The following is a 187,462-nucleotide window of genomic DNA, read 5'->3' on the forward strand; positions in this document are numbered from 1 at the left end:
TTCACCAAACCCGGGGTTCGACAAAGCTACATGGACGAGCAGGCGGGAGGAACTGCACTCGCGAGTGCGGTCTTTCCCGCCTGCTTAGTCGTTGTGTCGATCGCGGCGCCCTCGCCGGTGAGCACCTTAAGGCCGATACCGCGGTCGTCAGCAGTGAAGGCGCAAACGACCGCGAGATTTCGACAAGCTCGATCCGGCGGCCGCGCAGGTCATAGGGCGGCGGCGACCTGGGCGGCGACAGTGTCGGTGGTTCCGGTGCCGCCGCAGTCGGGGGTGAGCCGCTCGGGCGTGGCCGTGACGGTGCCGAGCGCGCGCAGCAGGTCGGCTGCGGCCGCCTTCTCCCCCAGGTGCTGCAGCATCTGCGAGACGCTCCAAATGGTGGCGATCGGGTTGGCGATGCCTTGGCCAGCGATGTCGGGCGCCGATCCGTGCACAGGTTCGAACATCGACGGAAAACCGCCGTCAGGGTTGATGTTTGCTGACGCGGCGAACCCGAGTCCGCCCTGAATGGCCGCTCCGATATCGGAGAGAATGTCGCCAAACAGGTTGGACGCCACAACAACGTCCAGGGTCTCCGGGTGGGTCACGAATCGAGCCGCGATGGCATCGATGTGGTACCGCGTGACGGTCACGTCTGGGTACTCGGCGGCGAGTTCGTCGGTCACGTCGTCCCAGAACACCATCGTGTGCTTCTGCGCGTTCGATTTGGTGACCGAAGCGAGTCGACCCGAGCGCGAGCGCGCCTGCTCGAACCCATAGCGAAGAATGCGCTCGACTGCGGCCCTCGTGAAAATCGCCGTCTCAACCGCGACCTCGATCTTGGTGCCCTGATGCACGCGTCCGCCCGCACCGGAGTATTCACCCTCGGTATTCTCTCGAATCACCAGAATATCGAACTCAGATTTGCGCAACGGCCCCGTAATGCCGGGAAGCAACAGGTGCGGGCGCATATTCACGAAGAGATCGAATCCTTGACGGATGGGCAGCAGCAGCCCATGCAGCGATACCGAGTCCGGCACCTGTGCGGGCCACCCCACCGCCCCGAGAAGAACCGCATCGTGCCCACTCAGCTGCTCGAGCCCGTCGTCGGGCATCATCGATCCGGTCTCGAGGTAGCGCGCGCACGACCAGTCGAAGGTCGATTGCCGCACCGCGAAACCATGCTTGTCAGCTACCGCCTGCAACGGCACAAGGGCGGCGGCCACGACGTCGACGCCGATGCCGTCACCGGGAATGAGCGCAAGCGAATACGTAGCCTCCGATACGGTCCCGTTGTCGGCCAGGGACACAGTGCTGTCCTGTCGTGATGCATCGAACATGGGTTCTCCTTTGATGAGTGGTTGGGGATACCGATAAACTCGCGGAATGGCAGGCAAAGTAGCGTCGAACAGTCCGTTGCTCGTGCTGGCGAAAATCAGTACCATCCTCGACGCGTTCACGTTTTCGACACCGGAGCGGTCGCTGGCCGATCTGCGCACCGCGACCGGGCTGCCGGCGTCGACGGTGCAACGCCTGGTCGCCAATCTCGTGCAGAGCGGGTTTCTCGACCGCCACGGCGACCAATTTCGCATCGGTCTGCGCATGGCGACCTGGGCGGCATCCGCTTTCCACGGTCTCGATGTGGGTGAGTTGGCACAGCCCGTGCTCGCGGCCCTGCGAGATGAGACCGGTGAAACCGCGTGCCTGTTCATCTCCACGCGCGAGCTGCGCGTGTGCGTCGCGATGGCCGAGAGTCGGCACAGTGTACGACGGGTGATCGCCCTCGGCGAGGTGACGCCGGTGAACGTCGGGTCTTCCGGCCGGGTGCTGCTGGCGTGGAACGACGAGCTCGCGACCCGGGTGTTCGAGCATCCGCTGCCCGCCTTGACGCAAGAGACGATTGTCGATGTCGACGAGTTGCGCCGATCCCTCGTCACCGTGCGCGAGCGCGGCTTTGCGTACACCGTCGGCGAACGCACGTCGTCGGTGAGCAGTGTCGCCGTACCGGTGTTCCAACACGGCGGCTCGCTGTTCGGGGCACTGAGCCTGCTCGGTCCGAGTTCGCGCATGACACCGGATGTCGTCACCCACCTCACTCCGTCGGTGGTCGCGGCCGGCGCCCGTCTGAGCCAAGCACTCGGTTCGGCGATCACAGCACCAAACTGAGCAGCATCGTGAGGCCGAGTGCGATCACGGAGGCGACGGATACCGCGAGCGTGCAGGTTTTGAACGTGCCGCGGGTGGACTGGTTGAGCGAGCTCTGAAGCAGCCAGAACGTATTCGAGGTGACGTGCACGGCGAAGAGGGACCCGGCGGCGGCGGCGAGGGCCACGAGCACCGGAGCAACGTCGATCTCGCTCATAACGGAGGCGAGCAACCCCGCGGCAGTGATGGCCGAAATCGACACCGATCCGATAGCCATGTGAAGCACTGCGGCGACGACCCAAACAATCAGCAGCGGGGCGACGGTCGTGGTGGTGAACAGTGAGCCCAGAATCTCGCCGATGCCCGTCGATGCAACGGCCGCCGCAAGGGAACCTCCCGCGCCAGTGAGAATGAGGATCTGACCCGACTCCCGGAAGCCGCGGGAAACAGCCTTCTCGACTCGTTCGCCGCCGATGGTGAGCCGGGCAACGAGGCTCGTGCCGAGCAACCCGACCAGCAGTGCAAAGACCGGCTCGAAGAGGATGCTGATCGGGCCGAGGTCAGCATCCGTTGCCTGCACAATCGCACCGGTGGCAACGAACAGCAGCGACACGATCATGGGCCCAAAGAGCAGCGCAAGAGCGGGCTCGCGGGTCGACTGCTGCACACGGGTCCGCGCGCGGGGCGGGGCGCCGACCGTTGCGATGACTGAGGTGTAGCCTGTCGCCGGCCGGGTGGCATACTCATCGTCGGCGTCTTCGTCAGCCTCCGTGTCGATGATGGTCACGGATTCATCGCGCTCGGGATTCCAGAAACCACGGTCATAGGCGAAATACATCACGAAGAGTGTCAGGAGGATCGTCGGCACGGTGACCACTACGCCGACAAGCAGCATCATGCCAAGCGGCACGCCGAGAAGCCCGGCAAGGGCGAGGGCGCCCACGCCCGGCACGATCATCACGATGCCGCATTCGAGTCCGACGGCGATGGCGGTGGCAACCCGCGCGGTGCCGGTGCGACCGAGGCGTGCCGCCATCCGTCGCCCTAAAGGTGCGCTCATGACGAGCAAAACGTCGATATAGATCGAGGGCAGCGCCACAGCGAGAGTCGTCGCGAACGCGTAGGGCGCTCGGCGGGCCCCGAAGATTCGCAAAAGCCCTTCCACCAGGCGCTGGATGGCCCCGGCTTCGCTCAAAATGGCACCGATGAGCACGCCCCACGCGATGAGCAGTCCGATCTCGGCCATGATCTCGCCGAATCCGCCGGTGACGATACTGGCCGATTCCGCCACATTCCCGCTGACGACGAGGGCGATCACACCGGCACCGATAACCAATGCCACGGCCGGGTTCAGGTGCACTTTGACGATCAACACAACCATTGCGACGATCACCCCAGCGGTCACTGCGATTACTACCCAGTCGTCCATAGCGTTTCTCCTCATCGTTGAGAACTCAGTATGTGAGTTGCAAACTCATATTATGGCTTTATGCCCATGCCGTCAAAGTCGCCTGTCGTCGAATGTCCCACCCAGGTGAAACCGACCGCCACGCAGTCGCCATCGACGATGAAGAGGTCAGCTCACGAAACGGACTACGTAACACGCTCAGGGTTTCCGGCTCTGCTACATGGCCCTATCTCACGAAACGGAGTAACTACCACGGTGGGAGTCCGATATTCCTGATCACATCAAAGAGATCCATTGCCTCGTCGCAGGGTTGACACCCAGAAAGCGTGTGCGCGATGATCGCGGCAGTTACGTGGATAGCCCACTTTCTGAAGTTCGGTTTGCACGCGGATTGGATGGAACCAATGCCTCCATGCCGGACATTGTTGAGTATGGACACCTTTGATTCCCACGCCACAGACTCCGCGCTGTGGTTGCACGTCCGCGGCGGGAATGGACGCGCGTTTGGTGTCCTGTTTGACCGCCACCGAAATCGGGTTTTTGCTCACAGCCTTCGACTGGTCCGCACACAGGCGGAGGCTGAGGATGTTACTGCGATGGTGTTCCTCGAAGCTTGGCGTTGCAGAACACGAGTTCGGTTCGTTGATGAGTCCATCCTCGGGTGGCTCCTTGTAACCACTCACAACGTGGCCCGGAATCAACTTCGGTCCGGTCTCCGACATCAGCGACTTCTCCGACGGCTTCCACCGCCGGATTCTGTGCCTGACCACAGTGAAGCGGTGCTCGACGCGATCGACCTCGGCTCCACAGGGAACACGGTTCAGCGCGCCTTTGCGCACCTAAACTCCCAAGACCAACAGATACTGCTGCTGTGTGTCCTGGAAGACCTGTCGATGACGGACGTCAGCCAGCTTCTTCGAATACCTTCGGGCACCGTCAAATCCCGGCTATTCCGCGCAAAACAACACCTCGCTCTCGTCCTCACCGAGTACAACCCGATCCAACCATCCCCATCAGCTGTGGGAGAAAGCACATGATGAACAACACGCCGACGGAACCGCACTTCACTGCGAACCGCAGTGCGGCGATCCGAGCCCTCCTTGTGAACATTGCCGAACCAGGAACGCCAGAGAATCTGAGACTTCGTCGTGCTCGACGCGTTCGGATGGTCGTCCCCGCAGTCATTGGAACCCTCGTATTGACTGCCGGTGCCGTCGTAGCCGTCCAAGCGCAGGTGACGAGAACCGATCACATCAATTGCTTCGCTCGAGCGGAGCTCAACATGTGGGGGGAATTCCCGGGTGCTCGCGTGACCAGCCTCGAGGGCACCATCGGCGACAGCGAAGGGGGTCCGGTGTCAATCAATGACGCCCTGGCCGCGTGCTCAGACCTCTGGACCCAGCATGCCCTGGACGCAAGTATCGAGAGCGGCGTTCGTTCAGATCCCGTTGACCGATCATTTTCCTACCCTGTCCCCGAACCGCTCACGGTCTGTGTCATGTCCAATGGAATGGCCGCCGTGATCCCCGGCGCGTCCGACGTCTGCGGTCGCCTCGGCCTGGCGGAACGAGCCAAGTAGAAACAAACAAATGCCATGACCGAAACTACCCACGACGACGTGTTTCCTGGCGGCGTGTTAACGCCAACCGAAAATAGGGCCAATAGTGTTTCGGTCGGTGTAAACGCACCTGGAATTACGGCCTCCCCTGTGCGGGGATCCACCCAAACAGCGAAGGGATGGAGACGCCCAGGTCACGCGCAACGTCGCGTGGTGTCGTACCGGCATCGAGCAGCTGTATTGCTGCAGGGATCTTACTGTCAGTCATGATGCGTTTCCGGCCGGGAAGGTACCCTGTGGCCCGCACAGCCGCAAAGCCGGCTTGGGTGCGTTCGAGTTCCTGGCTGGTCAGTGATGGCATCGAGTGCGGTCGCGGCGAACGTTTAATCTGGCATCAATGTGTGACTACGGACCTCCGTTGTGAAAGTGAGACGTTGAACATCTCCACTCAGCACTGGAAGTCCTCCTTTTTCAAGGTCTCACGTCACTGACGTCATGGCCGGGTGCAGCGTGGTGGGTAAACGCCACGCGTTACCTCAGGTGCTGCGTGTTTCTAGGATTGCTGACCCTGCCCCGGAATGTTTGGCGAACGATCGTTACCGAACGCCACCCCCCCCCATAACCTCTTAGCGTCAGATATTTGACGATTTTATAAATCGCCCCAACCTCAGCGTCGGATACTCGACGAATTCACAAGCCACCCACATCCATCGCTGACAGCAACTGCCATTCCACCCTTGATCAGTCAGTCCGGGTAGCCCCCAAAAAACGCCGGTCCCGCCTCACCGAGGCCGACGGTAAAAGCGGCTACCAGTTCGTTAATCTACGGTTAGGACCACGCGGAATCGGGCGTCACCAGACATCATGCGGTCAAAGCCTTCAGCCGCCTTTTCAAGCGGATAGGTCTCGATCATCGGGCGAACGCCGGTCAGGGCGGCAAAACGGAGAGTGTCCTCTGAATCCTTCGCTGTTCCCGAGGCATGCCCGGCTACGGAACGACTACCGAGTACCAAGTCCACGGCACTCACAGCAAGGGGCTCCTGCGGGACGCCGACTACGATTAGCTGTCCCCTCGGTTCGAGTCCGGGGACAGTTACAGACATGGCGTGGGCATCGGTAACGGTGGCCAAGACGACGCGCGCGCCGCCAAGCTTTTTCAATTCCGCCGCGACATCGTTGATGGTGCTGTCGATGTAGTGGTGGGCGCCAAGGTCGCGGGCGAATGCTTCCTTCTCGGCGCCGCGTGCGATCGCAACCGTCTCGAAACCCATCTTGGCCGCGAACTGGACCCCGAGGTGACCCAGACCGCCCAGTCCCAGGACAGCGACGACATCCCCGGCCCGAGCACCACTGTTACGCAAAGCATTGAACGTGGTCACTCCGGCGCACATCAGCGGAGCCGCATCCGTGAATGCGAGAGCGTCAGGTACGGCTGCAAGGGCATCGGCGGGGGCGAGCAGATATTCAGCGTAGCCGCCGTCCGCGGTCAGTCCGGTGACCTTTCCCACGATGCATGAAACAAAGTCCCCGCGCCTGCATGGGGTGCATGTAAAGCAGGCTCCGCCAAACCATCCCACCCCCACACGCTGGCCCGCTGACCACTGCGAGACGCCCTCCCCAAGGGTCTCGACGGTCCCGGCAACCTCATGCCCGGGAACACGGGGATAGGACGAAGCCATGCCTGCGGCGGGCATGACATCGCTGTGGCACACACCACTGGCCGCGACCTTCACGAGCACATGTCCGGGCAGAACGTCGGGAAGATCGTACTCGGCGAACTCCAAGGCAGTATTGGGGGCAGAAAATCGTACAACCTTCATGATGACGAATCCTTTCATGATTACCGTTGGTGCCTCTGTTTACACGCACTCTGACGGCTCTTCCTGACAAACGGATGCTATCGCCGGTATTCCGGGAGACCTTCCAAAGGACGGAGGGCTGTAGTCCAGAATGGAACATTGGAGTAGGTGGCATTCTCAAAAACACCTTACGCTTAAGCTCGACAAGGGCAACTGCACTGCCTGCGAACCGACATCATTTTCTTATGCGCAAGCAGGGTTCCGCTTGTGTAGACATCCTCGCTGAGGATTCCCCGGTTGCCGTCGCTCAGGCCATCGTGGATTACCGGGCAGATGAGCCGGCACACGGCTACTCCTGCAGAACCTGCCGGTCGGGATCGGTCCCACACGACGCAACCGCTCAGCGGTGGCCTGCGCCACAACACAGTCAGCCGTGTGTCCTCCTGCTGCCCCGCCTGGGTAGCCGAACGGATGTCGGAGTAGCTCACGGCCTAAGTCTGCCAGTCATGAGTGGCCTAGACGACGCAGAACCGATCACGGCCAAACATCCTGCCGCCTCAGGCCGGCTGCGCCTGCGGCCCGCAGGGGGACCGCTAACGGGCAGGCTCATCGGCAAGTCTTTTCGAGGCACGGGCAGTCTGTGCGGGTTTGGAAATGATGGCGACGGAGATTGAACTGAGGACGATGACGATCCCGGCTATCTGCATTGGGGTGAGGTTTTCGCCGGCGATTACCCAGCCGAGGAGGATGGCCACGACGGGGCTGAGTAAGCCAAGGAAAGCCGCGGTGCTCGCCGCAAGCTGTGCGATTCCACGAAACCACATGACGTAGGCGAACGCGGTGCCGATGACCGACAAATAGGTGTAGCCGACAACGTTCAGGGGTGTCATGGGAGCAACGGGAAGGCCCTCGATCAGGAGCATGAAGAGCAGGAGGGAGAGGCCTCCTGCGATGAGTTGCCATGCAGTGGTCGTGAGTGGGGGCGCGGGCTGCCCCCACTTTTTGGTGAGCACGATCCCGGATGCCATGGAAAGGGTTCCGCCAAGAGCAGCCAGGAGGCCGATGGTGTCGAGGCGCGCTTGGGCCTGGAGCACGATGAGGCTTACGCCGAATAGGCCGGTAGCGCCGGCGATGACCACCCGGCCTGTCAATCGTTCGTGGAGCACGCGGCTGGCAAGAAGGGCGATGACAAGTGGCTGAAGCCCGCCGATGATTGCGGCCACACCGCCCGGGAGTCGGTAGGCCGCGATGAAGAGCAACGCAAAGAACGCTCCGATATTGAGCATGCCAAGGACCCAGGATTTCCACCACCATGCGCCATGTGGCAACGTTCGGCAGAGCATGAGTAGGAGGATTCCCGCCGGCAGTGCGCGCAACGTAGCCGCGAGCAGCGGCCGATCCTCCGGCAGCAGCATCGTGGTTGTCAGGTAGGTTGTGCCCCAAAGCGTCGGGGCCAAAGCTGTTGTCATCAACATAAAAGTTCGATTGCTAAGCACTTAGTTATTATACCTAAGTGCTTACCAATTGGTACTATGACTTAATGCCGGATCAAGTCGATCGAATCATTGAACAGTGGAATACAGAAAAGCCCGACCTTGATGTATCACCGATGGCCGTCGTCGGTCGATTAAGTCGCACCGCCCTCGTCGTGGAATCGCGACTCGCTAAAACGTTCGCCCAGCACGGTTTGGACGCTGCTTCCTTTGACGTGCTCGCAACCCTCCTGCGAAGCGGTGCCCCCTATCGGATCGCCCCGCTGGAGCTGGCACGTGAGGCCATGATTTCAACAAGCGCAGTGGCCCAGCGACTGAACAAATTGGAGAGTCGGGGGTTTGTCGTGCGCCAGGCAAACCCCGACGACGGCCGTGGCACACTCGTCGCGCTCACCGATGTTGGAAAAGATCTTATCGAGACGGCATTGCCAGATCACCTCGAGACCGAGCGCGCCATCACAGCCGTCCTCAGCCTCGCGGAGCAGACACTGCTCGCGGACCTCCTTCAACGGCTCAGCACCGCAGCCATTGACGGATGATTTCCCTGTCCGGATAAGCATTCTTCGACCACCATGTCTTCGAGTCCCCCTCACAGACGATGCAACCACGGTCAGTCCCGCTGGACGAACGTCTTCTGGGGCAGGCGTCGTACACGCGGTGGAGGCAGCGTATTAGTTTCCTCAGGGCTCCGAATCCCGCACGTTTGGCTCGCGGGAAGGTGGAAATTTGTTGCGCACGAAACCGCGAGCCCAAGCTGATCGATGGCTGGTCGCTGTTCCGACCTTTCGTATTCTCAGCGATCGATGCGTCGATGAGGTCGAGCAAGCTGCCTATTGGTCGGAAGGCACGTCATCGGTGTCGCGATGCCAACGACCGGTCTCGTCAACTCGGAGTCCGTACCCGTCGAGCACCTGCTTGATCGTGTAGAGATTGTTGCCTTCACGATATGACGAGAGAAGCTCTTCGCTTCGGCCGGTTATGTAGATCGCCAGTAGGCGTACGACCATTTGGTTGACCTCGCTTACGACGTAGGACTCGTCGTGGTCAGGGAATTCGCCCCGGTCAAAGTGTTTGACATCGTTGTAGTTGTTGGCAATAGCTCGCGACAGCCCGACGCGGTCGCGAATGCGCTCGGGCCACAGCACTGCCAGCGCGTCTAGGCATCTATAGACGTACGTCGCAGTCGTGGGTCTTGAGATGCGCCCTCGGCTCCACGTCACTCGTTCGCCGGCACATTCACCAAGGATGCCGCCGGCCGCTTCCATGCTCATCGAAGTTGAAATGACGACATCCTCGATGAACCTCCCAGGTCGACCCAACACGCTCACGCTAGGGAGAATGAAACGCTCCCAAGTCTCGTATTTTTCCGACCATGTCGCGAGTCCCTCGGCCCCGATCTGGGCCATGTGCGCGATCGGATGTCCTAGATCCTTCTTGGACGGAACTTCGGTGCGCCGCTCCTGGCAGGTGTGCCGACTGATGATCTCGGTTAGCGGATGCGCGTGGATACGCCCGTCCATCATCCGCGAGGCAAAAAGGTCATCGCGCAGCTTATGCTCGCGGAACGACAGTGGTCGCCCGAAGAGGAAGACCATCAGGTTCGCGACCTTGCGCTGTTCCACAAAGTGTTCCCAGAAGGGCGTCGGTCTCGAGCCGAAGGTGCTCTCGATATGCACGTTGTCGTCTACGATCGTCTTCCGGCCATACCCATCCTGCTCGGGCGAGTAATACCACCCCGCCCGAACGGTCATCGTTGCGTCGCCCTGCTGCCAGGTAATGCCGTCGTCTCGATGAAGCAGCAGCGTCACAGACTGGATGAGGTCCTCCTCATCAGTCTCCCTGTCGCTGCTGACGGCTGACAAACGCGACCATTCATTCAACCCATCCAACCGACTTTGCATCTCGCTCATGACCAGCGGGTCAGCCAACGCGCCGTCGCGGTCACCGAGGACGGTAAGGGCGGGGCGATCCTACGGGGTCACCCTGAATGCCGTTGTGGGAATCACTACGGCCTACTGCGTCAATCCCGACGGCGCGCTTTCCTGCCCAGCCTGGGTGGACCGGGCTATTGGCACGGAAAAGCCGGCTTCGGCGTCTCGAACCTCTGAAACTCCAACAGTGACGACAACTTGGTCGTACGCACCCAAGGGTATCGACTCACAACATGACCGTTGACGTTGAGCTGTTCCTGCGCACCATCCGGCAGCAGTTGCAGCAGACACCACGAATAGCTCCGGAGAAAGATTGAGTGGCTGGCGGACAGGCCGCTGACGGTCGTGCCGTCGTTCTCTACACGGTGAAAGACGGAGGTGCGCTGCTAGGAAGATTCTGGAACCTGGACAGCTACGCCGTGCTTTTCGGTACTGAGGACGCAGCGAAACTGGCCCGCGCCGCTTACACGAGCGAGATATCAGAGCCGAAAGGACCCGCCGTGTTACGACAGGAGGGCTGGGCAGACGGACTAGTCGAGAATGCCAACTCGGTGCGGTGGCTCGGGCTGGTGCCAGACACTACCCCTGATTCCATCGTTTAGCTTTCGGCAGACAGCCTTACCTGATGGAGGTTTTTCGAATCCTCGCTAGCGATAAGGCTACGCCGCGGCTAAGCGAGTCGGTGAAGCACCAGGAACGAACTGATAGCCGTCGGGCGGCGCCGCATCCAAGCCCAGGGGCCTGTACCGGCAGGCTGAACGTGGTTCGCCCTGGTCAGCCAAATCAGCCTTCCAAGGCCAGTGTCTAGTTGCCGCGGCCGGCACAGATAACTTATTTGCAAATGTCTTAAAGAAGATTCGTCCTAAAAGAACGACGGCATGGGTCCACAGCTGGGTGGATAAATAGCGGTAAGAAGTGACCGTAAGCCGAACCTCTACCGGTCGTGCGCATTCCTCAGCGGGACATGACCCCGGAAGGCTCAGGCCTTACGAGCCGCCACAGAGAACATCAGAGGCACCCTCGCGCGACCCGAGGCCAAAGCAAATCCGGCCGGCGTCTCTACGAGTGGGGGCATCGGCTTCCAGGGCATAGCGGCCCATCCACCCTCGCAGGCCGTCGAGGTGCGAGTGTGGTCGACCACGTGCTGCCCGCGGAGGTTCCTTGGCCGTCCCCAGCCTGATCAATCCGTGCAACGTTCGGCTCGCGGCCTCAAGCGTCGTTCGGTCAAGGCCTCGACGGCGTGGAGGCGCAGCGCGTGACCGCGCCGTGCCTCCACGCCGTCAGCTCGCCGGGACGCGACCTCCGGGGTCAGGCGGCCATCGCCCCGTAACGCTTGTGGCCCTTGACGTCGTAGCGGTCGAGCATCATGACCTTCGACCAGACGCGGATGAATTCGCGGACGAACCGCTCTTGCCCGTCGCTGCCCGCGTAGGCGTCGGCGATCGACCGCAGTTGCGCGTTCGAACCGAATACCAGGTCATTCCGGGAGGCCCTCCAGCGAGCCTCGCCGGTCGCCTGAACCCGACCAGTGAAGGTCATCGCGGTCTCGTCGTCCTTCGTCCAGATGAGGTCGGTGTCGGTCAGATTCACGAGGAAGTCGGTCGTCAGGGCTCCGACGTGATCCGTGAGCACACCCACGTCGGACCCGTCCCAGTTGCTGCCGAGCACGCGGAGCCCGGCGTGCAGGACGGTCCACTCCGGTGCGGTGAGAGTGAACAGGTTCGCCTTGTCGAGGAATGCCGCCTCGGGCGCGACGCCCGGAGCAAACTCTTCGAAGCGCTCGGACACGAAGTTGCGGAACCCGTCCGCAATGGGTCGCAGCCACTCGAACATCTCGATGTCGGTCAACTCCTGCGTCGTGTCGACACGGCCTGGCGTAAACGGCACGCTGGCGTCAGATCCTGCCGCCCGTGCCGACTGCTCCACGGCGGCGCTGCCGGCGAGGACGATGAGGTCGGCGAGAGACACCCCCCGTCCGCCCGACGTCGCCGTGAAAGCCGCCTGCACGTTCCGCAGCGCGTCGATGACTGGGACGGTGCGTCGGTTGACCGGCCAGTCTTTCTGCGGCGACAAGGCCAGGCGGGCACCGTTCGCCCCTCCGCGCTTGTCGCTGTCGCGGTAGGTCGAGGCGGCGGAGAACGCCGTGTAGACGAGGTCGGACACGGACAGCCCGGTCGCGAGGACGGCTACCTTGAGCGCTGCCACGTCGGCCTCGTCGAGTGAGGATCCTGCTGCGTCCGGGAGCGGGTCCTGCCAGAGCAGGTCGTCGGCGATGGTGACCTCCGGGCCGAGGTACCGGTGCTTCGGCCCCATGTCGCGGTGCGTGAGCTTGTACCAGGCCTTCGAGAACGCGAGGGTGAACAGATCGAAGTCGGCCAGGAAACGCTCGCATATGGCCCGATACTCCGGGTCGACCTTGAGTGCGATGTCCGAGGTCATCATCATGAGCGGGTACATCTGACCGGGTACGTGGGCGTCCGGAGTCTTCGGCGCCTCCGAGTCAGTCGGTGTCCACTGCAGCGCGCCGGCCGGGCTTCTCGTCTGCTCGTAGTCGTACGCGAACAGGTTCTCGAGGTAGGTATTGTCCCACTGTGTCGGGTTCGGAGACCAGCTGCCCTCGATGCCGTTGGTCGAAGTGTGCTCGGCACTGCCGGTACCCACCGGGTTGTGCCAACCGAGCCCCATCGACTCGATCGGGGCTTTCTCGGGTGATGGTCCGATGTCGGATGCGGGTACCTGGCCGTGGCTCTTACCGAACGCGTGGCCACCGGCGATCAATGCCACCGTTTCCTCGTCGTTCATCGCCATCCGCGTGAACGTGATGCGAATGTCGCGTGCTGAGCCCAGCGGGTCGCCGTTCGAATAGGGCCCCTCAGGGTTGACGTAGACGAGCGCCTGGTGCGACGCGGCCAGGGGGCTCTGCAAGTCGTAGCCCGCGTCGCCGTTCTGACCATGCCAGCGTTCGTCGCGGCTCACCATCTCGTCAGGGCTCGCGACCGCGTGCGGGTTCCAGACCTCCGGGCCCCACCAGGTGCCGTCGTCCGGTTCCCACGCATCGAGTCGTCCACCACCGAAGCCGTACGTCGGCAGGCCCATCAACTCGAGGGAGCAGTTGCCGGTCAAGACCATCAGGTCGGCCCACGACAGAGCGTTACCGTACTGGTGCTTGATCGGCTGTAGGAGTCGTCGTGATTTGTCGGTGTTGGCGTTGTCCCACCAGCTTCCGATTGGTGCGAACCGCTGCATCGCGGTGCCCGCTCCGCCACGGCCGTCGGCAATTCGGTACGTGCCGGCGGCATGCCACGCCATTCGGATCATCTGTGGACCGTAGTTGCCGTAGTCCGCCGGCCACCAGTCGACCGATGTGGTGAGCAGTCGCTTGATGTCCGACTTGAGCGTCGTGAGGTCGATCGTGGCGAAAGCCGCCGCGTAGTCGAAGTCCACGCCGAGCGGGTCGGCGTCTACGCCGTTCCGGTGGAGAAGCTCAACCCGGAGACGCTGCGGGTACCAACTGTCCAGGGTCGGCGACTGACCGAAGGTGCCACCGAGGTGGTCGCCACCTGCTGGCAGCGCACCGCTCATGTGGAAACTGCATGTGTTGGTCTGGTCGTCAGTGCTCATTGATGCTCCCTGTGTGCTTTAGCTGGATGAGAAACGGTGTCGTCGGGGTCACAATTTAACGATTAGCCGCCGCATCGCAGCGGCGTCAATCTGTGGTGCAGCGATGCTTCGACGCTGCTGTGAGGCGGTGCGTCGCGGGCTGCCGACGTGACGGGAAGCCCGATAGAGAGAGATCGTATTCCCGCAAGGTGCGCGTGGCCTGCCAAGAAAGTGACTGACTTCTACACGGCGGTGGTGCGGTGGCCGAGCGCACGACGGCCAAACCAAATAAAGCCCTGCGCCGATTGCTGCGGTGCGGGCGGTGCGAAGCCCGGTGAAACCGACGACGGAGGATGGGGGCTGTCGAGAGCTTGATTTCCGCGAATCGTGTTCCGCTCGCGGTGACCTGGGAGCACCCCCGCCAGAGGCTCCTAGTGGGGAACGGTTATCGGGGCAGCTCATCAGTCAGGTCGAAGTTCATTTGAATACGCCGGCCGTACCCAAGTCCCCGCTGTTGCTCTGCCGCTGACAGATCACGAAGAAAATCAGAATCGGGATCACGCTCGATGAAACCACAGATCAAGTGGAAGGGCGCATTCCATGGAACGTCCGTGAACGTTCGCAAGGTTACCCGTTTGCATCCGCGCAGTCGTGATTCGCTCTTGACTGCCTCGACGAGCGCGCGCCCATGCCCGCGGTGTGCCGCCGACGGCATAACCCACAGCTGCTCGAGATGACTGATGCTAGGGACTTCGAGGACATGGGCAAACTCGATCGGGGCCGATCCCGGATTTTCGCTGGCTACGAGGATGAAGCCACTCTGCAGTGAGGGCGTCGCATAGGAAGGAGCAGGCCGCCAGTCGACTATCGAGAACACGGTCGCGATCAGCGCATCTGCTTCATTCTCGATCGCTTCAAGAAACTCCAGGTCGTCGGCCGTCGCCTGTCGCACAAAAGTCCTCCACATGACTCCGAATGTAGCTTGACGAAGGGTGCCGTAAGCCGGACCCTCACGGGTTGCTTTTGGCGGATCGCGCGCTAGCTTTCAGGCGAGTCATCCTGAGACTTGTCGAGCGCAAACTTTTTGCAGATAGCGGCGACGACCGTAATGGATGAACGCCGCTAGCCCGCAGATGAACTGAATGGCACCGAGTACCAACACGAATATGTCACCCGGCTCGCCCTCCCCCTCAGCGATCCGAAGCAAAACTTGCGCCAGGCCGGCGACAGCGAGGACCGCGGCCGCCAGGATGATGACGGTGCTTCGCGTCTTGCTGATCGGGGGTATCGAACCCATGCAGCCGAGCATACGCTCGGAGAAATTTGCGTGTCGCTCATGCGACTGCCCGTAAGCCGGACGGCGACCGGAACACCCAAACACGCAGGGAATACCAACAGTTCCTCGGAGAGTTTCGCGACACTCCATGCCCGTATACCCCGCCTGAGAAAATGCCCGGTGAGGGGGGCGGATTCAACCGGTCGTCGCAACGATGGGCTTTTCTGGCTCTGATAATAGTCGTTGCATGGCTTGAGCGGGTGTGATGCCGTCGAGTGTTTTGCGGGGGCGATTGTTGAGTTCGGTAGCGACTTCGAGTAGCCGCTCGGGCGAATGGACGGATAAGTCGGTGCCTTTGGGGAAATATTGGCGCAGCAGCCCGTTGATGTTTTCGTTGGTGCCCCGCTGCCACGGTGAATGCGGATCACAGAAGTAGATCGCTATCGTGGTGGCCAGCGTGATCTGCCGGTGCTGGGCCAGCTCGGTGCCCTGATCCCACGTCAGAGTCTTAACCAAGTGTTCGGGGAGACTTTTAATGGCTGCCAACAGCCCCTCGCGAACCGTGATCGCGCCGTGATCGCCGGGGAGGTGGACCAGCATTGTGAACCGGGTCTGACGCTCCACCAACGTAGCGATCGCCGACCGGCAGTGTGATCCCAAGATCAGATCTCCTTCCTTACGTTGTTGTGGTCGGTGATTTCGGGACTGTCGTAGTGTGTCGATCACCCTCGGGTGGCGGGTATGGCTGAGATCGCCTTGCCGCATAAACGGCTCACTGGGAATGGCCGCCCGCTGCCCGCAGATGACTGGACCGCTGATTGAGAATTGCGACATTAATCGCTGGGTAAGGACGTGCCGGCGTGGTTATCGACAGGGAAACTGCTATCAACGAGACGGAAGGAACCTTCAGATGCCAGCAGTATGGGCGGGAATCGATTCAGGAAAGCGGGCGCATCACTGCGTCGTGATCGACCAGACCGGGGAGATACTTCTCTCCCAACGGATAGATAACGACGAGACCGTGATGCTCGAGATCATCGCCACGGTCACCGAGATTGCCGATGGACACGAGGTCGTATGGGCGACGGATCTGAACTCAGGCGGCGCAGCTCTCCTGATTTCCCTGCTGGTCGATCACGGCCAGCAACTGCTCTACATCCCGGGCAGAATCATTCACCACGCGGCTGCGACCTACCGCGGTGACGGCAAGACAGACGCGAAAGATGCCCGAATCATCGCCGACCAGGCACGGATGCGCACCGACCTCCAACCCGTTCGCGATGGTGATCAGATCAGCGTTGACCTGAAACTCCTGACCGCTCGACGCCTGGACATCATCCACGATAGGGTGCGCGCAATCAATCGGCTCCGCGCGACCATGCTGGAGTACTTCCCTGCGCTGGAGCGCGCGTTCGACTACTCCAAAAGCAAAGCCGCTCTCACGCTCTTATCGACCTACCAGAGGCCCGGAGCGCTTCGCCGGATGGGAGTGACGCGTCTGGCGGCATGGTTGAAAGCCCGCGGCTGCCGCAACAGCGCCACCGTCGCCCAGAAAGCAATCGACGCCGCGCGTGAGCAAGAAACGACGTTGCGCACCGAGATTGTCGCCGCCACCCTCGTGTCGCGCCTGGCCGCCGTGATCACCGCGATCGACGCGGAGCTGGTGGAACTCGACGCGACCATCACCGCCCGATACAACGAGCACGAGAACGCCGAGATCCTGCAGAGCATGCCCGGCTTCGGCCCCATACTCGCCGCAACCTTCCTCGCAAACATCGGTGGAGACCTCCGTAATTTTGAGAACGCCGATTCTGGACTAGGAGCAACCCCGGCCGCCCACCGGTACTGCCTTCGTTGAATTGTGTCCATTCCGCGACCCTATCGACCGCACAGGGTCCCGACTGTCGAACCCCCTGCGGGGCTCCGAACGGGCACGAGATTTGCGCGGCACCCCAAAAAAGTTCGAGTGGCGGGGACCGATATGATTTCGTTGTGTCGATCGAGCCAACTGGAACCCGAATTGCTGCGGTGGCACTCTTCGCCGCTTGGCTTGTGCACGACGTGGAAGAAGTGTTCACTTTCCCGGCCACGTCCAGGCTGCTCGCCGCACGTTTGGGCACCGACCGGGTGGTAGTTTCTCCGGCGCAATCTGGACTCGCCATCGCGCTCATGGGAGGGCTTGTTGGCGCGGCCTGCGTTCGCGGCGCACGCACCCAAGGAAGATCACGTCTCTACCGAGCGGTGTTAGCGGGATTGGAAGCTCATGTGGTCACGCACGTCGCGACTTCGATCTCCTTCAAGAGCTACACCGCTGGGCTCATAACGGCACCCCTGGTGATGTTGCCCGGGGCGCGAGTAGCCCGGGCTCAACTCCGTCGAGGCGGCTCGCCGCTCCTGCCGTCTGACACCGTACGTGGCGGTGCGCTTTTGTTCGCCGCGGTCATAGTTTCACATGTCGTTTCACGCCTCGTCCTCGGAGCGGGTTGCCCGCGGGTACGAATCCCACGTACGTAACAAATCCGGCTTCGGCGTCAGCCAAACCTCACTCGGGCATCGTCCGCTTACCCAATTTTCGAGGCACTTGTTCGAAGTCTGCAGGAGCGAACGGGACAGATGCGAGCGCGCGCGTGAAGCTCCCAGACGAGAACGCCCACCGAGCAGACGGGAACGCCGCAACTGATCGCTATTTCGTCTTACGGCCGGCAGGAGAATTGCAAGCCCGCAAGCCCGCAAGCCGAACGCTCAACGCTCAACGGGCATTGTGAGTGCGGCGGGTCCCGGGCCTACGGCCCATTGCGCTCCACGAGCGCGGCGCCGAGGCGCATGAGTTCCGAGCGCACGGATGCCGGCTCGAGAACGTCAATGTATTCACCCCATCCAGCGAGGCCACGTGCGAGCATGATTTCGGCCGGCGCACTGATTCGGACCCTGGCTCGATGGTCGTCGATCGCGGTGTCCTCCACTGCCAGCTCGCCGAACTGTTCACGCAGGAAGGGCAATATCGAGGTTTTTGTGACCACGATCGTGGATGCGCTCTCGCGCTGCTCGTTCACGTCGCGTACGACGGTATCCCATGCCTCTGCGAGGTCGAAGTCGTCCGGGCGGTCGGCGGGATCTTCTGTGACAACTGCCCAGATGATCCGCTCGATGCGAAATGTGCGCTGGGCGCCATCCACGCCGCCGAGTAGGTACCACACCTCGCTCTTCTCGACCAGGCCCCACGGGTCGCAGAGTCTTTCGACCGGGTCGCGGTCCCAACCCCGGTAGCTCAGGCGTACCTTCCGGCGCTGTATGACAGCGGCCTGGAGCTCGGTCACGAGTGGTGGCTGTGCGCGGTGGGGCCGGCCCCACCGCGCGGGGTCAAGCACGACGGCCTCTGCCGCCGCTTCGGCATCCGTTCTAAAGCTGTCGGGAAGGGCGTGCACAAGCTTGCGGAGCGCCGACTTGGCCTCTGGGACTACGGACGCGGCTGGCCCGACCAGGAGGAAAAGCGCACGCGCCTCAGCCGATGTGAGCCCGCTCAGGTCGGTGCGAGCACCGCCGAGTAGTTGCCACCCACCGCCACGGCCGACCTGTGGGTACACGGGAATTCCCGCAGCTGACAGCGCTTCGAGATCACGCCTCGCCGTAGCGACGGATGTCTCAAACTCAGCAGCTACTTCCTTCGCTGTCACGCGTCCCCGCGCCTGCATCAGCAGGAGTGTGGCGACGAGGCGATCTGCGCGCATGAATCAATTGTCGCAAACAAAGTAGTCAGAAGGTGAGCACTTTACTGGTGGAGACTGACATCACGTGAATCGGAAGGAAAATCACATGTTGCGAGGCTTCGCTACCGTCAGCTATTTCGCCGCCGATCTGGAGGCGGCACGCAAGTGGTACAGCGAGCTGCTGGGTATCGACCCGTACTTTCAGATGCCCGGGTATGTGGAGTTCAGGGTTGGCGACTATCAGCACGAGCTTGGAATCATTGACGCGTCGTACGCGCCGCCAGTACCAGACGGGTCGGCCGGGGAGATCATTCACTGGCACGTGGACGACCTGCCGGGGTCATTCGAGAAGCTACTGTCGATGGGGGCGACCGAATACCAACCGCCGACTGACCGCAGTGAAGGCTTTGTGACGGGATCCGTCGTCGATCCTTTCGGCAATATCCTGGGGATTATGTGTAACCCGCACTATCTCGAGGTGCTCAAGAAGGTTTCCGGGAAATGAGCGAAGATGTCATGTCGCGGTCTGTCGCTGAGAAGATGGGAATCAAAGAGGGCGCGCTGGCCCACTTTGTGAACGCCCCTGCGTCGACCCTGAAGGCCATCGGACTTCCGGAGTTGGAGGTCAGTGAGGATCTCGAGGGTGACTTCAACTGCATCCATTTGTTCAGCGTGACTCAATCCGAGATGCACGACATCTTTCCAACACTGAAGCTCCATCTGAAGCCGTCGGGCATGTTGTGGCTCTCCTGGCCGAAGGCGCGGAAGCTGGGCTCAGGTCTCAGTCTGCCGAAGGTCATTGAGATCGGATATAACCACGGCCTCGTCGAGAGCACATGCCTGCGCATTGACGACACGTGGGCAGGGCTGAAGTTCACGCACCCGAAGAACGGCAAGATCTACAACAACAGCTACGGATCCCTGCCCAATCTCTGAGCCGGGTGCGCTGTTCTGCCCTCGGGTGGCCATGATTAACGCGGCGCCCGTGCGCGTCATAACTCCATGATTGCGCCGCGCGACACTTGTAAATTGGTTCGAATGCAATGGCCGTATGCCGTATGCCGTATGCCGAACGGTGACCGGGACGACGATCCGCCCCCAACGAATCATGATCCGTCCCCGTCGATGAACCTTTTCAATTCGCGCGCGGCGACCTCGGGACGGAGGACGCGTTCGGATCGAGATTCGGGTCCCACGGCTGGGGCATGCCGATCGGGTTCGGAAATGGAAAGACCGTTTGGCACGCTCTTGCGATGGGCGCAAGCGTTCGGGCGACATCCGCGATCTCGTCCTCGGTCACTCCGCTCCACGGACGGACGGCCAATCGGTTGGTCACCTGCTCGGCGCGATCGAGTGCCGCTGTGCCCTTCTCGGTGATCTGGCCCTGGCCGGCCAGTAGCCCGCGGGCCGAGAGCTCGTCGACTTCGATTGCCCACTGTTCCTCCGTCCAGCCACGCGCCTTTCGCACGCTCGTCGCGTCGATGTCCACCGCGCTGCGCAACACGATGGTGCTGATGCCCGCGATCCCTCCCTCGACCAGTGCGATCACATGACCGTCTCCGCGATGCTCACGAAGAGTGGCCGCGGCTTGCCAGAGACGGCGATACGGATCCGACTCCACCGGCAGAGCGCTGTTCGCCGCCGCGAGTGGTCGGCCTATGGTGTCGATACGAGCCGCAGCCTGGGCAAGTACGTCAGCGGCTTCGGTGACAGATCGCTCGTCGGGCACGAAGTTTCGCAACGTCTCCGCTGCACCCCGAGATCGCGCGTCAAGGACCCGGTTCGCCGTCACCGTCGACCACACAGCCGGCAGCACCCGTTCGACCAAGAAGGGAGCGAACCCACTGAAGATCGCCACCACCGGCCCGGCGGTCACGGCCCCGAGCGGGGCGGCGCGACCGGCGAAGTATCCGTCCCAGTAACGGGTGAGTCCGATATCTGCGAACGCCTCCCTCGCCTCCGGCGAGAAATACGTCACCGCGTGGATCGGCTCGAACAACGTCCACAGCGCCCGAACCCTATGCTCCAGCTCGTTCATTCGTCTCCTTCGTCGCAGCGTCTTTCCGATTCTATTGTGCGGGGCAAAACCGACCTCAAGGCCTCGGCCCACCGATGGCATGTTGCGGACCTAGGCGTCGAGAACGGGATTTCGTGCTGACGTCGATGTATCAGAGCGGGACCGGCCAGCGCGGCACAGTTGGGCCGAGTCCAACCAACAACCGAGCACGCCGATTCTGTGTCAGTCGGGAACCCCATACGACACGTCCCGCAGAGTATCTGAGAATTTTCATCCGGGTCTCTTCTGCGAATCCATTATCTCAACACCTCGGGTCATCTCGGTGGGTCGCGAGGCAATAAACGTTGAATATACGTATGCGCGTCAAGTCTTCCTTTGCCTTGCCTTGCCTTGCCTTGCACGTGTACCACCCAAGGGGTAAGCGTCATCTGAGGAGGGCGGCGTCACTTCTGACGACCGGCGCGTCAGCGCACGAGCAGGATCTTGCCGCCGGGCGCTTGCTCCGAGCCCATCAGCTCGTGCGCGCGCTCGACCTCTGCGAATGGCAGTGTCGCACCGATCACCGGCCGCACGGAGCCGGCGGCGATGAGGGGCCAGACGTGATCGCGCACCTGCGAGATCACCGCTTCCTTGGAGCCGCGGCCACCCACGCGCGGTCGCGCCCGTAGCGTCATCGCGCGCAGCGTGACTCGGCGCTGCATAAGCCTGCGCAGGTCGACATCCGCCCTCGTGCCGCCCTGCACGGCGATCACCGTGAGCGTCCCGTCGAGCGCGAGCGCATCAACATTCCGACTCAGGTAATCGGCACCGATGACGTCGAGGATGTACTCCGCGCCGACCCCGTCGGTGGCCGCGAGAACCGCATCAACGAAATCCTCGTCGCGGTAGTCAATCGTAAACTCAGCCCCGAGTGAGCGGCAGAGCTCGTGGCTGCGGGCGCTGGCGGTAACAGCGACTCGGTAGCCACGAGCACGAAGCAGCTGTATGGCCATGGTGCCTATGCCGCCGCTACCCCCGTGCACGAGGGCAAGCCCGCCCGCCCCTGGTTCGGGCGCGTCGCGCAGGGCGCTCCAAACCGTGCAGACAGCCTCGGGCAGAGCCGCCGCCGCCTCGAGTGAGACCGCATCAGGAACCGGCAGGAGCTGCGTCACCGGCACCGCGACACGCTCGGCGTATCCGCCGCCCGCGAGCAGCGCGCACACCCGCCCTCCCACGGCCCAGCCCTCGACGTCGTCTCCAAGTTTGACGATCGTTCCTGAGCACTCTAGCCCTAAGACGTTCGACTCCCCCGCGGGCGACGGATACCTGCCCGCCCGCTGCATGAGGTCTGCACGGTTCACAGCCGTCGCGGCGATCTCCACGATCACCTCACCCGCCGCCGCCGCCGGCTCCGCCGCATCTTCCCACGTCAACGGTCCGCCCACTTCGAACTGCATCGCCTTCACGCCCTGCTCCCTTGCCCACTCAAACCCATCCTGGTCGCCCACGCCCGGCTGGCGGCGATGCCGCCTGCCGCGATCACGAGCGTTGTCGACAACCCGACAACGCCGGCCCATCCGTATCGGTCGTACAACACGCCACCAAACCATCCCCACACGGCAGCGCCTGTGAGCCAGCTCAGCTGGTAGAGCGCCGTCGACTGCACACGCCCGCGGCCAGCTTCCAACCCCGAGAGCGTGCTGGACATCGGGTGCGCCATGAACGTGCCGATCGTGAGCAGCGTGATTCCGACTAGCAGTATCTCTACGCTCGCAGAAAGCATCGGAAGTGCCGAGACCGCGACGGAAGCACCACCGCACAGGACGACGAACCACGGCGGGACGCGCGAGGCCAACTCACCGGCCACGCGCGCGCTCAATGCGCCCACAAAGTACACGAGGAAGAACAGGCTTGCCAGCGCGGCCGGTACCGAGAACGGCTCGCGGGTGAGGTGGAAGCCGAGGTAGTTGTAGACAGCGGTGAACGAGCCCATGATCAGGAATCCCTGCACATAGATCGAGGCGGTCGTCCAGCGCGAGAGGTGATGACCGACGTGCCCCAGCGCCGAGCGGAACGATGCGGGACGGCTGATGCGCTCCTCTAATCCGCGTGGCAGGAGGGCCAAGAAGAGCACGCAGGCGACGACTCCGAGCGCCGCGACCATGAGCAGACCGATCCGCCAGTGCAGCAATTCGCTCACCGGGCCGGCGATCAGGCGGCCGGTGACTCCACCGACGGTATTGCCAGTGATGTATACGGCAGCAGCAGTCGGCACGCGGTGCCGCGGCAGCACCTCGACCAGCAGCGCCATGGCGACAGCCTGAATGCCGCCGAGCGCGATCCCTGTGATGCCTCGCATTGCGATCAGCAGCTCGAAAGTTGGCGCCAAGGGCGCGGCAAGCGCCGAAACGGTGGTGGCGATCAGGCTGATACGCATGACCACCGTGAGACCGATGCGATCCGACAGCCAGGCCCACGCCAGCACTGACAAGGCGATACCGGTGGTCGTCGCCGAGACCGCGAGGGCCGCGGTGGCGCTGGTTATCTCGAGGTCGCGAGCGAGGCTCGGCAGGATCGCCTGCGCGTCAAACAGCTGCGAGAAGGTCGCGAACCCAGAGACGAAGAGCGCTGCGACGAGCCGGCGCTCCCGACGGTCCGGTCTCACTGCTTCGACGTGCTGTCCGCGTGCTCACCCTCGCCCGTCGCGGTGTAGGCGGCCGCGTCGGCCGATGCGTCCGTGGTCGTCCTCGTCTTCGCGTCGCGCCTGCTGCGGACGAGCTCGATCAGACCGGTGACTGGGGGGATGTTACGGGCCTGCTCAAGGACCGACGGGCGACCCTTCGTAAATCTGCGGATCGTAGCGAAGGCGATGCCGACGGCGATCAGCGTGTATATCGTGATGGCGATAGGGTCACTGATGAAGACGGTGAAGTCTCCACCGGAGATGAGAAGCGACTGCCGCACCGAGGCCTCAAGTATCGGGCCGAGGACGAACGCTAGCACCAGGGGGCCGGGGTCGAATCCGGTGCGCTTCATGAGCCAACCGAGGATGCCGAAGCCCAGCACGAGCCAGATGTCGAAGGGATCGTTGGCGATCGAGTATGTGCCGATCAGTACGATCGCGATGGCGAAGGTGACGAGGATACCCATCGGCACCCGCAGCAGCTGCACGAACACGCCCACCATCGGCATGTTGAGGATGAGCAGCATCGTGTTGCCGATCACCATCGACGCCACGACGCCCCAGAAGATCTCAGGGTGGTTCGGGATGAGGCTGGGGCCGGGCGTGATGCCCTGAATGAGCAGCGCGCCGAAGATGAGCGCGAGCACCACGTTCGACGGTATTCCGAGCACCAGCAGCGGCACGAAGGCCGAGGTGGAGGATGCGTTATTGGCGGTCTCCGGACCAGCGACCCCCTCGATGGCGCCCTTGCCGAATCTCTCGGGATGCTTCGCGACGCGCTTCTCGAGCGAATAAGAGGCGAGCGAGGAGAGCACGCCACCACCACCGGGCAGGATTCCGATGAAGAACCCCAGAAGTGAGCCACGCACGATCGGCATCGCCGACCGCTTCGCGTCGTCGCGCGTCGGCATGATCTTCGTGACCTTCTTGGCAATCTTGTTAAGGTGACCGCCCTGCTCGAGGTTGTGCAGGATCTCACCGACCCCGAACAGACCCATCGCGATGGCGACGAAGTCGAAGCCGTCAAGCAGCGATGCCGAGCCGAAGTTGAAACGCGGCATGCCGCTGATCTGATCCTGGCCGACCGTCGCGAGCAGGAGCCCGACTGCCGCCATCACGAGCGCCTTCCATGACGAGCCCATGCCCAACGAGGTCACTAGCAACAGGCCGAGCACCATCAGCGCCACCATCGCCACGGGGCCGAAAGCGAGCGCGGCATCAGCAAGCATCGGGGCGAAGATTGCCAGCCCGATCACTGAGACGATGCCGCCGATGAACGATCCGATCGCCGCGATGCCCAACGCGGGGCCAGCTCGACCTTGCTTGGCCATCTGGTAGCCGTCGAACGTCGTGACGACCGACGCAGCCTCGCCCGGCATGCGCAGCAGCACGGAGGTGATGGTGCCGCCGTACATTGACCCGTAATAGATGCCGGCGAGCATGATGATGGCGGTGGCAGGGTCGAGCGCGTAGGTCAGCGGGAGTAGCAGGGCGATCGTGGCGGTTGGGCCGAGGCCGGGCAGAACGCCAATCGCGGTGCCGATCACAACCCCGACGAAGACGTAGAGAAGGTTAATCGGGTCGAGCGCGACTCCGAAGCCGATAAACAGGCCATCTAGCATGGCGGATCACATCCAAGACGTAAGTGGGGTCATGAGCAGGTCCCGGGGCATCGGGACGCCGAGCACGACGTCGAATAGCATGAAAAGGGCGATGCCACCGCCGACGGCGAGCAGGCCTCCCTGCAACCAGCGCATCTGGCCGAACATACGCAGCCAAAGGAGCATCAGCAGGATTGCGGACACTGTGAAGCCCAGGAGGGTGAACAGCACGGCGAAGACGACGAGCGAGGCAATGGCGATGAGCGTACGCACCGATTCGGTGCCCCACGGCTCGTAGTCCTCGAGGGTGTCGGTGATCGCCACCACCGCGGTTGCGCCGAGCATGAGCACTGCGCCGACGAACGGCCACAGCCCCGGCCCCGGCCGGGTGCCCGTGCCGAGCCCGTAGCCGATGCTCAGGACAATCGCGCCGACGCCGACCGCCGCGAGCACGGCGACCGCCGCCCAGCGGGCGATCCCTCGCCCGCGGATGCCCTCGAGGGGCTGGACGGGGTCGGATGTATTGTGCTCAGTTATGGTTCCAGTGTCGTGCTCGGTGCGGACAACGTCGGTCATTGCGTTCAGCTGCCCAGGATTCGGGTGTAGACCTTCTCGGCCTCGGACAGGAAGCCGTCGAACTCCTCACCGGTCTGGTACTCAGGAAGTATGTAGTTCTCGCCGATCGCGCTGACGGTCTCCGGGTTGGTGAGACACTCCTCGAGAGCGTCGGAGAGCGTTGCGACGACATCATCGGGCATGCCTGCCGGGGCAGCCAGCGCGTAGATCGTGACGGCCAGCGTAAGGTCGTCGTAGCCGAGCTCGACCAGCGTCGGCGTGTCGGGCAGGTGCGCCTGGCGCTCCGGCGACGAGACGGCCAGCGCTGTGAAATCGCCGGAGTCGATGCGCTGCACGACATCCTCTTGGTCGTTCACAAAGACCGAGTCGACGTGTCCGCCGAGCAGGGCGGTGATGGCACCGGCGCTGCCGTCGAAGGGCACCACGATCACCTCGACGTTATACTCATCGGCGAGGCGCTGGAGCTCGATAGCTTGTGGCGTTGAAGCGCCCGAAACGCCCACTGTCAGCGTCGCGGGGGCCTCCTCAGCAGCAGCGAAGAACTCTTCGCCGCTGCTGTATGGCGAATCCTCGCCGACGACGAGGACCATCGGCGAGTAGGAGATAACGCCAACCGAGGAGACATCTTCGCGCGAGTAGTCGAGGCCATTGGCAATCGGCGAAAGCGCCACCATGCCGGGTGAGACGATGGCGAGGGTCTGGCCATCGGCGGGCTTCGAGATCATGTCCTGCAACCCGACCGAGCCAGAGCCTCCGGTGATGTTCTCTGCGATCACGTTCGTGTCGAGCGCGTCTCCGAGGCAGGGCGCGAGCGCCCGAGCTGTAACGTCGGTAGGGCCACCGGCCGAATAGGGGATGACGAATCGGATGTCGCCGTTTGGAAAGGCCGCGGCCTCGCCATCCGGAGCGGCGGAGTTGCCGGCGCCGGCAGCGCCGCTACAGCCCGCGAGCAACATGACTCCCATTATGGCGCCGGCTGTAATAAGCGACCGACGGTACCTCTTGCTCATGCTGTGCATGGCGGGCTCCTAACTTCGTTGTTAGTGGAGCGCACTTTCGATAGTGCACTCTCAATTTGTCCTGACGCCAACCTAGTCGAGCTCGATGCGGCACGTCAACCTGCGATAACGATTGACGATCGGACTCCCCGATCGGCGACCGTCCCAGAGCTGCTGGTCACCCTAGTGAGACAAGCACCAGGGGCCGTAGCTGGGCATCGAGGCGCGGCCCCAGCCGTTCCCAGATCCGATCCGGGTCGAAGCCGCGGACGGGCGTGCGATCGATCTCGTGCATGTAAATTGCGTGACAGTTCTGCGCTACGAACAGCGCCCCACCCCGCGAATCGAGCAGCTTCCGACCCTGCCCATCCTCCACGATGCTGCGAACCAGCGTGATCGTGCGGTCACCCTGCGCCACGTTGCGTGCGCTGAGATCACTGAGGGTGAAGCCCTCGCGCAGGTAGCGCGACGAATTCGCCGGGTTGCGTCGATAAAAGGCGCTGCGCTCCAGGTAGATGGCGCGGATGCGCTCCACAAAGTTGGTCCCGGTCGGATCATCGCCTTGTGCGGCGACAATCGCGGCATCCTGCTCCTCGATGCGTTCGAGGACGGCATCGAGCTCATCGCCGTAGACCATGTGCAGCAGCTGGTGCTTGCTTGAAACGTAGCGGAAGAGCGTCGCCTCTCCGACTCCTGCGAGCTGTGCCACCTCACGCATTGTGATCTCGTCGAACTGCTTTGAGCGCAGCAGCGCGGCAGCAGCCGTCTGGATCGCGTCGCGTTTGCGCTCCTTGCCGCGCTGACGCACAGACATCTCCGATGCAGTGGTCACGATGCCATCCCCTCAGCGATCCTGCCGCGACTACGATGCCACGGCTGAAGTACAATCTTGCCATCCAATCCGCCTCGTTCCCCTGCACGGTGCGCCTGGGCGGCATCCGCTAGGGGGAGCGTCAGCGCCACGTGCGGCCGCAGATGACCCATTTCGATCCATTCGGCGATGCGTTCCAGCCCCGCTCCCGAGGGCTCCACAACCACTCGGCGCAGCACGATACCTCGCGTGCTCGCGGCATCCTGCACCGCCGGGTCCGTGCGCGGGATCAGGGAGACGAGTATGCCGCCGGGCGCGCACCAGTCGAGGAGTGCCTCGGTGCGCTCACCGCCGAATGGGTCGATGACGACGTCGTGCCGCGATGGGCTGGTAGGCGTGCCGTCGTCTGCTGCCTCGACGACAGAGGCCCCTGCTCTTGCGGCATCTCCGAGTCGCTCGGCGCGTGCGCAGGCTGTGACCACCGCGCCGAGCGCGACGGCGATCTGCACCGCGAGTCGACCGACCCCGCCGCCCGCCGCGCAGACGAGGACGGATTGCCCTGGCATGAGCTTGCCGGCCTCCTCAAGCGCTTGCAGCGCCGTCAGGCCGGCGAGCGGCAACGATGCCGCCTCAGAGAACGTCAGCCCAGCGGGCATGCGCGCGAGCTGCCGCGCAGGAGCCGCGGCGTATTGCGCGTAGCCCTCAGCAGGCAGCGGGAAGCGGGGCATGCCGAAGACCCGATCGCCGCGCGAGAGCAGGTTCGAGCCATCCGCCACCTCCTCGACGACACCGGCGATGTCGAAGCCGAGAATGGCCGGGTCGCGCCAGAACCCACGGCCGCCTGTCGCGCGGGACTTCCAATCGGTCGGGTTTACGCCGGCGGCCTCCACCCGCACGAGGACGTCGCCCAGCGACAGCGACGGGACGGGCACCTCGACGAGTTGCAGGACCTGCGGTCCTCCCCAGCCGGTTGCGGCGATCGCCTGCATCATCGGCTGCACAGCGACGCCCACGGCTCGATCCCCTCCATCGCCGCAACCAGTCGCCCCACGCCGTCGGGCTCGTCTATAGCATCGACGAACCCCGGCAGGTGCACCGCGAGCGCAACCGAGATGCCGACTGCGGGTAGGAGCTCTGCCGCCATCTGCGCGGAACGCTCACCGTCCACCTCGACGCTCTCGGCACGTCCCTCGAGACGGCGCCCGTCGGCCAGCTCGATCACGATCTCGGCGCCGTGCCCCGCGCCGCCCGGCATGCCGCCCACCACCGAGACTCGCTCGCGCACCCGCTGCGCCTCGGCACTGGCCGGGTATAAGGCATCAATATCTACCCGTCCCTCGGCCAGGGCAACCGCAACCGCCTGCCGCACATCCATCATCGCCTGGGACCACGACGTGGGCGGCCACGCGACATCGATGCCCGGGTACACAGCGTCGGCCTCGGCGAGGCGCACGGTGACACTCACGATCTGCTGGGCTTCAATGGCCGCGAGTTCGCGGAGGTCAATGGCGACTTCGACCGCTGCCTGGTTGATGGCGCACACCGGGTGCGCCTTCAGCAGCATGTGCTCGATCACTGGCGGGCCTGCGAGTGCCTCGGCCAGCTCGGCGGCTTCCATACCGTCCGCCCCGAGTGCGTGTAGAAGACCAGAAGCTCCCTCGAGCGCGGCATCAGCGCCGCGGGCGCCGCCCGCTGCCCAGAGCGCTGATTCGAGGCCGTCGCGCGCTGCGGCAGCAGTCTGCAGGCGCCATTCGTCGGTGCCGGAGTGCCACACTTGGGTGTAGCCGGCGGCGCGATTGACCGCGAGCGAGATCGCCTGCGCGATCGCAGTTTCATCGAGCTCCTGCACAGCGGCCGCTGCGGCGGCCGCTGCGATCGGTCCGACGACGCCGGTTGCACGCATGCCACGGGCACGGATGTACGGAAGGAGAGCGTTCCCGAGCACCCCGCCGACCTGGTAGCCGACAGCGATCGCCGACAGCAGGCGCGCGCCGTCGATGCCTGCTGGCGCAATGGCGAGGCACGCGGGGATCACAGTGCTACCCAGGTGGGTGACCGAGCTCGGGTGCTCGTCGTGTTGTGCACGAGCACCCATTTGCAGGGACGTCGCGAAAGCCAGGTCGGGTGCGGTCATCGGCCGCTGCGCCCAAGGTAGGCCACGTCCACACGACAAGCCAGGCAGCGGCCTACCGTGGGCCGCAAGGCCAACCGCAAGGTTGTGCAACAGCACCGCCTTCGCGGCCTGCCTGGTCGACTTCCGCAGCGGCTGGGAGCCCGAGCGCGCCACATACGCGGCGATTGTCGCGGCGAGCGTGGGCGAGGCACTCAAAGTGGCACGGCTCCAATCGTCATTCCACCGCAGACATTGAGGTTCTGACCTGTAATGAAACCCCGATCGTCGAGCAAAAACCCGACTGCCGCAGCGATGTCGTCGGGCTCGCCGACCCGCTTGACCGGTATCGCATCGATGATCTGCTGCGTGCGTGGCTCCCCCGCGGGGTTGGCCGCTTCGAACATCGCGGTGCGAATCGGCCCGGGGCTGACCGCGTTGACCGTGATGCCGTGCTGCCCCAGCTCGAGCGCCCAGGTGCGGGTGACGCCGATAATTCCGGCCTTCGAGCCCGAGTACGCCGAGCGGCCCGCCTTGCCAAGCGCCGCACGGGAGGCGATGTTCACGATCCTTCCGAAACCCGCCTCGCGCATGCCAGGCAGCAACGCCTTGGCACAGCGCATAGCAGCGAGTACGTTGATCTCGTAGGTGCGCAACGCGTCGGCGATGTCGAGCTCCTCGAGGTTCGCGACTCGGATGTAGCCGACGTTGTTAACCAGTCGGTGGATCGGTCCACCGACCAGTGCCTCAGCGAGGGCCATTTCGACCTCTTGGGCCTCGCCGAAATCGGCCACAATGCCGCCGGGCTGCTTGTCAATCACGATGACCTCGCGCCCGATCGCTCGCTGCTGCGCGACGATCGCCGCGCCGATTCCACTCGCTCCGCCGGTGACCAGCACCCTTTCCCTCGTTGATTCGGCCATGGGTCGCACCTCGCATTTTTGTCTTGCCACGATCGCGGCGCACGACGCGCGCCGGCATCTTCGCCGCATGCCGATCGTACGAAACAAAACGAGAGTAGGCAATCAGATATACCTATTGGCATCCTTTAGGTAAGCATGTAGTCTCGACGCAGAGCATATTTTGATAGTCTGCTCTCATTATTCGAATCACAACGAAGTGAGGTGACCATGGTCACGAATTTGACAGAACCACGGCAGAGCGCGTGGCACGCCGACGGCACGTTGCACGAGCCGCTGCTGATCGAGCCGACGGGGTACGTCGAGCATGCGGGTAGGGTGATCCCGATCTACGACAGCGGCAACGAGACGAGCACGGCGACCATCGTGCTCGTGCACGGCAGCTCCGGCTCCGCACGCGGAAGCTTCTGGGCCGTCTATCCCATCCTCACTTTCACCCGCCGGGTGGTCGCTTTCGACCTGCAGCTGCCTGCTGATGACGCAGATCTGACGCTCGCGGACGCCGTTGCACAGCTCCGTGCTGTCGTGGACCACGCGTCCGGTGAAGGTCCCGTGGCGCTCGTCGGCTACTCCTTCGGCGCCGTAGTGGCAGCGGCCTACGCCTCCGAGCGGCCTCCGGCCGTCGCTTCGCTCTCGCTGGTTGCCGGCTGGTCGAAGACCGATCGGCACCAGCTTCTCCGTAACAACCTATGGCTGCGACTGCACGACGCTGACCCCGAGGCGCTCTGCCAACTCACGCTGCTGATGGCCTATTCGGCCGGCTTCCTCGTTGGCCGCAACGAACGCGACTGGCGCGAGCTGCAACAGGCAGCGGCGGCACGGCCCTACCCAGTGCAGATCATGCGACTCAACCGCGACATCGACATCGAGTTGGGTCTCAGCCGCATCGACGTGCCCACCCTCGTCATCGGCTGCAGGTACGACGATATGGTGCCCCTACATCACAGCCGCATGCTTTTCGGCGCGATTGCGGATGCGCGTTATCTGGAGATCGAGAGCGGCCATGCCGTCTCTGTCGAGCGGCCTGCCGAGCTCGCCGTCGTCGTCGACGACTTCTCCCTCGACCCGCACGAGCACCCGGCAGGCACCATCATCCGCAATGACCACGCCTGACGACCAGAGACGCCGAGGATCTATCATGTACCAGACATCTACCATCGAGCCCCAGTCGACGACGACGCACGCGAAGATCGCAATCATCGGCTCCGGCTTCGCGGGCCTTGGGCTCGCCATCCAGCTGCGGCGGCGCGGAGAGTCTGATTTCATCGTGTTGGAGCGGGCCGACGACGTGGGCGGTACTTGGCGCGACAATACGTATCCTGGTGCCGCGTGCGACATCCAGTCGCACCTCTACTCCTTCTCGTTCCGCCCGAACCCAGACTGGTCGCGCGTATATGCCACCCAACCGGAGATCCACGCCTATCTGCGAGAGGCGTCGATCGACGAGGGCGTGCAGCCCCACATTAGCTTCGGCGCCGAACTGCTCTCCTGCACCTGGCAGGCGCGTGCGGCACACTGGGCGCTGGAGACTTCGGCAGGCTCGTTCACGGCCGACTTCGTCGTGACGGCTGCCGGCCACCTGTCCGATCCAAAGCTTCCGAACATCACCGGGCTGGAGAAGTTCGAGCGCCCGATGTTTCACTCGGCGCGGTGGGATCACTCGTTCAAGCGGGAGGGCAAAAGCATCGGCGTTATTGGGTCCGGCGCATCCGGCATCCAGATCGTGCCGGAGCTCGCGAAGACCGCTGGGCAGCTGACGGTCTTCCAGCGCTCTGCACCGTACATTATCCCCCGCGTGGACCACGTGTACACGACAGCGCAGAAGTCAATGTTCCGGCGCATGCCCGAGACCGCGCAGGCACTGCGCGACGAGCTGTTCTGGGGAAACGAGGCAAGGTTCCCACAACGCCGTGGCATCGCTGACTTCATCGCCAAAATCGAGACCACTGCGCTCGACCACCTGGCGGCGCAGGTGCCAGAGGGCGAGCTGCGCCATAAGCTCACGCCCGACTACATGATCGGCTGCAAGCGCATCCTCATCTCGAATGACTACTATCCGGCCTTTCTTCGGGACAACGTAGCGCTTGAGACCAGCGGCATCGTCGAGGTGAGGGAGCGCAGCATCATCACCAATGACGGCGAGATCGAGCTCGACGCCCTCGTGCTCGGCACCGGCTTCGAGGCTGCCGACCTGCCCATCACGCATCGCATCTTCGACGAGAACGGCCGCTCAATGGCCGAGTCATGGACCTCGGGTGGAGCGGCGTACGCCTGCTCGACGGTCGCCGGATACCCGAACCTGTTCATCATGAACGGACCGAACTCAGGCCTTGGTGCCGGCTCGATCATCTACGTCGTCGAGTCTCAGATCCAGTACATCTTGGGCGCGCTCGAGTTCATGGACTCGACTGGGGCGTCCACGATCGAGATCCCTCAGCAGGCACAGGACAATTTCGTCGCCGCCATCGATGAGCGTGCCGCAGACACCGTGTGGCTTAACGGCGGCTGCTACTCCTGGTACGTCGATCACCGCTACGGCCGCCTAACGACGGTCTGGCCGGACTTCATGACCAGGTTCCGCCGTGAGAGCGGCCGATTCAAGCCCGACGAGTACCTCGTGGACGGCAAGTTAGTGGACGGTCCGCGCAGACTCGAATCGGTGTCGGTATGAGCTGCGACGTGAGCCTTTGGCGCCTGCAGTGCTTCATCGCGCTCGCCGCTGAGCTGCACTTCGGCCGAGCCGCTGCCAGCCTGTTCATCACGCAGCCAGCTCTGTCGCTGCAGATCAAACAGCTCGAGATCTCGCTCGGCTTCGAGCTCGCGCACCGCGCACGACGCGTGACGCTGACAGAGGAGGGCTGCAGGCTGCTGCCCCACGCCGAGCAGGTGTTGGCCGCAGCCGGCATGTTCGCGATTGCCGCTGCCAAGCGCGGTCGACCGCAGGCCGCCTAAAGGGATAGAGCACTACAGGCGCCGTCGCACCTGAGCGCCTGAGCGCCTGCGCGAGACCATGCGTGACGTCCTCATGGCGCAGGGCCGGGTAGGTGAAGTCGCAGTGACAGACGCCGAGTGCCTCTCAGACGCCGACCTGCACGGGAGCCCCCTCCCACGGTGTCTCCCGCCTCGGCATCTACCTCGAGCGTCTGCGCAACGACGCCGTAGTCGGAGACGACGCGGTGCAGGTCGAGCAGGAGTCGACGACCGGGGTGATCCTCGATGCCGGTCACAGCTTCGGCGCCTGGTCGGCATCGCGCGCGGGCGAACGGCATGGCTACGCTGGTGACGCGAAGCGCTGATCATTTTGGCCGCGGGGAGCGTTCAGTGATCGGATGGCCGAAGCCGGCACGGTCGCGATCATGGCAGCGAACACCGCGCCGCTCATGCCTGCCATCGATGGCGCCCAGGCGGTGATAGGCAACAACCCGATCTCGATCGCGGCGCCCGGCCACAGCGCCTTGCCGGTCGCAGATACGGTGCTCAGGGCGAGCCGACCACGAAACCCACGGCGGCGCGAGCTGGCCTCGTGCTGCCAGCGGCCGGGGCCGAGGGCTTCAGACCCACCCTCGGCTTTGGCGCGGGCAGCGTCGATAGCGTCGGTGACCTGCTGCGCCAAATTGTCCCCTACTGGCCGGGCAACGTGGCCAATTCGTCGTGCGACTCCCCAGTAGTCGTGAACTACTCGGTGACACCTTCGAGTAGGATCGCGAGCTCGTCGAGTTCGACGTCCCAGCCCTCTCGGTTCTGCTCAAGACGTTCGCGACGGTAGCGGGTTCCGCCGGGGAGTGTATCGAAGCCCGATTCGATGACCGTGACATCCGTCCCGGAACCAGCATCGGCGATGGTGAAGCGCACGTGCGTCGAGTACTCATCGAGCTGATCGGCGGGGATTCCCGACCAACGGAAGCCGAACGAGACGTCGGGAACGACCTCGGTGATTTCAATCGGAAAGCTGCCGTAGTCATCCCAGTCGATGCTGCCCGTTGCACCGGGCTCGAGCGCGGCGAACCCCACACCGTCGCCAAACCATTTGACCATCACCTCGGGGTCGGTCAGCGCCTTCCAGACCTGCGCGCGAGAGGCTTCGATGTGCACGGTGCGGGTCACGGTGTGCCCCTTGATTCTTGCGTGATCAGACACGGTATTTCCTTCACGTTCAAGCCGAGCCCGACGGGACAGTGCGCGCCGAGCGGCACGTCAACAAGATCTGCAAACGCACCTCATCGAGCGTACCCATGATTGCGTATCTGTTCACGGCCGGGCGAGCGCCGTGAACGCGGAAGCAACGCATCAGAGGTCGGTCATTGGGAGCCCAGAGCGCATGGACGCTTCACGAGCTTGAGCAGTCGCCTGGCGTGGTTTCCGCCTCATCCAGCACCGGTATTCGGAAGATCCCGGTTTGCTCGTTCCTTCGTCGCCATCGACGACGAGAGCGCCCGTCGCTGAACCGATTGGTCGACCACGTCGCGAGATTCGAGCGAGGTCGCGATGTGCAGGCCCGCGATGCGGGCGGCGGTCCGAGCATCCGCTTTGGTCAACCTGCTCGTGGGCACACGCTCGATGACGTCTTGCAGCGCAAGCTGCACCACCAACGACTCGGCCGGCACCCGCGGCATCCCCCGATGTGCCCGCGCCCGGTTCTCCATCTCTGCCTTGGCTTCCAACCGCCCACTGTCTTGGTGAAAATGCACCACGATGGCCTTCATGAGCTCATCCATCTACTGCTGCCGCTCTTCCCGCCGCACCTCAGCCTTCGCACTCCGCACAGCGGCCGCGACGTCAGCAGTTCGACCCGGTGCATCCGCTCTGCGACTATCTCGATAGCTCGTGCGTACAAGATGGCCTCCATGGCGAGGCAGAGCGACGCGAGCGGACGACACTGTTGGCTGTGTGGGCTTGCATGAGGGCGTCTTTAACGATGCCGGCGAATTGTGCGGCGTTGGGGAGGACAGGAAGGCCCGGCGAGGTGAAGCTGTCAAGGGCTGCGGGTCCGAAATCAGCTGTCGACTGCCATGACCGCACGCATAGTTTGTGCGTCTACCCCGGTGCCAGCGTGATCCGAGAACGAAAATATCAGCATTTCTGGCCCGATATTTATACCTATTGCGAAAGCACCCGAGATGGCTGGGTTTACACCCCCCTTCCCGAGGGAAGTCAGGAAGAGGGCGTATGCCTATGACGTTGGCTACTTGCTACTGCCGGAGCAAGTGACGACGGCTAGGCACCACTGGAAGTTTGGGCAGCGATGACTTCTCCGTTGACGGTGATCTTGCATGAAATCGTTGTTGCCTCTGCTGACGCCTGTGCGACAAGCGAGAAGATGCTAGACGAGAACAAACCACCGTCTTCGAGAGTCACTTCATTTGTGAAGGGTAGAGGCGCCTCGGTGGCCTGCTCTTGGCCCGAGCTACCGTCGTTGAACGTCAGATATGAGATGTTGCCAGCAGTGGCAGCGTCGCTGGTCACTTCGTAAGTCACGGTGTTGTTTGTCGCTGTCGCCGCCTCGGATGTGGCTACGTCGGCGGCTGGCGCTGCGCCGTCATCGACACCAGGCGCAGCTGAACTGCATCCTGTGAGCACAAAGCTCGAGAGCAAGATACCGGTTACGAGCGCGAACGTAATTTTCTTCATGAGTCTCCTTTGATCTGGATGCAATCCTTGCTACTTGCCGAATTCGGCTGGCTTCATTTCTTGGGTGCCCAAGCCAGGCTGGAGGCTCCGACCGATGCGATGCTCGCATTCGAGAAGTCCTCAACTCACAAGCTTTTCTATGTTTAACTTATTGCTGACACCTAGATCGCTCGTCGTTAGCCCCCAATCCGAGGGTCGGCGTCTGTCCGAGTCACGACCTCGACCGTGCTGGGTGCAACACGCCGACCGGCTTCGCACCTGAAGCGGGCCCTTCTTGGCAATGAACACCGGGAAAGTGCCAGCGAACGTCAGTAGTCGCGTTGCTCGGTGCTCCAAGTGCGGTTGTCTTGATCGAGCCGAACGTGCTGACCGGCAGTCGAGGTCGCCCAGCCATCATCGCTTTCCTTCGCGGTCGTTGACGACGGGAACGAGCTGACCCACTTGAGCATGGACGCCGAACTATTCGGCAAACTCGCCCGTCGTGCGTTCGCATCACTGCCGAATCTGAGGAAGCGTTTGATCCCCTCAACCGAGAACGATCGAGGTCTCTCTGCGCCACTCAAAATGGGTCGAGCCCTGTTTGCGTAAACGCCCACAATAGGCAGTTTTTTAAGAATTAACGTTGAATAAACGTGAATCGCATCACATCTCGTCGCGCCTCTACCGACGGAAGATTCCTGATCAGATGGAATTCCGCAATCGATGCGGGGACTCGAATCCGGGACCAAAGCAAAATTCACTAATGTTGACTCGGTCGCAAGCGAACAGAAGGCTAGATCAGGTACTGTTTTGTCGAGATGCTCGGGATTTGAACCCGGGACCGATGTTCCTATAGTCGAATCTCGACGATTTCCACCAAATTAAAACCCTGATCAGATCAAATTTACAGTAGGGCGGCCGGGACTTGAACCCGGGACCGACGGATTATGAGTCCGCTGCTCTAACCAGCTGAGCTACCGCCCCAAAGAGAACGACCACACGGTCGTACCCACAAATACGTGACTATCCCGGCGTCTGCGACGAAACCCCGTTGGTAACCAGATCGCTCACCGGCTCCCCACGATACAGGCATTCGAACGTGTTCAAAGTGCGCTTGATGTCATGCGCGGCAATGAGCTTGAGTGACTCCCGCTTGAGTGCCTCCAGGCGTTCTGGGGTAGCCGTCAGCACCAGGGTCAGTTTGTCCGCCAGATCCCGCGCATCGCGCGGCTTGAACAGGTACCCGTTGGCCCGGTCATGAACGAGATGTGGAAGCGCCATTGCATCGGCGGCCACAATTGGCAATCCCGACGCCATGGCCTCCATCGTGGCGATACTCTGCAGCTCGGCAATGGACGGCATGGCGAAAACCGTAGCCCGTGAGTACGCCGCGCGCAGTTCGTCATCCGTCACATAGCCGGTGAACGTGACACGGGAGCGGATGCCGAGCGTGTCGGCCAGGTGCTCCAGGTTGCGTTTCTGGTCGCCCCCGCCGACAATCTCGACCCGGGCGTCGAGGTCGGGTGACAGCAGCGCTGCCGCCTGCAGGAGCACGTCGATCTGCTTCTCTCCGGTGACGCGACCGACGAATAGGATTCGGTTCTTTGTTCGCGGCTCGAAGTTCGGTGAGTAGTTGTCAGCGTCGATTCCGCAGGAGATCGCATGGACACCGGTGAGACCGGTGTATTTCTCCAAAAATTGTGCGGCCCGTATGGTCGGGGTAGTGACGGCTGCGGCGCGGCCGAACGTGCGCCGGGCGGCACGCCAGGCGGCCTTGATAACGCGATCTTGCAAGCCGACCGGCACGAGGGAGAACTTCACCATGTTCTCGGGCATGAAGTGGTTCGTGCCCACCAGGCGGATGTTGCGCTTGGCCGCTTCGATCGAAACACCGCGGCCGACGTTGATGTGGGACTGAAAGTGCACGACGTCAGGATGGAACGAGTCGAGAATGCGCCGGCTTTCACCACGAATCAGCCAGGGCAGGGCATAGCGTAACCAGTCGTGCGGGTACCAGCGCCAGCTGTGCAGGCGATGCACCACCATCGGCTGTCCCTCGTGCATTTCGGTCCAACTGCCGTGCTTGCGCGACGCCGCGGGAGCCATGATCTGAACTTCGTGGCCGCGTGCCACCAGGCCGGCGGCCAGTCGCTCGGCAAATCGAGCAGCACCGTTCACATCGGGTGCAAAAGTGTCGGCGGCGATGAGAACACGAATCCGCGGCTTTTCAGACGGCACACTCGCGGCGCGCTCGGGCGCATTGCCCGGGGTTGGGCTGCTCAGCAAGTCGGTCGAATCTGACAAGTGGAGTGGTCCCTACGTTGTTGGGCCGGAGATCATCATCCGGCAGGAAATCTCAAGAGCACTCGCTAGAAATGACGCGGTGCACTCGAACCCTATTCTAAACCGTGCCTACCGAGCGGTGTCCCGCACCGCGGCGGCCCAAAATTCTTCGCGAGTCAGCGGTCGAGTTGGGGGTGGTAGCGCGCGAGCAGAAAAACGCCCCAAATGGCAATTGCCCCGGCCACGACGAAGGCGACGGCAGCTGCGGGCGGTGCCTGGCTGGCTTCGCCCAGCACGATAATTCCAATGCCGACAGCGACGAGCGGGTCGACAACAGTGAGCCCTGCAATCACGAGATCCGGTGGTCCCGACGCGTAGGCGTTCTGCACGAAGTACGCTCCCAGCACAGCGGCGAGCAGTAGGCCGAGCACGCACGTCAACGTAAGCCAATCAAAGTTTCCGTTCTGGGTGCGATTGATGACGACCTTGGCCAACGTCGCTACGAATCCGTAGAGCACGCCGGCACCGAGAATGTAGAAAATTGCCTGCGACCGGCGGCGGAGAAACCCGAAGGCAAGCGCAAAGGCCAACAGAACGACAGCGAGAACGATGAGGATTGTCACCAGGTTTTGGTCGGTGACCGGCTTGTCGACGGCGGTGAACGCTGCCACGGTCACGAACAGGCCTACCCCGCCCACGCACATAGAGATGGCGATAATGCTCGCCCGATTGAGCTTGACCTTGCTGACTCGGGCGTTCAGAACGGCGGTGATGACGAGGGCGACCGCCCCGAGCGGCTGCACGACGATGATGGGCGCGAAGGCAAGGCTCGTCAGTTGGAACACAACAGCCAGGCCGAGCATAAGAGATCCAAACACCCAGGACGGCCGGGCTAGCAGCAGGGTGAGCTGACGCGCGCTGAGCCCGCCGGTGACTGCTTTGGTGCGCGCCTCGACCTTATTCACGCCGCGATGCTGAAATTGAGCGCCGAGGGAGAGAAAGACGGCGCCGACCAAGGCCAGCGGAATGCCGATGGCCTGCCGCGGATCAATGGCGATTTCTGTCGCCAGATCGGTTAGGTCAGGAGTCACTTGACGACCCTATCGACAAGCTTGACGATATTCTGGAGGAATGGCCGTACTCGCGATAGTAATTTCAGGTGACCCCGTTCTCCACTCCCCCGCTGCTCCCGTCGTCGATTTCGACGACGATTTGCGCGCGTTGGTGAAGGACATGTTCGAGACGATGGATGCTGCGCCGGGGGTCGGTCTCGCTGCCACGCAGGTGGGAGTCGGGCTGCGCATCTTCACCTACAGCTACCAGGACGACGATGACCTGTCCTGGCGGGGCGTCGCGATCAACCCTGAACTCTGGATCACACCGGTGTCGGCCGAGCCCGTTGACGACGAAGATGTCGACGAAGACGAAGGATGCCTGTCATTTCCGGGCGAACGTTTTCCACTGAAACGGGCAGAGTCGGCCATTCTGCGCGCTGTCGACGCCGAGCAAAAGCCCTTTGAGATTCGAGCGGACGGCTGGCTCGCCCGTATTTTTCAGCACGAGTACGACCACCTCGACGGCACCCTATATGTTGACCGCCTCGAGCACGTCTACGCGAAGGCGGCGGCCAAGATCGAACGTAAGAAGAGTTGGGGCGGGCCCGGCCTGAGCTGGACCCCGGGGGTCGACAACCTCGAGGGGTAACGCCCCAGCACGAGTATCAGGCACCGTGAGCGGTACCGAGGTCACCGGCTGAGATCTACACCGTGCACGCCGTTGTGAAAGCGCAGGGATGGGAACACGGCCGACACCGAGAAACCCAGCCCGGGTACCGTTCCGGCGTTGAAGACACCACCGAAGAGCTGCGCGCGCTCCCGCATCTGCGTGATGCCGGGACCGGCGATGCTCTCGCTGAGGGCCTTGAGGTCGTCCTCGATCGTGTACGGGGTGCGTGCAGCCTGTTCGCCAGCTTCCTTGCCGTCCCGACGGGCTGCGGCGCGGATACCGTCATCGTCGACGAGCAATTGCAGGCCGTCCCTGGTCCAGGTGAACGACACGCGCGCTTCAGTTCCAACGCCGCCGTGCTTGAGCGCGTTTGAGAGGGCGCTCTGCAGAATTCGGAAGATGGCCAGCTCCGCACCAGCCTTGAGCGCGAATCGTTCGCCCGATTCGATGAAACCGACCACCAGACCGGCGTCACGCATCACGCGAAACAGGTCGCGGGTTGACTGCGGGCCCGGCTGTAAGGCTCCGACCGTTTCGCCCTCGCGCACGATTGTCAGCACGCGACGCATGTCAGCGAGGGCCACCCGGCCATCATCAACGAGCGCCGTGGCGGCGCGCACGGCCGTTGACGGATCGCTCTCCGCCATGTAGCGGGCGCCCTCGGCCCGCGTGACGAGGCGGGCAATCGTGAGCACTGCGCCATCCTGCAACTCCCGAATGATGGCCAGGCGCCCCTGTTGCTCGGCGAGGGAGAGCTCGAGTTCAATGCGCACACGTTCAGCGGCATTGCGATCGAAGATGACTCGACGTGAGCGCAGCAACGAGATGGTCCACAACACGAGCAGCGCCCCGGATAGTACGCCGAGTGCCGGTACCAGAAGTTGCGAGAAATCCACTGCTGACCGCCGTTTCTTGTGCCGAAACCATGGCGCATGTTAAGAGGTGAAAAAACCTTCTGTCGAAACAAAAACGTAGCGACAAAAAAGGCCACCCGGGGTGGAGCCCTGAGTGGCCTTTCGCTCCCCGACTTGGACTCGAACCAAGAACCTGCGCATTAACAGTGCGCTGCTCTGCCAATTGAGCTATCGAGGAATACTGGAACAGCGTTGTTACTTTACCAAGATTTCTTGATGTGCCAAAACCACGACGACTGCCGATTGGCTCTAAGTTCTCATTTTGACCACCGAAAAGCCTTTGCAGGCCACGAAATATGGGCCACGGGCAACAGTTGAGCAGTCTGGTGCTCCAAAAGCCGGTCGGGCGTGTCGGACCGGTCGCGACCAATCGTGCTTCACAGCGGATGCGATCGATCGCGACCCAGATCAGTTCCCGGCTACGCCACCGGTTTCACCGCTGATGTCGCCAACCTCGACGCTGCGCACATCATCGACGACGACGGCAGTGTCTGCGGGAGGCTGCAAGGCTGCGGCGAGTCCACGGACATACGGGTGCCAGGGGTCTCGAAAGACGTCGTCGATGGTGCCGAGACCGACCAGCACGCCCTGGTGCATGACACCGATGCGATTGACGACCCGCTGCAGCACGGCCAGGTCGGAGCTGATCACGAGCGCGGAAAAGGATCGTTCCTGCTGCAGCTCGCTGATCAGGTCAATCACGGCGTCCCGTACCAGTACATCAACGCCCGCTGTGGGCTCGTCAGCGATCAACAGGGCCGGACCGAATACGAGCGCCCGGGCCAGCGCTACCCGCTGTCGTTGACCGCTGGAGAGCTCATAGGGATACTGACTGAGAAGAGCCAGCGGCAGGCGCACCGCATCGATCATGGTAGCCACCTGGGCGCCGAGCTCACGACGGTTATAGCGTCGATCCCGCTCGAGTACCGGTTCGGCGACAATCTCGGCCACTGTCATGGTCGACGGCAGGGTATCGGCGGCATCCTGGGCCAGCAGCCCCACTCCGAAGGTGAGCCGGCTCAGCTTGCGTTTGCTGATATGGCGCAGCTCGAACCCGAGCACGGTCGCCTCTCCCCCGGTGATTTGCGGACGGATGCCGGCGGCATCGTTCACGAAGGCGTCACCGGAGAGCACCCGGGCGAGGGTGCTCTTGCCTGAGCCGCTCTCACCGAGCAGACCCACGACTTCCCCGGGTGCGATGCGCAGGGTGAACCCGTGCACCGCAACGAACGCCGGGCTCGCCCCGTGCGGCGGGTATTCGATGGTCAGATCGCTCGTTTGAATCGGGGGAACGGATGCTGCGCCATGCCTCATCAGATCTATCCTGCCGCACGCAGGATGCGGAGTTCATCCCTCCGCAGAGCCTGCGCCGCCGGATCAGGAACCGGCAGCGACGCCAGCAGCCGCTGGGTGTAGGCATCCTTCGGGGCACCGAGTACTTCGGCGCCGGTTCCTTCCTCGACCAGTTTTCCCTGGTAGAGCACGGCAATGCGGTCGGCGAGAATATCGACGACGGCAAGGTCGTGGCTGATGAACAGCGCAGCGAAGCCGAACTCTTTCTGCAGCTCGGCGAAGAGCTCGAGCACCTTCGACTGCACCGACACGTCGAGCGCGCTGGTCGGTTCGTCCGCGATGAGCAGGCTCGGCTCCAGCGCGAGTCCGCGGGCCAGGCTCGCACGCTGACGCTGTCCACCGCTGAGCTCGTGCGGGTAGCGGTCACCGAATGCGCGCGGCAGCTGGACCGCCTCGAGCAGCTCGTTGACGCGCCTACGGGCGGCACGGGGGTTGGCTGCTCGCCCGTGTACGACGAGCGGTTCGGCCACGCACTCAGCGATCGTGAGTAGCGGGTTGAAGCTCGATGCCGGGTCCTGAAAGATGAAACCGATGTCACTGCGCACCTTCTTGAAGGCGCGTTCCTTGAACCCATTCATCTCATGGCCGAGCACGGTGAGGGATCCACCAGTCACCCGGGTCAGTCCGGCCATGGCGCGACCGATCGTGGTCTTGCCCGATCCGCTCTCACCGACCAGGCCGAGTACCTCGCCGGGACGAATGGTGAAGCTCACTCCATCGACGGCGGTGAAACCAGGTTTGCCGAGCCGACCTGGGTACTGAATTTTCAGGTTGTCGGCGACAACGACCGGCTTAGCTGCTGCCCAGTCAGCCTCGCGAGCCTCAAGCCTTGCGGTAGCCCGCGCTGTGCCCTGACCGACGTGCGGCACCGAGCCGAGCAGTCGTTTGGTGTACTCGTGCTGCGGATTAGAGAACAGAGCCTGAGCGGGGGCCTCTTCGACAATTTTGCCCTCGTACATGACGACGACGCGGTCGGCGAGGTCGGCGACCACGCCCATGTTGTGGGTGATCAGCACAATCGCACTGCCGAACTCGTCGCGGCAGCGTCGCAGCAGGTCGAGAATCTCGGCCTGCACCGTCACGTCGAGGGCCGTGGTCGGTTCATCGGCGACGATCAGCCCGGGGTCGAGCACGAGGGCCATGGCGATGACCACGCGCTGTTTCTGCCCGCCCGAGAACTGGTGTGGATAGTAGTCGACGCGGCTCTCCGGGTCGGGGATTCCGACCCGGCCGAGAATCTCAATCGCCTTGGCGCGGGCTTCTTTGCGGCTGAACTCACCATGGGCCCGAATGCCCTCCGCGATCTGCCAGCCGACGGTGTACACGGGGTTCAGCGCTGTAGACGGCTCCTGAAAAACCATGGAGACATCCGTTCCCCGCAGCTGGCGCAGCTTCTGCTTGCTCACGGAGAGCACGTCATTGAACGTGGAGCCGTCCTTGCTGCTGAGAATCACGGCGCCATGGGCGATCGCCGTTTCCGGGAGCAGGCCCAGAATGGTCTTGGCGGTAACGGTCTTGCCGCTGCCGCTCTCCCCCACGATGGCGAGAACCTCACCGGGGGCGACGCGCAGGCTGACCCCGTCGACGGCCGTGACCGCTCCGCCATCGGTGGCAAAGGTCACATTGAGGTTGTCGATGCGGACGACGTCGGGCAGGGAGCTCATTATTTGGCCTCGAATGGGTCGTCGTTCTGGTGTTGGTCGAAAGCCGGCGAGCGGGCCTCAAGCCCGTCGATACCGCCAGGTCCGGCATTGAGGGTTCCGCCGGGGACGACGCTGGTGGCGGCGCCGCCGTTAACGGTGTTGCCTGGAGCACGTCGACTGCGCAGTCGTGGGTCGGCGAGGTCGTTCAGGCTTTCGCCGACCAGGGTGATGCCGAGAACGACAAGCACGATCGCAAGCCCCGGGAACAGGCTGGTCCACCAGATACCGCTTGAGACGTCGGACAGCGATTTGTTCAGGTCGTACCCCCACTCGGCGGCCGAGGATGGCTCGATGCCGAAGCCGATGAAGCCGAGGCCCGCCAATGTCAACAGCGCCTCGGAAGCGTTCAGCGTAAAGATGAGGGGCAATGTTCGCGTGGCGTTGCGCAAAACGTGGCGAAACATGATGCGTCCGTTGCTCGCACCGAGCACCCGGGCCGACTCCACGTAGGCCTCAGCCTTGATGCGCACGGTTTCGGCGCGGATCACTCGAAAGTACTGCGGAATGAAGACAACGGTGATCGAGATCGCGGCGGCGAAGATTCCACCCCACAGGCCGGAGCGGCCGCCGGAGATGACGATGCCCATGACGATCGCCAGCAGCAGCGCCGGAAAGGCGTAAACGGCGTCGCAGATGACGACCAGCACCCGGTCGAGCCATCCGCCGAAGTAACCGGAGACGAGGCCGAGGGCTACGCCGGCGAAGATCGAGAGCACGATGGCGATGACCATCACGGTGATCGCGGTCTGCGAGCCCCAGATAACACGGGAAAACACGTCGTAGCCGCCGACGGTAGTACCGAGCAGGTGTGCGCCGCCGGGCGCCTGCTGGGCGCCGAAAGGGCCGCTGTCATCGCGCAGCTGGCTGTAGCCGTACGGCGCGAGCAGTGGCGCGAAGATTGCGGTCAGAATGAAGACGCCGGTGATGACGAGGCCGGCCACGAGCATGCCGCGTTGCAGTCCGACGCTCTGGCGGAGTTGATGCACGACGGGCAGGCGGGTCCAGAGCGGAGCTTTGGGGCGCGTGGTTTCAACAGTCATGGTCAGTACCGCACTCTCGGGTCGATGAGCGCGGCGATGATGTCCACGATGAAGTTGGACAGGGCAACGATGACGGCGAGCAGTGCGACGATGCCCTGCACGGCCACGAAGTCGCGAGCCTTGATGAATTCGATGAGGATGAATCCCAGTCCCTTCCACTCGAAGGTGGTTTCGGTCAGTACTGCGCCACCGAGCAGTAGTGCGATCTGCAGGCCGATGACGGTGATGATGGGGATGAGGGCTGGCCGGTAGGCGTGCTTGCTCACCAGACGAAATTCATTGACACCGCGCGAGCGGGCGGCATCCACATAGTCGGTGCCCAGAGTGCCGATGACGTTGGTGCGCACGAGCCGGAGGAACACTCCGGCCGTCAGCAGCCCCAGGGCCAGCGCGGGGAGCACAGCGTGGGCCAGAACATCCCCGAAGACCGCGGGGTCGCCGGTCTGCAGAGCGTCGATCGTGTAGACACCGGTCTTATCGGGCAGGAACCCCATTTGCAGTTCGGAGCCGGTCGTTGCTCTCCCTGCTACGGGTAACACCTTCAGCCACACGGCGAAGACCAGCTTGAGCAGGAGTCCGGCGAAGAATACCGGTGTGGCGTAGCAGAGGATGGCGAACACGCGCAGGACGGCATCCGGTGCCTTGTCGCGCCAGTAAGCCGCGACCATGCCGAGCGGGATTCCGACGATGAGTGCCACCAGGAGGGAATAAAAGACCAGCTCAGCAGTCGCCGCCCCGTAGGTGAGGAGAACCTCGGAGACTGGCCGGTTGGTGCTGATCGTGGTGCCGAAATTGCCGGTGAAGATGTGACCGAGGTATTCGAAATACTGCACCAGGATAGGGCGGTCGTAGCCAGCCTCGTGGATGCGTTCGGCGAGCTGATCAGGCGCAAGACGGCCACCAAGAGCAGCAGTGATGGGGTCGCCCGTTGCGCGCATGAGCCAGAACACCATGGTGACCAGGATGAATATCGTGGGAATGATCAGAAGAAACCGAATCAGCAGATATCGACCGATTCCGCCGCCCTGACTGGTTTTCTTCTTCGAAGCGCGTCCGCCGGTCGGCGCGGATGGCTTCAGAGCCACAGTGGACATAACTACCTCACGATTGCAAAAGAATCGGGGGCATCCAGCGAATTCGCGCTGAACACCCCCGGTGGTCTAACTATTAAACTTTATCCGACGTGCCGATTATCCCCTGGAGAGCGCTCCGTAGCGGAACTTGAACGAATCGTCGAGTGTGTCCTTGGTGCCGGTGATGTCCGTACCGGTCACCGCGACCTGTGAACCTTGCAGCAGCGGGAGAGTCGACAGCTGGGCTGCGACTTTGTCCTGGATCTCACTGATGAGCGCGGTGCGCTCTGCCGGGTCAACCGTGACGGCCTGCTTCAGGATCAAGTCGTTGACTTCCGGGTCGCTGTAGTGGTTCTTGATGAAGTTGTTGGTCAGGAAGAACGGTGTCAGGTAGTTGTCGGCGTCGGTGTAGTCCGGGAACCAACCGAGCTGGTACGCGGGGTACACGTCAGTGGTACGGTCCTTGACGTACTGCACGTATTCGGTCGACTGCAGGGAGACGTTGAACAGGCCGGACGAATCAAGCTGATCCTTGATCAGCGCGTACTCATCGCTCGATCCGGGACCGTAGTGGTCGGTGTTGTACTGCAGGCTGAAGTCGACTGGAACACTGACTCCGGCGGCCTCCAGGGTCGCTTTAGCCTTGTCGAGGTCAGGCGCACCCGATCCGTCGCCGTAGAGGCCCTTGAGGGACTCGTTCGCACCGGTCAAGCCATTGGGAACATAGGAATACAGCGGGGTGTATGTGCCCTTGTAGACCTGGTCGGCGAGCTCGCCGCGGTCGACGATATCTGCCACTGCCTGACGCACCGCCAGTGCTTTAGCCGGGTCGGCCTCGGCGGTCGTCGCTCCGTACGGCTGCGTATTGAAGTTGAAGGTGATGTACCGGATCTCACCACCGGGGCCGTCCAGAACAGACACATTGTCGTTGCCGCGGAGGTCGTCAATATCGGTAGCTGACAGGCTGCGCAGGGCGACGTCCACGCTGCCCTCCTGAACCTCGAGCTTGAGGTTAGACGAGTCGGTGAAGTACTTCACGTTGACGCCGTCGTTCTTCGCGGCGCCCCAAAGCCCCTGGTACCCCTCGAATTTCTTATACGAGATGATGTTATTGAAGTCGTAGCTCGCGATTTCATACTGTCCGGCGAAGGCCTTGGCGGCGACGATGTCGTCGTCGGCGGTCAGTTCCGTGGCCGAGAAGGAGTCTTCGTCGACAATGGGACCGGCCGGGCTCGACAGGATCTGGGGGAAGATCTGATCGTTGGCAGCCTTGAGGGTGAAAACAACCGTGGTATCGTCCACGGCCGCGGTGCTCGCAAGGTTGTAGAGAAGCGATGACGGGCCGTTATCGGCAGCGATCGCGAGCTGGCGATCAAAGCTGAATTTCACGTCCGATGAGGTGAGGGCATTGCCGTTGGCCCAGGTGAGGTCAGGCTTGAGGGTGACGGTATATTCCGTCGGCGAGGTGAACTCCGCCTTGGTGGCAATGTCGGGTTCGACCTCGGAGCTGCCGTACGGCGTGTTCATGAGAAAGGGGAACACCTGCAGCTGAACATTGAACGATCCAGCGTCATAGGAACCAGCGGGGTCGAGGGTGGTGACCTTGTCGGTCGTACCGAGGATGATGGTGCCCCCGGCGTTGGGGGTAGAACCGCCCGAAGCGCAGCCGGCCAGAACGAGCGCCGCAGCGGTCAGTCCGGCTGTGGCAGCGAGAGCGCGCTTGCCGTTAGTGAATGCGGATGTCATATCCGTCGTCCTCTTCCTCTAGAAGTTCTTAGATCAGGAACGCTCGAAAAGAGCGCAGCTGTTCCTTGCGGTTAGCCAAGAGGTAGCACAGAATTAGCAGATAGCAACGATCTGTCGCAGCTTCTTTACAGATCTGCAACAAACTCGGCCTCACGTGTTGCAGGGTGAAGGTCCTTGTTGCGATTTGCTGGCGAGGATGCGAAAAATGCCGGTTGCACAGTCATTCTTCGCGAAGGGCGCGGCGCTCGGCCTCGACCCGCACGAGTTCGCGCTGAAGAGCGCGGTACATCTCGGTGTCGGCGGCATCCGCTCGCTGGAGGCGCCCGAGTAATTCTGCCTTGAGCCTGAGCAGGTCTTTGTCAATGAGCACGATCGTGATGTCGCGAACGTAACGGGCGACATCTTTCTCGGTGCGCTCGGGGAGATTCGCCATGGCGAGCTCCTGCACGAGGTTCTTGAAGGTGTCAGGCACCTCGGAGACCACCCGCTCGAGCCAGTCTGGCGCGTCGAAATGAGCGAGACTCGCGGCGATGGCATCGCGCACGACCGCGAGCGACGTGTTCGCAAAGGATGTCTGCACCGCGCTGTCAAGGATGTCTCTGCCGATCAGTGTCGGTCGCTGAAGCATCGCCATGAGGCCGTCGCGCTCGAGCCGGGTGACCGGGTCGCCGGGCAATTCGACCAGCGAGAACGGGCGCTCAGGCAGGACTTCGATCGTGCCGGCGTGGCGCGGCGCGTTCGGTACGCCGCTCGCCGCGGCGCGTGCCCCGGATTGGGCGTTCGTCACCGCCTTGGCCACTTCGCCCATGTCGACTCCCAGCATGCGGGAGAGTTCACGGGTGTAACCGGGGCGCAGCACTGGATCGCGAATATCGCCGACCACGGGGGCCGCGGCACGCAGGGCCGCCGTTCGGCCCTCTACGGTGTCGAGATTGTACTGCGAGAGAATCTGCCGAATCATGAACTCGAACATGGGCTTCTTCGAGTCGACCAGCCGCCGTACGGCGTCGTCACCGCGTTGCAGCCGCAGGTCGCAGGGGTCGAGTCCTTCCGGGCCGACGGCCACATAGGTCTGGGCGGAGAACCGCTGCTCTTCGCTGAAGGCGCGCATCGCGGCCTTCTGGCCGGCGGCATCCGGGTCGAATGTGAAAACGACCTCGCCAACTCCCGAATCGTCACCGAGCACACGGCGCAGCACCTTGATGTGGTCGACACCGAATGAGGTGCCACAGGTAGCGACGGCCGTGGTGATTCCGGCCAGGTGGCAGGCCATGACGTCGGTGTAGCCCTCGACAACCACGACCTGGTGGCTGCGCGATATATCACGTTTGGCCAGGTCGAGGCCATAGAGCACCTGGGCCTTGTGGTACACGGGAGACTCGGGCGTATTGAGGTACTTGGGGCCCTTGTCGTCCTCGAGCAGCTTGCGGGCGCCGAAGCCGATGGTCTGTCCGGTGATGTCTCGAATCGGCCACACCAGGCGACCACGGAAGCGGTCGTAAATGCCGCGGTCGCCACTGGAGACCAAGCCAGAGAGCGTGAGTTCTTCGGTGGTAAACCCGCGACCACGCAGGTGGTTGGTTAATTCGTCCCAACTTTTCGGAGCGAACCCAACCCCGAATCGAGTTGCGGCGTTGGCGTCGAATCCGCGTTGGCCCAAGAAAGCGCGGCCGACCTCGGCACCCGCACTGCCGAGCTGCTCACTGAAGAAATCGGATGCTGCCTGATTGGCAGCGAGCAGTCGGGCACGATTACCGTGGTCGGGAGCTGCGCCGGAACCGTCTTCGTAGTGCAGGTCGAGGCCGACCCGACCGGCCAGGCGTTCGACGGCCTCACTGAAGCTGACGTGGTCCATTTTCTGCAGGAAGGAGTAAACATCACCGCTCTCACCACAACCGAAACAATGGTAGAAACCCACCTGGGGACGTACGTGAAAGCTCGGGCTGCGTTCGTCGTGAAAGGGGCAGAGACCCTTCATCGAGCCGACACCCGCGGACTTCAGGGTGACGTAATCACCGACGATGTCGGCAATATTGGTGCGGGCCTTGACCTCTTCGATATCACTTTGTCGAATCAGTCCAGCCATGCCTAAATTCTATCGTCCCGGGGCGACGGGCTCCGTCGCCCGGTCCCCGGGCCCATGTTCGGACCGCGGGCCCAGTTTATAGACTGGGCCCGCGATCCGGGCCCGGGCCCCGTCCACAGGGGGGTGTCGGGAGGGGGGTGTTTTAGCCCTGCACCAGTCGCTCGTACCAAGCCAGTGCTGACTGGTCGGTGAGGCTGGCGACCTGGTCGACGATAACGCGCTTTCGGGCGGCATCATCGGTGGCAGCATGCCAGTCTTCGCGAAAGCCCGGGTCAAGGTGCTCGTCGCCAGACTGGTGCAGGGTTTCAGCCAGCATGGTGAGCACCTGGCGCTGCTGCACGTAGATGGGCTTGCGGGTGTTGCGGGTCATCACAAATGCCGCCACGATGCCTTTGAGCACCGCGATTTCGGCCTGGATCTCGCGCGGCACGACCACGTTAGCCCCGAAGCGCAGCATATTCGCGCCGGGGTGCGCCTCCTTGGTGGCGTGCACAGCTGCACCGCTGAAACGACCGATGAGCTGGCTCGTGAGGTTCTTGAGGCGACCCTGGTCGCGGCGTCCGGCGGTCCACGACTCCATCCAGCCATCGAGAGAGTCGAGGCGGTTGAATGCGGTGGCGAGGTCGTCGGCGCTGGTGGCGTCGCCGATCCACTCGGACATGGTGGCGAGGAGTTCGTCATGATCGGTGCGACTGCTCAGGGCGGCCACGTCGACGTAGCCGTTGACGATTGCGTCTTCAAAGTCGTGCACGCTGTATGCGATGTCGTCGGAGAGATCCATCACCTGTGCTTCGATGCAGAGCCGGCGGTCGGGCGCTCCGGCGCGCAGCCACTCGAACGCGGCGATGTCGTCCTGGTAGAACCCGAACTTGGCGCGCCCACTCGGGTCGTAGACCGAGGAGCTCTCGGGCCAGGGGTATTTGCAGCTCGCGTCGAGGCTGGCTCGGGTGAGGTTGAGGCCGTAGCTGTGACCATCGGGCCCGAACACCTTGGGTTCCAGCCGGGTCAACAGACGCAGGGTCTGGGCATTGCCCTCGAAACCGCCGATGTCTTCGGACCACAGGCTGAGTGCCTTCTCGCCGTTGTGCCCAAAGGGCGGATGCCCGATGTCGTGTGCGAGACAGGCTGTATCGACGATGTCGGGGTCGACGTTGAGGCGCGACGCAATTTCTCGCCCGACCTGAGCGACCTCGAGCGAGTGGGTGAGCCGATTTCGGGCGAAGTCCAGCCCCGCCGTTGGACTGAGCACCTGCGTCTTGGCCGCGAGGCGGCGCAGCGCGCTCGAGTGCAGCAGGCGTGCCCGGTCGCGCGCGAAGTCGCTGCGCCGCGAATAATGCTCCTCGGGAAGCCAACGCGCCTCGTCGGTCTCGCTATATCCGGTTTTGTTAGCCACCGCTGGTATCCCCTTCGCCCTCGGTCAGATTCAGTCGTTGCGCACCGACAAGATCCTGCGACTCGAGCCAATGCTCGGGCAGCGACGGTTTCTTCGGTGTTCCCGCGCGACCACGCGGCCCCTCGACATCGGCGCCCGGGTAGGGCAACGAGGCGTCGAGGGTACCGAGCAGGTCGTCGAGCTGCGCCAGGGATTGCACCATGGCGAGACTCGCGCGCAGGTCGCCGCCCACCGGGTAGCCCTTGAAATACCAGGCAACATGCTTGCGGATGTCGCGGCAGGCGCGGTCTTCACTATCGAAGTATTCGGTGAGCAGTTCAGCGTGGCGGCGGAAGGCGTTGATGACCTGGCCGAGGCCGGGTTCGGCTTTGAGTTGCTGGCCGCGGAACGCCGCAGCGAGGTCGCCGAACAGCCACGGACGGCCCAGGCATCCGCGCCCGACAACGACACCGTCGCATCCGGTCTCACGAACCATGCGCAGGGCGTCGTCGGCTGACCAAATGTCGCCGTTGCCGAGTACCGGCACGTCGCTGATGGCATTCTTGAGCTTCTCGATGGCCGACCAGTCGGCGTGGCCGGAGTAGAACTCGGCTGCCGTGCGCCCGTGCAGGGCGATGGATGACACGCCGGCCCCGGCAGCGGCCTTGCCGGCCTCGATATAGGTCAGATGGTCAGCGTCGATGCCCTTACGCATCTTCACGGTCAGAGGAATCGGGCCGGCCGCGGTGACGGCAGCTTCGACGATCTGGCGAAACAGACCGATCTTCCAGGGCAGGGCCGCTCCCCCGCCCTTGCGGGTGACCTTGGGTACCGGGCAGCCGAAATTGAGGTCGATGTGATCGGCGCGGTCCTCCGCGACGAGCATGGTCACGGCCTCGGACACGGTTTTCGGGTCGACGCCGTACAGCTGGATGGACCGGGTCGTTTCGCTCTCGTGGTGGGTGATCAGCCGCATCGTCTCGGCGTTACGCTCCACGAGTGCGCGAGAGGTGATCATCTCACTGACGAACAGTCCGGCACCGTATTCGCGGCACAACCGGCGGAACGCCGTGTTGGTGATACCGGCCATCGGCGCGAGCACCACGGGCACGTCGAGCGTGAGTGGGCCTATTCTCAGCGGTTCGACCGCTGACGGCGCCGGCTCACCGATTGCTGGGGTGCGTAAAGTCATGTTGGTTCAATTCTCCCAGAAAGCGGAGGATCCGCGAATCGGCGGCGGCGGTGGCCACACGGCATACAAAAGCGCAGCTGCCGCAGGGAATGGACCGTGCGACAGCTGCGCCTGTGCGCGCTGGGTCTAGATCAGCTGCAGCAGCCGCCACCACAGCACGAGCCGGCGGCCTCGTCGGTGTTCGCTTCGGTTTGTCCGAGGAGTTGGATGGTGGGTCGACCGGCTGGTTCGGTGTCTACCGGCGGGACGATGGCGGTGTTGGTGTCGCTCATGCGATTTTCTCCTCTGATCTTTCGGTGAGTATCTGGTTGAGAGCCTGGGTAAAAGTAGCAGGATCCTGCGCGCCGGAGATGCCGTACTTGCCATCGATGACGAAAAACGGAACTCCCTGGATGCCGTATTCAGTAGCCAGCGCGACATCCGCTTTCACGTCGGCCAGGAAGTCGTGCGCGGTCAGCGCCCGCACGACGTCCGCGCGATCAAGGCCGATTTCCGCGGCCAGATCGGCTAGATCCTCGATTCGGCCAATATGACGCCCATCGACGAAGTATGCCTTCAGCAGACGCTCTTTCATGTCGATTTGGCGACCGTGTGCCTTGGCGTAATGCAACAACTCGTGGGAGATGACCGTATTGGTCTGGTGCACCGAGTCGTAGTCGTAATGCAGGCCCACGCTCTTCGCAATGCCGGTGACACGCTCGAGCATCTCGGCGACCTGGCCGGCAGACATGCCTTTTGCCTCGCTCAGATAATCAGACGGTGTGCCGGCGTAGTCAACCGGGGTGTCGGGCGAAAGCTCGAAGCTGTGATATTCCACCTCAACGGTACCGTCGAATTGGGCTGCGCCCGCCTCGAACTTGCGTTTACCGATGTAGCACCAGGGGCACTGCACATCCGACCAGATGTCGACCTTGATGGGGTCGACGCCGGTTAGTGGGCTTGTTGTGGATGCGGTCGCAGCGCTCATATTCGTGTCAGTCACTTTCAGCACAACGGGGGCTGGTGACTTCGTATTCCCGTTCAAACTATTGCAGGCGGCGTTCAGGCCGTAGGAGTGTCGACTGCGCCGCCGTAGCGCCGGTTGCGCGAAGCGTAGAGCTCAATAGCGTGCCAGAGGTCGACCCGAGTGAAATCCGGCCACAGCGTATCGAGAAAGACCATCTCCGCGTAGGCGCTCTGCCAGAGCAGAAAGTTGCTCGTGCGCTGCTCCCCCGAGCTGCGCACGAACAGGTCGACGTCGGGCAGTTCCGGCACGTACAACTGCCGGGCGATGGCCTTCTCGGTGATACCGGACGGCTTCAGCCTGCCGGCGGCGACGTCCTCGGCCAGAGCGCGCACGGCATCCGCTAGTTCGGTGCGACCGCCGTAGTTCACGCACATGGTGAGGGTGAGCACATCGTTGCCGGCGGTGAGCCGCTCGGCGAACTGCAGTTCGTTGATAACGGATGCCCACAGCTTCGGTTTGCGCCCGGCCCACCTGATACGCACGCCCCACTCATTGAGTTGATCGCGGCGGCGGTGCAGCACGTCGCGGTTGAAGCCCATGAGAAAACGTACTTCCTCGGGCGAACGCTTCCAGTTCTCGGTGGAGAAGGCATACACGCTGAGATGTTTGACGCCGATCTGGATGGCCCCGGCGACGACGTCAAGCAGGGCGGCCTCGCCGGCCTTGTGCCCCTCAATGCGGGTGAGGCCCTGCCCGTTGGCCCAGCGGCCGTTGCCGTCCATGACGACGGCGACATGCTCCGGCACAACCTTGCGGGGCAGCTCAGGCGGGTACAGGCCGGTCCAGTCGAGCGGTTTGAACGCGACAGCATCTCGGTGGGTGAACGGGGCGTGCGCTGAACCTTTGAGACCGAACAGACTCGCCATCATCGAGCGACGTGTTCCAGCGAGCGCAGCCCGCGGCCCAGGTGCCACTGGGTGTAGGCGGCGACGACGCCGGCCGCCTGGCTCTGGGCGCGTTCGGGCGACTCGGCGGCGTGCTCCCAATCGCCGGTCAGCAATGCACTCAGCAGGTCGATGGTCTCCGCATCGAGCCGGGGCGATCCGGGTGCGGCGCACTCATCGCAGACGATGCCACCCATCTGCACGACCATGGCGCTGTGTTGACCTCCCACGCTGAGCTCGCCGAGCGCGCCGCACCGGGCGCAGTCCTGAAAGCTCGGTGCCCAGCCAGCCATCGACACGGCACGCAGCAGGTAGGAGTTGAGGGTGAGGTGGGAACCGTGTTCCTGTCGGGACAGCGATCGCAGCGCGCCGACGAGCAGCAGATATTGCTGGAGCGATCCCTCGGATTCGGTGAGTTTGTCGGCGGTCTCGACCATCACGCTCGCGGCGGTGTAGCTGCCGTAATCGGCAGTGATCAGGGCGCCATACGAGCCGAGTGACTCCGCCTGGGTGATGATATCGAGGCTGCGGCCCTCATAGAGCTGCACGTCGGCGACCATGAACGGCTCGAGCCTGGCCCCGAATTTGGAGCCGGTGCGCCGCACCCCCTTGGCGACTGCGCGCACCTTGCCGTGTTGCCGAGTGAGCATGGTGACGATGCGGTCGGCTTCACCCAGCTTGTGGGTGCGCAGCACGACGGCTTCATCTCGGTAGACAGGCACACCCAATTATCCCACTGTTGTGACTCCTTCCCGGCGCAGCGCGAGCTCGGTGTCGTGCGCCGAGCATCGCAGCTCGACCGGCAGCACGCCTTCACCGGCCCAGCGTTGCCGAAAGTACTGCCACGGGCCCCGCGCGATGCAGGTGATCTCGTACCAGCCGACTCCCGCGAGGGTCTGCACACCGGAGTCGGGTGTCCGTTGGGGAGCTTTCGCGTGCAGAACGGAAAAAGCCGATCGGCATCGGGCCACCGCCAGAACGGCCGTTCGTGAGTTCAGTGCTACCTTCGTCAACCACGCGCCGAGGCCGATTCCGTAGCCACGCGCCTGGATGCGCAGCGCGGCAAGGTCGTCGCGGTGGCGGTGCCAGACAATCGCTGCCGGTTCCACCACCAGGCTGCGCCCGGAAAACAACACCCGGGTGAATAGGTCGAGGTCTTCGCCGCCGCCGGTGCGGGTTCCCACGCCAAAGGCCGTGTCGAATCCGCCGAGGGCCAGGCCGCGGACGCGGCGCAGCGCAAAATTCGCCCCGGTGCCGAACTCTCCGACCGAAAACGGAAAGGTCGGGAGGTCGATCGGTGGGCTCGCGAGGTTGAACTTTCGCGGGCGTAGGTTGCGCGACCAGGTGACCTTGCCGTCGAAGTACAACTGCACCTCGGTGCGCAGCTCACCACTTGGAACCAGCCCACAGACACAATCGACGTCATCGCCGCGTGCGAAGCCGGCCGCCAGTCCGCGCAGCCAGTTCCGATCCACCACTACATCGTCGTCGGTATAGGCCACAAATTCTCCGGTGGCGTGTCGGAGTCCGGCATTGCGCGCTCGCGACAGGCCCGGCACCGGCTCGACCACAACCGTGACGAGACCCGACTGAAATTCTTGGGCGACCAGATCCTGGGTTGCGCTGGTGGCCGAGGCGTTGTCGACCACGATGACGGAGAAATGCGGATAGTCCAATTTCACGATGGAGCGGAGCGCCTCGCCCAGCATCGCGGGGCGATCCCGGGTGCACACCACCACCGTGAAGGTCGGAAGCGCGCGGGGAATCCAGACGTCGGGCGCCGGCGCGAGATCGGCGATACGGTCGCGCATGACGTCAAAGCCCACCTTCCCCTGTTCTATCGGCACGTCGATAAATCCACGAATTCGGGCACCGTCACGCACGAGCAAACGCGCCCGGGAGTATCCCGCAGAACAGGCCAGCAGAACGGATGCCGCCGCGTCGGCCGCCGCAATCGTCGCCGCGTCGATCTCTCCGACCCAGACGGCCCCCGGCCAGTCCGGCCCCTGCTTGCTTGCCATGGCCGGCTGGAGTACCTGCCGGTTCATCGTGCAGCCTCGCGCGACCGAATAACTGATGCTTCAGGACTGCTGGGGGTGACGGCTGAAGGTGTTCCAACGACCAGGGCGCTCGGGGCTGGACGAGCAGGTGTCGGTGCGAGCACCGTGCCGCTGTGGTGGCCCAGGGTGCCACGGAGATACCCGGTACCAGCCGCCATGAGCGAGAGGACGATGGCCGCTGCGCGGGAAGCGCCACCCCGGCCGACACTGCCGAGTTCCCGAACGATTCCACGCGGGAGAACCCGTATTGTGTACGACGTCTCCGACGCGAGGGCATCACTCGAACCGAGGTGCCTGCTCAGTACGGCCTTGGAGATGCCTTCGAAGAAGCTCCGCCGAATCAAATACGACCAGCCGGTGCGGTCCGTACTCACCCGATGACGCACCACGGCGCGCGGTTCATAAACGACACGCGCGCTCGCATCCGCTTGATGAACCTTGATACACAGTTCAGTTTCCTCACAGCCAAGCGGAACCCGGCCGACCCGGCCGGTGTCGACGTTGAAACCGCCGAGGTTGATCAGGGTTTCGCGCCGAAAGGCCATTGAACAGCCAATAACGTTGCGGACATCCGATCGCGTGGTGGGCAGGCCCAGATAACTGCAGCCGACGATCCAGAACAGTTCCGGTGGGAGGATTCGTGGCGCATGTGCGTGTGGCCAGACGGGATCGGCTCGGCCACCGACTGCGGCAACGTCGGGATCAGCGAACGGCTGCACCAACCAGCTCAACCAGTCGTCGGCGGCAGCGGCATCGTCGTCGAGGAACGCCACGATCCGGCCCCGAGCCGCGGCAACCCCGGTATTACGCGCTCCCGACAACCCCTGACGCTCGGTATTGGGAATCACACGGAGTTCTGGCCAGCGCAGCTGGGCTCGTTTAAGGAGTGTCTCTTCGTGGTCGATCACCAGAATGACTTCGGCCGCTTCTGGTTGATCGGTCGCTGACGTGACCGAGGCAACAATGTCATCCCAACGTAGTTGGGTGTACGCGCAAATGATGATGCTGACGTCACGTGGTGTGGCGCTCACGCAGCTTCCTCGGCAGGGTTCGACACCAGGGCCAGGTGAACGGCAGGTACGGAGCGCCTCGTGGTGACGCGGATGCGTTCAGTAGAGCTGGCCGGGCCGGCGCGGCGCGCTCGTCGATGTTCGTCCAGAATCGTCTTGAGCACGCGCAGTCCATCACTGACAGCGTTGAGGTTGCTCACGCCGTGAATGCGCAGTTTTTCGAAGCTGGCAACCTCGGTGACGATCAGGCCGGCAGCGGCCATTCGGCAGGTGAGAATGGTCTCGATTTCGAACCCATCACCCCAAATCATGCGCCCGTCTGAGCGCGGCTTGAGGGTGATGTCGGGAAGGTCGAGGTGGGGAAGAATGTCCCGCCAAAAAGCGTTGTAGCCGTAACACAGGTCGGTATAGCGAGTGCGCAGCAGAATGTTCGTCAGGAGATTGAGACAGTGATTGCCCAGGCCACGGAATCGGGTGATGTCGTGGCTTCCTCCTCCTGGACGAAACCGACTCCCTTTAGCCACGTCGGCGCCAGCGGTCAGCGCCGCAATAAATGCCGGAATCTCGGCGCTGTCCGCCGAACCATCCGCATCGAACATGACGATAATGTCCCCGGTCGCTGCAGCAAAACCGCAGGCGAGGGCGTTGCCCTTGCCCCGCCGCGTCTGATGAATGATCTCGATTCCGGGAAGCACCCGACGAGCGACATCGGCTGTGCCGTCGACGGATGCGCCGTCGACCAGAATCACCTGGTGTACAAGAGGAAGCATGGGCAAGATCACTTCGAGATTTCGCGCTTCGTTTCGCGCGGGAATGACGATCGAGATACGCGGGTTATGGTGCGTGGGTACTGCGGAGTTATCCTTCACAAGTGTGTCCTGTCAGCTTTCGGGTTGCGGTATTCAGGAAAAAGCCCAGCGGCATCGGCAACGATGCGCCCGGACTGCTCGGTGAGTATTACTCACCGAGCAGTTTCAGGATATCGCTGTAGTAATACGTGACAAGCCACCCAACTGGGGGTTCATTTATATCCGCAACTGTGCAATGATCACGCCTGCGCAGGTGTTGGTTCGTAAAGTGGCTCGTTGGAAAACCCGGAAAGAGAGCCTCACATGACTGAAGCAGCCGAAAGCAGGACCAGCGCCAGTGGTAACCCAATGGACACGCTGTGCACTTGCGGTCACGAACGAAACGCCCACGAACACTACCGGCGCGGCACGGACTGTAGCCGCTGCGAACCAGGCGAATGCGCCCGGTTCACAGCGGCCACGACAAAGCGAGCTCGCCGACGGGGCTAGCTGATCGGCGCCTCCGATGTGCGCAGTTGGTAGAGCGTTGTCGTCTCTCCGGTAAAGATTGGTACCCAGAGTCTGGATGCTGCCATTGCCGCCGACAAATCCTGATAGTGCGCATAACTTTGAAACCCATAGCGTTCGTCGTACGCGCCGATCGACTCTGATATCAGGGCGTAATGCCGCGTTGCCGGCCAGTTCGTCACGAGACTTTTCGTGAGCAGCACGACGTCGGCATCCGCGTCATAGTCGGCGGATCCCGACGGGTATCCACCGAGTGCTTCGCGGGATAGATAGCCGAGGCTCAGATAGCGTGAGCTGCCGCCCTGTGGGGTGGCATTGCCCGTTCCGGTCAGCATCATCATTGCGCCGTCAGGCGCCGTCGCTTCGTAGACATCGAGCGCTTCGACGGTATCGCGGGCCATCACTCGATTCCAGTCCAGGGCTGTCTGTCCATAAACATTCATGCCCAGCAACGCAACGAGCGTCACCGACAGTCCTGCCGTAGTCCACGTTCGAGCGGGCCAGAATGGCCACCAGCGGTTTCCACGGTGTCGATTGGCTACCCCTCGACCCCGCCATGCCAGGCCAGCCACGAGTATGGCAAGCCAGGGTGCGGCGAACAACGAGACCCGAAAGACACCCTCCTGACCATAGTTTGTGACGGCAAACAAGCTGACCGAACTGGCCGCTGCGGCCAGGAGCGCGAAGGCATACCGAGTACGCACCCGCACGACGCAGATTATTGCGAGCACTCCGATAATAACGAGGAACAGGGCGGGGCCGTAGAAAGTGAGTTTCGTTACGAGGGGTATCGGAAGTTGCGTGAAAGTATGCTCCGGCGGTTGAAGGTTCTCCCAAAACCGACCGATGGCGCCCAGGAAGATGAATCGGCCCAGCACTCCCCAGTTGAGGGCGGCCCAGCCCAGCGCCGGGGCAAGCACCAGCAGTGAAGTCCACCAGGGTCGTACGTAGCCAAAGAGGGCAAGCACCACGAGCCCCGCCACCGTGAGATAGGGCGAAATCTGGTGCGACACCGCCATAGCGCAGGAGAGAAGGAAGATGAGGCCCAGCCGCCCATATCCGAGTGGTCGCATCTGCCCGAATGACCCGCGTTTTCCAATTTGGCGCGGTACGACTGCGAGAGCGAATATCGTGAGCGAAAACAGCAGGCCGACCGACTGCGGTGAGAAATAGATGATGTTGAGGGTGCTGGTGAGCGTGAACACCACGGCTGCAAACCAGATGCGAAAGGGACCAGACAGCCAGCGACTCGCGAGTGCTGCAACGCCGAGCGTGAGCGCTGGGCTGAGCAATACGGGCCACCAGGTCGCCACGCCGATCGGATCTGCGATGCCCGCGGCGTCACACAGCCAAGCGATACCGGCGAACAGTCCCGACCACGCCTGATAGATATCCAACTCCGGTTGCGCGCCCTGATTGGCACGAATGTAGGAGACGATGCCGATGTGCCTGGCTGCCGACATTACGGCAGGTGTGCCATACGCAATAGCCTGGGACAGCACAACGACCGCGGACAACGTGACGATGGGAACGACCGGACTCGTCCGCAGTCGATAGGCGCCGACCACGCAGAGAACGATGACGCCCAGTCCCAGATACCAGGCAGGGCCGAGTGCTCTGAACAGGCCTCCGGGCGATGGGTTTCCGGGAGCGCTGGCCGCTGCGACGATGACCAGGATCAACCCTACGGTTGTCCCGGCTGCGATCAACCGAGCCGGAGTCAGGAACGAGACCGGGAACACCTGTCCAATGGGAGTGCGTGCGGCTCGATCAGTTTCCCGACCCGCACCACGCGCCAGGACGAGATCCCGCCGGAACGACAGCGCGAGCAACAGAATTGTCGCGGAAATCACGATCCCGAGGGCTTCAACTGGGTACCACAGGTGGGTCACCGACATCATGAAACCGATACTGGTAGTCGTGGCCAGACTCGTCACAACCGACAACAATGCGAACCAGAGAACGGACATCCGACCGATTAGGAGAAGCGGTGCAATGCCCAGTTCAACCAGCAGGAACAGGCTCACCGTCACGGTACGTAGTGGACCAAGGTCAAAAACGGTCCCGACTGCAGCGATCAGTAGGGTCATCAGTACCGTGGCGGCGATCCAGAGCCGCGCACGGGCGGTCAGGAGTACCTGACCACCGGCCCGTAGGCCGAGGCCGGTCGGCGCACGCAGCGAACCCGCGTGACGCGGAGTGCGAGGCGACGAAATTTCGCCAGCGACACCGTCAACCGGCGGCGCGGTGAGTTGGGGTGATTTCATGGACAGACTCCTTGATAACGTCCGGCGTATCGACCAGCAGGTGAAGCTCGACGGTCGGCAGGGAAACGGTGAGAAAGGGAAAGGAAAAGGGAACGGGAACGGAGTACCGAGAATCCGTAAAAATTTCTTACCCACAAGGCTCGAGACCGTGTTAGATTATTCCTCACGAAAGAAAACGCGTCTCTTTTGCGGAGAAAATTCGAGCAAAGCGCGTTGGAGACAGGGAACCATCCGAGGTTCCGACGGCGGGTCGATTGTTGGCCATGGGCTAGGTCTCTAGCAGTCATGACCACACGAGGAGCACCACCATATCCAGATATCAGGGCACTATTCGGCATGCCCGCACGCTGACCGCCGCATTGACCGCGGGCATTCTGCTCGCATTGAGCCTGACCGCGGCGCCCCCGGCCTTCGCGGCCACGAGCTACACGGCCACGAGCGTGACGGCAACCGTAACCGGAACCTCCGTGCGTGCGACCGCACGAATAGCAAGTAGCCAATCCGTCACCGCCACACGAATTGGAATCTGTGCTCGCAGTGCGTCGAAGGTAAACGTCGACTTTCCGCTGAAGTCCAATGCGCTCATTACCAGCACGGGTACTTCCTTCGCCAAAACTGCCACATTCGCTGCGGGTACCTACAGCTACTGGCCCTGCGTGAACGTGGGCGGCAGCTGGACCGACATCGGCCCGGTCAGATACTTCACCGTGGCAGCGGCGAGCACGACTCCAGCTCCGGTGCCCACGATCACAAACCCGAGCGGCGTCGCCATGCCGGTCGGGGATCTCACCGGCTGGAAGCAGACCTTCACCGAGGATTTCACGGCACCGCTGGCACGAGGTTCGTTCCCTGGATCGTATGGATCGAAATGGCTCAGTTACACCGGATTCACCGATACCTCGAAAATGGGCGACTACGACCAGCGAATCATTTCGGCTCAGGACGGTAACTTGGATTTGCTCCTGCACACGGAAAACGGTCGTCCCCTCGGCGCGGCCCCGGTCCCCCTCGTGAACGGTCAGTGGGGCGGCCAAGTTTATGGGCGCTTCAGTGTGCGGATGAAGGCCGACCCGGCCGCTGGTTATGGCACGGGCTTTCTGCTCTGGCCTGACAGCAACAACTGGAACGATGGTGAGATCGACTTTCCGGAGAGCGGACTCACGGACGTCGTGAAGGGTTACAATCACTGTCTCGGCAGCCCGTCTAATAACTGCCTGGTCGTCAACACTTCGGCAAAATACTCCGACTGGCACACGTACACCATCGATTGGACACCGCAGCGGCTCAGTTTCATCATCGATGGCACCGTAGTCGGTTCGACGACAACAAACATTCCCACCAAGCCGTTGCACTGGGTGATGCAGGTCGCCACGACCGGCGTGACGCCGGCGGCATCGACGAGTGGCCACCTACTGATCGACTGGGCCACGATCTACAACTACGTTCCATAGGTCAACCCGCCAATTTCGACGTGCGACGACGGCCAGTGAGACGGCCGGGTTTCCTGACCCGTCCGTATCGCTGAAGCAGTTGCTCGAGGCTGTTCACGTGTTCGGCATGGGGAAAGTTCTCTTCGACCCATGCATGGCACGCCGCACCGAGCAGCGGCTCGGTGCGGCGCCAATCGAGGAGCGCATCAATCTGAGCTGCGAACTCCATAACCGCGCCTGGCGTGGCCAGGAAGCGTTCCATCGTTCCGAACAAGATCTCTGCGATGCCGCCGCTGCGAGATGCGATGACCGGTCGACCGGTTGCCATCCCCTCGATAACGATGCGGCCAAAGGGCTCGGCATCCAGCGAAGGGACCACGATGATATCGGCGGCATGCAGGAACGGCAGAACCTGTGATTGCACGGGGAACAGGCGATAGCTGCCAGGAGTCAGCCCGGCGAGGGCATGCTCCACGGCTGGAGCCTCCGTTGCATCCAACGGACCGGCCAGCACGAGGAGCGCCCGTCCTGGCGCATAGTTGAGGCGTTGCCAGGCTTCGATCAACGTCAGAATCCCCTTGCCCGCGGTGATTCGCCCACAGAACAGCACCACACGCACATCTCGGTCGATACCCAGCACTTGACGGGCGTCGTGCTGTTCCTCGCGACCGCCCACGGGATAGTCCGTCGCCAGAATCGCATTGTGTAACACGGTAATTCGTTCCTGCTGAATGCCCCGGTCGATCCATCGCTCGCGTTCAAATCGGGAGACGGCGATGAAATGGGCAACCCCAACGTTCAAGAGACGGGTCCATCGGAAATTCGGAGCGTGGTGCAGATGACAGACAATCGGAATTCCCGCGAATCTAGCCACAACCTGAGCCCAAATAATATGTTCGGGACGGTTGAGCCACAACACGTTGGCGCGCGATCTCCGAACCAGTTTGGCGGCAGGCCAGAATCGACCCAGGTCACGCAGGACATGTCTGGGATCGAAGCCGAACCGGAACGGGCCGTCGACGCGTGCGCCCGCGTCTTCGAGTGCGGCATGTTGTTTTCCATCGAGTTCATACAGCACCTGCACGCGGTGCCCACGTTGTAGTAACGCCGTCGAATCCTGATAAACGCACATTTCGACGCCTCCGACAGCTGCCAGCGCGGTGGTCGCCGTCAGGATATTCAGATTTCCGTCCATGTCACACCCGGCTCTCGACAGGGATGGCCCCAGCAGATGTTTTCGACCACGCGTGATCTGCTCGTTGGCTGCGCCGGTAGGCAGCTGGACCGCGCCAGTAATTGCCTAGTTCGGTGAGGACGAGCGATCTCGGATACCCGCCAGTGCCCACTTCGACGCGGGCAGGCCCGCGCGATCTTGAGCGGGCGACCCGACCGCCGCGTATACGAGTCGATCCCTGCTGGAGAATGCGCGCCGCAGCCTGTGGGAGTTGCCAGGCTATCGAGAGCAGGTGACGACGATCATGCTGAATCAACGACACCAACATGGCTGTAAAGCCGACACCGCTCCCCCGGAACTGGCTGACGAGTCCCGGATAATCCCGCCGATGCCTGTGGTGAACCACAGCTGCTGGTTCATAGGCCAGTTTTCCTCCGGACCAGAGCACATCGATCAGTGTCGCCAGGTCTTCTCCTCCGCGTGCCGGAGTGCCAGTGCCCAGCGCGGTGTCAAAGCCCCCCAACCGTTCCAACACCCGGCGACGAAACGCCATGTTCGCTCCGGCCCCGAAGGCTCCGACCCCGTAGAGCGAAACGCGGCGCTCCAGCGCGCCATCCATGGTGCGCACAGTGACGCGTGATCCGCGCAAGGCTCGCACCGGCCCGGGTTCGGCTGCAAGGGTGAGGGCAGTAAAAGTTCGTTCCCCGCTGAATCCGCCATAATAGCGCTCGAACCAAATCTGCGCGGGCGTTTCCAGCTCGGCTGGCAGGATCAACCCTGTCACCGCGTCAACGTCCGGCTGGAGTACAAAACGGCGACCCAAGGCGCGCAACCACTGGGAATCCACACGCACATCGTCGTCGGCATAGGCGACGATGTCGCCGGTAGCGGCCGCCATTCCCGCATTGCGGCCGGCGGAAACGCCAGGGCGGGTTTCGCGAATCACTCGTAGGTTAGTGCGGCCCCTGACCAGTTCAGGAAGCGGGTCACCTTCGCCGATCACTGGACGGTTGTCAACGACAATAAATTCCACCGACGGGTAGTCGACACGCTTGAACGAATCCAGGAGCAGTCGCAGCTCTGGCACACGACGCACGGTTGTCGTCACCACGACAGTAATACTCGGAAGTTCCGTATCGGCGATCGGTCGCGAACTCCGGGAACCGACCGGTTGGGTCTTTTGGATCAGGTGCTGCATCTGGTCAAGCACGGGTGCACTCGTGCCGCCAAGCTCAACGTAAGCCGTCCCAACGGGGTGGCCTGCGCGCCAACAAACGACGAGCGCACGCTCGTACCGGCTTTCCACGTCCAGCTCGGGGAATGGCTGGTCCACGTCTACCGCGATGATCCGGCACGGTCCGGGAGCATGGGGGGGCAAGTCCACAAGATCCGCTGGCAGGGCTGGGTTTGGGGCGAATTGCACTGTGTGGGGCAAGAGTGGCTCCTCAGGATTGGAAAAGTCGGCGCGGACAGAGAGACGTGGCGAGACAATGGCAGCTCGTTCGGAGGGGACGGCCCGTACCCGTCGCAATGCTCCGAGGAACCAGGGCAGGCACAGCACGGCGATGACGAACCGGCCCGCGTTCCAGCCAGAGGTTTGCGGAAGCAGAACTGACCCGCCTGCGATAAGAACAGTGGCAGCCACCGCACAGATCAGCCGAGTGGGCGGACGGGCAAAGGCCGGGCGATCTGGCAGAGCTAACCGCTGGAGAGCGGCGAGCATAGCGAACGCGAGAAGGGTAGCCAGGGCAGACCCCAAAATGCCGTAAAACGGCACCAGGACAATATTGAGGCCGATGTTTGCGGCCGCCGCGACGATGGCGATGAGGCCAATCGTCTTTCCCCGCCGCAGTGTGATGAGGAGTCGTCCGGTTGCGCCACTCGCCGCAACGGGGAACGCGGAAATCGAAACCACGAAGACAATGAGGGTGAGGGGTTCCGGACGAAAACTGGAAGGAGCCACAATTCGCAGCAAGGCCGGCGCTGCCAGGGTCACACCTGCAACCATTGGCATGAGCAGCCGATAGAGCTCATTACGGGACTGAACCGCGAGGAGCCAGCGCTGGCTTTCATCGCGCAGGGCCGCGAAACGCGGCGTCCAGGCCGAACTGGTAAAGGTGAGCAGGAGAATAACGACCGAACCCACCACGTACGCGATTTGGTACCGCCCGACTTCCTCCGGCCCGAGAATACGCTGAATTACAATTCGATCGCCCGCGTTGAGCACAAAAATTGCCAAGCCGCCGAGCGCGAGCGGAACACCGAGCTTGATCGCACGCCAGGCCACCGGCCAGTCCAGCAATCCCCGTAGCGCCGGTCTAGCCACGATGAGCCCGATAATCATCGCCAGGGTCTGGCTCACGACGCCGCCGATCGCGTACGTAGCCGCGTCATTGCGCACGGTCAGGAGCAGGACAACGCCAACCACCAACCCGCCAACGGCCGCCAGCACACTGACAATTGCGAACGGGCCCAGACGGTCTTCCGCGATCAGAAGCGCGAGAACGATTTGCACCGTCGCCGCAGGGAAAGTCCACAGGATCACGGCGAAGACCAGCGCGGGATAATCACCAAAGCCGAGGGCGTCCCGCCACAGTGGTGCCGTACTTCCTGCGATCGCTGCCACGACGAGCGCAATCACGATACCCAACGCCATGATGCCACGTGCTCGGTCGGCCCGGCCGTCTTCGGCACGCTGCAACACGAGTGCCTGGTCGAGCCCGATGAGCGCCAGAACGCTCAACACCTGGTGGAGTGCGATCGCGGAAGCGAGGGCGCCGAATTCAGCCGGTCCCATCACGTGGGCCAGAATGGGCGACACGATCGTGCCGGCAACGAGCTGCAGAGACCACACCACGACGTACAGCAGGCCCCGGCCGAAGAGGTGCGAGGAAGCAGCCGGTTCTGGCTCAGCGTGAGGTGCCACCGGCACAGCCCTGCCCGCCGCACCGGGATCAATCGTGGTCACGACGCCCCGCTCGCCACTGCGGCCGGGGCCGAGAATGACCGGCTGGCATCTATTGCATCCAGGATTTGATCACTCAGACCAGTCGTAAATTTTCGCGCAAATAAGCTCGGGAGCTCTTGTTGGTCGAAGTTCCGACGGGACAGCACGGCATCGGTCTGTTCGGTGCCGAGCCACGGTGGGCTCTTGCGGCGAGTCCCATCCCACCCGATCCACCAGGGCGTGGCACGAATATGTTCGTCGGACCAGTTCGGAAAATACTGAGCCGTGCCGAGCAGCGAGGGTATGAAGGTCTCGTCGGCCACCCAGCTGCGGCGCCAGAATCGAACCAGGTCGGGTCGACGATCCGCGATGTCGACCACGGTCTGCGCGTGGGCACGAGACAAAATCTTGAGTTGCGAACCTCCGGACAAGACGACGTCGGGCGGAAGCCGGCGGGGAATTGGGATTCGGATCATGTGCTTTCGCACGGCCCAGTGGCGGAATTTCAACCGATCAAGCCCCCCACTGGCTCCCCAACCGTCGTAAGGCAGCGGGTTGATATAGGTGATCGATTGACCGGCACAGGCAGTAAGCGTGTCAGTGAACTCCTCGACCGAGGCCAACGGATAGTCGGCTCCGGTGAGCAAAGCGACGTGCGTCGCGAATGTTGATTCCAATGCCGCGCGGAACCCCGCGAGCTCGGCGGCAACATTTTCCCACCGCGCCCAGCCCGTCTTCATTCGCGGTAGTACCGTGCAGCGCTTGGGAAGGTCAGTAGTCATGGCAGCAAAGACGCGTGGGTTCGCCCGAGAATCGCAGTGCAGAAAAACAGGAAACGGATCAAGCGCGTCGATCAGCCGCCGCACGTGCACGGGATCGGTGTGCGCCAGGATCACACAGGCGAGCAACGCTGAAGCCTCCGGAAGATCGCCTGACACCGAGCTTGGGGTGACGAGTGCTGGAATGTCAGCTGAAACGGGGGGAACGCGGTGCATGGGATCCTGTCGGGGTGTGCGGGTATCACGGGGCTGTACTGCGTTACCGGCAACGCTGACGGTTCGGTACGTGGGGGCCTGCTGGGCGGCTATCGATGCAGCGGACTCGGTTTGCGACGCAGGCGCCCTATCCGGGTGTCCACGCTTCGATCTCGGCCAAGCCGATTCTCACGGGTGCGCCCGGGACCGCCCCTATCGACGGCCCGCACAAAAACAGCGGTCGTCATCATGCGCTGGCCAGACGACTGGGGGGTGGCGCGGAGCATGGAATCCTGTCAGGTCTTCGGGTCCTGGGGCAAAGAATGCAACGTTTCGGGTGAGCGCCGCACGAGGGTCAAGGTGGGTTTACGCACGATCTTGACGCGTCAGCGACCGAACCGGCAGCCCCCATCCGGGGAGTGGGCAGGCATGACATAATAAATGCTCATAATTTACTAGCGGAGTCGGTTCGGGTCTGGTGTTTCAGACCGGACGGGGGGAGACTTGAGGGCACATAGTCCCCGTGGTATGGAGGTTTTCATGAAACCAGTCCAGGGCAGCCTGCCCGACATTATGCCCGTGCTTTCACGTGGCAAACATCGCACTCCCAAAAGCGGAGCGTGCTTCATGGAATTCGCCTCCTACCTCGCTGGCGAGTCCTGGAGCGACCACCCAGCATGTACCCATCCGGAGCTCGCCTCGCTGGCGCGCATGGTCAACGACTGCAGTTCAGACGACGCCAGGTCGCGGCTGGCACTGCTGATTCCGTCGGTTATCGGCCTGACCGGTTCCGACAAGCGGGTTGAAGTCGTGATCGCGCTGCGGGCTGGCTGCGAAGCGCTTCCAGTGGCCAGCCTGGAACGCCAGCGCGCGCTCGCGGTGGGTGTGCTCACCTGCGAGCGCACCGCATCCGTTCTTGATCCGGCGCTGGCCGAGCAGATGCGCCCCCTTATTCGGGCCGCCCTCGATGAAGCGACCGATGCCGAGCACTGGGCGCGCGGCTTCATCGGTAGTGTGCATTCGTGGACGCGCACCAAATTCACGGCGCGTACCGCCGACACGATCATTCGCGTTGCCGTGCAGGGCATCGGAGAGGCCTGCATCGGCGACCCGGACGCGCGGTTGTATACCCTGCTCGAACACGCGATCAACGATTGCACCGTGCTGTTGGGAACAAAGCGCGCGGACCGAACGGTGCATCTGCCCGCGCTGGCTTGATCACCGGCCCACCGACCGCACCCGGATGGTGCAACGAAAGCCCAGCCCCGTACTAGCGGGACTGGGCTTTCGTGTGTGCGAAAAAACGGATGCTACGGCGTCAGACTGCGGCCAGTTCCAGGTCATCGACCTCAGCACGGATGCCGCGGTTGACGGCGGACACGACCGACTTGAGCGACGCGGTAGAGATGTCCGCGTCGATGCCGACGCCCCAGTAGCGCTTGCCGTTCACGTCGAGCTCGACGTAGGCGGCCGCTTGCGCGTCGCCGCCGGCTGAGAGGGCGTGCTCCACGTAGTCGTACAGTGTGATGGCGACACCACGCTCGGCCATCACCCCAAGAAACGCGTTGATCGGGCCGTTGCCGGAACCGGTGGCTGGCGCCACGGTGTCACCGTCGCGCAGTTCGACCGCCAGGTCGACCGTGCCCGACAGGTCGCTCGACGTGCGGGTGGAGTGCAGTTCGAACCGGCCCCACTTGGCTTCAGGGTTCTTGATCGTGGCCGGCAGGTACTCGTCGTTGAAGATGTCCCAGATCTGCTCGCTCGTCACCTCGCCGCCCTCGGCGTCGGTTTTGGCCTGCACGACGCCAGAGAACTCGATCTGCAATTTGCGGGGCAGGTCGAGGGCGTGGTCGGTCTTGAGCAGATAAGCGACGCCGCCCTTGCCGGACTGCGAGTTGACCCGGATCACTGCTTCGTAGCTACGGCCGAGGTCCTTCGGGTCGATCGGCAGGTAGGGAACGGCCCAGACCAGGTCGTTGACGGTGCAGCCCTGTTTGGCCGCGTCGGCGTCCATGGCTTCAAAGCCTTTTTTGATGGCGTCCTGGTGCGATCCACTGAAGGCGGTGAAGACCAGATCGCCAGCCCAGGGGTTGCGCTCCGGAACCGGCAGCTGGTTGCAGTACTCCGCGGTGCGCTTGATCTCGTCGATGTTGCTGAAGTCGATCTGCGGGTCGATGCCCTGGGTGAACAGATTGACGCCAAGGGCGACGAGGTCGACGTTTCCGGTTCGCTCTCCGTTACCGAACAAGCAGCCTTCGATGCGGTCGGCGCCGGCCAGGTAGCCGAGTTCGGCGGCGGCGATGGCGGTACCGCGGTCATTGTGCGGGTGAAGCGAGATGAGGATGTTCTCGCGCTGGGTCAGGTGACGGCTCATCCACTCAATGGAGTCGGCGTACACGTTCGGGGTGGCCATCTCGACGGTGGCCGGCAGGTTGACGATGACTTTGCGTTCCGGGGTGGGCGCGAGGATCTCGACGACCTGATTGGTGATGTCCACGGCAAAGTCAAGCTCGGTGCCGGTGAAGCTTTCCGGGGAGTACTCGTAGTAGATGGTCGTGCCGGGAATGGTCGCTTCCATCTGCTTGCACAGACGCGCCCCGAACAGGGCCAGGTCGATGATGCCCTGCTTGTCTTCGCGAAAAACAACCTCGCGCTGCAGGATGCTTGTGGAATTGTAAAAGTGCACGATGGCTTGCTTGGCGCCCGTGATGGACTCATACGTGCGCTTGATCAAGTGCTCTCGCGCCTGGGTGAGCACCTGAATCGTGACGTCGTCGGGAATGGCGTTCTCGTCGATGAGGCTGCGTACGAAGTCGAAGTCGGTCTGGCTCGCCGACGGAAAACCGACTTCGATCTCCTTGTAGCCCATGCGCACGAGCAGGTCGAACATGATGCGCTTGCGCTCGGGGCTCATCGGATCGATGAGTGATTGATTGCCGTCCCGCAGGTCGACCGCGCACCAGCGCGGGGCACTCGTGATGTGCTTGCTCGGCCAGGTACGGTCGGTCAATTCAATGGCGAACTGCTCGTGGTACGGGCGGTAGCGGTGGATCGGCAGGGTGGATGCGGTCTGATTGTTCTTCATGATCCTGTTCCTCGTGGTGTCGTACAGCCAACGACAAACGCCGCGACGAGGGAGGCCTTTAGATTAGGACTCGTCGCGGCAGCTAAGGAGGAGCGTACCGTTCAACACAATTTCAGGCTAGCACCGTTTGGCACGGTTGCGACCACGTGGACGAAGGCCCCGGCAAGCGGATGCTATTGGCCGAGTCCGCGCACCAGAGTGACCACTTCTCGCATCGACAGACTGGGCAGATAGGCTTTGGCGAGGGCGAGCCCAATCTCCGGCAGCGCGACCGAGTCGGGGAACGCCATGAAGACCGGCGCATACTCGGGCTGGAACTTGCTTTTGAAGGCCAGTAATGATCGAAATCCGTATACCGGCTCGAGCGTGCGACCAAGGTACTCGAGCAGACCAGTGGCAATACCGCCCTGCCGAGGGCCGGATGAGGGAGCGAGCGGCGCGACCGACAGGCTGAGAAACTCAATCTCCGGGCGTTCCCGCATGCGCTCAGCCGTTTGGGCGATCAGAAATTCCATGACGCCGTTGATACTGTCGGGACGGCGCCGCATGAAGTCGAGGGTCCAGCCCACGATTTCACCGTCCCGGCAGGTCGGCAGCCAACTCGTCACGGCGTGCACGCGGTCTTCAGCGTCGACGGCGATCATGAGGCGCACCACCGGGTCCCGCAATTCGTCAAGGCCACCGAGGGTGAACCCGAGTTCGGGGAGTTCCTTCTCTTGAACCCATTGCTCAGAGATTTCGGCGATTTGGGCAGCTGCCGCGAACGAGAGCGACCGGTAGCTGGTCCACTCAGCTCGTATCCCGGCGCGGTCGGCGCGATTGATCGACGAGCGGATGTCCTGCCATTTCTTTCCCGTCGTGCTCCACCTGTTCGGCCGCAACAACGTCTCCTCCCCCACCTGCACGCTCGGCCAACCCATCAAGACGAAAACATCCTGCCAGTTCTCGTGCACGCTGTAGAAAACCGGAACCCAGCCGTTGTCGTCACACATGCGGGCGAAGAAAGCGACGGCGGCAACGGCCTCGGAGCGTGGTCCGACCGGCTCGGAGGTCGTGATGGCGATGCCGTTGACCACCCGGTAGGCGATGGCCGTACGTCCGCTCGAGGTGAACCACAGCGAATTGCCGGCCCAGGTGGTCATACAGCCGAGCGATCCGCCGCCATGCTCAGAGAGGAGCGAGCGCAGTCGACTTGGTGCATCGGCGGTCTGGCCGACGGAGGCGCTCCGCAGGCAGACGATCGCCCCCACGAAGACGACGATCCAGAATGCAGCGCCGACACCGTCATACAAGGCGGTGGAGAGAGGGTCGGTCGGAAGAAAAGACACTCGCTCCAGGCGCAGGAAACCGACCGGAATGAACCGCTCAGGCACGTCCGCGAGCAGGTCGAGCAGAGTTACCGCGGGCCGAAAGTGATCGCGGAGCAGCCATCCGATCCCGAGATAGAACGCGGCGAGTGCGGCGAGACTTCCAGCCGTGACGAGCAGAAATCGGCGACGCATGCCCGTGCGAGAGGCCACCGGAAAGTGGCGCAGATTGCCGAGGATAACAACGGCCACGGCGAGCGGCACGAGCACCGACACGGCGAGGATGAGCGTGACTTCGAAGTACCGGCCGGATTGCCACTGCCATACGTAGGCCTGCCCGGAGATCGGCAGCAGCCCGTAGTACCAGGCGGCGAGTATCGCCAATCCAACGTTGATCGTGATAGCCAGCCACGCGGCGAATCGCCGTCCGCGAGCCAGCCCGAAAGCTGCCACCACGAGGGTGAGCAGCGGCAGCAGGCTGACCAGCACAGGGCCGGCCCCGCCGATACGTTCGAGGCTGAGTTCCTGCACACACTGCCGGGTAATATCGCCCAGCCGGCAGCGGTCGATGACCTCCCCAGCACTCGGTACGTCCTGGGTGAGCAGCAGCCCAAGCGGTGCGAGCAGCCCAAAACGGGCGCCGGAAAAGATGGTGACGACCGGACCGACGGCAACCATACCGACGATGGCGGCCAGCAGAGTGCGGGTTTCGTGGTCGGAACTGCGCCGCCACGACGCCACCCGGAGTGACGGGCGCCAGAGCCACCCCACACCAAGCCCAACAACCGCGGCCAGCAGGCGGTAGAGGTCAGAGGGCTGGCCGGAATAGAGCACGAGCACGAGCACCGTCGACAGCCCGAGCACGCGGATGCGGCGCCGCCAGAGCGGGCCGACGAAGTAGCTGGCTGCCATGGCGCTGCCAAACATGGGAGTGAAGGGGTCGATGGCCCACAACTCGACCACGCCGCGCGACCACATTTCGCCCCCGGCGACACCGAGGTACTGGGCGCCGAGGCCGATTGCGGCACCGAGAATCGACGTCACCAGAAAGGCGATGACGGTGCGGCGGGTTCCCATCAGCCGTTCGGCGAAACCCAGCAGAACCACTGCGCCGGCCAGCGCCAACAACAGTTCGCCGCCATTGTCGACAAAGAACACCGAGGTGAGCGGAGACCACCAATGCCCGCGTTCAATGACCGACTCGTAGCCGGTGCCGAACAGCAGACGGATACCGCGCGCCGGTCCGGCGACTACTCCCGTTGCGAGGCCCACCGCGAGCAGTGCGACGGCATAGGAGACAGCGAAGGGTCGCTGGCTGGACCATCGGTAAAGCGATCGCAGGGCGGAGCCCCTCGCGGGTTCGCGCCCGGGCGGGTCGAGGGCGGTTGCGTCGCTCATGATGTCGTTGGTGGTCACCTCGTCGTCGCAATCACGGTCGGCGCGAGCAATGCGGTACGTGCGGCGATGATCGGCAGGGCCGTGGTCCAGGCATAGTCAACCGTTCGCCAATCGTGGGCCGTACCGGGTGACTCGAACAGGTGGGTAACGACGCCGGCGCGCTGGGCGGCATCCGCTACCGCGTGCACCCCCGGCAGAAAGCGTATATCGTCGTCGCCGACCACAAAGATGGCACCGAGCTCGGCGTAGGGTTGCTGGGCGGCGAGAATAGCGGAGGGCGCAGCCGCGGCGTAGAGGGAAGCGCTGCCATCAAAACCCGATTGCACGGTATGCGCCTCGCTTCCATTTTTGGGAACGAGCTCTCCCGCGATGTCCAAGATCGTACTGTATAGCTCCGGGTGCGCAGCGCCGAGTTGAATGGAGCACGTGCCGCCCTGAGAGAAACCGGCGATGGTCCACCCGGAGGGTTGGGCCGTGACGTGCAGGTGCGACCTGATCCAAACCGGAACGTCGACGGTGAGATAGCTGGCCGAACTGCCAAGCGCTGAGTCGACACACATCGGATTGCGGCCCGGCGCGCCGAGTTGATCGGGAACGACAACGATGGGGGCGAGACCAAAATGCGCCCGCGCGTACGTGTCGAGAATGCCCGCCAGCCGGCCGGACGTGAACACGTCGCTCGGGCTGCCCGGCTGCCCGGAGAGCATCTCGACCACCGGCAGGGCCGGCGGGTTCGCGCGACGCGCCGCCGGCGGCAGGTAGACCAGCGCGTCGCGGGAGACGAAACCCGAGCTGGTAGGCGGAATGGTGACCGTGCCGACGACTCCGGACTCGTTGGATGCCGTGTTGTTGGCCACATTCGCTGGGTCGGGATGCACGGCTGGAGTCTGGGCAGCGCGGGCCTGCGCGGTTGCGAGGGCCGGGTCAAGGGGCGGGTAGCTTGCGAGCCCGAGGGCGACACGCAGAGTGGGAAATTCACCGACATCTGCGTTGATTCCCACCGCGGCGCTGAGCAGACAGAGTCCGATCGCGCCAACGGCGACGCCGCGGCGCCACCGCACCTGGCCGCTGAGATTTAGCACGACCACGGCAAGACTCGCCCCCAGGGCAGCGGTCCACAGACCGGTTCCGGTCGAGAACGAGACACCCCACGGGTCCCAGACATCGGTGATAAACCAAGCTAGGGCCCAACCACCGAACGCACCGACGACGGCGCCAATGACGGTGATCACGGCGCGACGCACGCCGGTGGGTCCGAGCAGCACGAGCAGCAGCGTGAGTCCGGTGACTGCGTAGAGCGTTCCAAGTACGGGCGCTTCGATAAGACTGATATCAAGCGGGCTGAAAGCCGAAAACAACGAGTTCATTGAGAGCCTCCGGAAGCACTTTGACACCACCCGCACGTTTCGTGGGCGGGCATCGTTGAGTTACCAGCCGGCACCCGGCCAAGTCATAGCCGAGTGACATCCCACGCACAGGGGTTGACCGGATGCCGGGTTTCGCCGCCGCTGACACCCTCGCTGAACTCGGCGCGGACGTGCTCATGCTGGCGTCAACCGGGCCCGACGAACGATTCGACCTGCTCACGGTGCTCGGAGTGCCGTATGTGCAGGCTGACCTGCGTGAGGTGCCTGCACAACTGGGAGCACAGATGCCGGGCGTGATCATCGTGTCGCCCGGCTTCCATCCCGATGGTGTCGGGAATTTCGCTCGACTGAGATCGCGGAGTTATGGGGCAAAGAGAGTCATGGGGCAAAGAGCAGTACGGCGAACATGCCGAACAACACCAGGTGGACAGCGCCGTGGAGGGCAGTGGTACGCGGCGAGAAATAGGTGATGATGCTTGCTGCCAGTGTCACTGCGATGAGCACCATGTTTGCGCTCGATTCTCCAAGAATGACTTCTTGGCCTGTCGCTAAGCCGATGATCAGTACGGTCGGGATGGTGAGCCCGACCGTGGACACGAACGCCCCGAGTCCGAGGTTGAGGGTACGTTGGCCCTCGTCAGCCAGCGCCGCCCGAACTGCCGTCATCGCCTCTGGCGTGAAGACGATGATCGCGATGATCACCCCGCCCAACGCGACTGGAGCGCCCGTGGCCGCGATACCGGCCTCGACCAGGATCCCCAGGTCGTGGGAGAGCAGCACGATCGGCAGGACGGTACCGACCAGCAGGAGGACCCGCCGAACCAGCTCGCCCCTGCCCACGCCGACGACAGCGGCCAAACGAGAGTCGGGGCGGGGTTTTGGAATATCGGCGGTAGTGACGCTTCCAAAGATCGCCTGGGCGTGGCTGGGCTGCGTGAACAACGCCCGACTCTTCCCCGTCTGCAAGTAGATGAAGAACCCGTAGAGTGCCGCCGCCAGCACCGAGACGGCGATGGCCTGCGCGGGCACCAGACTCCCATTGGACGTTGACACCGTAAAGTTTGGCAGCACGAGCGTGCACAGCGACAACACGGCGATCATCGCAACGTAGACCGACGCGCCTTCCATGTTGTAGCGCTGCGGGCCGTGCTTCATGCCGCCGAGGAGCAGGGACAGACCCATCACTCCGTTGATGATGATCATCATGACGGCGAACACCGAGTCGCGTGCGATCGTCGACGATCCCGACGGCCCAAGCATGACCGAGGAAATGAGGACGACTTCAATGATGACGACGGTCAAGGTCAGAACCAACGTACCGAATGGTTCTCCCAGCTTGCGGGCCAGCGCCTCAGCCTGGTGGACGACTCCGAACGCGGCGACCATGATCGCCGCGAGGATGATCAGGAACACGCCCAACGCGACTGCCACACTCGGCGGGTGGGCGACAAGATCATGGCCGACTGTCAGCACGCCGATCGAGACCAGCCATGCGATCGCGAGGGTCATCGTCGTTGATCGGCTCAGCAACACCCGCCATCCATCGTTCGAGCGGACCTCGGTCGGGGTGTGAGAATGCGCATGGCGCTTGATGGGCATGAGCCTGCCTTAATCGGAGGCCGTCCCCCTACAAACCGCGGCATCCGAGGTCGTCCCGTGACGCATGAACACAGCGTGCATTCACCCAAGAGACGATACCAGAAGCGTGGTTTTCACCGGAGATCACCGGGTTCAGATGTGCTCCCGAAGCGTCTCGCAACGCGCGGGTCTCATACCCCCTGTGTCACAAGACGCTTTGGTTACGAGACACATCGGGAATCGACCGGATTGCAACCGACATACTTCGCTGCGGCGGTAGTCACTTTCAGCCGACGTCAAATTTCCGCGACGGCGCGCCGCCATCCGAGGTGTCGGGCGAATGCTGTCGTTCTGGTGGAGGTCACGAAAATCCAAGTCTGAGTGCGACGGCCCGTCTGTCTCCTGGAGACCATGACGCGATTGCTCTTCTCCAACGTGGTGACGTTGTGATCCAGGCTTGAGTCGTGCTGGATGAATCGCTCAAGTGCGCAGCCAGCCTGCATGTGACCGTCGGCCATATCGCATGTGAAATCGCCACCGGTCCGTCTCGTATCCGCCCCTCCTTCACCGGGCATTTTCGCGGATCGGTCTAACGGAACCATCGCCCTCGCAGTAACGCAGGGAACCATGTTGCAGTGGAAGTCAGCGGCACGGTTGTACCATTCGACGGCTGAGCGCCGAGGGTCCGTTTGCACGTGTTTGTGGGCCCGGGCGTGGCGGTGGCCGCCGGGGTGTCGAATCGGCGCCTAACGGATGGCTGCGGTACTTTTCTCAGCCTGCTCCGAGTGCCTTTGGTACTCTGGTGAACACAATGGACCCCGATAAACCCTCGCCCCTTTCATCGTTTCCTCGCACAACGTCTCCAATTTTGAGGGGGCCAGATGCTGTTTGAGTGGGCGATGGTAGGGGTAGGCCTGCTTCTGACCGTGGGTACGGGTGTCTTTGTTGCGGCCGAGTTTTCTCTTGTCACGTTGAACCGCAACGACCTTGAGGCCCGTCAGGAACGCGGCGAAAAGCGCCTCGGACCGACCATCAAGGCGCTGAAGATCACGTCGACGCACCTGTCGAGTGCGCAACTGGGCATCACCCTGACAACACTGCTGACCGGGTTCACGTTCGAGCCCGCAATCACATCATTGCTGACCGAGCCATTGGCGGGAGTCGGTGTACCCGACGGCCTGATCCCCGTGCTCGGCTCCATCATCGCCATTTCGGTGGCGACGCTGTTCTCCATGGTGATCGGCGAGCTCGTGCCGAAGAACTTTGCTTTAGCCGTGCCGTTGGCCACGGCCAAAATCGTCGTGCCCCCGCAAGCACTGTTCACCGCGGTGTTCAAACCCATCATCTTGCTGTTCAACAACACCGCCAACGGACTGATCCGTCTGGTGGGCATCGAGCCCAAGGAAGAACTATCAGGGGCGCGAACCGCGGAAGAGCTCAGCTTCCTGGTGCGGCGGTCGGCCCTGGAGGGCGTGCTCGACACCGATCACGCGGCGATGCTGCACCGCACGCTCCGGTTCGCCGATCACACGGTCGCCGACGTCATGACACCTCGGGTGCGGATGGCCTCCGTGCAGGTCGCTGATACGGCCGAGAGTATCGTGCGGCTCTCCACGGCCACCGGCTACTCGCGTTTTCCGGTCATCGATAAAAACTCCGACGACATCGTCGGGGTCCTGCACGTCAAGCAGGCCTTCGCGGTCGATCTTGACCGCCGCGGGCAGATTACTGCGAACGAGCTCAAGGTGGATGCGCTGCGTGTGCCCGAGTCGATGGCCGTGGACACTCTCCTCGCTCTGCTGCGTAAGCAGGGCTTCCAGATCGCTGTCGTCGCTGACGAATACGGCGGAACGGCGGGCATCGTCACGCTGGAAGACCTCGTCGAAGAACTCGTGGGCGAGCTGGAAGACGAGCATGATCGAGCGAAAACTGGCGTCATCCGCTCGGGGCGGTCCGTGGTGTTCGACGCCAGCTGGCGGCCGGACGAACTGTTCGACCGTGCCGGTGTCACCGTTCCCGACGACGGCGACTACGAAACCGTTGCCGGGTTCATCGCCGACCAGCTCGACCGTATTCCCGAGGTGGGCGACGAGGTCCCTATCAATGGAGGGCTCTTGCGGATCGACCGGGTGGATGGCGTGCAGGTTCAACGCGTGCGCTTCACCCCGTCCGACTTGGAGCACGACCCGAGTCTGGCCACCAGACACGACCGAATCGTCAACCAGATCCAGAAGGACCTAACCCATGAGTGAGTACTGGCCGGGCCTGATCTGGCTCGTCGTGCTGTTGATCGTCAATGCATTCTTCGTCGGCGCCGAGTTCGCCGTGATCTCGGCCCGCCGCTCGCAGATCGAACCGCTCGCCGAACGCGGCAGCAAGGCCGCGAAGACCACCCTGTGGGCGATGGAACACGCAACTCTAATGCTGGCCACCAGCCAACTCGGCATCACCGTGTGCTCGCTGCTGATTCTGAACGTGTCCGAACCGGCCATTCACGGCCTGTTGGAGTATCCGCTCGCCGTGACCGGACTCTCCGACGCCGCGATCAGCGTGATCGCTTTTGGTATCGCTTTGGCGCTGGTGACTTTCCTGCACGTGGTATTCGGCGAAATGATTCCCAAGAACATTTCCTTCTCCGTTCCCGACCGTGCAGCGCTTATCCTGGCGCCGCCGCTGGTGCTCGTCGCCCGCATCTTCAGCCCCGTGATCGGCAGCTTGAACTGGTTGGCGAACGGGGTGCTGCGCCTGTTCAAAGTGCAGCCCAAGAATGAGGCGACCAGTGCGTTCACCCTCGACGAGGTTGCCGGCATCGTGGAAGAGTCCACACGCGAAGGAATGCTGAAGGATGCTTCGGGCACCCTCTCGGCTGCGTTCGAGTTCACCTCGAAACGCGTCTCCGACGTGGAGGTGCCCCTGTCCTCGATGGTTCATCTTCCGGCCTTGGCGTCTCCGTCCGAGATTCAACAAGCTGTCGCCCAGCACGGATACTCCCGCTATATCCTTACCGACAAGGACGGGCAACCCACCGGATACCTGCACCTCAAGGATGTGATGGACCTCACCGACGGAAACGCGTTCACCCGGCCCGTTCCCGGCAAACGCATCCGCCGCCTGGCATCCGTCTTCCGGGACAGCGAGTTAGAGGATGCCCTGGCAGCCATGCGCCGCCTCGGAGCGCACGTGGCCACGTCCTTCGACGCGGACGGCGTCGCCACCGGAGTTTTATTCCTCGAGGACATCATCGAGGAACTCATCGGCGAAATCGAAGACGCCACGACGGTTTAGTCACGGGAAGGTCTTTGCACCAGTGAGACGCGAACCAGGGACCGGTGCCTGTTTCACGTCACTCACTCCGGACCTGGTTCCGGCGGCTCGGCAGAAGGCGCTGTGACCGGTCGGCTTGCACCCAACTGCCAGCCACGTGAACGTGGAAACAAGCGCGGCGAACACGTATCCAGTTTGAGGTTCGGCCTGCCAGACGCCACAGCTGCGCGGCACGGCATTATCTCTAGCGGGCCGGAGACGCCTAACGCCGCGCCTGCACCCGTTCGATCGCCTTGCCCAGTTCGACGAACAGGAATATCGCAGCAGCCAGGCCGAGGGTGTACCCCCACTCGCGCACACCGATTGGCGCGGACCGGAACCAGAGGTTCATGAAGGGGGTGTACACGAACATGAGTTGCAGTATCAGAAGCGCACCCGTCGAGATCCAGATCGCCGGGTTACCGCGTAACACGGCAAAATTCAAACTGGACGCGTGCAAAAAACGCGAGTTGAAAAGAAAAACGACTTGGCCGAGAGTGAGCATGGTCACCGCGGTGGTTTGCGCTTGCCCAAGAGGTGACCCAATGAAAAGCTCCAGGAAGAAAACCGCGATAGTGGCACCACTGATGAGCAAAGCCACCCAGAGGATGCGGCCCAGGTACGCCTGCCCGATGAGGGATCCACCGGGTTTGCGGGGCTGACGCAGCATTATGCCGGGCTCGGCGGGTTCATAGGCAAGGGCGAGCGAGAGGGTGACGGCAGTGATCAAGTTGACCCAGAGGATTTGCGCTGGCTGAAGAGGCAAGGTGAATCCGAAGAGCACGGCGACGAGGATGACCAATGATTGTGCGGCAGTGGTGGGCAATAAAAAAACGATCGACTTCTGCAGGTTGTCACGGATGCGGCGCCCTTCTTCAATGGCCCGCTCGATGGTCGCGAAGTTGTCGTCGGCGAGAACGATATCTGCGGCCTCTTTGGTCGCCTCTGTTCCTTTGATCCCCATTGCGACCCCGACGTCGGAGCGGGTAAGCGCGGGGGCATCGTTGACGCCGTCGCCCGTCATCGCGACGACCTCCTTATGGGCTTGTAAAGCCTTGACGATGCGTAGCTTGTGTTCAGGGCTGGTGCGGGCGAACACGTCGACGTCGCGCACGACCCGAATGAGCTGGTCCTGGCTCATCGCTTGCAGTTCGGCGCCGGTAATCACCCGCGCGTTCGCCTCGGGGGTGATGCCCATCTCACGGCTGATGGCGCGCGCAGTGCCCGCATGGTCGCCAGTGATCATCTTTACCCGAATACCAGCAGCATGCATGGTCGTGATCGCTGTGATCGCCTCTGGCCGGGGCGGGTCGACGATGCCGACCACACCAAGAAACAGCATTCCGTTGCCAATATCTTCGATGTTTAAATCGACCATCCCGTCGGTTGCGGCGCCGCGTGCGGCGGCAAGCACACGCAGGCCCTGCGCGCTGAGATCATCGACACAGGTATCCCAGAAAGCCGCATCGATCGGTTCTAGGTTTCCGTCAGCACCGAGCTGCAGACTACTTCGCTCGAGCACTTCTCCCGGGGCCCCCTTGAGAAGAATCTGCACCTTCCCGTCGGGGCCCTTATCGAGCGTGGCCATGAATTTGTTGTCGGACTCAAACGGTATGACCGCCATTCGTTTCCAGCCGGCGGCATCAAAGTTGGTCTTGAGGGCGAGAGTTCGCAGTGCGCCCTCGGTCGGTTCACCGACAACGCGCCAGTGGCCGTCCGCCTCGGTAACACAGGCATCGTTGCAGAGAGCCATGACGGTGACGAGTTCGGTCAAGTCGGGACGGGTATCGAGCGAGGCGGGTTCGTCATCGACACTGACCGTGCCGACGGGCTCGTAACCTATGCCGGTGACGCGGTAGTGAGCGGCTCGGGTGACGGCGCTTCGCACCGTCATCTCGTTGCGGGTGAGTGTGCCGGTCTTGTCGGAGCAGACGGTGGTGACCGAGCCGAGCGTTTCGACCGCGGTGAGTTTGCGCACGATGGCTCGACGTTTCGCCATCTGCTGTACACCGAGGGCCAAGGTGATAGTGACAAGAGCCGGCAGGCCCTCGGGAATAGCCGCTACCGCGAACCCGATAGCTGCCGACAGCAGATCATTGGCGTTTTGATCGTGCAGCAGACGCCCGATCACGAGCATGATGCCGGCTACGCCCAGAATGAGCAGTGTTATCTTCTTGCCGAACGAGTCCAACTGCCGAGTTAGTGGCGTAGCGAGGCTGTGCACCCCAGTGAGCATGGACTGGATACGGCCGATCTCCGTGTCGACACCGGTGCCGGTGACGACGCCGATTCCCCGACCGGTGGTAACGATTGTGCCCGAGTAGAGCATGCTGTGCCGGTCACCAATTCCCGAATCAGCAAGGACCGGGCTGGTCTTCTTTTCAGTAGGAACCGACTCGCCCGTGAGCGCAGACTCCTCCACACGCAGTGTCGTTGCCTCGATCAGTCGCGCATCGGCGGGCACCTTGTCCCCGGATTTAACCCGCACAATATCGCCGGGCACGAGCGCTTCCGCATCGACGTCAACCCACACACCATCGCGGCGAACATACGCGTGCAAGGACAGCATCCGGCGGATACCGTCCAGCGCCTTCTCAGCCCGGCCCTCCTGCAGGAAACCAATCACCGCGTTGATCACCGCTACGGCGAAAATGACCGAGGCATCGATCCAATCGCCAAAGATCGACTTCAGCACGGCAGCGGCCAGCAATACGTAAATGAGCACGTCGTTGAAGTGAGCCAGAAACCGCAGAACCGGATTTTTGGTCGGTGGGGCAGCCAGCAGGTTCACACCATAGGCGGCCAGCCGTTTCTCTGCAGCGCTGACGCTCAAGCCCTGCGGCGTCGAGTCGAGATCCGCGAGAACCTTTTCTACCGGGCGCGCATAGGGAACATGCGCCCGCAAAAGCGTCTCCGTCTGGGATGTAACGCTCATGAAAGCACCGTCTCGTAGGGGCCTCGCGTCGAAACCCGGGTGGTTGATGTAGGAATTCGATACGTCGACCCAACCGCTCCGGCGGAGTTGCTATTTATCCAGGTTGCCGTTCGGTACGAGCGGAGGTATGTCGGCTAGGTGCGGCATGACCACGACCGGGCACGGCATACTGATCAGCAGGTCGTGAACGACCGAGCCGAGTAACAGCCCCGTCATCATCCCCCGTCCGTGGGTTCCCACCACGACCATGTCAGCGTCCTCAGCCGCGTTGGTGAGGACCACAGCAGCAGATCCGTGTTCGAGGGTGTCTCGAACCATCACGGTCGGATGCTCGGCGCGAACCCGTTTGACCACTCCTGCCAAAACTGCAGCGTGTGCCATCCGTATCTCGTCATAAGGACTAGCACCAGCGCTCAACCATCCGAGAGCGAGAAGGGTGGGGATGCGCCACGCATGCACGACCGACAGTTCACGGCCGAGCCGCTCAGCTTCCCGAGCGGCGAAGTCCACCGCAAGGTGAGAGGTTTCATCGTCATCCACGCCGACGACGATGGCACCGTTACAAGGCGTCCAATCTGTGGGCACGATAACGAGGGGGCAGGTCACACCCGCTGCGATCTGGTGGCGCAATGTTCCATAGAGGGAGCCTGCGGCCTCACGCGTACCGATAACCATCAGATCGGCATCCGCGGCGGAAATCAACAGCTCATGGCGCGGCGCGCCTCGTCGTACCGACGTCATCACCTGCACGGCGGGCGCGTCGCGACCCACCCGATTCGCGGCATCCATCAACATCTGCTCGTAAGCGGGAAGAACCCGGTCCTTCGTAATGGTCGGCGGCAATCTGGCCAGATCAATAACGGTGGTGAGTTCCAGGGATACCTGAGTAGTACGGGCACGCTCGATCACCCAGTCGAGCGCAGCGGGACTTCCCGTGCCGCCGTTTACTGCGAGAACAATTGTCTCGGTCATATCGTTTGCTCTCCTCGATCTCAGGGAGAATTGGTGCCCGGGCTATCACTTCACGATCTCACTAAAACACAGTTACCGAAAAAAAACGATAAATACGTGTAACCCGATCTGCGGCGTCACACAGCAACCCGACAAGGATGCCGGCACTGCCTGAACATGCGGTGTCGGGGTCTGTCGCCGACGACCTGACAATCAACCTGCCTGAACAGCCCTCCGCTGCAACGGACATGGCTTTCCAGAGTAAAGGCCGCGAACGGGCAACCCCGACTAGCCGTGCGTTTTGGGATAGCGGTCGCAACGAGCCTCACGGGGCCGATCCAAGACCGGGCAACCGGCGCCATGGCTTTCGAACGTTGTAACCAGGTTGGTCAGGCCGCTAAGACGAGATGACGATTTCGGGCAGCACCCAAAGTGACCAGTTTGCGCGTTAGAAACCGAGGCGCCCGAGCTGCTTCGGGTCGCGCTGCCATTCCTTGGCGATTTTCACACGCAGCGAGAGAAAGACGCGCTTACCGACAAGGGGCTCGATCTGCTTGCGCGCGCGGGTACCGACGTCCTTGAGCCGGCTGCCCGACTTGCCGATGATGATGCCCTTCTGGCTGTCCCGTTCCACGAACAGGTTGGCGTAGATTTCGACGAGTTCCTGGTCGTCGCGCTCGATGATGTCGTCGATGGTCACGGCGATCGAGTGCGGCAGCTCGTCGGTGACTCCCTCGAGGGCTGCCTCACGAATGAACTCCGAGATGCGCGACTCAAGGGTCTCGTCCGTGACGGCGTCGGCTGGATAAAGCGGGGCATCCGCGTACGGCAGCAGGCGCAGTAGTTCGGTTGCGAGGATGTCCAGCTGGATGCGGCTGGTGGAGGAAATCGGAACGATCGCCTCCCAGTCCCGCAGCTGCGAAACAGCGAGCAACTGGTTGGCGACGTTGGTTTTGGAGGACGCATCAATCTTGGTGACGATGGCGACCTTTTTTGCACGGGGGAAGGCATCCAGTTGCTCGTTGATGAATTTGTCCCCCGGACCGATCGGCTCGTTGGCCGGGATGCAGAGACCGATCACGTCGACGCCGGCCAGGGTCGCGGTGACGAGGCTGTTGAGTCGTTCACCGAGAAGGGTGCGCGGACGGTGGATACCGGGGGTGTCCACCAGAATGAGCTGGCCATTCTTCTGGTGCACGATGCCGCGAATGGCGCGGCGGGTGGTTTGCGGCTTCGATGAGGTGATCGCAACTTTCTCGCCCACCAGCGCGTTTGTCAGGGTGGACTTGCCCACGTTGGGACGTCCCACGAACGAGACGAATCCTGCTCGGTACCCGCTCGGGTGGGGCTCGGTTGCTCCGGTCATGACCGTTCTCCTTCATCATCAAAAACTGTGCTGTTGTTCGTTACCGTGAGGAATGCTGTTTGCGCATTGATCAACGCCTGGTCTCGCTCCACCAGCACGGTGCTGATGCGCTTGCGGCGGCCTTCGGTGCGCTCGGCGGTGAGGTTGAGCCCACTGACCGAAGCGACCGACCCGGCAACGGGAAGTCGCCCGAGGGCTTTGGCCAGCAGACCACCCACCGAGTCGACGTCGTCATCGTCGAGTTCGAGATCGAACAGCTCCCCCAGTTCGTCGACCGGCAGTCGAGCACTCACCCGAAAATGCCCATCACCGAGGTCTTCGACCTCGACCACGTCACGGTCGTACTCGTCGGAAATGTCGCCGACGAGCTCCTCGATCAGGTCTTCGAGGGTGAGCAGTCCGGCGATTCCACCGTACTCGTCGACGACCATGGCCAGGTGATTGGACTCCAACTGCATCTGCCGCAGCATGTCGTCGGCCTTCTTCGACTCCGGCACGAACACGGCCGGCCGAGCCAGGTCGGCCACGGTGAGCTGGAGCGCGTTGATCGGCCGCTCGAAGACCAGTCGGGCCACATCGCGAAGGTAGAGAATGCCGGCGACGTCGTCGACCTCACCATCCAACACGGGCAGGCGCGACGTGCCGCTGCTCAGGAACAAGCCCATCGCCGCGTCGATACTGGCGTCGGCGTCGATGGTGATCATGTCGGTGCGCGGAATCATCACCTCACGCACGACCGTCTCACTGAACTCGAAGATGGAGTGGATGAGTTCGCGGTCGTCTTCTTCGATCACATCAAGCTCGGTGGCCTCGTCCACCATGCTGAGCAGCTGGTCTTCGGAGGTGAATGTCGCGAGCTTGGTGCGCCCGGGCGTGACCCGGTTACCGAGGGCGACGAGGGCGTTCGCGATGGGTCCGAGCAGAACGCGTCCGACGTGCACGAGCAACGCAGTCGCGGCCAGCAAGCCGACCGGGTGGGCCCGTCCGACGCTGCGCGGGCTGGCACCGACGAGCACGAACGACACCGAGGTCATGATGAGCGCCGACAGCAGCAAAGCGAGCCACACGGCCTCGATCGTGGTCGCGAAGACCAGGGTGACCAGGACGGCGGCTGTGGTCTCGGCGGTGATCCGAATGAAATTGATCGCGTTCAGGTGCGCGCCGGCATCGTCGGCGATGGCCTGTAACGACCGTTTGGCGCGATGATGCGCCACCATGCTCGCGATGTCCGCCCGGGACTGAGTCATGATCGCGGCGTCAACGGCGGCCATCAGTCCGGCAAAAACGACCAGGACCACGGCCGGGTAAATGAACCAGACGATGTGCATCAGTGGCGTTGTCGTTCCTGCATGGCGAAAGCGATGAGGATATCGCGCTGAATACCGAACATCTCCTTCTCCTCGGCCGGTTCCGCGTGATCAAAGCCGAGTAGGTGTAGCACGCCGTGGGTGGTGAGCAGCAGCAGTTCATCGAGAGTACTGTGGCCGGCAGTTTCCGCCTGCTCCTTGGCGACTTGCGGGCAGAGCACGATGTCACCGAGCAGACCCGGCGGGGTTTCCTCCTCCTCGGTACCGGGGTGCAGTTCGTCCATCGGGAAGCTCAGCACGTCGGTGGGGCCGGGTTCATCCATCCACTGCACGTGCAGCTGTTCCATGGCGCCCTCATCGACGAGCACGATAGCCAGCTCGGCATCGGCGTGCACGTGCATGGTGTCGAGCGCGAAGGCAGCGAGGCGCAAAATGGCGGCTTCATCGACCGGGATAGCCGACTCGTTGTTAACTTCGATACTCAACTGGAACTCCGTTTCGGGGTGCGGCCCGAAGCGCTCGTGCGCTGGGGGCCACGGGTGGCAAATTCTCGGGCTTCAGCCGTCTCTTGGCGAAGGGCCTGCTTCTGCGCGTCGTACTCGGTGTAGGCATCGACGATGCGCCCAACAAGCGAGTGCCGCACGACATCGGCGCTGGTCAAGTACGCAAAGTGGATATCGTCGATCCCGTCGAGCACGCGCGTGACCAGTTTCAGGCCGCTCGTGCCGGCCGGCAGATCGATCTGGGTGACGTCTCCGGTGATGACCATCTTCGAGCCGAACCCCAGGCGGGTCAGGAACATCTTCATCTGCTCCGGCGTGGTGTTCTGGGCTTCGTCGAGCACGACAAAGCTCGCGTTGAGGGTGCGCCCGCGCATGTAGGCCAGCGGTGCCACCTCGATCGTGCCAGCAGCGAGTAATTTGGGAATGAGCTCGGGGTCGAGCATTTCGCCGAGCGCATCGTAGAGCGGGCGCAGGTACGGGTCGATCTTGTCGGTGAGGGTGCCAGGCAGAAAACCCAGTCTTTCCCCAGCCTCCACGGCCGGGCGAGTCAGGATGATGCGCTCGACCTCTTTGTTCTGCAGCGCCCGCACCGCTTTGGCCATGGCCAGATAGGTCTTGCCCGTTCCGGCCGGGCCGATACCGAATACGATCGTGTTGTCGTCGATCGCATCGACATAGTCCTTCTGCCCGATCGACTTGGCCCGAATGCTCTTGTTCCGTGCTGTGAGGATGGGAGCGCCCAGTTGAGCGGATGGACTCACCGAACTGTCGGCAGCGAGCATCCGCGCTGACGTGGCGACCTCGGCCTCGCCGAGATCATGGCCAGTGCGCAGTGCCAGCTGCAGTTCCTCGATCAGCCGACGCACTGCCGCTACCTCGCCAGCCGAGCCGCTCAGGGTGACCTCGTTGCCGCGCACGTGCACGTCCACCTTGGGGTGGGCAGCCTCTATGGTACTCAGGTAGCGATCTTCGGGCCCGAGCAGGCGCACCATGGCAACGCCATCGATGGTGAAGCGCAACTCGGTGGTGACGCTGGCGGCGGAGTTGCCGGATTTCGCGTTGTGGGGCTCAGAGGGCGCCAAGCGAGTCCTCCCCGAGGGATTCGGTCGGTTCCTGACTGCCCAGCACGTGGGCGTGTACGTGGAACACGGTCTGGCCGGCGGCCGCCCCGGTGTTGAAGACGAGGCGGAACTGCCCGTTGGTTCGTTCGGCAGCGATGCGCTCGGCTACCGAGACGAGTTCGGCCAAAAGGGCCGGGTTGCCTGCGGCCAGTTCGACGACGTTCTGATACTGCGGGTCTTTGGTGGTGATGACGACGTGCACCGGAGCTTTCGGGGCAATGTCGAGGAACGCGATGATGTGTTCGGTCTCGGCGACGATCGTCGCTGGAATCTCACGCGCGATGATGCGGCTGAAAATGGTCGGTTCAAAACCGGAAGAAGACATGCCTCTATCTTAAGCGGCGCTACCAGCGGCCGAAGGTCGCATTGAGGATTGCGAGGGCAGCGGGACCGGCGGTCGACGTGCGAAGCACGGTGTCACCGAGGCGTACCTGGGTCGCGCCGGCTTGTTCCAGCAGAAGTAGCTCGGCCGGGGAGATTCCACCCTCGGGCCCAACGACGAGCAGAATGTCGCGGTCGTCGGTGGGCGCGGCCACCTCGGTGAGGCGACCGCTCGCGGTCGGCTCGAGCAGCAGCATCCGTGTGGTGGCGGCGAGCACGGCCAGTTGTTTGGTGCTGGCGAGCGGCGCGACCTCTGGCAACCAGGCCCGAATGGACTGTTTGCTGGCCTCGCGCACAATGCTGACCCAGCGTTCGTGGCCTTTGGCTATCTTCGGGCCCTCCCATTTGGTGATGGAACGGGATGCGGCCCAGGGAATGACGCCATCGACACCGAGTTCGGTGGCGGCTTGAACGGCAAGCTCGTCGCGATCACCCTTGGCGAGGGCCTGTACCAGACGGATGCGCGGCGTCGCCACCGCGGTCTCGCTCGCGTCATCCACGCGCAGGGTCAACACCGTAGCCTCCGCTGTCAGCACCGTCCCCTGCACCAGCAACCCGGCTCCATTGCCTAAGCGCAGCCGGTCTCCGGGACGAACCCGGCTCACCGTGACCGCGTGCCGTGCCTCAGCGCCATCAACGGAAACGACCTCCCCCGGGCGACACTGCGCCGCCCGGAGCGTTTCCTGCAGATAGAAATGTGCCACGTCAGCCGAGGAACCGGTCGCGCAGCTTCGCGAACAAGCCCTGCTGGTACTGGCTCAGGGTCGGCGCAGGCGCGGCGTAACGGGCAGCGAACTGCTCGATCAGGTCGCGTTCCTTGTGGTCGAGCTTGGTGGGCGTAAGCACGTGGATGCCGATCTTCAGGTCGCCTCGCCCGCTGCCGCGCAGCTTGGTGATACCACGATCCTTGATCGTGAGCACTTCTGAGCTTTGCGAACCTGCGCGAATCTCCACCTCGATATCACCGTCGAGCGCTTTCACGGTGACGTTGGTGCCAAGAATTGCGTTCGTCATCGACACGTCGAGCGAGCACATGAGGTCGTCGCCGTCGCGACTGAACACGTCGTGGTGGCGCACCTTCATCTCGAGGTAGAGGTCACCATTCGGACCGGCGGCCGGACCCGCCTCTCCGCTGCCGGGCATCTGCAGGCGCAGGCCGGTGTCGACTCCGGCCGGAATGTCCACCGGAACCGTACGCCGGGCGCGCACGCGGCCCTGCCCGGAACAGGTCATGCACGGCGTCGCGATGATAGTGCCGTAACCGCGGCAGGAGCCGCACGGGCTCGACGTCATCACGTTGCCGAGCAGAGACCGAACGGCGCGCTGGATGCTGCCGGTACCGTGGCAGATGTCGCAGGTGATCGGTGATGTACCGGGGGCGCAGCAGGAACCCTTGCAGGTGTCGCAAACGATCGCGGTGTCGACCTCGAGGTCGCGGTGCGTGCCGAAGATGACCTCATCGAGGTCGAGTTCAACCCGGATAAGGGCGTCCTGGCCGCGTTCGCGGCGGGACCGCGGGCCGCGGCTGCTGCCGCCTCCTCCGCCGAAGAAGGTCTCGAAGATGTCGCCGAAGTTACCGAAGTTCTGGCCGTCGAACCCGCCGTTCTGACCGCCACCCTGGTCGTATTTCTGACGCTGTTTCGCGTCGCTCAGCACGTCATAGGCATGGGTGATGCTTTTAAACCGTTCCGACGCTTCAGCGCCGGGGTTCACGTCGGGGTGCAGTTCACGGGCAAGGCGTCGATAGGCCTTTTTGATTTGGTCGGTGGTTGCGTCGCGGTCAACGCCGAGAGCTTCGTAGTGGTCAGCCAAAGGTGGCTCTCCTTGAGTTTTTTATGATGATGATTCTGGTTCTGGTGATGTGGTCTCTGCCGCCGAGGCGGCAACAGATTTAGGTCTCGCCGAGCAGTCGGGAGAGATAGCGAGCGACGGCGCGCACCGCCGCCATGTTATTGGAGTAATCCATGCGCGTGGGACCAAGCACGCCCAGGCGGGCGAGGTTGCCGTTCGCGCTGTAGCCGCTGGTCAACACGCTTGCCTCGGGCAGGCCGAACGCCGCGTTCTCCCGGCCAATGCTCACCGAAACTCCGTGTTGGTCGGTCTCCATCTCGCCGAACAGTCGCAGCAGTACCACCTGCTCTTCGATGGCTTCGAGCACCGGGTAGATGCTGCCGGAGAAATCTTCCTCGGTGCGCACAAGGTTCGCTGCCCCGGCCATGACGAGTTTATCTTGGCGGTTGGCGCCGATTTGGTCGGCGAGGGTGCTCGTGATGAGGTCGATGAGCGGTTGCAGCATCGGCGCGCCCGGCCACACGCTCGCGGCGAGGGCGGCTCTGGCCTCGGCCATGCCGAGTCCGACGACAGCGACATTGAGTCGGGCGCGCACTTCTACGAGGGTCTGCTCATCGAGCGCCCGCGGCAAATCGATCACGCGCTGTTCCACCCCGCCGGAATCCGTGATCAGCACCGACAGGATGCGCGTCTCGGTCAGGGGCACGAACTCGATGTGCCGTACCTTGGCGCGAGACACAGAGGGATACTGCACGAGCGCGACCTGATGAGTGAGCTGGGAGAGCAGTCGCACACTGCGCACGAGCACTTCGTCAAGGTCGGCGGCGTGACCCAGAAAGGTTTCAATGGCCTGACGTTGCGCCGGCGTGAGTGGCCGCAGATCAGCGAGGTGGTCGACGAAAACTCGGTAGCCCTTATCGGTGGGGATGCGCCCCGACGAGGTGTGCGGCGCTGCGATCAGGTCTTCTTCTTCGAGGAGAGCCATGTCGTTACGAATGGTGGCAGCGGAGACGCCGAAGGCGTGGCGATCAACGATGGATTTGGAGCCGACGGGTTCACGAGAGGCAACGTAGTCCTGCACGATGACGCGCAACACATCGAGGCCACGGTCGGAAACCATTGCGCCCACCTTCCTGATTCGTGAGGTCCAGCTTGAGTTCTGCGGATGCCGCTCACCGCGCGCTCTAAGGGTCACACGGGAAGGTACGTTTGCCAGCACATCGTTGGCACTCGCATCCACTGACTGCTAATCATATCGCGACTGCCTGAGCAGACCCATTGCCAGCAGTTCGAAGCGAGGGTTTAATTACGCGTATACCGCCCAGCGCGTTCAGTGAGGGGGACGATCATGAGCGATCCACAGTCACAATCTTTGAACGCCCCAAACAATCGTGAACCGAACGTCGAAAAAGCCACGGGACGGCCGGAACTACCGATATCCGTGGTCGATTCCGGTCAGTTCACCATTGACATGGTTAGTCTGGAGGGGGTAGACGTGGCAACTGCACGACTGAATGAGTGGCTCCGGCGACTAAGCACCGGAACCGCCGCGACCAGGCCAACTTACTCGAACAGGAGACCACATGTCCGAGAACGATCCGCGCACGAACCCCTATGAATCCACCCCGCCGCAAAATCCCTACTCGCAAAATATCCCTCGCCGGCCGATGAGCCCGGCCGACGAGAAGATGTGGGCGACTTTGATTCACGTCGGCGGCATTCTGCTCGTTTTTCTACCCGGCCTGATCGGTTACCTCATGCTGCGCGATCGTGGTCCGTTCATTCGGGCGCACAGCGCAACGGCGTTGAATTTTCAGATCACCCTGACGATCGTTTATGTGGTGGCAACCGCGTTGACGAGCATACTGATCGGATACCTGATTCTGCCGGTCGCCTTCGCCCTCGGCATCATTTTCTCGATCCTGGCCGCGCTGGCAGCCAATCGCGGCCAGGGCTACGCCTACCCGCTCACCATCAAATTCTTTAGCTAATCGCTGAGGCGCCGCACCACGGCGTCGGCCAGAAGTCGCCCGCGTAGGGTCAGTTCCACTGTTCCGGTCAGGGCGGCTCTGGCATTGATGAGTTCGTCGGCGATCAGACCGGCCACCTCGACGCGCCCCGCCGCCGACAGCGATGCGACCGGGATTCCGGTGCGGATCCGGCTCTGCAAGAGGATGCGTTCGAGCTCGCGGGTGGGCGCGTCGAGCGTCTCGCGACCAGCGGCCGGTGACAGGCCGCCCAGCATCCGTTCGGAGTAGGCGGCCGGATGCTTGACGTTCCACCAGCGCACGCCGCCGACGTGGCTGTGGGCGCCGGGGCCGACGCCCCACCAGTCCTGGCCGGTCCAGTAGGCGAGGTTGTGTCGGGATCTGTGGGCGTCGCTCGTCGCCCAGTTACTGACCTCGTACCAGTCGTACCCGGCGGCAGCGAGAAGTTCGTCGGCCAGCTCGTAGAAGTCAGCCTGCTGGTCGTCGTCGGTCGGCGCGATCTCGCCGCGGCGAATCTGCCGGGCGAGCTTGGTACCGTCTTCGACGATGAGCGAATAGGCGCTCAGGTGGTCGGGATGCAAACTGAGCGCCTGTTCGAGACTCGTGCGCCAATTCGCGAGGGACTCCCCCGGCGTGCCGTAGATCAGGTCGAGGCTCACGTCGAGCCCGGCGGCGCGGGCCCACTCCACGACGAGCGGCACCCGCTCGGGGTCGTGGGTGCGCTCCAGCGTGGCGAGCACGTGCGGCACGGCAGACTGCATGCCGAACGACACCCGGGTGAATCCAGCGTCGGCGAGGGCACCGAGGTAGGCGGCGTCGACCGAGTCTGGGTTGGCTTCGGTGGTGACCTCGGCGCCGTCTGCCAGACCCCACTGCTCGCGCACCGCAGCGAGCATGCGGGTCAGGTCGGTCACCGGCAGTAGCGTCGGCGTACCTCCCCCAAAGAACACCGTGGCGACTTCGCGTGCCGGCACACCGGACGCGGTGAGGATGCGGGCGGCCGCATCGACCTCGAGCACGGCCTGGCTGGCATAGTCGCTTTGTTTGACGCCGCGTAGTTCGGTCGCCGTATAGGTATTGAAGTCGCAGTAGCCGCAGCGCACCCGGCAGAACGGCACGTGCAGGTACACACCGAAATCGCGTTCGGCCGCACTGACGACCGCTGACGCGGGAAGGAGTCCGTCGTCGGGTGCTGGGTCGCCGACGGGGTGGGGTCCGGCCATGGATAGAGCTCCAGTACGCTTGTTATTTGATGCGCGTTATTTGATGCGCGTTATTTGTTGCGCGTTATTTGATCGCGCCGACGGGATGCAGGGCCCGCAGGTACAGCTTGGTGAATTTCGCCTGCTGAAAGCGCAGCACCGGCCAGGCCAGGCGGTAGTACCAGGTGCTGGCCCGTGAGAAGGAGCGGATGGTCAGCCAGACCGAGTCGTCGTCCCGGTGTTCGACGATGAAGGATTCCTCGCCGCTCTCGGGGTGACCCGTCAGAGTTCCGTACGCGAACCCGATGCGGGCGGCCTCGTCGATAACGTAGACCACGCGCACCGGCGCGGTCACGGCGAAGAGCCAGACCCTCATTTTCAACGTCGCGGTCATACCGTTGGCGATATATGGCGTGCCGTCGTCTGCGAAAGTCGCTTCATTGACCGGATGCTGCTGCCCGACTGCCGGGGTGCCGTCGGCTTGAAAGGTGACCGGGGTGTACTGCACGCCGGTACCGTTCTCAAGATCGGTCACCTCCATACCGCTGCCGCGCTGGATTCCCCACGTCATCAGCAACTTGGTCGCGGCTGCGAACCGTTCGTGGGAACTGCCCAGCTTCACGCTCTGTTCCATCGGGCGGTAACCCTTGGGCGGATAGCTCATCAGATCGGGCGCCAGCGTGCCGCCGATGGCAGCGTAGCTGACGGCGGCGTCGGTGAAAGTAGCCCTGCGCATCTGTTTTACTTCTTGTCTTTCGTCTCAATGTCCCCCGACAGTGCCGCGATGAACGCTTCCTGGGGAACTTCGACCCGGCCGACCATCTTCATGCGCTTCTTGCCCTCTTTCTGCTTCTCCAGCAGTTTGCGCTTGCGCGAGATATCACCGCCATAGCACTTGGCGAGCACGTCTTTACGCATCGCCGAAATGCTCTCGCGGGCGATGATGTGGGCGCCGATCGCGGCCTGGATGGGCACCTCGAACTGCTGGCGCGGAATAAGTTTGCGCAGGCGCCCGGTCATGAGAGCGCCGTAGGCATAAGCCTTGTCCCGGTGAACGATGGCAGAAAATGCGTCAACCTGCTCGCCCTGCAGCAGGATGTCGACCTTGACCAGGTCGGCTTCCTGCTCGCCGGAGGGCTCGTAGTCGAGTGAGGCGTAGCCGGCGGTGCGGCCCTTGAGCATGTCGAAGAAGTCGAACACGATCTCACCCAGCGGCATCGTGTAGCGAATCTCGACGCGGTCTTCGCCGAGGTATTCCATACCGAGAAGCGTGCCGCGGCGGCTCTGGCACAACTCCATAATGACGCCGACATAGTCTTTGGGCGCGAGGATGGCGGCCTTGACCATGGGTTCGAGCACTTTGGCGATCTTTCCGGTGGGGTATTCGCTCGGGTTGGTCACCGTGACGGTGCGCTTATCGTCGGTGGTCACCTCGTACGGCACGCTTGGCGCCGTCGTGATCAGGTCGATGTTGAATTCACGCTCGAGGCGTTCGGTGATGATCTCGAGGTGAAGGAGGCCGAGGAAGCCACAGCGAAACCCGAAACCGAGGGCGACGGAGGTCTCCGGCTCGTAGCCGAGACTCGCGTCGGAGAGCTTGAGCTTGTCGAGGGCCTCGCGCAGCGCCGGGTAGTCGCTGCCATCGATGGGGTACAGCCCGGAGAACACCATGGGCTGCGGTTCGTTATAGCCGGGCAGCGCGTCGGTCGCCGGGCGCAGGGCGGTCGTGATGGTGTCGCCGACCTTGGACTGTCGAACGTCCTTCACGCCGGTGATCAGGTAGCCGACCTCGCCGACCTTGAGTCCCTTACTCTCGATCGGTTCGGGCGAGATGACGCCGATCTCGAGGATCTCGTGGGTCGCCTTTGTCGACATCATCTGGATTTTTTCGTGGGCCTTCAGGTGCCCGTCGATCATGCGCACGTAGGTGACAACGCCGCGATAGCTGTCGTAGACCGAGTCGAAGATCATGGCGCGGGCGGCAGCATCCGGGTTGCCCTTCGGGGCCGGAATCATCGTGGTGGCGAGGTCAAGCAGTTCCTGCACCCCGGCGCCGGTTTTGCCGGACACGCGCAGCACGTCTTCGGGCCGGCCCCCGATGAGGCTCGCCAGTTCGCGGGCGTACTTGTCGGGGTCAGCGGCCGGCAGGTCGATCTTGTTCAGCACCGGAATGATCGTGAGGTCGTTCTCGAGGGCGAGGTAGAGGTTGGCGAGGGTCTGGGCTTCAATGCCCTGGGCCGCGTCGACGAGCAGGATGGCACCCTCGCAGGCAGCGAGGCTGCGGGAGACCTCGTAGGTGAAGTCGACGTGGCCGGGGGTGTCGATCATGTTCAGCGCGTAGGTGACGCCGTCCAGCTCCCACGGCATGCGCACGGCCTGGCTCTTGATGGTGATGCCGCGCTCACGCTCGATATCCATGCGGTCCAGGTACTGGGCCCGCATGGAACGCTCGTCGACGACGCCGGTGATCTGCAGCATCCGGTCGGCGAGCGTCGACTTGCCATGGTCGATGTGGGCGATGATGCAAAAGTTGCGGATGAACTCGGGGGCTGTGGCGGCCGGTTCCAGCGCGTGAAGGGCTCGAGGTGACATAGTTCACCCATTCTTCCACGCTCGGTGCACGTTGACGTTCGACGCGACTGGTGGCGTCGAACGGGAGGGCAACTTTGCACCAGCCTGCTCACCCCGCCAGGCGTGGACTGCGCCCCGTGAGGGTCACCAGCGTGCTGCCGGCTGGGCCAACCTTTCGGGCGAATCAAACAGGTGTGGCGCAGCCCGGGGCGGACGCCCAGCTGACTGGCCCCGCGGCTGGCTAGGCTCACGGGCATGGCGACTCCCGAGGCCCTCGTGCCGGTTCTGCTCGTGCACGGCATCCGCACCTCGGCCACGATGTGGCGTTTTCAAGAGGAGCGGTTGCGTGCGGCCGGGTATCCCGTGCTCGCGATTGATCTGCCGGGACACGGGCAGCGGATGAGCGAGCCGTTCACGGTGCCGGCCGCGCTCGCCGCCATCGACGACGGAGTGGCAGACCTCGGCGGCCGGGTGCTGTTGGTCGGGCTCTCGCTCGGCGGCTACTACGCCGTGGCCTACGCCGGAGAGCACCCTGATCGAGTGGCCGGACTGGTGGCTGCGGGCTGTAGCGCCGTGCCGAAGGGAATGTTGCTCGAGGGGTATCGGCTGCTGGCCCGTTGGATTCATCGCCTGCCCGATCGGGGCTTATGGCTGCACGAGGCCATGGTGCACCTCATGCTGCCTTCCGCCGGGGCACACGATGTACTCGCGGGCGGCGCCGCTCTCGACGTGATGGATTCCGGGCTGCGCGCGACCTCGACACTGACTCCGCTGGCCAGCCTGGCCGCGTATCCGGGGCCGATCTGGTTGGTCAATGGCGCGCTCGATCATTTTCGGTTGAACGAGCGGCGCTTCCTTGCCGCCTGCCGCAACGGGAAGGTCGTCGTGGTGCACGGCGCGACGCATCTGGCGAGCCTGGCCCAGCCCGAACGTTTCACGACGATCCTGTTGCGGGTTGCCGGACAGGTGACGGCGCGGCCGCGTCCGGTCTGAGGTCGCGGCATCCGTGTGCGTGCCCGATACGACTGGGGCGCCGCGATCACCGGCGTAGCGCCCGCCGATATCGGGCGCGACCATCTCTCAGGCGACTGGGGCGCGTTTGGGAGTGCAGGTGATTACTGGTACTGTTAGTGGTTGGCTTGCGTGTCGGGTCCCACCCCGCACGATTTTCGCCGCTTGAGCGCCCTCTACCCGCTCAGCGGCTGTCCGTACTCGAACCTAACGAAAGCGTAAACAACGTGGCAAATATCAAGTCGCAGATCAAGCGAATTGGCACCAACAAGAAGGCCCAGGAGCGCAACAAGGCCGTCAAGAGTGAGTTCAAGTCCGCGATTCGCGCGACTCGTACCGCGATTGCCGCCGGCGACAAGGACAAGGCCGTCGTCGGTCTCGCCTTTGCTTCCAAGAAGCTCGACAAGGCCGTCAGCAAGGGTGTCATCCACCAGAACCAGGCTGCGAACAAGAAGTCGGCCATCGCGAAGGCCGTTTCCGCACTCGTCTAATCGACACCCGCACGTGAGGTGATTGTCTCGGCTCCCAGCGAGCGGGTGACGCCCCTCGTCACACAGAAACCCCCGCCTCATCGGCGGGGGTTTTTTGTTCTTGACGTGAGGCCCGGCACGACTCGGTGGTCCGCCTCGCGGGCCGGCAACCCCACTAGACTGACGCGGTGAAGAGCACCCCACCGGCAAGTTTCAGCACCGCCGAAAGCGCCCAGCATCGACGGGCGCACGCTCGTTTTGTCGCCGCGTTGCTCAGCGCCGCAGCTTTCGCCATCGCGGTGTGGCTGGCTGTCAACACGAACGATGCAGTGTCCGGCAGTACGCGCGACCAGCTGCTGATCTCGCTGGCTTCGATCGTGCTTCTAATCATTGGAATCTTGTTCTACCTCAGTGCAGCCGCAACGGGACAGCACGACCCGGAAGACTTCGAACCCGGGCGGCCTGCGCGCATTTCTCGCCACGTCCGATCGTTCTCGAGGCTCGGTGCGGTGTTCGCCGTCGCCGCCCTGCTGGCCGTCGCCGCGCTCGGAGCACTACGCATTCTGGCGCCGCCCGCCGAACGGCCGGTGTCGGTGCAGTTCACCGAGATCAGCGGGCGAGTGCAACTCGAATACTGCCCGGGCCTGCCGTCATCGTTCGAGGCCCTGGCCAGGCCGACCGATCTGGCCAGTTCGTCGACCCTGCTGCCGGTCTGGGTGGCCACCCGGGTGTGTGGCAATCCGAGTTTTCAGCATGGAGTGTGGCTCTACCTGAACCGCGCAAGTATCACGGTTGCCGACGCCGGCGACCGCTGAAATCTGGTGCCACGATGCACCGGCAACCGCTAGTGCTCGCCACGCCGAGAGATCACGCCGATCAGACGTTCCAGCGCGAACACCGGGTCGCGCCCGGCACCCTTCACCGCGGCATCCGTTTCGGCCAGCGCGAGGATACAGCGGGCCAGGCCCTCGTCACTCCAGCCGCGCAGGTCTTTTTGCGCGCGTTCCACCTGCCACGGGGCCAGGCCAAATCGTGCGCCGAGCTGCGCTGACCCGCCACGGGCACCGAACACCTTGGCCATGGTGCGAATCTTCATGGCGAACGCCGCGACGATGGGCACCGGATCGGCCCCCGAAGACAGAGCGTGACGCAGAGTCACCAGGGCCTCACCGTTGCGGCCAGCGATGGCCCAATCGGCTACTTTGAACGCGTTCGTTTCGACCCGGCCACCGTAATACCGATCCACTGTGGTTTCGGTCACCTCGCTCGTCGCGTCAGAGATGAGCTGCTGGCAGGCCGCGGAGAGTTCGGCCAGGTCATCAGAAAACGCTGCGACGAGCTGGCGGAGCGCACTGACCGTGACGCGTTTGCCGGCCGCCTTGAATTCGTTCGACGCAAACTCGTATTTCTCGGTGTCTTTCTTGAGTTCGCTGCAGACAACTTCGATCGCGCCGCCACGACCGCTGCGGATGGTGTCGAGTAGTTTCTTGCCACGCACTCCCCCGCCGTGCCGCAGCACGACGTAGGTATCCTCGGCTGGGTTCTCCAGGTAGTCCAGCGCCTCGGCCAGAAAAATGTCGCTGCATTTTTCGACATTGCTGACCCGAATCAGCCGCGGCTCGCCGAACAGCGACGGGCTTGCGAGGGTGAGCAGCTCACCCGGCGCGTAGCTATCGGCCTGCACGTCGCTGATTTCAAGGCTCGGGTCTTCGCGTTTGAGAAAGTCGCGCAGTTGCCGGATGGCTCGCTCGGCGAGGAACGTTTCGGTGCCGGAGACGAGCACGATCGGGGCCGGACGTACCTCATGCCAGCCGAGCTGGGGAATGACGGTGCCTTTATTCGGTCGCGCGGGCGCTGCCTTGCCGGTGCGGGATCCGGTCGTGGCGGGTCGTACGGCCAAAGCGATCTCCTTGAATTTGGTGCAGGTCTAAAACCAGCCTAACCCGCACCACTGACGCCTGCGCTCGAGTTTCTTGCTCGGCGACGCCTTCCTCAGGCGGCAAAAAGAGCTTCGCGTACCGCGTGCTCGAAGCCACCGACGTGGATCCGCGCGAGGTTAGCGGCTCCGGCCTCATCTCCGTCAATAACGGCACGGAGCAAGTCCACATGCTCATGGACGTGCCTGGTCAGGTCGGGCAGGCGATCCAAGACCATGCACCAAATTCGTGTCGCGAGATTGTCGTAGCGGATCAGGACATCTTCGAGGTGGGGATTGGCGGCGGCGGCATAGATGCCTCGGTGCACGCTGGCGTCCAGCCGCAGTGTTTCGACAACGGATGCTGCGTTCGCGTCGAATGCCTCAACGGCGCGCATGACACTCCGGAGTTGCTCCCTGGCAGACGCCGTAGCAACGCGGGCAGCCCGGGAAGCGGCAAGGGGTTCAAGCTGCATTCGGATTTCGGAAATGAACGCAAGGTCAGTCACCTCCACTCGCGTCGCGAAAGTTCCTCTGCGCGGGTAGGAGACAACAAGGCGATCGAGCTCCAGCCGCTTCAAAGCTTCGCGCACCGGTGTCCGCCCGATGCCAAGGTCCTTGGCCAGCTCATCATCATGAAGTAGACCACCGGGCTTGATGTCCAGCATCAGCAGCCGGTCCCGAATGCGTTCGTAGGCTACATCCGCCAACGACCTCTTTGCGGCAACGTCACCAGCACTCACCCAGGCTTCGACAGCCATCCGTGGACCTCTTTCAATTCAAGTAGGAAGACTATTGACCTCTATCCCCGACCAGTATACGCTCGCACCTAAATCTAATATATCAGTGGCTATTCTTGGAATATATCTAAAGGCGGAGACATGACGCTAATGGCGACAGACTCATCTACCAGCACGCTGCCTCAGTCGGAGGTCACTGGGGAAAACCAGTCGAAAAAGTTCGTTCTTACATTGTCGTGCGTCGAACGCGCAGGCATTGTCCACGCGGTCACCACGTTTCTTTTTGAGCGTGGCTTCAACATTGAAGAACACCAGCAGTTCGATGATGGCCTCCGTGAAACTCTGCACCTGCGCACCGCATTCTCAGGTCCCTCTGTCAACACCCCGGACGGGCTCGAGGAAGAATTCCGTTCGATTGCTGACCGCTTCGACATGAAATTTAGCTTTCATGACGAGACGAAACAACGCATCCTTGTAATGGTGTCCAAATTCGGGCACTGCCTTAACGACCTGCTTTTCCGCTGGCGAGGCGGAAGCCTCAAAGGCGATATTGCCCTTGTGGTTTCCAATCATGAAACCCACCGGTCCATGGTTGAGGCCGCCGGCGTCCCCTTTATTTATCTCCCGGTGACTCCCGAAACCAAATTAGACGCCGAGCAACGCCTGCTGGAACTGGTGGGCGAGCACGACATCGGCCTTGTCGTACTTGCCCGGTACATGCAAGTACTGTCCGATGATCTTTGCCGCTCTTTAGAAGGCCGCGCCATAAACATCCACCATTCCTTCCTCCCAGGATTCAAGGGTGCGCGCCCGTACCACCAGGCCTACGACCGTGGCGTAAAGCTGGTGGGCGCCACGGCCCACTACGTCACTGCGGAACTGGATGAGGGTCCAATCATTGAACAGGAAGTCATCAGGGTCGATCACAGCTATGGACCGACCGCTCTTTCAATAGTCGGACAGGACGCCGAAGCCCTGGCTCTCTCCCGGGCCGTCCGCTGGCACTGCGAACACCGTGTGCTCCTGGATCGGACCAGCACCGTCGTGTTTCGGTAGATCGAAGCCACCACACCAGCAGAGATAGTCACACACGAATACCAGTAGGAGAAACCACATGGCATCGACGCCAAGCATTGTCATTATCGGAGCTGGAATCGTCGGCACGAACCTGGCCGATGAACTAGTTACCCGGGGTTGGAACAACATCACTGTCCTTGACCAAGGGCCACTGAACATGCCCGGGGGGTCGACGTCCCACGCCCCCGGTCTTGTCTTCCAGACCAACGCCTCAAAGTCCATGGCACTCTTCGCCAAGTACACGGTGGAGAAGCTATTGTCCTTGACCGAGGACGGCGTCAACTGCTTCAACCAGGTCGGCGGCCTCGAGATCGCCACCACCGAGACGCGTCTCGCTGACCTGAAGCGAAAGCTCGGATACGCAGCATCGTATGGAATTAGCGGCAAGATGCTTTCGCGTGAAGAGTGCATGGAGCTCTATCCCCTCCTGAACGAGGAAGACATATTAGGTGGACTCCATGTCCCCAGCGACGGTCTGGCCGACGCCGCCCGCGCCGTTCAGCTGCTGATCAAGCGCACGGAAGCCGCGGGCGTCACGTACCGGGGCAAGACCACGGTGACGGGTATTGAACAGTCCGGCCGACGCGTCACGGGCGTCCAGACGTCCGGAGGTGTTATCCCAGCTGACATCGTGGTTTCCTGCGCAGGCTTCTGGGGTGCCAAGATCGGCGAAATGATCGGCATGTCCGTTCCTCTTCTGCCCTTGGCCCACCAGTACGTCAAAACCACTCCGGTGCTGGCGTTGAAGGGCAAGAACGACCTGCCCAACGGGGCCTCCTTACCCATTCTGCGACACCAGGACCAGGACTTGTACTACCGCGAGCACGGCGACTGCTACGGCATCGGGTCCTACGCTCACCGCCCCATGCCCGTTGACCTTGACGAACTCGGCACCTTTGAGCCCGCCGCGATCAACGAACACAACATGCCCTCCCGGCTGGATTTCACCTTGGAGGACTTCCTTCCGGCGTGGGAAGCCACCAAACGGATCCTGCCCGCGCTGCAGGAAAGCGACATTGAGGATGGCTTCAACGGCATCTTCTCCTTCACCCCCGACGGCGGATCCCTGGTGGGCGAGTCCAAGGAATTGGACGGCTTCTTCGTCGCCGAAGCCGTGTGGGTGACTCACTCTGCTGGTATAGCCCGCGCCGTTGCCGAACTGCTGACCACCGGCAGCTCAGAGATTGATCTGGGTGATTGCGATATTCATCGCTTTGAAGAGGTCCAGCTGACCTCGGAATATGTCAACGAGACGTCACAGCAGAATTTCGTGGAAATCTACGACGTCCTCCACCCACTCCAGTCCAAGCTCTCCCCCCGCAACCTCCGTGTGAGTCCGTTCCACGCCCGCCACAAGCAGTTGGGTGGGTTCTTCCTGGAGAGCGGCGGATGGGAACGCCCCTACTGGTTCGAAGCTAACGCAGAGCTGCTGAAAGAAATGCCGGACAGCTGGCTGCCGCCAGCTCGCGACGCCTGGTCGGGGATGTTCAGCTCGCCCATCGCCGCCGCTGAAGCTTGGAAGACCCGCACGGCAGTGGCCATGTACGATATGACTCCGCTCAAGCGCCTCGAGGTCTCCGGCCCGGGAGCACTGAAGCTGCTGCAGGAACTCACGACCGCGGACATGGACAAGAAGCCCGGCGCAGTCACGTACACACTCCTGCTGGACGACACCGGCGGCATCCGCAGCGACATCACTGTGGCCCGGCTGAGCAAAGACACCTTCCAGCTCGGAGCAAACGGAAACATCGACACTGCCTACTTTGAGAGGACAGCCCGTCATCAGACTGAAAGCGGGAGCGCCAGCGACTGGGTGCAGGTGCGCGACACGACGGGCGGCACGTGCTGCATTGGCCTCTGGGGCCCCCTCGCCCGGGACCTGATCAGCACCGTCAGCAGTGACGATTTCAGCAATGACGGTCTCCGTTACTTCCGCGCCAAAGAGGTAGTCATCGGCGGCGTCAATGTCACGGCCATGCGCCTGTCCTACGTCGGCGAGCTGGGCTGGGAACTCTACACAAGTGCAGACAATGGGCAGCGCCTCTGGGATGCGCTGTGGAAAGCCGGCCAGCCTCACGGTGTCATCGCGGCAGGCCGTGCAGCGTTCGGCTCGCTGCGCCTAGAAAAGGGTTACCGCTCCTGGGGCACGGACATGACCACCGAGCACGACCCCTGGGAAGCCGGACTGGGGTTCGCTGTGAAGATGGCCAAAGAATCCTTCGTCGGCAAGACAGCGTTGGAAGGCCGGAGCGAGGAAAACTCCGCGCGGCACCTGTGCTGCCTGACGGTCGACGACGGCCGGAGCATCGTCCTGGGCAAAGAACCGGTCTTTTACAGAGACCAGACGGTCGGCTACATCACCAGCGCTGCCTACGGCTACACCGTCGCCAAACCGATCGCCTACGCGTACCTTCCTGCGGCTGTCAGCGTGGGGGACTCGGTTGAGATCGAGTACTTCGGTCGGCGCATCCAGGCCACGGTCACCGCAGATCCTCTGTACGACCCCACGATGACCAGGCTGCGCGGCTAACACCCCGCCGGACCATTCCGGGCTGATATTCAGCAAGACACATGATCAGTTCAGAAACAATCAATGGCTACCTCGTCAGGCCTTGCCTCACGCGAGCCCACCCCCGGCGGCGGCGGCGCAGCCATCCACGCCGCTCAGGGGGCGGCACTCGTTGCCAGGGTTGGCAGGTACACCGCCGGCTCGAAATACGAACAGTACGCCAAACTCGTCCAAAGGATCATCAGCGCTGCGGACGCGCTGGTGGGCCACCACCGCAGCCCGGGTGAACATCGACATCAACGTGGTGGCAATCAAAGATGCCGCGCAGTCCCCGGTAAGGATGTAGTGGACCCTTCCCGGTGTCTGCCGGACAGAAAGGGAACTTATCTCAGCACTCGATCACGTTCACGGCGAGGCCACCCCGAGACGTCTCCTTATACTTGGTCATCATGTCGGCGCCGGTGTCGCGCATGGTCTTGATGGCTTTGTCCAGTGACACTTTGTGACTGCCGTCCCCATAGAGGGCCAGCCGTGCGGCGTTGATGGCTTTGACGCTGGCAATTGCGTTTCGCTCGATGCACGGGATCTGTACGAGCCCACCCACTGGATCGCAGGTCAGACCCAGGTTGTGCTCAATGCCGATTTCCGCGGCGTTTTCCGCCTGGATGGGCGTTCCTCCCAGCGCTTCACAGAGGGCTCCAGCGGCCATAGAGCAGGCTGATCCAACCTCACCCTGGCATCCGACCTCCGCGCCGGAGATAGACGCGTTGAGCTTGAACAGAATTCCGATCGCCGCGGCTGTCAGCAAGAAACGCACGACGCCGTCGTCGTCGGCCCCGGGGACGAACTTCAGGTAATAGTGCAGCACAGCCGGGATAATGCCGGCCGCCCCGTTGGTGGGCGCCGTGACGATCCGGCCGCCTGCCGCATTTTCTTCGTTGACCGCAAGAGCGAAAAGGTTGACCCATTCCATCGCCCGCAGAGGGTCAGCGGGGTCCTCCGGCGCCTGTAGAGCACGGAACAGCGCCGGTGCCCGGCGAGTGACCTGCAGGCCGCCGGGTAGAATACCGTCTGCAGCGCACCCGTCCGCCACGCATGCCTGCATAACGGACCAGATGTTCAGCAGCTTCGCTCGCACCTCGACCTCCGTGTGCCAGGTGAGCTCGTTGGCCAGCATCACGGTGGAGATACCCAGTCCCTCCCGGGCGCAGATAGCCAGAAGCTCATCGGCCGTGGTGAACGGGTACGGCAGAACGGTTTCGTCCACAACAACCCGGTTCACCCCCACGGCCTCCTCATCCACGACGAAGCCTCCACCGACGGAATAATACGTGCGCTCCCGCACTACAGCGCCGTCGTGGCTCATGACCCGAAAGATCATGCCATTCGGATGTGCAGGCAATGACTTCCGCCGGTGCAGGAGCACATCCTCGGTGAAGTTGAAGTCGATGCCGTGCCGGCCAGCCAGCATCAACCGCGCGTCCAGCGCGGCCGCCGCCACCCGGTCGTCCGCCGTTGCAGTGTCCACGGTTTCCGGTGTCTGGCCCTGGAGCCCCAGAACCACGGCCTTGTCCGAGCCGTGGCCGCGGCCGGTCGCACCCAGCGAGCCGAACAACTCCACCCGTACCCGCACGACGCCGTCCAGCAGTCCGTCGCGGACCAGCCCCTCGGCGAAGCGCTTGGCCGCGCGCATCGGGCCCACCGTGTGCGAGGAGGAAGGCCCGATGCCCACCGAAAAGAGGTCCAACACGCTCAACGCCATGGTTTACCCTGCGCTGCCTTAAACTCACGCATACCGTCCAAGAGCCAGCGACCGAGGTAGTCGGCAAAAGACGCTCGCGGGAATACGCGGAACGTTTCATTGCCGGTCTTCCACAGGACGACCGGAACGTTACCGATCACGGTCGCGATTGCCGTGCCGGTGCGGAAGGACCGGGGATGCAGGTCGGCCGCGCAGCTCTTCTCCAACACAGCCTGAGCAGCGGAACCGGCAAGTTCGAAAGTGGTGCGGTTGCTGGACAGATCGACGACTTGTCCAGCTCCATCGCCGAGGGCTGCCGCCAGCTCGGCAGCAAGCGTGCCAGCCACGGCCTCCTCCTGGGCAACCAGCAGAAACTCGTCCGGCCCCAACCACAGCACGGCCGTTGCGTCGGCCCCGGTGGCGACCTGCCCACATTCGGTCGGCAGACCGCCGGTGACGATGCCGATGCTGCGGCCGCTCGCAGACAGCGGATCAACACGGATGCCCACCATAGCTTGGAAGGGTATTTCCCGCAGGGAGACCTGGGCGTCCCCTGCCGTGGTTTCAGCAAAAGCCGCCCAGAGGTGTTCCGCGGGACTGTGACGGCGCGCGCCCGGGCGCTTTTCGTAGACAGCCGAGGTTTGGGCATCCGTGCTTTCAATCGTGTCAACCATCTCGGCGCTTCCCTTCGACATCAAAAAGTACTGGATTCCCCACGACGACATCCACCAGCTCTGTGCCGACGACAGCCACCAGGCGTTCGCCGATTCGATCTCGACCGTTCTTGATCAGCGCGAGCCCGAAGGACCGGCCCAAAGCCGCACTGTGATAGCTCGACGTAACGAAACCCTGCATTGGAACGGGGCCGGCGGCGGGAGTGATGGGCACATCTGCGTCGACGAGCTGGGTGCCCTCCGGCAACCGGATGGTGCCGTCTGTGGGCATCACGCTTACCAAATGTTTCCGGCCCTCCGAGCGCGCATCGGCACGCTCGTACGAGCGTTTGCCGATGAAGTCCTTGACCTTGGAGACCACCCATTCCATGCCCGCGTCCTGCGGGGTCACGGTGCCGTCGGTGTCCTGTCCGACGATCGGGTATCCTTTTTCCGCGCGCAGCACGTGCATGGTTTCCGTACCGTACGGAGTGATGTCAAACGCCGCTCCGGCTATGGTCACGTCTTCCCAGATCTGGAGCCCGTACCAGGCCGGCACGTTGATCTCGTAGGCCAGTTCGCCGGAGAACGAGATACGGCAGACTCGCGCCGCGACGCCGGAGGCGAGCACGGTTTCCCGGAACGTCATGAATGGGAAGGCCTCGGTGGAAAGGTTGAGCTCAGGCGCGAGCCGGGCCAGCACCGCGCGGGATTTCGGCCCGACGACGGCAATGGTGGTCCACTGCTCTGTCACCGACGTGCAGCTCACGTCCAGCTCCGGCCACTCGGTCTGTAGCCATTCCTCAAGCCAATCCAGCACTTTCGCCGCACCGCCGGTGGTCGTGGTCATGAAGTAGCGGTCGTCATCCAGTCGCAGCGTCACCCCATCGTCGAAGATCATGCCGTCGGGGGTGCACATGACGCCGTAGCGGGCCGAACCGGGTGCAAGCTTCTTGAACGCGTTGGTGTAAATCCGGTTGAGAAATTCTCCCGCTCCGGTACCACGGATTTCAATCTTGCCCAAAGTCGTGGCGTCCATATAGCCCACCGAACCGCGCACGGCAGCGCATTCACGCAGCACGGCAGCGTCCATGTCCTCGCCCGGCAGCGGGTAATACCTCGGCCGTTTCCACTGGCCAACGTCCTCGAACACGGCACCGCGTTGTTCATGCCAGGTGTGAATGGAGGTGCGGCGGGCGGGCTCGAACAGGTCCCCGCGCTGCCGTCCAGCCAGGGCTACGAACGACACCGGCGTGAACGGGGCACGGTACGTCGTGGTGCCGATCGAGCCGATGTCGGGGTCAACAGCAGTGCCCTGCTGGCGAAAGGCCGCAGCAATGACGCCGATCGCATTCACGCCGGAGGTCTTGCCCTGGTCGTTGGCGGTGCTTATGGAGGTGTAGCGCTTGATCAGCTCCACGCTGCGGAGCCCTGCCCCCGTGGACCGCCAGACGTCGGCCACACTCTGGTCGCGTTGGAAGTCGACGAAGTGATGGTGCCAGTCGGATGCCGTCCCTTCAACCCCGCCGACCAGCCAGAGGGCACGGGTCGGTGCGGTGGGCTGCGCCGGGCGAGCCGGGCGGGCTAGTACAGCGATGGCAGCATTAACGGCGTGGCTCGTGCTGAATCCGGCGTTGACGGCGGCGACCGCCCCCGCTGAAGCCCCCTCGGCGACGCACTCTGCCAGTGCGTAACTGCCGCGAGCTGCGCCGACGACCTGTTGGTTGCGGACCACTGTCGATGGCACGAATCCGACCAGGTCCTGATCCCATCGCAACCTGCCCTGGGCCTGGCTGTGCAAGTGCACGACGGGGCTCCAGCCACCGGAGATTGCCAGCAGGTCCGCCTCGAATTCCTCGCTGCCACCCACCGGTACGCCGTCGGCATCGATGCAGGCAACCGAGACCCTCTCCAGGCGATCCTCACCCGCGGTGTTCACCACAGCGCTGCCGTAGAGAACTCGCACGCCCGAGTCGGCGGCCACGAGCGTTGCGAGCGCCGACGGCTCCGACCGGGCGTCGACCACCACCGCCACCTCGATCCCCACCGCACGCAGGTCGCTGGCGAGCAGATATGCGCTGTCATTCGTGGTGCTGATCACAACCCGGGAACCGGCGGCCACACCGTAGCGGTTGAGATAAGTGCGGGCAGCGGAAGCCAACATGATGCCGGGGCGATCGTTGTTTTCAAAGACGATCGGGCGTTCGTGCGCGCCGGTCGCCAGCACTACCTGCTCGGCACGGATGTGCCAGATGCGCAGGTGTGACACGCCGTCGGCCGGAGCCGTCTGCAGGTGGTCGGTGCGGTTCTCGACGGCGATGAGAAAGTTACTGTCATAGGAGCCGAACACCGTGGTGCGGTGCAGCACCGTGCACTCGGGAATGGTGGCCAGTTCGACCGCAATGTCAGTGACCCACTTGAGTGCGTCCACCTCCGCCACGTACTCATCGCGGCCTGAAAGCAACGCCCCGCCCAATTCGGGCTGGTCATCGATAAGGATGACGCGCGCACCGGTGCGGGCTGCGGCCCGTGCCGCTGCCAGCCCGGCTGGTCCGCCGCCGACCACTAGAACGTCGGTGTGAACATACTTCTTGTCGTAGACCGCTTTGTCATCGCTCGGGTCGAGCTTGCCCAGGCCGGAAAGGAATTCAGCCTCGAGGCCGTCAACCAGTGCCACAGTTGTGGCGGGGAGCATGGATTCGGCGACGTGGCCCGGGAATCGTCCCGCCACCTTGACCAGCGCGTTGGACTCTTCAACGCCAGCGGACATGATGCCCCGCGGTCGGTTTTCATACAGGGAATTCCCGACAGTCACGCGACCTGCGGCGAGCAGTGCGGAGGCCACGGTATCGCCAGGATGGCCGGTATATTCAACGCCGTCCACGGTGAAGTTGCAGATCGTGCGGCGGTCAATTCGTCCACCGCTGCTGAGCCGATTGGATTGGGCGTACTGACGGGTCATGGCTGTGCTCCTTCCAATGCTGCGAGCACAGCGGCGCTTCTGGTGGTGCCGGTTATGGATCGCGTCGGCCGCGGCGCTGGCGGCTGTTCGCCGATACGGTAAACGGCCGTGATGTCGTAGCTCACGGTGTCCCGGAGCATATTGAACCACTTCCGGCAGCCGACAGCATGCACCCAGCGCTCGGCAAAGAGCCCTTTCGTGTTCTGACGATAGAAGAGGTACTCCGCCCAGTCCCGGTCGCTGAGTTCCTCCGGATGCTCGGGGTAGGCCACGTGGGCTTGTCCCCCGTAGTGAAATTCGGTTTCATTTCGTGGCCCGCAGTTGGGGCATGGAAACAGCAACATGGCGTGCTCCTTACGATTCTGATGGGTCGGTTTCTAGTGAGCCACGGCGGCGGCGCCGTGCTCGTCGATCAGGGCGCCGGTTTCAAAACGTTCCAGCGAGAACGGCTTGTTCAGGGCGTGCGGAGACCCGGTGGCGATGGTGTGGGCGAAGGTCAGCCCGGCCGCTGGTGTTCCTTTAAAGCCGCCGGTTCCCCACCCGCAGTTCACGTACATGTTCTCTACCGGGGTCGTCCCGATGATGGGAGAGGCATCCATCGTGGTGTCGACAATGCCGCCCCAGGTGCGCAGTACATGGGCCCGGGCGAAGATCGGGAACAATTCGACGGCGGCGGCCATCTGTTCTTCGATGACGTGGAAGGACCCGCGCTGGCCGTAGCCATTGTAGGAGTCGACTCCGGCCCCCATCACGAGTTCGCCCTTGTGGGCCTGGGACACGTACACGTGCACCTGGTTGGACATCACCACCGTCGGGTGCACGGGTTCGTGCAGCTCGGAAACCAGAGCTTGCAGCGGGTGGGACTGGATCGGCAGCCGGAACCCGGCCATCTCGGCGAGCAATGAACTGTGCCCGGCCGCGCACAGTCCTACCTTGCCGGTGTGAATGGTGCCGCGGCTGGTTTCCACGCCGGTGACCCGGTCGCCGTCTTTGATGAAGCCGGTAACCTCACAGTTCTGGATGATGTCGACCCCCAGTTCGTCGCACTTGCGGGCAAACGCCCATGCCACGTGGTCGTGCTTGGCGATACCTGCCCGCGGCTGATAAGTGGCACCCATGACCGGGTAGCGGATGTTATCGCTGATGTTCAGGATCGGGCAGAGTTCCTTCACCTGCTGCGGGTCGAGCCATTCGGCGTCGACCCCGTTGAGTTGGTTGGCACCAACTCGACGGATGCTTTCACGAACGTCCCCGAGAGTGTGGGCGAGGTTCATGACACCACGCTGGCTGAAGAGAAAGTCATATTCAAGCTCTTCTGGCAGGATCTCCCACAGTTTGAGCGATTGCTCATAGATGGCTGCGCTCTCATCCCACAGGTAGTTGGAACGGATAATGGTGGTGTTTCTGGCCATGTTCCCGCCCGCCAGCCACCCCTTCTCCAGGATGGCGATATTCGTCATCCCGTGGTTTTTTGCCAGATAATACGCTGTCGCCAGACCGTGGCCGCCGCCACCGATAATCACGGCGTCGTACGACTTCTTGGGCTCGGGGTTGTGCCACAAAAATTCCGGGTGCTCCTGAAGAGGCTGGGTGCTCACTGTGCGACTCCACTCAGGACGGTCGCGGTTGTAGGCTCGGGCGAAAGCCGGGCGGACAGCTGCGGGTACAGCGGGAATGTCTCGGCCAGCTTCCTAACCCGCTCGCGCAACACGATCGCGCGGTCTTCGCTGAGGTCGCCCGTTATAGCCCGCGCGATGATGTCAGCCACCTCGGTGAATTCGGTGCGACCAAAGCCGCGGGTAGCCAAGGCGGGCGTGCCGATCCGTAGACCGGAGGAGATCATGGGTGGCCGCGGGTCGAAGGGAACGGCGTTGCGGTTGACGGTGATACCGATCCGGTGGAGCCGGTCCTCGCCCTGCTGACCGTTGAGTGCGGACTTACGGAGGTCCACCAACACGAGGTGTACCGCCGTGCCGCCGCCGACCACGGAGATTCCGTACTCGGCGACATCCGGGGCGAGCAGGCGATCGGCGAGGATCTTGGCACCCTCGAGGGTGCGTTCCTGACGCTCACGGAACGCTGGAGTAGCGGCAATTTTAAACGAGACTGCCTTCGCGGCAATGACGTGCTCGAGAGGTCCGCCCTGCTGACCGGGAAACACCGCGCTGTTCATCTTGCGTGCCAGGTACTGGCGGCTGAGGATCACGCCGCCCCGCGGCCCGCCCAGAGTCTTGTGTGTCGTTGTGGTGACGACGTCAGCGTACGGAACCGGGTTGGGATGCAGACCAGCAGCGACCAGCCCGGCAAAATGCGCCATGTCCACCATGAGGTACGCGCCGACAAGGTCTGCAATGCGGCGGAACTCCGCAAAATCGAGTTGGCCGGTGTATGCGGACCACCCGGCCACGATCAGCTTGGGTTGATGTTCGATCGTCAGCGATTCCACTTCGGCCATATCCACGGTCATGTCTGATTCACGCACGTGGTACGGCACGACGTTGTACAACTTGCCGGAGAAATTCAGCCGCATGCCATGCGTCAAATGCCCGCCGTGGGACAGGTCCAATCCCAGTATGGTGTCGCCCGGGTTGAGAAGCGCAGACATGGCGGCAGCGTTGGCCTGTGCGCCCGAGTGCGGCTGTACGTTGGCGGCCTCGGCGCCGAAGAGCGCCTTGACCCGGTCGATGGCCAGCTGTTCAATAACATCAACGTGCTCGCAGCCACCGTAGTAGCGTTTGCCCGGGTAACCCTCCGCGTACTTGTTGGTCAGCACGGAACCCTGGGCCTCCATGACGGCTGCGGGGGCGAAGTTTTCGGAGGCGATCATCTCAAGCGTCGATTGCTGGCGAACCAGCTCTCTGGTGATGGCCTCGCCGACCTCGGTATCTACGCTGGAGAGAGTACCGGTGAGCACATCGACCATGGGTTTGCTCCTTTGAAATGTATCGCTAATGCGCAACTGCTAGCCAATTGATATATCAGATTGGATGTAATATTAGAATGCGGGCGGCACGACGTCAAGGGCTTCCTACGGGCGAGCACCGCTAGGAGAAAACATGACGAGCATGGCAGCAGAGGGTGCAACAACGGAAACGGATCTGCCGTTGTCGGAGCAGGCTTACCGCAGTTTGCGCGACCAGCTGATTATGTTGGAGATACCCCCGGGCGACGCCATCAATGATTCAGCCTTGGCAGCGAGTTTAGGAATTGGGCGCACCCCGGTACGTGAGGCACTTAAACGTCTCGAGAGCGACCATCTCGTCGTCTCTTACCCGCGCCGGGGAACTTTTGCGACCCGCGTCGACTTCACCGAGTTGGCGGACATCTCGGAGATACGCCAACTCCTGGAGCCCCTCGCTGCGCGACGCGCGGCACGGAACGCCTCCGCGCCGATGCGGGAACTACTCCGGGATTTGGCCGCTGACATTGCCGGTTCAGAACCGGACAACGCGGATCAGCACGCACTGATGCGCTTTGACATCAAAGTACATCGGCAGATCTATGCAGCTGCCGCCAATCCCCATCTGAAAGACGTGCTGATCCGGTACGACAACCTGGCCACACGTATTTGGTGCTTGGCACTCGACAAGATCCCGTCCGTGGCCGGGCATATCAATGAGCATGTCAACCTGCTCCGGGCCATCGCCGACGGCGACTGCGAGCTTTCCGGTGCGCTGGCCCTTGAACACGTGACCAATTTCGAGAAGACCATCCGCACTGTCCTTTAGACGGCCGGTCGGGATAGACGCGCACGAGTTGGCTTTTCGTAGTGGGCTTTTGAGATCATAGAGTTTTTTTCGACGTCGACGTCGACGTCGACGTCGACGTCGACGTCGTCGCCGGCTCAGGGTCTCGTCGCGGGATTGAGCAAGCTGGCCCCGCTCGTCGATGTCTTTGCTCGCAGGACCAGGTCCAGGAGCGGAGTTCGGGTCGTTGATGCGCTGTTCAGTTCGCTGCGGCCACTACAGGCCATTGTGGTAGTTGACTGCGAGCGTCCCTGCATGTGGATGCGTGGTGTTTGCAAACCTTGGGCCACGATCATCACTTCGGCCTTCCGCGGCGAGCTCCGCCTGCCGACGGAGGGCTAGCGCACAGCCTGATTCACGGCCGCTCAGAAATCTCTGGACACATACCCGGTCCTGCCCTACGATATCGCTAATATATCTTTACTCATCAATTCAGGATATCAGTTCTATTTGCGATTTCCATTGAGTCATGCGGAACGAGCCCGTCCTAACCCACGTGGCGCGAACTTAGTCCCCTGCACATTAACCTCTGCATGATGATCATCAAATCGGGTGAGGTCCTCAACCTTCCGCCCAGTTTGACTCCCGCGGGCCATGTTTAACCGCAGGCCCATGCCTCACCTATCAAAGGACCCACTCATGGCTTTTAATAGTGACCTAAAATCCCATATACCCGAGGAGGTGCCTGCTGACAAAGGTGTGGCAGCGGCTCCGCGTAACGAAGAACCTAGAAGTGGAAAGAAGAATAAAGCAGTCATTAGTGTCCCCGGCGACGTAGACAGAAACCCCGCTGTCCTCGATCTGGAGGAAGGAGGTGCACCCCCCTTGCCGGACGTCGAGTACGAGCAAATCCTCGAAGAGCTGCGTCATGCCAAGACCGACCAAGCAGTTGCAGAACGCCGGAACCATAAACTCAGTCTCGACAAGATCACGTTTGGGATCACAGGCGTTATCGCCATTGCCTTTGTTATCTGGGGCTTCGTGGGACGCGACAGTCTGTCCGCCACTTCTACGGTTGCCCTCAATTGGGTCATGGAGTACACCGGATGGCTCTTCATGCTCCTGGCATCGCTTTTCGTGATCTTCGTGTTGTGGCTGGCCCTGGGCAAGTTCGGCAACATCCCGCTGGGCAAAGACGGCGAAAAACCCGAATTTCGCACTGTCTCCTGGATCGCGATGATGTTCGCCGCCGGTATGGGCATCGGGCTGATGTTCTACGGCGTGGCCGAACCGCTCTACCACTACATCTCCCCCCCGCCTGGCACCGTAGACGGACGGACCCCCGAAGCCATCCAGACGGCCATGGCCACCTCGATCTTCCACTGGACCCTCCACCCCTGGGCCATGTATGCAGTTGTCGGCATCGCAATGGCTTACGGGACCTACCGCTTGGGTCGCAGGCAACTGATCTCTGTCGCCTTCACGTCGCTCTTCGGCATCAAGATGGTCGAAGGGCCGATCGGGAAGTTCATCAACATTCTGGCTATTTTCGCCACCTTGTTTGGTACCGCTGCATCGTTGGGCTTGGGCGCCCTGCAGATTGGCAGCGGCATGACCTCCAACGGTTGGTTCGGCGAAATCGGTGCCCCCGTGCTCGTGGCGATCGTCGCCGTCCTGACCCTATGCTTCGTGGCTTCGGCGGTCTCTGGCATCAGCCGCGGCATCCAGTGGCTCTCCAACATCAACATGGTCCTGGCCGTCGTACTTGCACTGATCGTCTTCGTCGTCGGCCCCACCCTTTTCATCGTCAACTTGATCCCCTCCGCGGTCGGCGACTATGCCCGCGACCTGGCCGAGATGTCCTCCCGGACTGAAGCGGTCGGCGATGAGTCGCTGCGTAGCTGGATGAGCAGCTGGACTATCTTCTACTGGGCCTGGTGGATCTCATGGACCCCGTTCGTAGGCCTCTTCATTGCTCGCATCAGCCGCGGTCGCACCATCCGCCAGTTCGTCACCGGTGTGCTGCTCGTGCCGAGCGTCGTCAGCGTGATCTGGTTTTCCGTCTTCGGAGGCGCCGCTTTTCAAGTCCAGCAGGAAGCCGACAAGGCCAACACCCCCGGCTTGGTCACCATGGTCGACGGGACACCGTCCGTCAACTTCGACGGAGCACTCTTTGACCTGATCAAGAACCTGAGCATGCCTGACTGGGCTACCACTGCCGTTATCGTGCTGGCCATGGTTCTGGTCGCTATCTTCTTTATCACTGGCGCCGACGCTGCCTCAATCGTGATGGGATCGCTCAGCTCCAATGGCGCCGAACACCCCCGCCGCGGAGTGGTCATCTTCTGGGGCTGCCTCACCGGCGCCGTGGCGGCGGTCATGTTGCTGGCCGGCGGCGATGAACCATCGGAAGCCCTGGCTGGTCTGCAACGAATCACCATCGTGGCAGCGCTACCGTTCGTCATCGTCATGATGTTGCTCTGCTTTGCCCTCACCAAGGACCTGCGTCGCGATCCCCTTTTCTTACGGCGTCGTCTGGCCACATCCGTAGTGGAGCGGGCCATGCGCACTGGCATGGAACAACACGGCGGCGTGCAGTTCGACCTCGTGACAAAGCACGACTGCGCCGAAAAGTGCTCCGACGTGGACTGTCGGGGAGGCACTCCCACGGGGAGCATCCCAACCGTCGAGCCCCGGCATTCAGCCCCGGACAGTAAATAGCTGCGCACCTTAAGTACCAGCCCACCTCGGCGGCACGCGGTTTATCTCGGCCCGTGCCGCCTCGGCATACCCACCTCCAACGCATAGCACAGGTTATCTACATGTCCGAGTCCCGCGACCAGGAACAGACTCTACGGGTTAGCAGCGAAGGGAAAGCATTCGTAGGTATCCAGTTGGAGTGCTTAAATCCAGTGACTATTCGACTGCAGCTGGATGGGGGCTGCAATTGCCAGCACGACAACGGAACCGCCCCAGCTCGTATGTTGACAGTGACCTCGGTCCCCGCTGACTGCGGCGGCGTCCCACGCCCTGAAGAAGGACGGCTGCGCGGACGTGTCGCCACCATGACCTGCTGGCCGGTCGGCAACGTAACGTGGCCATCCGGTCTCAGAGATCGCCTTCGGGTCGGGTGGTGAGGATCCGATTGGCGCTAACCTGCAGGATGCCGAGCGACTCCTGGATCAGGGGCGACGCAATGCTGCCTTTGCGCACCGCAGCGACAATGCGGCGTGCCGGCTTCCACTTGCCGGAAATACGCAGTCGAACCACGTTTTCGGCACCGCGCAGGGGCGCCAGTCGCGGCAGCAGCCCCAGGCCCAGCCCGGCACCGACGAAGGCGATTAGGGTCTCCCATTCCACGGCCTCATGGGCAATTCGCGGTGTCACACCGATTGCCGTGAACGCTGCGGTGAATAGGGCATGGTAGGTAGAACCGGCGGCCTCGGTGATCCAGGGTTCCGGTGCCAGCTCTTCAAGTGTCACCGTTTTCCGCGATGCCAACGGATGGTCGGACGGAATGATCACATCCAGGGGATCGTCGAGTAAAAAGGTCTGCTCGAAGCGCGGATCGTCCTCAACATAGGTGTCGGACTGCATGGCGACGATGACCGCAAGGTCGATTCGCTCCGCAACCAACAAATCAAAGCAACGGGCCGGGTTCGCCTCGAGCACCTGCACCTCCAGCAGGGGGCGCGTCGAGTGCAGGGTGGCGGCCAGCGGCGCGAGCAACTGGGCAGCCGCCGTGGAGAATCCACCGAGCCCGAAACGGGACTGCACTTGGTCGCCGGCGTCCATGGCCGCGGCGCGCAGCATCTCCCATTCCGCAATGAGCGCGTCCGAGCCCGCCACGAGATAGCGGCCCGTGGCGGTCAGGCGTACCCCCCGGCCGTCCTTCGTTAGCAGCTGCATTCCAAGCACACGCTGGAGCTCCCGCAACTGCGCGGAGACGGCGGAAGCAGAATAGCCCGTGAGCTCCGCAGTTGCCCCAACGGTGCCGCACCGGGCAAACACCCGAAGCGTGATAAGCCGTGGATCGATCATGCACTTATTTTGCACTATTATTCGCTAAATCTTGCGCTTTTGTTGCAGATCGATGCTCCCTAATCTCAGAAATACCCGTTTTCGACAACGCCGGTTGCCTCCCAACTCCGTGGTCCCACTCATCGCACACTTATCCAGCCCTTTCGGGAGGAAACCCATGTCCGCACCAGTGCACACGCTCCTCAAATCACGCGGAAAACTCGCTTCATCCTTGCGTGCCGAGCAGGTGGCGGAAATCACCGAGTTATTCGATTTCCGGCGCGTGGGATATTCCCTCGATGCCCCTTTTTACACGGATCCGACGATTTTTGACATCGATATGAAAGCCATTTTTGGCCAGCACTGGATCTTCGCCGCCAGCATCGCCGAGCTCCCGGAGCCGGGCGACTACGTCACTGTCGACTACGGCCCCTTTTCCTTGATCGTGCTGCGCGACGACGACGGCGGCGTTAACGTTCTGCACAACGTGTGCCGCCATCGGGGTGCCCGCGTTCTGACCGAACCTGCGGGGACCACTGGCAACCTGGTATGCGGCTACCACTCATGGACTTACTCCCCCCGCGGCGATTTGGTTCATGCCTCGGCACCGGGGGAAACGAAGTTCGACAAGGGCTGCTTCGGCCTCAAGCGCGCCCACAACCGAGTGGTCGCCGGACTCATCTTCGTCTGCATTGCGGACGAACCGCCGACGGATTTCGACGAGACCGGAGAAATCTTCGAGCCCTACCTCGCACCCCACGATCTATCGAAGACGAAAATCGCCTACCAGCAGAACATCATCGAGGACGGCAACTGGAAGCTCGTCATGGAGAACAACCGGGAGTGCTATCACTGCGACGGCCACCCGGAACTCGCCTGCTCTCTCTTTCCCACCTGGGGCTTGACCGAGGGCCTGATCCCGCTCCATCTCGAGGAGGTGTGGGACCGCAACAAGCAAGCACAGTCCTCGCTCGAAGACCGCTGCCGCCGCTACGGCCTCCCCTATGAGGTCGTCGAGGAACTCGACACCCGCGTAGCGGGAATCCGCATCTCACGAGACGCGCTCGACGGTGACGGCGAATCGTTCTCGCCCGACGGGCACAGACTCTCTAAGAAGCTGCTCGGCGACTTGCGGGACTTCCGCCTTGGCCGCTGCTCGATGCACCTGCAGCCCAACAGCTGGTTCCATTTCCTTGGGGACCACGTCATCACGTTCGCCGTCTTCCCCGTCAATGAGCACCAGACACTGGTACGCACCACCTGGCTGGTGGCTGACGACGCCGTGGAAGGCGTCGATTACGACCTGAAGAAGCTCACTCACACCTGGAAGCAAACCAATCTGCAGGACAAGGCGTTCGTGGAGCTGTGCCAAAAGGGCGCCGGCAGCCCCGCCTACGAGCCTGGCCCGTACATGAAGAGCGAATACCAGGTCGAGGCGTTCATCAATTGGTACGTGCAGCGCGTGCAGGAACACTTGGCATGATTGAACTCGGTACCGTCACGGCGGCCCAGGAACCACAGCGTATTCGCGGCCTTGAGATGCCGTGGAACAGGGTGATGGGCAGCACCGACGGACCCGCGGGCGCCGCCCGCGCATTGGGGCCCTGGAATCCGCAGGAACTCATGGCCGAATGTGTCGAGACCGTTCCCGAGGGGGGCGGAATGATCACCTTCGTATTCCGCCGCTTCGACGGTGCGCCCTTGGCGTTTCGTCCGGGCCAGTACGTGAATGTCGCCTTTCCCGTGAACGGCGAGGACCAGGACGCGGTGGACCGCAGCTACTCGCTGTCCAGTTCGCCCACGAAGCCGTGGACGTTCAACATAACAGTCAAGTGCGACCCCAAGGGACAGGTGTCGCCGTGGGTGCACGCGAACGTCAAACCGGGCACCGTCCTCGAGATGCTCGGACCGGTCGGGGCGTTCCATCTGCCCGACGCCGACCGGAGGGCGCGATACCTCTTGCTGGCCGCCGGCGCCGGCATCACCCCGATCATGTCGATGGTGCGGACCATCCACTCCCTGCCCGGACAGGCCGACGTCGTGGTGCTCTACCACGGAGCGGCGGCCGGAGACTTCGCATTCGACCAAGAGTTGGCCTACATCGCCTCCGTGGACTCGCGCATTAAGATCTTCTACTCTCTGGGCGACCGCAGCAAACCGGAAGGGTGGGAAGGGCTCACCGGAAGGCTGACGGCGGCCATGCTCGACGAAGTGGCCCCCGATGCCAACGGCCGCCAGGTTTATGCTTGTGGCCCCGAAGGCTACCTGAACACAGCGACCGAGCTCCTCGAGAAGGTCGGTGTCGACGACACTTCCATACACATGGAATTCTTCTCGGGAGACCGCCAGACGATCCTTGAATATCAGGCGGAGGTCGCTCTTGCAGTCGACATTGCGGAGGAAATCGCCGAGGAAATCGCTGATTCCGCCGAGGACTATTACGAAAGCCAGCCCACAGCCTTCGGGCTCTACGAACCCGGCTACGACGGCGAGGGAACCCTGCCGGCCATTGGGCTACCGTTGGAGACCGTCGACCCGGACGCGGCCCTCGTAGCCCCTGACGGCAGTCCGGACCGGGGGAAGGAGGTCGCATACACCGATATCTCCAGCTTCGACACTGTCGGAACGGGAAGCCTCACCCTTTCCTTCATGCGCACCGGCATCAACGTGCGCATCGACCCCGCCGAACACATCCTCGGCGCTGCCCAACGTGCGGGCGTAAGGATCGGCGCGAACTGCAGAGAAGGCATGTGCGGCTCCTGCAAGGTCGTCAAGCTTTCCGGGGAGGTCGAGATGAACCACCAGGGCGGGATCCGGGCACGGGAAATCGATGCAGGCAAGTTTCTGCCCTGCTGCTCCACCGCTCGCACCGATTTGGTGATCGATGCCTAGCCGCCTCCAACTGCTCTAGGCCGGGACACCAATTCTCGGCGACGGCGTACTGGAGTAAAACGGCCATAGCGCACAGACTGCATTGTCGGCCCAGATACTTCCGCACCGAGGGAACGCGCTAAAACTCATCCTCAACTCATCCTCAACGCGGCCGGTGTCTCGGTCGGTGACCCGGGCGGACCTCGGGCGGCGACCTTCTCCGTCCAGAGTACGAGAGCGCCGTCGGCTCCCGGCGCGACGACCGACATCCCCTCCTGATCGGTGCACGCCGACAGTGTGCCGACCGACGCGAGAATAGTGAGCAGTTTGTTCGTGGGGTGACCGTAGGTGTTCTTCACCCCGACCGAGATCAGTCCGACGCGAGCACGAAGTTCCGCGTACAACTCGGGGCTCTGGTCGGCCGAACCGTGATGGGCCACCTTGACGACGTCGACCCGTCCCGGCGGTGACACGCGTCGGAGGGCGTCCTGTGCCTCTTGCCCCAGGTCGCCGAGGAAGATGGAACGGATGCCCCGCCCGTCGAACGTGATCGTGATACTTCCCGGGTTGCCAACCTGCATGGTCGTCGCTCCACGAATGGGCCAGAGGATGTTCCAGTGCAGGCCGCCGAGCGTGCCGGAATCGCCGCGCGCGGCCTGCCGGACGGTAGCCCCGCCCGCGGTGAGGCGCGCGTGCAGGCTCTCATCCTGGGCATTCTCGGGCACACCGACGAGGGCGGTGTCGACCCGGCCGATGACGGCGTCGACCCCGCCGATATGGTCGAGGTCGTAGTGGGTGAGCACGAGCAGGTTGATGCGGGTGATGCCCAGAGTGGCGAGGCAGGTACTCAACAGCTGGGGGTCTGGCCCAACGTCAATGAGACCGTAAGCGTCGCCGTCGCGCACGACCACGGCGTCGCCCTGGCCGATGTCACACGCCGCAATCTGCCAGTTCGCCGGAAACGACACCGCTCGGCCGATTTCGGTGCCGATCAACGACCCCGCGTAGCCACCCAGACCGACCACGAGCACGGCGAGCACTGCCACCGGCCAGCGCGCGGGTCGGGCGCCCGGCCCGCGCAGCACGACGACGAGGGTGAGCACGGTCCCGACGCCGAGCAGCAGCACCCCCCAAGCGCTGCCCGGCCAGGGCAATCGGTTACCCGGCAGGGTCGAAACCGCCTGAGCGACGGCGGCGATCCACGCCGAAGGAATCCAAGCCAGGGCGAGCAGCCCGGACGCCACCCCGGGCAGCACCGGCAAGGCCAGGCAGGCGATGAGCCCGATCACTGTCGCCACGGGCGCGGCCGGGCCAGCCAGAATATTTGCCGGAACCCCATAGAGCGGCAGGCTTGGACTCAGCAGAATCAGTACCGGCTGGCAGGCCAGCTGGGCCGCGAGTGGAATGGCGATGAGGGCGGCGAGGGCGGATGGCATCCACTGGCTGAGTACCCGGCATAGCGGACCGGCGATCACGAGTAGTCCGGCGGTCGCGAGCACCGAGAGCGCAAACCCATAGTTGCGCGCCAGCCACGGATCGCTCACCAGCAGGCCGATCACAACGAACAAAAGGGTTGGCACGCCCCGGCCCGGTCGTCCGGCCCCGATCGAGGCGAGGGTCACCGTGGCCATGACTGCCGAGCGCAGCACACTCGGCTCCGGTGTGACCAAAATGGTGAAGCCGAGCAACGTCAGTAGCGAGAGCACGATGCGCCAGGAGCGGCGCAGCCGGAGATAGCCGCCGAGCAGCATGATCGAGGCGATGACGATCGCACAATTGGCGCCAGATATAGTTATCTTTGGAGGTGGCTATGTTAGAACTGAGCGTTCGCGAGTATTTGAGAGTCTCGAAGGACCGGAAGCTTACGGGAAAAAGCCCCGATCAACAGCATGATGAGAACGTAGCATCAATCAAGCGTCAAGGCTGGAATTTACATCAGGAGCCGGCTTATCGCGACACCGACCGCAGCGCCAGTCGCTACGCAACGAAGGTCCGCGAGGACTTCAATCGACTGATCGACGATCTGGAGAACGACACGTTCGGGGCCGAGGTGCTGGCGATCTGGGAGTCAAGCCGCGGATCGCGTCGGGTCGGCGAATGGGTGGACTTGGTCGACCTATGCAAGGCGCGCAGCGTGCGAATCTGGGTAACGACGCATGGCCGGCTCTACGACCCAGCGAACGCCCGTGATCGGCGGAGCCTGCTCGAAGATGCCGTGGACGCTGAGTATGAATCTGAGAAGACGTCCGAGCGCATCCGCAGAGATGTGCGTGCTGCGGCTGAGAAGGGGAAACCACATGGTAAGAATGTCTACGGTTTCATACGTGTGTACGACGAGCAGACACGGGAACTGCTGCGGGTTGAAGAGCACCCCGCGCAGGCGCCGATCGTAAAAGAGGCCGCGCGCCGCGTATTAGATGGCGATACGTTCTATGCCATAGCGAAAGACTTCAACGAGCGCGGGATTGCACAGCGGCGTCCGACGCGTAAGGAACACCGCAAGAACTACGGCTGGACTCCCCCGGCAGTGAAGCAGATGCTCTCGATGCCGGCATACGCTGGAAAACGGCAGCATCAGGGTGAGATCGTCGGCGACGCCATGTGGCCAGCGCTTATCGACTTCGTGACATGGCAGAAACTTCAAATCGTCATGTCGCCCCCAGAGCACAAGCGGACGAACGACTGGCCCGCAAAGCATCTCTTGGCCGGGATTGCTCTGTGTGGAGTCTGTGGGGCACCGACACGCGTCGGTAAGCAGAACGCGGGGGCCAAGAAGCTGGACGATGAGGGCAATCCTCTGCCGAGGAAGACTTATCTCACCTATGTATGCTCAGGCGTGCCAGGGCGGCCGGGACCTGACGGCAAGAAGGGATTCCACGTCGCCATGCGCCAGGAGCACCTCGACACGGTGGTGACCGAGCTGGTGCTTACTCGGCTGGAGCGGCCGGACTTCCTGGCGATGGTCGGCGAGCGGGGCGAGGGCAACGACACTGACCGCCGGGCTGTGCTCGAGGAGATCGCCGGATACCACGCCTATCTGAACGAGGTACGCGCGGACGCCGCGGCCAAGCTGCGGTTCAATCTGCTGCTCGATCAAGAAGCCAGGATCGAGCCGATGATCAAGGCAGCACAGGCGAGGCTTGAGAAACTCTCGGAGATGGATCCGTTCGTGTTGACGCTATTGTCCGGCGGGGCTATCCGCTTGGAGTGGACGGATATGGAGCTCGCGAAGAAGCGGCGTCTGATCCGTGCAGTGATGGCACCAAGGATCAACCGCATCGGCAAGGGATGGGCGGGTCAAAAGGGCATCAACTACGAACGGGTCGAGCCCGGCTGGCGGTGAGCGGGGACGGCCCTGACGTGCTTGTGCCCTGCTCGGTCGGAATGACAGACCGACCGAGCAAGTCGTGGAAATACGCAGTGCCTGGCAAAGCTTCCTCGCTTCATCCTTTCGGCCCTGCTCAGTGTCTGTGGTGCAGGACTACGGAGCACGTTTACATCGGTTGCGGCGCAGCGCACGAAGCAGGCTCACGGGCTCGGGCGGCCTAGCGTAGCGCGGCGTAGCGCGGCGTAGCGCGGCGTAGCGCCACAGGATCGCTTACAGCTACGCTTTTCTCTCTGAAAGTGCCTATTTGTTAGGGCATTTTCCTAAATGTAGCTTTGTAGCGATGTAGCAGAAGAAACTTAACGTGAGCGATTTCTAAAGTCTCTGCCTCACCTGAACAGTAGAATTAGTTTCATCCCTGCTACTTCGCTACTTCGCTACATTGCCCCAACAGCATTGAGTTATAGACGAAAACGAGTAGCGGAAGCTCTGTACAGAAATCTACATTCGCTCCAGAAACGCTTCATCACAGAAATGCACTCTACGAATGCGCGAGCATTCCATGTGCTCCGGCTCAAAATTCTTCCTCTGCCGCCACGTTTATCGAAAGTCGCTTAAGTATTGTCCCCTCTTGTCACTCTTACCTGATATCGTTGTAGTACTTGGAACTATCCGAGCGCACAACTGGATATCTATATCATGATCGTCGGTAGGCGTCGTGACGAAAAATTAGTACGAACCTCCCTCGGGAGGTTGCGGGTCCCAGCATTTGGCTGGTGCAGGATCCAGAAAACTTGAGCCCCGAAGATGAAAGACCCCTCTCGGGGGGTGCGGGTCCCAGCATTTGGCTGGTGCAGGACCCAGATAATTAGAGCCCCACACATGAAAGACCCCCTCGGGGGTGCGGATGGCAGCACTTGGCTGGTGCGTTATCCAGAGTAGTTGAGCCCCTCAAAAAAAAGAGATTTGACGTTGTGCTCCTTCGTACTAGGAGCATTCAATGGCTATCGCATCATCCAACCTCATCGACCTTAATGCCGCGGTAAAGCACCGCCCGGACGGTCTCGGTCTCGGTCTCTCCACCCTCCGGCGGCACATCACCTCGGGGCGTCTTCCCGCAGTGAAGATTAAGGGCCGGGTCTACGTCAACCCCGAGGACCTTGACGCGTTCCTTGCCCCCCAACCGGTGGTGGTCGCTGACGCCACGCTGACGGAGTGGGCCGAGCGTATGGCCGCCAAGGCGCCAGCATTCCGGCCCGAGCAGCGCGACATCATAATGGCTGCATTCGCCTCGACTCTGCGAGGTGCATAAGCCGATGCCCGGAACAGAAAACCGCCCCACCGATGGTGAGGCGTTCTCAGAAGAGTTTCGCGGCTCTGAGATTATTGCTACTCCCCCTACTCCCCCAGCGCACTCGAGCTCGAAGCGCAATCCAGGTTCGCCGGCCCCGAAGGCTGAATTCATTCCTACCTCTAAGGAAACCCTCGTCGAGCAAGTCGTCAGCAAATACCTGCCCAGCATCCTCGACGACACAACTATTCGACTCGGTGGGATCCGTGACGCGCTGCTCCAGCGCGTTAATGGGGTAATTTCCCTAGAGAACAAGGGGCGCAAGGACTCGTACTCCTCGTCGCCAGTCATTGCCAAGGTCCAAACGCTCGATGAACTAACCGTGGCCCAGGTGTTGCTTGCCCGTCATCGCATCGTTGCCGTGGACCTGTCAGAAGGCCAGGCGGATGACATGACGCTGTTGGCAATGTACGTCGAGTCTGGCGATGACGAGGGCACATACACGACGTCAGAGGCCCGGATCAAAGCCCTCGCTAGCGAGCTGAAGCCCTCGATGACAAAGAGTGCGATCGATTCGCTCTTCGGACGTCTGAAGATCCATGCCCCTCAGGTTGTTCGTACGATCGAGCCACACCTGATCCCTGTAGCGAACGGTGTCTACGACCATGCCGAGAAAGTCCTCCGCCCATTCTCTTCGGACTGGGTATTCCTCTCGAAGCTCCCAACCGCCTACAACGCAAATGCTAAGAGCCCAGTCATCAATATGCCCGACAATGAGAAATGGGACGTCGAATCCTGGATCGCGAGCCTTAGCGACGACGAGGGCCTGCCGGAACTGCTCTGGGAGGTGATCAGCGCCGCTGTGCGGTCCTACGCACCGTGGGACAAAGCCATTTGGTTCGCTGCTGAGCGGGGAAACAATGGCAAAGGCACACTCGTGGAGATGCTGAGGAATCTCTTGGGAACAAAAGCATGCTCCGCTGTGAAGTTTGCCGACTTCGGTCACGAGTTCAAGATGGAGGCTCTTGTGCACGCTCGCGTGAACCTCGTCGACGAAAACGACGTAGGCGACTTCTTCGACCGGATCGCTGACTGGAAAGCAGCTGTCACCGGCGACGTATTCACCTTGAACCGCAAGTACAAGACACCCGTTGCGGTACGATTTCTCGGGATCGACATCCAGTGCTTCAACTCAAGCACCCCGCGTACAAAGGACAAGAGCGATTCGTTTTACCGCCGGCTTCTGATCGTGAAGTTCAACAAGTGGTTCGGTGGTGGTGCCGAGCGCAAGTACATCAAGCGTGACTTCCTCAAGCGTCCAGTGGTGCTGGAGTACGTCCTCAAACGCGCACTCGAGATGAAGCACACGAAGCTGTCGAATCCGAAGGCTTGCCAGGACGCAATGAACGATTACAGGGGCAACAACAACATGCTGCTGAGCTTTTGGGAAGAGTTCGAGCCCCAGCTCGCGTGGGATCTCGTGCCGTTCGGCTTTTTGCACGCCCTCTATTCCGAGTGGTTCCGTAGGACCAATCCGAGTGGAAAACCGGAGAGCCGCAACGCGCTAGTTGCGTTCCTGCGTGAGCACCTCGCCGGCTCGGCGGAGTGGGAGCACAAGGGCTCTGTTGCCGTGCGCCCCACGGAGCGCATGAGCGTGCCTGAGCTGCTGAGCACGGAGTACGGTCTAGTGGACTGGATGAACACCAGCTACACCGGAATTGACCCGCTGAAGAAGTCGATAGTCTCCCCGTTGAAGATCAACTACAAGGGTCTCGTACGCCGACATCCGGTCGCACTTGCTGAATCTGCTCCCATCGAAGAGGACAGCACCGACTAGCGGCTGTGCAGCCGCCGGGGATTTCATTCCAGCAATCACTTCAGCAAGTGCTTGTCGCCTGATTTCCCCGGCCCTATCCTCGGGTAGTCCCAGCCCGCCGAACGAGGTCTGTGGTTACTCCGCCTCGTGGGCTGATCGTCGCATTGTCAATGAACCATCCATCGTGAAAGGAACACACATGTCATACCCGAATGCTGGCGCTGATGATTATGATCCGGACGAAAGCTCGGCTAAAAGCTATGCCCGCGTTCTCACGCACGCACCCGTCCTCGGCGGGCCGAACGGGGAATTCGTCGAGGCAGGTCCGCAGGCAGCTCGGTCTATTGCGAATGCCATCGAACCGTTCATGCGCGGCATATTCCTCGACCGGGCAGGTGTCATTGATCGGCTCTTGCATGGCACACCACCTGTGCTGGATGGTAACTACAGCCCTTCTGCTCGCGCCCTGGCCATCGAAGAAGTGCACCGAATCGTGAACGTCTGCGACCTGTTGATGATCGTAAACAATTCGAAATCAGCCTGACGGCATGCGGACGTTTCATCGCGTCACCTCGTGCAGGTCCGCAGTCTCAACGCTCACGGCTGCAAACGGACAGATCCCGTCAGTCTTGAGTCCGTCGATGAAAACGGACTACTCTCACTGACCGTTGAATCGTCGAGGCCGAAATGAAATATCAGGCGTGTGCGGCAGTGAGTCGTGCCCGGCCCCGTCTCACCTGCCGGAGGTTGCTTCCGCGCGGTCGGCTCGGCTTCGCTGCTCGCGTGCCCCTGTGCGGACCTCTGTCAACTCTCCGCGGAGCTGGGTGAGTAGATGTTCCTGCGCCATTCGCAGGTCATTCACTCGCTGTTCGGCGTGAACTCTCTCCCGCTCGATGTCAGCGCGCGCTGCGTCGCGTTCCACGGTTACCGTGGCGAGGCTCCCACGGACAACGCCGGCTTCTTCTCTGATCGCATCACGATCGGTGCGAGTCTCCTAGAGTTGATGCCGAATTTTGTCCAAGTTGGACTCGGCATGCAACGCTCGAGCCGCCTCCTCGTCGAGCGCACGCTGGCGATCGCCCAATTCCTGCTGGCTGGCAGTCAGCGTGGCAACAAGTTGCTCTGCCAGATCGGACGCTTCCGACGCTGCTTCGTCTGCTTCTGCCTAAGCAGCTTCAGCCTGTCGCTGGCCCTGCTCGGCACGAATAGCCCGTGCTGACGCCGCAGCAACCCTTTCGGCGGCTTCGGCCGTCACAGACTCGATCTGGACCTCTGGCGCATCCGGGTCGGCCACGGTGTGCAGCTCCTTGACAAGAGCGTTCAACTGCAGGCTCAGGTGTTCGATCATTCCGGCGACCTGGCCGTGAAGTTGCCCCGCGCGCTGACGCGCGGCGTCGACGGGGCGTTTCTCGGCTTCGTCGCTCTGGCTTGAGTCACTGCCAAGCTGGCGGCGGGCCCTCCAGGCGGCACCCTTGTTGTGCGCCGGGTCGTCGCAAAACTGCGGCGGTTTACCGGTCCCGGCTTCCGGGCTGGCGACGGGGTTCTCGCACCCGGGGAACGCGCACGTGCGTTGGTCGATCTGCTGCAGTGGATCGCTCATAGCGTGGCCATAGCAGGATCAAACACGAAACGAAAGACTGAATACTAAATAGGAATTACGTAACTAAACTCGAATACTTCGAGTTAGTGCAACCACTCGAAGTATGCGTTGGCCTATTCCGACTTGGCGTGCCCTGGCGAGGCCTATGTCAGTACTCGCAACCCAGGGGTCTGCTCCTCTGGCTGTGTCCCCCCGAGCAACCTCCCCATAAACACGCGCGCTGAGCAGGTCGGCACGGCTATAGTCGGCGTCAAGAGCACTGAGGGCACGACCCACTCCCCGACCGAACCGTTCGTGCACTGGTGCGAGACTTGCGGCCGTGAAGAGGTGCTCAGCACACAGGACGCTTTTGATGCCGGGTGGGATTTCCCTTCCAGAATGGGAACCTTCGGCGTAATCTCGCCGCGCACGTGCCCGAGCTGCCCGATGACGAGCACTGTCTGGTGGGCCATAACGATGGAAAAGCGCAGCATGGACGACCTGACGCCTCGCCAGCTGAAGGTTTTTGGGCGGATCTTGGAAGAAGTTCCACCTGGCGCCGGCGGCATGCAGTAGTCATCTTGCCAGCCGTCGTTGCTGAAAAAAGAAAAGGGCCCGCAGCAACGAACCCTTTTTGATCTTCCCTCTTTTACTCCGAGGCGGAGGTCAGGATCAGTCTGACAAACTACCCGTTCGAGAGCAAGAGAACTACTCACGCGGCGTCGATTTGGCAATTCAACATCGGCGCCCCTGTGAAACTTCTCCCCGGGCTCGTCGACATCATCGAGGCCGTCACCCCGCGGTGGGGATGGCACAGCGTCGCCGGATTCATGGCGACGCCACAGTCGAGCCTGGTGGCGGAGGAGCGCAAAACACCCGTGGAATGACTTTGCGAAGACGGAGACGTCAACGCCGTCATTGAGATCGTGGAAAGTTCGGATTGGCGCTGAGCATTTTACGCCAGCACCTGACCGACAACTAGTCGATTGCGGTCGTCAGGTCATAGCGCACGGTCCCGCTCTTCCAATTCTGTAAATTCTTGAAGAGCCTCTGGTACCGATGAACGGTTCAGTTGTACTCGTAATCGAGAAGACTTCCTGCTGCACAATTGCAGCGAGGTCTCCAAGGCCCATTCGCACCGCTCGCAAGGCGACCAAAGCACCTCTAACATGCCATTTATGACTCATTCCGCGACCAACTCTGACAACGCTGACGGGCGCATCGACTCGCGTGCCTCAGAGGACGCCGTCCGGCGCCTCGCTGAAGCCGTGGCTGGATTAACAAACCGGCCCGGCTCGTTTATCGCAGCACTCACGGACATGCTCATGGCATTGACGCCCGTCGAAGCGAAGGATTGGCGCGGAGCATCTCGCGCCGGCAGTCGGCAGATCGCTTTGGGAGCCGTCGATGAGCAGTCGACCGTGACTGACCAGACGCACGACACCGTTCGCGCCGAACCACGCCAAATCGCGAGCGGTTTGATGCCATTGTTCTTGGAGCTGACCGGCGAGGAAACCTCCGATGAATGGGCACGGGGGGCGGGCCTGTACATACGGCACGTACGGAAGACCACGAAAGCTCGTCCATCTTTTTCTAAGCTTTTCAGGAAGCTCCTGTCCGAAAACGAAGCTTGGGTAACGGCGCCACAAAGTCAAAAATACTTCTTCAATCAGATCGTCGCGATTCACTGGCGCCGCAGTGGTTGGATCTGGTTCACACGCGATTCGTGCTCCTTGTCTGAGGGACCGGCGTCCAGGGCCTTCCGCCGCGATCAGAGAGCAAAGTCCAGTGCCTCACGATTCGTAGTGACCGAGCTGCGCGCGTTCCGGCTCGAGACGGAGCTGGAGGACCACCTGCGGGCGCATCCGTCGATTCTAGGACCGGATCTGCTGATCATCGGCAAACAGGTAGCGACGCCGTTCGGTATTCTCGATCTTCTCGCTATCGCTCCGACCGGGGTGATCCACAACATTGAGCTGAAGTTAGGCAGGACTGCTCCAGCGATCGTTGGCCAGGTGACCGACTACTTGTACTGGGTCCAGCAGCTCGACAGGGACGAGATAATCAGAATCGCCGCTCGCGGTTTGTTCGGCATCGACTTGGAAGCTGTTTTCCATGAGCGTTTTGGCCACCCTCTACCCGAGGTGGTCAACCAGACCCAGGTCCTCTCGATCATTGCAGCAGCTATCGACCTGCGAACTCAGCGCGGAATGATGGCAATCCGGCATCCCGGACTGTCGACCACAATGTTCCGCTACGTTATCCAGTCCGGCGCCGTCAGTCTGATCCCGTGCTGTCGTAATGGACAGGACCCGAAAGCCGCGCACGCCGTGCCGAGGCCCCAAACCCTACGCCAATCTGTGACAGCTCCGGTGTCGTATCTGACGACCGGCTTCAGGGTACCTGTAGATGACAACGTCCGAGAGTTCTGGCTGACTCACGCTCAACATTTCCCGCCCATCGTGCTCTTCAGCGTCATCTACGCGGAGTACAAGCACTGGGTTCGCGCACAAGCATCCGAAGAAGGGCTATTCGGCCGGCAGCTGGTTGCGATCGTTGCTGAGTCCGACGAGTGGGTTCACGTTTTTATCCCGACCGGGAGCACTATGAAATCGCTGGCGTCATTGAAGAGCCTGCCGGCGACTCGGACCAGCCCGGCCCCCGGTTACCAGACTGTGGCATACATGAAGAATCCGGTCTACCAGAAATCTGAAACGGCGTCCTCGTGAAGGCCTGCACCGCAGTGTGACCATGTGGCCAGCAAGAAAATGAAATCCGGAGAAGAAAATGCCCAATACGACCTGGCGCGACGAATGGCCGACCTTTCGAGTGAATCTGATTGACGAGACCGCCCGCTGCCTCGCCAACCAGCAAGCCGCTGTGACCAATGGTCAGCAGCCGGATTGGGTGTCGCTCACGAGTGAGCAGCAAGCCAATTTGACGGAATACATCGTGCGTATTCTCCTCGCGCAAGAGCAGGCGATGGACAACCTGGTCAAGCGAGGTTTGGTCCCGTGAGCTAGTCGAAGCCAGGACGTTATCCGGTGAGGAAGTTCTCTAGATCAGCGCGGTGGACGACCACACCGTGCTCTGGACACACGTCCATGGTCTGGCCGCGCATCCACGCCTGAAACGTCGGGAACCGGTCACCAAGCAGTGCGTGGATCTCGGCCGATGTCGCGCCAAGCTCGCACGCTCCGCGTTTGCGTATAGCGACGTCGAGCGACGCGGCAAATCTCTCCATTGCTGCGACGTCGTCCAGAGTGATTCCAAGGGTCGGTGCCGGCTCGAACATCAGGTTTGGCACAGCGAAGATCGCGTTGTCGCCAAAGTTCGGCGAAGTGCGACCAATCGCCATCTCTTCGTCATCTGCCCAAATCCATGGCTGCCCGGTGGTCTCGACGCGCGCGCGGAGCGCCGTGCGTTTCCATTCCGCAGGCACAGCACCGCGCGATTGCGCGGGTCTCTTGGCCAGCACGAAACCGCCGGCTAACTTCCCTTCGAGCGCTTGCTCGACGAATGCCCGTACGTTTGGACCCCACGTCGTGAGCCAACCGAGTTCGACGTTGTTGGTTGCTACAAACGCATCTAAGGCGTCGATGACCTCCGGGTTTACGTCGACCCAGTACTTATCGCCGTGCGCTGTGCGTACGTGACGACGCTCGAATCCGTCGACTACAGGGGGCATAGCTTTCTCGAGAGACTGCCCGGTCCTGCGGTTTCGCTCCCATTGTTCGATGTCGATGATGTTGAGCACGCCGTCGATGTCCAGGGCTAACAGAATGCCGGTGCCAAGGAAGGAACCAGCCGGGAGCAGGGTTTCTTTGCGTTCGCTGTCCATGTCTGCCGATCTCTTGTTGGCGCATTCGCGACAGTTTAGTGCGGACCAGCGCCGTGCGGGTTGGTTGATAAAGTTATCAGCCGTACCGCGCGCTGATAACTTTATCAACCGTGGGCTGGTCTCCATATCAACCGGATCAGGCTGCATTTCGATGCCCTTATGAATCTCTATTAACGTGTATTAGGTCTATTAACATTGCCCCTCCGGCACGATCTGAGTTTCGGTGAACGCGGAGGTCATGTGCTCGATCTCAGCGGTACTGATGTTGTGCTTTTGCGCTATTTCGCGCCATGTTTCGACGGCGCTAGTCACACGGTCGAGTACTTCCGCGGCGTCGTGTTTCGTGAGGCGGTAAGCGTCTCGTCCCTCGATGAGTAGACGCACGTCACGGTTCGACGGGTCGTCACTGTTGTTGATCTGTCGCGAGAGTACTCGGCTGCCGGCGCGGGTTGGGTTCACGTCAAATAGCGGGCTGAGCCGCCATGCCTCGTGCTCACGGATGAAGCCGTGGTTCTTCCAGTGGTCGTCAACGTTGCCAGTGAGCACAGTGAACGCCACCCGGCCGAACATCTCGGGAGATCCTGAGCGGATGTCCCGAGCGTGACGTGGTCGATCGTGTCGGCGAAGTCCTCGTAAGTCGCAGAACTCTGCGGCCCGGGTGTCATTGCTGTCATCGCTGACATGTAGCCGACGCGTTCTTGCTTCTCTGGCGTGTTTTTCCGATCGAAGCGCTCGATGAGCAGCGACGACTTCTGCTCGTCCAGGCGGATCAGGCGGTGGCGGCGTACACGAAGTCCAGCCGCCGTGGCTAGATCAAGTATCGTGACTTCCCACGCTTCTGTGTCTATGCGCCGGTCTCGGTTCGACGGTAGTTTCAGCAGCCAGAGGGTTCCATCGGCTTCTTGGATGGTGGCCTTCGGTCGGGCGCCGCCGAGACTAGACCCTGCATATCCCAAGATTTCCATGTCCTCCTCGTGATGCCGCCCAGGTCATCGGCTACGGGCCAGCCGTTGATGATGAACGGTTGAAGTGCCGAAGCGAAGTCGTCGTCGTCGATCGCAGCCAGTACCGTGGTCTTGAAGCGCCGTGTGAACGTGGCGCCCTTGCGCGCATCGGTCATGTCGGCGAAGTCGGGCAGGCCGGTGAGATACACAGCAATCGGCAGCGAACGAGCTACTTTGACGCCGCCGGGCGCCGTGATTGGCTGTTCGTACGCCAGGGTATTTCCGAGAGCGATCAGCAGCTGAGAGAGCGCATTCTCGTCGGTGATGTTCTGGATCTCGTCGACGTGGATCAGCACCATGACGTTCCCCTGAGCAATAGCAGCCCGGCCCACCTCGATAAGCAGTTCCGTGAGCACGACGTACGGCTCGGGGCCCTCTTTTTGGCGCCGGGAGAGCGAAATACCGCTGGCCGCGACAGCCTGCACGCGACTGAGGGATTTCTTGATCTTGGCTTCACGGGACGAAGTCGATGTGGCGAAACCGAGAGGCTTGCGCACGTGGCCGAGCCACCCGAACGCGGGTGGCTCGGCTGCCCTTGCGCCCATCGGGCGTACCTACACAATGGACGTCCAACCATACGTAGGAGCTCCTCATGGCCGACGTGTGCAAGTCCGCAAAGCAGACCACCCCTATTTTCGGTCGTCGCCACAAGCTGTTAAAATCAACGGAACAACACTTGCATGTGGACTGGCCTGGTCGTGCTGGCATGCAAGTGTCCTACAGACCAGAAGCAGTAAGGGAGATACATTGACGAATTTCTCAGGACGCAGCATCCTCATCACGGGTGGAGCTGGCGCGATCGGTGTCGCAACAGCGGACGCTTTCCTCCGCCTCGGCGCGAAGGTCGCATTGGTGGACATATCCCAAGAAGCCCTCGACGCGAAAAAGGCGGAATTGTTACCGCTCGGCGAAGTGATCACTATTCAGGCGAACGTGACCGATGAAGCCGATGTTGCACGGTACGTCGCTGAAACGGTCTCCGCGTTTGGCACCATCGACGTCTTCTTCAACAACGCTGGCATCGAAGGTAAAGTCGCCGCAATCGTCGACACCCCAGTTGAAGACCTGGATTCCGTTCTCGCCGTCAACGTCCGCGGGGCGTTCCTCGGCCTCAAGCACGTCCTCCCAGTCATGACGAAGCGCGGCAGCGGAAGCATCATAAACACATCCTCCGTCTCCGGTTTAAGCGGGACCTCGAACCTGTCCCCCTACGTCACATCAAAGCACGCGCTCGTCGGCCTGATGAAGGTCGCCGCTTTGGAAGCAGCACCGTCCAACGTCCGCGTGAATTCTGTCCACCCGTCCCCGGTCAACACACGCATGATGCGTTCGTTGGAAGCTGGTTTCAACCCAGACGATGCTGAAGGTGCGCAGGCTGCATTTGCTAAGGCAATCCCGCTCGGCCGTTACGGTGAAGCAGCCGACATCGCTAACCTCGTCGTGTTTCTCGGATCCGATGAAAGTGCATTCATCACCGGCGCTCAATACCGCGTCGATGGCGGAATGGGCGCCCTGTAACGGTTTAAAATCCTGACGATGAATTGGCTGGGCCGACGAACGAAAAGCTCGGCGGCCCGGCCAATTCATGTCGCGTAAGCGTCGAAGGAATCGATACCTGCCGAGCCGAACTGAGTCGAGTCCCCAGGAGACGGGGCTGCGGCAGTGCGGCCCCAACTCTGGTCGAAAGTCACTCCCCACTGGACACTCAAGCGCAAAACACATCGCAGAGTCGTCGTTTCCGTCTCGCAAGCCATCGATAACTGAATACGAGACAGTTAATCTTCAAGCTATGACGGCTAGCAGCAACTCTCGTAACTCTGCGGTTCATCCATCAAGTGCGTCCGGGCACCCAGCCGCGCGACGAAACTGGTGAAGTCCTACGCGATGTCAGCCCGTGACAGTTGGCGTTTCTGATTTCGGTTGTCAGCGGGTCTGGATCTTGCAGAACGCCTGTGCCGTTTTCAAGTCCGCATCGCCCTCGGCGATGGCAGCCTATTCCCCGATACCGGCAAAAATCCGGCGCCGCAGCCCTCAATGCAGTGAGCCGCACCACCTGCAAGACCCGTGCAGAAGCGGCCGCCTTACCCCACAGCAGGTGACTCTCGTCCTACTCCCATGGGATCTCGACAAAGGCGCAAACATCGTCCGCTGACCAACGACCGAATTGTCCTCTGTTGGTCATCCAGCTTTCGCTGGCCAGGCCCTAGCTCGGGTAGATGGGACGGTCACAGGTAACGATGTTTGGAATGGGGGGGGTGTGAGCCTCGCACGCATGTAGGCGTCGTGGCAGATGCCTTTATGGTGTGCTCAACGTGCGCGCTCTTGGAGAACTGACAGCCTCGGTTTGATCCCTGAGAGAGGGAACCCGCCAATCCGAGAACGTCACCATCCCATCCGTGGCCGTCGTCAATTAACGCGATTGACAGTACACGTGGCACATCAGTCGGTCCATCGTTTCCGATGGCTGCTGCACGTTCTGTTCGACGACACTCGGAATAGCCATCAGCTCTTGGGTATAGCTGAGTTCGGGACTTTTCTTCAGCAAGCGTTGATGAAAACCGCTCGCAGATCGTCATAAATGGAGGACTCGGTGGGGACCAGCGACGGTTTTGCCGAACCGCGGCTCACAGGTCTCCTACGGATACGGCGGATTCCAACATTTCTATTGCTCGCTCGGTGGTAAGTACTACCCCGGCGATGTAGTTGAAATTGGTTAGGGCGGCCGCATACCCGTCGCCGAGTTCAGGGTGCTGTGCGGCGGCGGTCGCGTCGGCAACGACGGCCACGTCAAATCCCTGTTCTAGCAGTTCACGTAGGTGACTTTCGATGCACAGGTTTGCTGACATTCCTGCGAGCAGAACCTTGCTAATTCCGCGTTTACGCAGTTGGAGCACGAGGTCGTTTTGCTCGGGCCCGTAGATCTTGTGGGGACTACACACTACCGTCTTGCCGTCTTGCAGGAACGGTTTGTAGCGCTCTAGCCAGTCAGCTCCTGAGCCAGAAAATCCGTCAAGATCCAGGGGCCCCGGCCGATCGAACATGCCGATCTCGTGCATCATCTTTTCCAATGTTCCGCCGAATTTCCACTGGTGATCGTGGGGGAAATAATAATGCGGAGACACGAAAACCTCATACCCAGAGGCTTTGGCACTCACGAGCAACTGCTCAATGTGCTCGACGGTGTTATTCTCTTCGACGCTCTTACCGACCAGTTCCCAAGTCGCACCGGTAGGGCTGAGAAAATCGTTTTGTGGGTCCGTCAGCACGAGCGCTGTGGTGGATGTATCAAACAACATAAAATTACTCCTTCATCAAAAGTCACGAGTAGTACAGCGACACGCCCACTGATCTGACAGCGTAGACGTAACGGCCGTCCACACCAGCGGATTCGTTCGCCACCCGACTAGGCTGCGCCGTCCTCCATGACATCGTTGCCAGGCGCTCCGGTGACGAGGCTGCCCTGAAAGACTCGAACGGGTACGAGGGACAATCCCTCCCAGCCGATGATCGGTTCCGCCACGGCGCTGGCGGTAGAGCCAACCGCGATCCTGCCGCCCATCCCACCGATCGTGGAAGCAGCCTGATTGATAGACCGGTTGCGCTGGAAGGATCTGGTGAGTGCTAGCCGCCAGACGGTTCCGCACGTTGATCGCGGCAATGGTCACCAAGAGCTGCACAATTTCCCTCTCCTCGAAATCCGCAACGCCCGTCGACTCATCGACGGTGGAGAGGCAGCAACAACGGTTGCCTGCGATCTTGGACATGTCCAGAGCAACTTTTAATCGCCGAACGCGGTCATTGCCCCGCTAGAGTCTCATCTGAGGCGTCAGAACACACCCGTATAGCCTCCCCCACGCCGACCGGTGGATTCAGGCTTAGTACCGGCCGGGGTAGTACGGGTAGGGAGGGTAGACATATCCCATTCCCCAATAGGGCAAGAATCCGTAATAACCATAAGTGTCATAAAAAAAGTCGCTGTCGTCAACGAGATCGGGATCATAGGGCGGAGATCCGGCCACAGTGTCGGTCAATAGGTTCAGGTGGACGTCTTTATCGCCGATATGGGTGATCGCGTCGACGGGAATGAAAAACTTATCTTTACCAATTCCCAGAAAACCGCCCGTAGCGACTTCAAAGAATCGCACTTTCTCTTCCTGCTCGTCGATCAGAAGAGCGTCCACTTTCCCGAGGTTATTGCCGTCCTTGTCGAGAACTCGGTGCCCCCGGATGTCGGAATCCGTCGCGGCGATGGTCATATGGGTGTCCTGTAGCCGGACAAGCTTGCTGCGCTCTGCAGATGTCATAATTCGAGTCCTTTCAATCGGTTGTGAGAGTGAGAATTGCAAGGAAGCGTCCAAAAAAGAGGGTTGTGCATCGGGGGTCTTTTGTCGATGCTACCTAGACGAGTCTTAGACAAGCAGTCGAGAACCTCAGTCTCTTTGCAGTCGACGGCTGGCTGCCGTGATGAATGGTGACCACACGGTCGTTCATTTTAGAGTCGACAGAAAATTTTCCACTCAATAACTCCTCAGGGCAGTTCTTACATTACATAGTGCGCTGCTGAGGGGCGGAGCCATGATTAAAGCTTATGACTGCGGGTCCACTTGGTCAAGGAGCCGCAGTGCACGATAGAAAACCTCTGCGTGACTCTTTTTGTTGCTTCATTTGAAATCTACGCTTAGGCATGGTCTTGAAACGGTTGGTGGATACGCATTCCTGATGTCTATTCAGCAACGCGTGTCCTCGATATCCCGGCTCATATGCCAAGCAATAGCTTGTTTTATACGGGATCGACTCTCCTATCTTGCGGTCGAACCGAGGAACAACCGCATCAATCGACGCCGCATCGGCTGCGAGTAAATTGCGTTTGCCTTCCTGTCACAAAACGCTGGTTTTCGCTGTGAGTCGCGACCTGTCTCGGCATGCCTAAGAAAAAATGAGAGCCCGAGGTCGGACGCAGCGAGGAGCACGGCGACAAGAGTTATCCGCGGATGCAGCGCGTACTAGCCTTACCCCCCGTTAACTGGACACCTCACACGAGAGAATTTTCACAGGGGAAACACACGACGAGAGTTCACTCCTGGGCGCAAAGACGAGGCCGTGAAGCTGGCGATCAATACCGCTCGAGCTTCACGCCCGTGCATGTCCAGGCAGTACGCACAATCATTGATCTGCGAAGCACGAATTTTTATAAGCGCCAACAGAGGTTCACCCAGACTTCCCGCGTGGATGTACTTCTTAAGGGCAATCATCGGTTTAAAGGCCTCGGGATCGACGTCCGGAACGGAGATACGTTGCTCAAATAACATTGTCGTTATCTTTCTTTTTGTTTTTACAGTGCGTGTGCTTCGAGTGGCTCCTATGGAGTGTGTCGCCCGATGAAGTCATTGATTAGATGCACGACGGTGTCCAGCTGTTCGTCCAAGACGAAGTGCCCGGTGTCGAGCAGGTGCAGTTCAGCAGACGGAAGGTCGTCAAGATACGCGCGCGCCCCTGATTCTAAAAAGAACTGATCGTTACGGCCCCAGGGCAATAGCATGGGGGGCTGATGCTTGCGCATCCACGCTTGCCACGCGGGATACAGCGCGACGTTGGACTGATAGTCATAGAGCAAATCAAGCATGATCTGGTCTCGCCCAGCTTGATCAAGCCAGTGTTGGTCCAAAGTCCATGCGTCCGGATCGACGAAATCTGGATGCGCGGCCCCCTCGAGATGTTGGGAGCGCGTTGCCTCAGCTGTAAGCGCTCCGCGGATGACGGGCTCCATTTCCTCCTGATTTATCCAGTACTGAACCACCGGCTGCATATTCGGTCCGAGTCCGGACTCGTAGGCGTTGCCATTTTGTGCAATGACTCCCTGTATCCAATTTGGATGTCGCGCCGCGATGCGATACCCGATAGGAGCGCCGAAGTCGAAAACGTACATGAAGAACTCGTCGATGCCGAGGGTGACCAGAAATGCTTCGATAACCTCGGCGACGTGATCGAAAGAGTAAACAAAGTCCCCGCCGTCACTACTCGAGGGGGGAGCACTGCTGTAACCGAACCCCGGGTAATCCGGTGCAATGAGGTGCACCCGATCGCTGAGCCGATCCATCAGGCGCGCATACTGGTGCGACGCAGCAGGGAAACCGTGCAGCAGAACGAGCGTTGGACCGTCCGCGGGCCCCGCCTCCCGATAAAAGATCTCTAGCCCATCGACGGAAATGGTGCGATGCCGCACCCCCGTGAGCTGATCAGTGTCCGTTGTGAATTCGGCCATACTGTCCTCGTTTCGCTCGCTGATGCCTACATTTCAGACTTTCACTCGCGGTAGCTCGTGTCAACACATTCACGACGGGCTGCCATCCGTGCTCTCCAAGACGAGACGGGAGAGCACGACGCGATCGTGGCCGCCATCACTGCTGCCATCAGGCACAGAACGTAATCGATCTCACAACCGCCCGAATGCAACAGTTCAGCGATACCTCGGTCATCATCTGCGCAGTGTCCTGATCAGGATTTCTGACCCGACTGGATCGTCGCATCTAGTTGTACCGGGCCATCAAGTTGGTGACACGCGCTGGAGCGAGGTGGATCCACTGCCCGCGTGGATACATTCAGTGCCGTAATAGTTGAGCCACGGGTTAAGGGCTTGGGTGCGCTCAGCGCTGCTGGTGACTAGCCAACGGTATGGTCACTCGGCTTGGAGTGTGGTTGAAGCCCTAAACCTTACCGTTGGTCCACGGGCAGCGCGGTTTGATGAAGCGCTGCTTCGCGCGGAGGGCCGTTACGGCATCCTTGAAAGCACGGGATTTCCGATACACGGTGCGGGCTCCACTGTTTCAGAATAATTTTCTTGGATCGCTTCTCGCAACAGAACGCACCCCGCAATCTTCCCCAAAACACCCATTTCCGCGCGGTATCGGTCAGGGGTTGAGCCGCGCGCGGCACATATGCTGATGGCTGGAACTGAAAATCACCGGGCGATGGCCGTAGCAGAAAGACCACAAGCAGCCGCAATACATCAAGCAGGAGGACCCACAATGACCAGGATGTTCGCACTGATCTCCGCACGACTGTCGGACCGCAGCACCGTGCGCTCCCCCATCCACACCGACGATCCTCTTACGTTCAGGCGGCGTGTCGCGCGTAATCCATTCAGTGCTGCGGCATTGGTACTTGTGGTCGCGGGGTTGTCGGGCTGCTCCGGCGTCGGTGGTCCGCGAACGCCCCCGATGGAGCTGGGATCGAAAAACCTCGGCATGAACGCGGAGGTGGGTCCTGTCGAAGTCCGGAACCTGCTTCTAGTCACACACGGCGAAGCCGAGCCCGCACGCCTCATCGGGGTCCTCCTGAATGGATCAGAGGAAGAAATCCAGGTCACGCTGTCAGACCTAGACGACGAGATCTCCGTCACCCTCGATCCGGGCCAGCAATATGCCTTCCAGGAACACCCGACCCTCTTCGAGACCGCTGACGAGATACCAGGTGCAGTAGCGGATGTCACCATCGCTGTCGGAACGGACACCGAATCAGTGCAGATCCCCATACGAAACGGCAGCCTGAAATGGCTTGAGCTGTACCTGCCCAACAGTACAAGCAACTAAAAAACAGGGATCAACGGCGATATTCGCGCGATCACCGAACCTTCTCCGACCACAACTCCCGCTCCGTGCCGAGACGATAGGCAATGCGACGGAACGGTGAAAGCACCAGTGATCTACGAACGGGCATCGAGGGACTCGAATCCCCCGTGCCACGTCGCGGGCGCTACTCGGTTGCGCGGTCCATGGTCAGCGCCGTTCACGACATACCAATGCCACCGTTTGGGATTCTCGTCATCCCCACCAGCCAGAGGTCTCGACCCCGGAAACTCCTGCTGCCGGATAAGTGTCCTTTTCTACTTTTACATGCCGCCTGGACTGGTTGACTGGTCGAGACGGCTGGATCAAGCGGGTGGCAAACCTAAGCAGTTGCCGTGAGGCCCCATCCGCACCATGTCGCGGAGATGCTCAGTCGACGACATGTTTCGGATAGTCAAAAGATGCAGATAAAGTCCTGAGTTGTGTCCGTGGGCGCTAAATAGTTTTCTTAAGTAACAATTATTTAAGCTGATCACACGGGTAATACTGGTTAAAAACAGCGTTGACGTTATGCGTTGATTAGTATATTCGGGCTAACGTTATACGTGTCCCGAGCACTGAGAGCGAGAGGCTAATTCGTGAGTTCATCTTCGTCCAGCACGTCTATCCGGAGCCGAACCCCGCTAGTTATTACGGCGGCGAGCATCGCTGGGCTGGTGATCTTGTTCTTTATCTTCGCGGGGCTATATACGGATGTCTTGTGGTTTGCTCAACTTGGTTTTCTTAGCGTTCTGACCACGCAGTGGATCGCTAATGTCGTGCTGTTCCTGATCGGATTCGTGGCGATGTCTGTGCCCGTGTTCGTGAGCATTCAGCTTGCATACCGCTTGCGTACGATGTACGCGAAGCTGAACTCTCAGCTAGTCCGGTACCAAGAGGTCATTGAACCGCTGCGTCGACTCGCGATGTACGCCATCCCGGCGCTGCTGGGGCTGTTCGCCGGCATCGCGGCGGCCACGCAGTGGAAGATGATTCTCATGTGGCTCAACCGCACCCCGGTGGGAACCACCGACCCGCAGTTCGGTTTCGACATCGCGTTCTACCTCTTCGACTTGCCGTTTTACCAGTCCGTGCTCGGATTCGCCTCAGCCGTCGTGCTCATCTCGGCTCTCGTTGCACTGGCCACGAGCTACCTGTATGGTTCCATCCGTCTCATCGGCAGAGAGGTTCTGCTGAGCAAAGCCGCCCGCGTGCAGATCGCCGTCACCGCAGGCGTCTACCTGCTGCTGCAGGCCGTGAGCATCTGGCTCGACCAGTACTCCACGCTGACGGCCCAGGGCGACCTGATTACCGGTGCCGCCTACGCCGAAGTCAACGCGACCATCCCTGGCCGCGCCATTCTTGCTGGTATCGCTGCTGTCGTGGCGATCCTGTTCATCGTCACTGCCTTTATCGGCCGCTGGCGCCTGCCTGTCATCGGCACCGCGCTGCTCATCATCAGCAGCGTGCTGATCGGGTCCCTCTACCCGTGGGTGGTGCAGCGCTTCCAAGTCGACCCGAGCGCGCTTACCCTCGAAGCACCCTATATTGAACGAAATATCAACTTGACCCGAGACGCCTACGACCTCTCGGACATCGTCGAGATTCCCTACAACGCCACCACGGAAGCGACAGCGGGCGCGTTGCGTGAAGACGCCGCCACGACAGCCAACATTCGCATTCTCGATCCGGCTTTGGTCAGCGACTCCTTCGCTCAGCTGGAGCAGTTCCGTCAGTACTACCAATTTCCAACCAACCTCAGCGTGGACCGGTATGAGATCGACGGTGTTTCACAGGACGCTGTCGTCGCCGTTCGCGGCCTCAACCTCGAGGGTCTCAACGACGGAAACACCTGGGTCAACTCCCGCACCATCTACACGCACGGTTATGGCGTCGTTGCCGCCTATGGCAACCAGGTTTCCTCCGACGGCCAGCCGGTGTTCCTCGAGTCGGGCATCCCGACCAGCGGAGAACTTGGTGATTTTGAACCACGCATCTACTTCGGAACGACCTCCCCGGAATACTCCATCGTGGGCGCTCCCGAAGGTACAGAACCCATCGAACTGGACTACCCGTCCGGAGAAGACGGTGCCGGCCAGACCTACACGACATTCAGCGAAGACGGCGGGCCGAAGCTCGACAACGCCTTCAAACGCCTGCTCTACGCGCTCAAGTTCCAGTCCGAGCAGATCTTTCTCGCCAACTCCGTCACTGACGAGTCGCAGATTCTCTACGACCGTGACCCCGTCACGCGTGTGCAGAAGGTCGCTCCATATCTGACCCTCGACTCTGAGGCCTACCCTTCCGTTGTTGACGGTCGGGTGCAGTGGATCGTTGACGGTTACACCACATCCGCGGAATACCCATACTCCACCCCGGTGAGCCTGAACGAAGCCATCACCGACACAGAGACCCCGCCGCAGCCCTTCGCGCTGGATAGCGTGAACTACATGCGCAACGCGGTCAAGGCCACCGTCGATGCCTATAGCGGCGAAGTGGTTCTCTATGCCTGGGACGATGAAGATCCGCTGCTGCAGACCTGGCAGAAGATCTTCCCGTCCACAGTCAAGCCGATGAGCGAGATGAGTGGTGACCTCATGAGTCACGTGCGCTACCCAGCCGACCTGTTCAAGGTACAGCGCGCCATTCTGGGTCAGTATCACGTAACCGACCCGAGTTCGTTTTATTCCAAGGACGACGCCTGGATCACCCCAAACGATCCGAACTCTCCAGCCGAGGACCCCACCCTGCAGCCGCCGTATTACCTCACCATGCAGGTACCCGGTACGGAGGAGCCGTCGTTCTCGCTGTACTCCACCTTCCAGCCTGAAGCCACCGGCGAGTCAAGTCGAAGCGTACTCTTCGGCTACCTCGCCGTTGACGCGGATGCCGGAAACGTGGACGGAGAACGCTCAGAAGGCTACGGAACCATGCGGTTGCTCAACCTGCCCAAGGACGGCACCGTTCCCGGCCCCGGCCAGGTACAGAACATCTTCAGTTCCGACCCGACGGTATCGACCGAGCTCAACCTGCTGCGTCAAGGGGCCTCTACGGTGCTCAACGGCAACCTGCTCACCCTCCCGGTCGGCGGCGGACTGCTCTACGTGCAACCCGTCTACGTGCAATCCACGGGTGAAACCAGCTACCCGCTGCTGCAGAAGGTACTCGTTGCCTTCGGCGACCAGATCGCCTTCGAGGACACTCTCGATCAAGCGCTCGATACCCTCTTCGGAGGAGACTCCGGAGCCGATGCTGGAGACGCGAGCGTTCCGGTGACCGAAGATGACACGACCCTTGTCAGCCCGACCGAAGGCACGAACACCAGCACGGACACGTCTACCGACGTTCCAGCGGCGACCGGTACCGGCAACGCGGAGACCGACGTTGAACTGACAGCGCTCCTAGAGGCCGCCAACACGGCCCTTACCGAGAAACAGGCCGCTCTGACCGAGGGCGACTTTGCCGCCTACGGTGCCGCAGACGACAGGCTCGCGGAAACCATTGCGAGCATGCTGGCGCTGCTTGGAGAGTAGCCAGGGCGCACGATCCGTGCCGGGCCGAATGAACCGTTCGCGGCGCCGATTCAGTCCGGCATTGTCGTATCCCAATCCCGTGGCGGACAGTACTGCCACTGCAACGCAACCGTGTACGTGCGGGTTGCCGGCGCGGGAAGATTTAGTCGATCGGCCGTAACGGGTACCTACTGAGCCGCACTATGAGCCCCGAGGCTGACCCAAGCAACTACGACTCGACGCTGCGTAATAGCGCTCACGGCCCGTTCTGGGACTGGGACGAGAAGACCCGGCTGGACGACATCAACCGGTATCGCGCGGAGTTCTCGAAGGATTCCCCGCCGAACCTAAACAGTGCCTATTGGGTCACCGAAGAGCATAGCGAGCTATTGACGGATGAAGTGAGCGAACGCTCCGACGATGCCGATTAGGACAGCTAGGCCGAGGACTACCGCGGCAAATATCGTCATCTCAAAGTTCTCGGTTCGGACTCCAATCGCGAAGAACACGATCGATGCGATTACCAACACGATCGCAACGCCCGACAGTGTCCGCCCCTTGGACGCCTTGATTCCCATGGACCGAGCCTACAACCACAACTCAATTCGAAGGTTCCCCTTGGCGGATCGCACAGTTCGCGCCTCATTGACGGCGCAGGTCACGGGGCATCTCGCAGGCATGGACAAGGCGCGCAAGGCTACCTCTGACGCGGGACGGCTGCGGAGAAGACCGCGCGCCAGGTCGAAGAGCAGAACCAGGCGATGGAGTCTGCTGATCGCGGGCTTATGGCTGTCGGTGCGGTCGCTGTCGCGGCCACTGCCCTATCGGTGAAGGCTGCAATCGGCTGGCAGTCGGCATAGGCTAGCGTCACGAAGACCGCCAACGGCACCCCGGCAGAACTGGCAAAGGTCGAAGGAGGAGTCTGCCGACCGGGTCGGTTGGGTCGTGAACGGAACCGCCGATACTGACCCTCACTTCACAAGGATGAGGTCATCGACAATGTCTTTCGCATAGCGAAGCGAACGTGCCAGCCGGTCGAGCTTGGTCACGACGAGTGTATCGTCGGCCCGGCAGGCGGCCAACGCTTCGCGAAGACCGGGCCGGGCACGGTTCGTTCCGGTGAGGCTCTGATCGGTGAACGTCTTTTGGAGTGTGACGCCGAGGGCGGCGAGGGCGTTCTTTTGGGCGGTGAGGTCTTGGTCGTTGGTGGATACGCGTGCGTAGCCGATAATCATTCCGGTCATGCTGGAGTGCCCCGCATGTCCCCCGCGGGATTCTATTGGTCGAAGACCCGTCCATTGATGACTGCAGGCCCATAGAGCACAGAGCCTAAAACGATCAGTGCAACCGTCACCCAAGCAAACATGGTCCCCGTGATCGTTTGGGACCACGCACCCGTCGCACTGGGCGCGAACTCAAATCGCATCTCGACATCCGTCGACTCGAAACGAGGCCTGGGCGAGATAGCAAATGGGATAAGCCCATATCCGGCCGCGACAAAAGACACGATAAGCCAGGGCCCGAGGACAACCTCAAACGGGTCGCCCACCTGAATCGTCAAATCTGCAGAGAGCAACCACGTGGTAGCGCCCATCCCCCCAAACACACCCAGAAAGAAAAAGACACCTCGCCTAGCCCCCGCGATGATTCCGGGCCACAAACCAATCGCGACGCCGGCAACAGCCGGCACACCCGTCATAACAAGATTCAGGGCGAGCAGCGCGCCAGCAGCCATCGCGTCATCCGCCGGCCCCGAACCCGACCAATGCGACGCGAGCTCGGCCGGAAGACGATCTCGCCACACCCACCACGAGATGATCACCACCAGCACCAGCACGCACAACGAAACCCTGGCCAAAACTCTCCGGGCCATCTCCGAATTCCTACTCGTGTCACTCACGTAGTTCCACCCCTCTGAATCAATCGCAAAATTTCTGCCTGTGTCAGCCCGAGCTTGCGCGCCTCGTGCATCAACTGGGCAGCCAGTTCGCTCACGCGGATAAGCCCAGCGCCAGCGTCGTGGCGCACGAACGCCCCACGCCCCTGACGCATCTCAATCACCTCGTCGTCCCGCAGCTTCGCATAGGCACGCAAAACCGTGTGCATATTCACACGCAAAGACTTCGCCAGATCCCGAGCCGGAGGCAACCGGTCGCCAGGCTGTAGATCACCATTGACGACTCCCGAACGCACCTGCACCGCGATCTGCTCCGCCAGCGACACCGCCAACGCCGCATCCACCACGAACAACATGTTTGCAACACTAATAGAACAATCCGAAGCACATGGAAGCTGCTCGTCGAGGTCCCCGCTCGACTCGCTAGTTGGCCACTCAACAGAATCTACGTTTTCGTGCAGAGTCCTACTTCTTCGATAGCAGCTTCGCACCGACCGGTCGCAGCTCCCGACACCGTACAGGTCAGTGGTGATGATTATGCCGCACTGAGTTCGGGAACGGGAATCACCCCTGTGAGGATACGGACGTCGACGGTTGCGAGGGCGTCGTTGAACGCGTCCAGTTGGCGCATGGAGCCCTCTGACAAGTTGCGGCGGGTTGAGGCTTCCCAATCGTCGTGTCGCTCGACCAGGACATCGCCGGCGAGGCGGAGCATCACCGCAGATTTGGGGAACACGCCGAGGACATCGGGGCGGCGCTTGATCTTTTTGTTGAGGCGCTCGATGGGGTTGGTGGACCAGATCTGCCGCCAGTGTTTGGGCGGGAACCCGCAGAACGCTAGTAGGTCGCCGCAGGCGTTGTGGAGCATCTGGGCGACCTTGGGATGGGAGCGTTCGCGCATGCGGGCCACCTCGTCGAACTACGCCTGAACGTGCTTGGCGTAGGGCTAGGCGAAGATGGTGTGGATGACGCTGGCGACCATTTCCTGGCTGGCCCGCGGCACGATCGAAAGTATATTTCGCATTTAGTACACTCGGCAGCGTTGCCAGCTGGCGCCTTGGAACACGGTGCCGATGGCCTTCTTCAATCCGGTGTGAGCGTCGGAGATGACGAGCTTGACATCGTCGAGACCGCGGGTCTTCAACGACCGGAGGAAGCTGGTCCAGAACGCCTCACTCTCGCTATCACCGACGTCGAAGCCGAGGACCTCGCTGTGCCCGTCGGCGGCCACGCCGATGGCGACGACCATAGCTTAGGAGATGACGCTGTGGTTGACGCGGGCCTTGCAATACGTAGCGTCGAGAAACACATAGGGGTACCCGGTCATGCCGAGGTCCCGGTCACGAAAAGCAGCGGCTTCCCCGTCGAAATCGGCGCAAATCCGGGACACTTCGGACTTGGAGATGCCGGTATCCGCGCCGAGGGCCTTGACTAGATCGTCGACTTTCTATGTCAAGACGCAGTGAAGGTACGCTTCCATCATGACGGAGAACAGGGCCTAGTCCACGCGCAGGCGACGCTTGAGTAGGGCGGGGAAGAAAGAACCTTGGCGCAGCTTAGGGATCTTCAGATTCAGATCCCCGGCCGTCGTCGACAGGACGCGCGGGCGGGTGCCGTTGCGCTGGGTGGTGCGGTATTCGGAGCGTTCGAAACGGCCGGCGGTCATGAGGGCGGTGGCTTCCGCGTCGATCAGTTCTTGGTAGAGAGTTTCGGTCGCGATGCGGATGCGATCGGGGAGGGCCTGTCCTGCCTGATTCGTCGCTGCGTAATAGCTGGTGTGTCACCCGCCTTCTACTAGATGCTCTTGTCGACGCGAATTCGCCCGGCGCCCGCTTACGAACACAGCATGAGAACCGCGGACTCCTGCCGGGTCTTCAAATCCGATGATGCCGCCTCGCCTGCAAGGCGCACATAGCGATCAGGCAGACGAACTTGACGATGCCGCTGACGTCAACGGCCCAATGTTTTCGCGCCGCCCCGATGCAGAGCCACGGTGCCGTTATCCATCAATTTCGTCGCCGTACCGAAGCGCACCCAAGAGACGCTTCAGAAGGCCGAACAGCGAGAAAAGGGTGACTGAGTGCGGCACGGACTCACGCGCTGAATGAATAACCAGCAGAAGGCCCGCAGCTTCCAAGCTGATCAAACCCAATATTGCATGCCTATCAGACTTGCCGGGATACCCACAATGGGCATTAATGCCGACTTGTGACTCTAGTCTCGGATCCCCAGAGTGGGTACAGCAGAATCCAGCTCCGATGAACCGGAGGAGAGCGGGTCAGATTCAAGTCAGTTTTTCTCGTTGGAAGCGATAATCGACTTGCGTCAGTCCCACGCTAGAAAGGACCCGACATTTTTTACCCTCCGATCGCAGGTTACGCGGTCGTGTCGCTGGTAATGATCGGTTTAGCGATCATTCAACACCGAGGCGGCCTCAGCAGAAATATGGCCATTGGCATCAGAACAAAGCACACGCTGGCGTCCGACCAGGCTTGGTCGTCAGCGCAAGAATCTGCAACTCCGTATCTAATCGCCATCGCGACAGTCGCCGGCAGCCACGCAGGCGCACTCTTGACAGTCCAACTCAGCGGTTATTCGGAGATTCTCGGGAACATTCTCGCTCTCAGCGGCTTCCTGATTATCGTCGCAATTGCCCTACTCGCCATGAGGGCGGCGAACCGAGCCGCAAAATCTTCCGAATAGGGCACGCTAAGCAACCATTCACCAAGCACAATCTGAAGGGTGGAAAAATGAAAAATCACACCAGACTCATCGCCGGCGCAGTCTCAATACTGATCGCGCTTTCTGTTCCAACGACTGCTCATGCTTCGGGCGACGTAAGTTCTACTGAGTTGAAGCCCTACGCGGTCGCGGGGGACGACCGTCGCGCCACGTTGATTGACTCAAAGGCTGAGGCGAACGACCGGCTCGGCTCGGACGCCTTGAGCGCGGAATCCGACATTGCGACCGATGCTGAGCTGGTTGCATTCCTCCTACTGGCCAAAGGCCCTATCGCGGATCGCAATCCCGATGCTGTTGCCGCGGCTGAGGCTCAAATCCCGGCCCTTACTGAGATCACCGAGGCTCAGGCCCTTGACGCGTCGCAGCAGTACGTTGACGCGAGCAGCGTCTTCGTCTCCGAAATTCGCCCTGGCCTACTAAGTTCGAATCCCATTTACGTGCAGGACGCCATCGACCGCTTCGGACGGGACTTCGTCAGCTACGTCGACTCTGTATCAGATGGGGCTTCAGAGTCCGCCGAAGGGCTCGTCGTCCGGGCGAGCGGCTGCAACGGATCATTCTGTGTGAAGCAGGTGGCTCTGGCGCTGACGACCGCGGTAGTGGTCTGGCAGATAGCGGGACTCCACACGGTCGCGGCTGTAACCATCGTCCTCGCAGCCGCTGTGTTCGTCTACCTGCCCGGTAACGAACGCATGGGACAGGTGGATGAGCAGAAGTTCGTGTCGAGCTTCATGTCTAACATTCGAGCGTAACCATCGATCGATCAATGGTGACATGGCCTGAAAGACGTTGGCGCGCCGCTAAGCCTTTTACAAAAGCGAAAATCACGTTTCGCGTGTCACTCATCGCGTTTGTTGCGGTTATCGCTTGCTCTATTTTTGTACAACTTCCAACGACCGTGATGGGAGGGAGTAATAATGACGTGCGGAAAGCGTGGTCGACGCTGTACCCGCAAGGTTGGCAGTTTTTTACGAAAGCGCCTGACGACGCCGAAGCAACGGTGTACTCCGTTCAGGATGGAAGTATTGATTCCATTAGTGAGTTTCCGAACTCGTTGACGAGCAATCTATGGGGTTTCGCCCGGGGTCAACGTGCTCAGGGTACGGAGCTGGCGAGTGTCACGCAGCAATCGACCAACTGGGTTGAGTGCGGCACGGTCGATGGCGACTGCCTAGTCGAAACGGCAAGATTGGCTGCCCCTGAAAAGGTCAAGAACCCATCTGACCTACCAACGATTTGCGGGACTGTCATCGTTGCGATGACAGTCCCGGTTCCTTGGGAGTTCCGTTCTCAATTTGATGGGTGGCGGGTCGATGACAGAGCGGTACTTCTCGAGGTGGAATGTTAATGCAGTCTTCGCCAAACCAAGCCACACGGCCCTCAGTTTTTTCGCGCACCCTTCGCTGGTGGACGGTCGATCGTTGGTTCATGCTCAGTCGGGCGATCATTGCCCTTGCTCAACTTAGTATTTTTGTATTGACGCCTCTTTCACGTCTCACTGCGCAAGTCGGTGGGGTAACGAGAGAAGAGCACTGCACCGGTTCCTTGCGGGCGTGGAACATCGTGTGCAGCGGCCTCCCCGCGGAGGCCATTCAAGCGGTAATCGTTATCTGCCTTCTGCTCGTGATTAGCGGCCTGGTTCCCCGGGTCACCGCGCCGCTGCACCTCTATATAGCCATCTCTATTGCCACCGGGCTCACGCACATTGACGGTGGGGAATCAGCCGCTGTGGTCGCACTGGTTTGGATTTCGATCCTGTGCCTGTTTGATCGGCGCTGGAACGGTTGGGCATCTCACGCTCCGACTCGGGTCGTCGTCGGCGACGCACCATTCTGGATAGGTATTCCGCAGGCCGCTGCGATCGCTCTTAAAGTGCAGTGCTCCGTTATTTACCTGCATTCGGCGACCGCCAAGTTCGGGACGGAGGCGTGGATTGACGGCTCAGCGATCTACTACGTCACCCGTATGGAGATGTTCGGGGTATCCGGCACTTTAGCTCCCCTTGTGCTAGCTATTACGTCCATTCCCGTTGGATCGTTCTTCATTACGTACGGAGTGATCGCTTCGGAAATTTTGATAGCCGTCCTCATCTGGCTGCCCGGGCGGGGCCGCCTTATCGCGGTAGGAATATCTCTCGCGCTGCACGCCTCTATCATCGTCCTGCTCGGCATCGGCAGCTTCGGGCTGATCATGGTGGGCGTCGTCCTGGCCGCGGCAGTGGCGTACGAGACTGTTGCCAACCCGCGCAACTCCAAGACCGACTATGCCCCTAAGATCGCCGCCACCGACAGGCACCAGCTTTCTCAATCATCGGCGTCGGACGGGGACGCGACCGCAATTCCACGATAACCGACGGTCAGGCGCACTCGAACGGAAACTCCCTCAACAAGTAGCTGCACCTGCCGGAAAAACAGGCGCGGTAGACGATCAACGAAGCATCCCAATTTCATAGCCCCGTTCGTTGTTGTGCTCCTTCCCGGTTTTCCCGAGACTGAGTGTTGCCTTCCACTCGACGAAGTGCTGCTCGTCGGACGGGTGCGCATCGATCACGGCGCGAATGAGGGTGCGGAGTTGCGAGTCGGAACCAGCGTGCGCAAGGGGCCATTGTTCAGCGCCACGAGCCATCGTCGCAGGAAAGACCGACAGCGGGAGGGTGTCTGCGAAAATCACGAAGCTCGCGTCGTCGAGACAGAGCAAATTCCACACCATGATGTCGGTCATGATGTGGACAGGTGCTCCTATCGTCTCGAACGCAAGTGGAGACGAGGGCATGACCTCGCACCGAAGTGACCACAGCGCAGTAAGTGCACTCCCTGCCGATTGGGTGAAACCTCAGCCTCCGCTTGCTTTATGGGGTCCAGGAGGTGAAATGAGAAGAACGGCTGTGCGGGCTAGGGCGTGTCTCCCAACGCCTTGACCCAGATGATTATCGATCGCAGGACAACACCGCCGCGATAAGGCAGGGCGAGCTCGTCATAACGGGTAACGATGCCACGCCACTGCGTGAAGACCTCGAAACACCGCTCGATGACGTTACGGCACTTGTAGCACACCTTGTCAAAAGTCGGCGGGCGACCACCGGCTTGGCCGCGTCGTTTCCGGTTGGCGACCTGGTCTGATCTCTCGGGAATCACAGCATGAATTCCGCGATCCCGGAGCATCTTCCGATTCGCTCTCGACGAATACGCTTTGTCACCCATCGCCCGATCCGGCGTCGTGCGGGGCCGACCGCCGCCGAGCCGCGATACCCGCAGACTCCCCAGAACTTCGAGGAACATCGGTGAATCACCGCCCTGCCCCGGTCCCAGCACAATCACCGACGGCCGAAGATTCGCATCACACAACGCGTGAATCTTCGTCGTCAAACCGCCGCATGACCGGCCAATTGCATGGTCAGAAGGCTCAGTATGCAGATTCGTGTCAGCGCTCTTTGAAAAGTAGGCCAGTTTCGCTCTTCGAAAAGTAGACCACCCCCCACGATTGGATGGGTGATTACAGTACAGGTTTGGGCAGAGATTCGGCACCTTCACGTTAGTGAGGGCTTGTCGGTGCGGGCGATTGCGAAGCAGGTGGGTTTGTCGCGGGTGACGGTCACCCGAGCGGTTCATTCGGCCGGGCCTCCGCAGTATCGTCGAGGTTCGAGTTCGTCGGCTTTCGACGGTTTTGAAGTTGACGTGCGGCGGCTGTTGAAAGCGACGCCGTCGATGCCGGCGACGGTGGTGGCTGAGCGTGTGGGGTGGACGGGTTCGTCGTTGTGGTTTCGGAAGAAGGTCGCGCAGCTGAAGCCGGAGTTCGCGCCGAGGGACCCTGCGGACCGGATCACCTATCGGGCGGGTGATCAGGCGCAATGTGATCTGTGGTTCCCGCCGGTGGATATCCCGTTGGGCGGTGGTCGGGTCGGTTTTCCGCCGGTGCTGGTGATCGTGGCGTCGTATTCGCGGTTCATTACCGCGGTGATGTTGCCGTCGCGGACGACGCCGGATCTGCTGGCGGGCATGTGGTTGCTGCTGTCTGAGCAACTTCACGCGGTTCCGCGCCGCTTGATCTGGGATAACGAGGCGGGTATTGGGCGGCGCAATAAACTCGCCGATGGTGTCGCGGCGTTCTGCGGCGCGTTAGCGACGAAGATTGTGCAGTTGAAGCCCTATGACCCAGGATCCAGGATCCAGGATCCAAAGGAATTGTCGAACACGCTAACCAGTTTCTGGAGACGTCGTTTATTCCCGGCGGCACCTTCACCTCTGTGACGGACTTCAACGAGCAGCTCCGGCAGCGGCTGCCCGTGGCCAACACCCGCATGGTCCGCGCTCCGCAGGCGCGACCCCTCGACCGGGTTGCCGAGGATCGGGCGGCGATACTGGCCGTTCCGCCGCCACCGCCGGTCGGGTTCAACAGTCAGATTCGCCTGCCGCGGGACTACTACGTTCGGGTGTTCGGCAACAACTATTCGGTTGATCCTGTGGCGATCGGGCGGATGGTTGACGTCCAGGCCGATTTGACCCGCGTGACGGTCCGGCTGAGCGGGATGATCATCGCCACCCACCAGCGGGCCATGGAGTCGGCCGCGACCATCACGGACCCGGAGCATGTGACCGCTGCGAAAGCGTTGCGGGTCCGGTTCCAGACGCCGACGCCGGCCGACACCTCGGAGTCGTTGAAGCGGGACCTGGCCGACTACGACACCGCGTTCGACGTCAGTTTCGATCCCGATACGGAGGTCGCCTGATGAGTTCGGACACGAGTAAGCAGATCGATTTCCTTTCCCGCTCCCTCAAAGCGCCACGCATCCGCGACGCTGCCGCTCGCCTCGCCGATCAAGCCCGCGAATCGGGCTGGTCCCACGAGGAATACCTGGCTGCATTCTTGGATCGTGAAGTCGCCGCCCGCGATGCGTCCGGCGCGCAGCTGCGCATCCGCGCGGCCGGGTTTCCCTCAAGGAAGACTCTCGACGACTTCATCTTCGACCACCAGCCCTCGTTGAAACGGGACCAAATCATCCACCTCGGCGCTGGTCTCTTCCTCGAACAGGCCCGCAATATCGTCTTGCTCGGACCTCCCGGCACTGGCAAAACCCACCTCGCGATCGGTTTCGGCATCAAAGCTGCCCACGCCGGACACCGGGTCCTGTTCGGCACCGCCATCGAATGGGTCGCGCGCCTTCAATACGCCCACGAGCGCGGCCGCCTCGCGGAGGAGATCGTGCGCCTGCGCCGTTACGGGCTCCTCATCGTGGACGAAGTCGGCTACATCCCGTTCGAACAAGACGCCGCGAACCTGTTCTTCCAACTCGTGTCATCTCGTTACGAACACGTCTCGCTGATCCTGACCAGCAACTTACCCTTCGCCCGCTGGGGCGCCGTCTTCGGCGACCAAGTCGTCGCAGCAGCCATGATCGACCGCATCGTCCACCACGCCGACGTCATCTCCCTCAAAGGCGCCAGCTACCGACTCAAAGACAGCGGCATCACCACCCTGCCTTCCGCCAGACCAGAAAACACCACAGAATAGACACACAACAGTGGCCTACTTTTCAAAGAGCACCAACGGACTACTATTCAACGAGCATCGACACAGCCATCGCCCAGCACGTGCGTGGCGTGGCCCTGGCCTGGACACCGCGGGCTGTCTACGTCGAGTGGGAAGATCGCGGCACTCATCGGGCATGGGTGTGGGCGTCTGCTGTTGAGCGGGCGGTTGGCCATACTGCTCGCGCTAATAGTAGTAGTAATAGTAGTAATAGTAGTATTCCTACCACTACTTCTCCTGCCGGGATCGCTGCGGCTGCTCTTGCCGCTGGCCCACGTCAGCCTCGGACGACCGAAATGACAGCACTTGGCGCCGGTCCGCTGGTGGAGCTCGTCAACGCAGAGCTAGCTCTCATCGGAGCAGAGTTCGCAACAGCCATGGTCAAGCCAGCTGGTCCATTTGGCGCGGTCGCGTTCGGTTCCATCGATGGCCACCACGCTCGCCTGGACTTCCACGTCGAACCGGCGACGAGCATGTGCACTGTGCTGATGGTGAGCACTGCGCTGGCGACGAAGACAGAGACCGAAGAGTTGCCCGAGCGAAGTGCTGCACCAACTTTTGAAGAAGCCATCGGGGCGTATCCGTGGGCCGCGGCGCTTGAGACGCTGGAGCTGGACTAGCCGTACTGCGCTGTGTGCGCCGATCGGTCGGGGACGATCAACGCCGCTGCGATCCTGGTGGAAGAGCGCGCAGGCGTTCCAGCCTCACCCGCTGAATGCATCGTCGATCAGGGCATGCACAGCGCGTCTGACCTCGTCAAAACTGCCGTCTCGGATCGCATTGGCAGGTGTGTCGTTGCTCAACAACGGGTTAGCCCCGATGAACCATAAACGCGCAACCTGCTCACCCTCGACAGCGGCGATTTTCTGCCACTGCTCATAGGCAAAGGCCAGCCGCTTCATTGCTGCTGGGCGCGGCTGGGGTCCGCCCTCTTTGGCCCACGTGCGTGGGGCCGAGGTGTCCTTGGTGCCAGCAAGCGCCGCTACCAGCGTCCCACCCAGGGCCGCGTTCAGGCGTCTGGTGATCTCCCGGATACTCAGTGCTGTTGTGCTGGCTGCTGCTGTCTCGTCAGGATCTTCCAATGAGTCTTCCATTTCACGAAGCTCGGCGAAGGCTTCCACTCGACCAGCACGGCGAGCATCCGCGACGCCACCAACAAAACGTTGGCATGAAACGCGGGACGGTTCAAGGTCTTCCCAACCACAGGAAGTCATGCGTGGTCTCGGCACTCTCTCGCAGCGGCTGATAAAGTTATCATCGCCCACGCCGGCTGATAACTTTATCAACCGCTCTGGTCGGGGGCGGTGTGACGGCCGACGTGAGTGTCGGAGCGTCAATCTTGCCAGGCTCGAGGCTACGGCTGGTGAGGCTCTCGACGACGGGGGCTCCGTCCGGCGTTGCCAGTGGACATCTGGCTGGTGGCCGTGACTCGGCCTCGTCAGAGGGTCGCCTGCTCGCTGACTGCGCGAACCTACCTCGGTTCGTTGGACAGGCCGATGTGGTCGTCCATCAGCGCCCGACCAGCGATCGAGTTCCACGGGTCAGTGCTGGCGATAACCGTGTTGACCATGCCGAGCGAGCTGAGCACAGCGAGCAAAGAGTCCAGTCGGGGAGCTCCAGTGCCTGTCTCGATACCCCGAAGAGTATCCCGGGTGACGTGGGCACGCTCGGCGAGCCGCGTGGCGCTGAGTCCCTGGAGCTTGCGCCAACGGGTGATGTTCGAGCCGAGCTCGCGGAGCATTCTTGTTCGGGCTGGCGAACGCCTGGTGACCATGGTTGCTCCTCATGAATTGACAGCTATGTCGGTCAATTACGCTGTTTACTGCGCTTCTGTGTGTCACAGCGGGAGCTCAGTGCGAATCGATCAAAGGCTGGCTTGTGAATGTCTATTAATCTCTATTAATTCTATTAATGACGCGAACCTGCCGGGCCGCCCAAAAGCCGCTGACGAGCTATCGTGGCCTCGCCTGAGCCGTCGGCGCGGAAGGGGCTCATCCACCGTCGCGGAGAGCCGGTTTGGCCTTCTCCGAACTGACTCATCCCCTGGAAGGTGACTCCGCACGATGATCATCCATCACCTTGGTTGGTTGGTTGCCCTGTCCTCAGCTGTGGCAGATGAATCACGTCGATTCCGTTCTCACGCGACGTTGCACGGCCGTCGGAATGGGGGAGTCAACTTAGGACACATGCGGCGCCGACCGTCAGTACCTCACGGACGTTGGTGGCAGGAACCCCACTCAACCGCCGTACGGGCGTGTGAGTGGTCAAGAAGAACAGGGCCCGCGTCGACGGGCCCTCTCCATGATTGCCTCTTTTGACTCCGAGGCGGAGGTCAGGACATGCCTGACGAATTACTCGTTTTAGAGGGCGAGGCTACTCCTGTTAGGTATGCCCGTCGATCAACTCGATGGTCGGTAGTACCGATGCCGACTCCATGAGTTGCGGTGATCCTCTCCACCGCTGAAAGCCCTAACCGTGACTCTCAGTACGACTCGCTTCCTTCTTCCGCTGTACTCGCAAGGTCACTACCATCTTCGTCGATGTCGTCGAGTTCTTCGTCGTCATTCTCGCCAACAAGGGGTAGCTTCTCCGCGGCGGTCGGTTCGGGAAGTCGACTCGGATCAATGAGTTTCGACGCAAGCACGTCGCTGAGAAGCGCGGCGGCAGTCGGTTGGAGTGAAATGCTGGTTTCCAGCATGTCCAGCAATCCAAGCAGCTTGCTCCCGTCGAGGTCTGGCCAAGTTGAAGGTCGGATGGCATCCAGCGGCGACCCGCTGCTCTTGCCGGCTCTCTTCTTCAGGCGGTAACCAAGCCATGAGTCGACGACTCGCAAGCCGGAAACTTCGAAGTTCCAGACCTCAGGAGCAACGTTCGTGAAGGCTCCGTCCCCGACAGTTATGGTCCGGGTGGAGGGATTGTAGGAAACCTTTTCCGGATAGGCATCGGCGGAGATGGAAGTCGAGTATCTCGCACTCGAAACCGTCGCGAAGAGTTCCGCCGTCGGGAAACGCTGCCCGAACGTGTGCAGGTGGATCAAGGCTTTGCCGAAGTCACGGACTGATGCGAACAACTCTGGTTCAGCCGTAATGGGTATCCGGGCTCCCGGGATTGTTAGTTCCTCCCAGAAAGTTGAGACGAAATCAGGCGAAGCAAGCAACGCATAGCAATACGCGAGGAGATCTTGGGCTGTGGGATCGAAGCCTAGCTCGGTGCCGATCGCCGCCGACAACCCTAAGGTGATATTCGGAATGGTGGCAGCCGAATCCTTCCAAAGCGGAATAATATGCCGTCCGCCAAACGAACCACGGAAGGCATGCAAGTCGGGCACGTCGGCGGAAGCAACCGCTGATGGGCCAGTCCCCAAGACTTCCGTGAGCAAGCTCGTCAGGTAGATCTGGTCCTCACCGTGGGCTGCCCAAAGTGGAGGTCTCATTCGGTCGCCCACCCGAGTGTCGGCGATCACCCATTGCTGATCGAACGATCGATAGGCGAATGGTCGAATCTGCGGGCGGGGGCTATCTGCTTTTAACGTCGAAATTGGCGCGAGCCGCTCGTCTGAAAAAAGGTCGCCGTAGGTGGAAGTCACCTTTCGGTCGCCAGTCTCTTTGAGCTGATTACCGCGACGAGTAGCAATCCGCTGAAGATTCGTATGCTTGTCGTCACTCAAGTCCCCAGCTGTAAGGGGGGAGACAAGTTCGGTCCATCGATCCTCGAGTACTTCTTTTGTCTCACCCACTGGCCAGCTTCGCTTGAGCTGCACTCCGCTCGCCTGCCAAGGAAATAGGTCCGTCAAGGCGGGCCAGGCAAGATACTCCGCATTGTCGATGGGCAAGAACGGATCGTGCCAACCGCTCAAACAAGTTCGCCAACTCAGGCGCTCGTCTTCGATGCCGGTGAGAGAGTTCAGAAATTCTTTCTTATCTTTCGCTGACAAATCCGCGAGCGAAACATAATGAACGGTTGCAGCGGTACCTGGCTGTGGCTGTCCGTAACGCACGCCGGTGGCGATCGCAACGGGAGTTTCTATGCTGAAGACGTTCTCGGTCTTGCGCCGACCTTTGTTGTCACCGCCTAAATCGATGATCCACAACTCGTCAAATATGGCCCGCATATGCTGGCGCATACCCACGAAACCCGGACCACGAAGATATGACGAAGCCGTAATAAAGCTAACGATGCCATTGCGGGGATGCTGCCCGCCATCGGGGTCAGCATTCACTGGAATATCTTGCTCGAAAACTTTCCACATCGCCCAACGCCAGAAGTACACGTATGCGTTATAGAATTCTTGACATCACCCCCGCGCCCAGCCGCCACAGCAGGCGCAATGAAATCTCGAATGATACCTATTTCACCTCTGTCGTTAACTTTTCGCCCCGTGACAGGGTCGCGAACTTTAGCATTCTTGATCGGCTCCCGGCGCATCGTGACCCAGCCACCTGACCCAGTTCCATTCTCAGCGTCCGTTTTTCGTCCTCGGAGATACGGCGGATTACCCATGCACACCACCACACGCGTGTCGACCTTCAACTCGCGCGCCTCTTCGCGCTCCTGACTAATGTGTTCATAACCAAAGACGTCCGGCAGCATCAGTTGGTCGCTGCGCTCATGCGACGCAAGGGTATCGGCGAGCAAGATATTTAGAAGTTCTTCACCCTCGGGAGCGGTTACGCCGTGGTCGTCCAAGAATCGCGAAAGCCGCAAATGAGCTACTGAGTACGGGCCAATTAGGTACTCGATCCCATAGAGGTTCTTGACCGCTTGCCGCAGCCGCTCCGGCAAGGCCGCAGGTGCATTCGCGGGCACGTCGCGAGCGACTGATTCCAAGATCCCGAGAGGGTAAGTTCCTGTGCCAACTGCCGGGTCGAGGGTCACCACGTCCGGATGGGCGAAACCGGCCGGCTTGCCGAACTTGTCTATTAGAAGTGAACGCACGATATTCGTCTGAGCGCGTACGACCTCAGCAGGTGTGTAATACGCTCCGACATTCTTGCGAAGCCCCGGGTCGTAGGCAGCGAGGAATTCCTCATAGAAGTAAAGCCGAGGGTTTTCGGCGTTCCGTTTAGTAATTGCGGAGGGCTTCACCTGTTCGACTACTCGCAGAATCAGGTCGGTGGACGTCCTAACTTCGTTGTGGGCCGAAGGGTTGTTCAGCAGCCCCAGGACTTCACCGAGCAATCCGTGGCCATCGTTAAGTACCTCCTCAGCTTTCTCGACCGTGAGCGGATTGGCGCCTTCGAATCGCGCAATGAGCAGCGCGTACGTGAATGTTTGAGCATAGGCATCTGCAACGACTTCATTCGATGCGCCGGGAAATAGATACTTCCTCCATTCCATCGCGAGAGCACCAAGGGCTGACCCTTCCGTGTCCAGAGCGGCTTTCGCTTCAGTTCGGAGCAAGCGACAAAGGGGTGCAAGCAGATCCGCAATTTGCTTGGAACTAGTTGGAACGATGGGAGCCCAAGTCAGAAAGGATCGAAACAACAGTTCGAACTTCTCGCCGTCGAGTTCTGTGACCGCGTCCGCGCCGACGGCAACAGGATCACCAGTCATTTTGATGATCCGACCCGAGCGAGTACCGGTCCGCTGGAGACTCCACTCCTGTCCATCCGTGTAGATCAGGTTAGGGAGTTTCTTGAACTTCGTCCACTGAGTCTTGTCCCGTGCTCCGCGTAGCTTGCTGGGATCCCCACCCTTGCCTGGCGCCTTTAACTCGACGTGCCCAGTGAGAAGCGTTGTTCCAGCGGCCGATCCAACACTAACTGCGGCATCGACGCGCGCCCCTCCATCGACGTCACCGATGTCTGCTGGTCTGGGAGCCTCGGTTCGCACAACGACGACCACTCCTAATACTTGCCCAACGGCTTTTAGGAGGTTTTCTAGTGGCGCTTTGAGTTGATCCTCCGGCCAGGCGTCAGGTGAACCGGGACTATTGAGCTTGACTTTCAAATCCGTCGCGAAGGCTTTGAGCGCTTGAGTGATCGCCTTTGAAGCGTCGGATGGCATGGTGACTCCTGTCGGGTTATAACCGATGTTATCGATGCCCAACGAATTCCCAGAAAAGGCTTTCCCGGCTGCAGCGTCTCATGGCCGACGAGTCCCCCTTGATGTCTGGGTCGACGCACGCACCGTAGAACGGCCGTGCACACGCTAAATGGGGCAATCCAGTAACGCCCAAGGACTTCCGGGGGCGAGACCAACGGAGAACTGCTGAATGCCGATACAAGCAATGAGGAGAAGAGGTCCAATTTCAATCGGTGACCAGGTGGGGCCAACATTCATAAGAATCGGTAGCGACTGGCTCGCGTCCATCAGGGTATACCCAAGTAGGCAGGTTGAGATTCCTCCGCAACCGCGTCAATCAGGGTGGGTGTCCGATGCAATTGGACAGGAACGACGGGGGACCCAGACATGACTGGACACAAAGGGCAGGTGGTTGGCTACGTGCGCGTCAGCGCCGCCGACCAAAACGAGGCGCGTCAGGTCGAAGCACTCGGCCCAGTAGACAAGTTGTTCTCCGAGAAGGTTTCGGGCAAGAACGCCCACGACCGAGTGCAGCTCCAGGAAATGCTCGCCTACGTGCGCGATGGGGACAAGGTACGGGTTAAATCACTGGACCGCCTGGCCCGTTCTACGACAGACCTTCTCGCGCTAATTGAGCGGCTCAAGGGGAAGGGCGTCGCCCTGGAGTTCGTTGACAACCCCGCCATAAATTCGGACACCCCTCAAGGCAAATTCATGCTCACAGTTCTCGCCGCAATCGCTCAGTTGGAGCGCAAGACTATCCGTGAGCGGCAAGCAGAGGGCATCGCCATCGCCAAGCGGGACGGGAAGTACGAGAAGGCTCCGAAGCTCGGACTGGACAAGATCGCAGAGGCACGCGAGCGGATCGATGCTGGAGTCCCGAAAGCGTTGGTGGCCCGCGACCTCGGGGTGTCGCGGCAGACGCTGTACGCCGCACTGAACGGCTCAGGTAGATACGCTGCGATGGCGGGAATCTAGCGCACTGTTGCCGCCCACAGACAAGGGCACGCACCTTTGCGGGCGGCTGACTGCCGACCGTTAGCCGTTGCTGGCCGACGGGCGATCGCCCGGGCGGGCCCCATTTCGGCCTATGTCCCTGCAATCCATGGTTTTGGACGTTGCTCAATCAGCGAAACTACGCTGAATCTGCGACAAATGCAGTCAATCCGCGCACCGCTATCCAAACTCCCGCCAGTCGGTCAACTACTCTTGCCTCGCGCAAGCGAGGTCCGACAGCGGGTCGCAGTCGGCTGGCACCAGAGGTTCCCTCAAGCAAATGGTGCTCTCGTAGCTGACGTCCAGGACTGCTCCTAGATCGAAGCCTCAATTTCACGCAGCACGTGAGCCAACTCTTCGGGGATCTCCGAGATCCGGTGCGCTCTTGCCAATGCAGCGATCGAAATCGACTTCTTTCCTTCTGACTGCAATTTATCGTTCAGGTGGGCGATTATCTGTTTCGGAGGGCAAATGTGGAGACGATTGGCCGCATCCAACCATCGCGCATCAAAAATCGGTTTAAAGGTTGTGGTGATGCTGACGGAGTGATTTCTAGCGCTCCCGTCGGACTGTTGCGTTTCAAACAACATTCGCCCGAAAACTTCGTTCTCCATCGCGGCGGTGATCTCATCGAGCCACGCGACTACTGAGCCTTCTGAGGCGCCGGACAAACGAGCGATTACTGCGGAATTGATCAGATAGCTCTCGAGCTCTTTGCGGCCCCAAACATGCCCGCGCACGCCAGCCAATTCGAAGTCATTCATTACAGCGATCCTCGTGCTTTCGGGGCGATAGTCCCGATCAAGGATCACAAAGGTGGTCAGAGCGTTGGGGAGGATTTTCTCGCAAAGCCACTTGAACGGTTCGACTTGTCCCCAATTGCTGTATCCATTCAGCGGCATAACTGTTACGCCTCTTTCGCTGGCGAGGGCAGCTAGACCGAGAGTCTTGGAAAGGATCCGAAGGACTGACATGTCGTGACCTTCGACAAATACAGCAACTCGTGAGCGAAGCGCCTTCGCAAGCCGGAGATTGAAGGCAGTGCCAAGCGTCGTCGACAGCATTTCATAGTCGCTGTCGCTACGTGAGCGGATGGCCCGGCGACGCGACTTGTCTACGAGAGTGGTCAACCGTCCATCAGACTCCGCGATCATCTCCGATGAATGTGTCGCTATAACAATTTGCCGCTCAGTCGAATCCAATAGACGAACGAGTCGGCGCTGAAGGTCGGGGTGCAAATAAACTTCCGGTTCATCAAGGACGATCGTTTCGAAATCGCGAACTCTAAAGACGTGGTACAGGATCTGTAACCAGACTTGGATGCCGTCGCCGGCCCAAACGACTTCCTTCGGAACGCGACTATGTGCTTCGAAGAAAAAGACGTGCACGATCGGGCCATCATCGGTGTAATCCAGAGCGAGGCTGTCAAACGTAATCCCATCAAGCCATGGTTCCGCCCAATCGAGGAATGGTTGCAGCGCGTCCGCTTCGTTCAGCACCCTGAGTTGATTTCGGAAATGCCGACTGCTGAGTCTTCCGGAAATATTCTGTCTCACGTAGTCGTCAGCCAGCAGCTTTTCCGTGTGTTCCGTGGGAGTGAGGAGAGGAACTAAACCGAGTTGAGGGAACAACGACTTGGCTTGGCTAACTGTCTTCACGATCGATCCATCAGGGGCGGTCAGATAGAAGAAACTTTCTTCGCTCCCATCGTCGTCTGAGTTCTCTTCTGGCCACACGGCCGTGAGCTTTGCGCCGCTCTTCCAGATCAGTTCTAACCTGGTCTCCGCAGACCCGAACTCGAAACGCAAACTGTCTCGCAACGCAGGAAACTCTCGAAGCCCAATTGGATATCCGGATAATCTGACATCTCGATCCGTCACTAATTTGTCTGGCTTGCGTCGGTGTGCGTAGCGCACCAGAGTGTCAGCCACCCGAATGGCGGTGAGAAGGGTCGACTTGCCCGCATTATTTGGGCCGACTAAGTAAGCGCCGTTGCCAAAGCTCACCTTGAAATTCACAAACGAACGGAAGTTCTTCAAATGAAGTTCCTTGAGCACGGGGCAATCCTTCGGTTTTTGTTCGATCGCGACTCGGTTGTGAATCGCTCAAGCAAGTCCTGCAGTAAGGATGCAGCGCCCTGTATAAACACCATAGATGATCGCCAAATTCATGCTGTTCGGTCGGAACTCCACATGAACAGCTGCTTGGTCGATATCGGGAGGAAGGCTCGTACGCGCCGTCTAGGTTGATTGCTACAAAAGGACTGGGCTCCCCGGAAAAATCTACCGCCTAAGTTTGAATGGCTTCCATCGCGGGGCCTCAACAGGGTCAGCTACCGTCTATGGCGGGAATTTTCGCAATTGGATCGACGACCGAAGAAACAAGAACGCTAACGAACCATCGATTACGGCCCCCAGGGCGTAGCTAAACGTGGAGTTGCCCGACCCAGACATCACGAAGAAGACACCGTCGACAATGCTAAGGACGAGGAGCGACCCGACGACGAAGCCGGCTCGTGGCCGAGATGTCATCCTCCACCAAGCACGCGGAGGGTTGACAGGTTCGCCGGAACCGCGGGAGGATCGCATGCCGCCCAACTAGAGCAACAGCACAAGTACGTTTGCACCCAACGCGGCGGCGAGGGGCGGGAGCGCCGAGGTTAGGACCAGACCGTTGAACCCTTCGAGCAAGACTCCCATGACAACGTAAACGAGTTTCCAACGTGCCCTTCGAATACGGCTCATGACGTGAGCGCCGTGGTGGACAACCACCCGAGCACTTCGTAAACAGTTTGAAGACCACAACGATCCTCCTACGGGACTTTCGTCAAGACTCTGGCCGTGGCTCAAGCCATTGGTTGCGAGACTCGGGACAGGAGGGACGCACAACGAAACTCTGCCCGAAACTTAGATTTAGAGCGGAGCCGGGTGGTTTCCAAGAAGATGAAAGGAGCCGTGACAGCGTGATTCCCGGCCCCTAATCTACAGTTCGCAAGCAAGCACGTTCGTACGCTCGGACGTGACGGTCGCGAGGCGCTCTTCAGCCACAGGCAAGTACCGTATTTTTTAAGAAGCCAGTAAGGCACAAATTTCATGCGGATTTCCCTAGACTTACGCGGATTTACGCGGATCTGGCGCGGCTAGCCCGCGTGTGCCGTTTGTACCGCCGGGTCTCCAACCTTTACGACACTGCTCGCACCCAGAGCAGGTATGTGTACAGATGTGCACGCTCCTCCCAACTCCCCCGAATTGTGCGCGCCCGGGGAGTTCCTGAACTTGAGTTGTCGTCGCGAAAATGTGTACGACGTACGAAACTGGATTCGACTACTCCCCTTGTCTCGTATGGGTCGCACCGATTCCGGACACGTACACATTCCGGCGCGGGTAAATGTGTATGAGTGCGCATTGGTCCCAGGCATGCTCGGGCGTATCGAGGTCACGCATCTCCATGTGCTCGGGTCCCCGGCAGTGCGCCTCCCTCGCTGCGACCGACGCGAGGACGTTGAAACGGGCTGCTCTCGACCCGTTACTGCGCACCATGGAGGTCGTCGGGAAGAAGCGACGGCCTACCCGGCAGTCGGGTGAGTTACCACCCACTGCATGTCTCAACTCGCACTTGCTCACGCCCGCTCACAGAAACTCCGTTACCGCTGCGTTACCGCTGGGTCAATCGCGGCAAAACGAAACCCCCTACTCCCCAGTGAAACACTGGGATGCAGGGGGTTTTTCGTGGCGGTACCGGTGGGATTTGAAACCTAAGGCGCCGCCAATAAGACGCCGGATCAGCCCTCAAATCCGCATGATTACGCGGCTTCTCAATTATTTCGCCATGCTACAGAACGGAGCAATCTCGTTCAAATGTTGCCAAAATGTTGCCACGTCTGCGAATTGGCCCAAGGGGGCTGTCGGGGCGTCGCGGGTACATAGACAGTGTGAGATGCATGGCGTAAATCACATCGAAGAGACCATCGAGAGGGGTGTCGCCCTGCGCCTGACCGGCGCCACGGTACCAGCGAAGAAGCCAACATCTACATTTTGGATAGCGCGCCCAACAGCCGCGAGATTGAATCGACGCGCTGATAATGTCGATTATGTCAACACGTAAAGTATTTATTAGCAAATTTTATTCCTGGACCCCGTTTCGATATTGAGTACTCATTCCGGCAACGCTGCCAAAGCCATCAGGTCGTAGATCGGCTGCACGCTCACACCAAGATGCTCGGTCAACTCGTTTGACGTAGACACGGCGCGAGGGCAGGCCCGAAGAGGCGTTGAGCGTGCATCACGCGCAAGGTGATCGAGGCTACCCAAAATCGCACGAACCTCGTCTACTCCAGGGACGAGAAGTCGATAACAAGTCTGAGTACCAGTTCGTCGCCGACCGTTCGAGTGCCGGTGTGGATCATCTGGTTGAGGATTTTCAGGCCGTCCTCCACGCCCACATCATGGGTGATGAGGCGGTCGGCCTGTGACCCGAAGTCTGAATCTATAAGGTTCGAGGCAGCACCCTCTAATCGCGCATTTGTAACGCCACGATTGCCGGTCAAAACGACCGAGTTTGGTGCGTTCGAGAAGGTGATGCGTGCAGGAGGCCATGATCCGCCCGTATTTGCTGCACGGACTCCGTGAAGATCGACGCCTGGCAGCCCTGGGCTTGTCGCCCCTGCGGCAAGGCCGCCTATCGGGTGAGCGGCCACGAGCCGAGAACCCAGTACCTCGATGCTTTCGCTGATCGTCTGAACGGTTCCAGCTCGATGAGTGGCCGATAGCACGGCAACGCGGCGTCCTAGCGAATTTTCGGCTTGAGCGATCGTCCGTGCATTCACAACGTGGCCTAAGAACTGACTCGTCCACAACATGCCGGCCTGCGACCTGTGCACCATTGTTGTTTTCAGGCGCGGCCCAAATAGTCTCGGTGCGACGCAGGCTGCGAGATTCCCGATGAGGCCGTCACCCAGGATCAAGAGACTGTCAGGCTCTTCAAGGCGGAGACATTCCAACGCATAGGTAACGACAGCAAGGGGTTCAATGAGTGTGCCACGGGCTGATGGCAGACATTGGGGTACGTGGGACACTAGGCCAGCTTCGACCGCTATTTTAGGAATAAGAACACGTTCCTGCAAGAGGCCATTCACATTGTGCCCCAGCAAGAAGTCTGGGTTGGAGGGGTGAGTTGGGTTGATCGTGACGCGGTCATCGACGTTGAATCCGACAACTCCAGCGCCAACCTCCGTAACACGGGAGATACCTTCATGACCGACTATCGGGGCGGGATCATCACGTTGCCCTCGCAGGATTTGTATATCGGTTCCGCAGATACTCACTTTTTCTGGCGCTAAGACCAATTCCCCATGAGACGCTCTCGGGGTTGGTACCAGTTGAATTTCGCACTGGTTACTTTGGCGAACTATTGCATGGTGCTTGCGCAAAATTTTTCTTCTTTCTCACTTAGTGGTGCTGAGGAATTCACGCACCATGAGTGTGGCGCCAATTTCAGGACGAAGTTCATCGGGCGCCAAGAAGTGCAGACGAGGACCCAAAGTATGACTGTTGTCCGCGTAGGATCCAGCGGCACACAGCTGTGCGTTCAATTCCGCGGCATAGGGTTCTCCAAGTCCTTCTGGTACCCCTCCACCGATGCCGATCAGGTCGATGTGGGGTTGGAGAGTGATCAGCGTTTTGAGGAGATTGGCAATGGGCTCGACGATGATTGCAAGCAGGTTTTTGGTATTCCCTCTGTCAGATGTACAGATTCGTTTTACATCCTCCAGCGAAAGCGGCGAGTCATTTGGACGAAGAATCTCAGCAACGCGGGGAATACCCGGTCCGGAAGATAGTGCGGCGATATGACCCGAGCTACCGCAGTCACATACGAGGGAGCGAATGTCCAGTGCGGCGGATGACGAGGCTCTGAGGTGGCCGACTTCCCCTTGGAGCCCTTCGCCGTTCACTGCGATCTGTCGTGAGGGAAGGTATGCAGTACGCAGCGCAATGCCGCTACTGATCGTCAGGTAGGTGACGTATCGGTCGCTTGGCTTTGCATGGAGAGACACAAAATGAGCGAGCCCGGCCGTCACGTCATTTACAATGTGCCAGGAGACATCCGGTCGCTCATTTCTGAGGATCTCCACTAGGCGAAAGTTGTGCCGACCCGGTCCCCATAATGGAGCTGATCCGTAGGCTACGTCGGTTTCTTCATCGTAGGCGGCACCCATCGAAATGTGGGCGCACCCCCCCAGCGGAACCTGCTGTGAGATCGATTCAATCAAACGCTGCAGAAGGTCTTCAGGATGAAGCTGAGGGTTTCTGAGCCTACTCGGTGTTGGAATTCGATCGAGGCTCGACTCTGTGCGGATTCGGATCCAAGTTCCTCCGATGTCCATTTGAACCAGTTTCACGGCAGATCCAGTTCGATGGAAGTCGCCGTCGTGGTGATGGCGATGCCTCGATAATCACTCACCGATGCAATACTCCGGCCGACAGCAGGAAAGTTGCCGTCAGTGACCCTAATCGCTCGCATTCCAGCCGAAGCGAGCGCTTCGAGGCCCACAGTAGAGTCTTCGAGCCCGATACAACGCGACGGATCAACTCGGAGCAAACTAGCTGCCAGCAAGAACCCCTCTGAGGAAGGCTTCCCTACCGAGATATCCTCGGCGCAGATCGCTACCTCGGGCCGCGGTAGACCTGCGCCAGATAAGCGCGCTTCCATGAGTGCGCGCGGGGCCGCTGTGACAATAGCCCATCTATCCAGAGGCAGTTTCTTGATAAGGGCTGAAGCCCCTTGTATCGCTTCAATCGAGGACGTTGACGCGAGTTCATCGCTTCGTACTTGGGCGAGCTCTATGTCGATCCAGCCTGCTGATCGCGTTGGGAATATCGCGGAGATGATCTCGCTTCCGCGTCGCCCAGGAAGAAGGGGGCCAACTTTCTCAAAGGAGAGGCCATTACGTGTTGCAAACTGCGACCATGCATCGTCGATTGAAGCCGAGGAACGCACAAGCGTTTCATCGAGATCAAAGAGCAGCGCAGCGCATCGGTGGACACTCATGAGACGCCGACCCTAGTGACAGACGATAAATCCGGGGCACATGTCAACGAGCTGGAAAGCAGAAGCTTGTGTCCGCCGAATTCTGTACCTCGACGTGGAGGCTGCTGCTCGGGTCCCCGGTGCTCAAATAGCTCGATATTCAACCCGTCGACCGCGATCATTGCCATCTTGGACGTGCATCTGATGTCAATTCCAAACTGACGCCGTGTGAAAGTCTCGTCTACCGTCATCTCTGTACGCAAGACGATTCTCCCTCCGGCCTGATTAGTGAGATTGGAGATGGCGGATTCGAGGTTATCCACGCTATAACCAGTGTGGTCTAGGCCTCGTATCCCGTGCAAAGCTTCAGGGCGCTGCGCCGGATGATCGTGGAACAGTCGGGCATCGGTCTCGCGGAAGTATTGAGGTGTCTTCGGCCATTCCTGTAGCTCGAAGAGTGTGCCCCACGGCGACCGAAAGTACACCCATTTGTTGCCCTGAATAGGCCCCTCAGGTACTTCGATGACATCCCCAAGAACTTCTGTGTGCGGAAGCTCGCCAATCTGGTCGGCTACGCGCTCGATGTTGTTGACTCGGAAGCACAGGTGATTCGTCCCGAGATCTACTATCGATGGTGGAGCACTGTCGGTGGATGCGCTAGAGACCAGCGTCAACTCGACTCCTGGTTCGAAGAGAACGCTATTGGAATCGACCCCAGCGTGGCCGAGTATTCTGGTGAGCCATCGTGTCGCGTCGTTGGCATTCGGTACCGCCAATGTGATCTGGTGGTTGCGCATCATGGGACGATGAGAACCTTTCCGCGAGTGCCGCCCTGTTCGAATGCGGCGTGTGCAGCTGCGGCCTCAGACAAAGGGTACGCAGGACCTACAGGTACGGTCAGGTTCCCCCGGGCGAGTTCTATGGCAATGGCCGCTAATTGGTCTGCGTTTTCCTGGACGTAACTCTTTTTCGGAGTGATCCCGCGTTGAGCTTGTGGCTGCAGGTTGTCTGCGATGGAGATGAATTCGCCTCCATCACGAACGCCGGAGATCGACGCTGCGATGCCAGCTGTATCGATCACGACATCAAAAACTCCGTCGGGCACCTGCTCGCTTGTTGAATAGATCGCTCGAACGCCCAGATTAGTTAGGTCAGTTTCGTCGGTGGTCCTGGCGATCCCTGATACCTGGTGGCCCTTCTTGACGAGGGTCTGAACGGTGACTCGTCCGACTGCTCCCGCTGCTCCAGTGACGAGAACTGATGCATTCTCGGGCATATCAATTTTGCTCAATATCTGGGCCGAGGCGAGCACGGTTAATGGAGCCGCCGCCGCCTCTTCCAGACTGAGACCTTTTGGAACTGGTGCGAGTAGATCTTCAGAAACGCTAACGTATTCCGCATAAGTTCCTTGTTCACGGACGGGTTGCGCAATCATTCCCATGACAGCATCGCCCACACGGAACTTCGTCACTTCTGCTCCAATGACATCTACCGTGCCGGCGAGATCCCAGCCCAGTACTGATGGGAACTGGAGGTCGATGCCGAGTGCTCCTGAACGCGTTTTGACGTCTACCGGGTTCACTGCTGCTGCTGAAATTTTGACTCGGACGTCCTTTGGTCCGACTCCGGGAAGATCGATGTCCACGTACCGGAGCTCTGAAGCGGGTCCTGAACGGTCAATAGTTGCGGCTTTCATGTGTGTCCTTTTGTTGATTCTCACGGCGCGCTAATGGCGGTCTTTGCGTTTTCTTCTGCAGCGGTGAGCATGAGTCCACCGTCAATGTAGATCGTGGAACCTGTCATATATGACGATGCAGAGCTCAGGAGCCACGCAATGGCGTCGGCGATTTCTGATGGGTGGGCTGCTCGTCCGATGGGAATCGCCGACCGCTCCACGGTGGTAGTTTCGTTCGAATCTGGGAAACCGTTCATCGGCGTCGCAGTTTCTCCTGGTGCCACCATGTTGAGGCGAATCCCGTGCCTTGCGAACTCAAGTGCCAACGTTCGCGATCCAACGGCCAGACCACCCTTGGACGCGCAATACGACGCTCCGCCGGTGATTGGGATTTGGTCATGAACGGACGTAACGTTGACGATTGAGCCTCTAATTTCATGGGCGGCGAAGTAACGTGCAGCTGCCGATGACAAAAGTAATGGTGACGTGAGATTGATAGCCAGTACTTGCTCTAGTCGGTTGACGTCCAACGCTAGAGCAGATGATCTGTCGTTGATCCCTGCGTTGTTGACGAGGTAGTTGATAGGCCCGAATTTCGTGCAGATGTCGTCAAATTGGCTAACAATGCTGGCCGTGTCTTCTAGGTCAATGTGTATCGGCAGTGCGGAGTCAGGCTGCTCCTCGTTGAGGTTTTCACAAAGTTCGTGAGCACGATCCCTGCCTGAGTTGTAGCCCGCCAGTACTCGGATACCATTTCGGACTAGCAGCGAAGCGACTGCTCTGCCAATTCCACTACTTGCGCCAGTAATCAACGCTGTTGGTCGATCAGTCAATATGGAGCACCACCTTCGGCCGTTCCCGGATAGTTTCGAGCCTTGCAAAGGCCTGGCGAGCGTCAGCAAGGGTGTATACATGGTCGATCAAGTTGTCGAGCATTTCACTGTTCTTGGTGATGAACTCCGCTGCAGTGATGTAGTGATCGACGCCATGTCGGATCCCGATCAGCTGTTGGCCGTTCAGTGCGAACTCGGCAACGTTGATCGTGGTGTCCGCAGGGGGCACTCCAACTAATACCCCTACGCCTCCAGGCTTGAGATTTCGGAGAAGAGTTGCGGTTGCTGACTGGGCTCCAGAACATTCCCAGACGACGTCATATAGAGCGTTCACTTCAGATGTTGAACTGTAAATCCGTGCGATACCGAGATTGGCAAGCTGCTGTGCGCCGTTTGGGTCAATGAGGTCAACCTCGACCGGGTACTTACTCATCACAATTGCCGCCAGGCTACCGATGGTCCCGGCGCCGATGATTAGAATCCGACTTCCGACGCGTGGTTCAATTTTGGCCACACCTTCTAAGACGGTAACTAGGGGCTCGATGAGGACGTGCCTGGGCTGAGGTACAGCGTCTAGAGCGTTGTCGACGACTGTCAAACTGTGCACCGGCATGGTGAGGTACTCCGCCACGGCACCGGCATACTGGTAGAGACCGACCTCTCGGAGCCGACTGCAGAGATTGTTCTGACCCGAGCGACATGCTTCGCAGCTGCGGCACGTGATCATGGTGCTCCCAGAGACCACAGTGCCCTGTCGCAGGTGTTCGCCATTCGGGTTCGTTGGAGGGGCATCAATGACGCCCACCCATTCGTGCCCAAAATGGTGTGGGTAAGACGTGCGGCCTGTTCGCAAATAATTTGAGGAGCCATGGAAGAGCTCAAGGTCTGTCCCGCACAGGCCAACATAGGCGACACGAACGAGGGCTTCATCGAATTTGGGAGCTGAAGGTTCCGGCACATCCTGCACTTCGACGTTGCCTAGGCTGGTAAAGATTGCTGCTCTCAAGGGTGACTCGATTCGAGTTTCCGCGAGGAACCCACGAGATTGGTGATCCACAGAAGCACGGCAGCAGCAAAAGCAAGCACAGCACCGATTGCTGGCAATGATCCGATGCCTATGCCAAGTGAGAGTGCGGTGGAGCCGATCCATGCACCGGCTGCGTTGGCCAGCTGGAATCCGGCAATATTGACCGTCGCTGCGAGGTGTGGAGCACTACTCGCCGCGCTGATAAGTTTCGAGGTCAAGGGTGGAATAATTGAGAAACCCGCTGCTCCGACCACGAACAGCCAAGGCGCAGTGAACCACGAGTACTCCCCCAAGATAGACAACAACACCAAAGAAGCGGCTAGGGAGCCTAACGCTACATAGAGAGTCGCGTTCATATTGCGATCGGCGAAGTAGCCTCCGAGCATGTTTCCGGCAACGGATCCAACTCCAAAGACGAACAGTAGCAGCGTGATGCCGCCGGGGCTGAACCCTGAGTGCTGCCCGAGATACGGGGTGATGAAGGTGAAGAGAACGAAGAGGCCCGCCTGGCTCAGCATTGTTAGGCCGAGAGCTTTCAAGACTTCACTTTGACCGAAAACTCTAACCTCTGCGGAGATGCGGCCGGTAGGGGGATTTGGTGCACGGCGAGTGGTGAGCACCAGGGCGACAGTTACAATTGTCTGGATACCGGCAATTACCAGGAATGATGAACGCCAGCCGTATTGGTTGCCGATAAGTGTACCAAGCGGCACCCCAAGGACAGTGGCGAGATTCAGGCCCAGGGTAATACGTGAGATCACACGGGCTTGGAACTGTGGTTCCACCAGAGTCGTCGCGAGGATCAGACAGATGGCGAAGAAGGTCGCATGTGGCAACGCCGTGAGCACCCGGGCAATGCCGAGGATCAAAAAGTTGGGTGCTACAGCCGTGAGGATGTTGCCGGCGATGAACAACACCATGAGCGCCACGATCAAGGGCGTTCGTTTGATACGGGATGTGACGATGGTGATCAGCGGCCCACCGATCACCACAGTAAGCGCGTAAATAGTCACCAGCAGCCCGGCTGTTGCATCGGTGATGGCTACATCTGTAGCGATCTGAGGGAGGACTCCTGCTACGAGGTACTCAACTGTTCCTACGCTAAATACTGCCAGTAGCATCCACGTAATGGCCATATTGATATTGACGCGTGGCGGGTTTGGCGTCATCACTGCTGTTTTCAATCTCATTCAATTCTCCGGTTCGTCGTATCGAACGATTGCGCAGCCCCACGTGAATCCCGCTCCGATTCCAATCATGGCGATGTAGTCTCCAGTGCGGATTCTGGATTCTGACCTGAGGTAGTCCAATCCGAGCAAAGGGTCTGCCGCGCCGGTGTGGCCGACTCGCGCTCCGAAATCACTTGTCGTAGCCGCTGGATCTAGGCCTAACGGTTCCAAACATTGCCGTCGCAGCAGGGTCTTCCCAAAATGGGGAAGCGACCACGCTCGGATCTCATGTCGGCTGATACCAGCGTCATTGATGGCTTGGTCTACCGCTTGCCGAAGCCCTTCTGTATTGGCCTGCCAGAAGTCGTCTAGTCCGTTGCTGCGCGCGTAGTCAGCTGACCGTTTGCGCATACTGAACGGTAAAGAGCCGCGGTACTCAGGTTGATCAATTGAAGCATTCCCTCGATGCATCTGCTCGAAGCGCGAGTTCTGAATGACCGCTGTCGAGAGAATCTGAAATGGTCCTGTTGTCCGGCTCAGTGCGAGGGCTGCGCCCGCATCCCCGTACGCCAACCCTGAATCGGTTCCCCACCGGTCGAACATGGGAAGCCGCCAGATATCAGCAGCAGTGAGGAGGCCGACCCCATTGGGGCTCAGGTAACGCGCCAATAGCTCGATTCCAACGATCGATCCGGCGCAGGTGTTTCGTATTTCGATCGCTAAAGTGCTCGGGTGGCCAACTCCGTTCCCGATGTAGGCCGCGCCATTCCATGCTTCCAGGCCAGTGTGAAGTGCCACCGCGTGCACGATAAGCTCGGGGTCGCCGGTAGGCGATCCATAGGCTTGAAGCTCATGGAGTGCCTGCTGTCCAGCCCATACAGCCATGTCGGGCGCAGTTTCATGCGATCCACCTTTGGTGGCACTGATCTGGGCAGACTTTACTAATTCAGTCTGAGTTAGTCGCCCTTCGGAAATTGCGTGCTCGGCAGTTTCGAAGGTGGTGGGGAGGTAACTTCCAATGCCTCCGATATAGAGATCGGTCCACCTCATGCTTTCAGATTCAAAGGCTGGACAGACCGCCCCGTCGGAGCAGTGCTTTCGCTGAGTTCGTGCGCGGTCAGCCGCAGCAGGTCAAGTGCAGAAGCCAGCTCACCACGCGTGAGATCATTGACGAACCTATGCTGGCCGATTCCGACTGGCAGCGGGATCCTCTGCTGCCCGGCACGATGTCGTACGATGTCCGCCAACGCTTCATCGAGAATTCCATCTTCATCGAGTGACTTGTCCCAGACAACCAAGTCCAACGACACCATCGTGGACAGCACCCTCCTTAACTCTCGATCGGTCATGTAACCGCGCTGGAATGCGAGTATACTGCTCAGCGCCATATCGATGCAGACTGCCTCACCGTGTAAGAGCTCGGGTAGTGCATTCATTTCGATGGTGGGACTAAAAGTGTGTCCGTAGTCGACGCAGCGCTCTAGTTTCGCTTCCCAGAGATTGGGCTGAAGTTCCTCGAGCATCAGCTGGATCGCATCGGCGATGATACTGCCAGCCGCGCGGTCCAGTGCAGGTATCGTTCCCCTGAAACCATCGTCCAGGAGGTCTCGGCCAAAATCATCCAGTAGCTCCATGAGATGCGCTGACTTGATCAAGGCGACCTTCAGTATTTCTGCGAATCCGTTCGCGAGGTGACGACGATCCAGCGTTCTCAAAAACGAACGATCAACATAGGTCACAGTCGGAGCTGCATACGTTCCGATCTTGTTTTTGCCCTGCCCGAAATTGACTCCAGTTTTGACTCCCACGCCGGCATCAACGAGGCCAATCAATGTTGTGGGGATGCGAATGTAGGGAATACTGCGCCGGTAGATACTCGAGGCGAAACCTACGATATCCAAGAGGACTCCACCACCGATGGCGACAACGGGCTCACCGCGACGGTCGATGCCAAACCTAGCCATCTCCTCAACCACCACTCTCACAGAGTCCCAGTCCTTTACCAGTTCATGGGCTTCAAGAACATGAAAACTTGCGTGCACATCAAAATGATCGAAGTAATGTCTTATGGATTCGCCGTAGAACCGGTCTACGACGGAATCGATCACGACCAGGCGGCGGGATCCGGGGACCGCTGCGGGAATAGCGCCATGATGTGCAAGTGTCGGGTTGCTCAAATCAAAAAGGTTATTTGACACGACAACGTCGTAGGTGACCGGCTTCGTCGCATTGACGGACCAGTACTCCGCGCCGTGACGTGTCGTGCCCCGGAATAGGCCATTTGTTTTTGATGAAGTCATAGCGGGTCTCCAAGTCTTTATGTGCCCAGGCAAATTAGTTTTGCGCAGTGCGTCTCGATGAGGCTGTGTCGTATATCAGTCAGAACAAAAACGCGGCGAGGCATGTGCAATTCCGCCGTGTCGGTAGACACCGCCAACCGAAATCACCACGCTTTCACCCCGGCGAGGCTAGCAGCATTCGTGGAACGAACGTTACATCAATGAAAATAGCACGTCTTTGCCAACGCTTTGTTTCGAAATAGGGACGTATAATACCGTCTTGTTCGTTAAGCCTGTAGGAGGCGGTTTTATGGTCGGCGTCCGTGGTCAAGGTCGGCGGTTCGACACTCGGGCTGCGTTGGGTAGTGCCACGCAGATCTTTTGGAAGCACGGCTATGAAGGAACGTCTATAGCCGTTCTAACAAAAGCGATGGGAATCACTACGTCAAGCCTGTATGCGGCTTTCGGGGGCAAGCGCGAGCTGTTTGACTCGGTAGTTGAGCACTATTCGGCTACCGACGGCCATTTCACTTCACTCGCGTTTGAAGAAGAAAAACACGCACGTCCATTGATCCGACGGCTACTCTCCGAAGCCGCTATTCACTATGCGGCAGGTAGCGGTCCTGGGGGGTGCCTTATCGTTAGCGCTGCTGTCTGCGTCTCAGATGCCAATCGAGATGTCGCCAAACCGCTCGAGGCGCATCGCACAGCAAACATACGGATGATTAAGGATCTCATCAGCATTGATATTGCGTCCGGAATTATTCCCTCGACCGTTAAAGCATCGAGTCTTGCCGATTTTGTCGGAACGGTACTGCAGGGAATGGCTCTACGCGGGCGAGACGGCGCATCTATTGCTGAACTTTCGGAGACCGCAACAATGACATACGTTTTCGTGGAACAACGCACCGCCTTGTGACGCAGGATTAGCACCCGAGGGCACCACTACTTGAGCTTCCCATTCGATGCTGAGCAGGTAGGAATTCCGAGGCGTTGCCGCCTCACCCAGATAAATCAGAAAGCCACACCAGGTGTTTCTCCTACACCGGGGACGGTTTGGGCCGCTTGCCGCACAGCCGGCCAGCCGCTTTGGCGACTCGCATCCCTTTGCGGATGCGTGGACGGATCAGGTCGGGCTCGAATTCAGCGACCATCGCGGGCACATTGAAAAGGAGCCTCTCTACTGGGTCGGTGGGGTCGTGAACGGAACCGCCGATACTGAGCTTCACTTCACGAAGGGTGAGGTCGTCGACGATGTCCTTCGCATCGCGAAGCGAGCGTGCCAGCCGGTCGAGCTTGGTCACGACGAGGGTGTCGCCAGCTCGGCAGGCGGCCAACGCTTCGCAAAGACCTAGCCGCGCCCGGTTAGTTCCGGTGAGGACCTAATCGGTGAACGTCTTCTCGAGCGATTCGCCGAGGGCGGTGAGGGCGTTCTTTTGGGCGGTCAGGTCTTGGTCGTTGGTGCATACGCGCGCGTTGCCGATAAGCATCCCAATCATGCTTCAGGCGTGTACCGTTTAGCCCCGGCGGATTCAACCGGTCGTTGCAACGATGGGCTTTTCTGGCTCTGGCTCTGGCTCTGGCTCTGGCTCTGGCTCTGGCAATAGTCGTTGCATGGCTTGAGCGGGTGTGCTGCCGTCGAGTGTTTTGCGGGGTCGATTGTTGAGTTCGGTAGCGACTTCGAGTAGCCGCTCGGGCGAATGAACGGATAAGTCGGTGCCTGTGGGGAAATATTGGCGCAGCAGCCCGTTGGTGTTCTCGTTGGTGCCCCGCTGCCACGGTGAATGTGGATCACAGAAGTAGATAGCTATTGCGGTGGCCAGCGTGATCTGCCGGTGCTGGGCCAGCTCGGTTCCTTGGTCCCATGTCAGAGTCTTCACCAAGTGTTCCGGAGACGTTTAATGGCTGCCAACAGCCCCTCGCGAACCGTGATCGCGCCGTGATCGCCGGGGAGGTGGACCAGCATTGTGAACCGGGTCTGACGCTCGACCAACGTAGCGATCGCTGACCGGCAGTGTGATCCCAAGATTAGATCTCCTTCCCAATGCCCAGGCACGGCCCGGTCGGAAACCTCCGCCGGTCGCTCGCTGATCATGGTCATGTCCGGGATCTTGCCGGAGTTCTTCGCAGCGGGCCGTCTCGGACGCCGGATGGCGCGGCCGGTGCGTAAATGCTGATGCAGATCACCGCGCAAGCCACCCCGGCCGCCCCCATAAAGCGCCTGGTAGATCGCTTCCGGGCTGACTCGCATTTCCTGCCGATCGGGAAACACCGCAGCCAGATGGTCACTGATCTGTTCCGGACTCCATTTCAGGCACAACTTTTTCTGCACCAAAAAAGCCAGTTCCGGATGGTCGAATTTGCTGGTCTTGGGACGACGTCCACGAAGCTCAGCCTGCTTCTGCGCCGCATACGGGGCGTACTTCGTCCGTGCCTGCGGGCCAGCCTTGGACCCGCCTCGAGCCAGCTCTCGACTGATCGTGGCAGCAGACCGGCCTACCAGGGCAGCGATCGCCCGCACGCCGGTGCCACCCAGGTGCAAGTCCGCGATCTGTAGTCGTTCCTCCAAGGACAAGTACCGCCCCGACCTCTCTGCCTCAGGAAGAGGGATCCGCCCACCCGTTGCTTGACGCCAACGCCGTCCAGTTCGTCGATTCACCCCGACAGCATCGCACGCTGCAGTCAGCGTCGAGCCTTGAGTGATCAACACCCAAAACCGCGCCTGTTTCTCCACCAGCTCATACTTCGACCACACATACAACACCTCACAAAATCGAGTGTTGCGACGACCAGTTGAATCCGCCCAGACTCGGTTCTGACGCTGTCTGTGTCCGGTGGTTACTCTGCGGACTTGACCGCGTGGCCACCGAACTGGTTGCGCAGTGAGGCGACGGCTTTCATCGCCGGGGAATCTTCCTGACGAGATTCGAACCGGGCGAAGATTGATGCGCTGATGGCGGGAACGGGCACGGCATTAGCTAATGCTTCTTCGATAGTCCACCGGCCCTCGCCGGAGTCATCGACGTATCCTTCGATACTGGTCAGGGCCGGATCCTCCTCAAGCGCCTGAACTAAGAGCTCGAGAAGCCAGGACCGAACGACCGATCCGCGCTGCCATGCCTTGAATGTTCCAGGGACATTCTTGATAATGTCGTCCCGCTTGGCGAGCAGTTCGTATCCTTCGGCGTAGGCCTGCATAAGGGCGTATTCGATGCCGTTGTGCACCATCTTGGCGTAGTGACCGGCACCGACCTCGCCGGCGTGCACGAAGCTTTCCTCACGCGGGCCGGTCGGACGCAGGGCGTCGAATAACGGCATGAGCCGGTCAACGGATGCCGCGCTGCCGCCGACCATAAGCGCAAAACCGTTCTCTTGGCCCCAGACTCCGCCGGAAACACCGGCGTCGATGTAGTCGATTCCTTTCTCAGCGAGAAGGGCTGCGTGCACGAAGTCGTCGCTGAAACGGGAATTACCGCCGTCGATGACCAAGTCACCGGTGCCTAGGAGTTCGCTGACCTCGGTGATGACGGTTTTTGTGATGGCGCCGGAGGGGACCATTACCCACACCGTTTTGGGCGAGGGAAGGGCGTCGATGAGGTCTTGGAGAGTCGCGACGTCGGACACGTCAGGGTTGCGGTCGTAGCCGGTTACTATCACGCCGTTTTCGCGGAGTCGGGCGCGCATGCTGACACCCATTTTTCCAAGGCCGATGAGGCCGATATGCATGTTCATGATGCTCATTTCAATCGTGACTTGTCGGGCGGAGGTGGTTTGAGGTGTGCTCATCAAACATATGCTTCTGGATCGACGCCTTCGGGAATTCGGATGTTTTCGTTGTGGTCCAAGACCACTGAGGCGACTATGAGCCAGGCTACGCTTCCATCTCCGGCTCGGAACCGCCGGCAGTGTCGTCCGCGTGAATTCGGTTCGGGCTTTGCGCAGCGCTGTCCTCGATGACGGCAATTGGGTGGGGATGCAAGCGGCATCGGAGTTGGTTCAGGTGCCGCCGGTCTGGACCGCTCGTCGCGAAAGAGATTTAATGTCGAATCAGGGTCACGGACCGTGTGCAACGGGAGATCTCGAGGTCCGTAGTCTGTCCGATCATGAATGGCGTGTGAGTGATCGCCGCTGCCACGAAAGGTCGCCCGAGAAAGTGCTTGGTTACATCGAGAAACGTGGTTCTACTTTTGACGTCATGAACATAGAGGCACCGCGACGATATACTATGTTCGATCATTTCGAGTCGGCGGTCGCTTCGTTTGCCGCAGTCTCCCCGACTTAGATTTTGCTTACGGTGTTGACACCCACTTGCCGATTCACTCGGCTCCGGGTGCGAGGCATTGACGTGTTCAGGCTGCGGGGTCCAGATGAAGCAAGAGCGCGTCGATTCAAGCTCTTCCTGGCACCATGCAGAATTGCTCATCAGAAATGCGACTGTCTTAATTTAAGTGAGATAGGACATTACGGGAGCCCTATTCAGCAGATTCTGCAATGGATACATTACTTGCTGACTTGATATCTATTATCGATCATTACACCCGGCAAATCACCCGATATATCCTCCGCGAAAAGCTAGCCGCGGTCATGTCCCATTGGGTGGATGCTCCTATTGATGTCAAGCGGCCTTTGGGATGGGATTCGATTGTCGGGATTGGTCGTCGAGCCAGGCGCTGAAGGTGGTTTCCAGGTCGGTGTCAGCGCGTTGCCCGATCTCGAGTCGGCGTAGGCGCTGGTAGGGGACGTTGAGCTGTTTGGCTGCGTCGGTGAGGACGATGCCGAGGGTTTGGCGGCGTTGCCGCAGCCACGGTCCACTAGGCAGAGGGACCGCGGGATTTTGGGTGAGTAACGCGAATATTTCGTTGGCGACGTGGCGTTTGAGGCAGCGGACGATGTCGCGGTCGGAAAGGCCTTCAGCGGTGCGGCGGGCGATGTAGGCCATAGTCCGGGGTTCCTTGTGGCGTTTGCGCAGCAGGACGATACGGTGCAGGGCTGCGTTAGCTTGCCGGTCACCACCGCGCGAGAGACGAAAACGCTGGCGCTTTCCCGAAGATGCCGGAATGGGTGCGACGCCGCAGAGGGCAGCGAACTGCGCCTTGGTGGAGATGCGGTCTGGGTTGTCGCCGGCAGTGGCGAGCAGGTGTGCGGCGACAAACGGGCCCACACCGCTTGCGGCCATGAGAGCCGGATTCTGCCGGCTGGCGAGTTGGCCAAGTTGACTGTCGATAAGAGCAATATCCGCCGTCAAGACCTGATGGCGTTGCGCGAGGCGTTTCGCTGATGCCCGCACGATCAGCTCCGGAGTGGTGCCCGATGTGGGTCGTGTTCGTGAAAGAGCAACCGTGAGTTTATTACCGTCGAACCGGCGAAAATCTTGCCGGATGGCCTCGGGCGCGCTCACCAACAGGGCATGGATCTGATTGATACTGGCCGTGCGCGCCTTCGTGGCAGAGGAGCGTTCCGCAAGTAAGACCCGCATCGACTCAACGTCGCCATCGCGTTGTTTCGGTGTTGACAACCCGCGCCCGGCCAGAACCGACATCGCCGCTTGGTGGGCGTCGAGGGGATCGGATTTGCCGCGCAGCCGACGCTCGGCACGGTTGGCGCGATTGACCTCAAGCACGCGCATTCCGGCATTGGCCAAAACGCGGGCAAGTTCCGCACCGTAGGAACCGGTGCCTTCGACGCCCACAGCATCCACGATGCCGTAGGCGTGGAGGAACTCGATGATTTTGCGGTAGCCGCTTCCGACTGCGAGAAACTCCCGGTCGGCGATCGGTTGTCCGTGGTCGTCGACGATAGCGACGTAGTGCGTGTCTTTGTGGGTATCCACCCCGGCAAAAATGATTCGTGGTGACTCGGCCGCGATGGTGAATTGTGGCGGTTCACTAATTGCAACTGTCATAACTTCGGTACTCCCGTTTCTTCGTTGAAGGGAAATCACCGTTGGGTCGGGAGGGCAGACAGCACAGAGGTGAGACTGGTCGCCAGGCTCCTATCAAGTCATGTCAACCCGATCAAGCGGCATTAGCGGCTCTGGTGCGGCGGACAGATCCACTCAAAGACAACCTCGAAAGGAGTCAGTGTAATTTTGAGTCACCCCGCACCAGAGTCACATCCAGTATCTCTGTGGAGTTTCCCTGCCTTGAGCGTTGCTTCGTCAACGCGAGGAGCCATCGTGCGATGGTCAGTGAGTACCGACTAAAGCAACTCACAAAGGACACCACACGATGGCTCTAGACCAGTCTGCCCTGCTCACCCTGCTGGGAGAACTCAAACTCACCAATGTCACCGACCGCATCCGTGTCGCGACCGAAACGTTGTACCAAGAACTGATCGATGCGGAAGCGAGCGCATTTATCGGCGCTGCCCCGTTTGAACGCTCCGGCGACCGCACCACCTACCGCAACGGCACCCGGCCACGGACGTTGAGCACCACGGCCGGGGACCTCGACCTGAAAATCCCGAAGCTGCGCGCCGGGTCGTTCTTCCCCGCCCTCTTGGAGCGCCGCCGCCGCGTCGACCAGGCCCTGTTCGCGGTCGTGATGGAGGCCTATGTCCACGGCGTCTCGACCCGCAAAGTCGACGACTTGGTCAAGGCGCTCGGCGCTGATACGGGGATCTCCAAATCGGAAGTGTCCCGGATCTGCGCCGGCCTCGACGCGGAAGTGGCCGAGTTCCGCGACCGGACCCTGGCCGCGCAGGACTTCCCCTACGTGTTCCTCGACGCCACATACTGCAAAGCGCGCATCGGTCATCGCATCGTGTCCCAAGCAGTCGTCGTCGCGATCGGCATAGCCGCCGACGGACGCCGGGAAGTGCTCGGGTTCGACGTGGGCGACAGTGAAAATGAAGGCTTCTGGACGAGCTTCCTGCGGTCGTTGAAAACCCGCGGTCTCGACGGAGTGAAGCTCGTCATGTCCGACGCCCACACCGGGCTGAAGAAGGCCATCGGGACCGTCTTTCAAGGCGCCGGCTGGCAGAGATGCCGGGTGCACTTCATGCGCAACGTCCTCGCCGTGGTCCCGAAAGGATCCCAGGAGATGGTCGCGTCGATCATCCGCACCATCTTCGCCCAGCCCGACCGCGAGCACATCGAGAAGCAATTCCGTGAGGTCACCACGATGCTCGGTCGCTCGCACCCGAAGGTCGCTGCGATGCTCACCGATGCCCAACCTGACCTGCTCGCGTTCGCTGCTTTTCCGCGGCGTCACTGGCGACAGATTTGGTCGACCAACCCGTTGGAACGGGTCAACAAAGAGATCAAACGCCGCACTGACGTCGTCGGTGTCTTCCCCAACGCTGCCGCCCTGCTGCGCTTGGCAGGGTCTGTCTTGATCGAGCAGCATGACGAGTGGGAAGCCGGCGAACGTCGCTACTTCTCCGAAGCCTCGATGCTCGAGCTGACCACCATGAACAACCCCGTCGAGGTCATCGACGAGGCGGTGATCCTCCCCGAACTCGCTGCCGCCTAAACTAAACCAACTGACCCGCACGGTGACGATGAATTACACCACCCAGCGGGACGTGACCCTAGCCGCGGCTCATGACTTGGGTGTGCGGTCTGTTCAGAACCCACTCGAGAACGGCCGCACACACTTCGCTCCCTCTGTGTCCGGACGCGCTTGGGACAGGCGGCCGTACGCTCGGCGGTGGAGGCGCTCCCCGCTTACAGCACTGACGCCGATGCTGGAACGACCTAGGCTAGGCAGCATGACGGTCGAACAGGTTGAGCAAGGACCGCGCCAAGTCGCGCGCACTGTCGAGGTATCGGCTTCGGCTGACGACGTCTTCGCGTTGGTGGCTGATCCGCACCGTCACGGTGAGCTGGACGGCTCGGGCACCGTAGGTGGCACAGTGTCGGGGCCGCGGCGGCTCAGCCAGGGCGCACAATTTTCGGTAGCGATGAAGCAGTTCGGCGTCCCGTATCGCATTACCAGCACGGTGACGCGCATCGAGGAGGGTCGGCTTGTGGAATGGCGTCACCCAGCGGGCCACCGGTGGCGCTGGGAACTCACGGCGCTTACGCCCACGTCTACGCGCGTCACTGAGACGTTCGACTACAGCACCGTCCCAGCCGTGCAGGGCAAAGTCTTCGAGTTGCTCGGCTTTCCTCGGCAGAACGCCGCCGGCATCGAAGCCACCCTGCGCCAACTCGCGTCGCGCTTTGCTCGCGCTTGACTTGACGGTGCTCACGTCCTGACCGGACACCGAGGCCCCCGTCTGCACGGGCGTACGCCTCGCCAGATGCTGCCAGCGGTGCGTTCGGGAGGTGCCCCTATGTTTTTGTCAAGCGGCCAGTTGGTGTTCAGTTTCGTAGAGGGTGCCGTCGCGGAGCATGGCGCATAGAACATCACACCGGCGTCGGGCGAGTGCCATGCGGGCTTGGTCGTGGCGTTTGCCTTGGGCGATTTTTCGGTCGTAGTAGGTGCGGGAGACGGGGTCTCGGAGTGCTGCGACGGCGGACAGGAACAGGGCACGTTTGAGGATCTTGTTTCCTCGTCGGGAGGGATGTTTGCCGCGGATTGAGCTGCCGGAGCGTCGGGTCACGGGTGCGAGGCCGGCGCAGGAGGCGAGCTGGCCGGCGGTTTCGAAGTGCTTGCCGGCGACCTCGGTGAGGAGCCGGGCTGCGGTCCTGTCGCCGACTCCGGGCATGCTCGTCAGGACGGGGGAAAGAGGGTGGTTGTTCACCAGCTTCTCGACCTCGACGACGATGTCGGACCGTTGCCGGCGTAGGGCAGCGAGCTGTTCGGCCAAGCGTGGGAGGACCGTCGCTGCGGCATGGGTGCCGACGACCACGACAGTTTGTTCGCCCAAGGCGTGGGTGATTTCCTGTGCTAGGCGGCGGCCCATCCGTGGGGCCAGCTTGAGCAGCCGGGTGGCCATCCGCGTAGTGCCGGCTGTTTTCATCGCCGCTGGTGACGGGTAATGCTGGAGCAGATCTAGCATCGCCGGGGGGTCCAGATGCGGGCCCACGACCCGCTCCAACGCTGGGTCAATCTGGGTGAGCAACCCGCGAATTCGGTTGCTGGTCGCCGTCATCTGCCCACGATGTCATCGTCAAAACCACACAGCATCGACAGCTCCGCGACCGACTCATCAGCCAGGTGGATTGACCGCAACGCATTCGGCAGCGTTCGAGCGGCTTGGGCGATAATCGCTGCGTCGCGGGCATCGGTCTTCGCCTCCCCGGGGTGCAGGTCGGCGATGCGCCGCATCGCAAGGCCGGGCAGGTAGCCGACGAGGATTCTTTCGGCTTGGGCGACGGTGATCGGCAGGGCGCCGATCGTGGCCGGTTGGTCGACGATGACGAGCACCGTACCGGACTGTTTCAGCTTCTGCAGCACCGCCCGCATCTTGCCTTCGTCGTTCGGTAATGCTTTGTCGAAGAGGACCTTGCCGGCCCGGTTCAGGGCGACGGCGTGGTGTTCGCCTTTGCCAACGTCGACACCGACGAACACGTCGACGCTGTCATAGTTTTCGATCATGACTGCTCCGCTCCACTTGTATTCATGGCCTGGTCTGCGGCGTCAAGTCTCGGCATCCACGTTACGAACGAGCTCGGCTTTACGCTTAGTCGAGCCCCTATCAGCGATCAGCCGACGCCAATCGAGTCCGGTGCCCCCCCGGGATTATCAACGACTGGGGGCAACAATCATGCCGGACCCGACAGGCCAACTCCCTCAGATACTCACACCATCCGAGGTTACGAACAAGGTAACCGGGCGTCCCTCGTGGACTTCCTCGGGTGCCGCACTGGTGCGGCGATCAAGCAGCTCCTTATGCGTGCGGGACCCGCAAGAGACCTGCGCCGTTCTGAGCATTTTCTAGGCCATTACAGCGGCATCACTATACCGGGTGAGATAGAGCACCTCACCGGCCCATCGAACGAGTGCTGATCCACGGAGCGCGAAAACGCGCGGGGTTTGCGGTCATGCTGGTCCAGCACTTTCGATTTCTTCGGGTGCCTTGGATGAGGGTGTGGGTGAACGATCGGGGTATCGCGTGCGCACGATCAAGATTGCGAGGACGACCGAGTGAAGGATGCCGATGCTCAGCACGATTACGCCACCGCCTTGCTGATCCTGGAGAGAATCCACTCCCCACGGACCGGCCAGGGCCCCATACCAATCCGCTTGAAGGAGCCCGGTACTTGTAGAAAGCACAATTCCCAAAATAGTATAGGTCGCTATGACCATCGCTACCGCAGACAATCGCACCACGAATGACGTGGGTGGAAGTGCGCGCGATCGAATGACTGACGTAGCGACAAGCGTGCCGACGAAAAGAAGGTAAACAATCACCCACTGATGCCCGATGTGATCGGTAATGCCCCACCCAAGCAGAGGCGGGTAGTAGAAAGCCACGAGTGACGCCAAGAGGATACCGGCGGCGGCGAATGGGGTGGTCGCGAGGGAGATCAGACGCGAACCGGCGATCACCGTGATCCATTCTCGGCCTCCGCGGCTTCCGTCAGTGCGGCTTCGGATTGTTTGATTGGCCAAAACCAGCGGGGCCGCTAAGACGAGAAATAGTGGAATGATCGCAATCAACATCATCTGAGCGACCGTCTGTGCGCTGAAAAGAAATTCACGGTAGGCGTTGACGCCGCCGTTGCTTACATAGAGAAGAGCAAGGACGCCCACAAGCCAGAACGATGTTCGGTGTCGGGGCCAACTTTCCCCGCGTTGATGCAGCCGTCGCACGCCCGCCAGATACACGAAGATTCCGGCGCAGCACAACAGAACCCAGATGGGATCGAATCTCATTTCCAGCAGGTAGTGCCAGAGGGTCGGAGCGGCGGGCAGCGGATAATCGACGATCTTTTCAGCCAACGTCGCGTAGGCGGTCGGGACGTCAGGACTGGAATCATCGGTCCGAGTCAAGGCGGCAGCGAGACCTGAGGCGATACCTAATACGAGCAGCTCCCCTGCGACGAGGGCCCAGAAGTATTTGACACTTCGCGCCTGGTTGGACGCCATCCGCGAAATGAGCCAGCGGCGTTGGACGAAACCCGCCACACCCAGAACCAGAAGGGCTACACCCTTGCTAACCACCAGAAGCCCATAAGGGGACCAGAGATTCTCGAAGGTGCCGACCAGTATCGCTGTCTGAAGGAAACCGGACGCGGCAAGAACAATGAAAAAGATCAGGGCAAGGGTTGAAAACCGTCTCACCACCACGACCAAGCGCTCAGCCTTCAATGCTGGGCGTAGAGCTACGAGCGCCGTCAGACCGCCCATCCACACTGCAGCGGAAATGATGTGCAAGCCGAGGGCAGCCATCGCGGGGCCTTGCGCTGCTCCGAAATTCGGGTGGCTGTTGAAGGTCAGCGGAACTAGGCCCGCGACCGCCAACACGGTCACCCACGCCACTGCACCGACATTTGCAACAACTAGACATAGAACGGTAACGGCTGCCGCGATCAGCACGGTCATTAGCCACGTCTGACCGAGTCCCACCGTGGTCAGGAAATAACCAAACTGGGGGCCGAAGGAGTCATCAGAGAGCGACACGCCTGGTGCAACATCCAGATAAGCCAGGATGGCTGAGGCCACCGAGGCCATGGTCCAAACCGCTGCTGATACGGCGGCAAAATTCAGGGCTTTCCGGTACTCCAGCGTTCTCGGGCTCAAGCCAATACAGGTGAGAACCAGAGTCCCAATGGCACCTGCGGCAGCGAGACTAAATATCAGCTTGACTACGGGCAACACCCATAACACCATCCCGGCGGATTCACCCGGCAGAGGAAGATGTGCAGGCACGTGCGTCAGGAAGCTCGGCAGGAGAGAAAGCGGAAAAGTCCCTGTGGGAATGGCAATTCCAATCAGTGCTGACATTAGGCACGCCTAATTCATCTCGGGCGTTCAGCGACGTCGATCCGGCTCACTGCCAGATCAGGACCAGTTAACCAGCGCTCTCCCTGCTGGTGACCACATGGCACGGCGTACGGGCTACGCATCAGGAAAATACTCCTAAATAATGGACGGCAAACGACGCCGACACTCAAGCGCCTTGCAGAAAGAAACAACTCATGAACTGTAAAGCCTAATAGTTTATTACTGGCCGACTCGTCGCGCCCGAGTTGTAAACACGAAGCGGAAATTCTCGCAATCGTGTCTCAGATAGCTCGAGCGAGTCCTGTGAAGCACCGCCATCGTGAAGCTGCAACGAAATGCTCCCTTCTAGGAAAATGAAGTTCTACGTTTTCTCAGCAGCGTTGGCTTAGAGTCCGATACAGATGCGTTCGAAGGATGCAGGCCTCTTAGACACCCGGCCGGACCGGTAGATCCCATATTTTCCAAAACTGAACCTTAGATGGAAGCCAAATGAACAGTGTCAGAGCCAGCATGATAGCGGCAGCTACTACCGCAGTGGCCCTGACCCCGTTGTGTGGACACCTGGTTACTGTTATCGGCAGTGGTTCAACCACGCGTAGCGTCTTTTCACCCCGTCACGTCCGGCTGGCTGTCTGTCCGTCCAAGCTGACGTAGCAACATCCGCTAATTCGGTGCGGCGATCCTGGCGTTTTCCGAGCAACCGTCGTTGTTTATTCTTCGATCCGCGCAGCTGCGTAGTTGCGTAGTTGCGTAGTTGCCTCGGAATGTTGTCATTCGATGGGAATGATTCTCATGATAGATCGGGTGATCTTGACGCCCGCCGGTGACGGTTTTCCTGAGTGACGACGATCATGTGCGGCACGGTTAGTCCCGCCAAACCGATGAACACGACCTGCA

At 61.2% G+C, this 187,462-nt stretch carries 157 protein-coding genes, 2 tRNA genes and 7 pseudogenes; 54 read left to right on the forward strand and 112 right to left on the reverse strand.

Going from position 1 to position 187,462, the window contains the following annotated elements:
- Positions 1 to 71: 71 nt before the first annotated feature.
- Positions 72 to 143, reverse strand: a pseudogene (locus tag CXY83_RS18535) (recombinase family protein); the annotation flags it as partial.
- Positions 144 to 209: 66 nt separating this feature from the next.
- Positions 210 to 1,319 (reverse strand): tartrate dehydrogenase, encoded by a 1,110-nt coding sequence (locus tag CXY83_RS04940; RefSeq protein ID WP_104196286.1) that lies wholly within the window; start codon positions 1,317 to 1,319, stop codon positions 210 to 212.
- 46 nt (positions 1,320 to 1,365) lie between these two features.
- Here CXY83_RS04940 and CXY83_RS04945 point away from each other — a divergent pair, with 46 nt between their 5' ends.
- Positions 1,366 to 2,145, forward strand: a complete 780-nt coding sequence (locus CXY83_RS04945; RefSeq protein ID WP_104196287.1) for an IclR family transcriptional regulator — start codon at positions 1,366 to 1,368, stop codon at positions 2,143 to 2,145.
- On the opposite strand, the gene CXY83_RS04950 is transcribed toward CXY83_RS04945, so the two are convergent.
- Positions 2,129 to 3,553 (reverse strand): GntP family permease, encoded by a 1,425-nt coding sequence (locus CXY83_RS04950; protein WP_104196288.1) that lies wholly within the window; start codon positions 3,551 to 3,553, stop codon positions 2,129 to 2,131. The genes CXY83_RS04945 and CXY83_RS04950 overlap by 17 nt on opposite strands.
- Positions 3,554 to 3,963: 410 nt before the next feature.
- Here CXY83_RS04950 and CXY83_RS04955 point away from each other — a divergent pair, with 410 nt between their 5' ends.
- Both CXY83_RS04955 and CXY83_RS04960 read left to right on the forward strand, forming a co-directional pair.
- Entirely contained in the window at positions 3,964 to 4,569 is a 606-nt protein-coding gene (locus CXY83_RS04955; protein ID WP_104196418.1) for an RNA polymerase sigma factor, read from the forward strand.
- 128 nt (positions 4,570 to 4,697) lie between these two features.
- Positions 4,698 to 5,111: a hypothetical protein gene (locus CXY83_RS04960; protein ID WP_233200604.1), complete on the forward strand. Its 414-nt coding sequence runs from the start codon at positions 4,698 to 4,700 to the stop codon at positions 5,109 to 5,111.
- A gap of 797 nt (positions 5,112 to 5,908) precedes the next feature.
- Here CXY83_RS04960 and CXY83_RS04965 read toward each other — a convergent pair.
- Together CXY83_RS04965 and CXY83_RS04970 are read right to left on the reverse strand one after the other, a co-directional pair.
- Complete coding sequence (locus CXY83_RS04965; RefSeq protein ID WP_104196290.1) at positions 5,909 to 6,910, reverse strand: alcohol dehydrogenase catalytic domain-containing protein; 1,002 nt, start codon at positions 6,908 to 6,910, stop codon at positions 5,909 to 5,911.
- Positions 6,911 to 7,482: 572 nt separating this feature from the next.
- The gene (locus CXY83_RS04970; protein ID WP_233200606.1) at positions 7,483 to 8,385 is read right to left on the reverse strand and encodes an EamA family transporter; all 903 of its coding nucleotides are present in this window, start codon (positions 8,383 to 8,385) and stop codon (positions 7,483 to 7,485) included.
- A gap of 44 nt (positions 8,386 to 8,429) precedes the next feature.
- Between CXY83_RS04970 and CXY83_RS04975 the strand changes: the two genes are divergently transcribed.
- Positions 8,430 to 8,921 (forward strand): MarR family winged helix-turn-helix transcriptional regulator, encoded by a 492-nt coding sequence (locus CXY83_RS04975; protein ID WP_104196292.1) that lies wholly within the window; start codon positions 8,430 to 8,432, stop codon positions 8,919 to 8,921.
- Positions 8,922 to 9,212: 291 nt separating this feature from the next.
- On the opposite strand, the gene CXY83_RS04980 is transcribed toward CXY83_RS04975, so the two are convergent.
- Positions 9,213 to 10,292 (reverse strand): hypothetical protein, encoded by a 1,080-nt coding sequence (locus CXY83_RS04980; protein WP_104196293.1) that lies wholly within the window; start codon positions 10,290 to 10,292, stop codon positions 9,213 to 9,215.
- A 338-nt stretch (positions 10,293 to 10,630) separates the two neighbouring features.
- Here CXY83_RS04980 and CXY83_RS04985 point away from each other — a divergent pair, with 338 nt between their 5' ends.
- Positions 10,631 to 10,915 (forward strand): hypothetical protein, encoded by a 285-nt coding sequence (locus CXY83_RS04985; RefSeq protein ID WP_104196294.1) that lies wholly within the window; start codon positions 10,631 to 10,633, stop codon positions 10,913 to 10,915.
- Positions 10,916 to 11,621: 706 nt separating this feature from the next.
- Here the strand turns inward: CXY83_RS04985 and katG are convergent.
- The 4 genes from katG to CXY83_RS05005 form a co-directional block, all read right to left on the reverse strand.
- On the reverse strand, positions 11,622 to 13,934 hold the full coding sequence (gene katG, locus CXY83_RS04990; RefSeq protein ID WP_104196295.1) for a catalase/peroxidase HPI: 2,313 nt from the start codon (positions 13,932 to 13,934) through the stop codon (positions 11,622 to 11,624).
- 424 nt (positions 13,935 to 14,358) lie between these two features.
- Positions 14,359 to 14,865 carry a GNAT family N-acetyltransferase gene (locus CXY83_RS04995; RefSeq protein WP_158251837.1) on the reverse strand — a complete coding sequence of 169 codons (507 nt, stop codon included), beginning with the start codon at positions 14,863 to 14,865 and terminating at the stop codon, positions 14,359 to 14,361.
- A 102-nt stretch (positions 14,866 to 14,967) separates the two neighbouring features.
- Positions 14,968 to 15,210 carry a hypothetical protein gene (locus CXY83_RS05000; RefSeq protein WP_146069858.1) on the reverse strand — a complete coding sequence of 81 codons (243 nt, stop codon included), beginning with the start codon at positions 15,208 to 15,210 and terminating at the stop codon, positions 14,968 to 14,970.
- Between the two features lie 174 nt (positions 15,211 to 15,384).
- Positions 15,385 to 16,023, reverse strand: a complete 639-nt coding sequence (locus CXY83_RS05005) for an IS30 family transposase (RefSeq protein WP_199184892.1) — start codon at positions 16,021 to 16,023, stop codon at positions 15,385 to 15,387.
- Positions 16,024 to 16,099: 76 nt separating this feature from the next.
- On the opposite strand from CXY83_RS05005, the gene CXY83_RS05010 reads away from it, so the two are divergent.
- Both CXY83_RS05010 and CXY83_RS18540 read left to right on the forward strand, forming a co-directional pair.
- On the forward strand, positions 16,100 to 17,047 hold the full coding sequence (locus tag CXY83_RS05010) for an IS110 family transposase (RefSeq protein ID WP_233200608.1): 948 nt from the start codon (positions 16,100 to 16,102) through the stop codon (positions 17,045 to 17,047).
- Between the two features lie 170 nt (positions 17,048 to 17,217).
- The gene (locus CXY83_RS18540; protein WP_369831129.1) at positions 17,218 to 17,703 is read left to right on the forward strand and encodes an HXXEE domain-containing protein; all 486 of its coding nucleotides are present in this window, start codon (positions 17,218 to 17,220) and stop codon (positions 17,701 to 17,703) included.
- Between the two features lie 269 nt (positions 17,704 to 17,972).
- On the opposite strand, the gene CXY83_RS05020 is transcribed toward CXY83_RS18540, so the two are convergent.
- A complete protein-coding gene (locus CXY83_RS05020) occupies positions 17,973 to 18,917 on the reverse strand; it encodes a YafY family protein (RefSeq protein ID WP_104196299.1) in 945 nt (314 codons plus the stop codon).
- A gap of 85 nt (positions 18,918 to 19,002) precedes the next feature.
- On the opposite strand from CXY83_RS05020, the gene CXY83_RS05025 reads away from it, so the two are divergent.
- Positions 19,003 to 19,401, forward strand: a complete 399-nt coding sequence (locus CXY83_RS05025; RefSeq protein WP_104196300.1) for a VOC family protein — start codon at positions 19,003 to 19,005, stop codon at positions 19,399 to 19,401.
- Entirely contained in the window at positions 19,398 to 19,832 is a 435-nt protein-coding gene (locus CXY83_RS05030; RefSeq protein ID WP_233200610.1) for a hypothetical protein, read from the forward strand. Before CXY83_RS05025 ends, CXY83_RS05030 begins: the two co-directional genes overlap by 4 nt.
- A gap of 199 nt (positions 19,833 to 20,031) precedes the next feature.
- On the opposite strand, the gene CXY83_RS05035 is transcribed toward CXY83_RS05030, so the two are convergent.
- From CXY83_RS05035 to CXY83_RS05080, 10 genes are all read right to left on the reverse strand, one after another.
- Positions 20,032 to 20,934: a hypothetical protein gene (locus tag CXY83_RS05035; protein WP_104196301.1), complete on the reverse strand. Its 903-nt coding sequence runs from the start codon at positions 20,932 to 20,934 to the stop codon at positions 20,032 to 20,034.
- 443 nt (positions 20,935 to 21,377) lie between these two features.
- A complete protein-coding gene (locus CXY83_RS05040) occupies positions 21,378 to 22,349 on the reverse strand; it encodes an NAD(P)H-quinone oxidoreductase (RefSeq protein WP_104196302.1) in 972 nt (323 codons plus the stop codon).
- Positions 22,350 to 22,354: 5 nt separating this feature from the next.
- On the reverse strand, positions 22,355 to 23,557 hold the full coding sequence (locus CXY83_RS05045) for an MFS transporter (protein WP_104196303.1): 1,203 nt from the start codon (positions 23,555 to 23,557) through the stop codon (positions 22,355 to 22,357).
- Complete coding sequence (locus CXY83_RS05050; protein WP_104196304.1) at positions 23,554 to 25,197, reverse strand: tripartite tricarboxylate transporter permease; 1,644 nt, start codon at positions 25,195 to 25,197, stop codon at positions 23,554 to 23,556. The genes CXY83_RS05045 and CXY83_RS05050 overlap by 4 nt, the downstream gene beginning before the upstream one ends.
- A 6-nt stretch (positions 25,198 to 25,203) precedes the next feature.
- On the reverse strand, positions 25,204 to 25,752 hold the full coding sequence (locus CXY83_RS05055) for a tripartite tricarboxylate transporter TctB family protein (RefSeq protein ID WP_104196305.1): 549 nt from the start codon (positions 25,750 to 25,752) through the stop codon (positions 25,204 to 25,206).
- A 5-nt stretch (positions 25,753 to 25,757) separates the two neighbouring features.
- Positions 25,758 to 26,771 (reverse strand): tripartite tricarboxylate transporter substrate binding protein, encoded by a 1,014-nt coding sequence (locus tag CXY83_RS05060; protein ID WP_104196306.1) that lies wholly within the window; start codon positions 26,769 to 26,771, stop codon positions 25,758 to 25,760.
- A 157-nt stretch (positions 26,772 to 26,928) separates the two neighbouring features.
- A complete protein-coding gene (locus CXY83_RS05065) occupies positions 26,929 to 27,582 on the reverse strand; it encodes a TetR/AcrR family transcriptional regulator (protein ID WP_104196307.1) in 654 nt (217 codons plus the stop codon).
- Complete coding sequence (locus CXY83_RS05070) at positions 27,579 to 28,574, reverse strand: NADP-dependent oxidoreductase (protein ID WP_199184893.1); 996 nt, start codon at positions 28,572 to 28,574, stop codon at positions 27,579 to 27,581. Before CXY83_RS05070 ends, CXY83_RS05065 begins: the two co-directional genes overlap by 4 nt.
- The gene (locus CXY83_RS05075) at positions 28,550 to 29,890 is read right to left on the reverse strand and encodes an MmgE/PrpD family protein (RefSeq protein WP_158251839.1); all 1,341 of its coding nucleotides are present in this window, start codon (positions 29,888 to 29,890) and stop codon (positions 28,550 to 28,552) included. The genes CXY83_RS05070 and CXY83_RS05075 overlap by 25 nt, the downstream gene beginning before the upstream one ends.
- Complete coding sequence (locus tag CXY83_RS05080) at positions 29,887 to 30,594, reverse strand: SDR family NAD(P)-dependent oxidoreductase (RefSeq protein ID WP_104196309.1); 708 nt, start codon at positions 30,592 to 30,594, stop codon at positions 29,887 to 29,889. Before CXY83_RS05080 ends, CXY83_RS05075 begins: the two co-directional genes overlap by 4 nt.
- Before the next feature lie 207 nt (positions 30,595 to 30,801).
- On the opposite strand from CXY83_RS05080, the gene CXY83_RS05085 reads away from it, so the two are divergent.
- The 4 genes from CXY83_RS05085 to CXY83_RS18545 all read left to right on the forward strand — a co-directional run bounded on the left by CXY83_RS05085 (position 30,802) and on the right by CXY83_RS18545 (position 34,259).
- Positions 30,802 to 31,704, forward strand: coding sequence for an alpha/beta fold hydrolase (locus CXY83_RS05085; RefSeq protein WP_104196310.1), 903 nt, complete (start codon positions 30,802 to 30,804; stop codon positions 31,702 to 31,704).
- 25 nt (positions 31,705 to 31,729) lie between these two features.
- Positions 31,730 to 33,262: an NAD(P)/FAD-dependent oxidoreductase gene (locus tag CXY83_RS05090; protein ID WP_104196311.1), complete on the forward strand. Its 1,533-nt coding sequence runs from the start codon at positions 31,730 to 31,732 to the stop codon at positions 33,260 to 33,262.
- Complete coding sequence (locus tag CXY83_RS05095) at positions 33,259 to 33,543, forward strand: LysR family transcriptional regulator (protein WP_104196312.1); 285 nt, start codon at positions 33,259 to 33,261, stop codon at positions 33,541 to 33,543. Before CXY83_RS05090 ends, CXY83_RS05095 begins: the two co-directional genes overlap by 4 nt.
- A 404-nt stretch (positions 33,544 to 33,947) precedes the next feature.
- Entirely contained in the window at positions 33,948 to 34,259 is a 312-nt protein-coding gene (locus CXY83_RS18545) for a hypothetical protein (RefSeq protein WP_369831125.1), read from the forward strand.
- Positions 34,260 to 34,266: 7 nt separating this feature from the next.
- Here the strand turns inward: CXY83_RS18545 and CXY83_RS05105 are convergent, their stop codons facing one another.
- The 7 genes from CXY83_RS05105 to CXY83_RS05130 form a co-directional block, all read right to left on the reverse strand.
- Positions 34,267 to 34,728 (reverse strand): SRPBCC domain-containing protein, encoded by a 462-nt coding sequence (locus CXY83_RS05105; protein ID WP_158251840.1) that lies wholly within the window; start codon positions 34,726 to 34,728, stop codon positions 34,267 to 34,269.
- 227 nt (positions 34,729 to 34,955) lie between these two features.
- Positions 34,956 to 35,294: a hypothetical protein gene (locus CXY83_RS05110; protein ID WP_146069860.1), complete on the reverse strand. Its 339-nt coding sequence runs from the start codon at positions 35,292 to 35,294 to the stop codon at positions 34,956 to 34,958.
- Between the two features lie 511 nt (positions 35,295 to 35,805).
- Entirely contained in the window at positions 35,806 to 36,219 is a 414-nt protein-coding gene (locus CXY83_RS05115; protein ID WP_104196316.1) for an MmpS family transport accessory protein, read from the reverse strand.
- A 308-nt stretch (positions 36,220 to 36,527) separates the two neighbouring features.
- Complete coding sequence (locus tag CXY83_RS17615; protein WP_158251841.1) at positions 36,528 to 36,668, reverse strand: hypothetical protein; 141 nt, start codon at positions 36,666 to 36,668, stop codon at positions 36,528 to 36,530.
- A gap of 440 nt (positions 36,669 to 37,108) precedes the next feature.
- Positions 37,109 to 37,182: transfer RNA gene (locus CXY83_RS05120), tRNA-Ile, on the reverse strand.
- A gap of 39 nt (positions 37,183 to 37,221) precedes the next feature.
- A complete protein-coding gene (locus CXY83_RS05125; RefSeq protein ID WP_369831126.1) occupies positions 37,222 to 38,502 on the reverse strand; it encodes a glycosyltransferase in 1,281 nt (426 codons plus the stop codon).
- 155 nt (positions 38,503 to 38,657) lie between these two features.
- Complete coding sequence (locus tag CXY83_RS05130) at positions 38,658 to 39,572, reverse strand: DMT family transporter (RefSeq protein ID WP_104196317.1); 915 nt, start codon at positions 39,570 to 39,572, stop codon at positions 38,658 to 38,660.
- A 40-nt stretch (positions 39,573 to 39,612) separates the two neighbouring features.
- Here CXY83_RS05130 and def point away from each other — a divergent pair, with 40 nt between their 5' ends.
- Positions 39,613 to 40,185 (forward strand): peptide deformylase, encoded by a 573-nt coding sequence (gene def, locus CXY83_RS05135; protein ID WP_104196318.1) that lies wholly within the window; start codon positions 39,613 to 39,615, stop codon positions 40,183 to 40,185.
- A 41-nt stretch (positions 40,186 to 40,226) separates the two neighbouring features.
- Here def and CXY83_RS05140 read toward each other — a convergent pair whose 3' ends face one another.
- From CXY83_RS05140 to CXY83_RS05220, 18 genes are all read right to left on the reverse strand, one after another.
- On the reverse strand, positions 40,227 to 41,102 hold the full coding sequence (locus tag CXY83_RS05140; protein ID WP_104196319.1) for a sensor histidine kinase: 876 nt from the start codon (positions 41,100 to 41,102) through the stop codon (positions 40,227 to 40,229).
- Between the two features lie 123 nt (positions 41,103 to 41,225).
- A tRNA-Asn gene (locus CXY83_RS05145) sits at positions 41,226 to 41,298 on the reverse strand.
- 230 nt (positions 41,299 to 41,528) lie between these two features.
- Entirely contained in the window at positions 41,529 to 42,434 is a 906-nt protein-coding gene (locus CXY83_RS05150) for an ATP-binding cassette domain-containing protein (protein WP_104196320.1), read from the reverse strand.
- A 5-nt stretch (positions 42,435 to 42,439) separates the two neighbouring features.
- On the reverse strand, positions 42,440 to 44,137 hold the full coding sequence (locus tag CXY83_RS05155; RefSeq protein ID WP_199184894.1) for an ABC transporter ATP-binding protein: 1,698 nt from the start codon (positions 44,135 to 44,137) through the stop codon (positions 42,440 to 42,442).
- Positions 44,137 to 45,216 carry an ABC transporter permease gene (locus CXY83_RS05160; RefSeq protein ID WP_104196321.1) on the reverse strand — a complete coding sequence of 360 codons (1,080 nt, stop codon included), beginning with the start codon at positions 45,214 to 45,216 and terminating at the stop codon, positions 44,137 to 44,139. Before CXY83_RS05160 ends, CXY83_RS05155 begins: the two co-directional genes overlap by 1 nt.
- A gap of 2 nt (positions 45,217 to 45,218) precedes the next feature.
- Entirely contained in the window at positions 45,219 to 46,310 is a 1,092-nt protein-coding gene (locus CXY83_RS05165; protein WP_104196322.1) for an ABC transporter permease, read from the reverse strand.
- 96 nt (positions 46,311 to 46,406) lie between these two features.
- The gene (locus CXY83_RS05170) at positions 46,407 to 48,035 is read right to left on the reverse strand and encodes an ABC transporter substrate-binding protein (protein ID WP_104196323.1); all 1,629 of its coding nucleotides are present in this window, start codon (positions 48,033 to 48,035) and stop codon (positions 46,407 to 46,409) included.
- Positions 48,036 to 48,255: 220 nt separating this feature from the next.
- Positions 48,256 to 50,121, reverse strand: coding sequence for a DNA primase (gene dnaG / locus CXY83_RS05175; protein WP_104196324.1), 1,866 nt, complete (start codon positions 50,119 to 50,121; stop codon positions 48,256 to 48,258).
- 142 nt (positions 50,122 to 50,263) lie between these two features.
- Entirely contained in the window at positions 50,264 to 51,514 is a 1,251-nt protein-coding gene (locus CXY83_RS05180; protein WP_104196325.1) for a deoxyguanosinetriphosphate triphosphohydrolase, read from the reverse strand.
- Entirely contained in the window at positions 51,507 to 52,685 is a 1,179-nt protein-coding gene (dusB, locus tag CXY83_RS05185; RefSeq protein ID WP_104196326.1) for a tRNA dihydrouridine synthase DusB, read from the reverse strand. The genes CXY83_RS05180 and dusB overlap by 8 nt, the downstream gene beginning before the upstream one ends.
- Positions 52,686 to 52,816: 131 nt before the next feature.
- The gene (locus CXY83_RS17620; protein ID WP_158251842.1) at positions 52,817 to 52,957 is read right to left on the reverse strand and encodes a hypothetical protein; all 141 of its coding nucleotides are present in this window, start codon (positions 52,955 to 52,957) and stop codon (positions 52,817 to 52,819) included.
- Positions 52,954 to 53,652 (reverse strand): DsbA family protein, encoded by a 699-nt coding sequence (locus tag CXY83_RS05190; protein WP_104196327.1) that lies wholly within the window; start codon positions 53,650 to 53,652, stop codon positions 52,954 to 52,956. The genes CXY83_RS17620 and CXY83_RS05190 overlap by 4 nt, the downstream gene beginning before the upstream one ends.
- A 74-nt stretch (positions 53,653 to 53,726) precedes the next feature.
- Positions 53,727 to 54,560 (reverse strand): isoprenyl transferase, encoded by an 834-nt coding sequence (locus CXY83_RS05195; RefSeq protein WP_233200614.1) that lies wholly within the window; start codon positions 54,558 to 54,560, stop codon positions 53,727 to 53,729.
- Positions 54,557 to 55,297: a DNA repair protein RecO gene (gene recO / locus CXY83_RS05200; RefSeq protein WP_104196424.1), complete on the reverse strand. Its 741-nt coding sequence runs from the start codon at positions 55,295 to 55,297 to the stop codon at positions 54,557 to 54,559. Before recO ends, CXY83_RS05195 begins: the two co-directional genes overlap by 4 nt.
- A 6-nt stretch (positions 55,298 to 55,303) precedes the next feature.
- Positions 55,304 to 56,623, reverse strand: a complete 1,320-nt coding sequence (locus CXY83_RS05205; protein WP_104196328.1) for a glycosyltransferase family 2 protein — start codon at positions 56,621 to 56,623, stop codon at positions 55,304 to 55,306.
- Positions 56,620 to 57,666, reverse strand: a complete 1,047-nt coding sequence (locus CXY83_RS05210; protein WP_104196329.1) for a glycosyltransferase family 2 protein — start codon at positions 57,664 to 57,666, stop codon at positions 56,620 to 56,622. The genes CXY83_RS05205 and CXY83_RS05210 overlap by 4 nt, the downstream gene beginning before the upstream one ends.
- The gene (locus tag CXY83_RS05215) at positions 57,663 to 58,514 is read right to left on the reverse strand and encodes a glycosyltransferase family 2 protein (RefSeq protein WP_199184895.1); all 852 of its coding nucleotides are present in this window, start codon (positions 58,512 to 58,514) and stop codon (positions 57,663 to 57,665) included. The genes CXY83_RS05210 and CXY83_RS05215 overlap by 4 nt, the downstream gene beginning before the upstream one ends.
- 425 nt (positions 58,515 to 58,939) lie before the next feature.
- The gene (locus CXY83_RS05220) at positions 58,940 to 61,228 is read right to left on the reverse strand and encodes a hypothetical protein (protein ID WP_104196330.1); all 2,289 of its coding nucleotides are present in this window, start codon (positions 61,226 to 61,228) and stop codon (positions 58,940 to 58,942) included.
- 359 nt (positions 61,229 to 61,587) lie between these two features.
- Between CXY83_RS05220 and CXY83_RS05225 the strand changes: the two genes are divergently transcribed.
- Positions 61,588 to 62,679 carry a glycoside hydrolase family 16 protein gene (locus CXY83_RS05225; RefSeq protein ID WP_104196331.1) on the forward strand — a complete coding sequence of 364 codons (1,092 nt, stop codon included), beginning with the start codon at positions 61,588 to 61,590 and terminating at the stop codon, positions 62,677 to 62,679.
- A gap of 1 nt (position 62,680) precedes the next feature.
- On the opposite strand, the gene CXY83_RS05230 is transcribed toward CXY83_RS05225, so the two are convergent.
- From CXY83_RS05230 to CXY83_RS05240, 3 genes are read right to left on the reverse strand one after another with little or no spacing between them, the layout of a single operon-like run.
- Positions 62,681 to 63,853: a glycosyltransferase family 4 protein gene (locus CXY83_RS05230; protein ID WP_104196332.1), complete on the reverse strand. Its 1,173-nt coding sequence runs from the start codon at positions 63,851 to 63,853 to the stop codon at positions 62,681 to 62,683.
- A 1-nt stretch (position 63,854) separates the two neighbouring features.
- The gene (locus CXY83_RS05235) at positions 63,855 to 66,800 is read right to left on the reverse strand and encodes an oligosaccharide flippase family protein (protein WP_104196333.1); all 2,946 of its coding nucleotides are present in this window, start codon (positions 66,798 to 66,800) and stop codon (positions 63,855 to 63,857) included.
- Positions 66,797 to 67,774: a beta-1,6-N-acetylglucosaminyltransferase gene (locus CXY83_RS05240; protein ID WP_104196334.1), complete on the reverse strand. Its 978-nt coding sequence runs from the start codon at positions 67,772 to 67,774 to the stop codon at positions 66,797 to 66,799. The genes CXY83_RS05235 and CXY83_RS05240 overlap by 4 nt, the downstream gene beginning before the upstream one ends.
- Before the next feature lie 519 nt (positions 67,775 to 68,293).
- Between CXY83_RS05240 and CXY83_RS05245 the strand changes: the two genes are divergently transcribed.
- On the forward strand, positions 68,294 to 68,971 hold the full coding sequence (locus tag CXY83_RS05245; RefSeq protein WP_199184896.1) for a hypothetical protein: 678 nt from the start codon (positions 68,294 to 68,296) through the stop codon (positions 68,969 to 68,971).
- Between the two features lie 100 nt (positions 68,972 to 69,071).
- Here the strand turns inward: CXY83_RS05245 and leuA are convergent, their stop codons facing one another.
- From leuA to CXY83_RS05265, 4 genes are all read right to left on the reverse strand, one after another.
- Entirely contained in the window at positions 69,072 to 70,838 is a 1,767-nt protein-coding gene (gene leuA / locus CXY83_RS05250) for a 2-isopropylmalate synthase (protein ID WP_104196335.1), read from the reverse strand.
- 173 nt (positions 70,839 to 71,011) lie between these two features.
- Positions 71,012 to 73,543 carry a DUF2156 domain-containing protein gene (locus tag CXY83_RS05255; RefSeq protein WP_104196427.1) on the reverse strand — a complete coding sequence of 844 codons (2,532 nt, stop codon included), beginning with the start codon at positions 73,541 to 73,543 and terminating at the stop codon, positions 71,012 to 71,014.
- Between the two features lie 14 nt (positions 73,544 to 73,557).
- Entirely contained in the window at positions 73,558 to 74,910 is a 1,353-nt protein-coding gene (locus CXY83_RS05260) for an esterase family protein (protein ID WP_104196336.1), read from the reverse strand.
- 378 nt (positions 74,911 to 75,288) lie between these two features.
- On the reverse strand, positions 75,289 to 76,509 hold the full coding sequence (locus tag CXY83_RS05265; protein ID WP_104196337.1) for a calcium:proton antiporter: 1,221 nt from the start codon (positions 76,507 to 76,509) through the stop codon (positions 75,289 to 75,291).
- An 863-nt stretch (positions 76,510 to 77,372) separates the two neighbouring features.
- Here CXY83_RS05265 and CXY83_RS05275 point away from each other — a divergent pair.
- Complete coding sequence (locus tag CXY83_RS05275; protein ID WP_104196428.1) at positions 77,373 to 78,740, forward strand: hemolysin family protein; 1,368 nt, start codon at positions 77,373 to 77,375, stop codon at positions 78,738 to 78,740.
- Positions 78,733 to 79,773 carry a hemolysin family protein gene (locus tag CXY83_RS05280; protein ID WP_104196339.1) on the forward strand — a complete coding sequence of 347 codons (1,041 nt, stop codon included), beginning with the start codon at positions 78,733 to 78,735 and terminating at the stop codon, positions 79,771 to 79,773. Before CXY83_RS05275 ends, CXY83_RS05280 begins: the two co-directional genes overlap by 8 nt.
- A 241-nt stretch (positions 79,774 to 80,014) precedes the next feature.
- On the opposite strand, the gene CXY83_RS05285 is transcribed toward CXY83_RS05280, so the two are convergent.
- The 10 genes from CXY83_RS05285 to hrcA all read right to left on the reverse strand — a co-directional run bounded on the left by CXY83_RS05285 (position 80,015) and on the right by hrcA (position 91,266).
- A complete protein-coding gene (locus CXY83_RS05285) occupies positions 80,015 to 82,726 on the reverse strand; it encodes an HAD-IC family P-type ATPase (protein ID WP_104196340.1) in 2,712 nt (903 codons plus the stop codon).
- 90 nt (positions 82,727 to 82,816) lie between these two features.
- Positions 82,817 to 83,698 (reverse strand): universal stress protein, encoded by an 882-nt coding sequence (locus CXY83_RS05290; protein WP_104196341.1) that lies wholly within the window; start codon positions 83,696 to 83,698, stop codon positions 82,817 to 82,819.
- A gap of 427 nt (positions 83,699 to 84,125) precedes the next feature.
- Positions 84,126 to 85,043, reverse strand: a complete 918-nt coding sequence (era, locus tag CXY83_RS05295) for a GTPase Era (protein ID WP_104196342.1) — start codon at positions 85,041 to 85,043, stop codon at positions 84,126 to 84,128.
- Complete coding sequence (locus CXY83_RS05300) at positions 85,040 to 86,371, reverse strand: hemolysin family protein (protein WP_174722226.1); 1,332 nt, start codon at positions 86,369 to 86,371, stop codon at positions 85,040 to 85,042. Before CXY83_RS05300 ends, era begins: the two co-directional genes overlap by 4 nt.
- Complete coding sequence (gene ybeY, locus CXY83_RS05305; protein ID WP_104196344.1) at positions 86,371 to 86,835, reverse strand: rRNA maturation RNase YbeY; 465 nt, start codon at positions 86,833 to 86,835, stop codon at positions 86,371 to 86,373. Before ybeY ends, CXY83_RS05300 begins: the two co-directional genes overlap by 1 nt.
- Positions 86,832 to 87,935 (reverse strand): PhoH family protein, encoded by a 1,104-nt coding sequence (locus tag CXY83_RS05310; protein ID WP_369831127.1) that lies wholly within the window; start codon positions 87,933 to 87,935, stop codon positions 86,832 to 86,834. The genes ybeY and CXY83_RS05310 overlap by 4 nt, the downstream gene beginning before the upstream one ends.
- On the reverse strand, positions 87,922 to 88,299 hold the full coding sequence (locus CXY83_RS05315) for an HIT domain-containing protein (protein ID WP_104196345.1): 378 nt from the start codon (positions 88,297 to 88,299) through the stop codon (positions 87,922 to 87,924). Before CXY83_RS05315 ends, CXY83_RS05310 begins: the two co-directional genes overlap by 14 nt.
- 19 nt (positions 88,300 to 88,318) lie before the next feature.
- Positions 88,319 to 89,059, reverse strand: coding sequence for a 16S rRNA (uracil(1498)-N(3))-methyltransferase (locus CXY83_RS05320; RefSeq protein WP_104196346.1), 741 nt, complete (start codon positions 89,057 to 89,059; stop codon positions 88,319 to 88,321).
- Between the two features lies 1 nt (position 89,060).
- Entirely contained in the window at positions 89,061 to 90,167 is a 1,107-nt protein-coding gene (dnaJ, locus tag CXY83_RS05325; protein ID WP_104196347.1) for a molecular chaperone DnaJ, read from the reverse strand.
- A gap of 79 nt (positions 90,168 to 90,246) precedes the next feature.
- Entirely contained in the window at positions 90,247 to 91,266 is a 1,020-nt protein-coding gene (gene hrcA / locus CXY83_RS05330) for a heat-inducible transcriptional repressor HrcA (RefSeq protein WP_104196348.1), read from the reverse strand.
- 463 nt (positions 91,267 to 91,729) lie between these two features.
- Between hrcA and CXY83_RS05335 the strand changes: the two genes are divergently transcribed.
- Positions 91,730 to 92,137: a DUF4870 domain-containing protein gene (locus CXY83_RS05335; protein ID WP_233200617.1), complete on the forward strand. Its 408-nt coding sequence runs from the start codon at positions 91,730 to 91,732 to the stop codon at positions 92,135 to 92,137.
- On the opposite strand, the gene hemW is transcribed toward CXY83_RS05335, so the two are convergent.
- The 3 genes from hemW to lepA form a co-directional block, all read right to left on the reverse strand.
- Positions 92,134 to 93,357 (reverse strand): radical SAM family heme chaperone HemW, encoded by a 1,224-nt coding sequence (hemW, locus tag CXY83_RS05340; RefSeq protein WP_104196349.1) that lies wholly within the window; start codon positions 93,355 to 93,357, stop codon positions 92,134 to 92,136. The two genes, CXY83_RS05335 and hemW, sit on opposite strands and share 4 nt — an antisense overlap.
- 64 nt (positions 93,358 to 93,421) lie before the next feature.
- Positions 93,422 to 94,072, reverse strand: a complete 651-nt coding sequence (locus CXY83_RS05345; protein ID WP_104196350.1) for a DUF1990 family protein — start codon at positions 94,070 to 94,072, stop codon at positions 93,422 to 93,424.
- Positions 94,073 to 94,077: 5 nt separating this feature from the next.
- Positions 94,078 to 95,928 (reverse strand): translation elongation factor 4, encoded by a 1,851-nt coding sequence (gene lepA / locus CXY83_RS05350; protein ID WP_104196351.1) that lies wholly within the window; start codon positions 95,926 to 95,928, stop codon positions 94,078 to 94,080.
- Positions 95,929 to 96,162: 234 nt separating this feature from the next.
- Here lepA and CXY83_RS05355 point away from each other — a divergent pair, with 234 nt between their 5' ends.
- The 3 genes from CXY83_RS05355 (at position 96,163) to CXY83_RS05365 (ending at position 98,203) form a co-directional block, all read left to right on the forward strand.
- Positions 96,163 to 96,900 carry an alpha/beta fold hydrolase gene (locus CXY83_RS05355; protein ID WP_104196352.1) on the forward strand — a complete coding sequence of 246 codons (738 nt, stop codon included), beginning with the start codon at positions 96,163 to 96,165 and terminating at the stop codon, positions 96,898 to 96,900.
- Positions 96,901 to 97,145: 245 nt separating this feature from the next.
- Complete coding sequence (rpsT, locus tag CXY83_RS05360) at positions 97,146 to 97,409, forward strand: 30S ribosomal protein S20 (protein WP_092339797.1); 264 nt, start codon at positions 97,146 to 97,148, stop codon at positions 97,407 to 97,409.
- 167 nt (positions 97,410 to 97,576) lie between these two features.
- Positions 97,577 to 98,203 carry a hypothetical protein gene (locus CXY83_RS05365; RefSeq protein ID WP_104196353.1) on the forward strand — a complete coding sequence of 209 codons (627 nt, stop codon included), beginning with the start codon at positions 97,577 to 97,579 and terminating at the stop codon, positions 98,201 to 98,203.
- Between the two features lie 29 nt (positions 98,204 to 98,232).
- On the opposite strand, the gene holA is transcribed toward CXY83_RS05365, so the two are convergent.
- Positions 98,233 to 99,288, reverse strand: a complete 1,056-nt coding sequence (gene holA / locus CXY83_RS05370) for a DNA polymerase III subunit delta (protein WP_146069861.1) — start codon at positions 99,286 to 99,288, stop codon at positions 98,233 to 98,235.
- A gap of 92 nt (positions 99,289 to 99,380) precedes the next feature.
- Positions 99,381 to 100,064 carry a GntR family transcriptional regulator gene (locus tag CXY83_RS05375; RefSeq protein WP_104196354.1) on the reverse strand — a complete coding sequence of 228 codons (684 nt, stop codon included), beginning with the start codon at positions 100,062 to 100,064 and terminating at the stop codon, positions 99,381 to 99,383.
- 120 nt (positions 100,065 to 100,184) lie between these two features.
- Here CXY83_RS05375 and purU point away from each other — a divergent pair, with 120 nt between their 5' ends.
- The 3 genes from purU (at position 100,185) to CXY83_RS05390 (ending at position 104,109) form a co-directional block, all read left to right on the forward strand.
- A complete protein-coding gene (gene purU, locus CXY83_RS05380) occupies positions 100,185 to 101,099 on the forward strand; it encodes a formyltetrahydrofolate deformylase (RefSeq protein ID WP_104196355.1) in 915 nt (304 codons plus the stop codon).
- A gap of 58 nt (positions 101,100 to 101,157) precedes the next feature.
- Positions 101,158 to 103,650, forward strand: coding sequence for an FAD-dependent oxidoreductase (locus tag CXY83_RS05385; RefSeq protein WP_104196356.1), 2,493 nt, complete (start codon positions 101,158 to 101,160; stop codon positions 103,648 to 103,650).
- Between the two features lie 63 nt (positions 103,651 to 103,713).
- Positions 103,714 to 104,109 carry a cyclodeaminase/cyclohydrolase family protein gene (locus CXY83_RS05390; RefSeq protein ID WP_233200619.1) on the forward strand — a complete coding sequence of 132 codons (396 nt, stop codon included), beginning with the start codon at positions 103,714 to 103,716 and terminating at the stop codon, positions 104,107 to 104,109.
- On the opposite strand, the gene CXY83_RS05395 is transcribed toward CXY83_RS05390, so the two are convergent.
- Genes CXY83_RS05395 through glyA form a run of 6 tightly spaced genes read right to left on the reverse strand, consistent with a single transcriptional unit; the run spans position 104,018 to position 111,908 of the window.
- On the reverse strand, positions 104,018 to 105,391 hold the full coding sequence (locus CXY83_RS05395) for an L-serine ammonia-lyase (protein ID WP_104196357.1): 1,374 nt from the start codon (positions 105,389 to 105,391) through the stop codon (positions 104,018 to 104,020). The two genes, CXY83_RS05390 and CXY83_RS05395, sit on opposite strands and share 92 nt — an antisense overlap.
- Positions 105,382 to 106,044, reverse strand: coding sequence for a sarcosine oxidase subunit gamma (locus CXY83_RS05400; protein WP_104196358.1), 663 nt, complete (start codon positions 106,042 to 106,044; stop codon positions 105,382 to 105,384). Before CXY83_RS05400 ends, CXY83_RS05395 begins: the two co-directional genes overlap by 10 nt.
- Complete coding sequence (locus tag CXY83_RS05405; RefSeq protein ID WP_104196359.1) at positions 106,037 to 108,985, reverse strand: 2Fe-2S iron-sulfur cluster-binding protein; 2,949 nt, start codon at positions 108,983 to 108,985, stop codon at positions 106,037 to 106,039. Before CXY83_RS05405 ends, CXY83_RS05400 begins: the two co-directional genes overlap by 8 nt.
- Positions 108,982 to 109,329: a sarcosine oxidase subunit delta gene (locus CXY83_RS05410; RefSeq protein ID WP_104196360.1), complete on the reverse strand. Its 348-nt coding sequence runs from the start codon at positions 109,327 to 109,329 to the stop codon at positions 108,982 to 108,984. Before CXY83_RS05410 ends, CXY83_RS05405 begins: the two co-directional genes overlap by 4 nt.
- A 33-nt stretch (positions 109,330 to 109,362) precedes the next feature.
- Positions 109,363 to 110,583, reverse strand: coding sequence for a sarcosine oxidase subunit beta family protein (locus CXY83_RS05415; protein WP_104196361.1), 1,221 nt, complete (start codon positions 110,581 to 110,583; stop codon positions 109,363 to 109,365).
- A complete protein-coding gene (gene glyA, locus CXY83_RS05420) occupies positions 110,580 to 111,908 on the reverse strand; it encodes a serine hydroxymethyltransferase (protein ID WP_104196362.1) in 1,329 nt (442 codons plus the stop codon). The genes CXY83_RS05415 and glyA overlap by 4 nt, the downstream gene beginning before the upstream one ends.
- Positions 111,909 to 112,041: 133 nt before the next feature.
- On the opposite strand from glyA, the gene CXY83_RS05425 reads away from it, so the two are divergent.
- From CXY83_RS05425 to CXY83_RS05435, 3 genes are all read left to right on the forward strand, one after another.
- Positions 112,042 to 112,713, forward strand: coding sequence for a GntR family transcriptional regulator (locus tag CXY83_RS05425; protein WP_199184897.1), 672 nt, complete (start codon positions 112,042 to 112,044; stop codon positions 112,711 to 112,713).
- Positions 112,714 to 112,770: 57 nt separating this feature from the next.
- On the forward strand, positions 112,771 to 113,073 hold the full coding sequence (locus CXY83_RS05430) for a GTP cyclohydrolase I (RefSeq protein WP_255408734.1): 303 nt from the start codon (positions 112,771 to 112,773) through the stop codon (positions 113,071 to 113,073).
- Between the two features lie 297 nt (positions 113,074 to 113,370).
- Entirely contained in the window at positions 113,371 to 115,392 is a 2,022-nt protein-coding gene (locus CXY83_RS05435; protein ID WP_369831128.1) for a BCCT family transporter, read from the forward strand.
- Between the two features lie 387 nt (positions 115,393 to 115,779).
- On the opposite strand, the gene CXY83_RS05440 is transcribed toward CXY83_RS05435, so the two are convergent.
- On the reverse strand, positions 115,780 to 116,712 hold the full coding sequence (locus CXY83_RS05440) for a LysR family transcriptional regulator (RefSeq protein ID WP_104196365.1): 933 nt from the start codon (positions 116,710 to 116,712) through the stop codon (positions 115,780 to 115,782).
- Positions 116,713 to 116,869: 157 nt separating this feature from the next.
- Between CXY83_RS05440 and CXY83_RS05445 the strand changes: the two genes are divergently transcribed.
- On the forward strand, positions 116,870 to 118,174 hold the full coding sequence (locus tag CXY83_RS05445; protein ID WP_104196366.1) for an SRPBCC family protein: 1,305 nt from the start codon (positions 116,870 to 116,872) through the stop codon (positions 118,172 to 118,174).
- On the forward strand, positions 118,171 to 119,583 hold the full coding sequence (locus tag CXY83_RS05450; protein ID WP_104196367.1) for a ferredoxin reductase: 1,413 nt from the start codon (positions 118,171 to 118,173) through the stop codon (positions 119,581 to 119,583). Before CXY83_RS05445 ends, CXY83_RS05450 begins: the two co-directional genes overlap by 4 nt.
- Before the next feature lie 131 nt (positions 119,584 to 119,714).
- Here the strand turns inward: CXY83_RS05450 and CXY83_RS05455 are convergent, their stop codons facing one another.
- The gene (locus CXY83_RS05455; RefSeq protein ID WP_369831130.1) at positions 119,715 to 121,358 is read right to left on the reverse strand and encodes a ComEC/Rec2 family competence protein; all 1,644 of its coding nucleotides are present in this window, start codon (positions 121,356 to 121,358) and stop codon (positions 119,715 to 119,717) included.
- 14 nt (positions 121,359 to 121,372) lie between these two features.
- Between CXY83_RS05455 and CXY83_RS05460 the strand changes: the two genes are divergently transcribed.
- The 5 genes from CXY83_RS05460 to CXY83_RS05480 all read left to right on the forward strand — a co-directional run bounded on the left by CXY83_RS05460 (position 121,373) and on the right by CXY83_RS05480 (position 127,213).
- Positions 121,373 to 122,905, forward strand: coding sequence for a recombinase family protein (locus CXY83_RS05460; protein ID WP_104196369.1), 1,533 nt, complete (start codon positions 121,373 to 121,375; stop codon positions 122,903 to 122,905).
- Between the two features lie 982 nt (positions 122,906 to 123,887).
- Positions 123,888 to 124,199, forward strand: coding sequence for a helix-turn-helix domain-containing protein (locus CXY83_RS05465; RefSeq protein WP_104196370.1), 312 nt, complete (start codon positions 123,888 to 123,890; stop codon positions 124,197 to 124,199).
- Positions 124,200 to 124,629: 430 nt separating this feature from the next.
- Positions 124,630 to 126,015: a phage/plasmid primase, P4 family gene (locus CXY83_RS05470; protein WP_158251843.1), complete on the forward strand. Its 1,386-nt coding sequence runs from the start codon at positions 124,630 to 124,632 to the stop codon at positions 126,013 to 126,015.
- A 178-nt stretch (positions 126,016 to 126,193) separates the two neighbouring features.
- On the forward strand, positions 126,194 to 126,538 hold the full coding sequence (locus CXY83_RS05475; protein WP_104196372.1) for a hypothetical protein: 345 nt from the start codon (positions 126,194 to 126,196) through the stop codon (positions 126,536 to 126,538).
- A 288-nt stretch (positions 126,539 to 126,826) separates the two neighbouring features.
- Positions 126,827 to 127,213: a hypothetical protein gene (locus tag CXY83_RS05480; RefSeq protein WP_104196373.1), complete on the forward strand. Its 387-nt coding sequence runs from the start codon at positions 126,827 to 126,829 to the stop codon at positions 127,211 to 127,213.
- Here CXY83_RS05480 and CXY83_RS17350 read toward each other — a convergent pair.
- Positions 127,160 to 127,594 carry a hypothetical protein gene (locus CXY83_RS17350; protein ID WP_146069862.1) on the reverse strand — a complete coding sequence of 145 codons (435 nt, stop codon included), beginning with the start codon at positions 127,592 to 127,594 and terminating at the stop codon, positions 127,160 to 127,162. The genes CXY83_RS05480 and CXY83_RS17350 overlap by 54 nt on opposite strands.
- A gap of 731 nt (positions 127,595 to 128,325) precedes the next feature.
- Here CXY83_RS17350 and CXY83_RS18330 point away from each other — a divergent pair.
- From CXY83_RS18330 to CXY83_RS05495, 3 genes are all read left to right on the forward strand, one after another.
- Positions 128,326 to 128,460 (forward strand): hypothetical protein, encoded by a 135-nt coding sequence (locus tag CXY83_RS18330; protein WP_255408729.1) that lies wholly within the window; start codon positions 128,326 to 128,328, stop codon positions 128,458 to 128,460.
- 291 nt (positions 128,461 to 128,751) lie between these two features.
- Complete coding sequence (locus CXY83_RS05490) at positions 128,752 to 130,302, forward strand: hypothetical protein (protein ID WP_146069863.1); 1,551 nt, start codon at positions 128,752 to 128,754, stop codon at positions 130,300 to 130,302.
- A 58-nt stretch (positions 130,303 to 130,360) separates the two neighbouring features.
- Positions 130,361 to 130,591, forward strand: a complete 231-nt coding sequence (locus tag CXY83_RS05495; RefSeq protein ID WP_104196375.1) for a hypothetical protein — start codon at positions 130,361 to 130,363, stop codon at positions 130,589 to 130,591.
- 19 nt (positions 130,592 to 130,610) lie between these two features.
- On the opposite strand, the gene CXY83_RS05500 is transcribed toward CXY83_RS05495, so the two are convergent.
- From CXY83_RS05500 to CXY83_RS05515, 3 genes and pseudogenes are all read right to left on the reverse strand, one after another.
- A complete protein-coding gene (locus tag CXY83_RS05500) occupies positions 130,611 to 131,561 on the reverse strand; it encodes a hypothetical protein (RefSeq protein WP_146069864.1) in 951 nt (316 codons plus the stop codon).
- A gap of 42 nt (positions 131,562 to 131,603) precedes the next feature.
- Positions 131,604 to 132,379 (reverse strand): annotated as a pseudogene (locus CXY83_RS18550) (type II toxin-antitoxin system HipA family toxin).
- Positions 132,289 to 132,963, reverse strand: a complete 675-nt coding sequence (locus CXY83_RS05515; protein ID WP_104196379.1) for a hypothetical protein — start codon at positions 132,961 to 132,963, stop codon at positions 132,289 to 132,291. The pseudogene CXY83_RS18550 and the gene CXY83_RS05515 overlap by 91 nt, the downstream one beginning before the upstream one ends.
- A 16-nt stretch (positions 132,964 to 132,979) precedes the next feature.
- Between CXY83_RS05515 and CXY83_RS05520 the strand changes: the two genes are divergently transcribed.
- Complete coding sequence (locus CXY83_RS05520) at positions 132,980 to 133,936, forward strand: SDR family NAD(P)-dependent oxidoreductase (RefSeq protein ID WP_104196380.1); 957 nt, start codon at positions 132,980 to 132,982, stop codon at positions 133,934 to 133,936.
- Positions 133,937 to 135,042: 1,106 nt separating this feature from the next.
- On the opposite strand, the gene CXY83_RS05525 is transcribed toward CXY83_RS05520, so the two are convergent.
- The 5 genes from CXY83_RS05525 to CXY83_RS05540 all read right to left on the reverse strand — a co-directional run bounded on the left by CXY83_RS05525 (position 135,043) and on the right by CXY83_RS05540 (position 138,680).
- On the reverse strand, positions 135,043 to 135,714 hold the full coding sequence (locus tag CXY83_RS05525) for an isochorismatase family protein (protein WP_104196381.1): 672 nt from the start codon (positions 135,712 to 135,714) through the stop codon (positions 135,043 to 135,045).
- Between the two features lie 107 nt (positions 135,715 to 135,821).
- Positions 135,822 to 135,977, reverse strand: coding sequence for a hypothetical protein (locus CXY83_RS17625; RefSeq protein WP_158251845.1), 156 nt, complete (start codon positions 135,975 to 135,977; stop codon positions 135,822 to 135,824).
- Between the two features lie 316 nt (positions 135,978 to 136,293).
- Complete coding sequence (locus CXY83_RS05530; protein ID WP_104196382.1) at positions 136,294 to 136,722, reverse strand: PRC-barrel domain-containing protein; 429 nt, start codon at positions 136,720 to 136,722, stop codon at positions 136,294 to 136,296.
- 744 nt (positions 136,723 to 137,466) lie between these two features.
- Positions 137,467 to 137,727, reverse strand: coding sequence for a carboxymuconolactone decarboxylase family protein (locus tag CXY83_RS05535; RefSeq protein WP_104196383.1), 261 nt, complete (start codon positions 137,725 to 137,727; stop codon positions 137,467 to 137,469).
- Positions 137,728 to 137,777: 50 nt separating this feature from the next.
- A complete protein-coding gene (locus CXY83_RS05540) occupies positions 137,778 to 138,680 on the reverse strand; it encodes an alpha/beta fold hydrolase (RefSeq protein WP_104196384.1) in 903 nt (300 codons plus the stop codon).
- Between the two features lie 763 nt (positions 138,681 to 139,443).
- Here CXY83_RS05540 and CXY83_RS05545 point away from each other — a divergent pair.
- The 3 genes from CXY83_RS05545 (at position 139,444) to CXY83_RS17355 (ending at position 143,965) form a co-directional block, all read left to right on the forward strand.
- Complete coding sequence (locus CXY83_RS05545; protein WP_146069865.1) at positions 139,444 to 140,007, forward strand: hypothetical protein; 564 nt, start codon at positions 139,444 to 139,446, stop codon at positions 140,005 to 140,007.
- A 614-nt stretch (positions 140,008 to 140,621) separates the two neighbouring features.
- Complete coding sequence (locus CXY83_RS05550; protein WP_104196386.1) at positions 140,622 to 143,555, forward strand: UPF0182 family protein; 2,934 nt, start codon at positions 140,622 to 140,624, stop codon at positions 143,553 to 143,555.
- Between the two features lie 182 nt (positions 143,556 to 143,737).
- A complete protein-coding gene (locus CXY83_RS17355; protein WP_146069866.1) occupies positions 143,738 to 143,965 on the forward strand; it encodes a hypothetical protein in 228 nt (75 codons plus the stop codon).
- 463 nt (positions 143,966 to 144,428) lie between these two features.
- On the opposite strand, the pseudogene CXY83_RS05560 reads toward CXY83_RS17355, so the two are convergent.
- From CXY83_RS05560 to CXY83_RS05575, 4 genes and pseudogenes are all read right to left on the reverse strand, one after another.
- Positions 144,429 to 144,778 (reverse strand): annotated as a pseudogene (locus CXY83_RS05560) (recombinase family protein); the annotation flags it as partial.
- 32 nt (positions 144,779 to 144,810) lie between these two features.
- A complete protein-coding gene (locus CXY83_RS05565; protein WP_158251846.1) occupies positions 144,811 to 145,371 on the reverse strand; it encodes a hypothetical protein in 561 nt (186 codons plus the stop codon).
- A gap of 59 nt (positions 145,372 to 145,430) precedes the next feature.
- Positions 145,431 to 145,787, reverse strand: a complete 357-nt coding sequence (locus CXY83_RS05570; RefSeq protein WP_104196389.1) for a GntR family transcriptional regulator — start codon at positions 145,785 to 145,787, stop codon at positions 145,431 to 145,433.
- Between the two features lie 179 nt (positions 145,788 to 145,966).
- Positions 145,967 to 147,175: pseudogene (locus tag CXY83_RS05575) on the reverse strand (IS256 family transposase); the annotation flags it as partial.
- Positions 147,176 to 147,816: 641 nt separating this feature from the next.
- Here CXY83_RS05575 and CXY83_RS05580 point away from each other — a divergent pair.
- From CXY83_RS05580 to CXY83_RS05595, 4 genes are all read left to right on the forward strand, one after another.
- Positions 147,817 to 148,134, forward strand: coding sequence for an SdpI family protein (locus CXY83_RS05580; protein ID WP_134573512.1), 318 nt, complete (start codon positions 147,817 to 147,819; stop codon positions 148,132 to 148,134).
- A gap of 47 nt (positions 148,135 to 148,181) precedes the next feature.
- Positions 148,182 to 148,925 (forward strand): hypothetical protein, encoded by a 744-nt coding sequence (locus CXY83_RS05585; RefSeq protein ID WP_104196391.1) that lies wholly within the window; start codon positions 148,182 to 148,184, stop codon positions 148,923 to 148,925.
- Positions 148,926 to 148,939: 14 nt separating this feature from the next.
- Positions 148,940 to 149,521 carry an SdpA family antimicrobial peptide system protein gene (locus tag CXY83_RS05590; RefSeq protein ID WP_104196392.1) on the forward strand — a complete coding sequence of 194 codons (582 nt, stop codon included), beginning with the start codon at positions 148,940 to 148,942 and terminating at the stop codon, positions 149,519 to 149,521.
- 215 nt (positions 149,522 to 149,736) lie between these two features.
- Positions 149,737 to 150,522 (forward strand): hypothetical protein, encoded by a 786-nt coding sequence (locus CXY83_RS05595; RefSeq protein WP_146069868.1) that lies wholly within the window; start codon positions 149,737 to 149,739, stop codon positions 150,520 to 150,522.
- A gap of 78 nt (positions 150,523 to 150,600) precedes the next feature.
- Here CXY83_RS05595 and CXY83_RS05600 read toward each other — a convergent pair whose 3' ends face one another.
- Both CXY83_RS05600 and CXY83_RS05605 read right to left on the reverse strand, forming a co-directional pair.
- A complete protein-coding gene (locus CXY83_RS05600) occupies positions 150,601 to 150,894 on the reverse strand; it encodes a hypothetical protein (protein WP_104196394.1) in 294 nt (97 codons plus the stop codon).
- Positions 150,895 to 151,064: 170 nt separating this feature from the next.
- Positions 151,065 to 151,781, reverse strand: a complete 717-nt coding sequence (locus CXY83_RS05605; RefSeq protein WP_104196395.1) for an IS5 family transposase — start codon at positions 151,779 to 151,781, stop codon at positions 151,065 to 151,067.
- On the opposite strand from CXY83_RS05605, the gene CXY83_RS17810 reads away from it, so the two are divergent.
- The 4 genes from CXY83_RS17810 (at position 151,662) to CXY83_RS05620 (ending at position 154,319) form a co-directional block, all read left to right on the forward strand.
- Positions 151,662 to 152,420, forward strand: coding sequence for a DDE-type integrase/transposase/recombinase (locus CXY83_RS17810; RefSeq protein ID WP_233200623.1), 759 nt, complete (start codon positions 151,662 to 151,664; stop codon positions 152,418 to 152,420). The two genes, CXY83_RS05605 and CXY83_RS17810, sit on opposite strands and share 120 nt — an antisense overlap.
- Complete coding sequence (locus tag CXY83_RS17815) at positions 152,417 to 152,899, forward strand: hypothetical protein (RefSeq protein WP_199184900.1); 483 nt, start codon at positions 152,417 to 152,419, stop codon at positions 152,897 to 152,899. The genes CXY83_RS17810 and CXY83_RS17815 overlap by 4 nt, the downstream gene beginning before the upstream one ends.
- Positions 152,899 to 153,681: an IS21-like element helper ATPase IstB gene (gene istB / locus CXY83_RS05615; protein WP_104196396.1), complete on the forward strand. Its 783-nt coding sequence runs from the start codon at positions 152,899 to 152,901 to the stop codon at positions 153,679 to 153,681. The genes CXY83_RS17815 and istB overlap by 1 nt, the downstream gene beginning before the upstream one ends.
- 314 nt (positions 153,682 to 153,995) lie before the next feature.
- On the forward strand, positions 153,996 to 154,319 hold the full coding sequence (locus CXY83_RS05620) for a hypothetical protein (protein WP_104196397.1): 324 nt from the start codon (positions 153,996 to 153,998) through the stop codon (positions 154,317 to 154,319).
- Positions 154,320 to 154,403: 84 nt separating this feature from the next.
- Here CXY83_RS05620 and CXY83_RS05625 read toward each other — a convergent pair whose 3' ends face one another.
- The 4 genes from CXY83_RS05625 to CXY83_RS05640 all read right to left on the reverse strand — a co-directional run bounded on the left by CXY83_RS05625 (position 154,404) and on the right by CXY83_RS05640 (position 159,705).
- On the reverse strand, positions 154,404 to 154,820 hold the full coding sequence (locus tag CXY83_RS05625; RefSeq protein WP_233200625.1) for a hypothetical protein: 417 nt from the start codon (positions 154,818 to 154,820) through the stop codon (positions 154,404 to 154,406).
- A gap of 350 nt (positions 154,821 to 155,170) precedes the next feature.
- On the reverse strand, positions 155,171 to 155,473 hold the full coding sequence (locus tag CXY83_RS05630) for a helix-turn-helix domain-containing protein (protein ID WP_104196398.1): 303 nt from the start codon (positions 155,471 to 155,473) through the stop codon (positions 155,171 to 155,173).
- A 708-nt stretch (positions 155,474 to 156,181) separates the two neighbouring features.
- Positions 156,182 to 157,969 (reverse strand): type ISP restriction/modification enzyme, encoded by a 1,788-nt coding sequence (locus CXY83_RS05635; protein ID WP_146069869.1) that lies wholly within the window; start codon positions 157,967 to 157,969, stop codon positions 156,182 to 156,184.
- On the reverse strand, positions 157,915 to 159,705 hold the full coding sequence (locus CXY83_RS05640; protein WP_104196400.1) for an N-6 DNA methylase: 1,791 nt from the start codon (positions 159,703 to 159,705) through the stop codon (positions 157,915 to 157,917). The genes CXY83_RS05635 and CXY83_RS05640 overlap by 55 nt, the downstream gene beginning before the upstream one ends.
- A gap of 405 nt (positions 159,706 to 160,110) precedes the next feature.
- Between CXY83_RS05640 and CXY83_RS05645 the strand changes: the two genes are divergently transcribed.
- Entirely contained in the window at positions 160,111 to 160,701 is a 591-nt protein-coding gene (locus CXY83_RS05645) for a recombinase family protein (protein WP_104196401.1), read from the forward strand.
- Positions 160,702 to 161,033: 332 nt separating this feature from the next.
- On the opposite strand, the gene CXY83_RS05650 is transcribed toward CXY83_RS05645, so the two are convergent.
- The 11 genes from CXY83_RS05650 to CXY83_RS05705 all read right to left on the reverse strand — a co-directional run bounded on the left by CXY83_RS05650 (position 161,034) and on the right by CXY83_RS05705 (position 174,749).
- A complete protein-coding gene (locus CXY83_RS05650; protein WP_158251849.1) occupies positions 161,034 to 162,776 on the reverse strand; it encodes an ATP-dependent endonuclease in 1,743 nt (580 codons plus the stop codon).
- Between the two features lie 2,270 nt (positions 162,777 to 165,046).
- On the reverse strand, positions 165,047 to 166,147 hold the full coding sequence (locus tag CXY83_RS05660; RefSeq protein WP_104196404.1) for an alcohol dehydrogenase catalytic domain-containing protein: 1,101 nt from the start codon (positions 166,145 to 166,147) through the stop codon (positions 165,047 to 165,049).
- 15 nt (positions 166,148 to 166,162) lie between these two features.
- Positions 166,163 to 167,116, reverse strand: coding sequence for an ROK family protein (locus CXY83_RS05665; RefSeq protein ID WP_146069870.1), 954 nt, complete (start codon positions 167,114 to 167,116; stop codon positions 166,163 to 166,165).
- On the reverse strand, positions 167,113 to 167,766 hold the full coding sequence (locus tag CXY83_RS05670; protein WP_104196406.1) for an HAD-IA family hydrolase: 654 nt from the start codon (positions 167,764 to 167,766) through the stop codon (positions 167,113 to 167,115). Before CXY83_RS05670 ends, CXY83_RS05665 begins: the two co-directional genes overlap by 4 nt.
- Positions 167,763 to 168,545: a hypothetical protein gene (locus CXY83_RS05675; RefSeq protein WP_104196407.1), complete on the reverse strand. Its 783-nt coding sequence runs from the start codon at positions 168,543 to 168,545 to the stop codon at positions 167,763 to 167,765. The genes CXY83_RS05670 and CXY83_RS05675 overlap by 4 nt, the downstream gene beginning before the upstream one ends.
- Positions 168,542 to 169,441, reverse strand: a complete 900-nt coding sequence (locus CXY83_RS05680; protein WP_104196408.1) for an NADP-dependent oxidoreductase — start codon at positions 169,439 to 169,441, stop codon at positions 168,542 to 168,544. The genes CXY83_RS05675 and CXY83_RS05680 overlap by 4 nt, the downstream gene beginning before the upstream one ends.
- A 20-nt stretch (positions 169,442 to 169,461) precedes the next feature.
- Positions 169,462 to 170,253: an SDR family NAD(P)-dependent oxidoreductase gene (locus CXY83_RS05685; RefSeq protein ID WP_199184902.1), complete on the reverse strand. Its 792-nt coding sequence runs from the start codon at positions 170,251 to 170,253 to the stop codon at positions 169,462 to 169,464.
- A complete protein-coding gene (locus CXY83_RS18335) occupies positions 170,246 to 171,310 on the reverse strand; it encodes a zinc-binding dehydrogenase (RefSeq protein ID WP_255408733.1) in 1,065 nt (354 codons plus the stop codon). Before CXY83_RS18335 ends, CXY83_RS05685 begins: the two co-directional genes overlap by 8 nt.
- The gene (locus CXY83_RS05695; RefSeq protein ID WP_104196411.1) at positions 171,256 to 172,470 is read right to left on the reverse strand and encodes an MFS transporter; all 1,215 of its coding nucleotides are present in this window, start codon (positions 172,468 to 172,470) and stop codon (positions 171,256 to 171,258) included. Before CXY83_RS05695 ends, CXY83_RS18335 begins: the two co-directional genes overlap by 55 nt.
- On the reverse strand, positions 172,471 to 173,499 hold the full coding sequence (locus CXY83_RS05700) for a ketoacyl-ACP synthase III family protein (protein WP_104196412.1): 1,029 nt from the start codon (positions 173,497 to 173,499) through the stop codon (positions 172,471 to 172,473).
- Complete coding sequence (locus CXY83_RS05705; RefSeq protein ID WP_104196413.1) at positions 173,496 to 174,749, reverse strand: sedoheptulose 7-phosphate cyclase; 1,254 nt, start codon at positions 174,747 to 174,749, stop codon at positions 173,496 to 173,498. The genes CXY83_RS05700 and CXY83_RS05705 overlap by 4 nt, the downstream gene beginning before the upstream one ends.
- A 259-nt stretch (positions 174,750 to 175,008) precedes the next feature.
- Here CXY83_RS05705 and CXY83_RS05710 point away from each other — a divergent pair, with 259 nt between their 5' ends.
- Complete coding sequence (locus tag CXY83_RS05710; protein WP_233200627.1) at positions 175,009 to 175,647, forward strand: TetR/AcrR family transcriptional regulator; 639 nt, start codon at positions 175,009 to 175,011, stop codon at positions 175,645 to 175,647.
- A gap of 130 nt (positions 175,648 to 175,777) precedes the next feature.
- Here CXY83_RS05710 and CXY83_RS05715 read toward each other — a convergent pair.
- The 4 genes and pseudogenes from CXY83_RS05715 to CXY83_RS05730 form a co-directional block, all read right to left on the reverse strand.
- Positions 175,778 to 176,227 (reverse strand): annotated as a pseudogene (locus tag CXY83_RS05715) (recombinase family protein); the annotation flags it as partial.
- 33 nt (positions 176,228 to 176,260) lie between these two features.
- A pseudogene (locus tag CXY83_RS05720) lies at positions 176,261 to 177,387 on the reverse strand (IS30 family transposase).
- A 179-nt stretch (positions 177,388 to 177,566) separates the two neighbouring features.
- Positions 177,567 to 178,454, reverse strand: coding sequence for a phosphogluconate dehydrogenase (NAD(+)-dependent, decarboxylating) (gnd, locus tag CXY83_RS05725; protein WP_104196435.1), 888 nt, complete (start codon positions 178,452 to 178,454; stop codon positions 177,567 to 177,569).
- An 889-nt stretch (positions 178,455 to 179,343) separates the two neighbouring features.
- Positions 179,344 to 180,630: an IS110 family transposase gene (locus CXY83_RS05730; protein WP_233200629.1), complete on the reverse strand. Its 1,287-nt coding sequence runs from the start codon at positions 180,628 to 180,630 to the stop codon at positions 179,344 to 179,346.
- Positions 180,631 to 180,955: 325 nt separating this feature from the next.
- Between CXY83_RS05730 and CXY83_RS05735 the strand changes: the two genes are divergently transcribed.
- Entirely contained in the window at positions 180,956 to 182,200 is a 1,245-nt protein-coding gene (locus tag CXY83_RS05735; protein ID WP_104196415.1) for an IS256 family transposase, read from the forward strand.
- Positions 182,201 to 182,438: 238 nt separating this feature from the next.
- Positions 182,439 to 182,906: an SRPBCC family protein gene (locus CXY83_RS05740; RefSeq protein ID WP_104196416.1), complete on the forward strand. Its 468-nt coding sequence runs from the start codon at positions 182,439 to 182,441 to the stop codon at positions 182,904 to 182,906.
- A 108-nt stretch (positions 182,907 to 183,014) separates the two neighbouring features.
- On the opposite strand, the pseudogene CXY83_RS05745 reads toward CXY83_RS05740, so the two are convergent.
- Both CXY83_RS05745 and CXY83_RS05750 read right to left on the reverse strand, forming a co-directional pair.
- A pseudogene (locus CXY83_RS05745) lies at positions 183,015 to 184,213 on the reverse strand (IS110 family transposase).
- 444 nt (positions 184,214 to 184,657) lie between these two features.
- Positions 184,658 to 186,565, reverse strand: coding sequence for a cytochrome c oxidase assembly protein (locus CXY83_RS05750; protein WP_104196417.1), 1,908 nt, complete (start codon positions 186,563 to 186,565; stop codon positions 184,658 to 184,660).
- Between the last annotated feature and the right edge of the window lie 897 nt (positions 186,566 to 187,462).

Origin of the sequence: Cryobacterium sp. M15 (assembly GCF_002929675.1) — a bacterium.
Taxonomy (GTDB): Bacteria; Actinomycetota; Actinomycetes; order Actinomycetales; family Microbacteriaceae; genus Cryobacterium; species Cryobacterium lyxosi.

Coding starts and splice junctions, on each gene's coding strand:
- CXY83_RS04940 (WP_104196286.1), bottom strand. CDS start 1,319: ATGTTCGATGCATCACGACAGGACAGCACTGTGTCCCTGGCCGACAAC.
- CXY83_RS04945 (WP_104196287.1), top strand. CDS start 1,366: ATGGCAGGCAAAGTAGCGTCGAACAGTCCGTTGCTCGTGCTGGCGAAA.
- CXY83_RS04950 (WP_104196288.1), bottom strand. CDS start 3,553: ATGGACGACTGGGTAGTAATCGCAGTGACCGCTGGGGTGATCGTCGCA.
- CXY83_RS04955 (WP_104196418.1), top strand. CDS start 3,964: ATGGACACCTTTGATTCCCACGCCACAGACTCCGCGCTGTGGTTGCAC.
- CXY83_RS04960 (WP_233200604.1), top strand. CDS start 4,698: ATGGTCGTCCCCGCAGTCATTGGAACCCTCGTATTGACTGCCGGTGCC.
- CXY83_RS04965 (WP_104196290.1), bottom strand. CDS start 6,910: ATGAAGGTTGTACGATTTTCTGCCCCCAATACTGCCTTGGAGTTCGCC.
- CXY83_RS04975 (WP_104196292.1), top strand. CDS start 8,430: ATGCCGGATCAAGTCGATCGAATCATTGAACAGTGGAATACAGAAAAG.
- CXY83_RS04980 (WP_104196293.1), bottom strand. CDS start 10,292: ATGAGCGAGATGCAAAGTCGGTTGGATGGGTTGAATGAATGGTCGCGT.
- katG (WP_104196295.1), bottom strand. CDS start 13,934: ATGAGCACTGACGACCAGACCAACACATGCAGTTTCCACATGAGCGGT.
- CXY83_RS05000 (WP_146069858.1), bottom strand. CDS start 15,210: ATGGGTTCGATACCCCCGATCAGCAAGACGCGAAGCACCGTCATCATC.
- CXY83_RS05005 (WP_199184892.1), bottom strand. CDS start 16,023: ATGTCGCAATTCTCAATCAGCGGTCCAGTCATCTGCGGGCAGCGGGCG.
- CXY83_RS05010 (WP_233200608.1), top strand. CDS start 16,100: ATGCCAGCAGTATGGGCGGGAATCGATTCAGGAAAGCGGGCGCATCAC.
- CXY83_RS05020 (WP_104196299.1), bottom strand. CDS start 18,917: ATGCGCGCAGATCGCCTCGTCGCCACACTCCTGCTGATGCAGGCGCGG.
- CXY83_RS05025 (WP_104196300.1), top strand. CDS start 19,003: ATGTTGCGAGGCTTCGCTACCGTCAGCTATTTCGCCGCCGATCTGGAG.
- CXY83_RS05030 (WP_233200610.1), top strand. CDS start 19,398: ATGAGCGAAGATGTCATGTCGCGGTCTGTCGCTGAGAAGATGGGAATC.
- CXY83_RS05035 (WP_104196301.1), bottom strand. CDS start 20,934: ATGAACGAGCTGGAGCATAGGGTTCGGGCGCTGTGGACGTTGTTCGAG.
- CXY83_RS05040 (WP_104196302.1), bottom strand. CDS start 22,349: ATGCAGTTCGAAGTGGGCGGACCGTTGACGTGGGAAGATGCGGCGGAG.
- CXY83_RS05050 (WP_104196304.1), bottom strand. CDS start 25,197: ATGCTAGATGGCCTGTTTATCGGCTTCGGAGTCGCGCTCGACCCGATT.
- CXY83_RS05055 (WP_104196305.1), bottom strand. CDS start 25,752: ATGACCGACGTTGTCCGCACCGAGCACGACACTGGAACCATAACTGAG.
- CXY83_RS05060 (WP_104196306.1), bottom strand. CDS start 26,771: ATGCACAGCATGAGCAAGAGGTACCGTCGGTCGCTTATTACAGCCGGC.
- CXY83_RS05080 (WP_104196309.1), bottom strand. CDS start 30,594: ATGGCCGAATCAACGAGGGAAAGGGTGCTGGTCACCGGCGGAGCGAGT.
- CXY83_RS05085 (WP_104196310.1), top strand. CDS start 30,802: ATGGTCACGAATTTGACAGAACCACGGCAGAGCGCGTGGCACGCCGAC.
- CXY83_RS05090 (WP_104196311.1), top strand. CDS start 31,730: ATGTACCAGACATCTACCATCGAGCCCCAGTCGACGACGACGCACGCG.
- CXY83_RS05095 (WP_104196312.1), top strand. CDS start 33,259: ATGAGCTGCGACGTGAGCCTTTGGCGCCTGCAGTGCTTCATCGCGCTC.
- CXY83_RS18545 (WP_369831125.1), top strand. CDS start 33,948: ATGGCAGCGAACACCGCGCCGCTCATGCCTGCCATCGATGGCGCCCAG.
- CXY83_RS05110 (WP_146069860.1), bottom strand. CDS start 35,294: ATGAAGGCCATCGTGGTGCATTTTCACCAAGACAGTGGGCGGTTGGAA.
- CXY83_RS05115 (WP_104196316.1), bottom strand. CDS start 36,219: ATGAAGAAAATTACGTTCGCGCTCGTAACCGGTATCTTGCTCTCGAGC.
- CXY83_RS17615 (WP_158251841.1), bottom strand. CDS start 36,668: ATGCTCAAGTGGGTCAGCTCGTTCCCGTCGTCAACGACCGCGAAGGAA.
- def (WP_104196318.1), top strand. CDS start 39,613: ATGGCCGTACTCGCGATAGTAATTTCAGGTGACCCCGTTCTCCACTCC.
- CXY83_RS05150 (WP_104196320.1), bottom strand. CDS start 42,434: ATGAGGCATGGCGCAGCATCCGTTCCCCCGATTCAAACGAGCGATCTG.
- CXY83_RS05155 (WP_199184894.1), bottom strand. CDS start 44,137: ATGAGCTCCCTGCCCGACGTCGTCCGCATCGACAACCTCAATGTGACC.
- CXY83_RS05160 (WP_104196321.1), bottom strand. CDS start 45,216: ATGACTGTTGAAACCACGCGCCCCAAAGCTCCGCTCTGGACCCGCCTG.
- CXY83_RS05165 (WP_104196322.1), bottom strand. CDS start 46,310: ATGTCCACTGTGGCTCTGAAGCCATCCGCGCCGACCGGCGGACGCGCT.
- CXY83_RS05170 (WP_104196323.1), bottom strand. CDS start 48,035: ATGACATCCGCATTCACTAACGGCAAGCGCGCTCTCGCTGCCACAGCC.
- dnaG (WP_104196324.1), bottom strand. CDS start 50,121: ATGGCTGGACTGATTCGACAAAGTGATATCGAAGAGGTCAAGGCCCGC.
- dusB (WP_104196326.1), bottom strand. CDS start 52,685: ATGACTTTACGCACCCCAGCAATCGGTGAGCCGGCGCCGTCAGCGGTC.
- CXY83_RS17620 (WP_158251842.1), bottom strand. CDS start 52,957: ATGAGCGACACCAACACCGCCATCGTCCCGCCGGTAGACACCGAACCA.
- CXY83_RS05190 (WP_104196327.1), bottom strand. CDS start 53,652: ATGAGCGCTGCGACCGCATCCACAACAAGCCCACTAACCGGCGTCGAC.
- CXY83_RS05195 (WP_233200614.1), bottom strand. CDS start 54,560: ATGATGGCGAGTCTGTTCGGTCTCAAAGGTTCAGCGCACGCCCCGTTC.
- CXY83_RS05205 (WP_104196328.1), bottom strand. CDS start 56,623: ATGAACCGGCAGGTACTCCAGCCGGCCATGGCAAGCAAGCAGGGGCCG.
- CXY83_RS05220 (WP_104196330.1), bottom strand. CDS start 61,228: ATGAAATCACCCCAACTCACCGCGCCGCCGGTTGACGGTGTCGCTGGC.
- CXY83_RS05230 (WP_104196332.1), bottom strand. CDS start 63,853: ATGGACGGAAATCTGAATATCCTGACGGCGACCACCGCGCTGGCAGCT.
- CXY83_RS05240 (WP_104196334.1), bottom strand. CDS start 67,774: ATGCACCGCGTTCCCCCCGTTTCAGCTGACATTCCAGCACTCGTCACC.
- CXY83_RS05245 (WP_199184896.1), top strand. CDS start 68,294: ATGAAACCAGTCCAGGGCAGCCTGCCCGACATTATGCCCGTGCTTTCA.
- leuA (WP_104196335.1), bottom strand. CDS start 70,838: ATGAAGAACAATCAGACCGCATCCACCCTGCCGATCCACCGCTACCGC.
- CXY83_RS05255 (WP_104196427.1), bottom strand. CDS start 73,543: ATGAGCGACGCAACCGCCCTCGACCCGCCCGGGCGCGAACCCGCGAGG.
- CXY83_RS05260 (WP_104196336.1), bottom strand. CDS start 74,910: ATGAACTCGTTGTTTTCGGCTTTCAGCCCGCTTGATATCAGTCTTATC.
- CXY83_RS05265 (WP_104196337.1), bottom strand. CDS start 76,509: ATGCCCATCAAGCGCCATGCGCATTCTCACACCCCGACCGAGGTCCGC.
- CXY83_RS05280 (WP_104196339.1), top strand. CDS start 78,733: ATGAGTGAGTACTGGCCGGGCCTGATCTGGCTCGTCGTGCTGTTGATC.
- CXY83_RS05285 (WP_104196340.1), bottom strand. CDS start 82,726: ATGAGCGTTACATCCCAGACGGAGACGCTTTTGCGGGCGCATGTTCCC.
- CXY83_RS05290 (WP_104196341.1), bottom strand. CDS start 83,698: ATGACCGAGACAATTGTTCTCGCAGTAAACGGCGGCACGGGAAGTCCC.
- era (WP_104196342.1), bottom strand. CDS start 85,043: ATGACCGGAGCAACCGAGCCCCACCCGAGCGGGTACCGAGCAGGATTC.
- CXY83_RS05300 (WP_174722226.1), bottom strand. CDS start 86,371: ATGCACATCGTCTGGTTCATTTACCCGGCCGTGGTCCTGGTCGTTTTT.
- CXY83_RS05315 (WP_104196345.1), bottom strand. CDS start 88,299: ATGTCTTCTTCCGGTTTTGAACCGACCATTTTCAGCCGCATCATCGCG.
- hrcA (WP_104196348.1), bottom strand. CDS start 91,266: ATGGTTTCCGACCGTGGCCTCGATGTGTTGCGCGTCATCGTGCAGGAC.
- CXY83_RS05335 (WP_233200617.1), top strand. CDS start 91,730: ATGTCCGAGAACGATCCGCGCACGAACCCCTATGAATCCACCCCGCCG.
- hemW (WP_104196349.1), bottom strand. CDS start 93,357: ATGGCCGGACCCCACCCCGTCGGCGACCCAGCACCCGACGACGGACTC.
- CXY83_RS05345 (WP_104196350.1), bottom strand. CDS start 94,072: ATGCGCAGGGCTACTTTCACCGACGCCGCCGTCAGCTACGCTGCCATC.
- lepA (WP_104196351.1), bottom strand. CDS start 95,928: ATGTCACCTCGAGCCCTTCACGCGCTGGAACCGGCCGCCACAGCCCCC.
- CXY83_RS05355 (WP_104196352.1), top strand. CDS start 96,163: ATGGCGACTCCCGAGGCCCTCGTGCCGGTTCTGCTCGTGCACGGCATC.
- CXY83_RS05375 (WP_104196354.1), bottom strand. CDS start 100,064: ATGGCTGTCGAAGCCTGGGTGAGTGCTGGTGACGTTGCCGCAAAGAGG.
- purU (WP_104196355.1), top strand. CDS start 100,185: ATGACGCTAATGGCGACAGACTCATCTACCAGCACGCTGCCTCAGTCG.
- CXY83_RS05385 (WP_104196356.1), top strand. CDS start 101,158: ATGGCATCGACGCCAAGCATTGTCATTATCGGAGCTGGAATCGTCGGC.
- CXY83_RS05390 (WP_233200619.1), top strand. CDS start 103,714: ATGGCTACCTCGTCAGGCCTTGCCTCACGCGAGCCCACCCCCGGCGGC.
- CXY83_RS05395 (WP_104196357.1), bottom strand. CDS start 105,391: ATGGCGTTGAGCGTGTTGGACCTCTTTTCGGTGGGCATCGGGCCTTCC.
- CXY83_RS05400 (WP_104196358.1), bottom strand. CDS start 106,044: ATGGTTGACACGATTGAAAGCACGGATGCCCAAACCTCGGCTGTCTAC.
- CXY83_RS05405 (WP_104196359.1), bottom strand. CDS start 108,985: ATGACCCGTCAGTACGCCCAATCCAATCGGCTCAGCAGCGGTGGACGA.
- CXY83_RS05410 (WP_104196360.1), bottom strand. CDS start 109,329: ATGTTGCTGTTTCCATGCCCCAACTGCGGGCCACGAAATGAAACCGAA.
- glyA (WP_104196362.1), bottom strand. CDS start 111,908: ATGGTCGATGTGCTCACCGGTACTCTCTCCAGCGTAGATACCGAGGTC.
- CXY83_RS05425 (WP_199184897.1), top strand. CDS start 112,042: ATGACGAGCATGGCAGCAGAGGGTGCAACAACGGAAACGGATCTGCCG.
- CXY83_RS05435 (WP_369831128.1), top strand. CDS start 113,371: ATGGCTTTTAATAGTGACCTAAAATCCCATATACCCGAGGAGGTGCCT.
- CXY83_RS05440 (WP_104196365.1), bottom strand. CDS start 116,712: ATGATCGATCCACGGCTTATCACGCTTCGGGTGTTTGCCCGGTGCGGC.
- CXY83_RS05445 (WP_104196366.1), top strand. CDS start 116,870: ATGTCCGCACCAGTGCACACGCTCCTCAAATCACGCGGAAAACTCGCT.
- CXY83_RS05450 (WP_104196367.1), top strand. CDS start 118,171: ATGATTGAACTCGGTACCGTCACGGCGGCCCAGGAACCACAGCGTATT.
- CXY83_RS05460 (WP_104196369.1), top strand. CDS start 121,373: ATGTTAGAACTGAGCGTTCGCGAGTATTTGAGAGTCTCGAAGGACCGG.
- CXY83_RS05465 (WP_104196370.1), top strand. CDS start 123,888: ATGGCTATCGCATCATCCAACCTCATCGACCTTAATGCCGCGGTAAAG.
- CXY83_RS05470 (WP_158251843.1), top strand. CDS start 124,630: ATGACGCTGTTGGCAATGTACGTCGAGTCTGGCGATGACGAGGGCACA.
- CXY83_RS05475 (WP_104196372.1), top strand. CDS start 126,194: ATGTCATACCCGAATGCTGGCGCTGATGATTATGATCCGGACGAAAGC.
- CXY83_RS05480 (WP_104196373.1), top strand. CDS start 126,827: ATGTTCCTGCGCCATTCGCAGGTCATTCACTCGCTGTTCGGCGTGAAC.
- CXY83_RS17350 (WP_146069862.1), bottom strand. CDS start 127,594: ATGAGCGATCCACTGCAGCAGATCGACCAACGCACGTGCGCGTTCCCC.
- CXY83_RS05490 (WP_146069863.1), top strand. CDS start 128,752: ATGACTCATTCCGCGACCAACTCTGACAACGCTGACGGGCGCATCGAC.
- CXY83_RS05495 (WP_104196375.1), top strand. CDS start 130,361: ATGCCCAATACGACCTGGCGCGACGAATGGCCGACCTTTCGAGTGAAT.
- CXY83_RS05500 (WP_146069864.1), bottom strand. CDS start 131,561: ATGCAGCCTGATCCGGTTGATATGGAGACCAGCCCACGGTTGATAAAG.
- CXY83_RS05515 (WP_104196379.1), bottom strand. CDS start 132,963: ATGGGCGCAAGGGCAGCCGAGCCACCCGCGTTCGGGTGGCTCGGCCAC.
- CXY83_RS05520 (WP_104196380.1), top strand. CDS start 132,980: ATGGACGTCCAACCATACGTAGGAGCTCCTCATGGCCGACGTGTGCAA.
- CXY83_RS05525 (WP_104196381.1), bottom strand. CDS start 135,714: ATGTTGTTTGATACATCCACCACAGCGCTCGTGCTGACGGACCCACAA.
- CXY83_RS17625 (WP_158251845.1), bottom strand. CDS start 135,977: ATGGGCGGCAGGATCGCGGTTGGCTCTACCGCCAGCGCCGTGGCGGAA.
- CXY83_RS05530 (WP_104196382.1), bottom strand. CDS start 136,722: ATGACATCTGCAGAGCGCAGCAAGCTTGTCCGGCTACAGGACACCCAT.
- CXY83_RS05535 (WP_104196383.1), bottom strand. CDS start 137,727: ATGTTATTTGAGCAACGTATCTCCGTTCCGGACGTCGATCCCGAGGCC.
- CXY83_RS05540 (WP_104196384.1), bottom strand. CDS start 138,680: ATGGCCGAATTCACAACGGACACTGATCAGCTCACGGGGGTGCGGCAT.
- CXY83_RS05545 (WP_146069865.1), top strand. CDS start 139,444: ATGACCAGGATGTTCGCACTGATCTCCGCACGACTGTCGGACCGCAGC.
- CXY83_RS17355 (WP_146069866.1), top strand. CDS start 143,738: ATGAGCCCCGAGGCTGACCCAAGCAACTACGACTCGACGCTGCGTAAT.
- CXY83_RS05570 (WP_104196389.1), bottom strand. CDS start 145,787: ATGTTGTTCGTGGTGGATGCGGCGTTGGCGGTGTCGCTGGCGGAGCAG.
- CXY83_RS05585 (WP_104196391.1), top strand. CDS start 148,182: ATGAAAAATCACACCAGACTCATCGCCGGCGCAGTCTCAATACTGATC.
- CXY83_RS05590 (WP_104196392.1), top strand. CDS start 148,940: ATGGTGACATGGCCTGAAAGACGTTGGCGCGCCGCTAAGCCTTTTACA.
- CXY83_RS05600 (WP_104196394.1), bottom strand. CDS start 150,894: ATGACCGACATCATGGTGTGGAATTTGCTCTGTCTCGACGACGCGAGC.
- CXY83_RS05605 (WP_104196395.1), bottom strand. CDS start 151,781: ATGAACCGCTCGGGTGACCGTCACCCGCGACAAACCCACCTGCTTCGC.
- istB (WP_104196396.1), top strand. CDS start 152,899: ATGAGTTCGGACACGAGTAAGCAGATCGATTTCCTTTCCCGCTCCCTC.
- CXY83_RS05620 (WP_104196397.1), top strand. CDS start 153,996: ATGACAGCACTTGGCGCCGGTCCGCTGGTGGAGCTCGTCAACGCAGAG.
- CXY83_RS05630 (WP_104196398.1), bottom strand. CDS start 155,473: ATGGTCACCAGGCGTTCGCCAGCCCGAACAAGAATGCTCCGCGAGCTC.
- CXY83_RS05640 (WP_104196400.1), bottom strand. CDS start 159,705: ATGCCATCCGACGCTTCAAAGGCGATCACTCAAGCGCTCAAAGCCTTC.
- CXY83_RS05645 (WP_104196401.1), top strand. CDS start 160,111: ATGACTGGACACAAAGGGCAGGTGGTTGGCTACGTGCGCGTCAGCGCC.
- CXY83_RS05670 (WP_104196406.1), bottom strand. CDS start 167,766: ATGAGTGTCCACCGATGCGCTGCGCTGCTCTTTGATCTCGATGAAACG.
- CXY83_RS05675 (WP_104196407.1), bottom strand. CDS start 168,545: ATGATGCGCAACCACCAGATCACATTGGCGGTACCGAATGCCAACGAC.
- CXY83_RS05680 (WP_104196408.1), bottom strand. CDS start 169,441: ATGAAAGCCGCAACTATTGACCGTTCAGGACCCGCTTCAGAGCTCCGG.
- CXY83_RS05695 (WP_104196411.1), bottom strand. CDS start 172,470: ATGAGATTGAAAACAGCAGTGATGACGCCAAACCCGCCACGCGTCAAT.
- CXY83_RS05700 (WP_104196412.1), bottom strand. CDS start 173,499: ATGAGGTGGACCGATCTCTATATCGGAGGCATTGGAAGTTACCTCCCC.
- CXY83_RS05705 (WP_104196413.1), bottom strand. CDS start 174,749: ATGACTTCATCAAAAACAAATGGCCTATTCCGGGGCACGACACGTCAC.
- gnd (WP_104196435.1), bottom strand. CDS start 178,454: ATGCATATCGGCCTCATCGGCCTTGGAAAAATGGGTGTCAGCATGCGC.
- CXY83_RS05730 (WP_233200629.1), bottom strand. CDS start 180,630: ATGACAGTTGCAATTAGTGAACCGCCACAATTCACCATCGCGGCCGAG.
- CXY83_RS05735 (WP_104196415.1), top strand. CDS start 180,956: ATGGCTCTAGACCAGTCTGCCCTGCTCACCCTGCTGGGAGAACTCAAA.
- CXY83_RS05740 (WP_104196416.1), top strand. CDS start 182,439: ATGACGGTCGAACAGGTTGAGCAAGGACCGCGCCAAGTCGCGCGCACT.
- CXY83_RS05750 (WP_104196417.1), bottom strand. CDS start 186,565: ATGTCAGCACTGATTGGAATTGCCATTCCCACAGGGACTTTTCCGCTT.